The sequence below is a fragment of the Fructilactobacillus sp. X7R4C1 genome (assembly GCF_059901115.1).
In genome coordinates, this window is sequence record NZ_JBWXVD010000001.1 from 115,343 (window position 1) to 346,028 (window position 230,686).

General features: G+C 39.7%; 239 protein-coding genes, 2 tRNA genes, 1 pseudogene, 3 riboswitches and 2 other annotated features (2 of these 247 cut by a window edge). Of the genes and pseudogenes, 92 read left to right on the plus strand and 150 right to left on the minus strand.

The window, feature by feature from the left end; translation table 11 throughout:
• The 4 genes from AC6UC9_RS00620 to AC6UC9_RS00635 all read left to right on the plus strand — a co-directional run.
• Positions 1 to 1,243, plus strand: the 3' portion of a protein-coding gene (locus AC6UC9_RS00620; protein WP_500693506.1) for a cation:proton antiporter domain-containing protein. Its footprint begins 623 nt before the window's first position; 1,243 of the gene's 1,866 nt are visible here — the last part of the coding sequence; its start codon lies off the left edge, out of view; it ends in the stop codon at positions 1,241 to 1,243.
• A 185-nt stretch (positions 1,244 to 1,428) separates the two neighbouring features.
• Positions 1,429 to 2,085, plus strand: coding sequence for a histidine phosphatase family protein (locus tag AC6UC9_RS00625; protein WP_500693505.1), 657 nt, complete (start codon positions 1,429 to 1,431; stop codon positions 2,083 to 2,085).
• Positions 2,086 to 2,095: 10 nt separating this feature from the next.
• On the plus strand, positions 2,096 to 3,358 hold the full coding sequence (hflX, locus tag AC6UC9_RS00630; protein ID WP_500700816.1) for a GTPase HflX: 1,263 nt from the start codon (positions 2,096 to 2,098) through the stop codon (positions 3,356 to 3,358).
• Between the two features lie 271 nt (positions 3,359 to 3,629).
• Positions 3,630 to 4,976: an APC family permease gene (locus tag AC6UC9_RS00635; RefSeq protein ID WP_500700817.1), complete on the plus strand. Its 1,347-nt coding sequence runs from the start codon at positions 3,630 to 3,632 to the stop codon at positions 4,974 to 4,976.
• Between the two features lie 19 nt (positions 4,977 to 4,995).
• On the opposite strand, the gene AC6UC9_RS00640 is transcribed toward AC6UC9_RS00635, so the two are convergent.
• The 7 genes from AC6UC9_RS00640 to AC6UC9_RS00670 form a co-directional block, all read right to left on the minus strand.
• Positions 4,996 to 5,814, minus strand: coding sequence for a DUF6681 family protein (locus AC6UC9_RS00640; RefSeq protein WP_500700818.1), 819 nt, complete (start codon positions 5,812 to 5,814; stop codon positions 4,996 to 4,998).
• Positions 5,814 to 6,362: a hypothetical protein gene (locus AC6UC9_RS00645; protein ID WP_500696509.1), complete on the minus strand. Its 549-nt coding sequence runs from the start codon at positions 6,360 to 6,362 to the stop codon at positions 5,814 to 5,816. The genes AC6UC9_RS00640 and AC6UC9_RS00645 overlap by 1 nt, the downstream gene beginning before the upstream one ends.
• Before the next feature lie 91 nt (positions 6,363 to 6,453).
• Positions 6,454 to 7,023 (minus strand): guanylate kinase, encoded by a 570-nt coding sequence (locus AC6UC9_RS00650; RefSeq protein WP_500699238.1) that lies wholly within the window; start codon positions 7,021 to 7,023, stop codon positions 6,454 to 6,456.
• On the minus strand, positions 7,013 to 7,435 hold the full coding sequence (locus AC6UC9_RS00655; RefSeq protein ID WP_500693499.1) for a bis(5'-nucleosyl)-tetraphosphatase: 423 nt from the start codon (positions 7,433 to 7,435) through the stop codon (positions 7,013 to 7,015). The genes AC6UC9_RS00650 and AC6UC9_RS00655 overlap by 11 nt, the downstream gene beginning before the upstream one ends.
• Positions 7,436 to 7,484: 49 nt before the next feature.
• Positions 7,485 to 8,624 carry a cation:proton antiporter gene (locus AC6UC9_RS00660; RefSeq protein ID WP_500700819.1) on the minus strand — a complete coding sequence of 380 codons (1,140 nt, stop codon included), beginning with the start codon at positions 8,622 to 8,624 and terminating at the stop codon, positions 7,485 to 7,487.
• A 59-nt stretch (positions 8,625 to 8,683) separates the two neighbouring features.
• Complete coding sequence (locus AC6UC9_RS00665) at positions 8,684 to 10,351, minus strand: glycosyltransferase family 39 protein (protein ID WP_500699234.1); 1,668 nt, start codon at positions 10,349 to 10,351, stop codon at positions 8,684 to 8,686.
• A 114-nt stretch (positions 10,352 to 10,465) separates the two neighbouring features.
• Positions 10,466 to 12,073 (minus strand): ArnT family glycosyltransferase, encoded by a 1,608-nt coding sequence (locus AC6UC9_RS00670; RefSeq protein WP_500700820.1) that lies wholly within the window; start codon positions 12,071 to 12,073, stop codon positions 10,466 to 10,468.
• A gap of 161 nt (positions 12,074 to 12,234) precedes the next feature.
• On the opposite strand from AC6UC9_RS00670, the gene AC6UC9_RS00675 reads away from it, so the two are divergent.
• Positions 12,235 to 13,149, plus strand: coding sequence for a proline-specific peptidase family protein (locus AC6UC9_RS00675; protein WP_500700821.1), 915 nt, complete (start codon positions 12,235 to 12,237; stop codon positions 13,147 to 13,149).
• Positions 13,150 to 13,184: 35 nt separating this feature from the next.
• Here AC6UC9_RS00675 and AC6UC9_RS00680 read toward each other — a convergent pair whose 3' ends face one another.
• Positions 13,185 to 14,732: an ABC-F family ATP-binding cassette domain-containing protein gene (locus AC6UC9_RS00680; protein WP_500700822.1), complete on the minus strand. Its 1,548-nt coding sequence runs from the start codon at positions 14,730 to 14,732 to the stop codon at positions 13,185 to 13,187.
• Positions 14,733 to 14,850: 118 nt separating this feature from the next.
• Between AC6UC9_RS00680 and AC6UC9_RS00685 the strand changes: the two genes are divergently transcribed.
• The 8 genes from AC6UC9_RS00685 (at position 14,851) to AC6UC9_RS00720 (ending at position 21,706) form a co-directional block, all read left to right on the plus strand.
• Positions 14,851 to 15,231, plus strand: coding sequence for a VOC family protein (locus tag AC6UC9_RS00685; protein WP_500693493.1), 381 nt, complete (start codon positions 14,851 to 14,853; stop codon positions 15,229 to 15,231).
• A gap of 112 nt (positions 15,232 to 15,343) precedes the next feature.
• On the plus strand, positions 15,344 to 16,990 hold the full coding sequence (locus AC6UC9_RS00690) for an APC family permease (protein ID WP_500699230.1): 1,647 nt from the start codon (positions 15,344 to 15,346) through the stop codon (positions 16,988 to 16,990).
• Between the two features lie 80 nt (positions 16,991 to 17,070).
• Positions 17,071 to 17,601 (plus strand): hypothetical protein, encoded by a 531-nt coding sequence (locus AC6UC9_RS00695; protein WP_500700823.1) that lies wholly within the window; start codon positions 17,071 to 17,073, stop codon positions 17,599 to 17,601.
• A 74-nt stretch (positions 17,602 to 17,675) separates the two neighbouring features.
• Entirely contained in the window at positions 17,676 to 18,185 is a 510-nt protein-coding gene (locus AC6UC9_RS00700) for a YbhB/YbcL family Raf kinase inhibitor-like protein (protein ID WP_500700824.1), read from the plus strand.
• A gap of 16 nt (positions 18,186 to 18,201) precedes the next feature.
• On the plus strand, positions 18,202 to 18,669 hold the full coding sequence (locus AC6UC9_RS00705) for a universal stress protein (protein WP_500693489.1): 468 nt from the start codon (positions 18,202 to 18,204) through the stop codon (positions 18,667 to 18,669).
• A 162-nt stretch (positions 18,670 to 18,831) separates the two neighbouring features.
• The gene (locus tag AC6UC9_RS00710) at positions 18,832 to 19,635 is read left to right on the plus strand and encodes an alpha/beta fold hydrolase (RefSeq protein ID WP_500693488.1); all 804 of its coding nucleotides are present in this window, start codon (positions 18,832 to 18,834) and stop codon (positions 19,633 to 19,635) included.
• Between the two features lie 16 nt (positions 19,636 to 19,651).
• Entirely contained in the window at positions 19,652 to 20,836 is a 1,185-nt protein-coding gene (locus AC6UC9_RS00715) for an O-antigen ligase family protein (protein ID WP_500700825.1), read from the plus strand.
• Positions 20,837 to 20,938: 102 nt separating this feature from the next.
• Positions 20,939 to 21,706: a flavodoxin family protein gene (locus AC6UC9_RS00720; protein ID WP_500700826.1), complete on the plus strand. Its 768-nt coding sequence runs from the start codon at positions 20,939 to 20,941 to the stop codon at positions 21,704 to 21,706.
• A 51-nt stretch (positions 21,707 to 21,757) separates the two neighbouring features.
• On the opposite strand, the gene thiM is transcribed toward AC6UC9_RS00720, so the two are convergent.
• From thiM to AC6UC9_RS00755, 7 genes are all read right to left on the minus strand, one after another.
• Positions 21,758 to 22,549 carry a hydroxyethylthiazole kinase gene (gene thiM / locus AC6UC9_RS00725; protein WP_500700827.1) on the minus strand — a complete coding sequence of 264 codons (792 nt, stop codon included), beginning with the start codon at positions 22,547 to 22,549 and terminating at the stop codon, positions 21,758 to 21,760.
• A 4-nt stretch (positions 22,550 to 22,553) separates the two neighbouring features.
• Positions 22,554 to 23,192 carry a thiamine phosphate synthase gene (thiE, locus tag AC6UC9_RS00730; RefSeq protein ID WP_500700828.1) on the minus strand — a complete coding sequence of 213 codons (639 nt, stop codon included), beginning with the start codon at positions 23,190 to 23,192 and terminating at the stop codon, positions 22,554 to 22,556.
• Between the two features lie 5 nt (positions 23,193 to 23,197).
• Positions 23,198 to 24,004, minus strand: a complete 807-nt coding sequence (gene thiD / locus AC6UC9_RS00735; protein WP_500700829.1) for a bifunctional hydroxymethylpyrimidine kinase/phosphomethylpyrimidine kinase — start codon at positions 24,002 to 24,004, stop codon at positions 23,198 to 23,200.
• A 19-nt stretch (positions 24,005 to 24,023) separates the two neighbouring features.
• Positions 24,024 to 24,662 carry a TenA family protein gene (locus AC6UC9_RS00740; RefSeq protein ID WP_500700994.1) on the minus strand — a complete coding sequence of 213 codons (639 nt, stop codon included), beginning with the start codon at positions 24,660 to 24,662 and terminating at the stop codon, positions 24,024 to 24,026.
• A 66-nt stretch (positions 24,663 to 24,728) separates the two neighbouring features.
• A riboswitch (TPP riboswitch) is annotated at positions 24,729 to 24,819 on the minus strand.
• Between the two features lie 45 nt (positions 24,820 to 24,864).
• On the minus strand, positions 24,865 to 25,428 hold the full coding sequence (locus AC6UC9_RS00745) for a cysteine hydrolase family protein (RefSeq protein WP_500700830.1): 564 nt from the start codon (positions 25,426 to 25,428) through the stop codon (positions 24,865 to 24,867).
• 15 nt (positions 25,429 to 25,443) lie between these two features.
• Positions 25,444 to 26,112 (minus strand): SDR family NAD(P)-dependent oxidoreductase, encoded by a 669-nt coding sequence (locus AC6UC9_RS00750; RefSeq protein ID WP_500700831.1) that lies wholly within the window; start codon positions 26,110 to 26,112, stop codon positions 25,444 to 25,446.
• A gap of 455 nt (positions 26,113 to 26,567) precedes the next feature.
• Complete coding sequence (locus AC6UC9_RS00755) at positions 26,568 to 26,834, minus strand: hypothetical protein (RefSeq protein WP_500700832.1); 267 nt, start codon at positions 26,832 to 26,834, stop codon at positions 26,568 to 26,570.
• 136 nt (positions 26,835 to 26,970) lie between these two features.
• Between AC6UC9_RS00755 and AC6UC9_RS00760 the strand changes: the two genes are divergently transcribed.
• Positions 26,971 to 27,672 carry a hypothetical protein gene (locus AC6UC9_RS00760; protein WP_500700833.1) on the plus strand — a complete coding sequence of 234 codons (702 nt, stop codon included), beginning with the start codon at positions 26,971 to 26,973 and terminating at the stop codon, positions 27,670 to 27,672.
• Between the two features lie 149 nt (positions 27,673 to 27,821).
• Here the strand turns inward: AC6UC9_RS00760 and AC6UC9_RS00765 are convergent.
• From AC6UC9_RS00765 to AC6UC9_RS00775, 3 genes are all read right to left on the minus strand, one after another.
• Positions 27,822 to 27,893, minus strand: a tRNA-Arg gene (locus tag AC6UC9_RS00765).
• A 46-nt stretch (positions 27,894 to 27,939) separates the two neighbouring features.
• Positions 27,940 to 28,266, minus strand: coding sequence for a hypothetical protein (locus tag AC6UC9_RS00770; protein WP_500700834.1), 327 nt, complete (start codon positions 28,264 to 28,266; stop codon positions 27,940 to 27,942).
• A 57-nt stretch (positions 28,267 to 28,323) separates the two neighbouring features.
• Positions 28,324 to 28,944, minus strand: a complete 621-nt coding sequence (locus AC6UC9_RS00775; protein ID WP_500700835.1) for an LVIS_2131 family protein — start codon at positions 28,942 to 28,944, stop codon at positions 28,324 to 28,326.
• An 83-nt stretch (positions 28,945 to 29,027) separates the two neighbouring features.
• Positions 29,028 to 29,117: riboswitch (TPP riboswitch) on the plus strand.
• Between the two features lie 63 nt (positions 29,118 to 29,180).
• On the opposite strand from AC6UC9_RS00775, the gene AC6UC9_RS00780 reads away from it, so the two are divergent.
• The 3 genes from AC6UC9_RS00780 (at position 29,181) to AC6UC9_RS00790 (ending at position 31,447) form a co-directional block, all read left to right on the plus strand.
• On the plus strand, positions 29,181 to 30,545 hold the full coding sequence (locus AC6UC9_RS00780) for an ATP-binding cassette domain-containing protein (protein ID WP_500700836.1): 1,365 nt from the start codon (positions 29,181 to 29,183) through the stop codon (positions 30,543 to 30,545).
• On the plus strand, positions 30,535 to 31,179 hold the full coding sequence (locus AC6UC9_RS00785) for an energy-coupling factor transporter transmembrane component T family protein (RefSeq protein WP_500700837.1): 645 nt from the start codon (positions 30,535 to 30,537) through the stop codon (positions 31,177 to 31,179). The genes AC6UC9_RS00780 and AC6UC9_RS00785 overlap by 11 nt, the downstream gene beginning before the upstream one ends.
• Before the next feature lie 70 nt (positions 31,180 to 31,249).
• Positions 31,250 to 31,447 (plus strand): LBP_cg2779 family protein, encoded by a 198-nt coding sequence (locus AC6UC9_RS00790; RefSeq protein ID WP_500693476.1) that lies wholly within the window; start codon positions 31,250 to 31,252, stop codon positions 31,445 to 31,447.
• 32 nt (positions 31,448 to 31,479) lie between these two features.
• Here the strand turns inward: AC6UC9_RS00790 and AC6UC9_RS00795 are convergent, their stop codons facing one another.
• Entirely contained in the window at positions 31,480 to 32,637 is a 1,158-nt protein-coding gene (locus AC6UC9_RS00795; protein ID WP_500695284.1) for a hypothetical protein, read from the minus strand.
• 165 nt (positions 32,638 to 32,802) lie between these two features.
• Between AC6UC9_RS00795 and AC6UC9_RS00800 the strand changes: the two genes are divergently transcribed.
• The 11 genes from AC6UC9_RS00800 to AC6UC9_RS00850 all read left to right on the plus strand — a co-directional run bounded on the left by AC6UC9_RS00800 (position 32,803) and on the right by AC6UC9_RS00850 (position 43,660).
• Positions 32,803 to 33,147 carry a hypothetical protein gene (locus tag AC6UC9_RS00800; protein WP_500693474.1) on the plus strand — a complete coding sequence of 115 codons (345 nt, stop codon included), beginning with the start codon at positions 32,803 to 32,805 and terminating at the stop codon, positions 33,145 to 33,147.
• Positions 33,148 to 33,195: 48 nt separating this feature from the next.
• Positions 33,196 to 35,574, plus strand: coding sequence for a helicase C-terminal domain-containing protein (locus AC6UC9_RS00805; protein ID WP_500700995.1), 2,379 nt, complete (start codon positions 33,196 to 33,198; stop codon positions 35,572 to 35,574).
• Positions 35,561 to 36,058, plus strand: a complete 498-nt coding sequence (locus AC6UC9_RS00810; protein WP_500700838.1) for a GNAT family N-acetyltransferase — start codon at positions 35,561 to 35,563, stop codon at positions 36,056 to 36,058. The genes AC6UC9_RS00805 and AC6UC9_RS00810 overlap by 14 nt, the downstream gene beginning before the upstream one ends.
• Positions 36,059 to 36,142: 84 nt before the next feature.
• Positions 36,143 to 36,667: a Fur family transcriptional regulator gene (locus tag AC6UC9_RS00815; protein ID WP_500699208.1), complete on the plus strand. Its 525-nt coding sequence runs from the start codon at positions 36,143 to 36,145 to the stop codon at positions 36,665 to 36,667.
• A gap of 158 nt (positions 36,668 to 36,825) precedes the next feature.
• A complete protein-coding gene (locus AC6UC9_RS00820) occupies positions 36,826 to 37,515 on the plus strand; it encodes a VIT1/CCC1 transporter family protein (RefSeq protein ID WP_500700839.1) in 690 nt (229 codons plus the stop codon).
• An 11-nt stretch (positions 37,516 to 37,526) separates the two neighbouring features.
• Entirely contained in the window at positions 37,527 to 38,231 is a 705-nt protein-coding gene (locus AC6UC9_RS00825) for a VIT1/CCC1 transporter family protein (RefSeq protein WP_500693470.1), read from the plus strand.
• A gap of 205 nt (positions 38,232 to 38,436) precedes the next feature.
• On the plus strand, positions 38,437 to 39,645 hold the full coding sequence (locus AC6UC9_RS00830; RefSeq protein ID WP_500700840.1) for a quaternary amine ABC transporter ATP-binding protein: 1,209 nt from the start codon (positions 38,437 to 38,439) through the stop codon (positions 39,643 to 39,645).
• A complete protein-coding gene (locus tag AC6UC9_RS00835) occupies positions 39,645 to 40,526 on the plus strand; it encodes an ABC transporter permease (protein WP_500693468.1) in 882 nt (293 codons plus the stop codon). The genes AC6UC9_RS00830 and AC6UC9_RS00835 overlap by 1 nt, the downstream gene beginning before the upstream one ends.
• Positions 40,526 to 41,434 carry a glycine betaine ABC transporter substrate-binding protein gene (locus AC6UC9_RS00840; RefSeq protein ID WP_500693467.1) on the plus strand — a complete coding sequence of 303 codons (909 nt, stop codon included), beginning with the start codon at positions 40,526 to 40,528 and terminating at the stop codon, positions 41,432 to 41,434. Before AC6UC9_RS00835 ends, AC6UC9_RS00840 begins: the two co-directional genes overlap by 1 nt.
• Before the next feature lie 91 nt (positions 41,435 to 41,525).
• The gene (locus AC6UC9_RS00845; protein ID WP_500700841.1) at positions 41,526 to 43,454 is read left to right on the plus strand and encodes a M13 family metallopeptidase; all 1,929 of its coding nucleotides are present in this window, start codon (positions 41,526 to 41,528) and stop codon (positions 43,452 to 43,454) included.
• Between the two features lie 38 nt (positions 43,455 to 43,492).
• Entirely contained in the window at positions 43,493 to 43,660 is a 168-nt protein-coding gene (locus tag AC6UC9_RS00850; RefSeq protein ID WP_010022596.1) for a hypothetical protein, read from the plus strand.
• Between the two features lie 49 nt (positions 43,661 to 43,709).
• Here the strand turns inward: AC6UC9_RS00850 and AC6UC9_RS00855 are convergent, their stop codons facing one another.
• The 5 genes from AC6UC9_RS00855 to AC6UC9_RS00875 all read right to left on the minus strand — a co-directional run bounded on the left by AC6UC9_RS00855 (position 43,710) and on the right by AC6UC9_RS00875 (position 50,670).
• The gene (locus AC6UC9_RS00855) at positions 43,710 to 44,516 is read right to left on the minus strand and encodes an alpha/beta hydrolase (protein WP_500700842.1); all 807 of its coding nucleotides are present in this window, start codon (positions 44,514 to 44,516) and stop codon (positions 43,710 to 43,712) included.
• 134 nt (positions 44,517 to 44,650) lie between these two features.
• On the minus strand, positions 44,651 to 45,697 hold the full coding sequence (locus AC6UC9_RS00860; protein WP_500700843.1) for a WxL protein host-binding domain-containing protein: 1,047 nt from the start codon (positions 45,695 to 45,697) through the stop codon (positions 44,651 to 44,653).
• A gap of 85 nt (positions 45,698 to 45,782) precedes the next feature.
• Positions 45,783 to 48,776 (minus strand): pectate lyase-like adhesive domain-containing protein, encoded by a 2,994-nt coding sequence (locus AC6UC9_RS00865; RefSeq protein ID WP_500700844.1) that lies wholly within the window; start codon positions 48,774 to 48,776, stop codon positions 45,783 to 45,785.
• 25 nt (positions 48,777 to 48,801) lie between these two features.
• Positions 48,802 to 49,833 (minus strand): WxL protein host-binding domain-containing protein, encoded by a 1,032-nt coding sequence (locus AC6UC9_RS00870; protein WP_500700845.1) that lies wholly within the window; start codon positions 49,831 to 49,833, stop codon positions 48,802 to 48,804.
• A gap of 18 nt (positions 49,834 to 49,851) precedes the next feature.
• Positions 49,852 to 50,670, minus strand: a complete 819-nt coding sequence (locus AC6UC9_RS00875) for a hypothetical protein (protein ID WP_500700846.1) — start codon at positions 50,668 to 50,670, stop codon at positions 49,852 to 49,854.
• A 351-nt stretch (positions 50,671 to 51,021) separates the two neighbouring features.
• Here AC6UC9_RS00875 and map point away from each other — a divergent pair, with 351 nt between their 5' ends.
• Both map and AC6UC9_RS00885 read left to right on the plus strand, forming a co-directional pair.
• Positions 51,022 to 51,822, plus strand: a complete 801-nt coding sequence (map, locus tag AC6UC9_RS00880) for a type I methionyl aminopeptidase (RefSeq protein WP_500695297.1) — start codon at positions 51,022 to 51,024, stop codon at positions 51,820 to 51,822.
• A 127-nt stretch (positions 51,823 to 51,949) separates the two neighbouring features.
• Positions 51,950 to 52,552 carry a matrixin family metalloprotease gene (locus tag AC6UC9_RS00885; RefSeq protein WP_500700847.1) on the plus strand — a complete coding sequence of 201 codons (603 nt, stop codon included), beginning with the start codon at positions 51,950 to 51,952 and terminating at the stop codon, positions 52,550 to 52,552.
• Between the two features lie 45 nt (positions 52,553 to 52,597).
• Here the strand turns inward: AC6UC9_RS00885 and AC6UC9_RS00890 are convergent, their stop codons facing one another.
• From AC6UC9_RS00890 to AC6UC9_RS00910, 5 genes are all read right to left on the minus strand, one after another.
• Positions 52,598 to 53,227, minus strand: coding sequence for a DNA-3-methyladenine glycosylase (locus AC6UC9_RS00890; protein WP_500693458.1), 630 nt, complete (start codon positions 53,225 to 53,227; stop codon positions 52,598 to 52,600).
• Positions 53,228 to 53,265: 38 nt separating this feature from the next.
• Complete coding sequence (locus AC6UC9_RS00895; RefSeq protein ID WP_500693457.1) at positions 53,266 to 53,712, minus strand: universal stress protein; 447 nt, start codon at positions 53,710 to 53,712, stop codon at positions 53,266 to 53,268.
• 94 nt (positions 53,713 to 53,806) lie between these two features.
• Entirely contained in the window at positions 53,807 to 55,522 is a 1,716-nt protein-coding gene (locus tag AC6UC9_RS00900) for a BCCT family transporter (RefSeq protein WP_500693456.1), read from the minus strand.
• Positions 55,523 to 55,616: 94 nt separating this feature from the next.
• Positions 55,617 to 56,174, minus strand: coding sequence for a sugar O-acetyltransferase (locus AC6UC9_RS00905; protein WP_500695301.1), 558 nt, complete (start codon positions 56,172 to 56,174; stop codon positions 55,617 to 55,619).
• Between the two features lie 42 nt (positions 56,175 to 56,216).
• Positions 56,217 to 56,891, minus strand: a complete 675-nt coding sequence (locus tag AC6UC9_RS00910; protein WP_500700848.1) for a ribonuclease H family protein — start codon at positions 56,889 to 56,891, stop codon at positions 56,217 to 56,219.
• A 107-nt stretch (positions 56,892 to 56,998) separates the two neighbouring features.
• Here AC6UC9_RS00910 and AC6UC9_RS00915 point away from each other — a divergent pair, with 107 nt between their 5' ends.
• The gene (locus AC6UC9_RS00915) at positions 56,999 to 57,439 is read left to right on the plus strand and encodes a hypothetical protein (protein ID WP_500693453.1); all 441 of its coding nucleotides are present in this window, start codon (positions 56,999 to 57,001) and stop codon (positions 57,437 to 57,439) included.
• A 90-nt stretch (positions 57,440 to 57,529) separates the two neighbouring features.
• Here the strand turns inward: AC6UC9_RS00915 and AC6UC9_RS00920 are convergent.
• The 3 genes from AC6UC9_RS00920 to AC6UC9_RS00930 form a co-directional block, all read right to left on the minus strand.
• Positions 57,530 to 57,603, minus strand: a tRNA-Asn gene (locus AC6UC9_RS00920).
• A gap of 125 nt (positions 57,604 to 57,728) precedes the next feature.
• Entirely contained in the window at positions 57,729 to 58,829 is a 1,101-nt protein-coding gene (locus AC6UC9_RS00925) for an NAD(P)-dependent alcohol dehydrogenase (RefSeq protein WP_500693452.1), read from the minus strand.
• 212 nt (positions 58,830 to 59,041) lie between these two features.
• The gene (locus AC6UC9_RS00930; protein ID WP_010022570.1) at positions 59,042 to 59,164 is read right to left on the minus strand and encodes a hypothetical protein; all 123 of its coding nucleotides are present in this window, start codon (positions 59,162 to 59,164) and stop codon (positions 59,042 to 59,044) included.
• 110 nt (positions 59,165 to 59,274) lie between these two features.
• Here AC6UC9_RS00930 and thiD (AC6UC9_RS00935) point away from each other — a divergent pair, with 110 nt between their 5' ends.
• The 7 genes from thiD (AC6UC9_RS00935) to AC6UC9_RS00965 all read left to right on the plus strand — a co-directional run bounded on the left by thiD (AC6UC9_RS00935) (position 59,275) and on the right by AC6UC9_RS00965 (position 66,905).
• The gene (gene thiD / locus AC6UC9_RS00935) at positions 59,275 to 60,075 is read left to right on the plus strand and encodes a bifunctional hydroxymethylpyrimidine kinase/phosphomethylpyrimidine kinase (protein WP_500700849.1); all 801 of its coding nucleotides are present in this window, start codon (positions 59,275 to 59,277) and stop codon (positions 60,073 to 60,075) included.
• A gap of 185 nt (positions 60,076 to 60,260) precedes the next feature.
• A complete protein-coding gene (locus AC6UC9_RS00940) occupies positions 60,261 to 60,866 on the plus strand; it encodes a 5' nucleotidase, NT5C type (RefSeq protein ID WP_500695304.1) in 606 nt (201 codons plus the stop codon).
• A 13-nt stretch (positions 60,867 to 60,879) separates the two neighbouring features.
• A complete protein-coding gene (gene fba / locus AC6UC9_RS00945; protein ID WP_500700850.1) occupies positions 60,880 to 61,758 on the plus strand; it encodes a class II fructose-1,6-bisphosphate aldolase in 879 nt (292 codons plus the stop codon).
• A 340-nt stretch (positions 61,759 to 62,098) separates the two neighbouring features.
• Complete coding sequence (gene glpK / locus AC6UC9_RS00950) at positions 62,099 to 63,610, plus strand: glycerol kinase GlpK (RefSeq protein ID WP_500693448.1); 1,512 nt, start codon at positions 62,099 to 62,101, stop codon at positions 63,608 to 63,610.
• Entirely contained in the window at positions 63,603 to 65,420 is a 1,818-nt protein-coding gene (locus AC6UC9_RS00955) for an FAD-dependent oxidoreductase (protein WP_500700851.1), read from the plus strand. The genes glpK and AC6UC9_RS00955 overlap by 8 nt, the downstream gene beginning before the upstream one ends.
• A complete protein-coding gene (gene tpiA, locus AC6UC9_RS00960; RefSeq protein WP_500700852.1) occupies positions 65,413 to 66,198 on the plus strand; it encodes a triose-phosphate isomerase in 786 nt (261 codons plus the stop codon). Before AC6UC9_RS00955 ends, tpiA begins: the two co-directional genes overlap by 8 nt.
• Before the next feature lie 2 nt (positions 66,199 to 66,200).
• The gene (locus AC6UC9_RS00965; protein ID WP_500693445.1) at positions 66,201 to 66,905 is read left to right on the plus strand and encodes an MIP/aquaporin family protein; all 705 of its coding nucleotides are present in this window, start codon (positions 66,201 to 66,203) and stop codon (positions 66,903 to 66,905) included.
• A gap of 113 nt (positions 66,906 to 67,018) precedes the next feature.
• Here AC6UC9_RS00965 and AC6UC9_RS00970 read toward each other — a convergent pair whose 3' ends face one another.
• Both AC6UC9_RS00970 and AC6UC9_RS00975 read right to left on the minus strand, forming a co-directional pair.
• Positions 67,019 to 67,198, minus strand: a complete 180-nt coding sequence (locus tag AC6UC9_RS00970; protein ID WP_500696474.1) for a hypothetical protein — start codon at positions 67,196 to 67,198, stop codon at positions 67,019 to 67,021.
• A gap of 1 nt (position 67,199) precedes the next feature.
• On the minus strand, positions 67,200 to 67,904 hold the full coding sequence (locus tag AC6UC9_RS00975; RefSeq protein WP_500693443.1) for an NAD(P)H-dependent oxidoreductase: 705 nt from the start codon (positions 67,902 to 67,904) through the stop codon (positions 67,200 to 67,202).
• Between the two features lie 202 nt (positions 67,905 to 68,106).
• On the opposite strand from AC6UC9_RS00975, the gene AC6UC9_RS00980 reads away from it, so the two are divergent.
• A complete protein-coding gene (locus tag AC6UC9_RS00980) occupies positions 68,107 to 68,307 on the plus strand; it encodes a cold-shock protein (protein ID WP_010022560.1) in 201 nt (66 codons plus the stop codon).
• 69 nt (positions 68,308 to 68,376) lie between these two features.
• On the opposite strand, the gene AC6UC9_RS00985 is transcribed toward AC6UC9_RS00980, so the two are convergent.
• From AC6UC9_RS00985 to AC6UC9_RS00995, 3 genes are all read right to left on the minus strand, one after another.
• Positions 68,377 to 68,901, minus strand: coding sequence for a TetR/AcrR family transcriptional regulator (locus AC6UC9_RS00985; protein ID WP_500695318.1), 525 nt, complete (start codon positions 68,899 to 68,901; stop codon positions 68,377 to 68,379).
• 75 nt (positions 68,902 to 68,976) lie between these two features.
• Positions 68,977 to 69,258: a hypothetical protein gene (locus AC6UC9_RS00990; protein WP_500693441.1), complete on the minus strand. Its 282-nt coding sequence runs from the start codon at positions 69,256 to 69,258 to the stop codon at positions 68,977 to 68,979.
• A 71-nt stretch (positions 69,259 to 69,329) separates the two neighbouring features.
• Complete coding sequence (locus AC6UC9_RS00995) at positions 69,330 to 69,494, minus strand: hypothetical protein (protein ID WP_500693440.1); 165 nt, start codon at positions 69,492 to 69,494, stop codon at positions 69,330 to 69,332.
• A 192-nt stretch (positions 69,495 to 69,686) separates the two neighbouring features.
• Between AC6UC9_RS00995 and AC6UC9_RS01000 the strand changes: the two genes are divergently transcribed.
• Complete coding sequence (locus tag AC6UC9_RS01000; protein ID WP_500695320.1) at positions 69,687 to 70,718, plus strand: YczE/YyaS/YitT family protein; 1,032 nt, start codon at positions 69,687 to 69,689, stop codon at positions 70,716 to 70,718.
• A 70-nt stretch (positions 70,719 to 70,788) separates the two neighbouring features.
• On the opposite strand, the gene AC6UC9_RS01005 is transcribed toward AC6UC9_RS01000, so the two are convergent.
• The 3 genes from AC6UC9_RS01005 to purB form a co-directional block, all read right to left on the minus strand.
• Positions 70,789 to 72,174, minus strand: a complete 1,386-nt coding sequence (locus tag AC6UC9_RS01005; protein WP_500700853.1) for a class II fumarate hydratase — start codon at positions 72,172 to 72,174, stop codon at positions 70,789 to 70,791.
• A gap of 33 nt (positions 72,175 to 72,207) precedes the next feature.
• On the minus strand, positions 72,208 to 72,771 hold the full coding sequence (locus AC6UC9_RS01010; protein WP_500700854.1) for an ECF transporter S component: 564 nt from the start codon (positions 72,769 to 72,771) through the stop codon (positions 72,208 to 72,210).
• Between the two features lie 67 nt (positions 72,772 to 72,838).
• A riboswitch (TPP riboswitch) is annotated at positions 72,839 to 72,930 on the minus strand.
• 75 nt (positions 72,931 to 73,005) lie between these two features.
• On the minus strand, positions 73,006 to 74,301 hold the full coding sequence (gene purB, locus AC6UC9_RS01015) for an adenylosuccinate lyase (protein ID WP_500700855.1): 1,296 nt from the start codon (positions 74,299 to 74,301) through the stop codon (positions 73,006 to 73,008).
• Positions 74,302 to 74,505: 204 nt separating this feature from the next.
• Here purB and AC6UC9_RS01020 point away from each other — a divergent pair, with 204 nt between their 5' ends.
• Positions 74,506 to 75,774: an adenylosuccinate synthase gene (locus tag AC6UC9_RS01020; protein ID WP_500700856.1), complete on the plus strand. Its 1,269-nt coding sequence runs from the start codon at positions 74,506 to 74,508 to the stop codon at positions 75,772 to 75,774.
• A 45-nt stretch (positions 75,775 to 75,819) separates the two neighbouring features.
• Here AC6UC9_RS01020 and AC6UC9_RS01025 read toward each other — a convergent pair whose 3' ends face one another.
• From AC6UC9_RS01025 to AC6UC9_RS01140, 24 genes are all read right to left on the minus strand, one after another.
• Positions 75,820 to 76,917: a M24 family metallopeptidase gene (locus AC6UC9_RS01025; RefSeq protein ID WP_500700857.1), complete on the minus strand. Its 1,098-nt coding sequence runs from the start codon at positions 76,915 to 76,917 to the stop codon at positions 75,820 to 75,822.
• A gap of 75 nt (positions 76,918 to 76,992) precedes the next feature.
• The gene (locus tag AC6UC9_RS01030) at positions 76,993 to 77,775 is read right to left on the minus strand and encodes a biotin--[acetyl-CoA-carboxylase] ligase (RefSeq protein WP_500700858.1); all 783 of its coding nucleotides are present in this window, start codon (positions 77,773 to 77,775) and stop codon (positions 76,993 to 76,995) included.
• A gap of 3 nt (positions 77,776 to 77,778) precedes the next feature.
• Positions 77,779 to 78,360, minus strand: coding sequence for a 4'-phosphopantetheinyl transferase family protein (locus tag AC6UC9_RS01035; protein ID WP_500695334.1), 582 nt, complete (start codon positions 78,358 to 78,360; stop codon positions 77,779 to 77,781).
• Between the two features lie 115 nt (positions 78,361 to 78,475).
• Complete coding sequence (gene accA / locus AC6UC9_RS01040; RefSeq protein WP_500700996.1) at positions 78,476 to 79,246, minus strand: carboxyltransferase subunit alpha; 771 nt, start codon at positions 79,244 to 79,246, stop codon at positions 78,476 to 78,478.
• Complete coding sequence (locus AC6UC9_RS01045; RefSeq protein ID WP_500700859.1) at positions 79,239 to 80,081, minus strand: acetyl-CoA carboxylase carboxyltransferase subunit beta; 843 nt, start codon at positions 80,079 to 80,081, stop codon at positions 79,239 to 79,241. Before AC6UC9_RS01045 ends, accA (AC6UC9_RS01040) begins: the two co-directional genes overlap by 8 nt.
• A complete protein-coding gene (locus tag AC6UC9_RS01050; protein ID WP_500700860.1) occupies positions 80,062 to 81,441 on the minus strand; it encodes an acetyl-CoA carboxylase biotin carboxylase subunit in 1,380 nt (459 codons plus the stop codon). The genes AC6UC9_RS01045 and AC6UC9_RS01050 overlap by 20 nt, the downstream gene beginning before the upstream one ends.
• A gap of 36 nt (positions 81,442 to 81,477) precedes the next feature.
• Positions 81,478 to 81,921 (minus strand): acetyl-CoA carboxylase biotin carboxyl carrier protein, encoded by a 444-nt coding sequence (locus AC6UC9_RS01055; protein WP_500700861.1) that lies wholly within the window; start codon positions 81,919 to 81,921, stop codon positions 81,478 to 81,480.
• Positions 81,921 to 83,159, minus strand: a complete 1,239-nt coding sequence (gene fabF / locus AC6UC9_RS01060; protein ID WP_500700862.1) for a beta-ketoacyl-ACP synthase II — start codon at positions 83,157 to 83,159, stop codon at positions 81,921 to 81,923. Before fabF (AC6UC9_RS01060) ends, AC6UC9_RS01055 begins: the two co-directional genes overlap by 1 nt.
• Positions 83,160 to 83,195: 36 nt before the next feature.
• On the minus strand, positions 83,196 to 83,447 hold the full coding sequence (locus AC6UC9_RS01065; protein ID WP_500699141.1) for an acyl carrier protein: 252 nt from the start codon (positions 83,445 to 83,447) through the stop codon (positions 83,196 to 83,198).
• Positions 83,448 to 83,476: 29 nt separating this feature from the next.
• Positions 83,477 to 84,427, minus strand: a complete 951-nt coding sequence (locus AC6UC9_RS01070) for a beta-ketoacyl-ACP synthase III (RefSeq protein ID WP_500700863.1) — start codon at positions 84,425 to 84,427, stop codon at positions 83,477 to 83,479.
• Positions 84,428 to 84,448: 21 nt separating this feature from the next.
• Entirely contained in the window at positions 84,449 to 84,895 is a 447-nt protein-coding gene (fabZ, locus tag AC6UC9_RS01075; protein WP_500693424.1) for a 3-hydroxyacyl-ACP dehydratase FabZ, read from the minus strand.
• 272 nt (positions 84,896 to 85,167) lie between these two features.
• Complete coding sequence (fabI, locus tag AC6UC9_RS01080; protein ID WP_500700864.1) at positions 85,168 to 85,932, minus strand: enoyl-ACP reductase FabI; 765 nt, start codon at positions 85,930 to 85,932, stop codon at positions 85,168 to 85,170.
• Positions 85,933 to 85,997: 65 nt separating this feature from the next.
• A complete protein-coding gene (gene accA, locus AC6UC9_RS01085; protein WP_500696459.1) occupies positions 85,998 to 86,768 on the minus strand; it encodes a carboxyltransferase subunit alpha in 771 nt (256 codons plus the stop codon).
• The gene (locus AC6UC9_RS01090; protein ID WP_500700865.1) at positions 86,761 to 87,603 is read right to left on the minus strand and encodes an acetyl-CoA carboxylase carboxyltransferase subunit beta; all 843 of its coding nucleotides are present in this window, start codon (positions 87,601 to 87,603) and stop codon (positions 86,761 to 86,763) included. Before AC6UC9_RS01090 ends, accA (AC6UC9_RS01085) begins: the two co-directional genes overlap by 8 nt.
• Positions 87,590 to 88,963 carry an acetyl-CoA carboxylase biotin carboxylase subunit gene (gene accC / locus AC6UC9_RS01095; RefSeq protein WP_500695348.1) on the minus strand — a complete coding sequence of 458 codons (1,374 nt, stop codon included), beginning with the start codon at positions 88,961 to 88,963 and terminating at the stop codon, positions 87,590 to 87,592. Before accC ends, AC6UC9_RS01090 begins: the two co-directional genes overlap by 14 nt.
• Positions 88,964 to 88,981: 18 nt before the next feature.
• On the minus strand, positions 88,982 to 89,398 hold the full coding sequence (locus AC6UC9_RS01100; protein ID WP_500693419.1) for a 3-hydroxyacyl-ACP dehydratase FabZ family protein: 417 nt from the start codon (positions 89,396 to 89,398) through the stop codon (positions 88,982 to 88,984).
• Positions 89,399 to 89,400: 2 nt separating this feature from the next.
• Positions 89,401 to 89,844 carry an acetyl-CoA carboxylase biotin carboxyl carrier protein gene (locus tag AC6UC9_RS01105; RefSeq protein WP_500695350.1) on the minus strand — a complete coding sequence of 148 codons (444 nt, stop codon included), beginning with the start codon at positions 89,842 to 89,844 and terminating at the stop codon, positions 89,401 to 89,403.
• Entirely contained in the window at positions 89,844 to 91,079 is a 1,236-nt protein-coding gene (fabF, locus tag AC6UC9_RS01110; RefSeq protein WP_500700866.1) for a beta-ketoacyl-ACP synthase II, read from the minus strand. Before fabF (AC6UC9_RS01110) ends, AC6UC9_RS01105 begins: the two co-directional genes overlap by 1 nt.
• A 26-nt stretch (positions 91,080 to 91,105) precedes the next feature.
• Positions 91,106 to 91,849, minus strand: a complete 744-nt coding sequence (gene fabG, locus AC6UC9_RS01115; protein WP_500700867.1) for a 3-oxoacyl-ACP reductase FabG — start codon at positions 91,847 to 91,849, stop codon at positions 91,106 to 91,108.
• Between the two features lie 3 nt (positions 91,850 to 91,852).
• Entirely contained in the window at positions 91,853 to 92,764 is a 912-nt protein-coding gene (locus AC6UC9_RS01120) for an ACP S-malonyltransferase (RefSeq protein WP_500700868.1), read from the minus strand.
• Between the two features lie 34 nt (positions 92,765 to 92,798).
• Positions 92,799 to 93,062, minus strand: coding sequence for an acyl carrier protein (locus AC6UC9_RS01125; RefSeq protein ID WP_500693414.1), 264 nt, complete (start codon positions 93,060 to 93,062; stop codon positions 92,799 to 92,801).
• A gap of 35 nt (positions 93,063 to 93,097) precedes the next feature.
• A complete protein-coding gene (locus tag AC6UC9_RS01130) occupies positions 93,098 to 94,075 on the minus strand; it encodes a beta-ketoacyl-ACP synthase III (RefSeq protein ID WP_500700869.1) in 978 nt (325 codons plus the stop codon).
• 14 nt (positions 94,076 to 94,089) lie between these two features.
• A complete protein-coding gene (gene fabZ, locus AC6UC9_RS01135) occupies positions 94,090 to 94,536 on the minus strand; it encodes a 3-hydroxyacyl-ACP dehydratase FabZ (protein WP_500693412.1) in 447 nt (148 codons plus the stop codon).
• A gap of 55 nt (positions 94,537 to 94,591) precedes the next feature.
• A complete protein-coding gene (locus AC6UC9_RS01140) occupies positions 94,592 to 95,134 on the minus strand; it encodes a hypothetical protein (RefSeq protein WP_500693411.1) in 543 nt (180 codons plus the stop codon).
• 135 nt (positions 95,135 to 95,269) lie between these two features.
• Here AC6UC9_RS01140 and AC6UC9_RS01145 point away from each other — a divergent pair, with 135 nt between their 5' ends.
• Both AC6UC9_RS01145 and AC6UC9_RS01150 read left to right on the plus strand, forming a co-directional pair.
• Positions 95,270 to 95,653, plus strand: coding sequence for a DUF488 domain-containing protein (locus AC6UC9_RS01145; protein WP_500696451.1), 384 nt, complete (start codon positions 95,270 to 95,272; stop codon positions 95,651 to 95,653).
• Between the two features lie 14 nt (positions 95,654 to 95,667).
• The gene (locus AC6UC9_RS01150) at positions 95,668 to 96,603 is read left to right on the plus strand and encodes an aldo/keto reductase (RefSeq protein ID WP_500693409.1); all 936 of its coding nucleotides are present in this window, start codon (positions 95,668 to 95,670) and stop codon (positions 96,601 to 96,603) included.
• Between the two features lie 50 nt (positions 96,604 to 96,653).
• Here AC6UC9_RS01150 and AC6UC9_RS01155 read toward each other — a convergent pair whose 3' ends face one another.
• The 7 genes from AC6UC9_RS01155 to pyrF all read right to left on the minus strand — a co-directional run bounded on the left by AC6UC9_RS01155 (position 96,654) and on the right by pyrF (position 103,218).
• Complete coding sequence (locus AC6UC9_RS01155; RefSeq protein WP_500700870.1) at positions 96,654 to 97,343, minus strand: hypothetical protein; 690 nt, start codon at positions 97,341 to 97,343, stop codon at positions 96,654 to 96,656.
• Between the two features lie 106 nt (positions 97,344 to 97,449).
• Entirely contained in the window at positions 97,450 to 98,310 is an 861-nt protein-coding gene (locus AC6UC9_RS01160; RefSeq protein WP_500700871.1) for a hypothetical protein, read from the minus strand.
• 120 nt (positions 98,311 to 98,430) lie between these two features.
• Positions 98,431 to 99,315 (minus strand): aldo/keto reductase, encoded by an 885-nt coding sequence (locus AC6UC9_RS01165; protein WP_500700872.1) that lies wholly within the window; start codon positions 99,313 to 99,315, stop codon positions 98,431 to 98,433.
• Positions 99,316 to 99,361: 46 nt separating this feature from the next.
• Positions 99,362 to 100,555, minus strand: coding sequence for an AbrB/MazE/SpoVT family DNA-binding domain-containing protein (locus AC6UC9_RS01170; RefSeq protein ID WP_500695359.1), 1,194 nt, complete (start codon positions 100,553 to 100,555; stop codon positions 99,362 to 99,364).
• A gap of 130 nt (positions 100,556 to 100,685) precedes the next feature.
• On the minus strand, positions 100,686 to 101,714 hold the full coding sequence (gene adhP / locus AC6UC9_RS01175) for an alcohol dehydrogenase AdhP (protein ID WP_500696445.1): 1,029 nt from the start codon (positions 101,712 to 101,714) through the stop codon (positions 100,686 to 100,688).
• Between the two features lie 146 nt (positions 101,715 to 101,860).
• Positions 101,861 to 102,487 (minus strand): orotate phosphoribosyltransferase, encoded by a 627-nt coding sequence (pyrE, locus tag AC6UC9_RS01180; protein WP_500700873.1) that lies wholly within the window; start codon positions 102,485 to 102,487, stop codon positions 101,861 to 101,863.
• 2 nt (positions 102,488 to 102,489) lie between these two features.
• Positions 102,490 to 103,218 (minus strand): orotidine-5'-phosphate decarboxylase, encoded by a 729-nt coding sequence (pyrF, locus tag AC6UC9_RS01185; RefSeq protein WP_500700874.1) that lies wholly within the window; start codon positions 103,216 to 103,218, stop codon positions 102,490 to 102,492.
• Positions 103,219 to 103,470: 252 nt separating this feature from the next.
• Here pyrF and AC6UC9_RS01190 point away from each other — a divergent pair, with 252 nt between their 5' ends.
• A complete protein-coding gene (locus tag AC6UC9_RS01190) occupies positions 103,471 to 104,730 on the plus strand; it encodes an MFS transporter (RefSeq protein ID WP_500700875.1) in 1,260 nt (419 codons plus the stop codon).
• Between the two features lie 59 nt (positions 104,731 to 104,789).
• Entirely contained in the window at positions 104,790 to 105,008 is a 219-nt protein-coding gene (locus AC6UC9_RS01195) for a P8 family protein (protein ID WP_500693400.1), read from the plus strand.
• 107 nt (positions 105,009 to 105,115) lie between these two features.
• Here the strand turns inward: AC6UC9_RS01195 and AC6UC9_RS01200 are convergent, their stop codons facing one another.
• From AC6UC9_RS01200 to AC6UC9_RS01215, 4 genes are read right to left on the minus strand one after another with little or no spacing between them, the layout of a single operon-like run.
• On the minus strand, positions 105,116 to 107,410 hold the full coding sequence (locus AC6UC9_RS01200) for an ABC transporter permease (RefSeq protein WP_500700876.1): 2,295 nt from the start codon (positions 107,408 to 107,410) through the stop codon (positions 105,116 to 105,118).
• A complete protein-coding gene (locus AC6UC9_RS01205; protein ID WP_500695365.1) occupies positions 107,407 to 108,108 on the minus strand; it encodes an ABC transporter ATP-binding protein in 702 nt (233 codons plus the stop codon). The genes AC6UC9_RS01200 and AC6UC9_RS01205 overlap by 4 nt, the downstream gene beginning before the upstream one ends.
• A gap of 24 nt (positions 108,109 to 108,132) precedes the next feature.
• Entirely contained in the window at positions 108,133 to 108,909 is a 777-nt protein-coding gene (locus AC6UC9_RS01210; protein ID WP_500700877.1) for an AAA family ATPase, read from the minus strand.
• Position 108,910: 1 nt separating this feature from the next.
• A complete protein-coding gene (locus tag AC6UC9_RS01215) occupies positions 108,911 to 109,762 on the minus strand; it encodes an AvrD family protein (RefSeq protein ID WP_500700878.1) in 852 nt (283 codons plus the stop codon).
• A gap of 108 nt (positions 109,763 to 109,870) precedes the next feature.
• Here AC6UC9_RS01215 and AC6UC9_RS01220 point away from each other — a divergent pair, with 108 nt between their 5' ends.
• Positions 109,871 to 110,188: a winged helix-turn-helix transcriptional regulator gene (locus AC6UC9_RS01220; protein WP_500695368.1), complete on the plus strand. Its 318-nt coding sequence runs from the start codon at positions 109,871 to 109,873 to the stop codon at positions 110,186 to 110,188.
• Between the two features lie 52 nt (positions 110,189 to 110,240).
• Here the strand turns inward: AC6UC9_RS01220 and AC6UC9_RS01225 are convergent, their stop codons facing one another.
• The 9 genes from AC6UC9_RS01225 to AC6UC9_RS01265 all read right to left on the minus strand — a co-directional run bounded on the left by AC6UC9_RS01225 (position 110,241) and on the right by AC6UC9_RS01265 (position 118,426).
• Positions 110,241 to 110,558, minus strand: a complete 318-nt coding sequence (locus AC6UC9_RS01225; protein WP_500700879.1) for a winged helix-turn-helix domain-containing protein — start codon at positions 110,556 to 110,558, stop codon at positions 110,241 to 110,243.
• Positions 110,559 to 110,634: 76 nt separating this feature from the next.
• Positions 110,635 to 110,898, minus strand: coding sequence for a hypothetical protein (locus AC6UC9_RS01230; RefSeq protein ID WP_500693395.1), 264 nt, complete (start codon positions 110,896 to 110,898; stop codon positions 110,635 to 110,637).
• A gap of 88 nt (positions 110,899 to 110,986) precedes the next feature.
• Positions 110,987 to 111,919, minus strand: coding sequence for a DMT family transporter (locus tag AC6UC9_RS01235; RefSeq protein WP_500693394.1), 933 nt, complete (start codon positions 111,917 to 111,919; stop codon positions 110,987 to 110,989).
• Positions 111,920 to 111,935: 16 nt separating this feature from the next.
• The gene (locus AC6UC9_RS01240) at positions 111,936 to 112,253 is read right to left on the minus strand and encodes a DUF7671 family protein (RefSeq protein WP_500700880.1); all 318 of its coding nucleotides are present in this window, start codon (positions 112,251 to 112,253) and stop codon (positions 111,936 to 111,938) included.
• 8 nt (positions 112,254 to 112,261) lie between these two features.
• Positions 112,262 to 113,200 carry a DMT family transporter gene (locus AC6UC9_RS01245; protein ID WP_500693392.1) on the minus strand — a complete coding sequence of 313 codons (939 nt, stop codon included), beginning with the start codon at positions 113,198 to 113,200 and terminating at the stop codon, positions 112,262 to 112,264.
• Positions 113,201 to 113,360: 160 nt separating this feature from the next.
• A complete protein-coding gene (locus AC6UC9_RS01250; RefSeq protein ID WP_500700881.1) occupies positions 113,361 to 116,090 on the minus strand; it encodes an MMPL family transporter in 2,730 nt (909 codons plus the stop codon).
• 132 nt (positions 116,091 to 116,222) lie between these two features.
• Positions 116,223 to 117,134, minus strand: coding sequence for a DMT family transporter (locus tag AC6UC9_RS01255; RefSeq protein WP_500700882.1), 912 nt, complete (start codon positions 117,132 to 117,134; stop codon positions 116,223 to 116,225).
• 14 nt (positions 117,135 to 117,148) lie between these two features.
• Positions 117,149 to 118,141, minus strand: coding sequence for a UDP-glucose 4-epimerase GalE (galE, locus tag AC6UC9_RS01260; RefSeq protein WP_500700883.1), 993 nt, complete (start codon positions 118,139 to 118,141; stop codon positions 117,149 to 117,151).
• 12 nt (positions 118,142 to 118,153) lie between these two features.
• The gene (locus AC6UC9_RS01265) at positions 118,154 to 118,426 is read right to left on the minus strand and encodes a GNAT family N-acetyltransferase (protein ID WP_500700884.1); all 273 of its coding nucleotides are present in this window, start codon (positions 118,424 to 118,426) and stop codon (positions 118,154 to 118,156) included.
• A 152-nt stretch (positions 118,427 to 118,578) separates the two neighbouring features.
• On the opposite strand from AC6UC9_RS01265, the gene AC6UC9_RS01270 reads away from it, so the two are divergent.
• On the plus strand, positions 118,579 to 120,318 hold the full coding sequence (locus AC6UC9_RS01270; protein ID WP_500693387.1) for a phospho-sugar mutase: 1,740 nt from the start codon (positions 118,579 to 118,581) through the stop codon (positions 120,316 to 120,318).
• 50 nt (positions 120,319 to 120,368) lie between these two features.
• On the opposite strand, the gene AC6UC9_RS01275 is transcribed toward AC6UC9_RS01270, so the two are convergent.
• Positions 120,369 to 120,869, minus strand: a complete 501-nt coding sequence (locus AC6UC9_RS01275; RefSeq protein ID WP_500693386.1) for a hypothetical protein — start codon at positions 120,867 to 120,869, stop codon at positions 120,369 to 120,371.
• A gap of 183 nt (positions 120,870 to 121,052) precedes the next feature.
• Here AC6UC9_RS01275 and AC6UC9_RS01280 point away from each other — a divergent pair, with 183 nt between their 5' ends.
• The 11 genes from AC6UC9_RS01280 (at position 121,053) to AC6UC9_RS01330 (ending at position 130,017) form a co-directional block, all read left to right on the plus strand.
• On the plus strand, positions 121,053 to 121,814 hold the full coding sequence (locus AC6UC9_RS01280; protein ID WP_500700885.1) for a pyrroline-5-carboxylate reductase family protein: 762 nt from the start codon (positions 121,053 to 121,055) through the stop codon (positions 121,812 to 121,814).
• 23 nt (positions 121,815 to 121,837) lie between these two features.
• Complete coding sequence (locus AC6UC9_RS01285; protein WP_500700886.1) at positions 121,838 to 123,247, plus strand: MFS transporter; 1,410 nt, start codon at positions 121,838 to 121,840, stop codon at positions 123,245 to 123,247.
• A complete protein-coding gene (locus AC6UC9_RS01290; protein WP_500700887.1) occupies positions 123,240 to 124,463 on the plus strand; it encodes a DUF2075 domain-containing protein in 1,224 nt (407 codons plus the stop codon). Before AC6UC9_RS01285 ends, AC6UC9_RS01290 begins: the two co-directional genes overlap by 8 nt.
• 201 nt (positions 124,464 to 124,664) lie before the next feature.
• Entirely contained in the window at positions 124,665 to 125,405 is a 741-nt protein-coding gene (locus AC6UC9_RS01295; protein WP_500695375.1) for an amino acid ABC transporter ATP-binding protein, read from the plus strand.
• Between the two features lie 17 nt (positions 125,406 to 125,422).
• Entirely contained in the window at positions 125,423 to 126,286 is an 864-nt protein-coding gene (locus AC6UC9_RS01300) for a transporter substrate-binding domain-containing protein (protein WP_500700888.1), read from the plus strand.
• Positions 126,283 to 126,933: an amino acid ABC transporter permease gene (locus tag AC6UC9_RS01305; RefSeq protein WP_500693380.1), complete on the plus strand. Its 651-nt coding sequence runs from the start codon at positions 126,283 to 126,285 to the stop codon at positions 126,931 to 126,933. Before AC6UC9_RS01300 ends, AC6UC9_RS01305 begins: the two co-directional genes overlap by 4 nt.
• The gene (locus AC6UC9_RS01310; protein WP_500693379.1) at positions 126,930 to 127,574 is read left to right on the plus strand and encodes an amino acid ABC transporter permease; all 645 of its coding nucleotides are present in this window, start codon (positions 126,930 to 126,932) and stop codon (positions 127,572 to 127,574) included. Before AC6UC9_RS01305 ends, AC6UC9_RS01310 begins: the two co-directional genes overlap by 4 nt.
• 70 nt (positions 127,575 to 127,644) lie before the next feature.
• Complete coding sequence (locus AC6UC9_RS01315) at positions 127,645 to 127,911, plus strand: AbrB/MazE/SpoVT family DNA-binding domain-containing protein (RefSeq protein ID WP_500693378.1); 267 nt, start codon at positions 127,645 to 127,647, stop codon at positions 127,909 to 127,911.
• Positions 127,911 to 128,258 carry a type II toxin-antitoxin system PemK/MazF family toxin gene (locus tag AC6UC9_RS01320; RefSeq protein WP_500696427.1) on the plus strand — a complete coding sequence of 116 codons (348 nt, stop codon included), beginning with the start codon at positions 127,911 to 127,913 and terminating at the stop codon, positions 128,256 to 128,258. The genes AC6UC9_RS01315 and AC6UC9_RS01320 overlap by 1 nt, the downstream gene beginning before the upstream one ends.
• 429 nt (positions 128,259 to 128,687) lie before the next feature.
• Complete coding sequence (locus tag AC6UC9_RS01325; RefSeq protein WP_500700889.1) at positions 128,688 to 129,239, plus strand: biotin transporter BioY; 552 nt, start codon at positions 128,688 to 128,690, stop codon at positions 129,237 to 129,239.
• On the plus strand, positions 129,232 to 130,017 hold the full coding sequence (locus AC6UC9_RS01330; RefSeq protein WP_500700890.1) for an energy-coupling factor transporter transmembrane component T family protein: 786 nt from the start codon (positions 129,232 to 129,234) through the stop codon (positions 130,015 to 130,017). The genes AC6UC9_RS01325 and AC6UC9_RS01330 overlap by 8 nt, the downstream gene beginning before the upstream one ends.
• On the opposite strand, the gene AC6UC9_RS01335 is transcribed toward AC6UC9_RS01330, so the two are convergent.
• From AC6UC9_RS01335 to AC6UC9_RS01350, 4 genes are all read right to left on the minus strand, one after another.
• Positions 129,998 to 130,354 (minus strand): MmcQ/YjbR family DNA-binding protein, encoded by a 357-nt coding sequence (locus AC6UC9_RS01335; RefSeq protein ID WP_500700891.1) that lies wholly within the window; start codon positions 130,352 to 130,354, stop codon positions 129,998 to 130,000. The two genes, AC6UC9_RS01330 and AC6UC9_RS01335, sit on opposite strands and share 20 nt — an antisense overlap.
• A 1-nt stretch (position 130,355) precedes the next feature.
• Positions 130,356 to 131,471 carry a glycerol dehydrogenase gene (locus AC6UC9_RS01340; RefSeq protein ID WP_500700892.1) on the minus strand — a complete coding sequence of 372 codons (1,116 nt, stop codon included), beginning with the start codon at positions 131,469 to 131,471 and terminating at the stop codon, positions 130,356 to 130,358.
• A gap of 103 nt (positions 131,472 to 131,574) precedes the next feature.
• On the minus strand, positions 131,575 to 132,234 hold the full coding sequence (locus AC6UC9_RS01345) for a histidine phosphatase family protein (RefSeq protein ID WP_500693372.1): 660 nt from the start codon (positions 132,232 to 132,234) through the stop codon (positions 131,575 to 131,577).
• An 82-nt stretch (positions 132,235 to 132,316) separates the two neighbouring features.
• Complete coding sequence (locus AC6UC9_RS01350) at positions 132,317 to 134,980, minus strand: YfhO family protein (RefSeq protein WP_500700893.1); 2,664 nt, start codon at positions 134,978 to 134,980, stop codon at positions 132,317 to 132,319.
• Positions 134,981 to 135,294: 314 nt separating this feature from the next.
• Here AC6UC9_RS01350 and AC6UC9_RS01355 point away from each other — a divergent pair, with 314 nt between their 5' ends.
• Entirely contained in the window at positions 135,295 to 135,816 is a 522-nt protein-coding gene (locus tag AC6UC9_RS01355; RefSeq protein ID WP_500693370.1) for an HdeD family acid-resistance protein, read from the plus strand.
• 47 nt (positions 135,817 to 135,863) lie between these two features.
• Here AC6UC9_RS01355 and AC6UC9_RS01360 read toward each other — a convergent pair whose 3' ends face one another.
• Positions 135,864 to 136,037 carry a hypothetical protein gene (locus tag AC6UC9_RS01360; RefSeq protein WP_500693369.1) on the minus strand — a complete coding sequence of 58 codons (174 nt, stop codon included), beginning with the start codon at positions 136,035 to 136,037 and terminating at the stop codon, positions 135,864 to 135,866.
• Between the two features lie 146 nt (positions 136,038 to 136,183).
• Between AC6UC9_RS01360 and AC6UC9_RS01365 the strand changes: the two genes are divergently transcribed.
• Both AC6UC9_RS01365 and AC6UC9_RS01370 read left to right on the plus strand, forming a co-directional pair.
• Positions 136,184 to 137,128 (plus strand): NmrA family NAD(P)-binding protein, encoded by a 945-nt coding sequence (locus AC6UC9_RS01365; protein WP_500700894.1) that lies wholly within the window; start codon positions 136,184 to 136,186, stop codon positions 137,126 to 137,128.
• Between the two features lie 133 nt (positions 137,129 to 137,261).
• A complete protein-coding gene (locus tag AC6UC9_RS01370) occupies positions 137,262 to 138,590 on the plus strand; it encodes a replication-associated recombination protein A (protein WP_500700895.1) in 1,329 nt (442 codons plus the stop codon).
• A 78-nt stretch (positions 138,591 to 138,668) separates the two neighbouring features.
• Here the strand turns inward: AC6UC9_RS01370 and AC6UC9_RS01375 are convergent, their stop codons facing one another.
• The 5 genes from AC6UC9_RS01375 to AC6UC9_RS01395 all read right to left on the minus strand — a co-directional run bounded on the left by AC6UC9_RS01375 (position 138,669) and on the right by AC6UC9_RS01395 (position 143,000).
• Positions 138,669 to 138,866, minus strand: coding sequence for a hypothetical protein (locus AC6UC9_RS01375; protein WP_500700896.1), 198 nt, complete (start codon positions 138,864 to 138,866; stop codon positions 138,669 to 138,671).
• Positions 138,867 to 139,024: 158 nt separating this feature from the next.
• Entirely contained in the window at positions 139,025 to 140,065 is a 1,041-nt protein-coding gene (locus AC6UC9_RS01380; protein ID WP_500700897.1) for a ketopantoate reductase family protein, read from the minus strand.
• A 134-nt stretch (positions 140,066 to 140,199) separates the two neighbouring features.
• The gene (locus AC6UC9_RS01385) at positions 140,200 to 141,714 is read right to left on the minus strand and encodes an FGGY-family carbohydrate kinase (RefSeq protein ID WP_500700898.1); all 1,515 of its coding nucleotides are present in this window, start codon (positions 141,712 to 141,714) and stop codon (positions 140,200 to 140,202) included.
• Between the two features lie 212 nt (positions 141,715 to 141,926).
• Positions 141,927 to 142,856: an AbiH family protein gene (locus AC6UC9_RS01390; protein WP_500700899.1), complete on the minus strand. Its 930-nt coding sequence runs from the start codon at positions 142,854 to 142,856 to the stop codon at positions 141,927 to 141,929.
• Positions 142,857 to 142,868: 12 nt separating this feature from the next.
• On the minus strand, positions 142,869 to 143,000 hold the full coding sequence (locus tag AC6UC9_RS01395) for a hypothetical protein (protein WP_500700900.1): 132 nt from the start codon (positions 142,998 to 143,000) through the stop codon (positions 142,869 to 142,871).
• Between the two features lie 68 nt (positions 143,001 to 143,068).
• Between AC6UC9_RS01395 and AC6UC9_RS01400 the strand changes: the two genes are divergently transcribed.
• Positions 143,069 to 143,875, plus strand: a complete 807-nt coding sequence (locus tag AC6UC9_RS01400) for a hypothetical protein (protein ID WP_500700901.1) — start codon at positions 143,069 to 143,071, stop codon at positions 143,873 to 143,875.
• Between the two features lie 60 nt (positions 143,876 to 143,935).
• On the opposite strand, the gene AC6UC9_RS01405 is transcribed toward AC6UC9_RS01400, so the two are convergent.
• Complete coding sequence (locus AC6UC9_RS01405; protein ID WP_500700902.1) at positions 143,936 to 144,694, minus strand: hypothetical protein; 759 nt, start codon at positions 144,692 to 144,694, stop codon at positions 143,936 to 143,938.
• Positions 144,695 to 144,823: 129 nt separating this feature from the next.
• Complete coding sequence (locus AC6UC9_RS01410) at positions 144,824 to 145,321, minus strand: methylated-DNA--[protein]-cysteine S-methyltransferase (protein WP_500700903.1); 498 nt, start codon at positions 145,319 to 145,321, stop codon at positions 144,824 to 144,826.
• A gap of 131 nt (positions 145,322 to 145,452) precedes the next feature.
• On the opposite strand from AC6UC9_RS01410, the gene AC6UC9_RS01415 reads away from it, so the two are divergent.
• A complete protein-coding gene (locus AC6UC9_RS01415; RefSeq protein WP_500700904.1) occupies positions 145,453 to 146,499 on the plus strand; it encodes a zinc-binding alcohol dehydrogenase family protein in 1,047 nt (348 codons plus the stop codon).
• Positions 146,489 to 146,629 carry a hypothetical protein gene (locus tag AC6UC9_RS01420; protein WP_500700905.1) on the plus strand — a complete coding sequence of 47 codons (141 nt, stop codon included), beginning with the start codon at positions 146,489 to 146,491 and terminating at the stop codon, positions 146,627 to 146,629. The genes AC6UC9_RS01415 and AC6UC9_RS01420 overlap by 11 nt, the downstream gene beginning before the upstream one ends.
• Positions 146,630 to 146,681: 52 nt before the next feature.
• Here AC6UC9_RS01420 and AC6UC9_RS01425 read toward each other — a convergent pair whose 3' ends face one another.
• The 5 genes from AC6UC9_RS01425 to AC6UC9_RS01445 all read right to left on the minus strand — a co-directional run bounded on the left by AC6UC9_RS01425 (position 146,682) and on the right by AC6UC9_RS01445 (position 150,928).
• The gene (locus AC6UC9_RS01425; protein ID WP_500700906.1) at positions 146,682 to 148,517 is read right to left on the minus strand and encodes a putative glycosyltransferase family protein; all 1,836 of its coding nucleotides are present in this window, start codon (positions 148,515 to 148,517) and stop codon (positions 146,682 to 146,684) included.
• Positions 148,518 to 148,624: 107 nt separating this feature from the next.
• Entirely contained in the window at positions 148,625 to 148,885 is a 261-nt protein-coding gene (locus tag AC6UC9_RS01430; RefSeq protein ID WP_500693356.1) for a hypothetical protein, read from the minus strand.
• Entirely contained in the window at positions 148,885 to 149,058 is a 174-nt protein-coding gene (locus AC6UC9_RS01435) for a hypothetical protein (protein ID WP_500700907.1), read from the minus strand. The genes AC6UC9_RS01430 and AC6UC9_RS01435 overlap by 1 nt, the downstream gene beginning before the upstream one ends.
• 62 nt (positions 149,059 to 149,120) lie before the next feature.
• Positions 149,121 to 150,320, minus strand: a complete 1,200-nt coding sequence (locus AC6UC9_RS01440; protein ID WP_500700908.1) for a hypothetical protein — start codon at positions 150,318 to 150,320, stop codon at positions 149,121 to 149,123.
• Positions 150,317 to 150,928, minus strand: a complete 612-nt coding sequence (locus tag AC6UC9_RS01445; RefSeq protein ID WP_500700909.1) for a hypothetical protein — start codon at positions 150,926 to 150,928, stop codon at positions 150,317 to 150,319. The genes AC6UC9_RS01440 and AC6UC9_RS01445 overlap by 4 nt, the downstream gene beginning before the upstream one ends.
• 317 nt (positions 150,929 to 151,245) lie before the next feature.
• Here AC6UC9_RS01445 and AC6UC9_RS01450 point away from each other — a divergent pair, with 317 nt between their 5' ends.
• A complete protein-coding gene (locus tag AC6UC9_RS01450; RefSeq protein ID WP_500700910.1) occupies positions 151,246 to 152,373 on the plus strand; it encodes a DUF3290 family protein in 1,128 nt (375 codons plus the stop codon).
• Positions 152,374 to 152,429: 56 nt separating this feature from the next.
• Here the strand turns inward: AC6UC9_RS01450 and AC6UC9_RS01455 are convergent, their stop codons facing one another.
• The 17 genes from AC6UC9_RS01455 to AC6UC9_RS01535 form a co-directional block, all read right to left on the minus strand.
• Positions 152,430 to 153,749: a DUF3329 domain-containing protein gene (locus AC6UC9_RS01455; RefSeq protein ID WP_500700911.1), complete on the minus strand. Its 1,320-nt coding sequence runs from the start codon at positions 153,747 to 153,749 to the stop codon at positions 152,430 to 152,432.
• Positions 153,750 to 153,901: 152 nt separating this feature from the next.
• Positions 153,902 to 154,213 (minus strand): hypothetical protein, encoded by a 312-nt coding sequence (locus AC6UC9_RS01460; RefSeq protein WP_500700912.1) that lies wholly within the window; start codon positions 154,211 to 154,213, stop codon positions 153,902 to 153,904.
• Between the two features lie 455 nt (positions 154,214 to 154,668).
• A complete protein-coding gene (locus AC6UC9_RS01465; RefSeq protein ID WP_500700913.1) occupies positions 154,669 to 155,274 on the minus strand; it encodes a nitroreductase family protein in 606 nt (201 codons plus the stop codon).
• An 18-nt stretch (positions 155,275 to 155,292) separates the two neighbouring features.
• The gene (locus AC6UC9_RS01470; protein ID WP_500696398.1) at positions 155,293 to 156,282 is read right to left on the minus strand and encodes an NAD(P)-dependent oxidoreductase; all 990 of its coding nucleotides are present in this window, start codon (positions 156,280 to 156,282) and stop codon (positions 155,293 to 155,295) included.
• A gap of 11 nt (positions 156,283 to 156,293) precedes the next feature.
• Entirely contained in the window at positions 156,294 to 157,286 is a 993-nt protein-coding gene (locus tag AC6UC9_RS01475) for an NAD(P)-dependent oxidoreductase (RefSeq protein ID WP_500700914.1), read from the minus strand.
• A 269-nt stretch (positions 157,287 to 157,555) separates the two neighbouring features.
• Positions 157,556 to 158,314, minus strand: a complete 759-nt coding sequence (locus tag AC6UC9_RS01480) for an NADP-dependent (R)-specific alcohol dehydrogenase (RefSeq protein WP_500700915.1) — start codon at positions 158,312 to 158,314, stop codon at positions 157,556 to 157,558.
• A gap of 113 nt (positions 158,315 to 158,427) precedes the next feature.
• Positions 158,428 to 158,871 carry an aggregation-promoting factor C-terminal-like domain-containing protein gene (locus AC6UC9_RS01485; protein ID WP_500693341.1) on the minus strand — a complete coding sequence of 148 codons (444 nt, stop codon included), beginning with the start codon at positions 158,869 to 158,871 and terminating at the stop codon, positions 158,428 to 158,430.
• Positions 158,872 to 158,978: 107 nt separating this feature from the next.
• Complete coding sequence (locus AC6UC9_RS01490) at positions 158,979 to 159,794, minus strand: SDR family oxidoreductase (protein WP_500700916.1); 816 nt, start codon at positions 159,792 to 159,794, stop codon at positions 158,979 to 158,981.
• Positions 159,795 to 159,893: 99 nt separating this feature from the next.
• Positions 159,894 to 160,802, minus strand: a complete 909-nt coding sequence (locus tag AC6UC9_RS01495) for a glycosyltransferase family 2 protein (protein WP_500700917.1) — start codon at positions 160,800 to 160,802, stop codon at positions 159,894 to 159,896.
• A gap of 4 nt (positions 160,803 to 160,806) precedes the next feature.
• Positions 160,807 to 162,240 carry a flippase gene (locus tag AC6UC9_RS01500; RefSeq protein ID WP_500700918.1) on the minus strand — a complete coding sequence of 478 codons (1,434 nt, stop codon included), beginning with the start codon at positions 162,238 to 162,240 and terminating at the stop codon, positions 160,807 to 160,809.
• A 2-nt stretch (positions 162,241 to 162,242) separates the two neighbouring features.
• Entirely contained in the window at positions 162,243 to 163,361 is a 1,119-nt protein-coding gene (glf, locus tag AC6UC9_RS01505) for a UDP-galactopyranose mutase (protein ID WP_500700919.1), read from the minus strand.
• A 22-nt stretch (positions 163,362 to 163,383) separates the two neighbouring features.
• Positions 163,384 to 164,313: a GT-D fold domain-containing glycosyltransferase gene (locus tag AC6UC9_RS01510; RefSeq protein ID WP_500700920.1), complete on the minus strand. Its 930-nt coding sequence runs from the start codon at positions 164,311 to 164,313 to the stop codon at positions 163,384 to 163,386.
• 37 nt (positions 164,314 to 164,350) lie between these two features.
• Positions 164,351 to 165,271 carry a GT-D fold domain-containing glycosyltransferase gene (locus AC6UC9_RS01515; RefSeq protein ID WP_500700921.1) on the minus strand — a complete coding sequence of 307 codons (921 nt, stop codon included), beginning with the start codon at positions 165,269 to 165,271 and terminating at the stop codon, positions 164,351 to 164,353.
• A gap of 15 nt (positions 165,272 to 165,286) precedes the next feature.
• Positions 165,287 to 166,252, minus strand: coding sequence for a glycosyltransferase family 2 protein (locus tag AC6UC9_RS01520; protein WP_500700922.1), 966 nt, complete (start codon positions 166,250 to 166,252; stop codon positions 165,287 to 165,289).
• A gap of 15 nt (positions 166,253 to 166,267) precedes the next feature.
• Positions 166,268 to 167,053, minus strand: coding sequence for a DUF4422 domain-containing protein (locus tag AC6UC9_RS01525; RefSeq protein ID WP_500700923.1), 786 nt, complete (start codon positions 167,051 to 167,053; stop codon positions 166,268 to 166,270).
• A 12-nt stretch (positions 167,054 to 167,065) separates the two neighbouring features.
• Positions 167,066 to 167,731, minus strand: a complete 666-nt coding sequence (locus AC6UC9_RS01530; protein ID WP_500693331.1) for a sugar transferase — start codon at positions 167,729 to 167,731, stop codon at positions 167,066 to 167,068.
• A gap of 93 nt (positions 167,732 to 167,824) precedes the next feature.
• A complete protein-coding gene (locus AC6UC9_RS01535) occupies positions 167,825 to 168,802 on the minus strand; it encodes an LCP family protein (RefSeq protein WP_500700924.1) in 978 nt (325 codons plus the stop codon).
• 172 nt (positions 168,803 to 168,974) lie between these two features.
• Between AC6UC9_RS01535 and greA the strand changes: the two genes are divergently transcribed.
• The 7 genes from greA (at position 168,975) to AC6UC9_RS01570 (ending at position 176,774) form a co-directional block, all read left to right on the plus strand.
• Positions 168,975 to 169,463 carry a transcription elongation factor GreA gene (gene greA / locus AC6UC9_RS01540; RefSeq protein ID WP_500700925.1) on the plus strand — a complete coding sequence of 163 codons (489 nt, stop codon included), beginning with the start codon at positions 168,975 to 168,977 and terminating at the stop codon, positions 169,461 to 169,463.
• A 162-nt stretch (positions 169,464 to 169,625) separates the two neighbouring features.
• The gene (locus AC6UC9_RS01545) at positions 169,626 to 171,767 is read left to right on the plus strand and encodes an ATP-dependent Clp protease ATP-binding subunit (RefSeq protein WP_500693328.1); all 2,142 of its coding nucleotides are present in this window, start codon (positions 169,626 to 169,628) and stop codon (positions 171,765 to 171,767) included.
• A gap of 157 nt (positions 171,768 to 171,924) precedes the next feature.
• On the plus strand, positions 171,925 to 173,841 hold the full coding sequence (locus tag AC6UC9_RS01550) for an acyltransferase family protein (protein WP_500700926.1): 1,917 nt from the start codon (positions 171,925 to 171,927) through the stop codon (positions 173,839 to 173,841).
• A 133-nt stretch (positions 173,842 to 173,974) separates the two neighbouring features.
• Positions 173,975 to 174,634 carry a TVP38/TMEM64 family protein gene (locus AC6UC9_RS01555; RefSeq protein WP_500700927.1) on the plus strand — a complete coding sequence of 220 codons (660 nt, stop codon included), beginning with the start codon at positions 173,975 to 173,977 and terminating at the stop codon, positions 174,632 to 174,634.
• 80 nt (positions 174,635 to 174,714) lie between these two features.
• Positions 174,715 to 175,803, plus strand: coding sequence for a baeRF3 domain-containing protein (locus tag AC6UC9_RS01560; protein ID WP_500700928.1), 1,089 nt, complete (start codon positions 174,715 to 174,717; stop codon positions 175,801 to 175,803).
• 87 nt (positions 175,804 to 175,890) lie between these two features.
• Positions 175,891 to 176,559, plus strand: coding sequence for a type II toxin-antitoxin system death-on-curing family toxin (locus tag AC6UC9_RS01565; protein WP_500700929.1), 669 nt, complete (start codon positions 175,891 to 175,893; stop codon positions 176,557 to 176,559).
• A 68-nt stretch (positions 176,560 to 176,627) separates the two neighbouring features.
• Positions 176,628 to 176,774 carry a hypothetical protein gene (locus tag AC6UC9_RS01570; RefSeq protein WP_500695421.1) on the plus strand — a complete coding sequence of 49 codons (147 nt, stop codon included), beginning with the start codon at positions 176,628 to 176,630 and terminating at the stop codon, positions 176,772 to 176,774.
• Between the two features lie 62 nt (positions 176,775 to 176,836).
• Here the strand turns inward: AC6UC9_RS01570 and AC6UC9_RS01575 are convergent, their stop codons facing one another.
• The 8 genes from AC6UC9_RS01575 to AC6UC9_RS01610 all read right to left on the minus strand — a co-directional run bounded on the left by AC6UC9_RS01575 (position 176,837) and on the right by AC6UC9_RS01610 (position 184,406).
• Positions 176,837 to 177,718 (minus strand): toll/interleukin-1 receptor domain-containing protein, encoded by an 882-nt coding sequence (locus AC6UC9_RS01575; protein WP_500700930.1) that lies wholly within the window; start codon positions 177,716 to 177,718, stop codon positions 176,837 to 176,839.
• Positions 177,719 to 177,729: 11 nt separating this feature from the next.
• A complete protein-coding gene (locus AC6UC9_RS01580; protein ID WP_500700931.1) occupies positions 177,730 to 178,218 on the minus strand; it encodes a hypothetical protein in 489 nt (162 codons plus the stop codon).
• Between the two features lie 9 nt (positions 178,219 to 178,227).
• Entirely contained in the window at positions 178,228 to 178,674 is a 447-nt protein-coding gene (locus AC6UC9_RS01585) for a TIR domain-containing protein (RefSeq protein ID WP_500700932.1), read from the minus strand.
• Positions 178,675 to 178,882: 208 nt separating this feature from the next.
• Positions 178,883 to 180,028 (minus strand): ArgE/DapE family deacylase, encoded by a 1,146-nt coding sequence (locus AC6UC9_RS01590; protein ID WP_500700933.1) that lies wholly within the window; start codon positions 180,026 to 180,028, stop codon positions 178,883 to 178,885.
• A gap of 31 nt (positions 180,029 to 180,059) precedes the next feature.
• Positions 180,060 to 180,764, minus strand: a complete 705-nt coding sequence (locus tag AC6UC9_RS01595; protein WP_500695429.1) for a methionine ABC transporter permease — start codon at positions 180,762 to 180,764, stop codon at positions 180,060 to 180,062.
• Positions 180,764 to 181,819: a methionine ABC transporter ATP-binding protein gene (locus AC6UC9_RS01600; RefSeq protein WP_500695430.1), complete on the minus strand. Its 1,056-nt coding sequence runs from the start codon at positions 181,817 to 181,819 to the stop codon at positions 180,764 to 180,766. Before AC6UC9_RS01600 ends, AC6UC9_RS01595 begins: the two co-directional genes overlap by 1 nt.
• Positions 181,820 to 181,828: 9 nt before the next feature.
• Entirely contained in the window at positions 181,829 to 182,668 is an 840-nt protein-coding gene (locus tag AC6UC9_RS01605) for a MetQ/NlpA family ABC transporter substrate-binding protein (protein WP_500700934.1), read from the minus strand.
• 74 nt (positions 182,669 to 182,742) lie between these two features.
• Positions 182,743 to 182,999: a binding site (T-box leader), on the minus strand.
• Between the two features lie 57 nt (positions 183,000 to 183,056).
• A complete protein-coding gene (locus AC6UC9_RS01610; RefSeq protein WP_500700935.1) occupies positions 183,057 to 184,406 on the minus strand; it encodes a C1 family peptidase in 1,350 nt (449 codons plus the stop codon).
• A 366-nt stretch (positions 184,407 to 184,772) separates the two neighbouring features.
• On the opposite strand from AC6UC9_RS01610, the gene AC6UC9_RS01615 reads away from it, so the two are divergent.
• The 8 genes from AC6UC9_RS01615 (at position 184,773) to AC6UC9_RS01650 (ending at position 192,270) form a co-directional block, all read left to right on the plus strand.
• Positions 184,773 to 186,413: a peptide ABC transporter substrate-binding protein gene (locus AC6UC9_RS01615; RefSeq protein ID WP_500700997.1), complete on the plus strand. Its 1,641-nt coding sequence runs from the start codon at positions 184,773 to 184,775 to the stop codon at positions 186,411 to 186,413.
• Positions 186,414 to 186,429: 16 nt separating this feature from the next.
• Entirely contained in the window at positions 186,430 to 187,362 is a 933-nt protein-coding gene (gene opp3b, locus AC6UC9_RS01620) for an oligopeptide ABC transporter permease (protein WP_500693318.1), read from the plus strand.
• Positions 187,362 to 188,390, plus strand: coding sequence for an ABC transporter permease (locus AC6UC9_RS01625; protein WP_500693317.1), 1,029 nt, complete (start codon positions 187,362 to 187,364; stop codon positions 188,388 to 188,390). Before opp3b ends, AC6UC9_RS01625 begins: the two co-directional genes overlap by 1 nt.
• Positions 188,391 to 188,404: 14 nt before the next feature.
• Complete coding sequence (locus AC6UC9_RS01630; protein ID WP_500700936.1) at positions 188,405 to 189,454, plus strand: ABC transporter ATP-binding protein; 1,050 nt, start codon at positions 188,405 to 188,407, stop codon at positions 189,452 to 189,454.
• Entirely contained in the window at positions 189,447 to 190,361 is a 915-nt protein-coding gene (locus tag AC6UC9_RS01635; protein ID WP_500695434.1) for an ABC transporter ATP-binding protein, read from the plus strand. Before AC6UC9_RS01630 ends, AC6UC9_RS01635 begins: the two co-directional genes overlap by 8 nt.
• A gap of 144 nt (positions 190,362 to 190,505) precedes the next feature.
• Positions 190,506 to 190,898: a zinc-ribbon domain-containing protein gene (locus AC6UC9_RS01640; protein WP_500700937.1), complete on the plus strand. Its 393-nt coding sequence runs from the start codon at positions 190,506 to 190,508 to the stop codon at positions 190,896 to 190,898.
• Between the two features lie 17 nt (positions 190,899 to 190,915).
• On the plus strand, positions 190,916 to 191,563 hold the full coding sequence (locus tag AC6UC9_RS01645; RefSeq protein WP_500700938.1) for a zinc ribbon domain-containing protein: 648 nt from the start codon (positions 190,916 to 190,918) through the stop codon (positions 191,561 to 191,563).
• A 20-nt stretch (positions 191,564 to 191,583) separates the two neighbouring features.
• Complete coding sequence (locus AC6UC9_RS01650; RefSeq protein WP_500700939.1) at positions 191,584 to 192,270, plus strand: zinc ribbon domain-containing protein; 687 nt, start codon at positions 191,584 to 191,586, stop codon at positions 192,268 to 192,270.
• A gap of 51 nt (positions 192,271 to 192,321) precedes the next feature.
• Here AC6UC9_RS01650 and AC6UC9_RS01655 read toward each other — a convergent pair whose 3' ends face one another.
• The 9 genes from AC6UC9_RS01655 to AC6UC9_RS01695 form a co-directional block, all read right to left on the minus strand.
• Entirely contained in the window at positions 192,322 to 192,957 is a 636-nt protein-coding gene (locus tag AC6UC9_RS01655) for a DUF805 domain-containing protein (protein WP_500700940.1), read from the minus strand.
• Positions 192,958 to 193,006: 49 nt separating this feature from the next.
• A complete protein-coding gene (locus AC6UC9_RS01660; RefSeq protein ID WP_500700941.1) occupies positions 193,007 to 193,456 on the minus strand; it encodes a zinc-ribbon domain-containing protein in 450 nt (149 codons plus the stop codon).
• A 130-nt stretch (positions 193,457 to 193,586) separates the two neighbouring features.
• Positions 193,587 to 194,990, minus strand: a complete 1,404-nt coding sequence (locus AC6UC9_RS01665; RefSeq protein WP_500700942.1) for an APC family permease — start codon at positions 194,988 to 194,990, stop codon at positions 193,587 to 193,589.
• Positions 194,991 to 195,122: 132 nt separating this feature from the next.
• Complete coding sequence (locus AC6UC9_RS01670) at positions 195,123 to 196,058, minus strand: phosphoglycerate dehydrogenase (protein ID WP_500700998.1); 936 nt, start codon at positions 196,056 to 196,058, stop codon at positions 195,123 to 195,125.
• A 19-nt stretch (positions 196,059 to 196,077) separates the two neighbouring features.
• A complete protein-coding gene (locus AC6UC9_RS01675; protein WP_500700943.1) occupies positions 196,078 to 197,043 on the minus strand; it encodes a sugar kinase in 966 nt (321 codons plus the stop codon).
• Positions 197,044 to 197,066: 23 nt separating this feature from the next.
• Positions 197,067 to 198,353, minus strand: a complete 1,287-nt coding sequence (locus tag AC6UC9_RS01680) for a Na+/H+ antiporter NhaC family protein (protein WP_500700999.1) — start codon at positions 198,351 to 198,353, stop codon at positions 197,067 to 197,069.
• Positions 198,354 to 199,100 carry a sugar phosphate isomerase/epimerase family protein gene (locus AC6UC9_RS01685; protein ID WP_500700944.1) on the minus strand — a complete coding sequence of 249 codons (747 nt, stop codon included), beginning with the start codon at positions 199,098 to 199,100 and terminating at the stop codon, positions 198,354 to 198,356.
• A gap of 167 nt (positions 199,101 to 199,267) precedes the next feature.
• The gene (locus AC6UC9_RS01690) at positions 199,268 to 200,275 is read right to left on the minus strand and encodes a LacI family DNA-binding transcriptional regulator (protein WP_500700945.1); all 1,008 of its coding nucleotides are present in this window, start codon (positions 200,273 to 200,275) and stop codon (positions 199,268 to 199,270) included.
• Between the two features lie 72 nt (positions 200,276 to 200,347).
• Positions 200,348 to 201,190: a MetQ/NlpA family ABC transporter substrate-binding protein gene (locus tag AC6UC9_RS01695; RefSeq protein ID WP_500700946.1), complete on the minus strand. Its 843-nt coding sequence runs from the start codon at positions 201,188 to 201,190 to the stop codon at positions 200,348 to 200,350.
• Positions 201,191 to 201,238: 48 nt separating this feature from the next.
• Positions 201,239 to 201,472, minus strand: a binding site (T-box leader).
• 168 nt (positions 201,473 to 201,640) lie between these two features.
• Between AC6UC9_RS01695 and AC6UC9_RS01700 the strand changes: the two genes are divergently transcribed.
• Positions 201,641 to 203,266 carry a YfhO family protein gene (locus AC6UC9_RS01700; RefSeq protein WP_500700947.1) on the plus strand — a complete coding sequence of 542 codons (1,626 nt, stop codon included), beginning with the start codon at positions 201,641 to 201,643 and terminating at the stop codon, positions 203,264 to 203,266.
• A 96-nt stretch (positions 203,267 to 203,362) separates the two neighbouring features.
• Here AC6UC9_RS01700 and AC6UC9_RS01705 read toward each other — a convergent pair whose 3' ends face one another.
• Positions 203,363 to 203,713, minus strand: a complete 351-nt coding sequence (locus tag AC6UC9_RS01705) for an iron-sulfur cluster biosynthesis family protein (RefSeq protein WP_500693299.1) — start codon at positions 203,711 to 203,713, stop codon at positions 203,363 to 203,365.
• A gap of 226 nt (positions 203,714 to 203,939) precedes the next feature.
• Between AC6UC9_RS01705 and AC6UC9_RS01710 the strand changes: the two genes are divergently transcribed.
• Positions 203,940 to 204,725, plus strand: a complete 786-nt coding sequence (locus AC6UC9_RS01710; protein WP_500693605.1) for a glucose 1-dehydrogenase — start codon at positions 203,940 to 203,942, stop codon at positions 204,723 to 204,725.
• A gap of 50 nt (positions 204,726 to 204,775) precedes the next feature.
• Here AC6UC9_RS01710 and AC6UC9_RS01715 read toward each other — a convergent pair whose 3' ends face one another.
• The 3 genes from AC6UC9_RS01715 to AC6UC9_RS01725 form a co-directional block, all read right to left on the minus strand.
• Entirely contained in the window at positions 204,776 to 204,916 is a 141-nt protein-coding gene (locus tag AC6UC9_RS01715) for a hypothetical protein (protein WP_500696363.1), read from the minus strand.
• A gap of 107 nt (positions 204,917 to 205,023) precedes the next feature.
• On the minus strand, positions 205,024 to 205,941 hold the full coding sequence (locus tag AC6UC9_RS01720) for an alpha/beta hydrolase (RefSeq protein WP_500700948.1): 918 nt from the start codon (positions 205,939 to 205,941) through the stop codon (positions 205,024 to 205,026).
• A gap of 199 nt (positions 205,942 to 206,140) precedes the next feature.
• Positions 206,141 to 206,611 carry a hypothetical protein gene (locus AC6UC9_RS01725; RefSeq protein WP_500700949.1) on the minus strand — a complete coding sequence of 157 codons (471 nt, stop codon included), beginning with the start codon at positions 206,609 to 206,611 and terminating at the stop codon, positions 206,141 to 206,143.
• A gap of 103 nt (positions 206,612 to 206,714) precedes the next feature.
• Here AC6UC9_RS01725 and AC6UC9_RS01730 point away from each other — a divergent pair, with 103 nt between their 5' ends.
• Positions 206,715 to 208,271 (plus strand): ClC family H(+)/Cl(-) exchange transporter, encoded by a 1,557-nt coding sequence (locus AC6UC9_RS01730; protein WP_500701000.1) that lies wholly within the window; start codon positions 206,715 to 206,717, stop codon positions 208,269 to 208,271.
• Positions 208,272 to 208,321: 50 nt separating this feature from the next.
• On the opposite strand, the gene AC6UC9_RS01735 is transcribed toward AC6UC9_RS01730, so the two are convergent.
• The gene (locus AC6UC9_RS01735; protein ID WP_500700950.1) at positions 208,322 to 209,635 is read right to left on the minus strand and encodes an AbiH family protein; all 1,314 of its coding nucleotides are present in this window, start codon (positions 209,633 to 209,635) and stop codon (positions 208,322 to 208,324) included.
• A gap of 171 nt (positions 209,636 to 209,806) precedes the next feature.
• Between AC6UC9_RS01735 and xylB the strand changes: the two genes are divergently transcribed.
• A complete protein-coding gene (xylB, locus tag AC6UC9_RS01740; RefSeq protein WP_500701001.1) occupies positions 209,807 to 211,303 on the plus strand; it encodes a xylulokinase in 1,497 nt (498 codons plus the stop codon).
• A 28-nt stretch (positions 211,304 to 211,331) separates the two neighbouring features.
• Here xylB and AC6UC9_RS01745 read toward each other — a convergent pair whose 3' ends face one another.
• From AC6UC9_RS01745 to hisS, 3 genes are all read right to left on the minus strand, one after another.
• Positions 211,332 to 211,985: a VTT domain-containing protein gene (locus tag AC6UC9_RS01745; protein ID WP_500700951.1), complete on the minus strand. Its 654-nt coding sequence runs from the start codon at positions 211,983 to 211,985 to the stop codon at positions 211,332 to 211,334.
• A 168-nt stretch (positions 211,986 to 212,153) separates the two neighbouring features.
• Entirely contained in the window at positions 212,154 to 213,614 is a 1,461-nt protein-coding gene (locus AC6UC9_RS01750) for an amino acid permease (protein ID WP_500700952.1), read from the minus strand.
• 64 nt (positions 213,615 to 213,678) lie between these two features.
• The gene (hisS, locus tag AC6UC9_RS01755) at positions 213,679 to 214,869 is read right to left on the minus strand and encodes a histidine--tRNA ligase (protein WP_500700953.1); all 1,191 of its coding nucleotides are present in this window, start codon (positions 214,867 to 214,869) and stop codon (positions 213,679 to 213,681) included.
• 234 nt (positions 214,870 to 215,103) lie between these two features.
• On the opposite strand from hisS, the gene guaB reads away from it, so the two are divergent.
• The 3 genes from guaB (at position 215,104) to AC6UC9_RS01770 (ending at position 218,153) form a co-directional block, all read left to right on the plus strand.
• Positions 215,104 to 216,246 carry an IMP dehydrogenase gene (gene guaB, locus AC6UC9_RS01760; RefSeq protein WP_500700954.1) on the plus strand — a complete coding sequence of 381 codons (1,143 nt, stop codon included), beginning with the start codon at positions 215,104 to 215,106 and terminating at the stop codon, positions 216,244 to 216,246.
• A 10-nt stretch (positions 216,247 to 216,256) separates the two neighbouring features.
• A complete protein-coding gene (gene guaA / locus AC6UC9_RS01765; protein WP_500700955.1) occupies positions 216,257 to 217,816 on the plus strand; it encodes a glutamine-hydrolyzing GMP synthase in 1,560 nt (519 codons plus the stop codon).
• 163 nt (positions 217,817 to 217,979) lie between these two features.
• Entirely contained in the window at positions 217,980 to 218,153 is a 174-nt protein-coding gene (locus tag AC6UC9_RS01770; protein WP_500700956.1) for a hypothetical protein, read from the plus strand.
• Positions 218,154 to 218,197: 44 nt separating this feature from the next.
• On the opposite strand, the gene AC6UC9_RS01775 is transcribed toward AC6UC9_RS01770, so the two are convergent.
• The 5 genes from AC6UC9_RS01775 to AC6UC9_RS01795 form a co-directional block, all read right to left on the minus strand.
• A complete protein-coding gene (locus AC6UC9_RS01775; RefSeq protein WP_500700957.1) occupies positions 218,198 to 218,956 on the minus strand; it encodes a hypothetical protein in 759 nt (252 codons plus the stop codon).
• A gap of 11 nt (positions 218,957 to 218,967) precedes the next feature.
• On the minus strand, positions 218,968 to 219,591 hold the full coding sequence (locus tag AC6UC9_RS01780; RefSeq protein WP_500700958.1) for a hypothetical protein: 624 nt from the start codon (positions 219,589 to 219,591) through the stop codon (positions 218,968 to 218,970).
• Complete coding sequence (locus AC6UC9_RS01785; protein WP_500700959.1) at positions 219,581 to 219,937, minus strand: hypothetical protein; 357 nt, start codon at positions 219,935 to 219,937, stop codon at positions 219,581 to 219,583. The genes AC6UC9_RS01780 and AC6UC9_RS01785 overlap by 11 nt, the downstream gene beginning before the upstream one ends.
• Complete coding sequence (locus AC6UC9_RS01790) at positions 219,927 to 220,484, minus strand: hypothetical protein (RefSeq protein WP_500700960.1); 558 nt, start codon at positions 220,482 to 220,484, stop codon at positions 219,927 to 219,929. Before AC6UC9_RS01790 ends, AC6UC9_RS01785 begins: the two co-directional genes overlap by 11 nt.
• 68 nt (positions 220,485 to 220,552) lie before the next feature.
• On the minus strand, positions 220,553 to 221,818 hold the full coding sequence (locus AC6UC9_RS01795; protein WP_500700961.1) for a LysM peptidoglycan-binding domain-containing protein: 1,266 nt from the start codon (positions 221,816 to 221,818) through the stop codon (positions 220,553 to 220,555).
• 397 nt (positions 221,819 to 222,215) lie between these two features.
• Here AC6UC9_RS01795 and AC6UC9_RS01800 point away from each other — a divergent pair, with 397 nt between their 5' ends.
• From AC6UC9_RS01800 to AC6UC9_RS01815, 4 genes and pseudogenes are all read left to right on the plus strand, one after another.
• Positions 222,216 to 222,785: a TetR/AcrR family transcriptional regulator gene (locus tag AC6UC9_RS01800; protein ID WP_500700962.1), complete on the plus strand. Its 570-nt coding sequence runs from the start codon at positions 222,216 to 222,218 to the stop codon at positions 222,783 to 222,785.
• Between the two features lie 144 nt (positions 222,786 to 222,929).
• Positions 222,930 to 223,712: a hypothetical protein gene (locus AC6UC9_RS01805; protein WP_500700963.1), complete on the plus strand. Its 783-nt coding sequence runs from the start codon at positions 222,930 to 222,932 to the stop codon at positions 223,710 to 223,712.
• 103 nt (positions 223,713 to 223,815) lie between these two features.
• Positions 223,816 to 225,702: pseudogene (locus AC6UC9_RS01810) on the plus strand (acyltransferase family protein).
• Between the two features lie 1,127 nt (positions 225,703 to 226,829).
• On the plus strand, positions 226,830 to 227,828 hold the full coding sequence (locus tag AC6UC9_RS01815; RefSeq protein WP_500693285.1) for a LacI family DNA-binding transcriptional regulator: 999 nt from the start codon (positions 226,830 to 226,832) through the stop codon (positions 227,826 to 227,828).
• An 886-nt stretch (positions 227,829 to 228,714) separates the two neighbouring features.
• On the opposite strand, the gene AC6UC9_RS01820 is transcribed toward AC6UC9_RS01815, so the two are convergent.
• Complete coding sequence (locus AC6UC9_RS01820) at positions 228,715 to 229,626, minus strand: alpha/beta hydrolase (RefSeq protein ID WP_500700964.1); 912 nt, start codon at positions 229,624 to 229,626, stop codon at positions 228,715 to 228,717.
• Positions 229,627 to 229,851: 225 nt separating this feature from the next.
• Here AC6UC9_RS01820 and AC6UC9_RS01825 point away from each other — a divergent pair, with 225 nt between their 5' ends.
• Positions 229,852 to 230,686, plus strand: partial view of an NAD(P)H-dependent flavin oxidoreductase gene (locus AC6UC9_RS01825; RefSeq protein WP_500700965.1) — the 5' portion only. 113 nt of this gene lie beyond the right edge of the window; the window shows 835 of its 948 coding nt (coding positions 1–835); it begins with the start codon at positions 229,852 to 229,854; its stop codon lies beyond the right edge, outside the window.

The window sequence follows — 230,686 nt, forward strand, 5'->3', positions numbered from 1 at the left end:
ATTGTGGTGGTTTAAACGTTTCTTCAAGGTTTCAGACCAAATCAATAAATCAACCACTCAGATTGACATTCGGCTAGCCTTCTTCATCATCGTTTTACTATCAACGATTGCCGTCTTTGTTGGATCAGAGGACATCTTAGGGGCATTCATCGGTGGAATGGTCTATAAATTACTACAACCATCCGAAACCACGAAAGATCGATTGGATTCAATCGGATATGGGCTCTTCATTCCGGTCTTCTTTATCATGAGTGGTGTTGGTTTGAATGTCAAAGAGTTGCTGTCAAACCCAGCGACTTTGGTTCTAATCCCTGTTTTCTTTGCTAGTTACATCATCGCGAAGTTGGGACTTTATCCCATCTTTAGGTTACGTTTCAATAAGCAAAACTCACTGGCTGGAATGGCCCTTCCGAGTGCAACCATCACCATGGTTCTTGCAATTCTCCAAGTTGCTAAGGGGATGAAAGTGATCACATCTCAACAATCGGGGGCATTTTTGCTTGCAGCGATTATCACCTGTATCATTGGCCCACTGGTCTTTAACAAGGCCTTTAAAGTCGAACCAGAAACCTATCCTAAGATTAAGGTTAATTTCTTTGGGGTTAACTTAACTACCATCCCAGTCGCTCAACAACTTTCAACTGGGTGGTACGACGTTAACGTATACACTGATAATCAGGAGCACTACCGCTCCTATAACAGTCAGGCTAACGTTCATCTTGTTTCTAAGCTTGACCCAAGATTTTTAATTGACAACGGCTATTTTGACTGCGATATCGTCGTTATGGCCTACTTTGATTCAGAGAAAAGTTACGAATTGGCCAAGTCGGCTAAAAAATATGGCGTCAAACGGGTTATCGCTCGTTTTGAAAATCGCGATGTCCTTGATAAGCATCAAGATGAACTACTTTCTCTAGGAGTTGAGATATATAACAACCTTGCCGTTAATATTGCCATGCTAAGAGAGTTGATTGAGGTCCCGTCAACATTTAAGATGATTGAATCTAACGAATCAGTTCTCCATGAAGTTAAACTAACTAATCCGAGTTTGGCTAACATAGCAGTCAAAGACCTTCCCTTTAGTAGTGACATTACTATTAACGAAATCTTTCGCGACCATAAACTACTTCACCCGACCGGTGAGACGATCCTAAGATTAGGTGATCAAATTATTTTCTCCGCCCAAAAGGGAACTGGAATTCAAATCAGAAGTGATTTTAACCCGGAAGCATCACAAAATTAAATTAATTAATCCACTGACTAAGATGATGTCAGTGGATTTTTTATCTGGTTCATGATGATTTACGCAAAACAATATAATGATTATTTCAAATGATTACTAAATTATACCAATTCCACCCGTCCCGTTTATCTTGGACGTTAAAATATGCTAGAATTAAGCAACTAGTGAATCAGGGGGAAATAAAAATGACTTCAATCAATTTATATTTTGTCAGACACGGCCAAACATATTTGAATCGTTACCATCGTTTACAGGGATGGGCAGACTCAGCTTTAACCGATAAGGGAATCACCGATGCAATCGATGCTGGAAAACACCTTAATAAGGTTGATTTCAACAAGGCATATAGTAGTGATACCAAAAGGGCCCGTGACACCGCCGAACTAATCCTAAAGGAAAATCCATCAGGACTAGTTGAACCGATCGAAATGGAAAACCTCAGAGAAGAGAATTTTGGATACTTTGAGGGCAATGACATGGGACAAGTTTGGCACATCATTGGGGGGCCGTCTGGCGCTGATTCATACAGTCAAATGATCGCCACTTATACGATGGAAAAGACCCGCGACATGATTGCTGACGCCGATCCATACGGGGATGCCGAAAATGATTCACAGTTTTGGAAACGAGTTCAAACTGGGCTGGACGAAATCGTTAACAACGCTGAAGATGGTGATGATATTCTCATTACTGCTCATGGAACTCTCATTCGAAGTATCGTTAGTCGTTTTAGTGACATCGATATTAGTGAACCCATTCAGAATGGCAGCGTCACTAAAGTTGATTATAAAGATGGCGATTATATTATCAAATACTATAACAACATTTCAGATCCAGTCTAAAGGAGTATAAATGATCGACAACTTTACTGATGTAATTACAATTGGTTTAGATTTAAATGATGCTAATTTTCAGTACTCAATGGAGGAACTTAACAACTTAGTCACCGCGAACAACATGCATAGCGTTGAAACCGTGACCCAAAAATTGGATCACCCTGATCCAGCAACCTACTTCGGCAAAGGTAAGGTTGAATTTCTAGAACAACTCGTCAAAACGTCTGGGACAGATATCATTGTGGCAAACGATGAACTCAGTCCTAGTCAAATTCGAAACCTTGAAAAATTAACCAACGCTAAAATCATTGACCGAACTGGGCTAATTTTGGAGATCTTCGCCAATCGAGCTCGTTCTCGTGAAGCCAAGTTACAGGTCCAGCTTGCCAAACTAAACTATCAACTCCCAAGGCTCCGTACTAGTGCTAGTCAACGATTAGACCAACAGTCTGCTGGTGGCGGACTAGCTAACCGTGGTGCGGGTGAAACCCAAATTGAATTGAATCGTCGAACCATTCAACATCAAATCACGCACGTTCGTCACGAATTAAAGGAAATTGACAAATCATACGACACTCAAAGTAAAAAGCGCAAACAAAACGATTTGAAAACCATTGCTCTTGTTGGTTACACCAACGCGGGCAAATCCACGATTATGAATCAACTGGTAAAACGATTTGGTGAAAACGAGGAGAAAGAAGTTACCGTTAAAAAAATGCTATTTGCCACCTTAGACACCAGCGTGCGAAAGATTGAGCTACCAAACCATAAACGTTTCCTTGCAACCGACACGGTTGGTTTTGTCAGTCAACTTCCGCATCAACTAATTCAAGCCTTTAAATCAACTTTAAAAGAGGCAAGCAACGCTGATATCTTGGTACAGGTAGTTGACTACTCTGACCCAAATCAAGAACTAATGATGCAAACTACTGAAAAAACTCTAAGAGAAATCGGGGTCCCCGACATTAACATGATTAAGGTCTTTAATAAGGCTGATAAGAGTGGAGAAAATTATCCCGTTCGTGAAGGCAATAACATCATCATGTCAGCTCTTGACCCTGATTCAATTAATTTATTAATCGACATAATTTCTCAAAACTTGTTTAAAGATTACGTCAAAAAGACGTACCTCATCCCTTTCAGTAGTGGCCAAGTAGTTTCGGACCTAAATGAAAACGAAACGGTCTATCAGACTGACTACACCGATCAGGGAACGAGGTTGAAAGTTGAACTTCCCGAAACATCGGCCAAAAAATACCAAAAATACGAAGTTAATTAATAAAATTACATTGACATTTAATATGGATCGCGGTTAAATGGTCCTATACTAATTTAAGAGAACAATATTTAAAGAAACCGCCCAAGAGAAGCCGACGTTATTCTGGAAGTTGGCTGACTAATCTTTATTTAACCACCTCTTAAAACACATTAATACGCAACAAAAAGCGCTCTGAAAATTTCAGAGAATTTTGGGTGGAACCGCGCAAATTTGCGTCCCTGACATTTAGTTGTCAGGGACTTTTTTTTATTCTCAAAGGGAGGAATTTTATATGAAGAAACCAAAAGAAGAGTCCAATGTAAAGTTAAACCGTTCTTTAGGAATTTGGTCCGCACTCTCACTTGTAGTTGGAACCATCATCGGAGTTGGAATCTTTGTTAGACAAGCTGCCGTTCTAAACGATGCAGGATCAGCAAATGGTGCCATGCTGGCTTGGCTAGCCGGGGGACTTCTGACTTTAGCCGCGGGACTTTCAATTGCCGAGATTGCCTCGCAAATTCCAGAAACCGGTGGACTATATGCATACATGGAAGTCATTTATAACAAGTTTTGGGGCTTTTTATCTGGATGGATGCAGATTATTGTTTATGGTCCCGCAATGATCGCTTCACTTGGAGCTTATCTTGCCATCCTATTAGGTGACTTTTTCCATATTTCACCAGAATGGAACATTCCGATAGCTATCATTGCAGTTGTTGCGGTTGGTCTATTAAATACCTTTCCCAATCGATTTGGGGCTGCTTTTTCAATTATTACCACAATTTGTAAGCTCGTCCCAGTCGCAGCGCTTATTATCTTCGGACTTTTCTTTGGTCACGCCGATGCTTTTACTCAAAGTATTAGTGACGTCCACTCCTCAGTTGGTGGTTTTGGAGTTGCCATGTTAGCCACTCTATTTGCCTTTGACGGGTGGATCCTAGTTGCTAACCTTGGTGGAGAAATCAAAAACCCTAAAAAGATGCTACCACGCGCTATTACTTTCGGAATTTTAATCGTCATTGCCATTTATATGCTAGTTTCATACGGTGTTTTAAAAAGCATAGGGCCTCAGAAAATTCATGATCTTGGAACAAATGCCATTCCATACATGGCTAACAAAGATTTTGGAATGATTGGTGGGAAGATTTTAAGTATCGGTATCATCATCTCAATCATCGGTTGCATGAACGGAAAAATCATGACCTTTCCTCGTATCATGTATGCCATGGCGAAAGAAAATCAACTTCCGTTCTCTAAGCAGTTAGCTTACCTCAATCCAAAGACCAGAACGCCAGTGGTATCAATTGCTGCTGTTCTGATCATTGTAATTATCATGATCTGTTTCTTTGATGCCGACCGGCTCTCAGAACTATGTATCTTTACCGTCTATTGTTTTTACGTGATGGCGTTCTTCGGCGTTTTCATCCTTAGAAAACGTCACCCCGACCGAAAGCGAGTTTTCTCAGTTCCACTATATCCATTTACACCAATCGTAGCTATTCTGGCCTCCCTTTTCGTAATCTGTTCCGAAATTGGATCAGACTTCATTGGGGTTGTTTGCTCACTAGGAATCGTTGCACTGGGGATTCCAATTTATTACTTTGAAGTTACTCTCAAAAAAAATAAGGCTAAAAAATAAGAGATCTCGTTGAGATCTCTTATTTTTTCTGATATGCAATTTTAATCTGAACCGTATAGTCGTCAGCTCCATCAATTAAGCCGGCTCGACCAGAAGTCTTGTATTTTCCCCCAACCAAAAAGGCTTCAGCTAGATACAACTTAACTTTATTCTTATCGATCTTTTGAATATCTTCAAAACCAGCTTTAACAATGTGACCAACAGGTTCACAATTAACCTGATTCATTCCGGCATATACTTCATACTGACCATTTTCTTCTCTTAAATCAAAGTAAGGGATTAACGCCCCATCACCCAAAGCGTAGACGCGATGCTTAGGATTAGCTTTAATTTGGGAAAGAAGCGCCCGATCGCCCAGTCCATTGTAATCATCACTCGCTACTTTTTTGGTGATCATGGTATCAGCTAACTGATGAACGTTATGGCGCTCACTAATTGTCGATTCCAATTTAGCTGGCATCGTTTTTCTTTCATCAAATAAACCGTTGGCCGGAATATTACGATAACGACGACTTCCACTACGAGCCTCGGTTTGCTGATCAGTTTCTTTGGGCTGAATGTGCAACACCCTATTAATGACCGGGGTAACATCAAACTTCGCCCGTTTTTTAGTAAAGTAATACATGATGTTTAGGTACAAGAAGTACGCTAAAATCAAGACAACTAAGAAGACCAGAACCCCCCTAATCATAAAGCCATTTACAACAAAACGGTAGGCAACGTACAAAAGGTAAAAGTCGCCTAGAATCCCTAAAATTACGTAAATTCGGCTTTTAGTGTTTGTTTCAATCGTTATATATCCAAGATAATGATTAATAATATCTAGAAAACTAAACATTAATGTTCACCCCCAGGATTAGTCGTATTGGCTTGGGTATTATTCTGAGTATTGTTAGAAGTAGTCCCCGTACCATTATTAGAATTGCCGTTATTTCCAGTATTCTGACTTGATTTTTCGGCATTTCCACCGTTATTATCAGTTGTCTTTTGATTGTTATTACCAGTCTCCGAATTATTTCCATTCGTGCTGGTCGAATTATTTTGCTCCTGTCCACCAGAAGTTGTTTTCCCTTGTTCATTATTTGGTGACTTACTATTACCATCGTTATTGTTATTATTCATATTATCTTGTTTAGCCCCAGAACTATTGGATTCATTTTTACTATTATCGTCATTAGAATTCGAGTTCTGGTTCTTAGTACCCTTATTATTATCATCATTCTTCTTAAAGTCAAAAATAGAACGTTTCTGGCTTTGATGGGTAGTGACTTTAGCACCCTCGTGGGTATTGGTTGCTTTATTGACAACAATATTAGTGGCTCCTAACGCTAAACAAATTGAAATAATGGCAAATGGAGTAAGAAATGGTGGCACTCGATTTGGCATTTAATCATCCTCTCAACGTATATTCTCTTTTGTGAAGCTTAATTATTGCACTTAAAAGTAAAGAATTTATTCCAGTCGATAAAAGAATTCTTTAAAGTTGGCTTTTTAGATTTAGTACAATTTGATCAATCTGATTCTTAGTTTGACTCCATTTCTCATTATCAATCACAATGGATCGATTTTTTAAAGCAGCTGGAAGCTTTAAATCACGCGCGTCTTCTTTACTTTCCATTCGAACTTGAATCTGAGCCAGAGTATCCCCGCGATCAATCATGCGCTTTTTAAGCTCAGCTGGATCTTTAACTTTCAAAAAAATGACAACCGCTTCTACTCCTAATCGATCCTTGTACGTAATTGCACCCTTCGTGTCTAACACAATTGAAACAATGGGAGACTTTAAAAAAGCGCGATCTAACCCTTCGTATGATGATCCATAACAGTGCCCCGAATATCTTACTGATTCTAAAAGATGAAGTTTTTTAAAACTTGTCGGTGATTCAAAATAATAATCCACTCCATCTTGCTCTTGATCCCGTGGTGCTCTGGTCGTATGGGTAATCACCTTAGGAATTCCATACTTTTTCATTAAATAATCCGAGATGGTGGTCTTACCGGTGCCAGCGGCTCCAGTAATCACAATTACAAATCGTTTATTTGACATAGTGGTCCTCAATGTATTCATTGGCCTTTTTAAGTGGTGGAAGTAAGTTATCGTATGTGACTAACTTCAAAGCTTCTTCGTAAGTGCACCAACGATCCTCACTAATTTCTTCCTTCTGTCTGGTAACCGAAGTGCCAACCGGAACCTCCGTCACAAAGAAAGTTACTACTTTGTGGTGGCCATTCTTCATGTCATACTCGACCTTTACATCAAAACCATCATCAATCTCACCATGAATTCCCGTTTCTTCTCTTAATTCACGTTTAGCGGCCTGTTGTAATGTCTCGTTTCCCTCGACGTGCCCCTTGGGATATCCCCAAAAATCACTAGTTGCACTTTTTAAAAGTAAATATAGTGGTTGATTTTCCTTAAGTTGAAAAACAATCGTTCCACCGTCAATTTCATTAATCATAAAAATGCCCCATTTATTTGTTTCTTTCATTGTACCAAAAAATCAAAAACTACACTGATTTAATACTGAACTTAAGCATAATTGGTGAAAGAATCGTCGAAAGTACAATTACCATAATAATTTCGGAGTACAGTTCAGAAGCAAGCAGATGACTAGCTAGTCCAATCTGAGCGACAATGAGAGCCATTTCACCTCTTGATACCATTCCGGCACCCACTACGTTGGCATCTTTTAGGGTCAATCCAGTTAATTTCGCTCCAATTCCACACCCAATCCATTTGGTAAGAACCGCTAAGATCGTCATTACTACAACAATCAACCACGTGCTAGAGAGCCCCTTAAAACTCATCTCCATCCCAATTGCGGCAAAAAAGATTGGAATAAAGAAGGAATAACCAATTCGATTAGCACTTTGAATCACCTGATCATGAAGCGGCGTGCGTCCAATTGCAATTCCAGCGAAGAAAGCCCCTAACACCGTGCTCAGATTGGCCGCTTCTGCCAGATATGCCATGATCAAACAAATGCTAATTCCCACAATCGATACGGCTGAATTGGCAGGAAGAAGGTCAGCTAACCGCATAAGCCAAGGTGCAATCCATTTGATGACAACAAAAATCAATCCAAAAAACAAGACCTGAAACGTAAACAGAACAAACAGGTTTTTAGATCCTGATCCCGTCCCAAACACACTTGAAAAAACACTCAACAAAATAATTGAAATCACATCGTCAACCACCGCGGCCCCTAAAATGGTTGCTCCCGCGACCGATTTCAACTTGCCAAACTCCTGAAGCACTTCGACACTAATGGATACTGAAGTAGCCGAAAAGATCACTCCCCAAAAGAGCGCTCTTTCAATTCCTTGGCCTAGTAGTTGACCATAAAGGGTGAAAGCGACCACCGGTAAAATGACCCCACAGATAGCAACGCTAACGGCCGGCTTTAAGTACTTCTTGACCAACTCGAAATCACATTCTAATCCCGCAATAAACATCAAAAAGATGACCCCAATTTCGGATCCAACCGAAACCAGGTGATTTAAACTGACTAGGTGCAAAACCGCGGGTCCAATTAATAAGCCGGCCATAATCTCTCCTACCACCGCTGGCATCCCAATCCTTTGACTTAAAACTCCTAAAATCAACGTTGAAAGTAAAATCAATCCAATTGTTGCTAAATATTCCATATAACCTCCGTTATCCCTCAAAAAAAGCAGAGTTTGCCAATTTGACAAACTCCACTAATTTAATAAAACTTATGTTCTTTTATCATTTTCTTTGCATTGGGGTTAGGCTTGGACCTAGCTTCAAACAAGTAATAGGTAGCTCGTCTTTCCTCAAACATTTGGGCATGACTACTACGCAATTTATAATTCTTAATTAGCGCATCACGTCCACCCTTTCTAGAACCACTGCTCATGTACTTGTACAACTCAGCATTACTCTTGTTGCTTGTATTATCAACCCTAATTACCAACCATTGAACTTGTTTCTTTCGAACCACCTTGTTAGCTGATCTCATCATTTTAGGATAAGCGCGGCTAGGAATATTATTACGTTCGAAGAAGTAATGAGTTGGATATGCACCAGAACTGGTGTAAAAACCATTTTCTAAACGACTGTAAGTTAAAAGGGTCGGCGTTCCCTTACTTTCGTCTCTAATAATCTTTCCAAACGAAACTTGAGCAGGCTGTTGGTACTCACCTTTCTTAGGATTAAGAGTAACGTATAAGTTTTGGGGATGCAACTTCGAGTAAATAAAGTTATTGTTTGATCCAAGGACAAAGGTTAAGGCCATACATAGCGTTACGAAAACAAACGTCCAAGGGAGAGCGAGCTTTCTGTTAGATTCAAAGTGTCTGATAAAAAACACCAGTACAAAGATAGTTGTCACCATGATAAATGGGAAATAAGCTAATTGATAGTACTGATAGATTTTACCAAAGGTGTGACCGTAAACGGCTACAATCGCATTTACAATCATCATGAACAAGAAAAGCGACTTTGAAATTCCATCTTTAAAGATTTCATGGTCAAATAAAACATAGATTAAGCCCAAGAGACCAAAGACCACTGTGATCGGATACTGCGTCAGAAACTTCATAAAGAATCCAGTTGCCATCAGAATCTTAGTTGGTACAATTCCCGATGAACCGTAAACGGTCATGTTAATGGTAAAGTAAACGTGGATAAAGGACTTAAAACTCCCTGTTACTAAGAAATAAATCAACCATGGAATAAGTGCGATTAAGAAGCTGAGTCCACTAAAGAAAATCAATCGCCACATTTCTTTAAAGCGACGATGGTAAACGTAGAAGACAAACATAAAGACATAAAATCCAATCCATGGACCAAGTAAAGTGTACTTCGAAAAGAAGACCACTCCGACCATGAATCCCTGAATCATCCATTCCCACCATTTGATATCAAAATCATTTTGACAAGCCTTTAAAGCAACATAAATCAAATATAAAACGGCCGGGAACACGAAGAATTCAACCGAACCACCATAGTCATAAAATGGCTGAAGCACGGAAAAAACTGGCATGAACAATGAAATTACAAATGACCAATTTTGTGACAAGTATAATCTAGCAATCTTGTAAGACATGGTCATAATAATAATCATCGCAATAATCTCAAACGGTACCATCCCAACAAGCGATCGTTTTGTGATCAGTGAGGCTAGTCCGTAAAGCAAATAAACAAATGGCCCTTTTTGCTCAAAAACATCCTTATATGGAATGATTCCGTGAAACATTGCTTTACCGACAGTGAAAAAATTATTACTGTCGGGTGAGGTATCAAAATAATAGAACGGTGAAGCAAATGACAAAAGTAGAATTATGATAATACTCATTACTACAAACGTTAAACCAAATAAATAAGGTTTAGTTTTTAGTTTTTTTAACATACATTGTTCTTCCAATCATTAAGAATTTAAGCTCACACTCAATAATAAAAGCAATTATACCACATTCCTCCACTCAAACGCGGAGACGCCAGACTTCATAACCTTATTTTAAGATTATGCTTTTCTTTTTAGTAACCAATATACTGACTTCCGATTATTGGGAGCCTTTTGTTCATGAGTGGATACGACCCGATAATTCTCTAACAGGGTTTTGGATGCTGGTCTAGTAGAATCGTGTCTGCCAAAGTATGTTTTGATTGAATCAGCTTGATTGGTCTTTACGACAATCCATTCAACCGCCTTCTTTTTAACAACTTTATTTTGTGACTCGACCATTTTAGGGTTCTTATCATACGAGATATTGTTGATCTGGAAATAATACTGCGTGGGAAGTGCTCCTGAGACCGTGTACATGCCAAGATCAAGATATCCGTAGTTGAGAAGGGTTGGAGTTCCCTTACTCTCTTTTCTAATAATTTTGCCAAACTTCTTTTGCGCGGTCTGCGGATCACTAGGATCCAGCGTTTCCTGATTGTTATTCGGAAATAATTTTGATTTTTGAAAATTACCGTTAACCCCCATGGTAAAGAACAGGACTAAAAGCGTCATCAAAATAAACATCGAAACAAGTCGCTTACTAGGCAATGTAATTTGCTTATAATTTAGTCCTTTAGCAATTAAAACGACCAACGTTACAAGAACGTACGGCATAAACGCTAATTGGTAATAGACGTATAGGGTATCTGGGGTATAGCTGTAAACAGCAAAAAAAGCACTCACAAACATCATACACAAAAAAATATTCTTTTCCGCCCCATGGTTAAAGACGACAAAAAGAATTAACGGAATTGCACCCAAAACAAAGAGTTGCGGTTTATCAATTAAAAATTCACTAAAAATGGCTAGTGAGCCAGCAATCTTCGTGAAAATTCCACCATTAGCTGAGGTGCTATAAACCGTCATGTTGGAAACAAAATAAACATCGTAAAAGGCTTTAAACGAGTTAGTAACGAGAAAATAAATTCCCCAGGGTACTATCGCGGCCAAAAAACCAACGCCACTTGAAAGAATCATCTTAAAAAGACTACTAAATTTTCTATGGTACAAATAAACCAGCGCAAAAATAATGTAAAAAGCAATCCAAGTGCCCAACAGCGTGTATTTAGATAAAAAAACCACCCCAACTAGGAATCCCTGAACTAACCAGTTCACGTTACTAATCGCAAAATGATTGTGGCATGCTTTAAAAGTTAAATAAATGGCCGATAAAATCATCGGAAAGACGAATTCTTCCGCCAGGCCACCATAGGTAAAATACTCTTGAAACATTAAGAAAAAGGGCGTTATAAGTGCCAAAATTGAAGCAGTTGGTTTACTAACGTATAAATGAGCGGTTTTAAAAACCAAAAATAACGAGGTTGCTAACGCAATTATTTCTGCTATGGTAATTCCAATAATCGAATAGTGACTGATTAAATAAGCGAGCCCATAAAGCAGATAAACGTATGGCCCCTTTTGCTCAAAAACATCCTTGTACGGAACTAGTCCGTGCATCATACCCTTGCCTACCGTAAAGAAACAGTTAACGTCGGGCGAATAATCAAAATAATAAAGTGGGGATGCGTAACTAAACATCCCAATAAAGATTAAGGCTACGACCACAAAAGCCAAAAAATAACAAACGTTTACATTTTTAATGAAACGTTTTATACGGAACTCCATTTCCGATCCTACTCCTTTTTAAACCGTTCCCATTATATCCTAGAATAATTGTTATGTACACGTTTGAACGTGTATCACACGGGTACGTTGATTCTTCCACACTTTTTTTACCATTTTAAAGTGTTATCATAATAATTAAACTAATTAGGTAGGTGAATGTTATGAAACAAGGAACTAAAATCATTACATTAGATAATGGTTACCACCTATGGACTAACACTCAAGGGACCGGAGACATTCATCTTCTCGCCCTTCATGGTGGCCCGGGTGGAACACATGAATACTGGGAAAACACTGCGAAACAACTGAAAAAACAAGGACTAAACGTCCAAGTTCACATGTACGATCAATTAGGTTCGTGGTACTCTGACACTCCCGATTTTGATGATCCGAAGGTAGCTAACAAGGTTTTAACATACGACTACTTCCTTGACGAGGTTGAAGAGGTTAGACAAAAACTCGGAATCGATAAATTTTATTTGATTGGTCAATCTTGGGGTGGTGCTTTAGTTCAGATGTACGCCGCTAAATATGGTGATCACCTGAAAGGTGCCATTATTTCTTCAATGGTTGATCGGATCGGGGACTATACTGACCATTTAGCTCAAATTAGAGAAAAAGCGCTCACCCCCGAACAATTAGCGTACATGAAAAAATGCGAAGCAAATAACGATTACGATAACGATAAGTATCAGGAACTGGTCGAACTCTTAAACCGTGAATATGTGGATCGAAAGCAACCACCTGCAATTGCCCACGTCGTTGATACCATGAGCAAACCGATCTATAACGCCTTTCAGGGTGATAACGAATTTGTCATCACTGGAAAGTTAAAAGACTGGAACTTTACTGATCATTTAAAGGACATCAAAGTTCCAACACTGGTCACTTTTGGTGAACACGAAACCATGCCAATGGAAACCGGAAAACGAATGGCTAAAATGATTCCAAACGCTCAATTCGTTTCAACCCCAAACGGTGGTCATCACCACATGATTGATAATGCCCCCGTCTACTACGACCATTTGGCCAACTTCATTAGACAAGTTGAAAATGGAACTTTCAACCAAAAATAAGCAAACGAAAAGACACTTCAAAATGAAGTGCCTTTTTATTTTTGGTTTAAACTTAATTTTTCAACGTCAATGGTCTTGTCAACCAATCCATCATAAAAACTGGCTTCATGACTAACAATGATGGCATTCCCAGGAAATTTAATAATTGCCCGTTTTAAAGCATTTTTAGTCTCATCGTCCAGGTGATTAGTCGGTTCATCCATGATTAAGAAATTGCTTTTTACAAATTCCATCAAAGCCAATTTGACCTTAGTTTGTTCTCCACCAGAAAGCTCACCAATTGGTTTCATGGCGTTAGCAGCGTCGAGTCCACAGCGACCCAGCTGGGAACGAATCTCCTTCTGTGTCAACTTGGGATACTTATCCTGAATGATTTGGAGGGGTGTTATCTTAATATTCGGCCAGATCAAGTCTTGACTGAAATAGTTAACCTTCGCGGATGGAGAAAAGTTAGCCTTTCCCCCCTTTGCCGGAATTTGTCCGAGGATTGATTTAATTAAGGTTGACTTTCCAACCCCATTAAAGCCCTGAAGCCCAACTTTCTGATCAGTATTAACGGAAAAGGTAACTGGCTTAAGTAACGGTTGATCGTAACCAACTGACAGTTGGTCAACCACTAGTGCGTTCTGAGATCCAGTATCAGCATACGGAAAGTCAAAAGAGGCTTGAATGTTACTTGAAGGTGGCTCAATCACATCCATTCGTTTTAACATCTTTTCCCGTGATTTAGCCATATTGGAATGACTTCCGGCCTTGTTTTTCTGAATAAAAGTTTTGGCCTTGGAGATCTCTTCTTGTTGTTTCTCGTACTCCCGCTGCTGGGTCATTTCTTTTTCGTCTTTTTGTTTCATGGCGGACTTGAAGTCACCACGGTACTTAGTGACCTTCCCAAACGCAACGTTCACGATACAATTCGTTACTTTTTCTAGAAAGTCGTAGTCATGGGAAATGATCATCGCTGCCCCATCAAAACTATTTAAATAATCTTCCAACCAATTAATGTGAGCGGTATCCAAATAGTTAGTCGGTTCATCAAGTAAAATCACATCGGGATGCTCCAGAATTAATTTTGCCAAAATGATCTTGGAACGTTGTCCCCCACTCATTTCAGAAATGGTTTGGTCTCTCCCAATGTCGTCAAGACCCAATCCATTAATCACCTGTTCGACTTCAGTATCAATATCATAAAAATTACGAGATTCAAGTTGTTCTTGGATTCTTCCCGCTTGTTCAAGTAACTTTTCGTCCATATTGTCGGCATATTTTACGTACAAATCGCTCATATGCTGATTCATGTTGTAGAGGTCTGAAAAGGCAGTATGCAAAAAATTAATCAGTGTCATTCCCTTTGGAATATTAACGTACTGATCTAGGTAACCAACTTTGGTCCCCTTTTGCCATTTGATGTCACCAGATAAGGGTAATTGCTTATTGGTCAAAATCTTAATCAAAGTTGATTTTCCAACTCCATTTTGGCCCACAATTCCCATGTGCTCACCTTTATTTAGCTGAAATGTAGCATCCGAGTACAGGTCTTTGTCGGCAAAACTCATACTTAGATTAGATACACTTAATAACGCCATTATATAATTCCCTCCATTATTTCATAACTTATACCGTAACACCGAATCGCAATCAACGTCAATCAGGTGAATTTGAGTGGTATAATTGTATGTACATTTTTAAAAAAGAGGAGTGCCTATGAAAATCAAAGATATTGATCACATCACCCTATTGGTAAATGACATCGAGAAATCGATGCGCTTTTACCATGAGGTTTTAGATTTACCAGTTGTGATCGAAACTGATTCTAGAATTGAATTTCAGCTGGGTCACCAACGACTCGTTTGTGTCACAAACAAGGAAGATAACGTTAAACCAGAAAATCCAACTCCTGGTTCTACCAGTTTCAGCGTGGTTGCAAGGGATCCACTTGACTCAATCCAGTCACATTTAGCCAACTACTTTATTGAAGTAGTTGCAGGACCGATCGAAAGTCAGGGACATAACGGTAAAATGAATTCACTATTTATCAATGATCCAGATAAAAATTTGATTGAAATTAGAGAGTATCAACGATAGGAATGAAAGGGAATACAACCCGGCTAAAATCCCCATCAAATAGTGTTTTTCAATTTTACAACCATAATCATTTTTGTTATATTCGTCGAATACGCAAAAAGAAAGGATACTTATGAAAAAAGAAAATTCGAAGGACAATTCAAATCAAAATGTTACTAAACCGAAAATGAGCCTTTTCAGTGTCACGATGCTGGCACTAAGCTCAATCATTGGTTCAGGATGGTTATTCGGTGCCTGGGAGGGTGCTAAAACCGCTGGTCCAGCTGCCATTATTTCGTGGATCATCGGTGCCGTTGTGATTGGTGCAATTGCGTTTAACTACATCGAATTAGGGACCATGTTCCCAGAAAGCGGAGGAATGAGTAAGTATGCCCAGTATACCCACGGACCGCTTCTAGGATTCATCTCATCATGGTCCAATTGGGTCTCACTTGTAACGCTGCTTCCAATCGAAGCGGTCGCTGCCGTTCAATACATGAGTTCATGGCCTTGGTCATGGGCCAACTGGACTCACGGGTTTTACGCCAATGGCACGGTTACTACCGAAGGGTTATTCGTCGTTTTTCTCTTCATCTTAGTGTTCACCCTGTTAAACTACTGGTCAGTCAACTTACTGACTCGTTTCACTACTTTGACTTCAATTTTTAAAATTGTGGTTCCAGTTCTTACCATTATTATGCTACTTGCTTCTGGTTTTCATCCCGGAAACTTTAACAACGTTCAAACTGGTGGATTTTTACCATACGGAACGGCTCCAATCTTTGCGGCTACCACCGTATCTGGAATCATCTTCTCTTATAATGCTTTTCAAACGGTTATAAACGTTGGTGATGAGATTACCAATCCTAAGAAAAACATCTGGCGGGGAATCGTTATTTCACTTTTAATCAGTATCATCATTTACGTCATGTTACAGTTCACATTCGTTGGTGTTATTGACCCGTCAACTTTAGCCAAATACGGTTGGCATGGTCTGAATTTCAGTTCACCATTTGCTGATTTAGCCATTATGTTGAACTTGAACTGGCTAGTAATTCTACTCTATTTAGACGCCTTCGTTTCACCCTTTGGGACCGGGGTATCATTTGTTGCTTCAACTAGTCGGACACTAGCAGCAATGACCGAAAACGGTCATATGCCAAAGTTTTTAGGTAAGATCAACCAAAAATGGGGAACCCCTAGAATTGCAATGATCGTAAACTGGATCGTCAGTTGCATCTTGGTCTCGGTGTTCAGAAACTGGGCTGTTTTAGCCAGTGTTATTTCTACTTCAACCCTGATTGCCTACTTAACTGGTCCGGTTACCCTTGGATCATTACGTCTCCACGCTCCTCACTTCAAACGTCCAGTCAAAATTAGTTTTGCTGGAATCATGGCACCACTTGCCTTTGTTCTTGCTAGTTTGGCAATCTATTGGGCAATGTGGCCTACTACCATTGAAGTCATCCTTGTTATTATGCTGGGGCTGCCGTTTTACTTCTTCTACGAAAACAAAAATGGCTGGAAAAATACCCTGACCAAGTTCCGTGGAGGAGCTTGGATGGTCGCCTATTTAATCTTTATGTCAGCATTTTCGTATATCGGATCCGCACCATTCGGTGGTCAAAACTGGATTCATTACCCATATGATTTTATCGTAATTATTGTAGTTGCACTACTGTTCTTCTACTGGGGTGTCTTTAGTTATCAGCGCACTGGTAACATGCTTAACGCTAAAAGCGTCAATGAACAGGTCGATGATGATCAGGTCAACCATTAGTTAAGTTAATGCAAAATCATAAGGATTTTGTTATAATGCGTATGCATCTTGTTTTTCTTGAAATGGATGGAGGGATTCTTATGAATAGTCAAGATCCAGATTCGAGATACGAACGTTATGACTTTAATGCCGCAAATGGTCCAAAGCATCAAAAGAAAAACTTTAAGGCTTGGCCATGGGTTCTAGGACTAGTAGTAATCGTGATCCTGCTAGTCTTTGGAATTCACTTTCTGACAAGCGGCAATGGGAATCGGATGAATGGATCCCCCACAAGTCAACAGAGTAGCAGAGCTATTCAATCAGAAAAGAAAGCAAAACACTTTAATAAGGCGGAACAAGCCACGACCAACAAGGAAGCGTCAGTAAACAGGAACCAACAAGCACCAACAAATCAAAGTGGGTCACAATCATCAAACGGAAATAATTCCAATGGAAACAACTCAACGAGTGATTCTAGTTCGATGTTTGCTACACCAAAATCATTTGACTCGGTTCAAGACGCTAAAAACTATGCACACGCTACTCAAAGCAGTTGGTTAGCAGCTGGTTACTCTAACTTTACAATTGAGCGGAATGGTCAGGGCTTTTACACCTTGCAATTTGTTAAATAAGGAACTATTTATAGTTCCTTATTTTTTTATATTCAAATGAATTTGGTATAATGAAGTGTATAGGAGGCACTATTATGAAAATTAATACTCCACTTCAAAATGGATTTTTACCTGATAAGTATACTAAACACGCTGACCCAGATGAAATGTTAGATGGTAATCCAATCATTTCATTCCCGATCAAAATCTCTGATGTCCCAAAAAACGCAAAGTCACTAGTAGTTATCCTACTGGACGACGATTCAATCCCAGTTTGTGGTTTTACTTACATTCATTGGGTGGCTGCTAACATTGATCCAAATATATCTGAAATACCAGAAAATGCTAGCCAAGATCAATCAATTAATATGACTTTGGGGAAAAATAGTTTAGCTGGTGGACTAGTACACGTTACTGATTCAAAATTAAATCAACACTACATTGGTCCTACTCCTCCCGATAAACCACACGATTATCAGTTGCATGTTTACGCCTTGGATCAAAAACTAGATTTAACCAACGGCTTTTGGCTTAATGAACTAAAGAAAAAAATGGCAGGACACGTCCTTGCCAGTGCCGAACAAATTTTACCAGTGAAAAACTAAAACGGAGGCTTTCATAATGCTAAATGGATACAAACACATTCTAGTACCAGTTGATGGATCAAAAGAAGCAGAGGCTGCTTTATACAAGGCGGCAGCGGTAGCACAAAGAAATAAAGGCCGAATTGACGTCTTAAACGTGATTAACACCACTAATTATGGATACAGCCTAGGAGTTGTTGATGGCAGTGTTATCACCCAAATCGTTAATGAAGAACTTAACTATTTAAAGGATTTAGTTAAGAAAGTCAAGGACCAAACTGGCATTGACGATATTCATATCCATGCTCGGTTTGGAAGTCCTAGAGAAGTAATTACTTACGAATTTCCCAAGGACCATCAAACCGATCTAATTATGATGGGAGCGACTGGTAAGGGTCGCTTGTACCGCATGCTTGAGGGTTCAGTTGCCGGATACGTTAACTCACATGCCGCCTGTGATGTGATTATTGTTAGAACCAACATGGAGAATACCCCAATCAAATAGTTAAGACTTATTTAAACAAAATAGCTAAGCCCTTGCGCTTGGCTATTTTTTATTGCCTTTTAAAGATCAATTCATTTCAACCATCTAGCTGAATCACGTTAATTGTTATATGATGTTAGATGTTAGTGTACAAATTTAAAATAATTAAAAGGAATGTTTGCAATGCACATCAAAAAAAGAAAACACACCAAATCATTCATTGCCCTCTTTATCATCATCGTGATCGCCATCTTCGCCGGTGGCGGTTATTATTATTGGCATAACCATGGTAGTTTTCTCAGTAAATTAGACGTTAATCAAAGCGATACCGCTACTGTGTTCATTCCCGGACTAGGTGGAAATAACATCACGACTGGTTACATGGTTGACACCCTAAATCGTTACCACCTAGCAACCAAAACCTTACAACTGTATGTGAAAAAGGATGGTACCGTTAAAACCACTAAACAATTCCATAAGTTTGGTGCTGATAATCCGACCGTTCAAATTGTCTTTCAGGACAATCATCATCCTTATTTTCAATCAACTCAAATGCCAAACGTAATGCGCTATCTGTACAAGAAGTACAACGTTCGTTCAGTTAACATGATTGGGCATTCGTCTGGTGGAAACATTATTTACTATTACCTAGCTCATTATCCCAATCTTAAAAACGTTCCAAAGGTTAAAAAATTTATCTCGCTTGCAACGAACTATGCTCCAAACGATCCCGACGTAAAGAACCTCCCAAAAGACCTTCAGATTCTTAATCTAGTTGGGGATATGAACCATTCTGGAACGGATGGCGAAGTTACAATGAAAAGTGAAATTCCAATGAAGAATCTTGTGACTGGCTACGTCAAAAGTTACAAGCTCTACGTATATCACGGAAACAGTTCTCAAGCTCAGCACACAATGCTGCACGAGAACCCATCCATCGTTAAGATCATCGCAGAATACTTCTTCACCGATAAGATGACCCAATAATTGGAGAATTTAATTAATGGCTTTAACCAATAAAAATCATTTATATCAGCTCGTGTACGTGCTGAGTTACGTTATTTTTCTGGCATCATCAGTAATCCTTTTGAACAGTCAATTTAATAACGTATATTCCGCTAAAAGTTTCTTGCAATGGCAAATCGCAGGGGTAATCACGTTAGTTGTCATTGGAATCCAAATCGTACTATTACTTACCAGGAGACATAACCCTAAACAGTGGACAATTATCATAATCATGGCAATCATCTTTATCTTGTCATATCTTTTTCATTTAAATGTGATTACCAGTACCCTATTTTTATTGTTCTTATTCATGGCCAACGCTGACTTACTAAATCAAGATGCGTTCGCAACCATCGACCTTGCAACTAAGCTCGTTGTTCTATTCGTGATTTTAGCCTTTTTGATTTTACACGTGTTTCCACCACAAAATGCCATTTCCTTTACCAGAGGCTCATCCACTAGATATGCAATTGGATTCACTCATCCAAACGTCTTAAGTGGTTTCATCTTAAGCATTTGCTGTTCGGCCCTCTTGCTAATACAACACAGTCGAAAAAAACTGACGTACCTCGTATATGCCTTTATTTTCGTTAGTTACTTAATCATTGCCTACCTGACTGGTTCACGCGGATTTATGGTTGCTGGAGCTATCCTAGTACTTGGATTCGCTTTGAGCTTTGTTCCCAAAATCACTCACCTACTACCAAAAATCACTTGGATCCTGGTTTCATTGACTTTCGTAGTAGGAATCGGCATGGTCGCTTGGGGTTCATCACTGCCATTATTCAACGTGTTGAATCGTGCCCTTTCCGGTCGTCCCGGACAACAGTTAACCGTCATTCAATATTTCTATTCGCCAAAGCTAATTGGACAAAATATGCCCCTGTTGGGTGCCCGATCAAACTTGTGGGTCGATAACACGTTCTTGTTCATCTTATTAAGTACCGGTTTCATTGGTTTAATGTTGCTACTGGCATTGTTTCTTGCTAGTGCTTACAAGGCTAAACAGGACAATAACTATTTCCTTTGTGTGATTTTAATTGCCCTTGCTGTTCAAGGCATCATTGAAACGCAACTTACTAATGCTTACATGTTTGCACCATTTATTTACGCTTTTGCCCGAGTAATCCAGCCAGATCATCTTCATCAGCAGGCAATTGGGAGACACGTTAAAACCACATAATCAAAACCCATCATTAATGATGGGTTTTTTAATTGATATTAGTTTCACAAAAATATAACATGAAATAGAAAGAATTAATTAATTTCAAAGGAGGTCATAAATTTGCGTTATCTAGCATTTTTAGGATCACAAATTAAAGATGGCTTGACTGCTAAGTACCTTAACGCAGTTATTTCAGGTCTTCCAAAGGATGCGCAGGTTGAGACATTATTTCTGCAAGATTATGACATCAAACCAGATAATCTCAAAAACCCCAATCCAACGCTTGACATGATTGAAAAGAAAATGGAAGAAGCGGACGTCTGGATCATCGCATCCCCGACGTACTTTGCTGATTTATCAGGAGTTACCAAAAATCTATTCGATTGCATGCGTCACCGAATGGTTAAAATGAACAGTATTGGTGATACCTTGCCCGGTAAGTTTAAAAACAAACACTACCTAAGTCTGACTACTTGCTTTCTCTCCTCATTTCAAAACTTCTTTACTGGCATTACCGATCAAACCTTTCGGACCATTGATAAGATCATGACCGCAGCTGGTCTAATCAAACTTGGAGAGGTTATTGGAACACATACCTGGGGAAGTAAGGGAATTCCTGACCCTAAAAAAATTGAACTGTGTAAACGGTGGGGACAAAAGATTGCCAACAAGCCACGAAAGGATGATAGTACTTTGAAACGTTATATCGAATTATTTTGTATGATTGCAGTAATGTCACTAGTGACAATGTTAATTGAAGGATTAGTTTTTGGACTGAAATTTAACGGAGAATTTTGGCTCTTCTACGTAGCATTTGTGGTTATTTTCTATGTTCTTCTAGCAATCTTGCTTCACTTCTTTACGTTCTTAAGACATCGTCGTCGTTAAACTTAAAACTAAATAAAAGCGACCAATTGTTAACAATTGGTCGCTTTTATTTTAATCATTACTTTTTTCAATCTTAATTGAATCGGAAAGATGATGGTCGTCCAGTCGGTACAAGTTGTTGAAGAATTCAACTTCAAATGAAGCCGGATCATCGGGATATTTTCGCTCCGCTAGTTCACCAGCAATGCCAACCATAGCCGTCCCTAGTGCAATTTCATGAACACTTTGATGGTGAGCGGCAACCACACCGATGACACCATCTAAGACATCACCAGATCCAACGTTGATTGCTAATTCATGACTGCCGTTGTGGACCACATACGTTTCCTTTCCATTCGAAATTACATCGTCAACTCCTGAAATGACAACCGTGGAATGAAATTGTTTAGCAGCCATTTTAGCAACCTGAACGCGATCACCATTACCGTCAGCAGCATCAATTCCACGACTGCCCCAGTCAATCCCTGCAATAAAGGCAATCTCACCAACGTTGCCACGCAAGACATCAATATTAATTTCACTACTAATCTTCTTAAAAACTTCCGTTCTTAATTCCGAGGCACTCACAGCAACTGGATCAACCACCACCGGCAAACGACGATTATTAGCTGCTTGACCAGTAATTATATCTAATTTAATACTATCATCGTTCATCGTCCCCAAGTTTAAGACCAAACTGTTCGCAATTGCCACCAAGTCATGACCTTCATTTGAAGAGTCACACATAATTGGTGAGCCACCAACATAACTAATTGCATCCGCTACTTTCTGTGGGGTCACCATGTTAGGAATGTCCAAAACAACGGGATTTTCCCTTCTAATTTCTTCTAAAATCGACGTCATACTATCATTTCCTCTCTAGTTTGCTAATTGTCTTTTCAACGTTAGTGCTGTCCATAATTGCTGATATTACCGCAATTCCAGCGTTTGAAACCTGATAAATTGACTGACAGTTACCTGCATTAATTCCACCAATCGCAACTACCGGTAAATTTACCTGTCTTTGCAGCTGAACTAAACCGGAAACGCCAATCGGTGACTCGGCATCCGCTTTACTAGTGGTCGGAAAAATTGGTCCAATTCCTAAATAATCAATGCCAGTGAGAGGTTCACTACGTTTTAACTCTTCTTTGGTACTGATTGACAATCCAACTATCATTTCTGGATTATCATGAATCACCTTTTGCACGCTCTCATCGCTCTGACCAACGTGGATTCCATCCGCATTAATTTGATTAGCCAAATCAACGTCATCGTCCACAATCAGTGGAATATGATGTTCAGTGGTTAAATTACGAAGCTTCTTTCCCATCTCAATCTTTTTTAAACCCGTAAGTGAACCCGGACCCTTTTCACGATACTGAAAAGTAGTAACACCAGCATCTAAAGCCTGGTCAATGTGATCTAAAAATTCAGTCTCAGTACCAGCAAAATTTTGGGTACCTGCCACCAGGTATATTTGCAGCATTTTTTCGTTAAATTGCATATTTATTACTCCCACATTCCGTGATTTAGGGGCCCGTGTCCATGACCAATAACCAACGGTTCCCTGATAATTTTATCCAGATAATCTTTCCCAAAGCGAATGGCAGTTTCCATACTTTCACCACGCGCTAAAGCCGCGACAATTGCTGAAGAAAGCGTGTCCCCCGTGCCATGAGTCCGAACCGTATTCACCCGTTCGGCGGTCAACCAAAGATCAGATCCATCTTGTAAAAGAACATAGTCCTTTACGATCTTATCCGTACCATGTCCGCCTTTAATCATGACGTTTTTAGCACCAGCAATTTGAATTTTTCGTGCTGTCCTTTTGATTGCTTCATCAGATGCAATGGACTGATTCGTAATCTTTTCCGCTTCAGGTAAGTTTGGTGTCACTAAATCGGCCAGCGGGATTAGTTCGTTAATCAAGGTTTTAATGGCGCCGGCTTCAAGTAGCACTGACCCTCCCTTGGCTACCATAACAGGATCAACAACAATTTGACCTAACTTGTACTTTTTAATGTTATCTGCCACTAAATGAACGTGTTCTTCGTCAAACAAAGCTCCGGTCTTAGTTGCTTTAATATCAAAATCATCGCAAACGGAAGCAAACTGCTCATCAATAATCTTTTTCGGAAGTGGATACGTATCTTGAACACCAATGGTGTTTTGTGCCGTCACTCCCACTACCACGTTGGTGCTAAAAACCTGACAGGCCTGCATCGTTTTAATATCAGCTTCCATCCCTGCTCCACCACCAGAATCAGTCCCAGCAATTGTTAGTGCTTCTGGATATTGATTTATTTCACTACTCATAGTTCCCTCCTAAAAAGTTCTAAGCGTCATACATTTTGTTCCAAAAATCCAATTCATAATGACAACTATTCTGAAAAACTTGATTTGCGGTGGCCCTTTCGTTTGGATGAATTTCTGCCTGGAGATCAATAAAAGCAAAAATTTGTTTTACCTCATCTGCATCAGCGTAGAATTTGATCCAGTCACTAAATGGATTATTAATAAGGTTGGTTTTATTTAGTTCAGTAGCAACTACATAGTAAGTCCAAATACACGGTGCGAGCACGCTCAATCCAACTAGAATGGACTTAGTGCTCACGGCTTCACGCATACTTTCAACGTAATCCTTGGTAACGTTGAACATGCGGGCATCTTGAAGTTCATCATCAGTCACTTTTGCAATTTTTAACATGACCTCGTGCGGTGTGCTTTCGTTTTTAATTCCATCAACGCAACCTGCCAAAAATCTTTTCAAATTAACATCACTTGTTTCCGTTTGAATTTGTTGAAACTGTTTAGTGTAACCGTCTAGATACATTTCGTCTTGTTGGACGTAGTTAATTAGTGCCTTTTCTGGCACTTCCCCGTTTTGAATTCCTTTAACATAATCACAATTCATGATTTGATTCATTATTGTTGTCGCATTACTTATCAATTCATCGGTGAATTTATTTGTCATCAACTACTAACATCTCCCAAACAAAAAGGCTCCTCATAATAATGAGGAGCCTTCAATTATATTCTTAATTAAAGATCGCACGATTCCTTTCGCAGGTATTAACCAGTTCAAGTTCAATGGGTATAGTCTCAGCCACTTGGCACCCCCTCATACAGCTATTCAATTAAATTTATTATATTCCTTAAAATTTGGCATGACAATCCTAATCAACTACTTTGGCACCCAAGACGGTCTTAAAGTGATTCATCGCAAACTTCTGACCCAAATCGGAAAAGGTTGCCACCCCACTTTTATGAATAACCAAGTTATAAGCAAGGTTATAGCCAGCAATTGCCGTGTGCAACACACAAATGTCGGTGCAAACACCCACAAGATGGAGAGTCTTAACGTTTCTTTCACGAAGTCTAAGATCCAGATCAGTGCCAGCAAACGCACTGTACCTAGTCTTATCCATTTGCCAAACGTTATCTAACTTTTGATTCTCATCAAACCATTTTCCAACCTTCCCATATAGCTCACGACCCCAGGTCCCTCGCACGTTATGAGTTGGGTACAACTTCGTCTCAGGACTGTATGGATCATCCTTTTTATGAACATCAGTTGGAAATATAACAAACTGACCATCATTTTTGAATTTTTCAGCCAAGTCGCTAATTGATTGGTCTAACGCTTGAGCTGGCTTCCCGGCGGTCAAAGACCCCTGATCATCAACAAAGTCATTGGTGTAATCAATGATTAAAAGCGCACTTTTCTCTTTATCAGCCATTTTTAATCTTCTTTCTTAAAAATCTGACGGCTTCTCGGGATATTTAATTTCTTTTTCAGAGCGATCTTCAGCGGCTTTCACGTATACTTTGGCAACATTATCAGGCTGCATCTCTTCACTACTACCAGATAGTCCCTGAATGGTAATCAAACCGACGTAGATATTATCATCTTGAACCGCATCATGAAGTGAAAAGGCGTAATCACTTAAAGCTGCTTTAGTAGCTGCTAAAGTGACATTGCCTTTGGTAGGATGAAAGGCAGCTCCACCACCAGTAATCAGAATGTTCCGGTTTTCCTTTTGATCGTCTGAAAGACCAACGAACTGACGGGTGATGGTAACGGCACCAAAGACGTTGGTATTGTACATTTCTTTAACTTGGTCTAGTGGTAATGAGAATGGTGTATCTAAAGTCTTGTCACCCACGTTATAAACCATGGTCTGAGGAATCCCGTATGCCATTTTAATCTTACTAAATACGTTTGTTACCTGAGCTGGATCGGTAACATCAGCAACGATAAAATCAGCTTTAATCCCCTCTTGATCCAAATCTTTAACAAACTGCTTTAACTGAGCAGCATCTCGAGCCACCATAATCGGTGTCTTGCCAGCTTCACCAAACTTTTTGGCAATTGAAAAGCCAAATCCTTTTCCAACTCCAAAAATTACTACACTTTCACTCATAAAATTCCCTCCTAAAGTTGATTCAAGAAAAGTTTACCACCATTCTGGGGAACAAACATTACTGGTGACTCAGTACTGATTTGGATATGTAACTCTATAAGCAATAACATAATATTAATTAGTTTTATTATTACTTATGATTAATGCTGAAATAATTAAAATAGTTACAATAGATATATTTATTGGCCGATGAAAACATTGATTTAAAATTTCATTTAAATTAATACTTATTAAATCATTTATAAGTACTTTTGAAATAAGTGGCAAAGAATTATAAATATCAGACAATGTTTGTTTATTATTTTTGCTTTTTTTACTGTCTTTTTGCTCTCATTGGACATTATGATCGTATCATCTTCATTATTATATTCGTAGTGATTATTTTTATTATCATTAAAAATAACAATATTAATTAACATATCATTCAATTGATTAAAATATTCATTTTTTAATATCTAATCCGTTATTTTAAAACTTCCTTGTGCAAATTTAATGTTATTTTGTGTAATTTGATTAAAAACTTTATTTGAATAAAATTTTTCGTAAGGATAATTGGACTTGCCAATAGCTTTCCTAATATCATCCATCGATTTTAAAAATTCTGTTGTAACGCTAAATTGTGAACTAGTTTTCTTAATACTTTTAATTGCCTCTATGTTATCTATACTATCCAAGAAATCGGAGTTAACATTTAAAAAATTTGAATTTTCACTTTTATCCATTAAAATTCCTCCTATATACATAATTTCATACTAAGTAATTTACCCACAAAATACTTATAATACAAATATATCCTTTTATTTTTCTTTAAAAATATTACAATTAATGAATGACAAACTAAATGAGGTGCATTCATTAATGGATATTTTTTATTTCATATCAATATACTATCAATTAGCTAATATAAAAAGTCTTATATTTACATTTATTCACAATATTTTTTCAATAAATATTAAAATAAATAATAGTATTACTAGTCCTTTTATAGACTATTTTTCTCAAGTGGATCCTAATACTATACTAACCTGTACAATAACTGTTATTTCAATACTTTTGGCATATTTTGGAGTGCTAAAAACAATCAACAATCAAAAAAACAGTAATATAATTAGCCGCATGTCTAACGCATTTTTTAAGGAATATGATGATTTAAATAAAAATTTAATTGATATTCAATCACACTATGATCAATTATTAAATGATTTCAAAAAAAATGGGAATGGAAATGACAATAGTTATAGAGACACTTTCATTCCAAAATTAGAGAAAATTAAATCACAAATAAACAATATTATTTCTTCTTTGGAGTTTCAATTATACGTTTTTAGTGATCAAATCAACTCATCTCTAAAAGAAAAATTTAAAAATAATATTAAATTATTAAATAACTATATTAACCAGATTGATAAAGCTATTAACCAAGCTGACCCAAATAATACAGATCATTATTATTTTAGAAATCTGGATTTAGAAAATAATTATATTGATTTTGTAAATGGTGAACCTAAAAACGAAATAGAGAATTCTATAAAAGAAATTGTAAAATCTATAAATAAATAAAAATAACACAAAAGGAGCCACACTACTTTTAGTAGTGAGGCTCCTTTGCGACTTAATCTCCGTTAACTAAGTATACCAGTTTTAATAATTTTGTCAGCCCTTACATTTGCTTTCTATAGGTATTTTGAAAATAACCGGCAAATAATATATGCGCCCCCCGAGAGTCGAACTCGGATCATGAGGACCGAAATCTCATGTGCTATCCATTACACTAAGGGCGCTTAACAAATACTATGCTATCGATAAACACAGTAAATTGCAAGTAAATTATTCATTTGCGACCTTATTTGCATTTGCTTCAAGGTCCAACTCTAACTTTAGCGAATTATCCTTAAAGTCGTCAATTAAACTTTGTCCTTTAGAAACGTATTTTCCAACCGTTCTCCCAGTGATGTTAACAAATTCAATTGTTTTAGCATCAACTACTTTTACAGAGTCATAATGGCCTTCTTCCGCTGCGTCCAGATAGGCTTGAGCTAATTCCCCGATGTTATCAAGGATCAGCTCATCCAGTGTAATCGTTTTACCATCTTTTTTTAGTTCGTTTAACAAATTTTTAATTTCATCCAGTGTCTCTGGAATTTTTTCACTCATTTTAAACACCTCAATTTAAACAAAACCACCGATACGTACTTATCGGTGGTCAATTAATTATTTTTCTTTTTGCACAAACGTCTTGTTTGGAACTCTGATTAAAATGAATTGGTTAGCATCCTTACCAGCATGCATCCCTAAACCGTTCCAAAAGTTTCCTTTGTATCTTAGGGTAACCACCTTGGCCCATGCATTTTGAAAATGCTCGTCATTTAATTTGATGTTTTTATGCTTCAATTTGTAACTACGGCCAGTGACTTCAGCGTTTCCACGCGTAGTGACCACCTGAGCATTTGTACTTGGCAGTTGATACTTAATGTTCTTTAGCCAAAACGAATATTGCTGGATTGGTCCCCTATTACCTTCCACCTTTACGTAGTAAGAGCCATTCTTATCACTTTGAATAATCAATGGTTGGACTTGAGACGTCGTAATCACGTTGCGATTATTGGTTTTAGTAATATTTCTGAAGAAGGTCGTATATACCATCAAAGTCAGTAGCAAAACAAAAACAACAATTTCTCCAACTGATATCAAAAAATTACGCCATTCAAAAGTTTTTTTATCCTCGATAATCATCTTAATTCGTCGTGATCGAATATTTTTAATCATAAAGATCAACACGATTAACACAACTACCCATGCAACTACACCTATAAGATTCCACCATGAATTCATGAAAGTATCCTCCGCTTCATTTTCCTATCTTCCCTATTCTAATTGAAAATTGATTTTTATGCCATCTTTGATATACTAAGTTTAATTAAACATAGGGGTGCCGAGTGGCTGAGATCATACCCGTTGAACCTGACTTGGACAATGCCAGCGCAGGGAATATAAGATTAAGCTTAGATACATCAGCTGGACGTTCTCGCACTCGCGCTTGAAACGTCTTTTTTTATGGAGAATAATCAATGATAACAATTAAAAATCTATCATTTTCATATCCCGAACAGGATAAAATTCTAAATCAAGTCAATTTAAATTTCGAACCAAATAGCATCAATCTCCTGTTTGGTCCCACTGGGAGTGGAAAAACCACCCTCTTAAAACTAATTGCTCAATTGTATCCAAAATATAGCAAAGGCCAACTAACCGGAAAGATTGACATGGATGAAAAACCAGCCATGTTATTTCAGGATCCAAACCATCAGTTTGCGATGAAGACCGTCAAAGAAGAACTCATTTTTGCCCTTGGCAACCTTCACGTTGACCCTGTTAAAATGCCCAACCGGATTGACTCTGCTTTAAAGTTTTGTGGTATTAGTGAACTTAAAAATCGGGCCATTACCACCTTGTCGGGTGGAGAAAAGCAAAAAGTTGCCTTAGCCGTGACAGTTGCGATGAAACGTCCCGTCCTTTTACTGGACGAACCATTTAGTAACGTTGATGTTGATAGCAAAAAAGACATCATCGAACGTCTAATCCAGTTAAAGAAAAAAAGTAATCGGACCATCATTATCTCTGACCACAATCTTTCTGACTATCTCGACGTGGCAGATCATTTCTTTAACGTCCAAGCTGGCTTTGTTCAAGCGGTTCCAGCTGATCAGATTAAAGATGAACTTGCAAACGACCCTAAAGAAGAGATCCACTACAAGATTATGTCAGATAACGATCCAGTGATTAATTTATTAAATTTTTCCATGACGAACGGTAATCAAAATCTGATTGAACCAGAAAACATTGACCTGTATCCTGGAATCACTTACCTAAATGGGAAGAATGGAAGCGGAAAGTCCACCTTCTTTAAGGCGCTGTCCCGCCTCCATTCGTACAACGGGGTCGTCAAAATCATGAATCATAACATTAAAAAGTCTTCACTTCCCTCTCTCATGAAGTCCGAAAACCTGATTTTTCAAAATTCAGAAGACCAATTTTTAACCATCACGCTTAAAGACGAACTGACTCTAGCCAAGAAAAATGCCATCACCAAACAATGGACTGATGACCGAATTAACGACCTCTTAAAAGCCCTACATCTTGATCATCTCTTGAATCGGGTTGTCTACTCACTAAGTGGTGGGCAAAAGAAGAAACTCCAGATTGTGATTATGTTGATTCGGGATGCGCCCATCCTCATGCTTGACGAACCATTCGCTGGTCTTGACCAAAAATCAACCGTCATTATTTCGCGGATCCTTGAGAACGAGGCTAAGAACGGGAAAACCATTATTTTTGCTTCCCATCAACGAACCGACCTCGTCGAAAATGCTGATTTCTTTATTGAACTTGCCAATCATCGATTAACTTACAAGGAGGATGTTCATGAATCCTAGTCTAAAATTCGTTCTGGTATTGATCATTGCTCTAGAAGTTTCTTTCACTACCAGTATCGTTGGTAACAATGTGCTAATCGTCTGTGGACTCGCCTATCTCATAGTGAAACACGTAAACTTCAAGCATCTTTTGTGGATCCTTCTGATTGCCTTCATTCCTGCGGTCGGGTTACTGATATCCCAGATTTTATACGCTAAAAGCACGCACGCGGGAATCCTATTATTTACTCGGATCTACGTTTACATCGTCTATGGAGCGGCCTTCACGTTAACCACTAAATTATACGAACTGGTTAATTCGCTAGAGCAAAATCTCCGGCTCCCAAGTAAATTTGTTTATGGGGCAATGGCGGCTTTCAACCTTCTACCAGAAATTCAAACCGAAGTTAATAAGATTAAAACTGCTAGTTTGATGCGGGGAGTTAAATTACACTGGTGGTCACCGACCCTATACTTTAAAGCCATTTTATCAGCAATTCGCTGGTCGGAAAACTTAGCACAAGGAATGGAATCACATGGTTTTGTCGAAGGTCAGCCCCGAACTTTTTATCAGACCATTAAAATCACAAAGGTGGACTGGCTCGTCTTTGTTTTTAACGTCATCTTACTTCAAGTAGTTCTGCTTCTGCTCTAGTATTCTTTGTCTCAAATAAATAAATTAATGTATAATAGAGTCAAGTAAGCGAAGTAGAGGAGGAAGCAAAATGAAAATTGGAGAAGAATTTAGTCAGGTAGCAACCGATCTAATTAAATTCCAAGAAAAACATGACATCCCTGACAACCAAATGGCCGTTGACCTACACATGACGGTGGAGAGATTTCATGCCATCAAGAGTATGCAAATTCAGCCTACTCAGGATGAAGTAAAAATAATTAAGCAGTTTATTGTTCATAACAAATAAAAACGATGACTTTTATAAGAGCCATCGTTTTTTTATCCGATTTGTTGCTCAATTAGATATGAGTCAAGGTAACCAAAAGCAATTTCGTCAATATCTCCAAGATTAATGAGTTGATTATTCACAACGAATAATTTCGCTTTGTCAACGATTTGAACTGTTATCTGACCATGCTCGTACTTCACGGGAAATCCGAGGTAAGATTGGCCGTCATTCATTTTTATTCTAACCACCCGTTGAAATTTGATGGCCATTTGAATCGTGGCTTCAAATAGATTAATCGTCGAATCAAAACTTCGATCATTATTTAACACGGGTTGAACGAAGACCCCATTAGCCGAATTGATGGACACGAAGTGATTAATTAGCCGCAAATAATCACTTTTAATCACTAATTTATCAATCTCATCAATCTTAATGAGTTCATATCCACCAAATCGTCCCATCATATCAACCAACGAAAACATAACGGAATCAGAATTAACCGCTTTCACCTGACCAATGAAAAACAAATCAGAATGAATCTTCGGTATCATCACAATTCTTCTCCCTGTTTCCATGGCCGAGTACAAGTTGGCTTCAATGGCTAATTGTCCGTCGATGACTTTCGGGGCAATGTGTTTGGCAAATAAAACTGACTTAGAATCCGTTAATAACTTTAACTCGGTTCCAAGAAACTCAACCGAACGAACCAACGGTTTAATGATGGTCTTATGGGTCACATTTTCGTTGTCGAATTTATCAACAACGGAAAGGGAAAATTCAAAGTCCGACAATGAATTAATGAACCCTTCAACGGAATTGCCGTCTTGAGTTACCACCATCACCGCTTGTTGGTCGACAAATGAATTGCCCAAAATCTGGGTCAACAGATCATTTTTAGAATTAAGCTTCATTACTTCCTGCTTAGTTCCGTTCAGTTTTAATTGACGAGACATTCGGATACGTCCCTCCATCTTGGTGAGGTCCTCACTTTGAAAGTCAATATCATCGATATCTCCGTAAACAACGTAGACCAGTCCGTTAGCAAGCCCGTAATCATCGTACGTGATCAAAATTGCACCGGCAGCATCAAGGGCAACGACCACGCCAGTATAGAAGACCGTTGTATTTTGCTGGGTCAAATTTACCAATAAATTGTTATTCATCGAATACTTCAAGTCCTTAACAACTTGATTAACTGAATTATCCAAACAATCACCCGCTTCTCTAATAACATCAGTTTAATCTTATCACATGTATGGATTCGACCAAGTTTAGTGCGCTTATCATAACATAAATTTTGCGTTCTTTTTAAGCTTTCACTTTCTATTTTCATTTATTGGGCGAATGCTTTAAACTAATAGTGAGGTGAAAATATGTCGAAGAAGAAAATAGAACGTAAACAACGCCAAAACATCATCATTGATATGAATGATTTTATCATAAAATATGCCGCTACAATGTTAGGTGAAAACAAAACTAATCTAGCTCAGCAAGTCTATGAAGCCGGTAAAAACGACGTCAAAGGATTAGATAAATTATTTAACGATGCTGGCTACGGACGAAGAGAACAATACGAAGACATTGCTGAAGGATATGTTTGCAACTTCTATCACGTAATGCCTGATCAAACAAAAACTGAGGTTGATCGGCTAACCAAAGAGGCAATGAATTACTTAGGGTCTCATGCAAACGAGTTCAATCGTTGGCGTGAAGAATAAAACAACTTCGTTTGAAGTTGTTTTTTTATTGAAAAAAAGGAGGTGGAAATAGTGAATAAAGTTGGAGTCAGAGATCTCGTTGAATTTTTACTTCGAAGCGGAGATCTAAATAGTAGTCTTAGTAGTCTGAACACGGCTCAAGCTGGCACTAAAATCCACCGGAAAATTCAAAAAAATCGTCCTAGTAATTATGAAAAGGAGTACTACCTAGAAAAAGAAGTCCAGGTTAATCAGACTGATTTTCTGGTTCATGGTCGTGCCGATGGTGTCATCATGAGTGATAAATCAGCCACAATCGAAGAAATCAAAACCTCTGACATTGAGTTTAACGATATTCCAAAAAACAAAATGATTCTTTACTGGGGACAAGTACAGGCTTATGCCTATTTACTAATGACGGAACATCCCTCAATCAAATCAGTCACCATGCGGCTGACGTACGTCCAGACCCCTGAAGAAGAAATTACACAAAAGGAACGTTCCATTACATACGAAGATTCCAAACGTTTCTTTGACAACTTAATTCACGAATTTGGGGAATGGCTTGAACTTAAAGACCAGTTAAATGAAGAAAAAAGAATCACCGCCAAAAAAGTTCAATTTCCCTTCCAAACGTATCGAAAGGGTCAACATGAACTGGCAGCTGCGGTATATAAGACCGTCGCTTCTAACCGCCACCTGTTTGCAGAAGCTCCCACTGGAACCGGTAAAACCATCTCAACCCTCTTTCCTACCATCAAAGCCATGGGAAATGATCTCATTTCAAAGGTGTTCTACTTAACGGCTAAACAAAGTACTAGACGAGTTGCTGAAGACGCCATTAATCTCATGAGTAATCATGGATTACGACTTCGAAGCATTACCCTCACCGCTAAGGACAAGATTATGTTTGATGATGAACGTGACAAATCACCAGAGGATAATCCCTATATGCTCGGCTACTATGATCGCTTAAAGCCAGCCCTAAAGGATATTTTAAAAAATAATCACCAGATCACGCGTGACGTGGTGGAAAAGTACGCAAAAAAATACACACTCGATCCCTTTGAATTCTCGCTTGATATCAGCCTTTTTTGTGACGTTATCATCGGCGACTACAACTATTTATTTGATCCACAGGTTCACCTTCAACGCTTCTTTGAGGTGCAAGACTATCAGAATTTTTACCTAATTGACGAGGCCCATAACCTAGTCGATCGTTCTCGTGACATGTACTCAACCGAACTATCATCTGAACCATTAGAAAAAGTTATCAAGCTTCTATCAAAGAACAAGGAACAAAACGCAAAGGTCTTAACCAAGTTACGATCACTCAAACGTCAATTTAATGTAATTGCCAAACCACTAAAGGAAGATCATCAATTCGAAGTCGCACTCGATGATCCACTGGATAAATTTACAAAAGCAGTCACTAACGTAGTCAAGGTCCTCCGGAAATGGATCGCAAAACAAGACGACGGTGATGACCTGGACTTGGTGCTTGATTTTTTCTTTCAGTGTACGGGATACCTCAAAATCAACGAGTACTATGGTCCAAATTACAAAACGAGAATCCTCATCAATGGTAAGAATACGACTGTTCGTCTCTTCTGTATGGATCCAAGTCACAATCTAGCCGAGACCCTTAACCTTGGTGGCGGAGCAGTGTTGTTTTCGGCCACCCTTTCACCGATGAACTACTATGCCAAGGTTCTCGGTAACGAAGACAATAGTTTGAAGTATCAACTGCCCTCCCCGTTTCCAAAAGCAAACCAGAATATCATCATCACTTCTTACATCAATACTACATTTCAAAAACGTGACCAAAGCATCTCTAAGATTGTTGATACCATCAACAAAATGATCAGCGGGAAAGCCGGCAACTACCTGATCTTTGTTCCATCAGGAGTGTACCTAGAAAAAATCTACGATGAATTTAACAGACAACACCCCACGGTTAAAACAATCAAACAAGAAGCTGGCATGAATGAAGCAGCGCGTTCCAGCTTTATCAATCAATTCAATCAACCAAACGACCATCCTGTTGTCGGATTTGCCCTTCTTGGTGGCATCTTTTCGGAGGGAATTGACCTGGTCGGTGCTAAATTAATTGGAGTTGGAATTGTCGGGGTTGGACTTCCGGGACTTAACCCAGAAACCAACCTGATTCGGGACTACTTTGATGCCGAAAATGGTCACGGATTTGAATATGCTTATCAACTACCGGGCTTAAACAACGTTTTTCAGGCTGCCGGACGTCTCATCCGTGGTAAACATGATCAGGGAATCGTTGTATTAATGGATCAAAGATTTACCCAGAAAAGGTACACAAACCTTTATCCTCAACAATGGAAAAATTATCAGATTGCTCACAACCCTCATGAACTCGAGCATGACATCAAACAATTTTGGAATAATATAAAGGAGAAAAACCATGACGAAACTTGAAAGTTACCACCCAATTTTTACCGCTCACCTTGAAATGGATTGGCTGACTACCATGAATCTTGGCGAAATAACCTCACTCTTAAATGGTCGCACAATTGCCAATGTTCGCCTGGATGGTGAGTATAACCCCACTAGAACAGCTGATCTAGTTAATCTTGACATGCGTAAAATCATGAAATCTCAGGCTCTGATTTGGGGCGTGTTGGACAAAAAAACTCACACTCTACTCGGAATCTTTGCCATTAGTAATTTAGAAAATAACCAACCCCAATTTAATTTTATCTTTGAGGTCGGAATTGCTCCGGATCTAATTTCCGAATTATTAAATCACATGATCAAGTTTACTTTTCAAGAATTAAAACAGCCAAATATCTCTATTCTATTAAATAATAATCAGCATAATCTTATAGGTATAATAAAAAGATTAGGTTTCTCTCAAGTAGCCCGATCCCCGAAATCCGCTAGATTTCAATTATTTCAGTGATTTCAGTTGAATTGTGTTCCATAAGCTACTAGAATGATTATTGAAATAAAAGAGTAACATTATAATGTATGGGAGTGCATATTTATGAATGAAAAAGAGAAGAAAGAAGCGTATGGGAAAGCCATGGACATTCTTAAAAGTAACAATGTCCGAATTACCCCGCAACGACAAATTATTTTAAAGTACCTTATCGATCACAATAACCATCCTTCGGTTGAGACCATCTTCCATTTTTTGGAAGAAACCTTTCCCAACCTAAGTATGGCAACTGTTTACAATAACTTACGTTTATTTAAAAAGCTTAGAATCGTGATTGAATTGCCAAATCCAGATGGTGGATATCGCTATGACTTTTACAGTCATCCCCATTTTCACGCCATTTGTGATACCTGTGGAAAAATTATTGATATTGATGATCCAAAGTTCAAGCAAATTGATAAAGACTTACAGGACGCAACCAAGCAGGTTGGATTTGATCCATCAGTTTCAAACGTTGAAGTTCATGGAATTTGTAAAGAATGTCAAGCAAAGGAAAAGGACCAACAGAGTCAAAACAAGAGCAACAACCAAAAAGTTGTTGAAATGTCCAAAACTTCATCAAAGGACTAATTAAAAAACTAATTTTATTTCAAAAATCGATCACCATGACATTTGTTCATGGTGCTTTTTTTATGCCTAATTTCTCTTTCGTGTTTACTATGTCAAGTTATTGCGGTAAAATAGTAGTTGAGCTAGATTATAATAATTATAAACTGGAGGAGTCAGTTATGTCAAAAATGAAAACATCGCTTGCCCAGAAAATCAACGTTTTGCGGGCTAGTGTTATGGGTGCCAATGATGGGATCCTATCGGTTGCTGGAATTGTCCTCGGGGTCGCTGGTGCATCAACTAGTAATTGGGCAATTCTAATCTCAGGTTTAGCGGGAATGCTTGCTGGAACGGTATCCATGACGATGGGAGAATACGTCTCGGTTAACACCCAGAAGGATTCACAACGTCAGGCAATTGATCTCGTTAAACAGGGCCTTAAAAATCATTATGATGACGAGTTTAACTTCGTTAAAAATAAGTACCTTAAAACCGGAATGGCAAACGCCCTGGCTGAAAGAGCTACTTCCGAAATGATGCAAAAGGATCCCCTCACTACCGTGGTTCGTGAAAAATATTCATTTGATCGAAATGATTTCACTAATCCTTATGCCGCTGCCATCGCATCAATGATCTCGTTTCCAACTGGATCAATTCTTCCCCTGGTAACCATTTTCGTTGCACCAGCGCAATATCGCGTGCTTGGGACCTACATTGCCATCGTCTTGGCACTTTCAATCACCGGATACGTTGCTGCCATTCTTGGAAACGCTAACCGGACTAAATCACTAATACGAAACGTCATTTCGGGATTAGTAACCATGACCGTTGCCTATCTTGTTGGTCGTTTAGTCGGATTAGCATTTTAGGAGGTAAGCAGATGCGTCTTCATTTAAAGAAACAACTAAAAGATAATAACGACAATACCATGGATGAGAAATTGAACAATCTCCGTGCCGGCGTTCTTGGATCAAATGATGGAATTCTCACTGTCGTTGGAGTCCTTTTTTCAGTTGCTGTAGCTACTACGAATCCCCTCACTATTTTCATTGCCGGACTATCGGATCTGCTTGCCTGTGCCTTTTCAATGGCAGGAGGAGAATATGCTTCAGTAAGTTCCCAACGTGACACTGAGGAAGCGGCCGTTAAAACCGAAAGCAAGCTTTTAAAAACCAATTTCGATGATGAAATGGCAAGTGTCGTTCAATTTTACATGAGCCGTGGGGTTAGTAAAGAAACGGCAACTAAAATTGCAAAGGATCTATTATCAAAAAAACCGCTTGAAACGGTAGTAAGCGTCAAATATGACCTTCAGTTAGGGAAATATCTAAGTCCGTGGAGTGCAGCTTTCTCGTCGCTGTGTTCTGCTGCACTTGGTGGAATTCTCCCACTACTTGCCATGACGCTGCTTCCCGTTGGACTTCAGTGGCCTGGAACTATCATCGCTGTCATCATTGCTGTAGCTATCACCGGATTCTTAAGTGCCGAACTTGGGAATGGTCTGGTGAAGATTGCGGTAATTAGAAACGTCATCGTGGGAATCATTACCATGATCATTCACTATGGGATCGGACAATTCTTCTAACACATTTCTCGTCTTTTAACATTAATTTTAAAATAAAATTACATTACGAGAACCTACATCAGAGTAAGGACATAGAACCCGTAAAAACCGGTGTGCCGCGCTTTATAAATGGTAGAAAAGTTGACATATACAGTTGTACTTGTTAAGTTGGTTAATGTAGATATTTTTACTTTAATTGTCAGTGTTAATCGAAAGGAGGAGTTCTGTGGCTCAAAATAATAATGAAAAAATCAAAGTTGATCACATCACTAAAATCTTTGGTCCTCATATTAAAAAAGCACAAGAACTTTTATCTAAGGGAGAAGATAAGGCTCAAATTCTTGAAGAAACTGGTAGTACCGTTGGAGTTGATAATGCCAACTTCTCAATTAAAAACAACGAAATTTTCGTTATCATGGGACTATCTGGTTCGGGTAAGTCAACCATGTTAAGAATGTTTAATCGCTTGATTGACCCTACTTCTGGATCCATCTACCTAGATGGAGAAGACATCATGAAGTTTGATAAGAAACAATTACTTAACCTCCGTCGTAAAAAAATGAGTATGGTATTTCAAGGTTTTGGCTTACTTCCTAACCGTACCATCCTTGAAAATGCTGCTTTTGGACTTGAAGTTCAAGACGTTGACAAAGAAGAACGTGAAAAAAAGGGCCACGAATCACTAGAGATGGTGGGCCTTCACGGATACGACGATAGTTATCCAACTGAACTATCTGGTGGAATGCAACAACGAGTCGGTTTAGCTCGTGCCATTACCAATGATCCTGATATTCTCTTGATGGACGAAGCTTTCTCAGCTCTTGACCCATTGAATCGGCGGGAAATGCAGAATGAATTATTGGAACTACAACGGAAGTTGCATAAGACCATTATCTTTATCAGTCATGACCTAAATGAAGCACTAAGAGTTGGTGATCGGATCATGATGATGCACGATGGCGACGTCATTCAAGTTGATACACCGGAAGACTTACTTGATCACCCTAAAAATGATTACGTTAAGAAATTCATCGAAAACGTTGATCGTTCTAAGATTCTTACTGCATACAACGTCATGGTTAAGCCAAATACAGTTAATATCGAAAAAGACGGTCCTAAGTTAGCCCTTCGTCGAATGAAGGAAGACCAAATCTCAAGTATCTTTGTTGTTGATTCACAAGACCACTTCGTTGGAATTGTCGACGCTGATGACGTCAACGAAATGATTGATAAACACGAAAAAGATCTTCACATCGCATTAAAAACAAATGTTCCAACTACTGCTCCAAGTACACCAATCGGTGACTTGTTCAATGCCATCTCTAAATCACCAATCCCATACGCGGTGGTTGATGACAAAAAACATCTGAAGGGTATTATTTTAAGAAGTGCCGTTCTTGATGCCATGGCTACGAAGAAAGGAGGAGATAACTAATGAATAGTTTGTTATCTATCGCTAGCATTGGTGCAATTCCCATTGCCAAGTGGGTCAATGACTTTTTTGCTTGGTTAACTGGATTTGCTGGTTTCTTTAATGCAATTACGCTTTTCTTAAATACCGTTATGAACGGAATCCAATGGGTTTTTGACATTATCCCAATTTGGTTGTTTATTGTCATTATCCTACTTGGAACATGGTTCTTATTTCGCAAAACAAAGCACTGGGGCTTCATGCTCTTTGAACTTCTTGGCTTCCTTTTAATCTGGAACCAAGGATACTGGCGTGACATGACTCAAACTTTGGACTTGGTTCTGACAACTTGTCTTTTAATCGTCATCATTGGAGTTCCACTTGGAACCTGGATGGCTAAAAGTAAAATTGTGGAAACCATCGTGAGTCCAATCATGTCATTTCTTCAGACCATGCCAGCCTTTGTTTACTTGATCCCTGCCGTTGCTTTATTCGGAATCGGTCAAGTTCCTGGTGTATTTGCTTCCGTAATCTTCTCAATTCCACCAATCGTCAACATGACCAACCTTGGAATTAGACAAGTCCCAAGTGAATACCTTGAAGTATCGGAATCATTTGGTTGTACCGCATGGCAAAAACTCTTCAAAGTTCAGTTCCCACTAGCAAAACCAACCGTTATGTCAGGGATTAACCAGGGAATCATGCTTGCCCTCTCAATGGTAGTTATTGCTTCAATGATCGGGACAATGGGGCTTGGAGAAGCCGTTTACTTTGCCGTTGGTAGAAATGATGTGGGTACTGGTTTTGCAGCTGGTATCGCAATCGTTATTCTTGCCATTGTTCTTGATAAAATCAGCAAAGGCCTTGGTGGTGCCAATAAAGCTGATGCAAGAGCAAATAAATAATGAATAAAAAATTTACAAAATGGATTCTAGGAATCACTTCCGCGTTACTTTTAGCGGTAACTCTAACCGCATGTAGTGTAAATCCACCAAAGTACAATCCCAACGCTAAAGTTGGACCACAAGTTAACTACACAATAACTGGAATTGATTCTGGAGCCGGAATCATGTCATCAACTACTAAGGCGCTAAACACCTATGGACTTAAGAAAGAAAAATGGCAACTCCAGGCTAGTTCTACTGCTGCCATGCTTTCATCTCTTGATAAAGCGCTCAAGTACAAACAACCAATCGTAATTACTGGTTGGACCCCGCACTGGATGTTTCAAAAGTATCCTATCAAGTTCTTAAAAGATCCAAAGAACGCCTATGGTAAGGGTGAACACATTCAAACTATCATCCACAAGGGATTTGAAAAGAAAAATCCTGGGGCAACGAAACTTCTCAGACAATTCCACTGGAACGACGAATTGATGAGTGAAGTCATGTTTAAGATTGATAAGGGTGAAAATGCTGAAAAAGCCTCAAAAGAATTCATCAATAAACACCCCGAACTAGTTAAACAGTGGCTTAACGGTGTTCCTGAGGGACACGGTCAACCCGTTAAACTGGTCCTTGTTTCCTGGGATTCCGAATTGTCATCATCCAACGTGGTTGCTCAACTGCTACGGATGAAAGGTTATAAACCAACCCTTTCAGCAATGGAAGCTCAACCAATGTGGACGGCCCTTTCAACTGGATCGGCCGATGCTTCAACTGCTGGTTGGTTGCCAACAACGATGGCACCGATGTACAAGAAGTACAAAAATAACGTTGAAATCGTTGGTACCAGTATTGACAAGGCTAAAGTTGGCTTAGCTGTGCCGAAGTACATGAAGAACGTTAACTCAATTGAAGACCTAAAAAAATAAATAATCGAAAAAAATGAGTCTCATGAACAACATTCATGGGACTTTTTTGATACCATTTAATTATGAGAAAAAATTCGAAAGGACAATGACTATGACTAACAAAGAATTTCCAATTGATAAGTCGGAACTAAAAACCGACTTCTATGACGCCATTAATGGAGCATGGATTAAACAAGCAACCATCCCGTCTGATCACTCGTCAACCGGTGGTTTCATGGATCTAGTTGATGATATCGACAAGACCTTAATGAAGGATTCAGCCGACCTATCAAGTGGAAAGTTACCTGCTAAAACCCCTGAACTCGAGGAATACAAAAAGTTCTATAACATGACTAATAATTTCAAAAAGCGTGATGAAGATGGCGTTAAGCCTTTAAAGCCAGTCCTTGACCGAATCAGTAATCTGGAAAATTACAATGATTTAAACGATCAGCTCCCCGATTGGATCCTTTCTGGACTCCCAACCCCATTTTCATTGGGACTTGATCCTGACATGAAGAATGCGAAAGTGAACGCCCTCTTTGCGAGTGGACCTTCCCTTTTTATGCCAGATAAAACTTACTACGAAAAAGATAATGAAGCGGCTAAAACCTTAATGCCAATCTTCATTCAAATGACCACCAAGTTATTTGAAATGGCTGGATATAGTGAGAACGACAGTCAAAAGATCGTTGAAAATGCGGTTGAATTTGATCGCTTAATCGCCCCAAACGTCAAGTCAGCTGAAGAAGCTGCTGACTACAGTAAAATGTACAACCCAGAAAGTACCGACGAATTAGCTCGGTCAACCAATGCCTTGAACCTAAAGAAAGCCATTAACCAATTAGTTGGTACCCTTCCTGAAAAGATCATCGTCACCGAACCCCAATTCTTTAGTAATCTTTCCGAACTTTTAACTTCATCTCACTTCCAGCTTATGAAGGACTGGATGCTTGTAAAGACACTTAATGGGTACAGTGGCGCTCTCTCAGACGAATTCCGGGTAGTTGGTGGGACCTATAGTAGATCGCTCTCAGGCAAGAAGGAAGCCACTAATAAAAAGAAGGCCGCCTACTACCTTGCATCAGGAACTTTTGATCAAGTGGTTGGTGACTACTACGGTAAAAAATACTTTGGTGAAAAAGCCAAAGCTGACGTTCATCAAATGGTTGATAGTATGATCGACGTATATAAAAACCGACTTTCAAACAACCAATGGTTAAGCGACGACACTAAGAAGATGGCAACTAAAAAGCTTTCTACCCTTGGAGTTCAAGTCGGATATCCTGATGAACTAGATCCGCTTTACAAGAAATTTCACGTTACCAAGGAAAAAGATGGTGGCACGGTTTTAAGTAACCTACTTAACTTTGAAAAAATTGCCAACCAAGACGAATTCTCCAAGTGGAACAAACCAGTGGAACGAGAACGTTGGGAAATGAGTGCCAACACCGTGAATGCTTACTATCACCCCTTTAAAAACATCATTGTCTTCCCGGCTGCCATCCTACAAGCACCATTTTACAGTTTAGATCAACCCGAAAGCGCTAATTATGGCGGAATCGGAGCGGTTATGGCTCATGAAATTTCACACGCCTTTGACAATAATGGTTCTTTATTCGACCAGTATGGTAACCTGAATAATTGGTGGACCAAGTCCGATCACGAACACTTCTCCAAGTTAGCCCAGAAAATGATTGACGAATTCAACGGCATTCCATTTGCGGGTGGTAAAGTTAACGGTAAATTGACCGTTTCAGAGAATATCGCTGATGCGGGTGGTCTTAGCTGTGCTGAAGAAGCCGCTAAAAATGGTGATAATACTGACTTATACCAGTTCTTTACCAACTGGGGTCGGATTTGGCGGATGAAAGCCACCCCAGAATACCAGAATCTATTACTATCAATTGACGTGCATGCACCTGCCCCACTTCGGGCATCTGTTCAAGTTAAGAATCTTGATGACTTTTACACAACTTTTGACGTAACCGCCAAAGATCAGATGTACTTAAAACCTGATAAACGAGTTCAAATCTGGTAGGATGTAAGTGAAAAATAGAACAGATGGGAGTGCATAATATGAAACTTACTGATTATATCGATAAACAAATTCAATTCTTAGACCAACAATTACAAGATGCTAAAGACAAGAGTGAAGTTAAGGGTCAATACCTCATTGAATCAAAGATTAACGAACTTCAAGCATTAAGCCGTGCCGTTGAAAAAGGTGTCGTTAACCAACTCTAATTAAAACAAAAGCGAGATCACATTAATTTGTGATCTCGCTTTTGTTTGATTATTCAGCGAACAGGAATCTTTCAATAATTCTTGAAGCCATCTGATTGTTTAATAACTTACTGTGTTGACCTGATCTTCCGCTTACTTTAATTTCCTGATAGTCAGAGCCCGGGACAAGCTTTCTTAATTCACGAGCAGACGAAGTAGTAACTCGTCCGTCAGATTTATTTGTCTTGCTCAATTGTCCGTAAACGTTGAGGACACTCACACCCTTCGGAAAACTCTTAGAGGCATCCTTTAATTCACTAACTTTCGGGTAGCGATGGTTCATAACATCAGTTACCGGCATGATGCCCTTGTATGGTCCACCAATTGATATGAACTTGGTCAGTCGCATATGATTCGATTCTTGACCATATGCCACGGCGTTCTGATAAATCGTTAGACTCCCAGAACCAAATCCTAAAGCATTATATTGTTGATAATGGTACTTATGATTTAAATGAACGAGAATTTCATTCAGCCACTTCGCCTGAATTACCGTGGAAGCAGTATTGTCGGTAAAGTTGACCTTGATAATCGGATACTTAGCGTGTACATTTCCGTTAGGATGGTAATAAATCTTACCGTCCGGATAAACGTTAATCTTCATGGCATACTCGCCGCCCTCACGACTAGAAGTAACCGTCAGGTGATTAGCAGCCTTGGAAGTTTTATTTAGGTCTGATACAAATAAAATGGGGGTGTGTTCGCCACGCTTTACACCATCAACGTTGATCCCAAATTCAATAAAAAGAAAACCAACCACAACAATGGCAATTCCAATCGCAAATAAAAAAATGTTTTTCTTTGCTGCTTTTTCCAAAAAATCACTCTTCCTTTGTTCATAAATTAGGAATCCCAGTGACACAAAAATCCCGCACAAAAAATCCGGAACACGCAAGCACCGGTTTCCAAATAATAATACACAATTGTGTATGAAACATAGTCTTATTAGATTTATAGCTCATCTTGTTTTCTTCCGGCAAAAAAGAAATAAAGACAGATACCAATGATACCCAACAACAATATTAACATAACCAACCAGAAGATGCTCTTTGAAACCGCTTTATTTATTGAATGAGTCGCTGAAATTGGGTTATTGACAGTAAACCCACGCGTAAAGTTCCAGACCTTAGTTCCCTTAAATTGAGGATCATTAGAAATCATTTTTAAGTGAAGCAAATAGCGTCCGTTCGGTAATTGGTTAGCGGACTTAGGAACCAGGTAATTAAACGAACTATTAGGCGCGATTACGGCATCAAAAGTTGTATGTGAGTCTAAAGCATTCATACTGTTAATCGGTGTAACGTCAGTCTTAATCTTGGTTTTTCCAAGCACCGCCGCCCTGTCATTTGATAACTTGACTTCCATCAAATTAGGATTACTAGCATTCAGCATCTTAATCCCATTCATTTTGATGTTAGCAGGTTGTTTTCCGTGTTTTAACTGAATTCCAACCGAATATGAATACAGTGAATTGACTGGTGATGACGACTGGTTGCCATTATCTTCGACAACGTAAAGGCCACCAAGAATGGTTCCCTTGAAGTCTTGAAATCGCCTGTCATTCGGAACATTTAGATTTAAAACAATGGTTTGCTTTTGTTGCGGTTGAAGTGAAACCGACTGATCGGAAGTTTTAGCAAAAGTTACCAACTTCTCAATCGGAAATTGACGGTTATTAGTTTTCTCTTTATTAGCGTAACTAATCGTAGGAGCTCCAGAAGTAGTAGCGGGATTAACTCCCAATTTAACCTTTAATGGCATGTTAGTGCTTCGGTTAATCAACTGGATTTTTAGCTGTTGTTTCATCCCAGGAGTTGCCTTAATATCGAAATAATCAGCCCTTTTTTGTTGGCCTTTCACATCTTTTATCTGAGGAAGAACTTCCAGTGGGACCTGATTTTGTGTATCGGCCTGGGTAAAAATACTTCCAAGTAAGAAGAAAAGAACAAAAGCACCGAGTGCAACTATCATCACCATTAATCTTTGAACTATTTTCATTATAACGCTACTCCAATTTCCAAGTTTAATCATTCATTACGCACAAAAGACGACAACAATTCTTAAATTATCATCGTCTTAATCATTAGTCGCCCTCAGAAGGCCCGTGAGACAAGTTCCAAGTCAGCGTTCCACTAGAGTTCTGTGAATTGCCACCAAGGCCCGCTTTATTATCCCTTAAAACTTCTTCATCTAGGTTCAATTTAATGTTATCCAAATTCCAAAATGTCTGATAGGTTGAATTATCTAAACTCACATCATTACTTGAGACAATCGGGGTTTCCTGTCCATTAAAGTTAATGAGGTCGGAAAGATTGTTTCCCGTTTTATTCCACTGCGTAAGTCCCATGCCACTTGGGGTACTTAATTCTTGGAGAAAACCATCACCAAGTGGGGACCCACCCAAAAGTAACGATGCATCATTTAACAGGTTTCCTTGATTATCATTTGCTGTAGCCGTAACCGATAAGTTCCAACCGTCATCATTTATTTCGCTACCAACAGAATTAGTAAACTGGGTAAAGATCCCCGGCTTCGAACTATTTGGATTGTAAGCTAACGAAGTTCCCTGCTCAGAAATTGGAACCGCCAAATGACCATTAATCAGTGACGCATTCCCACCGTTCATGTTAAATTGCATGCTTTGAGGAACTGCGTCGAGTCTTAACATTGCCGGATCATTATTGTCAGCAGGGTTGTTAGCTCCCGCAACTTGGTCACCCGGATCGACATTTTGTGGAAAGCCATTGTCATCCTGTGTTTGCGGTTGATATGGATTAATCACCCCTGGGCTATTAACACCGTCAACTGGTTCTGGGGTCTCCTTCGTGTAAAACCAACTGGAATCATTATATCCAGCGGCAAAAGCCGTAATGGTTTCGTTCGCAGTCAGGTAGGTTTGCTGTCCGTTCTTTTTAGGCAACGTATAATTGAAGTGCCCGTTAGAATCAGTCTTAGCGACGTACTCCCTTTTGGAAATATTATCAGGAGCTTTGGGTTGAAACATTGGATATCCAAAGGCGTAACCATCATTTGGGATACTATCGTTGTTACCAACATTGGGTTGGATATTCGGATCACCAGTTAAACTAACATACGCATCTGCATAGGGAGCACCGTTGTCATCCGTGACGGTTCCGTCAATCTGGTACGAGTACTTCGAATCCCTTGCATCATTTAATGAATGGTCAAACTGCAGGTTACCTTCAGACTGGGAAGTCCCCACCTTTAAACGAGAGTATTGATATGGATCAAACGAAGTGGGTTGAAAGGTATCATTTGGATACGACCAGCCACTAGCCGGTGATTGTTCCCAACTCCACTGAGGCGAACCGTCATTATCAGAATTAGTTAAGTTCCAAGCTGAGAATGGTTGATTAGCACCAAACTCAATTTGTCCGCTCCCGGTTGTACGACCGCGATTAACCGAAATAATTGGTTCATTAACCGGATGACTATAATTACTCATCCGCAGATCGCCATACCCCAGTTTACGTAAATCAACGTTCCCAGTTAGCGACTGAATTGCCATTCTTGAGTCATTATTTTGAACATTTTTATCAATGTTTAAGGTTGGCTGTTGATCAGAACCTGGGTCAAGTCCAGCAACCTGATTAGGAGCAAAGGTAATGTCCCCGTTAGCAAATATGCCTGGACGATTAGTTGCTGGGCTTCCGTAACCATGGTTACTATTGACCGTTAGGGTTGAACTCCCAATATTAATTCCAGATTGAGCACTACTATTTGCTCGATTATAGGAAGTGATGGCCCTATGACCAGGCGTCATATCAACATTAACCTTGGAATAATTACCAATACTAAAGTCATTTTGATTATTGCCACGCCCCAGATCAAATCCAGAAGTTTGACCTGAACTGTTGCTATTACCACCACCAACTGAGTTTTTAGCAGTCGCATCCATATCGACATTGACATTGTTACCAATCGCAATCTGACCCAGATTAAAAGGTTGACCAGTATTAGGATTAGTGGGAACATTTTGAATCCGCTGATCCCATCGTTCGTCTCCCCAGTCACCAATTTCAAAATTAGGAAGAGAAGAATTGTTATTACTGGTGGTTTTAACGTTAGTTGGATTGGAACTGTCATTACTGTCGGCAATCCACAATGCACATGCTTCCATCAGTTGTTGACCACCAAAGGAAATATTAGAATTAGTTCGCCCCATCGCTGAATACCGATTAACCTGGTTCAACCGGATTTGGCCCTTTAAAACGTCTAATCCACCATAGTTAACAAACGGTTGAGAACCAGTATACGAATAATTGGTGTAAGTTTGTACATCACCATGAATTCCACCATTGCTATCACAAAACATCCCATAATAATTACCACCATACACGTTCAAGTTGTTAACCTGAACGTCTGGAAACTGGGATGTCCCATTCGAATTGCTTCCATTATTTCCATGCCAATCAAAACTATTACCGCCTAAATCAACCGTTGGACCATTAACGTGTTGATCGTCTGGATTACTATTAGAAGCGGTAACTTGTCCGTCGACCACCAGATTACCACTTAGACGAGAAGCAGCCTGGACCTGTCGCATTCCGGTATCAGGAGCGGCAAAATCATTTGCAATTAAAATATGATCGACGTTTGAATTCTGAATGGCCGCAACAAAACTACTCCAGTCGCCCACCGAGACAGTCGATAAATCAGCCGTTTTAATTTGCGCAGCCGACAACTTGGTGGCTGGCACGTACTTACCAGCCTTAAAATCACTTTCGTCATTCTGACTTTCTTGCATCAATTGTGTGTACTTAACGCTCTTTTGGTCCATATCATGGTTACTTGAGGTTTTTGTCTTCTGGTCGTTTCCAGATGACGCCTGATCTGGATTATTACTAGTTGAACTTGTCTTTTTAAACGAACTACTTTGACTAGCAGAATGAGCATGACTAGCTGATGAACTAGCTGTTTGAGGATTACTTTCGGCCTTTACTGAAGCAGAACGATTTGAACTCGTTGTATATAAGAATAGGATCGTACAAGCCACTATAAATAATATGGTCACTCCACCGAGAATTACTCGTTGGATCCATTTATCCTTTTTCACCGTTCATTCCTCCCTGATTTAAGACTTACACCTTGTGTTTTCGATGATTAAATATTACTAGAGATGCCAAAATTGTGACAATCAGGCCTAACGCAACTATAATTCCGATCATAATCAAGAGTGTTCGATCTGAAAATGTCCTGATGTAGTCAACCGGACTAACGATAAATTCCCTTTGTAATTTAACGTGACTAGGTGATTCATTAACTGAATTCTTACCACTGAGATTAACGGTGGCAACGTACCTACCGGGCAATAATTGTTTATTTAGTGGTTGTTTGATCGCAAATTCACTGTTGGGGGCTATCTGACCCCTTCTAATCTCGTCGGTACTCGTCATAAGTTGATTGAACGTCACGTTCTTCAACGTTGCATTAGCTTTCACGTCATCCAACATGGCCGGTTTTTTATTTACTAGTCCAAAAGTAAACATTGCATGCTTGACGGCATCCTTCTTGAGATCGTTTTTGGTTGCCTCAATCTCACTACCTTGCGGTTTCCCTTTTCTAACCTCAATCGGGATGGTGTAAGAAAATTGATTATTAATCTCACCTTTAACTGCCGGCGCATCTTGTGTAAAAGTCACTGCGCCAAGAATTTCGCCATTAAAGTCGCGAAACTTATCATTATTTAAGTTGAGGGACATCTTCACGATCCGAGTTTGCCTGGGAGCTAACTGAAAATCACGATCACTTAACTCATTAAATGAGACCACTTGGCGCATGTTAACGGGTAATCCACGAAACTGACTTTGATTATTATTAAAAAATAACGCCAACTTAGATGATGTGGACGCAGAATCAACTCGGGTGCTAATCTGACAAGCGTTGGTTTTACTTAAATTAGTTATCGAGATGGCGATGGGATAATCACGTGCTTGGTTAGTTATAATCTGGTAGTATGAATTATCATGTGACACATGATAACTGTCATCAATCTTGAACTGGATTGGGGTCGTACTGCTCATACTAGCAGCCGAAGTCGTCAAAGTGGCCAAGACTACCACCATAAATAAAGCAATCAGCGTGATTAATAGTGATTTAACGAACTTTTTCATAATTAGGGTCCTAACTTTTTAGTGAACCTGAGGAGCATAATTCCAATCAATTGTGCCGTCGTATTCATTATCTTGACTAGGGACTTTATCATAGCCAGTAAAACTATTACTATTAAACGGAACTTCCAGACGGAAATCTCCTAACGTCCACGCTAATTCATACACGCCAAACGAACCAACCGGAGTCATTGACTGATCAGCGGGGCCATTATTAGTATTCGACAACATTACCGGAGCATCTGCATCAGTCGTAATGGTGGTCGTTCCAATGTTGTCTGGTGACGCTGGTTGTGAGAGATTATTGTACACAGCATCCCCAATGTCATATTGAAACAGTTGGGTATTCTTTAATTCAATGTACGCTCCGGGAAGGGCATCTCCATCACCGTTAACAAACCCGTTTCCATTCCCATCGGCTTCAAGCGTGGCCTTTAACTCCATTGGTCCGGTATCACCAAAGTCATGAACTTGGACAAACACAAAGTTATTCTGACTTCCATCTTTAGACGTGCTAGAGCCACTTGAAGTTAACGGACTATCCGCAAAATGTGGGTCACTGAGAGCCTGAAAGGTTAAATCTTTGGGGACATAATCGACGGCATCTTGATCATTATTCTCACCAGCCGCTCCATTAGCACCAATGTTGGAATTTTCACTTGGGGTAAAGGGATTGATGATTGGAACATTAAATCTTCCCTGCACGTTTAGGCCCACGTTGGTATCATTATTTTGGGAGTAATCAACTAACCCATCGGCTCTTACAACTCTGGAAAATAGGCACACTAACAAAACCATGCTGCATAGAAAAAGCCTTACATATTTAACTTTTGCTACCAAACTCGTCGCCTCTTTTATCTCAAAGAATAAAAAGTAATCTTCTTTAACAACAACTTGTTAACTAAACCAGATATCTTGCTTCATATTTTAGAATAATTATTAATTTATCACTTAATTAATTGATATTGTAACACGATCCCCATCAATCTTTAAATTTTATAAAAATAAATGTGATGTTCTTTCACAAAGACGTCGGTTAATTTATGATTAGAAATAATAGGCCCAGTAGTGATATATTAGAGGTGTGAGATTTTAACTAAACTTGGTAATTAAAAATCATTTTTATGCTTTATTTAATTTTAATTATGGAAGAAAAAACAATTTATCCAACTAATAAAAGGAGATATTCACTTGATTACTTTAAAATCGGATCGTGAAATTAAAAAAATGGCCGAGTCTGGTGCAGTGCTAGCTGGTGTCCACAATGGTTTGAAAAAAATCATTAAGCCGGGCGTTGATACTTGGGAAATTGAAGAATTTGCTGATAAGTACATTACCGACCACGGGGCTACTCCATCAGAAAAGGGCTTTGACGGCTATAACTACGGGACTTGCATCTCAATCAACAATGAAGTTGCCCATGGAATCCCGCGTCGGGGCTTAAAATTAAAGGAAGGCGACATTGTCAAAGTTGACATGTGTGTCAATAAAGACGGTTTTGAAAGTGACTCCTGCTGGTCATACGCGGTTGGTGAAGTCTCACCTAAGATCAAGAAACTCATGGAAGTTACTAAAAAAGGACTTTACCTTGGCATTGACCAAGCTCAAGTTGGTAATCGAATTGGAGACATTGGTGCTGCCATTCAACACTACGTTGAAGACGAAAACCATATGGGTGATGTCCGAGAATTAATTGGACATGGCATCCAGCCTTCCATTCATGAAGATCCAGCTGTTCCAGCTTATGGGGTTGCCGGTCATGGAATGCGTCTCAGACCAGGCATGACCATTACCATTGAACCAATGGTTAACCTCGGTACTTGGAAAATCAAAGATGATTATGATAAAAAAGACGATTGGACCTACTACGTTAGCCAAGATGGTTCATACTCAGCTCAATACGAACACACCTTAGCAATCACCGAAGATGGTCCTAAAATTCTCACTTCTCAGGATCACGTTGCTGACGCTAAATACATGTTCAAAAAATAAAAGTAATGAAAATGGATCCGAAATCATTAAGAATTTCGGACCCATTTCTTTTTTGTTCTCCATTCTGTTTCGCTATGCTAAGATGGATTTGTTTCAGACTAAATCAGGGATGAAAGGTGGACCAAAAATGAAAAAATCAATCAAAATTGTGGGAACCCTAATGGTATTATTAGTTTCAATGATTGCCTTTAGTTCTTTCACGAGCTCGACCACTGAAGCTGATCAGAAAGTTGACCCTAACATTGGTTTTCGTTATGAACACCCCACCGCCAAATACTATATTCGGAGAGGAACTCCCCAATCGTACCAAACTATCATTGAACAAGCTGCCAGAAACTGGAATAAAACGCATGCTTTTACCTGGATTCGTTCCAAAACCAAAGTTCCGACAACCATTGGTACTACCAATAGTAATACTGGCTTCTGGAAGGGCAATCGGTACGCTGGAGTTACTTTGAATCTCACTAAAACCGTCAACGTTAAAAATCACACTTATCAGTCAGGTGCCAAAATCACGCTCAATCCGCGGGTAATGAGCAACATGGAATACACTTACAAGCAGCAATTGCTAACAACCGAACACGAATTTGGTCATGCAATGGGACTTAAGCACAATCACGCTCAAGAAAGTATCATGTTCCCAAATGACACTTACTATAATTCACTTGATCCTAATCAGATTGGTCTTAGTGACATTCATGGTTTAAAAAACCTGTACAATGAAAAATAAAACAATTTTAAAGGGATGCTACTTTATGAAAGTAGCATCCCTTCCTTATTTCCATCCGTATGTTTTTAAATCCATATCACGCTTAGGTATCTTAGACACATAAGGGTTCCCTTTAACGTAGAAACGATACGGCTTGTCCGTCCAAGTTCCTCGGTCACTAACCCCAATTCGTCCCGATTCGACCACTTCTTTTGGGACTTTCACATGATCAATGTCTAAGTCAAGGGCGGTGTTACCAAGCTCAATCAAGTTCATATCCTTGTCATAAATCCCCAAGGCATCCATTAATTTTCCCGGGCCATTAGTCAATTCAAAACCATTTTTCTTACGATTTTGTTTCATCAAGTCAATCCCTTGATAAGGTTCGATTCCACGAATCAAAATTCCCTCTGGTACGTCCTTAGCCTGAGCAGCAACGTCCAAACAAAGTCGACCATGAATGGAGTAGATATAAATCGTGCCAGGAACACCATACAAGGCTTCGTTCGATGGGGTCCTTTTCCCCTGATAGGCATGCGCTGCTGAATCTCTTTGTCCCAGGTAGGCTTCCGCTTCGGTAACGTATCCGCTCATCAACCCCTTTGGAGAATGATAAACCAGTAACGTTCCAAGCATCTTTTTAGTAATCTCATCGGTGGTACCTTCATTAAAAAAATCTCTTAACTTATCTGACAAAACCCTTACCTACCCTACCTATTATTAAAAACTTTAGACTAACGAATGATAATCGTTGAAATTTTAGACTGCTTAACCAGTTTAACACTAATACTACGATTACCGTGTTCACCGGTCGCATCAGCTCCACAAATTAAGAGATCTGCCTTAAACTTGGGAGCAATGGCATCCAAGATTTCATCGTCAATGTTCCCACCAACCGAAATAATGGGGGTTACGTCCTCCACGCCAGCGTCACTTGCTCGATCGGTGTAATTACCAACCACTTCTCGTAAATGATCCCGTTTTGCTTCGATTTTACTTGGTGTTAAAGAATCATAAATATTAATATCATTATTTTCTAACACCGAGCAAATTCCAAGTGCCGCATGAAACTTAATGGCAATAGTAACTGCGTAACGAAAAGCCCGTTGCGTTGACTTACTATCGTCGGGATCAACTGTCAATAAAATTCTTTCAAATGTCAATGGTTTAAATTTTTCCATTGTCTTCATCCCCTTTCAATAACATCATATCATTAATTTTATGATTTTTAATAAAAAAATAATCAGTAGCAACCCACTGATTATTATTAACTCATTATTCTTTATTAGGATCAGGTAGCGACGCTTCACCAGCACCATTTTGAGCGTCTTCAATACTTTTTACCATTTTTTTAGCATGAATACGACGCATCTTTTCCTTTTTTTGTTTAATTCTTAGATTGTCCATTGCTTTATTTTTAAGCACGATTCCTTCATCATTTTTAACCATGTGGTAAATCGATATCAATATCATGATACATACGAACATTAATGGAAATCCAGCAATCGCACAAAAGGTCTGGATGGTGCTAAATCCTCCGACAACTACTAGTCCAAACGAGAATAAGACAAAGACAACAACCCATGTCATTCGGTTAAACTGGGTTGGTTCCTGTCCCTCCTTTAACCCTAAACTTGTAAATGAGGAAACAATGAAAGCTGAGGACGAGATGGTCGTCGCCAGAAAGATAAAACACGAAATACAGTAAACGACAAAAACAATTACCTTAAAGGGCAAACTGGATAATACAGCAGTAATGACAGCAGCCTGCCCCTGCGTATTCAAAATATGAACCAAGTTAATCTGTCCGGTCCTTTGTAACCATAACGAATAGCCACCAAGAATTGCATAAAAACTTAAACATCCTACTGAACCGTAACCAAGCATTCCAATCAAAGTGGAACGAATGGTTCGTCCTTTAGAAATACGAGCAATAAACAGTCCCATGACCGGCATGTATGACAACCACCAGCCCCAGTAGAAAATCGTTTCCAGTTTGGCAACGTCCGCAGTTCCATTGGGAATGGTATTAGTTGACATGGAAACAAACTTATCAGCCAAGAGTCCCAAACTGTTGGTCTCTGAACTTAAGATATAAATAGTTGGACCAACTAACAGGACAAAGGCTAAGAAAATAATGGCTGTCCAAATATGGGCATCACTCAAACGATCAATTCCACCATTTAATCCCTTATAAACGGTCCAGGCAAAGATCACAAATAGCACCGCAAAGAGCGCAGTTTTAAGTTCCAAATTATCTGGAATCCCTAATAAACGACTTAAAACATTAGAAATAATGGGAATTTCCATTCCAACCGATGATCCAACACCACCCATAATTCCAAAGACAACCAGAAAATCAACTAGCTGTCTGGTGTAATACTTCCACCTAGCCTCACCCTGAATAAAATCAATGGCAGAGCTAAGACGTTGTACCTTGCCGTGTTTAACAAATAGAATATAAGCAATGGCAATCGTAGCCGGGGCAAACATCATCCATGCCATTGGTCCCCAGTTAAACTGACCAAACATGTGCGCATAATTATAAGCACTCTGTGAAAATGGTTTAGCCCCAAAGGGAGGATGCTGCAAGTATCGAAGCGGATCCACCATACTCAACATTAAAATGCTGGCATCAATTGCGGTCGCAAAGACCATGCTGCCCCACTGCAAATCACTATACTCTGGTTTGGAGTGGGGCTCACCCAAGCGGATAGCACCATACTTTGAAAAGATTAACCACATAAAAAATAAGAAGTTAATTATGTAAACCACCATATAGGCCCATCCCATTTGATTAGTGATCCAATTTAAGGCTACCGCTAGTACCCCTTGCAACTTGGAACCACCAATAATCAGAATGATTGAACCAATTCCAAAAATTAATAAGGTTGGAATAAAGACGAATTTATCAATATTAAATTTTTTAAAAATAAAGAAATCCCTCCAAACGCTTTTTTCACAACAAAAAACGCTATGTATGGTGCTCATAGAGCCACTTGCATAGCGTTGTAAAGGTCACACAAATGATAATTACTTATCTTTCACTATCATTATACACAACTAAGATAATAAGTAAAATTCACTAATTATTGTCAATCTTTTTTAATACTTGAGCTGGATTTCCGACTAAAACCACATCGTCTCCAAACGATTTGGTAACAACAGCTCCAGCACCAACCACCACATTGTTTCCAAGGGTCACGCCGGGAACAATGGTGACATGACCACCAAACCAGGCATTATCACCGATGGTAATGGGAGCGGCCATCTCAACGTCTGCGATTCGCTTTTTAGCGTTTAACGGGTGGACGTTTGTATAAAGTCCACAATTAGGACCTATGTAACAATTTTTACCAAATGTAATTGGAGCCGTATCAAGCAACGTCAATCCATAGTTAGCGTAAAAGTTGTCTCCGATGTAAATATTGAAGCCATAATCAAACTCCATCCCAGTCTCAACAAAGAATCTTGGTCCGCTCTTTTTTAACAAGGATTGAATCAGTTGGTTCCGCCTCTCATTATTAGGGGTATTATTAGCCTCCTGCAACTGCTTTCGACAAAGGATCCTTCGACTAATCAGTTCTTTATCAAATTGATTATAAGATTCTCCCTTAGTCATTTTTTCTCTTTCACTCGTCATTGAATCACTCCTTTTAGGTCTTAACCTTATTATTAGGAAAATTTACATTTTGTCCATAGTTTGATTCAATTTCTCGTCCACGAAGACGTTCCCTTTATTTGTGGCGTGACCCTTCGTCCAACCAAATTGGATGTTAGGAAACTGTTTCAATAAATCATCCAATTGTTGCCAGAGTTCCTTATTTTTAAGTTCTCCGCCACTACGTTTCCATCCGCGCTTTTTCCACCCGTCAATCCAGTGTTTAGTAATGGCGTTTAAAACGTATCTTGAATCGCTGACAACCCCAACACTCTGGTCGTTAAGCTGATGATCAAACAACCATTTCAAAGCTTTCACGAGTGCCATAATCTCCATTCTATTATTAGTCACCCCATACTCACCGCCTGAATCAACGTGCTGACCGGTCGGAGCATCAATTAGGTATGCCCACGCCGCCTTATCGTTTGATTTGACGTGACCACCAGCAACATTACCGTGATTTCTGGAACCACCATCGGTAAATACAATGATGGTTGGGCGTTTACCTACTTTACTTTCCACCGGATGGTTTTCAAATTGAACCCCATATAAGTACGCGCCAGCTTCTCTTTTAGTTGTAAAACTTTTATACTCAGCTCCCGAAAATCCATCAACTTGCTTTTTAGTGAGTTCCCACGTCGGATAAATTCCAGGGTGTCTCCCCTGCTTTACCGCGTAATACTTCTTATTCTTTGCCATTTTAGCTCCATTTGAATTAAAATCTTAATTAATTATTACATTTAATCATATCGTTTTGCATTTTGTAATATTTATGCGAAAATAACATACAGGAGGGGATTCATACAATGGCTGACATAGCTGCAAAATTAATTACAGTTGATCAAGCGTTAGCAATGCTCAAGGACCGTCATGCTCAAAAAAATGAACGTTTTCCCAAGTTAATGACTCCCGGTAAGTACATTTTACCAGATTACTTCTTAACTAGAAAAAGGGAAGCGTTTAAGATTAGAAAGCATACTTTCTTAAAGCGGCGCTCCCGCTCATACGTTGCTTTCGATTCAGAGAATGGTCAGACGCTTTGGTTGCACAATTTCCCTAGTCTATCAGAAGCATTATTCTGGTTAGATACCGGCCTTAAACCAGCCGATTCTGATTCAGGATCTTCATTCAAAGAATGGAAACAAGAGCATGCAAAAGAAATTGAAGGCATGAAAGACCAGCTTAGACAAATGCCAAAACCTAAAAAAAGTAAACCAAAAAAAGCTAAAAAGGGTAAAAAGCATTAATATCAAAAGTCCCGAGTTGAATTTGGGTTTTTGATTAACTAAATTCACAAAAAAGCACCGCTCAATCAAATGAGGGGTGCTTTTTTGTAGCTGCTGTGGCTGGGCTCGAACCAGCGACATCTTCATTAACAGTGAAGCGTTTCTACCAACTGAACTACACAGCAATAATGAATTACTTAATTTGTTGTTCACAAGTATACACAGTTATTAATTAACTGTCTACTGTTTTATCAAATTATTTTAAATAAAAAAAGTTCTGCGCTAAAGAAACGCAGAACTTAACTCTAATCTATTTTCGCAGCTGTTCGTTTGGGTAAATGATAACCTTCAAAGAGTTCGATTTATCCGTTCTTGATTTTTCAAGAGCCGCTTTCGTTTCATCTAGTGGATAAAAGTTAGTTAATAGGTTATCAACCTTATCAGTGTTTTTAGCTAAAATCTTTAATCCAGTCTTGTAGTTGTTACAGTATCTAAAGATCCCCATAATGGTGGTTTCATGATCAGTCATGAACGGAACATCCAGTGGCGTTTGGTCAGTTGTTGGGACACCAATGTAGGCGACTTTACCACCCCGCTTCAGCGCGTGAAGTGAAGTTTGTTCACCTGGAACTGATCCTGAAGCGTCAATGGCGTAATCAACGCCCGTTCCATTTGTGATGGTCTTAACTTCGTCTAAAACATCCGCATTTTTAATGTTAATTGCATGAGTAGCTCCCAGCTTCTTGGCGGTATCAAGTCGGAGTTGCTCGGTATCACTGACAATGATGGTGTCAGCACCATGGGCCTTTGCAGCTAAGATCGCAAGCAATCCAACTGGTCCCATCCCTGAAATCAAAATAGTAGATCCCACGTCAACTCCCAATTTCTGAGTGGCATGAACGCCAACTGATAGTGGCTCATTTAGAGTCGCCTCTTCATAGGAAACGTTTTCAGGAATGTGATAAACAAAGTCTTGTGGATAAACGATGAATTGAGTTAAATCACCATCAACTGGCGGGGTCGCCATGAATTGCATGTTAGGACAGAGGTTATAATGACCGGTTCGACAAGCCTCACAATGACCACAGGGAACGCCCGGTTCCATTGCGACTCGATCACCACGTTTAAAGTCGGTTACTTGATCACCCACTGCTACAATCACACCAGAACTTTCATGTCCTAAGATTAAGGGTTTTTTAACCACAAAATCACCAATGTGTCCTTGGTCATAGTAGTGAACATCTGAACCACAGATTCCAACGGCCACAACTTTAATCAAAACATCGGTTGGACCCATTTTTTTTAACTTAGTGTCCTTCATATCAATATCAAACATTTTTTCTAAGACCGCACTTTTAGTGGTCTTAGGCATATTATTTTTGTCATAGTCGGGAATTTTTACATCAGTCATGATTTTCAGTCTCCTTTATTAAGAACTCATTTACAAAAATCATTTTAGGTTAGAAACCTACAACTCCCATTTTTATCATCCCATTCCCATAATTTTCACCATCATTATCACACCTTGCTCAGTGGTTATCAATAAAAAAGCACAAAAAAATAGACCACTAATTATCAAAATAAATCAATAATCAGACGTCTAGTAAAAGTTAATTAGTTCAATTATTTAGCAGGTTTTTGTTTCAAAAACTTTTGTAAGTCTGCTACTTCTTTTTGTTTTGCTTTACGTTTTTTAGTGTCGATCGGACGACGACCTTGGACACCATTTGGATGACAAATTCTCATGATGAAAAACTCCTTCCAATTAAGTCTAATTCCTTAAATACATCAGCTCTTAGTATTATAATACATGGAACAGGTAAAAATCAAATCAAACTAGAATGGAGACGCAAAAAATGGCTAAAGATTATCCACAAGCAGTAACGATTGCTGGAAGCGATAGCGACGGTAGTGCTGGCGTCCAAGCTGATTTAAACACTTTCTTTGCCCGTCGGGTCTACGGGGCATCGATTATCACAGCATGTGTATCGGGTAATTCATATGGGATTCACGATAGTGTTAACATGCCGACTAGTTTTATTGACCAGGAATTTAAAGACCTCGGTGATGACTTTCACATCTTGGCTGCTAAAACTGGCATGTTATCAGACGCTAACATCATTAATACGGTCGTAAAAGATTATCAGCTCTATGACTTTGGTCCCCTCGTGGTTGATCCAGTAATCACCACCAAATTTGGTACCATGCTTTTAGAAGCGGATGCTTTTGACGCCATGAAAAACCAACTGGTTCCCATGGCAACCGTCCTCACGCCTAACTTTTTTGAAGCGCAAAAGTTGACTGGTTTAGACGTTAACGATCCCAACTTTATGGCAAAGTCAGCTCAAGCCATGCAGGACATGGGGGCTAGTAACATAATTGTTAAAGGACGCCATGATGACCCCAGTCAGACCAAGGTTTCTGACTACGTTTTACTTGAAGACGGCAAACATTTTAATATCGACGGCCCTTATTTTACCACCGACCGTAAAAACGGAACTGGTGATACTCTTTCAGCTGGCATTACCGCTGAACTGGCAAAGGGACACACCGTTTCCGATTCCATTAAGATTGCCAAACAATACGTTGATGGCGCAATCGAAGACGAGATCCAAGTTGGTCATAAATATGGTCCAATCAATCATTGGGCAAGATAATTTAGGAATTAATATTTGTAAGACGCAAATTCATTACTTAAGGGATGAGTTTGGGTCTTTTTTTGGATTGAGCTCAATTTTCATTTGAGGCAAATTAATCATAATGTGGTATGTTCTAATTATCCAAGCTTAAATAATTTTGATTATTAATTTATTGATCAAAAAGGAAAGGAATCTTATGTTTCATGAAAGCAAACAAACCAATAAAGTTATTTTTAGACATGGATAACGTGTTAGTTAATACCATCCCTGTTCTAAACCAACGGGCGAAATCATTACCAACCGGAGCTCGTCCTGATCGGATCCCCGGCATCTTTAAGGATCTTGATCCGACCGAAAATGCGATTGAAAGTGTTAATCAACTAAAAAAATATTATGATTTGTACATCCTCACTACTGCTCCGTGGAGCAATCCAAGTGCTTGGCAGGATAAGGTAGCGTGGATTCAACGCTACTTTGGTCAAGAAAAAGGAAGCCCCTTTTACAAAAAAATCACAATGACTCACGATAAGAGTCTCGTTCACTACGTTGGTGGAATTCTGATCGATGATCGTCCGTATCATGGTGCCAGTGCTTGGAACGACACCAAAACCAACAGTGTGTGGATCCAATACGGATTTGATAAACGATTGACTTGGAAAGATGATCTAGTTCCATTCTTGATTAAAATTGCCCAATATGGCAATCAAACTAACCAGTTGATTGATGCCGTCAATCAGGCCAATGATCAAAATCCAAAATACGTCGTCCACGGAAATGTAAGTACGTTTCAAAAAGAAAATTGGGAATAAGGGAGAAAATAAAATGATTACAAACAGTACTGAAATGTTAGATAAAGCTCGAAAAGAACACTATGCCGTTCCGGCATTCAACGTCAACAACCTCGAATGGGCGAAAGCCATCTTAGAAGCATGTGAAGAAGCCAAGTCACCGGTCATTATGCAGGTTACTTCTGGTGCGGCCAACTACATGGGCAGTTTTAGATTAGCCTATGATTTGATTGTGGATATGCACAATGCGTTAAACATCACGGTGCCGGTCTCAATCCATCTCGATCACGGAAACTACTACGACTCCATTAAAACCCTTGGAATCAAGTTCACTTCAATCATGTTTGACGGGTCTGCCTTACCATTAAACGAAAACCTCGAAAAAACCAAGACCCTAATTAAGTTAGCACACGCAGAAGACGTTAGTGTCGAAGCCGAAGTCGGAACCATTGGTGGTGAAGAAGATGGCGTAATTGCTGATGGTGAAATTGCACCAGTTGATTCAGCCGTCAAAATGGCCGAGACTGGCGTAGACATGCTGGCAGTTGGCATCGGTAATATCCACGGTAAGTATCCAAAGGACTGGAAGGGTTTAAACTTTGCTCATCTAAAAAAGATCGACCAAGCCCTTTATGATAATACGGGAAAGCAAATCCCATTGGTTCTCCATGGCGGCTCTGGAATTCCTGATGACCAAATCAAAAAGGCCATTCAATTAGGAATCTCTAAGATCAACGTCAATACTGAGGGACAATTAGCTTTCCACCAAGCAATGCGTGACTACGTCCACTCTGATAAAGACCTCGAAGGAAAAAATTATGACCCCCGAATCTTCTTAAAGGCTGGAACCAACGCGCTTAAAAACATGTGCCTAGACCGGATTGGAGTCTTTGGATCAGAAAACAAAGCCTAATTCATACCCGTTATCAAAATAATTAATCCATCTGGATTCACATTTATCTAAAAATGTGAATCCTTTTTTTATTCCATCAGTTCATTCATCAACTACATATAATAAAATGAATAAAGTTTAACGAACGTTAACCCACGTGATTACTCATTTTCTTACTCAAAGCCGGATATTATCCAGGATGTTTTTATTGTGAAATTTGATATTGGTAGTATACTAACCGTTAAAGAAAACGTTTTCTTTAGTTTATGAATGCTGCCATCAAGCGAATCCTAGGAAAATGGCACATTTAATAATTATGTGAAATATGGTTTATTTGTGAAAGTAAGAAGTGATAGACAAAATGAAAAAATATATTTTAGTAATTGACGAAGGAACCACCAGTGTTCGCGCTATCATTTACGATAAAAACGCAAACGTGGTATCTAGCGATCAAAAAGAATTAACCATGTATTTCCCGGAACCCGGTTGGGTGGAACAGGATGCTAACGAAATTTGGTTAACCGCCCAAGCCGTGATGGCAACCGCCATTATCAAGGGCCGGATTAATCCGAATGAGATCGCTAGTATCGGAATTACTAATCAACGAGAAACCACCGTAATTTGGGACAAAGAAAGTGGATTGCCCATTTCTAAGGCCATTGTGTGGCAATCACGTCAAACTGCCCCAATAGCCAAAACAATGATTGATGCCGGGTATAAAAGCATGGTGCAAAAGAAAACCGGCTTAATTATCGATGCGTATTTTTCTGCCACTAAAATCAGATACATCTTGGATCAAGTCTCTGGTGCCCAGGAACGAGCCGAAAATGGTGAACTTCTGTTTGGTACGATCGACAGTTGGTTACTTTGGAAACTAACGGGCGGTGAAGTTCATGCGACTGATTATTCGAACGTTTCTCGAACCATGCTATATAACATCGAAAATCTCGACTGGGATCCAGAATTATTGAACATTCTCAATATTCCTAAAGTCATGCTTCCAGAAGTCAAAGACTCATCGGGAGTCTTTGGTAAGAGTCTGCCGGAAAACTTTTTTGGTGCTTCGGTTCCCATCTCTGGAATCGCAGGCGATCAACAAGCCGCTCTGTTTGGTCACTTAGCGGTTAATTCCGGTGATGTTAAAAACACTTATGGCACCGGTTCCTTTATTGTGATGAATACGGGAAAAAAGCCCAAATACTCACACAACGGCTTATTAACCACGATTGGTTATGGAATTGGTGGTCAAATTACCTACGCTTTGGAGGGATCCGTGTTTATTGCTGGTTCCGCCATCCAGTGGCTAAGGGATCGCATGCAGTTAGTTAAAACGGCTCCCGATACCGAAAATCTAGCCAACAAGTCTAATAATCACAACGAGGTTTATGTCGTCCCAGCATTCACTGGATTAGGTGCTCCGTACTGGAATCCAGACGCGCGTGGTGCGGTCTTCGGTTTATCACGTGGAACCACCAAAAATGACTTTGTTAAGGCAACGTTACAGTCCATTGCCTATCAAAGTCGGGACGTTGTGGGTGCCATGGTAAATGATACTAATATGCCAGTCACCAACCTCCATGTTGATGGGGGAGCCTCGTTAAATAACTATTTAATGCAATTTCAATCCGATCTTTTAGAGACCTCAGTCGTGCGATCAAAAGACATTGAAATGACAGGACGTGGTGCTGCCTATTTAGCCGGACTAGCCATTGGATTCTGGAAGAGTATTGATGAACTTAAAAAGCTTCAGCCTGAGCCAACCATTTTCAATCCCAACATGGAAAAAGATGAAGCAGAAAGCTTATATTCGGGCTGGAAACAAGCAGTTAAGGCAACTGAATCATTTAAGCCTCAGGAGAATGAAAATGAATAACTTTTCGTATAAAAACCGAAACCAAGATATTGATCAACTTAAAAATGATGATTTTGACGTCACAATCATTGGCGGTGGCATCACTGGAGCAGGCATTGCCGTTCAGGCCGCTGCTTCGGGTCTCAAAACCGCTTTAATTGATATGCAGGATTTTGCTGAAGGAACCAGTAGTCGTTCGACCAAACTCGTTCATGGGGGAATCCGCTACCTCAAGACTTTTGATATCGACGTCGTAAACGACACCGTCAAGGAACGAGCCATTGTGCAACATATCGCTCCACACATCCCTCGTCCTTCCAAAATGCTACTGCCACTTTACGATAATAAGGATGACACTTTCACCCCGTTAAGCGCAGAAGTCGCCATGGCCATTTACGATCGTTTAGCCAACGTTTCAAAAGACAGTCCCTTTGCACACCAAACATTGTCAAAAGCGGATGCAGAGAAAAAATTACCCCACCTAAACCACAATCATTTAGTTGGGATGGGAGTCTATCTTGATTACAAAAATAACGATGCGCGCCTCACAATCGAAAACATTAAACAAGCAGTCAGTGATGGTGCCGTTGCCGTTAGTCACGTTAAAGCAGTCAACATCGAAAACGATCACAATCAAAAGATTGTAAACGTGATTGATAGAGAAGATAACACCGAATTTCCAATTAAATCCAAAATCGTCATCAATGCGGCAGGCCCTTGGTACGATGGCATTGTTAAAATGTTTGATTACGATCATAAGCAAAAAATCAGACCTACCAAGGGAGTTCACTTAGTAGTTGATCAAAGCAAACTTAAGGTGCCCCTCCCCGTTTACTTAGACTCTGGGTTAGACGACGGTCGGATGATTTTTATCATCCCAAGATTTGGAAAAACTTACTTTGGAACGACGGACACGGATTACGATGGTGATTACAGCAACCCAACCGTTAATCAAAAAGATGTTGACTATCTCTTAAAGGCCGTTAACCAACACTTCCCAAACGCTAACTTAACGACTAACGATATAGAAGCAAGCTGGGCTGGCATTCGTCCTTTGATTGAATCCGGTGATTATAACGGGAATACCACGCACAAAAACTTAAATGACGACGATCTGCACCACTTAGACACTAAAATCAATCAATACTTTAACCAACAGATTGACCACAACGACGTTAACAATTACGTTCATTCGGTAGTTTCAAACGACCAAAGTGCTTCAAGTGTTTCACGTGGATTTGAAATCAAACTGGTCGACGGTGTCATCAACGTGTCTGGCGGTAAATTAACTGATTACCGGCTAATGGGCGAAGACACGATGAAACTCGTCAAAAAAGAACTGGAACAAAAATTTGATCAACCTGTTTCATTAATTGACTCTAAAAATTACCAAATCTCTGGTGGCCACTTCGATTCAAACGACGTTAATGGCAACATTAAAAGTTATGCTTCTACCTTAGTCAACCGCGGCTTAAGCACCAAGGAAGCCATGGCGATTGCCAACCTGTTTGGATCAAACACTCCCTTAATCGCTAACTACGTTGCCAGTGGCGTCACTGCGCCAGGTTTAACTTTGGCAGAAACAAGTGTTCTTCACTACTCAATTGATCACGAAATGATCAGTCGTCCAATCGACTTCTTACTTAGAAGAACGAACTACCTCCTATTTGATTCTGAGAAAACCGATCAAATCGAGAGGCCGGTCATCGATGAAATGAGCCGCCAATTAGGCTGGGATCGAGCAACTAAAGAAAACATGACCAGGGAATACTTTAAGATCCGCCATCAGTCTCAATTAAAGAAACTAAAGGAGGCTAGTCTCAATGAGTAATCGAATTCCACTTATTTTAGCAAATTGGAAAATGAACAAAACCAGCAAAGATATTGAGGACTTCTTAAAATCATTAGAAGGTAAGTTGCCTGATAAAAACCTCGTTCGAGTTGGCATTGCGGCTCAAAACGTCTACCTTTATAAAATGGTTCAGTTCATTCAATCCCAAAAAGAGCCCATCGAAGTTTTTGCCGAAAATTTGCACTGGGCCGACGAAGGTCCGTACACCGGAGAAACGTCCCCGGTTGCATTATCAGACCTTGGAATCAATGGTTCTATAATTGGTCACTATGAACGCCGCAAGATGTTTAAAGAAACGAACGGTACAATTGGATTAAAAATCATGGGCAGCTTTCGCAATCACCTCACTCCGGTAGTGGCAATCTCAGAAGATACCTCAACCTATAATCCTGATGATCTGGAGATGTCACCCTTAACCGAAATTGCCGTTTCATTTGCTGGCATCAACAAAAAGGATGCTGAACATTTAGTCATTGCATACGAACCATCGTGGTCCATCGGTGCTGCTAAAACAGCCTCATTAGCGGAGATTGAACATGCAGCACGGGTGATTCGCACCTCCCTTAAGATTATTTTCGGAAATGACACTGCCGAAAAGATCAGGATTCAATACGGTGGAGCAGTCACCCCAGAAAATGCCAAAGCCATTTTTTCATTACCAAATATCGACGGACTGCTGATTGGAAGAGCCTCATTATCTTCAGATACCTTTCTTAAAATCATCAATGACGTGGCCGAAGTTCAAAGAGGAACCTAATAATGAAATTAAAAATCTTTGGTGAACTGGTTGGGACTGCCTTATTAATCTATTTAGGAACAGGCCTCATCATTTTCAGCGGACCGTACGCTGACCAGTTAGGTCCGTCGGTTGGGTGGGGTCTCACCTTATCCATTCTGGTTTATGCCACTGGACCACTTTCAGGAGCTCATCTAAATCCAGCCGTAACCCTTACCATGTATTTAACTAAAAGAATGCCCGGAAAAGAGGCGATTATTTATGTAATTAGTCAACTAGTCGGCGGTCTCTTAGGTGAAATTTGTGTCGTTTTAACCTACGTCTCACTGCTTAACAAGACTGGTGAAAGTTGGAACAAGGAAGTTAGCACTAATTATTTAGGTGGAACGGTCTTCCCCCACATCTCCGCTCCAATTGCTTTCTTCACCGAAGTTCTACTGACCACCACTTTGTTAATTGTGATCCTAGTCTTAAACCATTCTAAAACAAATATGTATGCCATTCAGTCACCAATTGCCGTCGGCTTTACCATCTTTGTTTTGGTAATTGTTGGTGGTAAGTTAACCGGCGCTTCAATGAATCCCGTCCGATCATTGTTCCCCGCTATTTTTGCTGGTGGATTAGCATTAAAATCACTATGGCTTTATCTAACAGCACCACTTGTCGGTTCGATTCTGGCAGCCTTAATAAACCAATACATTATTTCAGACCGAAGCGAACGAATTTAGTATTATAAATAAAAAAGCTCCCAAAACGGAGCTTTTAAATCAAACCTTACCACAGGGGCTCGTCTTTAACGACGGGTCCCTTTTGTTGTCAATACCATCAACGTAAAGAGTCCTTACCATTTTTCGGGACTCCAACTTCTCCCATCAATTTCATTTTCAGCCTGCTCATTTCTTTTGGCCTGTTCTTTAACTAACTGTTTACATCCATATAACAGTGAACGATTAATAAATGACGTCTGGGTCTTAATTAATTCATTAATCTTATTAGTCGTCCATTCTTCATTATCATCCATATTAGTCTTCCTCCTGATTCCGAATTAGGTTAATTTGTTCCTTTAAGTCATTTAAATTATCTTGACTGGTTTCCACTTCTTTAATAATTAAATCCAGATCCTGCTTATGTGATTTCATACTTCCAGTTGCCAATTTCTTTAGTTGAAAAGCCATCCACGTCTCACGTTCGTTAAAGTTAAAGGGATACTTAGCTGTCAAATACATCTGGTAGTCAACAAGCAACTTTTTTTTCTCATCATCCGACATGTACCCAAATTGCGAAATCACAAGTGGTGTCATAAACTTCATACCTGCTTGTCTAGCAAGGGCTTCGTATGGTGTCATAATTTGAGAAATACTAAAGGATTGACTAGCACCCACCGCAAACGATGATTTAGGGTAGCCCACACTCGTCACGATTCCGAGTTTCTTGCCCTTTAAACGGCCATCTTCATTAGCGTACGTGTAGGCCCGACTTAAGACCTCATCCTCCCAAACTTTAAGCGATGAGGGGGCACTATACCAATAAAGTGGAAACTGAAAAATGATCCGATCAGCCTTATTTAAGAGGTCACGCTCAGCTTGCACGTCAATTGGATCACTTCCATATATTTCATCTAAACAGTGCCACGTAACATCGGCTAAATCAGCTTGACTGGTTCTTAGAAATTCCTGGGTAATTGAGTCCTGAAACTTGGGGTGTGAAACGATTATTAATGTTTTCATGCCTTCATCTTCTTTTAATTGATTAATATAAGTCTATCATATTGACATCAGTAGAATTTATGTTATATTTAAATAGATGTGTGAATGGTTTCGAGTTTCTAAGGTTTCTTGTTTTGTATTATTATGAAATGACTTCCTTTTAAGATTCAAACTAAGCAACACTGAAAAATTTATTGCGCTATGCGCTAGGAGGTTTCATATTATGAAACAAGGTACTGTTAAATGGTTTAACGCTGACAAGGGTTATGGTTTTATTACTACTGATGATGGTGATGTATTCGTACATTACTCAGCTATCAACAAGGATGGCTTCAAGACCCTTGACGAAGGCGAAAAGGTTACTTTGGACGTTGAAGAAGGAGACCGTGGTCCCCAAGCTGCTAACGTTACTCCAATGGACTAATTTTAGCCAAACAAAAAGAGTTCTGCAATCGCAGAGCTCTTTTTTTATACATATTTTTAAATTAAAAAATTAGTTAACCTTAAAGTTCATGTACTTCGATGCAAAGATGACCAATTCTTCAACGGGCTCTTCCATCCCGTCTTCTGTCCACGTTAGTAAAACTTCAGTTAAACCACCTGAAATCAACGCAATTAGCATTTTCGATGAATTGGCGCGCAACTCTAATATATCGTCGTCAACCAAATTCGTAATGTATTTTTTTAAGATTTTAAGTAACAAATAAGACAGATCATTATCAACGATTACATCCATCATCCGCTTATTCTCTTTAATAATCGTAAAGAAAGTTGTTGCCAGGCCGTTAAAATTAGAGACCTTTTGCGCTAGTAAACGATTAATAAAGGTTGAAAAGGTTTCCTGAAATTGACCAACGATGACGTCTTCCTTGGTATGGAAGTTACGATAAAACGTCATCCGGGAAACCCCAACGTGTTTGGAAATGTCTTTCACCGTAATTTCTTGATAAGACTTAGTTTGGAGCATCTCAAACGTTCCTTCAATTATTCTCTTTTTGGCTGTTTCTTTTTTTGCCATATTTTCACCATTCGACCATAAACATGAGAGATTAACTTGGCAAATAAATAAGCGTGAAGAATGTTCTCCTCACACTTATTTATTTTTTAACGAGTCAAGTTGCGTTTGCAATTCATGATACTGATTTGATAATTCCATGTATTCAGTACTCATTTTATTATATTTATTTTCATACTGAGTAGCTCGATCGAGAGCATTTTTTAATTCGTCTTGAAACTGGACCACCTGTGACTTCAAATCACTAGTGCTCTTATCTGAAATGTCAGTACCACTTGTCAAAGCTTGAATTTTACTTTTAAGCTCTTTATTACGAGCCAATAAATCTTTGACCTGTTGTTTCAAATCTGAATCAACCATTATACTCACTTCCTAGACAATTGCATTTTAGTTGAAACCGCAGCACCTTGCAATTAAATTACTAAAATTTACTAAGTTAACGGTTTCAAGATGGGTGCAATCATTGCTCTGGCTGATTTACTCAATTGAAGTTTCTTATTGTGCATTAGCTGATGAACTCGAAAAAGGTTATTTTCACGCTGTTGCCAGTCTTTGACTGGTAGAGCGCCTTGCTTGTTTAATACTTTAATATTCATAAGCAATCCCTCCAAATACAAAATCAACTTAAATGATTAGTTCAAGTTAACAAGAATTATAATACATATTTCAAAATTAGTCATCTCTTGTAATTTATTGCCAGTATCAATACGTTTGTGCCGCCCAGCCCTTACAATCCTGTATGCAATAAGTTATAATACAAATATCAAATTAAGAAGGAAGTCTATTCAATGAGTAATTCTACCCAATCAGGCAATACTGCCGCACCACAAATGACTTGGTACGGTAAAACATTTAATATATTACTTAAAGTTTTAATGTCGTTTGTTGGTATCACCATGTTATCACTTGGTGCCACGTTACTTCGATCAAGCAAGATTTTAGGTCTTGATCCTTTTACTGCCGTTAATATTGGTATGTCAAACCATCTGCACATGTCACTTGGTTTGTACCAGTTACTGGCTAACCTGGTAATCTTCGTGTTTGTCTTGTTCCTTGACCGTCACATGATCGGAATTGGAACCATCATGAACATGGTGTTAGTTGGATTTGAGATTCAAATTTTCACTCAATTTTACCAACAAATCTTCCCGTCGGGGATTAACTTCTTCGTAATCGTTGCTAATGCCTTCTTGGGACTAATCCTATTTACGGCTGGTAGTTCAATCTACATGGCTCCTAATCTTGGTGTTGCCCCCTATGATGCCATTGCTCCAATTGTATCATCACGACTACACATCAAGTACAAGACGGCTCGTGTGATCCAAGATATCCTCTTCTTGATTGCCGCTGTCCTTGCTGGTGGCCCCGTTGGATTTGCATCAATCATCGTTGCCTTCTTTGCCGGTCCACTAATTTCCTACTGGAACAAACACATTAGTGACCCCATTGTTAACGGAATTGACGACTTCAGTGAACAGCCAACGGTTAAACACGCCGCTAGCACGATTTCTAAGGCGACGTTATCTGGGTACCATTATCTAACCCATGCTTACAACGCGACTTTAAACGTTCAGATGAACTTATCAGGGTACACTAATCAACAGTTAGGGACTCGTCTTCACGACGCCCAAACGAACATGGAAGACTCACAGAAGGCCTACAATGCTTACCGGACCCAGTACAGAATGTTGATGGCAGAAATGATGAAACGAAGCAAAAACGGTAACGTTAATCCACAATCAACTGGTAGTACTACTGATGGTGCTCCTCAAAATTCAAAAGATTCTGATGCCAATAACTCCAATGATTCCAAAAAGTAATTAAATACCCAAAAGGTCCAGCAATAACGGAGACGTTAGTTGCTGGACCTTTTTTTATTTATAATCTTGATCATTGTTCGCGCTTATAATTAGTCATTTTTAATGGCTCAACCCATTTATCAAAGTTATCACCAGTGACGTATCCTGAATCAATGGCCGCCTGTCTAAGATTCGTCTTTCCCTTTAAAGCAGCATTGGCAATTTCAGCTGCTCGATGATAGCCAATGTGTGGTGACAATGCCGTTACCGTCATCAAAGAATTATGGACCAACTCCTCCATGCGATCTTGGTTGACTTCAATCCCTTTGACCATCAAGTCCGTAAAGTGGCTTAAGATGCCTGTCAGTGACTGAACGGAATCAAGAAAACAGGATATGATAATTGGCTTATAGACATTCATTTCAAAGTTTCCTTGAGTGTTAGCAACTTCGATGGTCGTATCATTTCCCATGATGCGTGCTACTACCATATCCATGGCTTCACCCTGAGTCGGGTTCACCTTGCCAGGCATAATCGATGACCCAGGTTCATTAGCGGGAATTTTAATCTCACCGTAACCAGCCCTAGGACCACTCGCTAGAAATTTAATGTCATTGGCAATCTTCATCAGATCAGTTGCAAGCGTCCGCACAGCCCCATGCGTCATGGTAATGGCCGAATGGGAAGCTAATCCATAAAATTTATTTTCAACTTCAAACGGCTCATGATACTTATTACCCAGGGTTTGAACCATTTCCTTATCAAAGTCTTCCGTCGTATTAAGGCCGGTTCCTACTGCGGTTCCACCAATTGGTAGACCCAGGAGTGACTTCGAATTGTCCCTCACAAAATCAAGGTCGTGTTGAATGGTGCTAGCCCATCCCGACACTTCCTGTCCAAATGTCATTGGAGTAGCATCCTGTAAATGAGTGCGCCCAATCTTAACCACATCCCAATACTTTTTCTGTAAGTGATGCATAACGTCAATCAAGTGCTCCAACTCAGGTAACAGCTGATTGATGGCAACCAGACTTGCAATGTTCATTGCCGTTGGAAACGTATCATTTGAACTCTGGGAATGATTAACATCATCATTTGGTAAAACATTAATCTTTGGATTAATCTGATTAGCAACGTGGGCAATCACCTCGTTCACGTTCATGTTAGTCTGAGTTCCCGATCCAGTTTGGTAAATGTGTAACGGGAAGTTTTGCATTAATTGATCATCGGAAATACTCAATAATTTTTGGGCACCCTGCTCAATCAACTCACCCTTTTTTCGATCGATGGTGTCTTGTTTGATGCTCACCTCGGCGGCACTTGCTTTAATGTTTATGAGAGCGCGAATTACCAATACTGGTAACTTGGGACCGACAGGAAAATTATGCCGGCTCCGCTCGGTTTGAGCACCCCACAAAGCATCTTTTGGCACCTTGACGTCTCCAAGCGTGTCACTTTCAATTCGATAATCAGACATTTTGTCATCTCCTAATTAAATATTGGGTACGACTTATCTGCTTAAGACCTGACTTTTTTCTAGTAAACGACTGATGAAATAAGTCAGCACTCCACTGAATAAGAAGACCGATCCAAGCCGGGTTAGAAACAGTAGGAGTAAAAATCCAAAATGATAATTTGCGTATCCACTTTTGATCATATCCCAAGCAAACGTAATTACCGTGGTGGTAATCGTCGTACTTATGATTCCTAACCAATCATAATGTTTATATCCCAATACGGCAAATCCTAACTCAGACGATAGTCCTTGAATTAAGCCGGATAACAAATCAGCAATTCCCCACTGACTGCCAAGGATCATCTCGACGAAGGCTCCCAGTAACTCACCAAGGGTAGCGGAAAATGGGATGCGAATGATAAACGCTGCTAACGGTCCAGCAAGCGTCCATAATCCAAAGGTGGCTTCGTTTGCCAACGGCTGCAATCCAAAGGGTGTAAGTGCCGCAGCTAAGATATTATAGAGAAATGAAGTTCCCCAAAAAATCACTCCACAAAAAGCACCAATCAATGTAACTAAAATAATGTCCTTTAAATGCCATTCTCTTAAAATCTTCATGTGATCTCCTCCAATAAAAAAAGTTCCTGGATCTACCCCGGGAACTTCAACACATGATTAAAAATGACACTTGTAGTGTAGTCGGATCCCTTCGCAGGTCTTAACCTGATCAGGTTCAATGGGTATTATCTCAGCCTTTCGGCACCCCAGAATTACATAATTCACTTTAATAATATACTGATTGAATGGTAAAAGCAATCAAAATGGAGATGCATTAATGCAACTCCATTTAACCTATTCTAATCCGACCCGTTTGAAAATATCATCAACGTGTCTAAGGTGGTAATGATAATCAAACGCATCGTTAATCTCTTGGTCAGACAACCGTTCATTAATCTGATCGTTAGCTTTAACTAACTTTTCAAATGACTCGCGGTTTTCCCATGACTGAGCCGTCAGTGGTTGAACTAAGTCGTACGCTTCTTCCCGACTCATGCCTTTATCAATCAGTTTTAGCATTACTCGTTGACTGTAAATTAGGCCATAAGTTAAATTCATATTTTCCTTCATCCGTTTTGGGAACACGTCCAGATTTGAAAGAATGTTGTTGAAACGATGGAGCATGTAATCTAAGAGCGTGGTACTCTCTGGTAGAATAATTCGCTCAGCCGAAGAATGGGAAATATCACGTTCATGCCACAAAGAAACGTTCTCGTAGGCAGTGGTGATTAGTCCACGCATGGTTCTGGCCAATCCACAAATGTTTTCTGATCCAATTGGGTTCCGCTTATGTGGCATTGCCGAAGAACCCTTTTGACCAGGATTAAAATGCTCTTCTACTTCATGAATCTCAGAACGTTGCAAACCACGAATCTCCGTTGCAAAATTCTCAAGACTGGTGGCAATCAACGCCAAAGTGGCAATGTATTCGGCATGCAAATCACGAGGTAAGACTTGGCTAGTAATTTCTTGGGCTCGTAGCCCTAACTTATCGCATACGTAAGCCTCTACCTGAGGGTCAATGTTAGCAAATGTCCCAACGGCTCCAGAAATTTTCCCGGCTTCCACTTCGGCAGCTGCTTCGTTAAATCGTTTTAGGTTTCGTTTCATTTCTGAATACCAACGTGCCATCTTCAAGCCAAAAGTCATTGGTTCCGCCTGAACCCCATGGGTTCTTCCGATTTCAACCGTATCCTTATATTTTAAGGCTTTCTGCTTAATGGTATCCATTAAAGTTAAAATATCCTGACGAAGAATCTCGTCAGCCTGCTTTAGTCTAAGTCCCTGAGCGGTATCGACAACATCAGTACTAGTAACGCCGTAATGGATCCACTTTTTTTCAGGGCCAAGCGACTCCGAAACATCGCGGGTAAAAGCCACCACATCATGGTGAGTTTCCGATTCAATCTGTGCAATGCGGTCCACGTCAAAGGTCGCGTTTCTTTTAATGGCAATAATGTCAGCATCTGGAATCTTACCTAACTTATTCCATGCCTCATCAATCGCAATCTCAACTTCAAGCCATGTCTGATACTGATTCTGCTTACTCCAAATTCGCTTCATTGGTGCTCTTGTATAACGCTCAATCATTTCATTCACCTCATTATAATTACAGGATAATCTTACATAATGTTTTCTTTTCAGTCAAATCAACGCCACTACTACTTTATTATAATTCTAATATTCAATAAAACACGAACATTATTTTTAACAATATTTTGAACGTTCTTGATTTTTCCATATGTGATTGGTAAACTGTTCTTGGTCAAAAAATTCATTTACGAGGTGCTATTTATGTCTGTAACAGTTGTTGTTGGTAGTCAATGGGGCGATGAGGGAAAAGGAAAGATTGTCGATACTCTAAGTGCTGACGCGGATATCATTGCTAGATATCAGGGCGGTGACAATGCGGGTCACACCATTGTGTATAACAATCAAAATTTTCACGTTCAACTCGTTCCGTCCGGAATTTTCTATTCTGACAAGTTGGCAGTAATTGGAAACGGCGTTGTTTTGAACCCCAAGTCTCTATTTAAAGAAGTCGACTATCTAAATGAACATGGTGTTTCTACCGACAACCTCCGTGTATCATCTCGTGCTCAAGTCATCATGCCATACCATCCTCTTTTTGATAAGCTTCAAGAAGAACACAAACATCATAAGATCGGGACGACCCAAAAGGGAATTGGGCCTGCTTACATGGACAAGGTTGCTAGGGTCGGAATTCGGGTGGCCGATTTAATTGATCCAGTAACTTTCAAGAAGCGTTTGAAAGACGTCTTGGCTGAAAAGAATGAAATTTTGGTTAAACTATACGACCATGAGCCCCTTAATTTTGAAGAAATCTATAATGAATACGTCCAGTTAGGGAAACGATTAAAACCATACGTAACCGAAACCTCCGTTCTTTTAAATGATGAAATCGATCATAACCAAAACGTCCTGTTTGAAGGCGCTCAAGGAATTATGTTAGACGTTGACCATGGAACCTATCCCTATGTCACTTCCTCAAACCCCGTTGCCGGAGGCGCTGCCGTTGGTGCTGGGATTGGACCCAGCAAGATTAACCGGGTCATTGGAACTTGTAAAGCCTATACTTCACGTGTCGGTGAGGGACCATTTCCAACGGAACTACTAGACGAGACCGGTAACTACATCAGAGAAACCGCCCATGAGTACGGGGTTGTGACCAAGCGTCCCAGACGAATCGGTTGGTTTGACAGCGTTGCCTTAAGACACGCTCGTCGTGTTTCTGGTCTAACCCACCTAGCCTTAAACTGTCTGGATGTTTTAGACGGATTAAAAGAAATTAAGATTTGTACCGCATATGAACTAGACGGTAAGAAAATCACTTATTACCCCGCTAACTTGGATATCTTGGACAAGTGCAAACCGGTCTACGAAACGCTCCAGGGATGGAACGAGGATATCACTAATTGTGATACCTACGACAAGCTCCCTAAAAACGCCCAAAAGTTTCTTGACCGGGTTTCAGAACTTGTAGGTATCCCGTTAATCACTTTCTCAACTGGTCCCAAGCGAGAACAGACCCATCAAATGTAAAAAATAAGACCCTGGATAAAATCCAGGGTCTTTTTATGTCAACTCTTATACATAGCGTAATTCTTTGGATGTGCGAGTAAATGGTTCATTTCCATCCTTGGTTAGGTGAATGCAATCTTCAATTCGAACTCCGGCTACTCCAGGAATGTAGATACCAGGTTCAATTGAAAAGCACATGCCTTCCTTTAAAATCATCTTATTGCCCTCCATGATTGAAGGGAATTCATGCTCACCCATCCCCATGCCGTGGCCTAAACGGTGGATGAAGTATTTACCATAACCAGCCTTGTCAATGATATCTCTTGCAACCGCATCCAGGTCTTCGGCCCGAATACCTGGTTTAGCAGCAGATTGGGCAGCTAACTGAGCTTCCAAACAAACGTCATAAATCTCTTTTTGTTTGGCCGGAATTTTATCACCAACAGCGACCGTCCGGGAAGCATCAGAGATGTAGCCATTATGAACCGTTCCTAAATCAAATAATAACAGGTTATCGTTCTTAATCTTGTTCATGTCAGTAGCACCATGTGGTTCCGCCGCGTGAGGTCCAGTCTGAACCAGAGTATCAAAACTCATGTTCATAACCCCTCTGACTTTTTCTTGGTACTCAATCTCAGCAGCCACTTCTGCCTCCGTTTTACCGGCTTTAGCGGTCTCAAAACCAACTTGAAAGGCAAAGTCGGCTTCTTTTCCAGCAGCATCTAACTGTTCAATCTCATATGGCGTCTTAATTACCCGCAGTTCACTAACTTCTGGAGCCACGTTAGTGCTAAAGTCAGCCTTCGGAAATTCAGCTTGAAGCTGTTGATAACGACTAATGACCAAGTTGTCGTCTTCAATCCCAAATCGCTTGGAATCAGGAGTTACATCACGAATGTGCTTGGCGATCAGTTTAAAGGGATCTTCATGGTCTAAGTAACCATAAACGGGATACTTCCATCCTGACTCCTTTATGGCTTCCACTTCGAGTTCTGGTGCAAACAGAAATGGTTCCGCATCAGGAAAAATAAAAAGTGCCAACACCCGTTCAACGGGATCACTACCAAAACCAGTAAAGTACTTAATATCCTCAAAATTACTGATGTAAGCAACATCAAGCTTCTTTTGGTTAACGTAGTCTCTCATTTCATTTAATTTAACCATAATAAGACCTCCTGAATTTGTTGCTAATTTTAGCATACAATTAAATTTAATCAACACAAAAAGAGAAACCTAACATCAATCGTCAGCTTTCATCTTTCTAATATGTCTGGTCACATTCGGATCCAGGTTTAACGTTTGCTGGTCCCGTGTCTTTAACAAAAGGTGCCCACGTTCGTCGATTCCCGCTAATTTTCCAGTGATTTCATTATCATGATTGATCAGGGAAACTTGTTCGTTAAGCCACAGCAGTCGCTTAGTATAATGATTAATAATCCGATCGTCGTTCCAATCGTGATAGACCTCATACAAATGGTCATAAACCGAAGCAATTAGCTGGTTCCTTTTAAGTGGTGGTACCACGTTTAAACTCCCCACCATTTGGTCACCATTACGTGAAAACGGCATGATCCCAATATCGAGGCCAATGCCCATGATAAAGTTCTCGGGCTCGTTATCTTCGTTACTCTGAATTTCAGTTAAAATCCCACAGACCTTACTGTCATCGTGATACACGTCATTCACCCATTTTAATTGAGTATCGATGTTGTAGACCAGTTTAATAGCGTCCGTAACGGCAACGCTAATCCCAAGCGTTAAGATACCTGGATTATCAAGATACCTTGGTTGGGCCTGAAACACCACCGTAAAATAAACGCCGTTGTTTGCAGGAGAATAAAAATGATGGCCATTTTGGCCTTTCCCCTTCGTCTGTTCGTTAGCAATGATCATGCCAGGACGATGCCAAACCTCCACTTGAGCCTCTTCGTTAGTCGACGGCAATTGGTCATAAACCTCGATTTGATCAATGGGATTACTAATTAAGCTATGAATTACGCGTGCATTTAAAATATCGTTCATGATTTATTCACTCACCTGGGTAGCAAGAGTCCCAATGTATTTCCATCCCACGTCCAAAAAGTTAATCTGGTACAAATCATCGTTTCTTCTAGCACTTTCCATGTGAGGTAATGAAACCTCAACGGACTTCGGCTTTCCAATCAATCCAACTCCCTGAAGTTTTAAGACCGCTTCTTTAATGGTCCATAATCTTAAGGCTTGTTCACCTTGCCGTTCGCCCTTTAAATTCTTTAAGTAATTAAGTTCCGCTGGGGTGAATGCCTTGGTAATCCTAGTGTAGTCATAAGGACGAATCTGTTCTAAGTCAACTCCAATTGGTTGATCAGAAATTACCACCAAAACCGCGTCATGAGAGTGAGCAATGTTAAAATGATAGCCATTTGGCACAAAATAGGGTTTCCCGTAATGTCCAAAATCAATGTCAACGTTTTTAATGGCGTCTTGTACTGGCATCCCCACCAGTTTAGCTAACAAAACCCTTCCCACAAGCGTCTGTTGCTTTTTGGGCTTATCGGTGATTCCTAGGTCTTGGTAGTATGGTTGAAATGCTTTTGTGGTGATCGAATCACTTAAAAATTTAATCATGCTAATTCCTCATTTTCATTTTATTAGACCTGATTGGGTCCGAGAGATAAAAAATAAGAGTCTCACTATTTTCAACAGATACAATAGTAACACTCTCATACATCTTGGTCATTGACTAAAAATTACGGTACCTAGCAAACCGCTTCTTAAGCATCTCATCCTTTGGCATCGCATTTAGTTCTTTAATTTTTTTCACCAAATCACCACGAAACCGTTCAAAACCATCGGCGGTGTTTACTTCAGGAATAATCCGATCAATGATTCCTTCTTTTAGTAAGTCATCTGGAGTCAACTTCATGACTGAAGCAGCTTCTTTCATTCGACTAGAATCTTTCCACAAGATCGTAGCATATCCTTCTGGAGAAAGAACCGAATAGATACTATCCTCAAAAGCCCAGACGCAGTCACCAACGGCTAATGCCAGGGCACCACCACTGCCACCTTCACCAACAATCACACTTACGTAAGGAACTTTCAGTTGCATTCCTTGTAAGATTAATTGCGCAATCGTATAGCCAATCCCGTGGTACTCGGCTTCTACACCAGGATAAGCTCCAGGAGTATTAATCAAGGTAACAATTGGACGATTGAATTTTTCGGCCTGCTTCATTAATCGCAGCGCTTTGCGGTATCCGTCAGGCTCAGCCGAACCAAAGTGCCGTTCGATGTTGGAATTTAGATCCGAGCCCTTTCTAATCCCAATCAACGTCGTCGGAATTTCATCAAGGGTTCCAATCCCAGCGTATACGGCGGGGTCATCACCGTAAGCCCGATCACCATGCAGTTCCATAAAATCTTCGGTAATTCCATTAATGAGGTCATCAACCCCAATCTTACCCGCAGCTCTAGCATTTATAACTCTATCCCATGCGGTTGGTTTACTCATCATTATCACCTACCCGATGCCACTTTAGAATTTTATTCAGTGTCTCTTTTAGATCACGTCGTCTCACGACCCCATCCAAAAACCCATTTTTAAGTAATGTCTCTGATCGTTGAAAGTCTTTTGGTGGACGCTGTTGAATCGTCTTTTCAATCACCCGACGTCCCGCAAAACCAATCAAAGCGTGGGGTTCTGACAAAATAATGTCGCCCTGCATTGCAAAACTGGCGGTCACCCCACCAGTAGTGGGATCACAGGGAACACTGACGTATAGTAAGCCCGCTTTACTATGTTCCGCAACCGCTTCAGACACTTTGGCCATCTGCATCAGGGAATGAATTCCCTCTTGCATCCGGGCTCCTCCAGAAGCAGTAAACACAATCACGGGAAGCTTATTTTTCGTTGCTGTTTCAAACAGCCGTGCCAGAATCTCACCAGTTGCCGTCCCAAGGCTTGCCATTACAAAGCGCCAGTCCATCGCAGCCATCGCTACCTGATTTCCATCAATGGTACCAATCCCAGACAAAACACTCTCATTTAGACCAGTCACCGCGCGTGCCTTCTTCAATTTAGCTACGTACTTTTCGTCGTTAAATTTTTTGGAAGCCTTTAAATCAGTATTAATGGGTGTGAAGTCGTCACACATTAACTCAATTCGCTCTTTAGCACCAATCCGAAAGGCATAGTAACAATTAGGACACTCTTTATACCTGCCTAGGTCTTTCTTGTAGAAATTTTTCTGACAGATTGGACATTTGACCCAGATGTGATCAGGAATTTGATCCATTCGCTGACTTAACTCTTTTTGACTAATACTTTCAAACCGTTTGCTTGTCATACTGCTTCATCCATTCTTTTAAGAACGTACTCTCAATGTAATTATTGTTAAAATCACCAGTCAAAAAATGCTGATCAGAAATCAAACCAATCAAGAAATCGCGATTGGTGGTGACCCCCCTCACAACAAATTCGTTCAAAATTTGCTTCATTTCGGACACGACTTCCCGTTTTGTCGGTTTATGCACAATAACTTTAGCAATCATCGAATCATAGTAAGGTGAAATCATGTCGCCAGCTTCCACCCCAGAATCAATTCGAATGGAATCAGATTCATGGGTAAATTTCACCTGCTGAAGTTTACCAGGTGATGGAGCAAAATTATTGCTAGGATCCTCGGCATCGATCCGACATTCAAGTGAGTAACCCTTGACCGCACAGTCTTGCTGATTAAATGGCAGATTTTGACCCTCCGCCACTAAAATCTGAGCTTTAATAATTTCAACTCCAGTTACTTCTTCGGTAACGGTATATTCAACTTGAAGCCTGGTATTCATTTCCATAAAATAAAAATGTCCTTCTTTATCCATCAAAAATTCGAAGGTTCCGGTATTAGTATAGCCAATTCCCTTAGCTGCTTTAGCCACGGTCTGTCCAAGTTCTTTGCGTTTTTTAGGCGTAATTTTTGAGCATGGACTTTCTTCGATTATTTTTTGATGATTTCGTTGCATTGAGCAATCTCGCTCCGGAAAATAGACCACGTGGCCGTGTTCATCGGCAATGACCTGCATTTCAATGTGTTTGGCATCATTTAAATCTTTTTCCATATAAAGCCGGTCATCACCAAATGAAAGTTTGGCTTCACGCTTAGTATCACTAAAGGCTTTTTTTAATTCAGATTCACTAGTAACTTTTCGAATTCCCTTACCGCCACCACCGGCAGCAGCCTTTAACATCACGGGATAACCAGTTTCTTGGGCCACTTCTTTAGCCTGGTCGTAAGTATCAACAAACCCATCGCTACCAGGAATTATCGGAACGCCATTCTTTTTCATGGCTTCTTTGGCATTACCCTTATTCCCCATCAGATTAATTACTGAAGCGGTGGGACCAATAAATTTAATTCCGCACTGTTCACATAATTCAGCAAAATCAGCATTTTCAGACAAAAAGCCATACCCAGGATGGAGCGCATCACATCCGCAAAGAACCGCGGAATCAATAATTGCTGCCATGTTTAGGTATGACTCATCTGGAAACGGTCCACCAATACATACGGATTCGTCAGCTAATTTTACGAATAAACTATCAGCATCAGCGGTTGAATAAACCGCCACCGTCTTGATGTTCATTTCGTGAAGTGCACGGATGATCTGAACTGCGATTTCACCGCGGTTTGCAACCAGCACTTTTTTAAACATTAAATCACCTTTTTAAACTAATATGAATTGAGCTTTCTAGTCTTCCTTAATTTCAAAAATCGGTTCATTGTATTCCACCATCGAGCCACTCTTGGGCATTCGTTTAACGATGGTCCCACTCACTGGACTTTTAACCTCATTAACCAACTTCATGGCTTCAATTACACAAACGGTCTCACCCTTTTTAACGTGATCACCATCTTGTTTAAAGTCGGCCTTTTCTGGGCTTGGAGCGTAATAAAGAATTCCAACCATTGGAGCTTTCAATTGATAATTATCGGAGTCGTCAGTTGCATCAATTGACGCAGATTCAAGTTGAGCCGGCTTTCTGGATTCATTAACTGACTCACTTGCATGCAAGCTGTCGTGATCAGGAATTTTGGATAAGTAAACGGCCCCTTCATTCTGATTAATCTTAATTTCTTGTAAACTCGATTGCTCAAATTTATCAATTAATTTTTCAATATCTTGTTCATTCACTAATCTTCATTCCACTTCTTCATTGCAATTACCGCATTGTGACCACCAAAGCCAAAGGCATTACTAATTGCAGTATTAACGGGTGCCTTTTTGTTATCTTCATTGACCAAATCAACGTGAATCTCAGGATCCTTATGCTTCATCCCCACGTTAACTGGCATCTGATCATTTTGAAGGGCAGCAACTAAAGCAACCGCTTCAAGTCCACCAGCAGCTCCCAATGAGTGTCCTACCATTCCTTTAATGGAACTAACCTTGACGTGATCGTTATCTTTAAACAACTTTTCAATCGCACCAGCTTCAGCAACATCATTAGCGTGAGTGCTGGTACCGTGCGCATTAACGTAATCAAGTTCACTAGTTTTAATGTGACCTTCGTCAAGGGCTTCCTTCATTGCTCTAATGGCACCTTTTCCAGAGGGGTTCGGAGCAGTCATATGATAAGCATCGCTGGTAGCACCGTATCCAACCACTTCGGCCAAAATATTAGCACCACGCGCTTTAGCATGGTCATAATCCTCAAGTATAAGAGTACCAGCCCCTTCACCCATGACAAAGCCATTACGGTCTTTATCAAACGGCATTGAAGCATCTTCCACTTTTTCAGCGGTTGAAAGAGCGGTCAATTTAGCAAATCCAGCAATTCCAATCTCGGTGATGGCAGCTTCAGTTCCACCAGCAATCATCATCCTGGCTTTCCCTTGTTTAATTAGTTCAAAGGCGTTTCCAATGGCATTATTAGCTGAAGCACAAGCCGTCACAATGGTCTGAGACGTGTTTTCCGCATCAAAGTACATGGAAACATTTCCAGCTGCCATGTTAGCAATGGCTTTAGGAACAAAAAGTGGTGAAACTCGCTTTGGTCCCTTTTCGTGCATCTTGATGATGTCACTCTCAATGGTAGTAAGACCACCAATTCCATTTCCGTACATGACACCAAGGTCCTCAGGTTCGTAATCACCCTGTTTCAGGCCAGCTTGATCCATGGCCTCTTTAGCACTGTACAAAGCGTACTGTGAAAAAAGATCAATTCGTTTGTAGGCACGTTTATCTAAACGCTTGCTTGGATCAAAGTCTTTAACTTCAGCAGCTACCGTCACACCCGTGTTACTAGCATCAAATTTGGTAATTGGCGCAATGCCCACTTTAGAGTTGAACAAATTGTTGGAAAAGGTTTCGGCATCATTTCCGATGGGGGTGACAGCTCCCATCCCTGTTACAACTACTCGATTACTCAAATGATTTCCTCCTGTTCAAATAAATAATTTTACTGATTATTTATCGTTCTCCGCAATCTTCTTTTGAATGTAGTCAACTAATTGTTGAACGGTGTTGATGTCTTCATCACTTTCAATTTCAATGTCATATTCATTTTCAAGTCCGTCAACCACTTCAAAAAAGTCAAGACTATCAATATCAACGTCTTCCTTAAGGTTAGTGTCCATCTTGATGTCTGCTGCTGGTACATCAGTTTGTTTTGCGATTAAGTCCTTGATTTTGTTAAAAATTTCGTTTTGGTCTGCCATAATTTATCACTCCATAATATTTTTTGTATTTAGTATCTAATTACTACGGTTCCAATGGTTAATCCCCCACCAAAACCGGTTAAAACAAGATTGTCACCACGGTTAATCTGATGCTCCTCTACCATTTCACTTAATAGCAGTGGTTCGCTTGCCGCAGCGGTATTGCCATACTTATTGATATTAACGGGAAACTTTTCCATCGATAAACCTAATTTGTTAGCAATACTTTTAATAATTCGTTCATTTGCTTGATGAACGATAAAGTACTTCACATCACTTAAGCCAATGTTTGCTTTTGAAAGCGCCAGTTTGATGGACTCTGGAACCCTTTGGGTGGCAAAACGATACACTTCATGACCATCCATCTTGAAATACGGCTGGTGCGTATCATCGGCGAAGTGCCCAGCCGTTAGCGAATTACCAAGTTCTCCAACTGTTTCTAAGTCACTAGCAAGTACCTCTGACTCACTTCCATCATTGGTAGCTAGAATTCCCGCAGCACCATCTCCAAACAGGACCGCCGTTGAACGGTCTGACCAATCAAGGTACTTGCTTAGCTTCTCACCGCCAATTAAAATTCCTTTTGAATGCGGCTTATTTGCAAGCAACGCATTCAAGACGTAAATTCCGTAAGCAAATCCGGAACAAGCGGCGTTTAGATCAAAGGCAACTGCATTGTCGGCATAAAGATTTCCCTGAACCGCTGCTGCAGTTGAGGGAGTTTGAAAGTCTGATGACATGGTGGCTACGATGATGAAATCAACGTCACTTGCAGAAATATTGGCCTTATTAATGAGCTTGGTTGCAACATCAGTACACATGGAAGTATTAGTCTCTGACTTAGAAATGTGACGGGCGTGAATACCGGTCCGTCGTTTGATCCACTCATCAGAGGTATCCATGATTTTAGTTAAATCATGATTAGTAACAACATTATTGGGCGTTGACCTTGCCGTTTCTAAGATTGAAAAACTACCCATTTGCGACTCCTATTACCTATTTTATTGTTCTCTTTCCTTGTTACTTACGATAAAGGTCAACTGAGCGTCACAAGCCTTTTTATCGCCAACGTATGCCACACACGAAACTGAGCCAGCACTTCCTCTAACCTTATCAATCTTAACCTCAAAGCGTAGCACATCACCGGGCTCCACCATCTTTCTGAATTTCGCGTTGCGGATGCTACCCATGTAAACCGTCTTGTTCTTAAACTGGGGCGACTTTAAAATCAAAATTGAAGCCACCTGAGCCATTGATTCAATAATCAAAACACCGGGCATAACCGGATTACCAGGAAAATGTCCTTGGAAATAATTTTCGTTAATCGTAACATTCTTGGTAGCCGTAATTGACTTACCTGGGTCCATCGCATCGACCCGATCAATAAATAAAATCGGATAACGATTAGGAATCAGATCCATAATTTCTTTTGCATTCATTAAACTCAAATTATTCACCTCTATTAATCTAATTTGATTCAAGTATGGTACTTCGCATAATTACCATGTGTTCATATTCCACAAGTTTTGGTTATTTAGCAATCAAAAACCATTCCAGTTAGAATGATTCCGGCACAAAATCCCGGCACATCAACTTTTTACAGCAAGTATGTGTCTGGTTACACTTGTTTTAATGTGTAATCATGACCAAACTCCCACCTTTGAGTCAAAAATATCCCATAGCCGATCAACGACTATGGGATATTTAAATTAATTTTAATTTAGGCAAGTAAATGAACACCCTTGTCAACGTAGATAATGTCACCAGTAACTCCGGTTGATAAATCGCTAACTAAGAAAGCAGCAACGTTACCAATCTGATCAGTTGTTACATTCTCACCATCAACGGTGAATGATTGTGACATTTTAAGAAGGTCACGATGACCCTTAATTCCGGTAACAGCCAAAGTTTTAACGGCTCCAGCGGAAATTGCGTTTACTCGAATTTGGTCTTTACCAAGTTCAGAAGCAAGGTAACGCATAGCTGATTCAAGGGATGCCTTAGCAATTCCCATCATGTTGTAATCAGGAATGGCACGAGTTGAACCCATATAAGTTAACGTTAAAATGCTACCAGGTTTGTTCATAATCTTGCTGGCATAACGAGTAACTGAGATAAATGAGTACGCACTAATGTCTTCGGCTAAGTTGTAACCATCTTTTTTGGTGTTAATCACACCATTTTGAAGGGTTTCTTTGTCAGCAAAAGCAATGGCATGAATAACCCCATCGATGTTTCCAAAACGGTCATGAATTTCGGAAAAAGCCTTTTGGACGTTAGTATCTTCGGCCACGTCACATTCAACCAGTGGGAACTCTTCATCACCAATGGTCTTCTCAATACTCTTCTTTAAACGATCATTTTGGTATGTCAAAATAACTTGAGCTCCAAGTGACTTAATTGCTTGTGCACATCCCCAAGCAATACTTTTTCTATTCGCCACACCCATCACAACAACTTTTTTTCCTTTTAATAAATCAGCCATCTTCAAAATCCTCCTAGAACCAAATATCTAATTTACATCATTATATCAAAAAATTAATTCATTCATTAAAAATTTCGGTAACGGGAAAGTCGCTTAGCAACCAAATCATCCTTAGATAATGCATTTAATTCCCTAATTTTTTTAACCAGATCGCCTCTGAAACGTTCGAAACCATCAACCGTATCAGCTTCGGGAATAATCCGATCGATGATTCCCTCAGACAACAAATCATCCGGCGTTAATTTCATCACTGAAGCAGCTTCTTTCATCCGACTGGGGTCTTTCCACAAAATCGTGGCGTAACCTTCAGGTGAGAGCACCGAATAAATACTATCCTCAAAGGCCCAGACACAATCACCGACAGCCAGTGCTAAAGCACCACCACTGCCACCTTCGCCAACGATCACACTAATATAAGGAACGGTTAGTTGCATTCCCTGTAAGATTAATTGCGCAATCGTATAACCAATTCCATGATACTCGGCATCAACGCCAGGATAGGCGCCTGGTGTATTAATTAAGGTGACAATCGGCCGGTTGAACTTTTCGGCCTGTTTCATCAGACGCAAAGCCTTCCGATATCCATCTGGTTCTGCGGAACCAAAGTGCCGCTCAATGTTGGAGTTTAAGTCCGACCCTTTTCTAATCCCCACAAACGTAGTGGCAATGTTGTCCATGGTGCCAATCCCACCATAAACAGCCGGATCATCACCATAGGCCCGGTCACCATGAAGTTCCATAAAATCATCGGTAATGCCGTTGATTAAATCATCAACCCCAATTTTTTTGGCAGCTCTAGCGGCTAGTACCTTATCCCATGCCGTTTTTTTAGCCATTAAGATCACCTACCTGATGCCATTTTAGTAACTTCCCTAACGTTTCTTTCAATTCAGAACGTTTAATGACATCGTCCAAGAAGCCATTTTTAAGCAACGTTTCAGCCCGCTGAAAGTCCTTTGGCGGACGCTGTTGGATCGTTTTTTCAATCACCCGACGACCAGCAAAACCAATCAAAGCATGGGGTTCTGACAACAAAATATCACCCTGCATGGCGAAGCTGGCGGTCACACCACCAGTGGTAGGATCGCCAAGCACACTGATGTAAAGTAACCCAGCCTTACTGTGTTCAGCCACAGCCTCAGAGACCTTGGCCATCTGCATTAAGGAATGAATTCCCTCCTGCATTCGCGCACCCCCAGAAGCAGTGAAGACAATCACCGGCAGGCCCTTTTTAGTAGCCGTTTCAAATAAACGAGCCAAGATCTCTCCAGTAGCTGTCCCTAGACTGGCCATAATAAAACGCCAGTCCATCGCTGCAACCGCAACTTTGACACCGTTGATCGTTCCGATTCCCGATAGGACACTTTCGTTTATCCCAGTAACTTCTCTGGCCTTCTTTAGTTTTGCCACGTACTTATCGTCTTTAAATTTTTTGGAAGCCTTTAAATCAGTATTAATGGGTGTAAAGTCGTCGCACATCATTTGAATGCGTTCTTTGGCTCCAATCCGAAAAGCATAGCCACAATTTGGGCATTCCTTGTACTTACCAAGTTTCTTTTTGTAAAAAGTAGTCCCACAATAAGGACATTTCACCCAAATATCATCAGGAATCTGATCCATTCTTTTGGTCAGCTCATCAGAATTCAAATTCTCAAAATCACTTTTTGCCATGTTTCTTCATCCATTCTTTTAAGAACGTACTTTCAATGTAATTATTGTTAAAATCCCCAGCCAAGAAATGCTTGTCATTTAGTAAAGCAATCAAGAAATCTCGGTTGGTTTTGACCCCTTCAATGTGAAACTCATTAAGAACCCGACGCATCTTATGGACGGCTTGTTTCTTAGTAGGCAAGTGAACAATGATTTTGGCAATCATTGAATCGTAGTAGGGCGAAATGACGTCGTTTTGCCCAATGCCAGAGTCCACTCGAACTCCCTTTGTACCATAAGTCTGGTGCAAACTCGTAATCTTACCCGGCGATGGGGCAAAATTATTGCTGGGATCTTCTGCATCAATTCGACACTCCAAAGCGTAGCCTTTTACGTCACAATCAGCCTGCGTGAAGGGTAACTTTTCGCCTTCTGCAACTAAGATCTGAGCTTTAATGATTTCCACATCGGCAACTTCTTCGGTAATGGTATACTCAACCTGCAATCTGGTGTTCATTTCCATAAAGTAGAAGTTGTGATCCTGATCCATTAAGAACTCGTATGTACCTGTATTTGTATACTGGATTCCTTTGGTGGCGTTAACGACGATCTGACCAAGTTCTTGGCGCTTTGCGGAAGTGATTTCAGAACATGGACTTTCTTCAATGATCTTCTGGTGATTACGTTGAAGTGAACAATCACGTTCGGGAAAATAAACAACGTTACCATGCTCATCGGCAATGACTTGCATCTCAATGTGCTTGGCGTCGTTTAGATCTTTTTCCATGTATAATCGGTCATCTCCAAAGGAAAGTTTAGCCTCCCGTTTCGTATCCTGAAAAGCCTTAGCTAGTTCATCGTCATCAGCAACTTTTCGGATGCCCTTACCACCACCGCCGGCAGCAGCCTTCAGCATTACTGGATAACCAATTTGATGAGCGACTTCTTTGGCTTGTTCCACGGAGTCAATAAAACCATCACTGCCAGGAATCGTTGGAACACCACTTTTTTTCATGGCTTCCTTAGCATTGCCTTTATTTCCCATCAAATTTATGACCTTAGCACTTGGACCGATAAACTTAATGCCACACTGATTGCAAAGTTCCGCAAAATCAGCGTTTTCAGACAAAAAGCCATATCCCGGGTGCAAAGCATCGCAACCAGTAAGTACCGCTGCATCAACAATTGCTGCCATATTGAGATATGACTCGTCTGGAAATGGTCCACCGATACAAACTGACTCATCGGCCAATTTTACGAATAAACTATCAGCGTCAGCAGTTGAATACACTGCCACTGCCTTAATATTCATATCATGAAGCGCACGGATAATCTGGACTGCAATCTCGCCCCGATTAGCCACCAGTACCTTTTTAAACATTAAATCACCTTTCACTCACTATGATTCAACCGCAAACATCAACGTTGCATTAGCGATTTCTTGTCCGTCCCTAGTGACAACACCTTTTCCAATTCCAATATTATGTTTAACCTTTAATAAATCAACCTTTAAATGTAAAACATCGCCCGGTCGAAAATCATCTTTAAACTCAGCTTGTTTGATTCCACCAAAAAAGGCGTTTTTACCCTTGTATTCTGGCATTGATAAGAGAGCAACCACTCCAGTCTGAGCCATTGACTCAAGCACCAACGGACGTGGCAGTGTCGGATGATTACCTTGATTTGCAAAGTACCATTCGTTTCCTGCCAACATCTTAGTGGCCTCGGCTCCCTCTCCCGGGGTAATGGTGTCAATCTTATCAATCATCTGAATTGGGGGACGTTGAGGGATATAATCATTAACATTCAATGCCATAACTAATCCTCCTTAATCTCATAAACTGGTTCGTTATACTCAACCATCGAACCATTATCAACCAGACGTTTCACGATGGTTCCGCTCACCGGACTTTTCACTTCATTGACCATCTTCATGGCCTCAATGATACAAACCGTTTCACCCTTTTGAACGCGATCACCATCTTTTTTGAAGTCGGGCTTTTCAGGACTAGGAGCAAAATACAATATTCCCACCATCGGTGCCTTTAGTTGATAATTACCACTAGTAGGTGCATTCAACTGAAGCTTTTCCTGATTTTCATCCGATTTATCATCCGCCGTTTTTTCAACGTGGGTGACTGGTTTAGAATGACTGTCAATCTTGGAGAAATAAAGTTGTTGACCGTTTTCGTCAATTTTTAATTCCTGTAAGTTGGACTTATCAAATTTAGTTATTAATTTTTCAATGTCTTTTTCATTCATTATTGATTCCACTTCTTTATCGCAATGACCGCGTTATGACCACCAAATCCAAATGAATTACTAATGGCGGTATTGACCGGCCTTTTAGCATTCTCTTTATCCACTAGCCTGATATGACTTTCTGGATCCTGGGTACTGACACCAACATTCACTGGCATTTGACTATGCTTCATGGATCCAAGAATTGCCACTGCCTCAATGGCCCCGGCAGCTCCAAGGGCATGACCAGTCATCCCTTTGGTTGAACTAACCAAGACGTGGTCATTATCTTTAAACAACTTGCTAATGGCCTTTGACTCAGAAACATCATTAGATTGAGTTGCTGTGCCATGGGCATTAATGTAATCAAGATCGGAAGTCTTGATGTGAGCTTCATCCAATGCTTGTTGCATGGCCCCAATGGCCCCTTCCCCATCTGGATCCGGAGCAGTAAGGTTGTAAGCGTCACTCGTTTGGCCGTAGCCAACGATTTCACCCAAAATATGTGCATCACGCGCTTTGGCGTGATCGTAATCCTCAAGCACTAGGGTTCCAGCACCAGCGCCCATTACAAAACCGTCCCGATCTTTATCAAATGGCATGGAAGCGTGAGCTGGATCTTCACTTGAAGAAAGAGCTGTTAGGGCCGCAAAGGCTGAAATTCCAACCGGAGTAATTGCTGCCTCTGATCCACCAGCGATCATCATTTTAGCCTTGCCAGCTTTAATGTATTCATAAGCATCGCCAATCGCGTTGGTTCCAGTTGCACAAGCTGTAACCACGGCTTTACTGGTGTTTTTAGCGCCAAAGTAGATCGAAATATTGCCAGCAGCCATATTAATAATGGTTTCTGGGATAAATAACGGGGAAAGACGTCTGGGACCCTTTTTGTACATTTTTAGAACCTGCGTCTCGATGGTACTAATACCACCAATCCCAGATCCGTAGATGACGCCAAGATCCTTTCCATCATATTCTCCTCGTTTCAACCCAGCTTGGTCCATTGCCTCTACGGCACTGTAAAGTGCGTATTGCGCAAATGGATCTACTCGATGATAGTCTCGTTTAGCTAAGCGTTTGCTTGGATCAAAGTCCTTTACGCCGGCTGCCACGTGAGCTTTAATCTCAGAGGTGTCAAAACTAGTGATTTTTTCGATTCCAACCTTTGAAGCCAACAAATTATCAATAAAAGTCTCAGCATCATTCCCGATCGGGGTTACTGCACCCATGCCCGTAACAACAACTCTATTACCCAATTGAATCCTCCCTTAAATAAACGGAACTACATTGTGAGCCCGCCATCAACAGTGATTACCTGTCCGGTAATGTATTGATTATTAATCAAAAACTCGATTGTTTCGGCTACTTCTTCAGCACTTCCAAAACGATGAAGGGGAATGGTATCTTCCCACCTCGAAATAATTTTGTCACTCAATTTGGCCGTCATGTCGGTCTTGATCATGCCAGGAGCAACGGCGTTACAACGAACCCCTCTAAGTGATCCCTCTTGTGCCGTCGTCTTTGTTAAACCAACAATCCCTGATTTGCTTGCCGAATAATTCGCCTGTCCCATATTTCCGTGAAGTCCCGAAATACTGGAAGTGTTGATGATAACACCAGCTCGTTTCTTTTGCATTGTCTTTAAGGCATACTTAGTCATATTAAACGTTCCAACAAGGTTGGTGTCTAACACAGCTTTAAAATCCTCTTCGCTCATCCGCGTTAAGAGTTTGTCCCTGGTAATCCCAGCATTATTAACCAATACATCGAGATGATCATGTTCATCTAAGATCTGGTTCACCATTGACTCAGCGTCTTCTTCTTTTGAAACGTTGCCAATCAAGATCTCAATCTCAGTGTCAAACTGTGACTTTAAATCTTTTACTTCGTCATCACTTAATTCTCGATGAGAATTCACAATCACAAAATTATGTGGATCTTTTGCTAATCGTTTGGCGGTTGCCAGACCAATTCCTTTGGTAGCACCAGTAATTAAAACCGTGCTTTTATCATTTTTCGTTGTCATGAATTAGTCCTCCAAACCAAGTTTTGCTTGTAAATCATTTAATTTCTTTAAACTGTCAACGCTATAAGCATCGACATCTTTAAGTGTCTTTTTTGCAAATTTAGTCAGTGTGTTCCCCGGCCCGATTTCAATCAGCGTATCTACTCCGTAGTTTTTGACCATAAATTCTAGATCCGCTTTAAAGTGGGTTGGATTGACCAACTGACGGGTTAACGTATCGGAGAGGTTACCCTTGTTAAACAGGTCAACGTCAGTGTTGCTGATCACTGGAACCTCCGGGGTTTTAAAGGCAACATTCTCCATTCGCTTTGAAAGCAAATCACTCGCTAGTTGCATCAGCGGAGTATGTGAAGAAACGGCCACTTTCAAAGGAACGACCCGTTTGGCTCCCCGGTTCTTAAGTTCTGCACTAGCTGTTTTGACCCCAGACTCAGTCCCACCAATCACAGTTTGTTCGCTGGTATTGAAATTAGCTGGGTATGCTCCATCAACTTCGTTAGTTACGTCAACCACCACTTGGGGCTCAACCTTTAACACAGCAGCCATTGAACCGGGATTTTGCTTTCCGGCTTCATCCATGTAGTGGCTTCGGTCACGCACTAATTTTAATCCTGATTGAAAAGATAGTGCTTTAGCAGATACTAAAGCACTATACTCGCCTAAACTAAGACCCATCATTGCCTGCGCTTTAGGAAGCTTGCCAGCTAAAATCTGGTAAATCCCATAACTCAAAGTCAAAATGGCAATCTGAGTATTTTCAGGATCGTCAAAAACCTTCGGATCGGATAGATCAAGATTTAAAGTATGCGACGCGGTATCGACCACGTTTTTATAGGTATCGTTATTTTGATACAAGTCAGATCCCATGTTAGCAAACTGTTGTCCCTGGCCACTGAATAAATAACCGATTTTCAAAATTTAAAACACTCCTAAAATAAAAAACACTTTATTATTTATCGTTCTTTTCGTCAATTTGCTTTGCAACATAATCAACTAGGTCAGAAACCGTCTCCATGCCCTCGTCACTATCAATTTCGATGTCATAGGCATCTTCTAGGGCATCCACAATTTCAAAGATATCTAATGAATCTAAATCCAAGTTATCTTTGAAGTTAGCGTCCATTTTAATGTCATCGGGGTTGATATCGGTTTGGTCGGTAACAACCGCCTTAATCTTGTCAAAAATCTGATTCTTATCTGCTTTTTCAGCCATAAATAATCACTCCATTTAATAAAATTTGTTTGTCCTCAATAATTAATTATAACAGTTCCAGTAGTTAATCCGCCACCAAAACCGACAAGGGCAACTTTGTTTCCTCTTTGAATTTTACCGCTTGTAAGCAAATCTGCCAATAGCAGTGGTTCACTAGCTGCCGCTGTATTCCCATATTCATCAATATCAATTGGGAACCGACTTTTCGGCAAATCAAGCCTTCTAACAACGCTAGTAATAATTCTGGCATTAGCTTGATGCATGACAAAAACATCAATATCATCTAAAGCTAAATGAGCATCTGTTAGTGCTATTTTAATTGAACTGGGAACCCTCTTTAACGCAAAGTTAAACACTTTATGACCATCCATCTTAAAGAACCGATTTTCCTGATTGGTACTTTTCCCAAATGGTGTAACGCAGGGAAAGTGTCCAGCTGTTAAAGCTGACCCCAAATCACCATAAGTTTGAAGGGACTCTCCTAAGATCTTCGAATCAGAACTAGGATCATTTTGAACCAAGATTCCAGCGGCTCCATCACCAAAAAGCACGGCAGTTGATCGATCTGACCAGTCCAAAAACTTACTTAATACTTCCGCACCAATCAAAATCCCACAACTACCGTTCTTTTTTGCTAACAACGAATTAAGAATTGACGTTCCAAACGCAAAACCCGTACATGCGGCATCAATATCAAACGCCACCGCATTGGTAGCATCAATTGCACCCTGAACGCTAGCAGCCGTCGATGGAGTCTGATAATCAGATGACATGGTGGCTACAATTACATAATCCAAGTATTTAGGATCAGTCCCAGAACTTTTCAAAAGCTTTTGAGCCACTTCCACACTCATTGACGTTGTAGATTCATTAACCGCAATGTGCCGACTTGAAATGCCCGTTCGTCTCTTGATCCATTCATCAGAGGTGTCCATAATCTTAGCCAGGTCGTCATTAGTGACGACCTTTTCAGGAACACTTTTGGCGCTTGAAATAATTTTAAAAGCACTCACTACTTATCACCTACTTAATCGACCCGGTCAGCTAACGAGAATTCAAGCGTGGCCGAACAAGCTTTATCGCCATTAACTTCACTATCAGCCACCATTGTGTAGGTTCCATCGTTAACTTCTTTTAAATCAACGTGAACTTTCAAAGTGTCGCCGGGTCGAACCATGTGTCTAAACTTCACATTTTTAGTTTTGTTAAGTTTAGTAACCTTACTTTTAGGATCAACATCAAGCGATTTCAAAATGAGGATTGACGCCACCTGCGATAAGGTCTCAACAATTAAAACTCCTGGCATTAGTGGAAATCCGGGAAAATGACCCTGAAAATAGTTTTCATTAGCGGTGACGTTCTTTACGGCATCGATTGACTCGCCCGGGGTTAGCTGATCCACTCGGTCCACAAATAAAGTTGGGTTACGGTTTGGAAGAATTTCCATTATTTTATCAATGCTTAACTGTTCCATATTTTCATCTCACAAAATTTAGTTTTACGTTACAAATGTGACGTTTGGTAACATCTTAACGTTTATTCAAACTGAGTGCCTCGCTACTTACTAAGAGGATTTTATCCTTTGAATTATACCCAATCGCCCATCGATTTCCGTATCGATCTCCAGGAATTCCTGGGAATTTATCGGCCTCATCATTATCCATATCCTGTAGATAATCATAGGATTCTGGGATGGGAGCCGAGTAACGATCGATTCCAACACCATCAACATAGTACATCCGCCAGTGATTAGTGTCATTTATGAAATGATGCTCTTGATCATAGGAACCGGGCATAACCTCAACGCTGTACTCAAGGTAATCTGGGTTGACCAGAACAGTATGACCATTATCCATGATTGCGGAATAATAGGTGCCATAGTCCACCAAATCTGGATAACGATGACGTTCAATCTTTTGCCGTGGCGCCAGCTCAATATCTGTCCCATCAATCACTCTCTGTTTATTAGGATGTCGTTTTTCATCGATTTCAGTTTGAAATTTTTTCAAGAATTCATTGGCCGAACCGTGCAATTTGGAAATACCATCCGAAATCCGATTTTTTCTAACCATGATACTGTCCCTCCTTAATTTTTTTACACTTGATTTTACCACATTGAAGACTAATTTCTAACGTTTGGGCACCAAGGTATCGTATACTTGCTTATAGTATAAGAGATCAAATAATCAATGAAGGTAGGTAAAAAAATGGAATTGAAGCTTGAACGAATCTATACCAAGCCCGTCGATAAGGATGGATACCGAATCCTAGTTGATCGTCTCTGGCCTCGTGGAATCTCGAAGGTTAACGCCGATCTAGATATTTGGTTCAAATCAATCGCTCCAAGTACCGAACTAAGAAAATGGTTCGGACACGACCCAGCCAAGTTTGAGGAATTCAAACAAAAGTATTTGGATGAACTAAAAAATAATCCACAAATGCCCGGATTTATATCATTAATTTCCACCCATTTAAAATCGGGTAACGTAATTTTGTTGTATGGAGCAAAAGATACAAAGCATAATCAAGCGATCATTATCTATCACTATTTGCTTGCCCAACCTGAGATTAAAGCAGAACTCAATCAGTAATGGAGGAATTTAACATGAAAACAGTAGAAATTGGTAAATCAGACGTAACGACCGTCCCACTAGGTTTAGGCACTAATGCCGTTGGTGGTCACAACTTATTTCCAAACTTAAGTGACCAAACCGGAATCGAAATCGTTAAAACAGCTTTAGACTCTGGCATTACCCTGCTAGATACTGCCTTTGCGTATGGCATGGGTGAATCAGAAAAACTAATCGGTGAAGCCATCAAGGGATACGATCGTTCTAAGATTCAGATCGCTACTAAGGGTTGTCAAAAGGTTCAAAGCGATGGAAGCGTTGTTATTGATGACTCTCCGGAATACTTAAAACAATGCGTCGAAGATAGTTTGAAACGACTTCAAACCGACTACGTTGATATCTTCTACATCCATTTTCCAGATGATCACACCCCATTAAACGAATCAGTGGCTGCTTTAAACGAAATGAAAAAAGCCGGTAAGATTCGTGCCATCGGAGTTTCAAACATGTCAATGAAACAATTAAAGCAAGCCAACCTTGACGGACTGGTTGACATCGACGAAGAAGAATACAACTTGATTGATCGCTCAGCCGAAAGGGAAAGATTCCCATATCTAAAGGAACACGATATTTCATTTGTTCCATTCTTCCCACTTGCGTCTGGACTCTTGACCGGCAAGTACAGCAAAGAGACTAAGTTCCCAGAGGATGATATCAGACATGACAATCCCGACTTTAAGGGCAAAGAGTTCAAAAAGATTGTTGAAAAAGTTGACCAACTAAAGCCAATTGCCGACAAGCATGACGCTACCGTTGCTCAAATCGTCATTGCTTGGTACATCAAGAATCCTGACATCACGGTTGTTATTCCGGGTGCCAAAAAGCCAGAGCAAGTCAAAAGCAATGCTAAAGCGTTAGACATTGACCTTAGCCACGCCGAGTATGATCAAATTAACACCCTATTTAAATAGAAATTAAGAAATGAAAAGCGTTCATCAAATGATGAACGCTTTTTTGACACTTATTTATTTTTAATTTCACGGTAGAAAATGATTTGAGCCGCTGAATTCCAGAAACTAATGAAAATCATTGGAACATATACAATTACAGAAACCACCGCGGCTAAAATAGAATTACCCTTCACAACGGTTGTAACGGCTGTCATCAAAATGGTTAATACGAAATACATACAGAAAAATAACAGCTGAAGATAAAAAAAGTTCCACTTGTAACCCTTCGTTGTTTGCCAAGCATCGGTAAATGCTTGAGTAATCCCAACTTCTTTTCCGGTCTCAATTTCATCTTGATACGAATACATCCAAAGACCCCATCCAACCGACAAGATGACGCCGGGAACAATCAATAGGAGGGCTGCAAAAGCCTCTGCAAGTGCCATTAATAGTCCTACCAGAATGATGACAGGCCAATTATACTTACGATTAAAAGCCACAAAAGCATTCTTAAACTTAAAACTATCATTTTGAATACTCTTGGCGTATCCCATGGCCAGAGAGGTAGAAAATAAGATTCCCACCAGACCAACGATTAATTCAAAGATTGAGAAAAGGGCTCTTTGCATGCCTTGAAGCTTGAACAACATCATTGGATCCGAAAAAGCTCCCACGACCCCAGCTGGGATGCCCATTAAAAACATCATCCACCAATTCTTCTTAACGATTCCCCACGACTTTGTCATTGCATTTGCAATCATATGTATTCCTCCATTTTTCGTTACTAGAATTATTACACGCCGAGTTCTTTTTGACAACGTAAAAAAAGAGAAGCAACTTGCTTCTCTTTTTGTAACTAATGATTAACTATTTAATTTCTTCGTAGAATTTAATGTTAGCCATTGAGAACCATACCATGTAAAAGATTGAAATTGCGATGGCGAGCACCGTCAAAATGACTTCAAGCACAATTGCAAAGACGGTCCATGTCAACATTGAGGCAAAGATCCACCAGAGAAGTGCACCTACCAGGACAATTACCGCGTAGGTTACGATGGCAATGATTAGGTTCAAAACTTTCAAACCAATCAGACCCCAACGATGGCCAGTCATGAGTTTCCATGAAGCTGAAAAGCCATCCATTAGATGAACTTTTTTACCAGCTCGTTGAGCATCAAAGTAGGTTAAGTATATGAACGCTAACCCAGTGGCAACAAAGATCCAAGCAATTCCAACTAATGCTAGAATCACAATTCCAACAATGATCAAAGCGACCACTTGAGCGGTGGTGGTGTTAAAACCAAAGACTTGAGGAACAAATGAAGCACTAATCACACCAGCAGAGGCAACAAATAATGCACCAAAAATGAAACTAATCAAATCCATAAAAGCGGCATACAGTGCTGCCACTAACCAAGTGTTTCCTTGTTTAAATGCCACAAAGGCATCCTCAAATTTAAACGTATTGGTCTCGTCACCAGTCAGGTATCCCATCGCTGCTGATTCAAATAATACAATCCCAATAATTCCAACGATGATCGAGATTAACCAGATACTAAAACTGGCACCCAAACTATAACTTAAACTCAAAGCCTCAGAATTTTGCAGGCTGCTAACCACTCCACCCAGAACAGCGGATATTAAGATCGCAGGAACAACCATTGCTAACAAAATCCAAAAATGCTTTTTGGTTACGTTAAGGGCACTTTTAATTGCTTTAATAATCATAATAATTCTCCCTTTGTTAATTTATTTACAATTTCATTATAACGAAATCTTAATAAAAACGCTATCAGTCACAATCACAACCAATAAAAAAAAGAAGCACACGCTTCTCTTTTGACTAAATTAGTCATCCCATTGGTCAACAGTGTCAACTGGAGCATCAGGATTCCCATTCCAACGGAAGTCACCGTACCAAATTGAACGCTTGTCAACGTTAAGGCTATTAATTAGGCGAATGTCATCGTCATCAAGTTCAAAGTCAAAGATGTCAGCATTGGCTTTAATGTATTTTTCGTGAGCTGACTTTGGAATTGAGATAATGCCACGTTGCATGTCCCAACGAATGATGATTTGTGCGGTTGATTTACCGTACTTTTCAGCAATCTTCTTAACAAGTGGATTATTTAAAGCGGCTCCACCACCAAGTGGTGACCATGCTTCAAGTTTAATGTCATTTAAATCACAGTATTCTTTAATGTCAGCTTCCTGTTCTAATGGATGAAATTCCATTTGGTTGACAGCTGGTTTTACGGAAGCATGCTTCATCAAATCTCTTAGACGACGAATATTGAAGTTTGAAACTCCAATGGCACGTGCTTTACCCTCATGGTAAATCTTTTCAAGAGCTCGCCAAGTTTCCTTGTACTTGCCATTAACTGGCCAGTGAATTAGTAACAAGTCAACGTATGAAGTTTGAAGACGCTTTAATTGTCCTTCAAAAGCTTCAAGAGTTGAATCGTATCCTTGATCACCATTAAATACTTTAGTCGTTAGAAAAACATCTTCACGTTTTAATCCGTTGTCAGTCAGACCTTTTTTCAGACCCTCACCAACACCGGCTTCATTTCCATATTGTTTAGCGGTATCGATTGCTCGATAACCATCATTTAGTGCCCATTCAACGGATTGAGCGGCGGTTTTATTATCACTCTTCCAAACACCCATTCCTAATTGGGGCATTTCAACGCCATTATTTAAACGTACTTTTGATTCTAAATCTCTACTCATACTTAACACCTCCATGAACTAATTGTAGGATATCACGTTATTTATTTCATGAATTTTGTTTGTTATTTTTAGCGAGCGTCACGGTAAAATCAAGCGTTCCCTTGTTCACGACGTCTAAGATGTACTGAAATAACATCATAATCCAAGAAAAGGCCAACGTGAACGAAGTAATCTCAAAGGCTGTTAGTGAGAAGTAGTGCACAACTTGAAAGAGGATACTGGCCAGCACTAGTAGTAGTCCAATCAAATACGACGTTTTCAGGAAGTTTTTAGAAATTCCAGGCCAAAGCCAACGAATTCCGGCAATCAGAATAATAATAATCCAAACTAACGACCAGCCAAACTGAGTGTGCCAAAAATGCATCCACGGAATCTGAATGTCATTGGGAATAATCCCGATAGCGGCCACGTTAAACGCCATTAACGTCAAAAGGGTTCGTAAAATCCAAGTTTGAATGGTTGGTCTTTGAACTGATTTTAACGAAACAAACAAGAAATCAATCACGGCCCACATCAATAAAGCGGAAAAGATAATGGTCAAGTTAAACTGCCAACTGTCAGTTGCTCGACTCGTCCCCAAAAAGCTCAGATTATGGCGCCACCAGTAGCGATGACTGTTTGACGACATGGAGATCAGAACACCAGAAACAATGATTAGGTTCAAAAGATCGACTAATAAAGTTGGCGTTAGAGCCACTGCCACACTAATCATGACGTAGTTCACGATTCCCTCTAAAATGGCAATGATGATGGTCGCCGTATACACATCGAAAGTGGCGCCTTTAAAAGCAATTCCCAGAATCCAAAATACCCCAAGCAGCCCAACCAATAAACTGGCAGTAAAGGATAGAACAATCGTTGGAAAGTTTCGCCAGTAAATATTGCGATAAATGGTATTTTGTGGATTCTTGCGACTTTTAATGAGAAAAATCGTAAACAGTAAAGCACCAAAAAACAGTCCCAATACAATGGTGCCACTGGCAATCGAATATTTACCACTGATGGGGACGATCTGAAAGTGCCGATACTTAAAAAAGATCAGTGCGATTAACGCGGTCATCACCGCCGGAACCAGCGACCACCAGATCGAAACGTTCCACGAATTCGGCGTGCCATCGTTAACTTTCTCTACCGTCATACCCTGTCTTCGCAGTGTCAAGTTCAATTTGGCTCCCGGCTTAATATGGAGACGTTCAACGACCTGATTTGGGATTGCAATTTTATACTTTGGTTCCGTCATTATGATTCCTCGTTCGTTATGAATTTGAAAATAGTTTTATTCTTCTATTATAACGGACCCAGGACTAATTATTAAAAAAAGAAGCAGAATTCTATGAATTCTACTTCTTAAGTTAGTTGATAATTTTAATTTATTTGTCATCACCAGTGAAATCGAAAACAACACGGCCAACAATCTTACCAGCCTTCATGTCATCAATTACGTTGTTGATATTTTCTAACTTGTCAGTTCTAACGATTGGTTTAACCTTACCTTCAGCACCGAACTGGAAGGTTTCTCTAAGATCTTGTCTAGTTCCAACTAGTGAACCAGCAACTTTAATACCGTCAAGAACGGTCTTGTCGATGTTAAGTGCCATATCACCTTTTGGTAGAGCAACCGCAACTAAGGTTCCATCGGGACGTAATGCATTAACTGATTGAGTGAAAGCATCCTTGTTAACGGCAGTAACGATTGAATCGTAAACCCCACCAACTTTATCTTGAACTTGTTCAGCAACGTTACCGTCATGTCTGTTAATTAAAACATCGGCACCATTTTCTTTAGCAGCTTCCAACTTCTTAGGATCTCCATCCACAACTACAACTGGAGCACCAAAGACGTTTTTGGCAAGTTGAACACCCAGGTTACCTAATCCACCGGCACCAACGATTTCAACCCACTTGCCGGGTCTCGTGTCACCAATCTTTAAAGCTTTGTAAGTGGTAACACCGGCACAAGTTAGTGAAGTTGCTTCAACGGGGTCCAAGCCTTCAGGAACCTTAACGGCGTACTTAGCATCAACGATACATTCTTCTGCCATGGCACCGTTAACGGTGAAACCAGAGTTTTTAACGTTACGACATAAGGTCTCATTACCAGTAACACAATACTCACAAGTACCGTCAGCTGAGTAGAACCAAGCGATTGAAACTCGATCACCAACTTTTAAGTCGGTAACATCGTCAGCAACTTGAGTTACACGTCCGACTCCTTCGTGACCAATGATTCGGCCCGGAACTTCACCGAAGTCACCCGAGGCAACGTGGAGGTCAGTATGACAGAGTCCACAATACTCAACTTTAACTAAAGCTTCACCCTCGTGAATTGGACGAAGTTTGACATCTTTAACATCAACGTATCCATCTGAATTATCTCTAACAACTGCTGCTTTTACCATATTAATTCTCCTATTCCCATGATTTATAGTCGTCTATCTATCAACAATTCCTATCATATAGTTAAAATTTTCACGTGTCAACAGGGAATTGTAAGCGATAACAGATTGTAATATATCCTTAAAAAACGAAGAATTAAAAAAGTGATTTATTTCCATGCCCAGGGGTCTTGATGCCATTTATTAAGTCGCTCGTACTGATCATTTTCGATTTGACCGTTGTTAAGCATTTGCTTAATTAGTTCAGGATAAGTTAACAGCGGAACAAATCTTAAATCAGCCTTGTCAAAATTATCGTCGGCATCACTAAAACCATAGGAGAAGATGGAAACCACCCCATCAACTTGATGGCCGTCATTTTGAACTGCCTGAGCTGCTTTAATCACACTGCCGCCAGTTGAAATTAAATCATCAATGAGCACAATGTGATCATCTGGGCCTACTTTTCCTTCAATCTGTTTACTGGTTCCATGATCCTTTGGTTTGGATCTAACGTAGATCATCGGTAACTTCATTGCTTCAGCTACCCAGGCTGCATGCGGGATCCCAGCCGTTGCCACTCCGCCAATGACCGTGACGTTCGGAAAATTAGTCTGAATTAACTGACCAAGTACCTGATAAATCTTTTTTCTTAGTTCTGGATACGAAATCGTTAAACGCAGATCGGTGTAAATTGGCGACTTAATCCCACTGGCAAACGTAAAGGGGCGTCTTGGATTCAGTTGAACGATTTGGTCGTTAACCAGGTCTTTTAAAATCTCAGTTGTACTATTCATAACTAATCTGTCCCCTTTTTTAAATTCCATTCATCATTGTATTTTTGATAAGCCCGATAAGGATGTTCACTCTGCGTAATGGGACGTCCTACGACAATGGCAGACGCACCATCACGTCGCGCTTGTTCTGGTGTTGCCACCCGTTTTTGATCTTCACTGGCATCGTCTTTACTTCTGATTCCCGGCACAACGTAATCAAAATCAACCCCAACCTGCTTCACTAAATCGGGCAACTCCTTAGCGGAGGTAATAACTCCCTCACAACCAGAACTTTTAGCTAACTTAGCTAGAGAAACCACCTGCTCATTCATGCTCAAAGAACAATTTTGTTCGTTAGCGAGTCCTTTTTGCAAAATAGAAGTTAATTCGGTCACCCCTAATAACTCGGGAATCTGATTATGAGAGTGATTACTGCCATCCACTAAGCCGCGCTTAGCAGCCCTCATCATTTCACTTCCGCCAAGTGTGTGCACGGTCACGTAGTCAACCCCAAGTTGAGCAAGCTGAAACATGCCCGCGTATACAGTATTAGGAATGTCCATTAACTTCAGGTCTAAAAAGATTGAACACCCTTTATTTTTGATTTCTTTGACCGTCTCAGGACCGTATCGATAGAAAAGTTCCATGCCAATCTTGACCGTCAACTGACTTGGGTACGCAAATTGATCCAAAAACGTATTTACGTCCATCTGCGTCGGAAAATCCAGCGCAATCATCATCGTCTTCTTCATTTTCTTACCTCGCAAAAAAGGACCAATCACAGACGGGTGTCAGAGAATGGTCCTTTAAAATTAAATTTATATCAGTTAATAAACATAATCCTGGTTTCTCTGAACCAACTTAATTAATTATTACTCTAAATATAGGGAATATCGGTGGGGCCGTCAAGATAAAAGTTCATCTTGTCAAAACAATTTTACTATGTAATAATCACTAACAGCGTCAAATAAACAAGACCAGTGAGTCTTAATTTGGAGGAAATTATGGATAAAATAAGCAATAATACTGAGCACAGCCATGCATCAATGAGCAAGAACCAGAAACTAGTCTTACTGTCGTCTAGTTCTGGCTTTGGTCTTGAAAACATGGATGTGCTTTTTCTGTCTTTTACAATGAGTTCGATCATCGCATCCTTACACATCTCAGCCGGAGCGGCCGGGTTAATTGGAACCATCACCAACTGGGGAATGTTGCTTGGTGGCGTGATCTTTGGATTTCTTGGTGACCGTTTTGGTCGAGTCAAAACGTTTACCTACACCATCTTCATCTTTGCGTTTGCGACCGCTCTAATGGGATTTGCCAACAATATCTACTTAATCTACTTTCTAAGACTGTTGACCGGGATTGGAGCTGGTGGTGAGTATGGACTTGGCATTACTTTACTAGCCGAAGCCTTTCCGAAGAATAAGTTAGGAAAAATGTCATCAATTGCATCAGTCGGAGGGCAAGTCGGTGCTCTACTTGCAGCTATCCTGGCCGCCTTTATTATTCCACACCTTGGCTGGCATGCGTTGTACTTGTTCGGGCTCATTCCGATTGTCCTAATCTTCTTCGTTAGACGCCACCTACATGAGTCGGATGAGTTTCTTGAATCAAAGCAGGAACAGACCATTTCAACTGGTGAAGCAATTAAAAAATACATGTTTTCAGACTTTAAGACCGCCTATCAGAGTGTCGGTTTGATGATTATGACCACCGTTCAAATCGCTGGATACTTCGGTTTAATGAATTGGCTTCCAACCATCGTTCAAAAGCAAAGTGGCTTAAACGTCGCGGGATCCTCACTGTGGATGATTTCCACCATTATTGGGATGAGCGTTGGCATGATGGTGTTTGGCACGATTCTTGATCACATCGGACCACGGCTCTCATTTGGGATCTTCCTAATTGCCTCATCAATCATGGTTTATTTATTGGCCCTAGCGCACACCACGATTGCTCTACTAGTGATTGGTGCGGTCGTTGGTTTCTTCTCAAACGGGATGTACGGCGGATACGGTGCGGTTGTGAGTCAACTCTATCCCACTGAGGTTAGAAGTAGCTCCAACAATATCATCGTGGGAGTTGGGCGAGCTGTTGGTGGAATGTCATCGGTCATTATCGGAATTCTAATGGATCAATACAACCTGTACGTAGTAATGATTTTCCTTTCCGTTTTATATTTAATCAGCTTTGTCACCATGATCAGCATCCCTGGCATTAAAAAATTAAGTAAAAACACTAAATTAAGTGCAAATAACTAACATTTTTAACCCAAAAGAACTAGAATAGACATGAATAAATGAAAAAGGGGATATATAACATGGCTGATGATTTTGAAACACCACGCGTATTAGACGAAAAGATGTCAGAAGTATTTGATTGGAGCGACGACTCAACTCCAGTACGTGATGCATTATGGGATCACTACATGGAAGATAACAGTCATGATACCATGAAGACTGAATCTGATATGGAAAAGTACTTAAACATGAGCGATGACGACGTTAAAGCTGATGCTGAAAAGTTACTTAAGAAATAGTTTTTGATTCTTAGAACTCATCATTAATTGATGGGTTCTTTTTTATACAAAAAGAGATGACTGAATTGTCATCTCTTTTATTTAGAATTAATTATTAACGATTCGTCTTATTCTACGCCCTTAGTTGAAGATATCATATCTAGTTTTTTTAATCTGCTTCTAATCATTATAATTGTAGACAAAGCAGCTAGAACAACAATCAATGAAGCTAGAACGATACTAGTAATAGAAATAAACGGATAATAAATTATCTGACTGGTATTAAAAGTAGTTACGTACTTGGATAGGAACCAATATCCAAACGGAATTCCTAAAATCCAACCAACTACCGTAATTGTTAAACTCTCAATAATCGTTAAATTTCGGATCTGTTTACGAGAGAATCCTAATATCTCAAGAGTAGCATAACTTCTTGACCTTTCTGCAAAACTTAGAGATCCCAAATTATAAAGAATTACAATGGTCAAAAGGATCCCAAAGATTTGAATCATCAAGAAAATACTACTCAAATTATTTACCATACTTTTAGCATTACTTTTTTGTTCTTTCAAACTAACAATCTGACTAACATCTGGACTCTTCTTAATTGAATTTGAAACGTCTTGATGATTTGTCAAAATTGACGTTGGTTGAAATTTCAACCCATTACTGGTCCACGTCTGTTTAGTTACATACATTCCTTGTGGTGCATTTGATTTAACGATGCCCTTTACCTTCAACTTCAATTTATTCGTACTTAATGACGGCTTGATAAAAACGGTATCATTTTTCTTAACGTTAGCAGTTTTAGCAATTCCCTCAGCTAGATATATACCACCATCATTAATTCCTTGACCATCATCGGTTTTAAGATTGATTTGAGATCCAGAACCCAAGACAGTAAGTGGACGATCAAATTTCCCATTTGGACTTAAACTAGCGTAAGACGTTTCAATCTTCTGTCCGTTAGTTTTGTTAACAATTCGATTAATCTCTGTCTCACTAGTCTTTTGGTTTAAATTAATCTTTTTAGCATAGTTATACTCATGTCCATACGTTTGATTAACCTGATTGTCCATTGAATTTTTCGTACCAAATCCAGTCATCACCAAAGCTAACCCACCGATAACGCCGATTAATCCCATCAGCATTTGAATTTTATTACCAAGATTATCTCTAATTGACCAACGATTACCAATAGGAATTTTATTCCAAATTCGAGGAAATCTTTCGAGAAAGACTCGTTTACCATTTTTAGCAGTACTGCCCTTCCTAAATGCCTGGGCTGGAGTTAATCCATGATTCACTTGTGCCGCTAGTAGTGCTGAAAAAATACATATAATTATTACTCCCACAGCAACGTAGATCGGTGTGGGAGTATAAGCAATTTGCCATAACGGAAGCGAAAACATAGATTTCTGTGAATTCATTACAAATGTTGAAAGTGCTGGAGCTATTATCAAACCAGCAATTGCACCAATTCCTCCAACAAAAAGACCATACATTGAGTAATACATGGACAATGCTATATTGGAATATCCTAATGACTGTAAAGTTGCCATGTCCTTTTGTTGCTGATCAATTATTTTTCTAATAGTGGTATACATGGCCAATACAGCTAATAGAATAAAGATAATTGAAAACAAAATTGAAAGATTACGTATTTGTTTTACTCGATCAACAGCTGTTGAGATACCAACATCGGATTTTTGAGTTTGCAAAGTGATAAATTTACTACCAATGATATCTCTAATTTTACTTTCAGTTTTAGAATTATCACTGTCTTTAATATCGACAATATTATTAAGGGCTGGCAATTTAAATTTATTGAACAATGTCTTTTCACTAATGATTCCATACCCATAGTTTTGTTCTTGAGGAGATATGAAATCATTGGTCCCGGTATAATACATCTTGTTCGGAGAATTTATCATACCGACCACTGTTAATTTAATGGGTTGGTTATTGAAATTAATAGTGACTTGTTTTCCTTTCTTTAACCCATTCTTTTTAGCAAACTTCTCATTCAAATAAATGCCCTTAGTATTTTTATTTATATTCTTGCCATTAGTTTGAAATGTACGAGAAATTTCTTGGGTTCCAGGAGTATCAATCTCTAAATAACGTTTATCCCCCTTTAATTGTGCCGTGGTACTAATTTCTGTTTTAGCCGATGTCTTTGAAACACTTGGAATCGACTTAATTGTATTTAGTTCTTTATTGCTCAATCCTGTCGATTGTAATGTCGATGTAGCCAAATGGGTTTCACTCGTATACTGATTAATATTTTGTTTCATACCATTCCATGTACCTTCTAAACCGGTATAAAAAAGAACACTTAGAAACGCCATCAAAAAAACGGAAAAGAATTGAGTCCAATTTTTCACAACCGTGCGGGTTAATTTCTTAAATAAAAACTTCATCCCCAATCAACCTCCTCAACTTCAAGCGGAGTTGGATTGTCAACGATCTTATCTATTTTGCCATCTTTAATATTGATAACTCGATCAGCAATTGGAGCAACTAATGGATTATGGGTGACGATCACCACGGCCGTATTTTCATTTTTACTACCCTTTAGAATTTTAAAAACTCGTTTTGAGGTTTCAGTATCAAGTGCACCAGTAGGTTCATCACAAAGAAGTACTCTGGGATCTTTAGCCAAGGCTCTCGCAATCGAAACACGTTGCATTTCCCCTCCAGATAACTGATCAGGAAAATTATTTCTTTGTTTTAAAAGACCAACCTTTTTCAAATATTCTTCCGACACTTTCTTGTACTTCTTGTTTTTTAATTGTGCCGAAATTGCCACATTTTCAAATGCCGTAAGATTAGAAATTAAATTATAAAATTGAAACACAAATCCGACAACGTCTCTTCGATAAACTGTCAATTGCTTATCTGACTCTGTGTTAATAAGATCATCATTATATAAAACTTTACCTGACGTTGGTTTATCCATCCCACCTAAGATATTTAAAGTTGTACTTTTACCGGACCCACTTGGTCCCAAAATCACCGTTACTTTATTCGAATCAATATCAAAACTAACGTCGTCTAAAGCATGAGTTGTTTCAGATCCATTTTGATAACTTTTACTGACATGTTTTAAGCTGAGCATAAGTGGTACCTCCATGATTAATTATTAGAAATGTGATAGTATCTTAATTTTTTCGCTGATAGTTGGTTTATGATATTGCTCAATAATTTTTTTAGATACCATTTCTCGACTTTTTTTTATTTTTTCATTTGCATCTATTAATGCATCACTCGTTGATACAATCTGAGGCAAGTGAAGTATTTCAATAATTTTATCTACTCGTTCATATGGTGAACCGCCAATAATATGCATAGGAATATTTAATTTCTTATAAGCTTTAAATATTTCCTCATCGGATAGTTGACGATATTTTTCAGAAACCGGTCTGTGGCCATCTGGATCCATCTCAAATTCTATTGGCAAATGAATGATTTCAGTGTAAGTACTTTTAGCATATTTATTAACAACTTTTCCATATCCATTTAAGTATTTTTTCATAAATTTATTGGCATTAATTCCTAAAAAATATTTAATTAATTGTTGGTACCAAGGCGCACCAGGATTAATCCCTATTTTGGTTCTAACAGTTCCATATATCCATTCGTTTAATACCGACCCATCAGAAATAAAATCAGTTTTTTCATCAATTAGTTTTTCTTCAGCTTTAATTCTTTCTTTGAATCTATACAGTCCCAATGCTAATAGTTCTGTCATATTCATATCTTGGAATCTTAATCCTGGGTATAACGAAGTTAAAATTTCCCTAGCAGACAACGCATTAATCATCGGAATACCAGTTGCTATTGACAGTGCTGTTGTAGTAGTTGTTTTTCCAGTAGAATAAGTGCCAGAAATAACAATATGCTTCTTTTGATTATTCAAATTAAACACCATCTTTCTGCAGAGCGGTTTTTGCGCTTACATGGACTAAGTCCATTTGATCATGACCTCTCATATCCATAGAAAGCCAAGTTGTATCTTTAGTAGTAATGGTCCTATCATTAACTACATCTAAAAATAATTTATCTTTTTGATTTGTCTTTAACAATTTGTTTTTATTATTAAGTTTAAGTTCTAATTTTCTAACCCAAAAATTATTAGAATCATCCCTGGAAACGCCTGCCATATTGAACGCAAGAGCTTCACCAAGTTGTGCGAATACAACTAACCAAGACACAAGATATACAGACAATTTATTGTCAGACATGCCTTCAAAATCACACAATAAAGATTTACTAGATTTAATATTTATATCAAAAATATTATTCCTTATTTCTTTATATTTATTAAATGTATTGGGAATAGATTCCATACATTTTTCAAATAAACACTTAACTTTCATATTTCCGATACTTCCAGTTAACTTAAATAGTCTAGTTAATTTGTCCAATTCAAATTCAACTTTTATATTATTAGAAATGCTAATTGGATTTTTCCCAGTTTTAACGTAAAAATCTGTTAGTATAAAGTCATCACAATTAATCCCCAACTTAGTTAAAATCATATTAAATATTTTTATAGTAATGACTATGGAATCAATACTACTAACATGTTGTGATTGTGATACATTACCCTTAACTGACCAATTATCATATTTAGAAACCTCAACATATGACGTCCATAATCTATCTGTATTTTGAATCAATTTAACATTATGGGATATTTTTTTATACCCACTACCAAAATATCTATTTTGGTAATTCCCAAGTAAATCATCAATAGAGTCAAAGTTCATCTGTACAATCCTCCTTTTATTATTATTTGTATAATATATTTATAAGTTTAAAAATAAAAGTAGGGTAATTTTTTAAAGTATCAGCACAAAAGTAAACTGGAGGCACTTATGGAAAACAATAACATCATCGATGACTGTCCTATTCAACCAGTTGTGGACATCATTAGTGGAAAATGGACCTCATACATTCTCTGGGAAATTTACAATAAAAATAATCATTATGGAGGTATCACACGGGCATTACCTGGAATTAGTACCAGAACATTATCAACAAGATTAAAAATGTTAGAAGACAAGCAAATCGTTACGCGTAAAGTCTTTAATACAAACCCTCCCACTGTAGAATATAATTTAACTAAACGTGGAATGGATTTAGCCCCTATTTTAAAGTCAATGAAGAAATGGTCAGAACGATATAAAAAATAGAAGCAAAATGACTGCCAAAAGTCATTTTGCTTCTATTTTTTATATTAAATTGTTAACGATCAGTAACCAACTTATATCCCCGCATTGGCACCGTCTTAATTTTTCCCTTTAGTCCAACTTGATCTAACTTGCGTCGAAGTAAACTAATGTCATCTTCAATGGCATCCTCATCAATAAAACTTCCGTTCGCCCACAGAAACGTCATCAATTCCCTTTTGGACACTAACTTATTCTTATGCTCAATGAAAAGGACCATTAGTGAAGTCTCCGTTGGAGTTAGCTTAATCGACTGTGTATTACTGCTTAGTTCTCCCACTGCCGGATTTAAAGTGAACCCATCAAAACTAAATCCATTACTTTTATCTACCAAATTCTCATCCCCGATTTTATTTATTAAAATTGTCACAAAAAAAGGAAGCTACCGAGTAGCCTCCTTTTAGAGCTTATTAATCGTTGTCGTCCAAATCGTCGACAACCTTTTTGTAATCTTTCATAAATTTATCATAAGCAGCAGAATCGAACTTGTCGAACTTACCAACTTCATGAAGGGTGCGTTTAATTTCATGAATGGCACGGTGTTCTTCTAACCAACGATGAACTTTGTGGCCCTCTTGTGATTCAGTGCCTTCCTTGTCCAAAGTTTTTTGGAGTTCGTTCATAATTTCTGAAATCTTATCTAATGCTTTTGTTTCTTTACTTTCGTCTGACATAACAATCTCTCCCCTTTATTTAAGTATGACATCATTATATCTTGAAACATCAGGGGTTCAAACCAATATGCTCAAGGGTTTAAGAAAGTTATAAGAGTTCTTCTTGATTCTTGTGTCGCTGGACGTACTGCAGGATGTAAACGGCCAAAATAACCAGAACGGCACCAAGGACTTCAATCCAACTGATGTGGGTGTGTAAAAAGATCACACTCAAGATAAAGGTTGCAACCGGTTGAATGGCGTCTAGTAAACTAATAACTTCTGATGAAGTAAAGCGGGAAGCGTAGATCAGTGATGAGAATGTGAGTAGGGTTCCAAAGAGGATGATCCCACAAACACCAAGGACTCCACCCATTCCTAAGTGGGGCACGTTGGTCCAAACGGGATGATTAATGTTAAAGGCTAAACTGGCAATCAGAGTTCCCCACCCAAGAACCACGATTGGTGAGTTGTCGTGAGCCAGTGGCCTTGGAAGCACAACGTACAAAGCAGCAGTGATTCCAGAAATGATCCCCCAGAAAAACGAGTCAAAGGGAATGGATAATTGAGAAAGGTCCCCCTTAGTAATTGAAAGGAAAACTCCAGCTAGCGCCAAAATGAAGACCACGATGTCCATCTTCATGGGCTTTTTGTGCATGAACAGAAAACCACCCAATAGGATGAATAGCGGTGACAGGTACTGCAAAATCGTGGTGGCAGCGGCGTTTCCAGTCTGGATACTAACGTAGAAACTTCCCATGTTGGCAGCCAAACCGAACAAACCGTATAAAACTAGCCACATGATTGATTTCCATGAACGGAAAACACTAAAAATGCCCTTTCCGTAAATAATGGCACTGACTAGTAACAATACAATCGCAGCCCCGGTAGTCCGTGCTGACAAAAACCAGGCAGCTGGAATCCCAACGTTTTGTGAAACGTACTGCGTAATAACGCCAGCAACACCCCATGAAGTTGAAGCAAACGCCGCTAAACTAATTCCTTTAACGGTGTTGCTCATCTTACCCGTTTTACTTTTCATATTCTCTCCTCACAGTCTACTCTTGATCTAAATGTGACTTTGCCTCATCAATCAACTTCAAATCAACGTAATCATTTAAAAAACGTTCCATCGGTGTGTACAAATGTCGTTTTTTAAAAGATACACTAAAATCCGCCACAATGGCAACCCTTAATTTATTTTCCGTCAAAAAAACCTGACCAATGCGCTGAAAATGTCCCTTAGTATGTTTCCCGATCCGCCAAGTATGAAGTTTAAAATTACCCTGCTCATCCTTCTTAATTACATAATTACCGGAGTCATCCAGTTTAACTGGAACCCCGGTAAAACGAATTACTTTATATTTATCTGTCATGATCTCGGCTAAAGCTTCTGTTGTTTAATATTGCGACGCTTGGAATCCTGCAAGATGTAGATGGCAAGAATTACCAAGGCGGATCCGACAATTTCCATTAAACTAATTTTGGTGTGCAAGAAGATAACACTCAAAATGAAAGTAACTACTGGCTGAACGGCATCAACTAAACTAACATCTTCAGAGGAAGCAAAGTGTAAACTGTGAAGCAAACATGCAAATGGGATTACGGTTCCAATGATAACAATGGCACCAATCCCAATGATCGCACCCATCGTTAAGTGAGGTACACCAACCCAAACTGGTTGATGAATGTTAAAGACCAATCCGGCAATCAAGGTTCCCCATCCAAGGACGACGATTGGTGAATTTTCTTCCATCAATGGCCGAGGGATGACAACGTAACATGCGGCCGTAATTCCTGAAACAATTCCCCAAAGTAACGCTGGCAGCGGAATGGCTAACTGATTAATGTCACCCTTGGTAATTGCCAAAAACACCCCGACAAGTGCCAACAGGAACACGATTAAATCAATCTTATAGGGACGTTTATGAAAGAACAAAAATCCACCTAAAAGGATGAACAGTGGTGATAAATACTGCAAGATGGTTGCTGATGCTGCGTTTCCGTCCTGAACACTAAGGTAAAACGACATCAGGTTGGCACCTAAGCCAATGATTCCATATGCCACAATACAAATAATCGATTTCCAGTCCTTAAAAACATGGAAGATTTTTTTCCCATACATAATCGAACCAATTGCTAAAAGTAGAATCCCGGAAAAAATAGTTCTGACGGACAAGAACCATGAAGCTGGAATAGCGGCATTTTGTGAGACAAACTGCAAAACAACCCCAGAAATACCCCAAAAAGTGGATGCAAGGGTTGCCCAAGCAATGCCCTTTAATACTTTACTTTTTCCAATGCTAGTCTTTTCTTCACTCATATTTTCACCCTAACTCGGCATAAACCGATTTATTTTTTTACATATCAATTTAATAGTTTAATTTTAGGCGTAAAGAACAGGGCGGTCAATAGTCCATGTCATTTTATCTAACATAAAAAAGCAAAACCAGTTTTATCTGGTTTCGCTTTTAAATTAAAAACTAATCTTCGTTTTTATCTCGTTTAAAACTCATTGGTTGATACGTTAACCGAATGGCAGCTGGTAACAGGATTGGCAAGATGATTACTAAGATAATCAAACCAATGATTACCCCGATTGCAACCTGAACCAGTGTCAAAATTCCTGATGGAATCAGTGCGGCAAACGTACCACCTAAAATCACAGCAGCAGATAATACCACTACTCCAATATAGTTGGCCGAATTAACGATTCGTTTCGCAGGCGTTCCGTCTTTGGTTTCTCGGTACCTCATCATCAAGAAGATACTGTAATCAACCCCCAACGCAATCAACATGATAAAGGTAAAGAACGGCGTGTTCCAAGTCAACATGCTCTGTCCGAGGAAAATATCCGAGAAGATCCGTGTCAACGTCAATGAAGTGAAGTACGTCAAAATTAATGTTCCTTCAATATAAAGTGGTTGTAGAATTGAACGGGTTACAAACATCAGTGCAATCATGATTCCGACTAACATGATGACAGCCGTTCTGAAGAAGTCTTGTGAGGCAATATCATGGGTGTCAGACATGGTTGCTGTCTCTCCCCCAATCGCAACGGTTGCATCATTTAGACTGGTTCCCTTAAGTGACTGTTTAACTTGATTTTGAACGTTTTTAACCAAGTTCATCGACTTAGCGTTTGATGGGTTATCTTTTAAGACAAAGGTGATGCTTGTAATCTTGTCATTAGAAGAAACGTAGTTGTTTAAGGCTTGCTTGAAAGTATCACTTTGAAGCACCTGGTTAGGAATGTAGAACGTGTTCGCAGCCGCAGCTGAGTTCTGTAAGCCGGTCAAGTATTCATTTGACTGTTGCATGCCCTTATTAATCTTACTTAGGCCATCATTTGCTTGCGACAATTGGGCTTGAACACCCTGAAGTTGTTGCCCCATCGCCTGAGCATTTGCACCAATGTTTTGAGTATCTGAGGCAATCCCGGCCAATTCATTTTGAAGACCTGACATAGAAGCGGCCTGTTGCATTTGCACCTTGGAACTAACACTTTGAAGACCACTAGCAACAATTTGTAACTGCTGGGGACTCATTGGTGTCCCCATAGCGGTGGCTTGTTGTTGCATCTGGGCGATGACTTGCTGACCGGAAGTTTGACCAGGAGCGGTACTTGCTCCACTAGCGCCTTGAATGGTCTTTAAATGATCTCCAATTGATTGTGCCGAAGCCCCAATTGCCTTTAGTTGATTGGCATTAAATGAACCACTGTTAGCCCCACTCTGAAGTTGGGTTAAACCAGCATTAGCCTGTTGCATCTTACTGTTCAAAGTCCCCAGCTGATCGTTTAAGTAGAGTTGATTAATCGGTTCGCCACTTGGCTGAGTGACCGAAGCAACCGTCTTAATCTCTTTATTTTTCTCCAATTGACGAGTAATCCGATCAATTTCCATCATTGACTTCTCGTTATTGACCTTGTGTTTGGATTGAATATAAATCGTTGACGGTTCAGCAGTTCCCTTTGAGAAATGCTTGGATACCGTATTTAATCCTTGTTTTGAAGGCAATGAATTACTTAATTCAACCGAATTATCGTAGTTCAAGCTGCTCTTTCCCGCAAAGAAAATCAACGGCAAAGTCAAAACTAGAACTAAGGCAATCGCCATCACCGGATGTGCAACTGAATGACTGGACAAGAAGTACCAGATTCGACTACCCCGTTTCTTTGGTGACAGATTCTTAGCGGGCCAGTACATGGTCCTACCAAGGAGTGCCATAAAGAACGGATTTAATGAGAGAAGTACCAGTAATAGTACCACCACTCCGATGGCAACTGCCACTCCAGACTGGTAAATTGAGAACTTGGCTAGTCCAAGGGCAAAGAAACCAATTAGGACCGAACCACCACTGTAAAGAATGGTCTTACCGGCTCGTCTTCTGGCATCGACCGTCGCCTCCACTTTGTCCATTCCTTGTCCCAGATTATCCTTAAACCGGTCGTACAGCAGGATATTGTAGTCAGTCCCAATTCCAAACAACACTACCACCATAAAGACCTGGGTAAAGTTTGAGAGTGGAAAGCCCATATACTTCGCCAAATTCATGACGACACTCAAAGAGACAATGAAAGAAACTCCAACGGTCAAAAGTGAAATCAACGGAACGATTGGAGATTTAAAGACAATGATCAACACAATCAAAATGAAGACTGCCGCAATGATTTCGGTTTGCTTGATTCCATCAATCATTGACTGCCGCATGTCGTCATCTAAGACATCGGATCCCGTCACGTACGACTTCAAGTTCGCCGTTTTTGCACCCCTTTTGAGTTTATTGTTCATCGTTTCAACCGAGTCCTTTTTAGAAACATTCAGTTGAACTAATTCAGTCGTACCGTCCTTTGAAATCAGTTGTTTCTTGGCGGCGGCATTCTCGTTTGCTGAGGTAACACCCTTAATTCCATAGTAATCGGCATCATTTTTTAGCTTCGAAACGGTTCGATCGATGTTAGCCTGTTTACTAGCATTAATGCGTTTATTGCCGTTGTTATATACCAGTACAACTTGTCTGGTATCGCTAATGTGATGGCCCCAATGCTTTTGAATATTTTCAGCAACCTGACTCTGCATGTTAGCTGGAATCTTAGTTTGTCCATGTTGTGCAGTTACCTGTGAAATGCTAGGCAAAAAGAAAATGGCAGCTAAAACAGCAAGAACCCAAAATATCGCAAAAAATATGTATTTTTTGACGAACCTATTCATCAAACTCCTCCTCAATGCTTAATATTTTACTTAAAACATTAATTCATTCATAACGCTTCCAATTATACAAAATTGATCACAAACAAGCAATCCGCCAAAAGCAGTTCAATCAAAAAAGCACCAACCGATTAGTCAGTGCTGAAGTGATGCTTTTCTGGGTCTGATTGCCAGGATAAAAACGGTACTCAAGACCAAAACGCCACCAATGATTTCATAGATATTGAAACTGGTATGTAAGAAAACCACGGTTCCAATCGTTGCCGACAAAGGTTCAAAAGTATCGAGTAGGCCGGCAGTCGTAGCGGACACGTACCTTAAACTCGATGTGAAGCATAAAAATGACAACATTGTGCCAAAAAGCACAATGAAGGCCACTCCCAAAATGCCACCAAGAGAAAGCTTGGGAACATCCACCCAAAAGGGATGAACGCAGGTGAAGATCACTCCGCCAACGATCATTGCCCATCCAATGATGACAAACGTGCTGAACTTTTCCTGGAGTTTGACCGGCAGCATGGTCTGAAGCGCGCCAGCAAAAGCCAGGCAAAGGCCAAGCGTAAACGCTTTAGGACTCATTGCGAGGTGGGTCAAATCTCCCTTTGTTACCAGTAACCACGTTCCAAGTAGGGCTACCACTACGGCAACCCCCTGCTGAATCGTTGGCGCTTTTTTGTACACAATCACCGTCAAAATCATAATGATGACCGTTCCAAGGCTCTGCATGATAGTTGAAGTTGCCGCATTACTGGCTCTCGTTGTCAGTAAGTATAGGTACTGAACGGCCGATAAACCAAAAATCGCATAACAGAGCAGGATGACCCAGCTATATCCGGTGTGCCAAATCTTTAAAATCCTATTTCTTTGAACAAACTTTGTAAATAAAAGAATTAAGATGCCGGCAACCGACATCTTAACTCCCATTAACCATTCCGTTGAAAAGTTCTTATCTTGAAACAAGAACTGCGAAACAGGTCCTTGAATTCCCCACATGATGGCTCCAGCAATTGCTAGGATGACACCAATGTAAGTTTTACTTTTCTTCAATATTTGTGCCCCATTTACTTGTCTTCGTAACCATTTGGATGCTTAGTCTTCCAGGTCCAAGCGGTTTTAATGATTTCTTCAACGTTATCAAACTGTGGTTTCCAACCAAGAACTTCTCTCGCCTTGTCAGAGTTAGCAATCAAGGTATCAGGATCGCCACCACGTCTTGCGTCAATTTCAACCGGAATCTTCTTACCAGTAACCTTTCGAGCGGCATCAACGATCTGTTTATTGGAAAAACCAGTTGATGAACCGAGGTTAAAGATGTTACTTGGATTACCCTTTTCCAGATACTTCATGGCTAAAATATGAGCGTCCGCTAAATCAAGGACGTGCACGTAATCACGAACGTTGGTCCCGTCTGGCGTGTCATAGTCATCCCCAAAAATCTTCATGGTATCCTGCTGACCTGCGGCAACCTTTAAGACGATGGGAATTAAATGGGTTTCTGGATGATGATCCTCCCCAATGGAGCCGTCTTCCTTGGCTCCAGCAGCGTTAAAGTATCTAAGAGCAACAAACTTAATTCCGTAAGCTTCATCAACCCACTTCATAATGTGCTCCATGATTAACTTGCTTTCACCATAAGGGTTGATGGGGTCTTTTCGGTCTTTTTCATAGATTGGAATTCGCTCTGGATTACCATAAGTAGCAGCGGTGGAAGAAAAGACCAGGTACTTAATTCCAGCTTTCTTCATTGACTCTAACAGCTTAATCATCCCAATCACGTTGTTATCAAAATACTTCAAAGGATCCTTCATTGATTCTGGAACCAGTGAGAAAGCGTCCATGTGGATTACAGCATCGATATTTTCCTTAGCGAAAACGTCATCCAAAAAGTCAGAATCACGAGTATCCCCCTCATAAAACTTTGCTTTAGGATTAACGGCCTTGCGGTGTCCCGTTGACAAATTATCAACCACTACAACATTGTAACCTTTATTAATTAATTGATCGACCATGTGTGAGCCAATGTATCCAGCTCCTCCAGCAACTAATACAGCCATCTTAATTACCTCCTATTTATCTAATAAATCATCATATTGAGTATTTTTTTCGAAAAATTTAACGGCAAAGGAACAAACTGGTTTGATTAAATCATGGTTTTCTTTGGCGTAATCAATCATTACCATAATTAACTTTCCAGCTAAACCCTGGCCACGATAACTTGGGTTCACAAATGTTTCGTTAATGGAGACTACTCCATTATCTTCAGTAAAAGTAACTTCAGCAATTAAATCACCATGGACATCGTTAGCATAGAAACGGCCTGGTTTATAATCAAATTTCATTTGTCTCACCACCTTAGCGTAAGTATATCACAGTCTTAACATCAATATAAAGGCGCTTACATTGACGGAGTGTCAGACTTTAATTATAATCCATATTAGAAGTTACAATTCAAACTATTCGACGTGGAAAAATTATTTCCAGGAGGAAAATTATGAGTGCAACAGATACTAAACAGGAATATGATAACTGGGTTTCTCAAGAAGATATGCCGGCAGAATTAAAAATCGATTTAGCTAAAATGAGAAACGATTCGGAACAAATTGAAGACGCTTTTGGGTCATCACTTTCATTTGGAACGGCCGGAATGCGTGGAACGCTCGGTGCTGGAACGAACCGGATGAACGTTTATACCGTTAGACAGGCCACTGAGGGTCTCGCCCAACTGATGGACACACTTGATCCTGAGGTAAAAAAGCGTGGGGTTGTTATTAGTTTTGATCCCCGATACAATTCGCAACTCTTTGCTCACGAAGCGGCTCGGGTACTTGGTGCTCATGGCATCAAGACGTTTGTTTTTGATGACATTCGCCCAACTCCAGAACTTTCGTTTGCTGTGCGTCACTTACACACTTACGCCGGAATCATGATTACCGCTAGTCACAATCCAAAACAATACAATGGTTACAAAATTTACGGTGAAGATGGTGGTCAAATGCCACCCAAAGAATCCGATCTAATAACTACTTACATCCGCAAGGTCAACGACCTCTTCAAAATTCCAGTTTCAGAGGAAAAGGACCTTAGAAAGGATGGGCTCATGAGTATCGTTGGTGAAAACGTCGACGTTCCTTATCTAGAAGCCGTTCAAACGGTCAACGTGAACCATGACCTGATTAATAAGGTAGGAAAAGACCTGAAGTTTGTCTACACTCCCCTTCATGGGACTGGTAAAATTGTTGCTAGACGGGCACTCTCAGACGCTGGGTTCAAGAACTATGACGCGGTTGTTGAACAAACCATCGCCGACCCTGAATTTCCTACTACACCATTTCCTAATCCAGAATTCCCGCAAACCTTTGATCTTGCCATCAAATTGGGTAAAAAAGAAGATGCGGACGTTCTGATTGCGACCGACCCTGACGCTGACCGTTTGGGAGCCGCCGTTAGACAACCCGATGGTGAGTACAAACTCATGACTGGAAACCAAATTGCCAGTGTTCTTTTAAATTATATTCTTCAAGCCAAAAAAGACGCTGGTACCCTTCCAAAGGATGGAGTAGTGGTCAAATCAATCGTTTCAACTGAACTCGCTACCGATATTGCCAAGAATTACGGGATCGAGATGAAGAACGTCCTAACCGGGTTCAAGTTTATTGCGGAACAAATCAAAAACTTTGAACAAAATCACGATCATACCTTCCTCTTTGGATTTGAAGAAAGCTACGGTTATCTTATCAAACCGTTTGTAAGAGATAAGGACGCCATTCAGTCAACCCTACTGCTTGCTGAAGTTGCTGCTTACTACCGGGAAAAGGGGATGACCCTGTACGACGGTCTTCAGGATATCTACAAGAAGTACGGTTACTTTAGAGAAAAGACCATCTCCAAGGAATTCGATGGTCTAGAGGGTAAATCCAAGATGGCCGCAATCATGAAAGACTTTAGAGACCATCCCATGACAACATTCAATGGCGCCAAGGTGATTAAGCTTGAAGACTTCCAGACTTCCACCACGACGATGGCTGATGGTTCAACCCAAAAGATTGAGTTACCACAATCGAACGTTTTAAAGTATTGGCTTGATGATGGGACTTGGCTTGCAATTCGTCCTTCTGGAACTGAACCCAAGATCAAGTTTTACATCGGTGTTAAAGCTGATACAGCAAAGGCAGCTGATCAAAAACTCGAGAGCTACACTCAAGCCGTTGACGATGAACTATTAAATAAATAATTTTAAGCAAACAAAAACTGGACTCGTTTGAGTCCAGTTTTTTGATACTTTCATTTAGTTACTGGTTCATCAGCATTAACAAGTGCGACCGTGTACACTTTTTCAACCTTAAATTCCTTAATGGCCTTCTCACTACGCCAGAACATCTGGATCGCAGCATGACCAGTTGTTCCCTGGCGCATATCACGCCGCATTCCCGTAACATAATCAGAAACATACGTAATCATCTTAATCAACTGCGCAATTAAGGAGGCCAACTTTGATTTTTTGGGTGCGTCCATTCTTTTTAACAATTTAATCGAATAAGCGCATTTTTCAAGCAAGTTATCGTCATTGACTAGGTCACCAATCGCAAACGCAAATGAATTCTCAACGGTGTAACCATCACCACGATAATGAACTAACCCGGAGTTATCTTTAAAACTATTAACAACCGTTTCAAGGTATTTTCCTTCGTTATCAATGAATTGAACGTTATCGGCCAGTTTCGAATCCGAAAGGCTCGGGGTCTCCTTATCCGTCAAATTACTAAACCAACTTTTTAAGCTCAAATTGCCAACCCCTTTCTGATGTTTGGTTTGTGAATTATTACTTTCATTATATCATTAGCTGTAAGCGCTTACCAATAGTAACTTTCTCTCGGTAAAATCATTGGTTTGTTAATTCCTGCTTACATAACCAATTAACAATGATGTATCATTATTATCATAATGATAAATTAAGGAGTGAATCACATGAAAATTGGAGTATTAGGTGCCGGGCACATGGGCAGCGCCATCATTAAAGGACTTGTCAACAAATATAACGCGAGTGACGTTTTAGTAAAGGGACATCACGTAACCGACGAGCTCAAAAACTTCTCAAAAGACCTTGGCTTCACAATTGTCACCGATGATTTTCCAAGTGACTTAAACGTCCTATTTGTAACAACTCCCGCACCAATCACAGTGGTAGTGCTGAAGAACACCAAATTGCCAGACCAAACTGTGATCGTTTCAGCGGCCCAGGGGGTTAGTGAACAAGCCATTAATGACGTGCACCAAAACAACTCAGTGGTTTGTATCGTACCTAACATCCCGGTTGCCGTGAACGCCGGTTGCATCGCCGTTGGTAAATCTAAGAATGCTAATGAAGCAGACGTTAAGTCGGCTTTAGACGTTGTAACTAACCTAGGAACGCTCATTAAGACCAGTAACCAAAACCTTGGCATCGTGGGAACGGTTGCTGGATGTGGCCCAGCTTTTGTCGACGTCTTCATGGACGCCTTAGCTGACGCCGCCGTTCAAAATGGCCTTGACCGTGAGACCGCCTTTAAGGTCGCTGCAAGTATGGTTCAAGGCAGTGGCAAATTAGCACTCGATACTGGCATCTCACCGGCAACTTTGAAAGACCAAGTTACCTCACCTGGTGGTTCTACCATTCGTGGGGTGGTTGCTTTAGACGCCACCGGCTTTAGAAATGCCGTCAACAAGGCGGTTAACGACGCCAACAAATAAAATACGGTAATGGAGGAAATTATTTGGATTCAAAAGTAAGCTTAAAAACCAAAATCGCGATCCTCGCCACCGCGTTACTATCATTTTGTGGAATTCTATTAGAAACTTCAATGAACGTTACGTTTCCAGAACTCTCACAAATTTTTCACATTTCGTTAAACTTAGTTCAGTGGATTTCAACTGGATACCTACTAGTCGTTACCATTACCATGGCAACGACGGCATACCTCCTAAAGAAATTCCCACTAAAAAACATTTTCGTCTTTGCGGTCACCGCGTTTATCCTTGGTGATATTTTGTGTGCGGTCGCACCCAACTTCTGGCTCCTATTAGTCGGACGACTAATTCAAGCGGCTGCCACCGGAATCTCACTTCCGATGATGTATCAAATCATTTTTGCTGAAGTACCCCGACCAAAAATCGGCTTTTATACTGGAATTGCTTCAATGGTTATCTCACTAGCTCCCGCACTGGGACCAACTTACGGGGGAACGCTATCATCACTACTTTCATGGCGTTACATCTTCATCGTGGCTTTCCCAATCGTCCTAATTACCCTGTTTATCGGACTTAAGAGCATTGATCTTAAAGCTCCGGGAATCTCCAAACGATTTGATTTCGTTAGCTTTGCCCTCTTGATCGTGACCCTATTTTCATTTGTTTGGGGTGCTAACCAGTTTGGCGTCAAGGGTGCAACGTTTATGAGTGGCGTCATTCCCATCGTCATTGGATTAATCACCCTGGTCTTATTTATCTACCTCAATGGTCATGGTGATTCACAGCTAATGTCGCTTCACCCACTCAAGATCCCCACGGTTTCACTGAACGCCGTGAACTACTTCTTGTTGATGTTCATTAATATTGGGGCGTCATTTGTAATTCCAATTTACGCTGAGACGGTTCTTCATACCAGTGCCATGGTTGCCGGACTGATCCTGCTTCCAGGTTCAATCATTGGTGGACTCATTTCGCCATTTGCGGGAGGCGCTTATGACCGGTTCGGAGCCTTTAAACCAATCATGATTGGGATGGTTCTGCTGTCAATCGCCACGTTCTTGTTTAGTTCCATGACGGCGGCCTTCACGGTGGTCGTGTTGACGCTGTTATTCGCACTTTTACGAATTGGATTTAACTGCGCGTTCTCCTGTACCATTACCAACGCTCAAGAAACCGCTCCACAATCTGATTCAGCCGACGTGAACTCGTTATTCAACATGCTCCAACAATATGCTGGTTCAATCGGTACTAGTGTCCTGGCAACGATTTACGCCTTTAACCAGAACCAGGCTCACAGTGCTGCCCAATATGTCTCAAAGACGGTCATGGGTGGTCACATGGACTTCTTACTCCTGTTCGTACTGGCCGTTTTCGGCTTAATCCTTGCACTAGTTAACTGGACCATTCAAAGAAAGCACCTCGCCAAAAATGCATAACAATCAAGCAATTAAGAAACTTGCTCCGAACCTTCACCATTTAACTACGGAACAGGAACAATTAATTAATCAAATCGAACAATTTATTAATCAACGAATCAATCAAAAACAACCGTCCGTTTTCACGATCTTTGGAGATGCCGGTACGGGTAAAAGTGTCATTTTAAGCCAACTTTTTTTCAACCTTCAGCAAGCCTCAACGAAAAGTGGCAAGCTTCATGGTACAAAAAATTACTTCTTAGTTAACCACCCGGAAATTTTGAAGGTTTACAAACAAATTGCTGGATCCGAGGATAACGTTTTAAAAAAGAACTTTATGCGTCCTACCTCATTTATTAACCAAATGCACAAGCGAAACGAACGTGCTGACGTGGTGATTGTTGATGAGGCCCATCTTCTACTGTCTTCACCGGACCACTACAATAATTTCTATCAGGAGAACCAGTTAGAGGAAATCATTAAGTCAAGCAAGGTCACCATCGCCGTTTTTGATATGAATCAGGTACTACGGACCAAGTGTTACTGGGACAAACAACGTTTAAACAAACTACTTGAGCCCTACTATCACGAAAGCTATCAACTGACCCATCAGTTTCGCATGACCGCTAAACCAGACCTTGTTCATTGGATCAATGAATTTACGGCGGGCAAGTTGTTGCCAATCCCCAAGGACGCCGATACTGGTTACGACTTTCAAATCTTTGATGACGCTGAAAAAATGCATCAAGCGATTGTGAAGAAAAACGATGAGGTGGGCTTATCCCGAATTGTTTCGACCACCGGCTACCCATCAACTTTAGATGGCGGAAAACATTACATCAAAGAGCTCGGAGGTTTCAAAATGCCGTGGGATCAGTACAATTACACCAGTACCCCCTGGGCGGAAATTCCCCAAACCATCAATGAAGTTGGTTCCATTTACACCTGTCAGGGATTTGATTTGAACTATGTTGGCATTATTCTAGGTCCGCCAATCTATCTTGACCCTAAGGATCATCGCGTAAAGGTCGATTTAAAAAAGCAAACCGATGTTGAAAGCAAAAAACACCGAAAAGACATCACGGATCAAAAAGAATTTGCACAAATAAGGCGGCAAATCATCCTGAACTCCGTGAACGTGTTGATGAAGCGCGGCGTCTTTGGGACTTTCATCTTTGCTCACGATCCGAAGCTTAGAGAAGCATTGATGAAATCATTTCAAAAGATCAACCACTAAGTAAGTTCCATTTTAAAGATAATTAAGCTAAAAGGCCCCATAATGTTCGTATTTTGGGACCTTTTTTGTTGTTCTGATAAAAAAATTTACTTTTGTGTAACAAAATGTGCCATCAGTGCTAGTAATTTCCTTTCAATGCGTATAATCTAGTCATAACCCCAAAATACATTTTTTGGAGCTTATGATAAGGAGGACAATTTAATGGGATCAATCATTCAATTCAAAGACGTAGAAAAGTACTACGGCAAATTTCACGCGTTAACCAACATTAACCTTGATATTCATGAAGGTGAAAACGTTGTGTTAATCGGACCATCTGGATCGGGTAAATCAACTTTACTTAGAACCATTAATGGACTAGAGACCATTCAACAGGGACAACTCATTGTTGACGGCAAAGATCTGTCAAGCAACAAAACCAACCTCAATAAACTTAGAACTGACGTTGGGATGGTCTTTCAACATTTCAACCTTTACAACAACAAAACCATCACCGAAAACATCACGTTGGCTCCACGAATCGTCTTAAAACGTCCTCAAGCTGAAAACGAAAAGGTAGCAAAAAAACTACTTGAACGAGTTAACCTACCAGAACAAGGAGCCAAATACCCAGCTCAATTATCCGGTGGTCAACAACAACGAATTGCCATTGCGCGTTCATTAGCAATGAATCCTAAGGTGTTGTTGTTTGACGAACCAACCTCTGCCCTTGATCCCGAGATGGTCGGAAGTGTGTTAGACATCATGCAAGACATCGCCAACACATCGGACATGACGACCCTCGTTGTTACTCATGAAATGGGCTTTGCCAGATCCGTTGCTGATCGCGTTATTTTCATGGCTGACGGAAAAATCTTGGAAAACTCTAAGACCGATGAATTCTTTGATCATCCTAAGACCGAACGAGCTCGCAAATTCCTATCACAAGTTGAACATAAATAAAAAGTGAGGTAGATTCCATGAGTAAATTTAAGTTAAAACGAGTGGGTTTGATTGCCTCCGTCATCCTAATTGTCATAATCATTGGTGGCATTTTCACCGGACTTGAGGCTAAGAAACATCAATCGGTCGCAACCAATGACTACGCCAGGATCAAGGACAGCCATGTCATGCACTGGGGCGTTAAAGGTGATACCAGATTATTTGGCTTAATCAGTCCCAAGACCGGTCAAAGTGAGGGATTTGATGTCGATATGGCACGTGCCGTTACCGCTCAAATGGCAAAGGACGCCGGAACGAAAATCAAGCCCGAGTTCACTTCCGTTACCACTAACTCTAAAATCCAGTTACTAAAAAACAATCAGGTTGAAGCAGTAGCCGCAACGATGACCATCACACCCGAGAGAGCCAAAGTGATTGACTTTACCAAACCGTATTTTCCAGCTGGCCAATCAATTCTGGTTAAAAAAGATTCCCCAATTAAGGACATTTCTCAGTTAAACAATCCTAAATACACCGTGATCACGACGATCGGAACCACTGCGATTCAAACCATGAAACAGTTTTCTCCCAAGGCGAAGGTCATCTCGATGCCAGATAACTCCCAGGCCTTAAGTGCTCTTGAATCTGGTCAGGGAGTGGCCGTGACTACCGATAACGCCATTCTATATGGTCTAGCTGATCAAAATCGTTCCACCAAGGTTGTTGGAAAACCATTCACTAATCAACCCTACGGACTAGCAATGAACAAGCACCAACCTGAACTGAAGGCCGCCATGGATAAAGCTTTAGAACAAGTCATTTCCGACGGAACTTACAACAAGTTGATTAAGAAATGGTTCTCAAACGTGCCTGGATTAGATTGGAGGAGTCTTGAAAAATGATAAATATCTTTCTTGAAAATTGGAAAACTCTTCTAGACGGCTTCTGGATTACCATCCTATCCTCAATCATTGGATTAGTTGGATCACTAGTCTTGGGGACCATCTTTGCCCTTCTAGAAATGGCTCCAAATAAATTACTTAAATTCATCGGAAGTGCGTTTGTCGAATTCTTTAGAAACATCCCACTTCTGGTCATCACCTTATTCTTCTACGTGGTGGTTGCAGCTGATTTTCACATTTCTGGATTTTGGTCTGGGACCATTGGATTAATCCTCTATACGTCTGCGTTTATCGCTGAGTGTATTAGAGGTGGCGTTGATTCAGTTGATCCGGGCCAGATGGAAGGTGCCAGAGCGAACGGATTAACGTACACTCAGGCCATGATTCAAGTGGTCTTACCCCAAGGATTCAAGCTAGCCATTCCATCGCTTGGAAACCAGTTCATTAACCTGGTTAAAAACTCATCAATTCTGTCATTTGTGGCCGGATTCGATTTAATGTACCAGGCCAACGTTATCTCTGGTGAAAATCTTGACCCGTTTAACACCTACATCATCGTTGGAATTTTGTACCTCATCATCACCGTCTCCGTTTCCAAATGCATGAGCGTGATTGAGCGCAAAGTGAACGGAGGTGTCACACAATGAGTGGAGCATTTAGTTTAATTAACATGCACTATTTACTGGGTGGTCTAGTCGTTACCATTCTGGTATCAGTGATTTCAATTATTATTAGTTTTATCCTAGGAACTCTAATCGGAATTATCCTATTTGAAAAAGTTCCCTACTTTACCAAAACGGTTCGTTTCATTTCCAACACCATCAGGAATCTTCCCTTACTGCTTCTTATCTTCTTCACCTTCTTCGCTTTACCAAAGTTAGGGGTCGAGTTGAATTCCTTTGCGGCCACGGTCGTTGCCATGTCGGTCTTTGAAGCCAGTATGGTTGGCGAGATTATCCGTGGTGGCTTACTCTCAGTTGGAGTTGACCAAGCTGAAGGTGCCCTTTCTACCGGAATGAATAAGGCCCAAACGTTATGGCACATCCTGTTGCCACAGGCCCTAAAGAAGTCCATTCCACCACTGATTTCCCAGTTCATTTCACTAGTTAAGGATACTTCGTTAGCAACCGCCATTGTCCTTCCAGAACTAACCTTTAGGTCTCAGGTCATATACGGTCAGAACCCTAACTACATGATCCCGATGTTTGTCACGATTGCCATTATGTACTTCATTATTAACTACGGACTCTCCTTACTTGCAAAATGGTTCGACAAAAGAATGGTTTAGCCTGCACAAATTGCTTCCCTTTCCCTTGATTTTGAGCTACATTGGATGAGGGCATATGGGAGGTTAATGCATGTTGACAAACAAAATTAAAATCACAGCAACAATGACGAGTAAGAATCAAATTACGATTCCAAAGACCGTCCGTGACATTCTCAATCTTAAGCAAAACGACCAACTGGAATTTACAATTCAAAAAGATGGTTCGGTAACAATGGCACCTAAAGAATCCTTTGAAGGGTTTTGGAAAATCGTTGAAGATCAGGAAAAGAAATACGGTAACGTCAGCAGTTCGGAACAAGATTGGGGCCCTGATCAGGGGTCGGAGGTTATCGATTAATGAATTATAAACAAGGTGAGATTTACTTCGTTAATCTTGAACCGGCACTTGGCACCGAAACCAAGAAAAAACGTCCGTGTCTGGTGGTTAGTAACAATCACTATAATCATCTAATGAACACGGTGATTGTAATTCCGATCAGTTCTTCCGCTAAGTACTTAGAAGAAAAGAAGTACGTGAAATCACCACTATACTTTCAGGTTAATAAAAAAAATGTTCATGGGACTGCCATGCTTCAGCACGTTAGAACCGTGGACATGGAAGTTAGAAGTGAAACCAAGTTGGTCGCGAAGTTAGACGATCGGGACATGCGGAAAATTACTAATAACATTAAACAGTTCTTTTAAAGGGTACGAAAAAGAGGTCACACGAAGGTGTGACCTCTTTTTTATATGGATCCTTTCTAGTCAACTGACTAGAAGCTTAATTGCATGATAACGACTCCACAAAAGTCACATACAATTAGATAACTCTAATGCAACTTCATTTTTATTATAGCAATCAATTTGTCAATTTAGAATAAACCATGTTTTTTATTTATTCTAAATGATATAAAAAGCAGCGGACAACCTGTCTACTGCTTTCTTGTATTAATAAGTCATATGCAGATGGCATAGGTTGCAAAAATAAATATGTGGCTCAATTTTATTTTCGGATAAATAATTGTTCCAACAACATTTGGCCTACATCATTTAATGAAATGATTGTTTCTCATGAATTTAATCGATAATCTTAAATAAAGACATTTAAGTAATTAATTAAGGAGAACAACAATCATGAAGACCAAAGAACTTGTTTATGACGCACTATTTGCCGCAATCGTCGTTGTGTTAGGCCTCTTTCCACCGCTGACACCGCCGTTTATCCCAGTTCCAATTACGCTACAAAGTATGGGCATCATGCTTCAGGGAAGTTTTCTAGGTAAGAAAAACGGCTTTCTAAGTGCCCTACTGGTAGTCATCCTGGTCTTAATTGGACTGCCAGTCCTTTCAGGTGGACGTGGCGGCTTAGGGATTTTAGCGGGTCCGACCGGTGGTTACTTCATCATTTGGCCCATTGCCGCCCTTCTTATTGGCTTCCTAGTTGAAAAATTGTGGAAGAAGATTAATTTCTGGAAGTACCTCATCGCCAATGTCACCGGTGGTGTCATTCTAATTGATGTTTTTGGGGCCCTGTACCTTTCAATGATTGCCCACATGTCAGTAACGGCCTCACTAGTTTCAAACTTAGCCTTCATCCCTGGTGATATCATCAAAGCCGTGATCGTTAGTTTAATCTGTGCTTCCACCAAGAAAATTAGTCTGGTGTCACAACTCAAACATGAATAATTTTATCTTTGGCACATACGCAAACAATCATTCCTTCATGCAGCAATTAGATCCGCGAACCAAGCTCATTTTCATTACGCTCATCACGATCACTTTCATGTGGTCAACCACGACCATTCAAATTGGAATCGGTGCTTTAGGACTAATTGGACTGTATCACTTGGCACACATCAAAGTAAGCATGGCACTTAGTTCCATCAAGCCCATTTTGTTCATTTTAGTGTTTATTTTAATTTATCATGGAATTTTTCCAACCAATCACGACTTGGATATTAATCAGATTAACGTTGGTGGTTGGCTTTATGGAAGCCAAATTTGCGTTAAAATCATTCTCCTACTTCTAGTGGCCGCCCTTTTATCGTTTACGACCAGTCCATCCGATTTATCGCAGGCAATCTCGCGACTACTGAGACCATTAACTTATCTGCATCTACCTGTATCTGAGTTTTCGTTAATGATTACCCTCACCCTGCAGTTTATTCCCATCATTTTAGGTGAACTAAACGACCTGAAAGTTGCCCAAACCAGCCGTGGGGTTGACTTTACTTCATCAAAATTGACCAAGAAAATCAAACTCCACGTTCAACTCATTATTCCACTGTTGTACGCGGTCACAAACCACGCTAATAAGTTAGCTAATACTTTAGATGCCCGTGGCTACACGCCTAAATCCCAATCAACTAGATATCACGAAACCCAGTTTAGTATGCGAGATACTATCTTTGGCGGCGGTATCATCATCTACTTAGCTTTAATTCTTACTTTAAGGTCATTTTAAAACTATCTTGAATCATCTTTTGGACCTGTTTTGAATCAACTTCACCAAGCACAACCGTAATCCAGTGCTCCTTGTTCATGTGATAAGCCGGTAAATATCCCTTAGACTGTTTCAAAAGTCCGGCAACATCTGGATCAAATTTCACGTCTAAGACATCGATCTCATCAGTCCCGTTTAATCCTAACTTATTTTGAGGCACGTTCATGACCAAGCCAAACCACTTCTGGTCATCTTTGTGACGAAAAGTCAAGTACTTCGGATATTCTTTAAAAGGTCGATCTGGTTCAACATCAAACTTCTTTTTAATGTATTCAACTACATCATCACGATTATTCATTTTAATTACCTAACCCATTCTTAACCTGATACTCATGACTGAATTCAGAAACAGCTTTCATGGCATTCATCACATCTATTGGTGTTACTGAAACTGGTAAATTAGCCATGGTGTCACTTGGATCACATGCTTGAGTGGCTGCCTTCATTAACTCTTCATCACTAGCTTTCCCTAACTTCAGATCCGCTAGCGTCGTTGGTAAGCCAAACTCAAGATCAAATTTCAAATACTTCTCAAATTGACGGTGATCAGAACCAGTCAGAACCAACTCACATAGGGTTCCAAAGGCGACCTTCTGTCCGTGAGATAACTGGTCAATCTCACCACTTAAAGCCGTAAAGCCATTATAAATGGCGTGAGCAGCTGCTAATCCACCACTTTCAAAACCAATTCCACTAAGAAGCGTGTTGGCTTCAGCGACTTTATCAAGTTCGGAAGTAGCCGATCCAACCACGTTTGAAGCCACTGCTAAACTGCCATATTTAAACAACGTTTGTTCACACATTTGTCCAATCGCTTCGCCAGCAAGGGTTGATTTTCCACCCAGCATGTTCGTCCCGTTCGACTTGCGGGTATCTGTCGCCTCAATGTTAGTCGCCATGGCATCAGCCATTCCTGAAATCAGAAACTTGACTGGCGCCTGACTAATCACCTTGGTATCAAGAATCACCATGTCGGGATTCTTCTTATAAAAACGATAGTGGTCAAATTGACCACTATCAGTGTAGATTACCGATAACCGCGAACATGGCGCATCCGTCGAGGCAATCGTTGGGGCAATCACTACGGTCGTGTTTAAGTTGTCAGCAATCGCTTTGGCACTATCGGACACCTTGCCACCGCCCAGACCAATGACAATGTCATCATCGTTATTTTGACCAATCTTAGTGACCCGATCAATCTCACTTTCAGATGATTCTCCGGCAAAATCAACGACGGTTACTTCAAAGTCATGTTGTTTCAAGTAATCAGCAAAGTCATTTCCAACCATTCTTAGTGCCGTCCCACTTGATAGAAGTAGCACCTTTTGCCCAAACTTACCAATTCGGTCCGCACTGTTCATTAATACATCTGAACCTTGGACATAATTACTAGGACTTGCATATAATTCAACCATTTTTTACTCCTCCTTTAAACTGTCATAATTATATTATTCACAAATTAAGAAGTAAACCATTTGAAAAAGGCATAAAAAAAGCCGAGACGCTTGTCCCGACTTTTTAGACTTGTTCATCTAAACTATTAAAATACTCAACCTTGATATCTTTATCAGTAATAATCAGCTTAGTGATACTACCGTTCTTAGCTGGTTCACCAATATCCAACGCTGGATTATAACGATCAACGATGGAACGAATGGTCATCCCATGAGAAACAATCAGGATCTTGTCACCATCCTTGGTGTTTTTTCGGATTCGATCAATTCCACGGTCAACTCGCTTCCAAAACGTCTTGTTGTCCTCCGCATTATTGTACAAATCGGCTCTGGCAATCAAATCACGAGCCTTTTCAAGACCAAAGTTTTTGAGCACCCCGGCTTCAGAAGTCGTCTTGACCTGCTCACCAACAAACTGCCACATCTGCTCCAAGTTTTCACCCTCAAAGTAGCCGTGGAACTGTTCCCGTAATTCGGGGAACTGATAACTAATGATGTTGATGTTATTGTTGTTGGCTTGCAAAATATGGTGGGCGGTTTGAATGGCTCGACCAGAATCACTACTAAAGGCCGCATCAAAATTGATGTCCTTCAATCGTTCACCAGCGTTATCGGCGTCCTCAAGTCCCTTTTTGGTCAAGGGTGAATCAATCCAACCTTGTACCTTGTTATAAAGATTCATATAGGTTTGTCCGTGTCGTACTAAGTATGCAGTTACTTTCATAATTTATTACCTCACTCGTTTCCTTAACTCTAACCCAATTATAACAAAAAACATTCCCAAAGTATTTTGGGAATGCTAATTTCTATTTATTTCGTTTTCGGTAGAATAGCCACTCGCAGAATGCCCCCAAAATTCCAACAAGGGTCAAAAGCAATCCCAGGATTAATCCTGGAGTGCGGTAATGGAAGTGAAGGGTGTGTTTACCGGGCTTTAATTTTACCCCAGTAAGGCCGTCAGCAACCATCAAGGTCTTGACTTTCTTACCATTCTCAGTCACGTGCCATCCCTTGTCATAAGGAATACTCAACAAGAGCACGTTGCGCTTTGAACTCGTCTTAACGTGACCAGTGAAATCGGCTCCTGAAAGTTTCAGGTTCTCAGGATGATCCACTCTCAGCTTGTATGGCTGAGTTTCGTCAACAAATTGATTGAAAGCCACACCGTCTAAGCCAGAGAAGCTCTTTAATAGACTCTTCTCCTTCAGACTATTAGAAGAAATAATCTTAACCGTAAATTTCTGTCCTTTACCAAAATGACCTAACTTAACGTTTTCAGTCCCGATCATCCGGTATCTTTCAGGAATCTTCTTGCCATTCACAAAGATTTTATCCTTGTAGAGGTTGGCCTGACTCAGATACATGTATTGGTTACCGGAAATAACCGGATTAACCGTCAAATTATACTTGTATCCGTCCACCGTATCCATTTGTCTAGTATCGTATGGATCAACCGTCTGATAACGGTACTTACCAGAATTATTAACGGTAACCTGAGCCTTATGCATGAACTTCTTCTTGGTTCCGGACTCGTCTTGAACGAAACGATTCAAGTTCTTAAAAACATGACCCTTGTTTAGTTTGGTCTTAACAATCCGATCAGAAACCGCATAGCCCAGTCCACTATAGCGTTCATTCTTTTTATTGATCGTCTGACCATTTTTCAAAATGGTTAACCGATTAGTAACTCCAAGTAGTTGGTCGGTAATCGGCGAACTACCAATCACGCTAACCCGGCGCACGTTTCTTGACGATAATCCCAGATTAGAAAGGACTGCTTGAGTATGCATGTTTAAAGTGGAACTATAGCCACTTACCCCACGGTAATTAAAGATAATTCCATCATTATACTGGTTGTAATCCTGATCAAAGATCCCACTGTACAGTTGATTATTCACGTCATTACGATGGAACGTCGTTTGATTCTTCTTATTATCAACTTTTTGGTCAATAATGCCTTTAGACTGGTTATAGGCATTTTCAAATTTTTTCTGATTCCCAAACATTGCAGGAGCATTCCTAAACGCATCAATCCGTCGTCCCTGAAGGGAAAGATAGAGGTTAACTCCCATCTCAACACACAGGACTGCGAAAAGCAGGTACCAAATCTTTTTGCCGTAGCGATTCGTTGCCATTAACAACAACGTGGTTACTAAGACAAAGATTAAAGCATAAATTAAGTGGGAATTCCCAGCAATAAGCTGAATGCCATACTGATGCATGTGGTTAAATAAGGCAACCAAATCGCCACAACCGTACCCAATTACTAACAGGAAGGAAACGATTAAACCAGCGTTTTTAACAACTCGATTGTCCTTAAACGCTCCGTTAATGTAAGCTTCATATGCGAACATGATGGTCACAAAACCGAACATGAAGGCTTCTCTATACGGGAATCCAGCTGGATTTTGGAACATGTGCCAAATAGTGTTAAAAGTGGTAATCCACATCCCGACGAAAATTGCCCCAACTAGCCAGAAGGAAGCGTGTTTCTGTCGTTTCGTAATCTTCTTCGATAACCAGAACACCAGGAGGCCCATGATGAAGATCGTACCCACAAAGATACTGGGATCATGGGACAAACGGCCCATAAAGTTATTGGCTCCCACCCCAAGATTAACAAAAACAGCAGGACTAAACCTTGGATAAGGCAGAAAGTCCCAGATTTTGAATAATCCCTTACTGGTTGAAAGCATCCCCACAATTGATGGAATCAACATGAAACACGACAACAGGGCGGCAATGATCGAACTAACGACGTACTTACACGTCATGGAACCATGAACCTTTAGGTAATGCCAAAACCCAGTTTTAGTTGGACGGTTCAAAAAGACGAGATAGACAAAATAGATTAAAGAGTAAATACACAGCATATAGCCCATATAGTAATTCATGATAATGATGGCCGTCAAAGCGACGACGTATCCTCCCCATTTCCCCTTATAAAACAGTCGCTCAATTCCAAGGGTTAAAAGCGGTAGAATCATTAAGGCCTCAAGCCACATGAAATCATAGAAGTAGAGGGCAACGTAACCACTCAAACTGTATGCTACGGCAGCCATGATTTGCATCATGTCCTGTCTGTGATACTTCACTTTCAAAAAGAAGGCCATTGACCAACCAATTAGTCCGATCTTAATCAAAATGATGATTGAGATCAGAATTGGCATGTGAACCACACTGAACCATGAAACCAATAAGTTCAGAGGACTCATTAAATAGTAAGTGTAGATCGGAACGGTATTATCACCAATCGAGACCAAAAACGAGTATGCACTAAAGGTATGATGGAGCATTTGATCACGAAGTAACTTAAAAAATGGCATGTACTGCGTGAGCAAATCACTGATAAGTAGATTATGGTTACCAAATGGTGTTATTCCGTAAATTGCGAAGACGATGGAAGCCACTACGACCGGAATGATAAAAGCGGCCGCGTAGTATTTCCAAACATGCATTTTCTTTTTCATAGCTAAAAAATCCCTCGATATTAATATTTGTAAAATTATGTAACCACAGTTCATTGTATTATATTTTTGTGACGTAACCTAACAAATGTGACAATTCTTTAGGAATAATTTGTTAGTTCAATCATTTAACGCTAGCGTCTTTGACAAAACCAGCTAGCCTTCATAACTAGGATACGTCAATTATTCCAATTAACTTCCCTTAAAGTTAAATATCTCCCTAAATTACGTAATTTAACATTTCAATGGTGGTTTATTTCTTAAATTTTGGTAAAATGAATTTAAGCTTAGGCTAATAAATAAAAAGGAGTGTTCATATGTTTAGTAAAACAAAGGGCTTTGACCCGTTTTCACTGGTTATCGGAATCCTGAGTGTGATCTTATCACTCTTCATTTTGAAGAATCCATTGAACTCATTTAAGGCATTAGTTTTCGTCATTGCCATCTTGTCAATCGTTGAAGGTATCTTCAAGATTGCTGAAATTTCTCAACTAGACAAATCATTAGGGATGTCACCAGTTTGGCTTGTCATTAACGGTGTGCTTGATATCATCATTGGTATCTTGATCTTCTTAGACCCTGCCGTTGGTGGAATCTACATCTGGTTGATGTTATCAATCTGGTTCATCATCGATTCATTGTTTGAACTATGGTACAGTCGATTTGCCGAAAGAAACCACAAGGGTTACTTCTGGTTTGAAGTCATTCTTGGTATTATTGGCTTGATCTTAGGAATTGTTCTATTATTCCAACCAGCCATGGCAATGTCAGTTGCATTATTCTTAGTGGCATTTTACTTCATGTTCTTTGGAATTTTGTTAATTGTTCGTTCATTCTAACCAAAAATAAAAGATCGCGGATTCGCGATCTTTTTTTGTACCATTAATTATTTGCGATCCTTATTTGGTTCTTCAGGACGGTCACTACGTTCGATGTGTTTATGAATCTCTTTCCCATCGGTTGAACGGTTTTCATGGCCACGATCCTTTTTGTGATCGTCTTTTTCTAACTTATGCAATAAGTTCTTTTCTTGTTTTTCACTAGGTCTTCTGTCACTCATACTAAACCCTCCTCTTCTGTTTATACGTTCCCATTATATCATTATCATCGTGGCTTTCATAAAGAATCATTTCCAAAAATGGTTTAATTGCCTTTTGAAAAGATTAATGCTAGTTTCTAGATAACGAAAATGAAGGAGAAAATACTATGAAATATGGAGTTACTGCCGGAACGGGTCGTTTCGGTGAACGTGCTATTTTGGGCTTGATTCGATTGGTCCCTGTCGAAGACATCGTCGTAATCGCTAGAAACACGGAAAAAGCCAAAAAGATGTATCCTGCTGGAGTTGAAATCAGAAAGGGTGACTACAATGACACTGAAAGTCTGAATCAGGCCCTTAGTGGAATTGACAAGCTCCTGTTTGTCTCATCACAACCTGATCCAGAACATCCCCGCTACGTCCAACACGAAAACGTGGTCAACGCCGCCGTCAAAGCTAAGGTCAAGTTTATCGCTTATACGAGCTTCCCTCACGCTGACATCGCCAAGGTGCCACTGGCAGAGGACCACGCCAAGACCGAAAAATTAATTGAGGCAACTGGCATCAACCATTCCTTTCTTAGAAACAACTGGTACCTAGAAAACGATCTCGACCTCATCAAACGTTCCGCTAAGGGAGCGGCTTTTATCTTCTCCGCTGGTGACGGCAAAGTTGGCTGGGCCGAAGAGAAATACTACGCGTTTGCGGCGGCCAAGGTCATGGAAAGCGACGAAAAGACCAAGGAAGTCTATGAGTTCTATGGAAACGAACATACCTACGCTGACTTAGCAGCCTCAGTCATTGCCAACACCAACAGGGACTTTAAGGTTAACTTGTTAAACGATGACAACTACCGCCAAGCTTTAGCAAAACGCGGCTATGATAAGAGTTCAATTAATTTCATGGTCGGCGTTCAAGACATGATCAGGGCCGGGGTCTTAGATGAAAACATCGACGAACAGGCCGTCAAATTTGGCATGACTCATCAAGAAATCTTGGCAAACAATACTGACAACGATCCGGACCTGCCGCAGGTCATTGGTAGACCATTACCAACCCTTGATGAACAGGTTAAAGATTTATTATCCACTAAACCATCATACGAAATCTAAGCAAAAGAAGTTCTTTGATTAAAATTTTAGTCAGAGAGCTTTTTTAAACCCATTGATTGCATGATTTCCCCAAGTGTATTAACTTAAACTTAATTAACTACTAAACTTTCTAGCAGAATCGAAGTGAGTAACCATGCGGCAAGAATCACTCTTTAACAATCAAGATCAAAACGTCCCCTTGGCCAGTCGGGTTCGTCCCAAGACTTTAGACCAATTTGTGGGACAGCAAAATCTTCTTGGAGCAGGAAAAATTTTAAGAGAACTAATTGAAAACGACCAGGTTTCTTCCATGATTTTCTGGGGACCACCTGGGGTTGGTAAAACCACTTTGGCCGAAATTATCGCCAGAAAAACGCAATCAAACTTTTATAGTTTTAGTGCGGCCGACAGCAGCATCAGCAAAATTAAAAAAATCATGCGTCAGGCCGAACAGGATCAGCAAATTGGGCAAAAAACGATTGTCTTTGTCGACGAAATTCACCGTTTTAACAAAGCCCAACAGGACGCCTTTTTACCCTACGTCGAACAGGGTAGCATCATCTTGATTGGAGCCACCACCGAGAATCCGTCGTTTGAAGTCAATTCGGCGTTACTATCACGCTGTAAGGTCTTTGTCCTGCACGCCTTAAAACCGTCCGACGTGGTGACGCTTTTAAACAATGCCTTAAAGAATCCGGATGGCTTTGGCAAGCAAAACATCAAAATCGGCCAGGATGAAATTAACGAGATTGCTAATTTTGCTAACGGTGACGCCCGTAAAGCATTAAACATCCTGGAAATGGCCGTCCTCAACGGTGACAAAAAAGACGGTGTCACTAAAATAACGTTAGATGGTCTGAAACAACTGATTGGTAACAAGTTTGTGCTGTACGACAAAAATGGCGAGGAACACTATAACATTATCTCAGCTTTGCATAAATCGATGCGTAATAGTGACGTTGACGCCGCCATTTACTGGCTTTCCCGTATGCTAGATGGTGGAGAAGACCCGCTTTACATTGCGAGACGACTGGTGCGGTTTGCCAGTGAAGACGTTGGTTTAGCTGACACGAATGCTTTAAACGTTGCCATTAACGTGTTTCAGGCCTGTCAGTTTCTAGGAATGCCCGAGTGTGACGTCCACCTCGTAGAGGCCGTTACGTACCTCTCACTCGCACCAAAATCAAATGCCCTTTATAAAGCCCGACTGGCGGCCAAGAAAGACGTCCAGGAAACTGCTGATGATCCCGTTCCACTGCAAATCAGAAACGCTCCCACTAAGTTAATGAAAAACTTGGGCTACGGAAAGGGATACGAACTCGCGCATAACTATCAAGACAAACTAACGACGATGAAAGCGATGCCACCATCAGTTGAAGGCCACGTCTACTACAAACCCACGAGTGAAGGCCATGAGATCCGGTTCAAGGAACGCTTGGAACAAATCAAGAAGTGGCATGAACAACATGATAATAAAAATTAAGCCAAAAAATTGCCAGCCCGATGTTTAATCAGAGCTGACAATTTTAATTTACTGTAATTTTAAGAAAAATCGACGACACTAATAATTAAATAACGCTCCAAATACAACTAATACCAACATAATCAGTCCGAGAATCCAGAAATTAGCCGCAAACAAACCAATCGTAACGGCTAATAGAAACATCAACAAAAGACAACCACAAGCGGCACTGCTGATAAACTCAAACAGTAGCCAGACCAGAAACAAAAAAATAAAGATTGATATTGCAACAGTCATTTTTCGCCTTTCTAAGATACGATTAATTCATACACTTTATATTTAAACACAAAAAATGAACCTCTAAAAGTTCATTTAGAGATTCATAATATTACATATTTCAAAAGCAAACAACAAATAATTATAACGTAATGTAAGAAGCCTCATTAGAATAATTCCTATTTGTTATCAAGTAATTGTTGAAACTGGTCCATGGTATCATCAAACTTCGGCAATTTACCTGTATCTTGAGCGTTTCCAACAATCTTAATAACCAAATCGTTGAATGGAGTCTTGATTCCATATTTCTTGCCCGTCTCGGAGATCACCCCATTAATGTCATCAACCTCAGTCTTTCTGCCCTTCTCCAAATCTTGTAGCATACTGGCCTTTAGATTCTTACTGTTGTTCATCGCGGACTTCAGGTAGGCCAACTGTGCTGGTTCATCATTGGGATGTTCACTAGTAAGTGAACTGAGGTCATGATTTCCCATTTTGGCAAATTTCACACCGTCAGCATGACCGACCTTTAATCTTTCACTTACGATATTTAGCGCACTCTTTAAGCCAACCTCACTATCAGCAACCTGGCCAAACGTAGCATCACTTGCGGCTGATAACCCACTAAATGATGAGTTAACCAAAAGTTTAGACCATTTGGTTCCAAGTAAGTTATCGGAAATGGCGGTGCCACCAACGTGACTCAACACGTCTTTGACCTTCTTAATGCGGTCGGTGTCTTTTCCATCAAGTTCACCAATCTGAAACGCCGCATTTTCAAAGGCTGGAAGTGCCGTGGTCAATTCCGACTCCGTGTGGTTAAGTTGGGTTCCACCAAATTCAACGGAACCAGCAACGATATTTGCGGGATCAATGACCTTTGAAATCGCAATTTCTGGGACCCCGTTTTGAAGCGAAACCAAAGTCCCATTTGGTTTCAACACGTCTTTAACTTTCGGGAGAACTTCATCATTATGAGTCTGCTTGGTCAAAAGTAAAACGAGATCATACTCGTTCGATTTTAATTCATCCGGAGTCTTGGCAGTGACAGGAACAGTAAAGTCAGCCGTACCAGTAACCGTGGCACCTTGTTCGTTTATATCCTTAATGTGCTGGGGATTGTTGGCAATCAAATCCACGTTGCCTTTACCGTATGCTTTGGTGAGATATGCACCAATAATGGTCCCAAGTGAACCAGCGCCGTAGACTGCAATTTTCATTATTACCATACTTCTTTCTTTTTTTGGAATACTTTGGAATACATGGAGAAGTATGTCGCTGTGAAGTGGGAATGTCAAAAACGAGGGCTTATAAAAAGTGCTAAACCACTTAAATAGTTAGCACTCACATTATATTAGTTTTGTTTTTCAACCAACTCACTATACTTCTTATAAAAGCCCTTCGTATCCATATACGCCAAACGATACAACTCATAGTACTTGTTATACTCTTCGTGTCTTTCTGGATTGGGCTCAATCTTTTCATTAATTTTGACCCACTTTTGGACTGCTTGCGGTTGAATTTGCTTCAAGCCAATTCCAGCCAGAATGGCACTTCCAAGGTCGGCTTCACCACCAGAATCAGTCGTTTTGACGGTTTTACCCGTCACGTCCGCAATGACCTGGACCATTTTTTTAGAATTGCTAACACCACCAACTAGAGTAAACGAGTCGCCAATGTGATCACCAAACTGTTCAATACTCTGACGAACGGAATAGGCAATGGCCTCCTGAAAAGCCTTAAATAACTCATAACGCTTCGTCGTCATCGAAATCCCAAAGATGGTTCCACGAACGTTGGAATCCCAGACCGGACTGCGTTCTCCCATAAAGTACGGTAAAACAATCAAGCCATTACTACCAACGGGAACTTGCTCACTCTCTTCATCCAGCATTTTCGTACTGTTATTATTATCAACTTCCTGAGCGAATTCACGGGTGAACCAAGCAATTACCGCGCCAGCCGTGTTAGCCCCGGCAAAGTTATAGTAATATTCTTTTGGTTTGTAAGCATAAGGCCAAATAATCAGATTATCATCTTTAAGTGGCTTGTCGGTCACAAGTGCCGCATTCATTGACGTTCCTAACGCAATCGTCATGCGACCGGTACCAAGCACTCCCGTTCCGACCGTTGCTGGTCCAACGTCAACCCCAGTATTAAAGATTGGTGTTCCAGCTTTGATGCCCAGTTTTTGCGCCCACTCGTCAGTGACTTGACCGGCGACATCCGTGCTAGCAATCATCTTTTGTGGTAATTTATTTAAATCAATGCCTAATTTAGTGGCCAGCTCATGTGACCACTCATCATCATTAATGTTAAAAATCCCCGCTAAGTTACCGGCCGCAGAGTAATTAATGCTGATATTCCCCGTTAATTTATAAATGACGTACGATTCAGGTGGCAAAAATTGATAGGTATCGCGGTACAATTCTGGCTCGTTTTGTTTCAACCACATAATTTTAGTGTAGCCGTAGTACGGATCAGCCAAGTTACCAGTGATGTCCATCAGTTCGGACTTACTAACGAGCTTTAGCGCTTCTTCAGTTTCTTTTGTGGCCCGACGATCCATCCAAATTAACGCGGGACCGAGTGGTTGACCACTTTTGTCAATTGGAACTCCAGAACCACCGTAGAGACCGTCGATGCCAATACCAATGATGTGGGTACTATCGACTTTTTGGGCTAAGTTTTTAATCAAGGACATCACTGCCCGAAGCCAGTCGTCAGCATTCTCTTGTGCCCATTCTGGATGTGGTGTTTCTAACTGATATGAAGCTTTGTCTTGAGCAATAATTTCACCCGTAGTCGTCATCAAGATGGCTTTGGTGCTTGAGGTACCGATGTCAATTCCTAAAATGTATTGGGTCATGGGAAGTCTCCTTTGAGAAATAAAGTGAAGTATTTTTTATGACTTAAGTTTAGCTTATTGGGTGTAATTTGTTAATGAGTGAACATAGAATAGAGTAAAAAGAGACGCGAAAATAGTCATCTTATTCCTTAAATAAATTTCGTATATTTTATAATAATTACATAATTCGTTTTTTTACTAATTGTTAACCTTTAATCTATCTAATAAGACTTTTAAAGTTGGTATAATGAACAATTATCACAGTTTAAATTGAAGGGTTCAATTAAATTACTAATAGCACGTTGTTTATCATTATCACTGTGATAATAAAGATCCCATTGTGTACTTTTATTAATTAATCCATCATCTAACAAAAACTTAAAATATTGCATGTCTACAATCCCATATGAAGAACCCAAAACTACAATTTTATCTAATTTTTTGATATATTTATTCTCTAAAAAAGTCTTAAATTTTGCATAATCATCAGCTGTAGGTTTAATGGTACTTTGATTAAATTTATTAAATGATTGTGCAGTTGAGGTCTCATATAAATATCCATCTTCCTCAATCATAGGAGCATTTTTAAAATCCTTTTTTATCTTATCTTTTAATGAAACATCATTTGTATGACCGATTTGTGGAGATAATTTTTTATCAGACTCATTAGCATGACCATGAATATGAAAAACATTTCCATTGGGAATATTATATATTGATTCTAATGTATCAGTATAATTTAAATTTAAATACACACATGAATAATTTGAATATTTATTTAAAATAAAATCATAATTATTATTTTTATTTGCACTAGTAAGATCATTATTAACTTTAGCTACCCATTCACTAATACTATTATTCATCTGAGAAACAAGAGAACCAGGAGAATCATTACTTAAAGATGGCATCGGAAATTGTCCGCGATCAACATGAAAATATGGATAATTTAATGCTTCTTCAAACCTACTCCATAGAACATTATTAGCTAATTTTTTTATATAATCAGGATAATCTCCGTCATTATCTTTAAGAGCTTCAATAGAGTAATAAAATGACGCATTATCATTTTTTACATCAAAAATCTTCTTGTAGTCCTCTGGATGTTCATTTTTTATCTTTGTCTTTACTTCAGGCTTATTAAGTACATATAAATTAAACAATTTATCATAGAGTCATTGATAATTTTTTCTAGTGTATTCTGACCAATCAAAAAGTGTAGTGTTTAATCCTGTTCCAATGTCTAAACCATTCCCAACAAAATATAATACATTTTTTTCATTCTCTTTTTTATTAAAATTTCTCATCTAAAGTCTCCTAATTATTGATAAAATAAGTATAATATAAGAAAAATCACAAATAATGGAGACCAAATATGAATAAAGAATTAAAACATCATTCAAAAATCAACATTATTATAATCATTCTATTATCTATTGTTCCTATATTATTAATTTTTATATGGACGCAAATTTCAAAAAAATATCTTGGTTGGAGTACAGGAACCACAGATGGATGGCTTGGATTATTAGGTGCTTATTACGGAGCTATAATTGCTATATGTGGAATCTTTTGGCAAGTTAACAGACAAAAGAAAATTGACGATAATAGACAAATTGAAAATAGTCTGGCAATGTTTTACATAAATCCTATAATGGGCCTAAGGAGTGGCCAAACAGTTTATTCAGATACTACTGATGCAGCAAACAAAAAATCATTTAAGAAGTGGCTTTATAGTCCAAATAAGATTCTCACAAACGGTGTACAATTACTTAACAATTCCTCTAACAATGCCGCTTCCTGTGAAATAAAAATGATTTATAAATCTAAAAAACATGATTACAAAATAATTAAAGAAAATTATATAATCCCCTTTATAAAATCATATAGTAGTGTCTTCTTAATTCCTAAAGATTTCCTTGTACCTAATGCAAATTACAATAGTATGGAAAATCAAATGAAAGACAATGACCTTACTCTTCTTAAATTAGAAATTAAATACCTATCAAACGCTAATAAGGTAAATAAAATTATTTACAATTATGAGAGTTCGAATGAACATAAAGTTGGTTTTCCTACGTCCATAGAAAATAATTACAATAATTGGACAGCATTTGACTATTATAATTATTTATCAGATAACACTGATATAAATACTTCTTACTATACAATTATGAAATAAAAACACCAAACATATTTGGTGTTTTTTTAATATTAAGAACAATAATTAAAATTTTACATCCTACAACTCATACATATACTTCACATCATCCGCCTGTGCATCCGACTTAATCAACAAGGTCTCAAACAAATCAGTTAAGCCGACAATTTCGTAAGTGTGAAACGTAATGGTATTTTCTTTTTTATCAATCTCAGTATCAAACGCATTCTCGGTAATACGCCAGTTCTCGTTGGTCCAGTCTTCCTGATTAAAAGCCTGAAAGGCAATGTAGTTATTAATCAACATCTCACCCTGTTTAGACAACCAAGCGAGCACGTTCAAGTCAATCCCTTGAAAACCCTCCCTTAAGTCTGGTTGCAAAATTTTCTCTGGATCATATGGTTGAAAGACCTCTAAGTCAATATTGTCCTTAATCAAATACTTTTTAGCCCCAATGTAACCACGTTGAAGCGAAGCAATGGTGGCCTCTTTCATCTTGTCATCCATGGGTTGCTCAAATTGACCGTAGACCTCCATGAAAGTTGAAAGGAACTTCTGCTGGTCCCGCTGGACGTGGTCGTAAAATTCGTCCCCATTGTGATTCATATCAGCCGCAAGAGCCTCCACCGTCGACGGAATGTCATCCCGGTTAAAGTCAACGTTAACCATATACACCCCAATCGCAGCGTTTGACAAATAATTATCGACGATTACGTCCCTAATTTGTTGCGGAATCGGTCTGACCTTGTTGAAATCAAACTGATTACTGTTATCGTTGACTCCCGTCGCTACCAATCGTTTAAACACTCGCCCGTTATCTGCCTTAATAATATGTTTCATTTTAAATACTCCATTCATTAATTGATTGTGATTATGACTATACAACATCACACATTTTTACAAAAGTCATTTCACATCAATTTATCGAAAACAAAAGAGACTTCACGACTGAAATCTCGATTTCATTATTTACTTTTTAGGATGCTCAAGATTTACCAAGAAATCACGGGTCATTTCGTTTGTCCGGTATGGATAACGTCCGTTTCGATCCGTTACCCGGTGAAGTGGCAACACGATCCAGATGGGACTTCTTGAAATGGCAGCCTCCACTTTATCCTGACTAACACCAGAACGGTCTGCCAGATCGGAAACCGTAACTAATTCACCAAACGGGATCTGGGCAATTTCGTTCCAAACCAACCGGTCTTCATCAGAACCGTACCCCATAAAATCAGTTGGCAAATCAAGACTGGTTGACTTACCTCGCAAATAGTTTTTAATTGTTTTACGATACTGCAAGCTCTGCTCACTATTTTTGGCGTACTCAAAATGATCATTCGTATAAAAATCAAGCAGTTGAGACACTTCTTGACCTGGACTGCTTACGAAATTCAATCCATGATCGTCAATCGTGAAGAAGACTTTATCCCCGTTAACATGAACGGAATCCCAATACAATCTTTGCATTTTTTTACCTCATCCCACTCTTTCCATATCATCATTTTATCATAAAATGTGATGGTAACCTAACTCCAGGGAAACAATTATCGCCGTCTGCGTGGTATCCTAGGGGTAGAATACGAAAAAGGAGAACGCTTATGACTAAAGAAATGAATGCCGTTGGTTACACAAAATATCTACCAATTGATGACCCCAAGAGTCTGTTTGATTTCACCACCGAAGTGCCCAAACCGGAACCACACGACCTGTTAGTAAAAGTGGCTGCCGTTTCGGTTAACCCCGTGGACGTTTTCACCCGTGAAGCTCAAAAAGAGCCACTAAAAGAACCGAAAATTATCGGATGGGATGCCGTTGGAATCGTTGAGGCAGTCGGTTCTAAGACCAATCGTTTCAGTGTTGGTGACCGCGTCTTCTACGCCGGTTCACACGTTCGTCCAGGTAGCGATAGTGAGTATCAGGTGGTTGACGAACGCATCGTTGGCATTGCCCCGAAGAAGTTAGACAATGCTCACGCTGCCGCCATGCCACTCACTAGCCTGACGGCGTGGGAGGCCATGTTCGAACAGATGAACATTGATTTTTACGACCGTGACGAACAGAACCACAATAAATCAATCTTAATCATCAATGGTGCTGGTGGAGTTGGTTCAATTGCGACCCAATTGGCTCACCGCGCTAACCTCAAAGTCATTGCCACTGCCGGAAAAGATGAGACGAAACAGTGGGAACTCGATCACGGCGCCGACATCGTCGTTGACTACCACGATGACATCGTTTCAAAGATTCACGACCAGGGCTTTAATTACGTTGACTACATCTTAGATTTACGTAACATTGACGCTTATTGGGACGAAATCTGTGAGTTAATTGCCCCATCTGGCACGATCGTTTCAATCACCGGCTCGGGTAAGTCACTCGACATGAGTAAGTTAAAGGAAAAACGTGCTCGCTTCGCCTGGGAATACATGTTCACCAAGTCTGAATTCCATACTCCTGACATGAGTACCCAACATGAAATTTTGGATAAGATTAGTATCATGCTTGATGAGGGTAATCTGGTCAGCACCATGACCAAGCAATTTGGTTCCATCAATGCCGAAAACTTACGAAAAGCTACCAAATTAGTCGAAAGTAAACAAATGATTGGCAAAGTCGTGGTTGCTAATGATGAAAATGAAAAATAATAGTGCCACAAAGGAAACCGAAGAACTAAAAAAGAATGGTCAAATCAAAGAGGCACTTGAGGGACAAAAAGACCAGAATCCCAATCACTATTCTGATATTAGTAAAGGAATTAACTGGAATAATCTTTAACATTAAAAAGGATTGAACTTTTTTCAACGGCTCAATCCTTTTTGTATGTCTATTATTTTTTAATCCTCTTATAAATTCCCCTAACAATCACACATCCGACCGTCACAATCCATGCCAATACCGACAGAGCAACCACTGCCATGAAATGTGCTGGCTTTTGGTATCCAACCGTCAACTGATTCTGACCAGCTTTTTCTTTAACCATTGCTGCTCCAATATCGGAAACGCGATATTGATTACGACTAAGTTTGGCCCCATTCAGTTTAACCGTCGAACTATGGTACAAAATTACCGGAACGGTTCGATAATCATTCTTCGTCTGACTGGTATCAGTGTTCCACTTAACGGTTAAATCACCATTATGGTCCACTTGTTTTTTAAAACCATGATTATTCATGACATCAGCATGGTACTGCGATCCAACCGAATTAAAGTTGGGATTACCAGAATCATTTGGCAAGTAGTCCCCGTTTGACTCAGAAACGTCGCGCAATGGCTTATCAAGGTTGCCACTTATAAAGTCTAAGCGAACCTGTTTCACGCTCAAATCCTTCTTAAATGGACTTTTAGCAGGTGGCAGGTACTTGCGTGGCGTCTCCACGTTTGGAAGGGCACGAATCATATTGCGTTTAATCGGGGAACTCGTCGGGTTATGCCAAACATCGACGCCATACTGAACGTTTGAGTATGCAAACCAGAGGGCAACAACCGCCATGACGGATACCACGATTCCCATAAAAATCTTCATGTAGTTGTAACGAATATCGCCGTGCGATGCGCTGATTTTTTCGTACCAATCACGACTAATCTGACTAAGTGACATGAAGAAGCCCACCATCAACAAAATTGCCGCATACGGAAAGAAACGGTATGGGAACTGGATGAAGTTCTGCATGTAGGTCCACTTCTCACCCATTGCGTTCCAAGGGAGAATCGCCGATGACACTATAAGAAACAAACCACCCACAATCGTGACCACGATGTTAGTCAGATTCTTTTTTTTGGCAATAATCATGTATCCCAACTGAAAGACACAAATCAGTATCAGCACGATTCCAACTTCATTAGGTAAGTTATTATAAAAATTAAAATTAGCCGAATACGTACTCATGTCTTTCATCATAAATGGTGGCATGAGTTCGTTTTTCCCGAAAATGTTCAAGAAGCCCACGAAGTAGTTTCCAGCCAAAATCAACGTTAAGAGCACGTTCAACGCAATCTTCCCTAGATACTGCCACTTAGCTCGGGAACGCCAAAGGCCAACAACCGCAAACGGGACTAACATAATGACCGTAAACAAGGCACTCAGGATGTGCATCTCAAGTAAAATCGCAACGACTAACGCTAATGTCACGTGGATTTTCTTCGGTGAACCATCCAGCAAATCAAGAGCCACTATCACCGCAAACGGCAGGACGGCTGCACCCCAAGCTAGGAACTGGGCATCAGTCTGCCAACCGGTAATGAAGTTCTGTGACAAATAAATAATGGCGCCAGCCGTGGCAAAAAAACGATTGACCTTGACCCGGCGAAGCAAGCCATACGAACCCAGTCCGGCAATGACATACAGAACAAAACTCGTTACCAGCTGGAAGCTAAACCAACTCTTAGTCGCTAGCAAAACTACGCCTAAGATAAATGCCATGTAAGGTCCATAGACCGCGTTGACGATCCGTCCGGTTTGATTGAAGCCATAGTTAGTCATGAAATAGTTGAAGTTGCCAGTCTGAAGCTGTCTTTCAACGTCATAAATGCGATTAAAATGAAAGAGCGAGTCATTTCCCAGTAGGATACTGTGTGAAAAGTACTGAATTCCAACCAAGAAAAGGGCCGCTAACAAAATTAAAAGAACCGCTAGCGTCGTTTTAGCATATTTATTCTTCTTCATGATTTCCTCTTATAAGTAATTGTGATTAACTTCTTAATTATCATCAATTATACACTAATTAATTGCCACAAAAAAAGACGGTTACCTATCGTACCGCCATTATCTCGTTATTTTTGATCAGAATTCTGTTGGTTGGCTTCCTTTTGGAGTTTCTTCTTCTGGTGAATGTATACTAGCGCCATTACACAGACGATAAACGTCGTAAAGACCACTAGTAACGCCAATAAAATCGTCCAGATTGAGGTTGGTTTAGTTAAAAAGTAAACCACGATAAAGATCACAACCAGTGGCGTTAGCCCCCAGTTCGCAAAGTTATGCAGATTCTTAATCTTTTTGTTTAGTGCTTCCTCTTTACTTTTTGACTCCATTAAAAAGACTCCTTTAATTTTCCCGTTTTGGTATCAAAATCGTGATGATCAGTCGTCCATGCGTTAAAGATTGCTGAATTTTGGGCCGCTTTAAATAAATTATCCTGTTGTTTCGTTTGCACTATTTTATCATTTTCAATCCGATTAAGCATGCTTGAAACAAATTTACTCACAAAAAAAGCGCTTTGTAACTGCTAGCATTCAATCTAGTAATTACAAAACACTTCAATAATCTTTATATATCATTCTTTAAACGATTTTTATTATGATTATGTTGACTTATTAGTTCCATAACTTGACCACCGATAATAAATAAAGCTACATTATTAGCGTAAAACATATGGTCAGTAAAGACTCCTTCGATTAGAGTAATAATGACAATCATAGCTAAATATGCAGAAACGTCACTATCTTTAGACACTAAATGTGCAAGACCTATAGTAATTAAAATCATTAATATCACAAAGACAATATAGCCGTCCATAAATAACACTCTTGAAAAACTAGAATCTATATAGAAATAATGAAGCACCTCATGAACTTGTCCACCATTTCCACGTTGTTTAATGAACTGGCCAAACATTCCTGGCACATACTTTTGATAAGCCTCGTGAACCAAAGACAATCGATTACTAAATAACTTATTTAAAGTTAACCAAATACTATCATCTTTATAAAAAATCATAGATATCAACGTCCAGAAAGCAATCAAGAGCGGCGTCAGTTCCGCCAGTATCTTCGTGTATCGATTTCTTAAGTTAATGGAAAAACATGAAAGTAAGATTACGACAACTATTGCTATATTAAGCAACAAATCAGTTCTGGAATCAGTAATCAAATAGATGGCAATCGTCCCACATGCCATTACTAGTACATTAATCAGCTTATTTTTGAACGATATTTTGTTAGTCACTAAATAACTTGCCCATGCGACATTCAAGAAAAAAACTGTTGAAGATAATAATAAAGGATAAATAAACCCCAAACTATTCCGAACTAATCCGTTTCTTGGAAATTGCAGATTTGGAAGAATACCAAATAATGAAAACATAATAATTACACAAAGAACACATATACTTACTATCATTTCTGTTTTAATAATACTTTTAAGTGGAATATCTTTCATACCCACCAAAAGAACCATAACATACAATAAATTTTGGTCTCTTGCTAAATGTCCGTTTATAAACAAAAATACTAAAAGTATAAAAATACCTGCTAAATAAACTGGCTTAAAATTATCAATAAAAAAAATCTTGATAACTATATAAAAGGCGAAAATTAATAGTAATACATGTACCATGTTTCCAATAATTGGATGGATTTTAATTATCATAGTGGTGCTAATCAGCACATAAAGTATTCCGACTACCAGAGCACACAGATACAAAGAAGATTCATGTTTTTTTAAAAAATAAATTGAATCTTTTATCATTTTTCGGTTACAACTCCATTTACGTAATTCTCATTTAATAATTTCAACTGTTTATTAGAGTAAGTATCGTTAGGAACAAATTTCGTGTGGTTCTTATACTTAAAATCGTACTTATATGATTTTACAGTAACTTTACTACCCACTGTTGCATTACTAATTACGGGTTGGGTAATTATCGTTCCACTGAAAGGATGAATTGGCGGTTGAACGTCCATGCTAACTGGTTTATCCAACATTGAGACATAAATTGTTTGGTTTTTGCGTTTACCGTTAACCTTAATTTCATACAAATAATTATCATCTGATTGATTAATGCTACTAATCGTACCTGTTTCATCAAAATTAACCTGATTAGTTTTTTCAATCTCATTAGGATCAACTGCAATTTTTTTAACATATTTATAGCTAACAAAGAAAATCCCAATAAATACTATACCTACGAAAAGTAACCATATACCCATTTTTTTGTGATTGTTATTCAAACTATGATTTCCAGTTTCATTGTGATGTGAACTATTTCTAACTAATAAATAGCCAATTACTAAAACAATAAATGCTACTAATAGTACCGAAAGTACAAATAATTTATTGGCTAAAATTTCTGACATTTTATATATAAACCACTGCGTATTTGAATATTTGATAATACCACTCCTACTTATAATTAATAATACGATTAATGTATATATTAATTTTGATTAATAAACACGTTAATAACAAAGCTATTATAGCACAAGTCATTATATCACTTTCACTGATTTTGAATTAATACAATTTTAGTACATATACAGATAGCATACACTGATTTTCACAGTAAATTACGGATATTAAGAAATAAAAGTTAATTTCTTGCTAAATATAAAACACAAACCGCCTGAATTGAGTATAATTGTTACATAACTAATACAGAACTGGAGTGAGAGTAGTGAAGCTTTATTCATATTCATTTATTTCCCACAATTTCAATTTTACCAACTACATCTTTATTGGTTTAATCATTGTGATTGCGTTGGTCATCATTGGAACTGGGATCTTCTATTATCGAAATAGAAGTAATCTAAGATTTCGAAGCCTATTCATCCTAGTTACGATGTTAGGGGCACTGATTATCGCGATGCAGACGGGCCGAGTCTTTCAGCAAAAAAACGCTGATAGTCAAACTACTCAGACCGTCCAAATCATGAAAAACATCAGTAAACAGAAAAAAGTTCCGCTAAACCAGATGTATGCTAGTAGCAATAATCTGGTTGATGGAATGACGATTCAAGCGGGAAAAGACGCCTACGTGGTTCACTTCAATACTGACATGACCAACTACACGGTCACCCCAACAAAACTAGTATCTAAACCCAAGCATATCAACAAGGGTGGCTTCACGTGGAGTAGTAGTGACTCTCAATATTGGACCATCTTCTTGAAGTTCCTGATTGGATTCATCATGATTGTCTTACAGATTAACCTTTCTGGTAAGGGTAACCTGGCTCCGTCAAACGCCGTCGATCAACTCCAAAACTATATTCTTGGTGGAATTATTGGTGGTGTTATTTACAACCAAGACATCACTCCAATTCAATTTGTCATTATCCTGTTAATCTGGTCCGTCATCGTCTTCGCAAGTAAGTTCTTGACCGGAACGAGTAACACGCTGAATAAGTTGATCAACGGAAGTCCGCAGATACTGATTCTAAATGGTGTCGTAAACGTCAACCGTGCATTGCGGAACGGTCTAACTGCTAATCAGCTTGCTTTTAAACTCAGAACTCATGGGGTTAACGACTTTAAGGACGTTAAAAACGCCACCCTTGAAGAAAACGGCCAATTGACCGTAACGTTAAATGATGAACCTACCATGAACTACCCGATTATTACCGATGGTCAACTAAACGAAAACGTTGCTAAACGTCGTAACTTAAGTGACGATCAAGTTGAACAAATGTGTGAGAAACAGGGATGCACCATTCAGGACGTCTACTTAGGTCAATTTGGATCTAAGGGTGATCTAGACCTCGTGTTGTATCCAAAGAAAAGGAATAGTTTAAAGAAAACTAAATAGATTGTAAATAAATAAGCCTAATCCAGATGGATTGGGCTTATTTATTTACTACAACATTATTTATCAATTAAATTAATAGTTCTTACCCTAAATCTTCGTGCAGTTGCCCTATTAATCCAACTTTGTGGATCATTAGTCATATCAAACTGAGAAAATGTTATTGAATATTTAGTATTACCACTGTGTTTCAAAAGATGAACATAAATATTTTTCTTCCCCTTTCTTTTTTCTTTTATGATATAAGCATTTCTTTGATTAATCGATTGATTAGTTTTATGAGAGTCCACAACACCAATAGATAGGTTATAAATTGTAAATAAACCTAAAATAATAAAAATTATCCAATTCATTAAATTGAATATATTATTTTTTGAATACGTATTAAAAATTTTAACGGTTGCAATAGTTATTAAAATAAAACCACCAAAATATGTTTGCTGTTCAGATGTACCTCCAGGTGAAACTAATAACACTGACCATACCAAAATACCACATACAAACCAATATATTGATTCTATAATTAATCTTTTGTTTTTAATTAAAATAATATTTAATAAAAGCAAAAAAATAAAAAGTAATATTATCAACAACTGATTATGAAAAAGAAAACTACAAAAATCATGGAAGTTTAAAATAATTTTTTGAAACAAATTTAATTTTGAGAATCCAGGATTAATTACTTTTGCTCTGTTCCAATCTCCTGGCGAAAGAATTAAAAATCCATATCCAATTATTGTGGTTATAATTGGAAAAATATATTTTTTAATATTTAATTTACAGAAAAATACGTAGAAAAATAGTATTAATATTATTCCACCAACTGTATTTTCATTTGTATTACCGACTACAAGGCCCAAAACTGAAAGCCCAATTATATAAATAATATTTTTAAACTTTGAATTAAACTCAATATTTTCTTTAAATAAATATATAAGTACTAGATCTATAACTATTGTCCATAAGTAATTCCCAGAACCAGCTCTCCACAGGTACATTTGAGCAAAATTCGATGTTAAAGCAAAAATAATAAATAACACAAACACATAATTTGTAATTCTTAAATTTTTACCCTTAGGTTTAGCAATAAATAAAATTAAAATCGAAAGAAAAACAAACATTAATGCATTTAAAATTGATTCAATTGGAAGTGGAATATTAACTAATATTCTAAAAATTGTTTGACCAACTATTCTTGCATTCCAATTTACATAATCACTAAATCCTGCATTAATAATTTGATGAAACGTCATATGTGTGGCCATTTCATCATCATTCCAAATAGGGGTCAAATAGTTCCACCAAAACATAAATAAAAATACTATTAAAATCATTAAATACAATAGACCGTATTTTGTTCTTTTTAATTTATTTTTCATAAATCTCCTTAACAATGACTTTTTACGTTAATTAATTTTGAAGTTGCCTTAATTTTGTACACAGTTCTTTAAAGAACTTCCATATTCCATGAAATAGAATTCAAATAAAATAGCTTAGTTATGGCAAAATCTATTTTACAAATGGAACTTTTCTAATTACATAAACCACTAATCCACAAATTACGTAAGAAACCAATATAACTGGTTGAAGCAATTGGAAAAATGTATGGTAAAAGATCAATGTGGAACCAGTTGGTATTTAAATAAATAAAAATATAATTATCGAAAAAATCAACTACCACAACATAGAATAAAACATCCTTATGACTTTCTGCTAAAACCGATAGAACTGGGGTAAGGAAATAAAGTGCAATGATACAATAAAAGAAACCAAAAAGTCCCATTAATGCTTCCAGAAAAGAAACTAGTAAAGAAATTGACAACACTAAGATCATGGTGAACAAAATTAAAATCTGGAAGTAGTGTCTGAATAATAGGATCAACTATATAATAGATAACACTCCATACAACTAACGGAATCACTACTCTAAAAAACGTTTTTTGAAAAGTACTTTTGTATCATATTTTCCCCGATATCCAAGCAGTGTTGCCCCCTCCCCCAGAATTCATCAAAAATAGAAATACAGCAGGAACAGTAATTGTCCTTACAATTGAATCAAACATTCCCAATGCATTATTATTGTAATCCCAAGATGGATGGATAAATAACACAAACACAATAGAAATGATGTTAACAACGTCGATATAAGTTATATCTTTTTTTCATATTTTCTCCTGTATTATGTAATATTTAACACAATTACAATGATATCAGAACTTCTAAAAAATAAGAAATTTAATTTTTTTACATACAAAAAGAGCGTGATGATTTTATCTCCACGCTCTTTTACGTATTATTCTATTTAAGTACTCTAAATCGCTTGCTATCTTCCATAAAATCTTTTTCGCTAGCTGGAGTGTTGATTGAACCGAAGTTCATCTCAGCCCGTAACTGCCAATGATCCGGAATATCAAACGTTGAAGCCACCTGAGAATTAATCAATGGATCATAGTGTTGAATGTTAACGCCAAGTCCATTTTCTTCTAGACCAGTCCAAACGGCAAATTGAGCGTTTCCCTGTCCTTCTTCAGACCAGTTGTACATCTCATATTGATAGGTCTTAAATTGACCTTGCAATTCTTTGACCTTGTCCATATCAGTGAAGAACAAGATTGATGCGTAGGCATCCCTAAAAGTTGAAATTTTTGCCTTGGTACGAAGAAATCCATCGGCTGGTACCTTTTCTCTCAGCGCATCTTCAACGATATCCCACAACTTATCATGGTTTTCGTTAAAAAGTACCACAGCTCGAACTGTCTGCCCGTTGAAGGCACTTGGTGTGTATTTGATTAATTCCTTGATATAAGTATATAGATCGTCCTGTGAGAAAGGCACGTCCTTACCCAAGTCATAGATGGTTCGTCGATTCTTCTCAAGATCTAAGAATTGTTTCTTTAATTCCATGTTCCAAAACTTCTTTCGTTAAATTTGATTCTTGGTCTTTCCCGTTGTCATTGCTTCGTGGAAATTATCATAGCTAACCTTGATCATGTCAACCGTGGCTGGTTTAGTCAGATAACCCATGTGCGGAGTAATAATAACATTTGGATAACGCTTCATCAATTCTAACACGTCTTTATTTGGAAGATCATCTAATGAGTTGAACTCGTTACCGTCAATCTGATTCTCATCAATAATCACGTCAGCAGCATAGCCACCAATGTTACTACCAGACAATGCAATCGTAACGGCCTTAGTATCAACCAGTTCACCACGGGCAGTGTTAACTAAAATAGCGTTTCGTTTCATCTTGGCTAATTCTGGAGCCCCAATCATTTCATCATTTTCACCCGGTACATAAGGAACGTGAAGGGAAACAATGTCAGACTTCTTTAACAACTCGTCTTCGTCAACGAAGGTTACGTCTGGATTGTCATTTGGATGACGTTGATAGCCAAGCACGTTGGCACCTAGGTTATGGTACAACTTGGCTTCTGCACTTCCCATGTGACCGACTCCGATAATTCCGACGGTTGCATCATGAATTTCATTACTGAAATACGTTGGCAGAACGCGAAAGTCAGCGTTATTTGTATTTACAGTTGCCTGGGCAACGTGTCTGAATAGGTCCATTCCCATCGTCAGTGCTAATTCGGCAACGGAATATGGTGAATAACTAGGAACGTTAGCAACCATAATCCCGTCTGCTTCAGCAGCATCTAGGTCAATGTTGTTGTAACCAACAAAACGGGTAAACAGATACTTAATTCCCATATCCTTGACCTTATCCAAGACATCTTTATCAGCGACACAGGAACCGTCAATCAGGATGGCATCCGTGCCCATTGCCTCGTCAACCGTATCAATCTTCAATGGTCTTTCAACCAAATTTAAATCAAAGTCATATGAATTTAAATCCACAAAGTATTCTTTTTCAAATGGCCTTACGTCATAAGCAGTAATCTTTGCCATTATATCTCTCCTTAGTTTAATGGATGAAGTGGTTTTCCAGTCTCAATCACTTTTTGAAAGTTATCAAAACTGATCCGAACCATGTCCTTATTGGCTTCCTCGGTAAATGAACCCATGTGTGGCGTGACAATCACATTGGGATAGTTCTTCATTAGCTTCTTGTCTTCAGCATTAGGAACATCATCCAAACTATTGAATTCTTTACCCATAATTTGACCTTCATCTAGTAGGACATCGGTTCCATAACCACCAATTTCAAAGTTTTCAACGGCGTCAGCAACGGCGGTGTTATCAACCACGCCGCCCCGAGCTGTATTGACCAGGATGGCATCGTTCTTCATCTGATCGAGTTCGGTCTTGCCAATTAACTTCTCCGTACCAGAAGTGAGTGGAACGTGAATGGAAACAATATCCGATTTTGTAAGTAACTCATTCATGTCAACAAACTTAACGGAATGATTATCGGGATCAGCGTGACGTTGATAAGCTAAGACGTCCGCTCCAACCGCATCATACATCTGAGCCTCAGCCGTTCCGATTCTGCCTGCTCCAATGATTCCAACCGTTGAATCGTGAATCTCACGACTAAAGTACAGTGGTAAGATACGAAAATCAGCGTCATGCGTGTTGGCGGTTGCTTGAGCAACATGTCTAAAAAGCGTCATTCCAAGGGTAAACGCCAATCCTGCTACCGAATGTGGTGAATAGTCGGGCACGTTAGCAACTTTAATGCCTTTTTCGGTTGCCCGCTTAATGTCAATGTTATTAACTCCAACCGAACGAGTAAATAAGTACTCAACGCCATAATCGGCTAAGTGGTCAACGATTGTCCCATCAGCGTCACACATCCCGTCGATCAAAACCCCGTTTGATCCCTGAGCCTGACTTACATTGGCCATCGTTAACTTTTCATTGACAAACTTTAAGTCAAATTCTGTTTGATTATAATCTTCAAAGTATTGCTTCTGCATCGCATCAGCATGGTAAATTGTTATTTTAAACATTAAACTATCTCCTTATCTTAACAACCCAATTATGAATTAAATCGTGGTTAAAATGCAATTCTTTTCTCTTATTAAATGCTAAAATGTTCATAACCAATCAGAGGAGAATAGTATGGCAAACAAATTTAATAATTTTCACAAAACTCAAGTTAAACGAATCGTTGTAATGGCGGTGGTAATGATCATCTTGGTCATCGCTGGTATTTACGCAATCCTAACGAAATAAAAAGGCGACTTTTCAAAAAAGTCGTCTTTTTTCACGCAGATTTTTATTGAGCCGTGTATCCACCATCGACCACTAACTCACTACCAGTCGTGAATTCAGATTCATCAGAAGCCAAGTAAACAGCTGCATATGCAATGTCTTCTGGTTTACCTAAGTGTCCCATTGGGGTTTTAGAACGTTGTGACACATATTTAGCAAAATCAGGCTTGATTAGTGGGGTTTGAATGCCACCCGGATGAATTGAATTGACCCGAATGCCATAATCTTTTAGTGCACAATCAATTGCTGCGGATTTCGACATCATCCGAACGCCACCTTTAGCCGCACAGTATGCTCCTAAACCAGGATCGCCGACTAAGCCTTCGATCGATGACATATTCACAATTGAAGCACCAACGTTCTTGTTTTTCATTTGCTTGATGCCCTCACGCATTCCGTAAAAGACTCCGTCAAGATCAATACTTAAAACTTTGTGCCATTCTTCGGTCGTAGTATCTTCAATGGATTTCCCGATAGCAATCCCAGCATTGTTAACTAGGGTAGTTACTTGTCCGAAATCTTTTTCAGTTTCTTCAAACACCTCTGGCCAACGATCTGGGTCAGAAACATCTTGGGTAATAAATTTTACTGAATTAGGATAAATTTTATTAATTTCATCAGCGGCTTGACGGCCTTTATCCTCATTACGTCCGGTAATGGTAACCTTGGCCCCTTCTTTTGCAAACATCTTAGCAATGGCGTAACCAATGCCATGAGTTCCACCAGTAACAACTGCAACTTTGTTCTTTAATCTGTTTGTCATATTTATCCCTCCATTACTTAGTCATTTACCGACTTAACTGTATCATGAACCCTTATAAACGCACACAAAAAGGCTCATGACTTTCATCATGAGCCTTCCGCGCTAAAACTAATTTAGTACCAGTTATTACTTTCCCAATGCTTCTTAGCATTTTGCCATGAACCATAACGATCATGAACGTAGTTGTCAGCAGTACGTTCCTGATTCTCCTTCGAGTAATCCCCGTGAAGGTAAGTCTTAGTCAATTGATACTTGCCATACACTTGTGGATTAGTTGGATTTTCAGCATGATACTCACCACGTGATTCATGATAAGCAATCCAATTCTTAGCTGTCATCTCTGACGGACTTAATTTCGACACTGAACTTTCTGATTTTATAACTTTGACAGGTTTGTTGGCGTGTGGTGCTTTTCGAAATTTGACTAGCTTATTAACGGTGGTGTAGCGCGATGAATCAGCATTAACATTAGCGCGTGAGCTATTTGCGACTGCTATGCCCGTGGTAAAAATAGCTGTAACGCTAACTGCTGTAAGAATAATATGTTTCCACTCCATTTTGTTCCTCCTCTCAACAGTCAATACATTAAGGGGAAAAAATTTCAATAATATTAGTAAAATATTACACGGATGTTAAAAAACATTGCAGAAATGGGAATTTAGTATTATATAGTATTCAAAAATTGATTCAATGCTTCTGGCCAGGACGGAATTTTAAATCCGCTATTTTCTGACTTACTTAAATCCAAAACCGAATACTTAGGTTTAGGTGCTTGGTAATCGGATTCCCCAGCTTTGATCAATAACATACCGTAATTCTTGTCTTCCAACAGTTTTTTTGCAAAATCATATGATGTCGCTGTCCCTTGATTAGCCAAATGATAAATACCATAGGGGAGTCTATTTTGAACTGTATAAAGCATAAATTCAGCTAATGTCTTAGTCCAAGTGGGTCTGCTCAATTGATAAGAATTATTTTTTAGTACTTTATTTATTAAATCATTCCCATAATTACCAAATAACCATGAAGTACGAATTATATAATATTTAGTACATATTTCTTCAATTGCACGTTCTGCCATACGTTTTTGCTTTCCATATTCGTTAACTGGATTAGGAAAATCATTCGTTTTATATGGAGTTTTCTTTTTCCCATCAAAAACTTGATCAGTACTAACGTACACTAAAGTTGCATTTATTTCTCGTGTAGCTAGGGCAACATACTCTGTTCCTAGAAAATTTACTTTCTTGTTAATTAACTTTTCTGGACCATTTTCTGCCTCATCAATATCTGTATATCCAGCACAATCAAAAATAACATCAGGTTTATTAATCTGAAAGTACTCTAATACTTTGTTCTGATTGGTCACGTCTAATTCACTCATTGATGGGGACAGGAATTCAATTTTCTTACTATTTAACAAATCACATAATTCTCTTCCTACTTGTCCTTCTGCTCCCAAAATTAAAATTTTACTCATTAACAAATACTCCTAAAAAACAAGACTACATTGTAATTAATTATCGTCATTAAAAAAATAAATTATACGTAATATTAAAATAACGTATAATTTTATTCATTAATTATTCTCATTAGAATCTGGGATCTTTGGTTTTGGATAATAGAATATTCCACGACAACTACCACTAAGGACAGCCCAAATTCTTTTTAATCGATGGTCACTAGCTTTAAACGGGACTTTGCACATATCTACTATATTATGTATAAACATCTTTATAGTATGTTTTTTGGATTCATATTTCTTTGAAATAAACATTAAGTTTCTATACATGTAATAATATCTTTTAATTCTATTAAAATCATCATTAAAAATATTAACACTTGAAACATTATTCTTAGTTTTATGGATAACGCTACTATTAATTACATAATAAGAAGGCAAGTAATGACTCAATCGATTTGTATACTCAGTATCATCACCCCAAATAAACATACTTCCAATTGGGTAGCCAAGCTTTTTAACAGCTTTTCTAGAAGTCAGTATTGATACAAAAGTAGCTTGTTTTACCTGAACTAACCCACTAGATATTTTTTCATTCCAATCAGAAACAGGAAGTGGAATATTGCATGATTCTCCATTTACCCAGCGTACATCACTACATACAAAGCCAAAATTATCATCAATTGTTTTTACACTCTTCATAAGTTCTTCAAGAGTATCACTATTTGGAATAGTATCATCATCTAAAATCCAGAAGTAATTATCACTAAACTTTTCATAAGCAATTTTGGTTCCAATTTCGAAACCACCTGCTCCACCAAGATTCTTACTTGAAGAATAAACATAAACAGTTTCATTGTTATTAAATTTTTTAAGATACTCTTTAGTTGGCATCTCACTATCATTATCAACAATTATAATATGACTCAATTTGTATGTCTGTGACAAAAGACTATCTAAACATTCTTTTAAAAGTTCAGGCCTATCATGTGTTACTACTATAGCTGATACATTACTTTGATCCATAATTTTATATTCCCTTTTTTCTATTAATTAGTTTTCTTTTTACTTCCACAAAAATATTTGGTTTTAAAATAATGAGTAAAATTAAATAAATAAATATTCCTAACAATACTTCAATTATTAAATTACTCCATTTAATTTTTAAAGTAACATTAAGAAGGAAAACTATTGTAAACATAATTAACCCAGAAATAAAATATTTCCAAAAGCTTCTAAATAATTTAGTAAATTCAATTTGCTCTCTAATAGAATAAATTTGAACGACAATAACAACAGCTTCAGATAGTACAGTTGCAATTGCAGTACCAGCTGCTCCCCATAATAATATTAATGGAACGTTAGCAATAATATTAACAATTGCTCCTATAATCACAGAGTAGTTGTAAGGTTTATTTTGATTAGTTGGTAACAAGTATTGAACTCCAATCGCATTACTCCATGCGATAAATACCACTACAGCAGATTCAATCATCATTAATGGAGCTACTTCTGTAAATTTTGGAGAGAAAAATAATGGTACAAATGTATAAGCAACAGCGGCAATTCCAAAGGTAATCGGAATAGATAATGCCGTCACAAATTCAAAACTTTGATATAGATATCTTTTTACCTTCTTACGTTCACCTCTCATAAAGGCATTCGCCACATGTGGAAGCATGACAGTTCCTGTCGCGGTGACAACGGCTAGCGAAAGTTTGACGATCTTATCAGACTGGTCAAAATAACCAGCTGCCGTGACGGAGGTCATTGCCCCCAACATCGTCTTATTAACCACTAAATAAATTTGCGTGGCAATCTCTGGAACAAAAAGAACCATCGACGGCCAAAAATGCCTAAACCAGTGAAAGTTTTTCCAGTCCACTTTTCCTAAATAACCTCGTAAGCTAGGAAATAAAGTTAAATTTCCAATTAACAATGACATGGAAAGTATAAAAATATATAACCATAAATCATTATATGATTTAACGAATGCAAAAATACTTACAAGAGTTAATATCTTAACAATGAAATTTCTTAAAACTGTTACTCTAAAATTTTCTACACCCTGAAAAAACCAAGAAATATCAAACGCAGCTGCTAAAAGTGAAAAAGATTGAGCAACATAATAGCTATGAAAACGATGAACAAGTGCAAGAAAAATAAAAAAAGCAATATAAGCAATTCCAATTGTGACCATTCGCATAAAAAATATTTCATAAAAAGTATTGGTTAGCTTTTGTTTATTGTTTCGCACATACGCAATCTGACGATTACCGTAGAGTGCAACCCCAACACTTCCAAAGATAATAAAATATTGAATAATTGAATTAGTATAAGCATTAATTCCTACTCCTTTCGGTCCTAAAACACGAGCCAAATAAGGCGTGGTTAATAAGGGAACTATCAGCACAAATAGTTGATAGGAAGCGTTATACAAATAATTCTTAATTACTTTACCCAAATTTATTCACCAAATTCGTTTTTAACTAATCTCAAAGCTGACATGATGGTTTGATCCATGTTGTAGTAACGATATTGTCCTAAACGGCCACCAAAGACAACGTTTGGCGCATCTTTTTCAGCTAATTCTACGTAATTCTTGTACAAAGAACGATTCTTTTTATCATCGATTGGGTAGTATGGTTCATCCCCACGGTGCCATGTCTTTGGATACTCATGGGTGATGACGGTCTTATTCTTATTACCCTTACCGAACTCAAAGTGTTTGTGTTCAATAACTCTGGTGTAAGGCGTCTCAGCATCGGTATAGTTGACTACCGCGTTTCCTTGATAGTTATCGACGTCTTTCACTTCAGTATCAAACTTCAAGCTACGGTACTCCAGAGCTCCCAATTGATATTCAAAGAACTGGTCAATCATTCCGGTAAAGATGATACGCTTACCCGATTTCAAATATTCATCCTTTTTATCAAAGAAGTCAGTGTTAGTTTTAACATCGATTAAGTCACTAGCAAGCATCTTTTCGATAATTTGAGTGTATCCACCAATTGGAATTCCCTGGTATGGATCGCTAAAGTAGTTGTTATCATAAATGAATCGGACTGGGATTCTTCTAATGATAAAGGCTGGGAGATCAGTGGCTTTTCTGCCCCACTGTTTCTCAGTGTAGCCCTTTACCAATTTTTCGTACAAGTCAGGACCAACCAGTGAGATAGCCTGTTCTTCCAAGTTAGTTGGCTTATCCGGAATATTAGCACTCCGCTTTTGTTCCTCAATCTTAGCCTTAGCTTCTTCTGGTGTTCTAACACCCCATAGTTTATTAAAGGTGTTCATGTTAAATGGCATGTTATAGATTTCGCCGTGATAGTTAGCAATCGGACTGTTAACGTAGTTGTTAAAGTTCGCAAATTGATGGACGTAATCCCAAATGTCCTTCATCTTGGTATGAAAAATGTGAGCTCCATATTCGTGAACCTGGATGCCCTCTACTTCTTTGGTATAGATATTGCCACCAACGTGATCACGTTTTTCGATCACCTCAACGTGATTGCCGCGTTTAGCAGCTTCGTATGCAAAGGTTGATCCAAATAATCCAGAACCAACCACTAAATAATCAGTCATAAACTTACACCTCTACATGGTTTTATATTTTTGCAATAATTTGGTCATAATAGTCATTTAATAAAACTTTATTCATTTGTCCAGATAAATGAGTATTTATTTCATTAATATATTTCCCTTTAATAGGGACTTTAGTTGTTGCTTTTTTTGAAAACCACTCATATTCAATATCTGCATGACCAATATCGACAGCTTGAATTTTAATTTTACATAAATCGTAGGCCAGTACAGTAGCTGTAGGTCCAAGTGCCAATAATACTAATTCATTATTATTAACATTTGTTTTGATAACTTTTAAAATCTCATCATACTTTTCAAAAGCATTTGTTGAAGGACACTCTATTCGTTTAATACTTGTAGAATTATTCAATAAGTCATTTCCAACCCCAAATTTTGTATTTTTTCCTTCTACAATTAGTATGTTCCTTTTATCCCAAATATCTTTCAATAAATCAAATGTAACTTTTGCATTTGATTTATCTCTTTTATCTATATAAGGACGGGTAATATCTGCATCATAATATACTTTTTGCGAATCCATACACTCAAGCCACTTATTGCCATTTTTACATAATTGTTTTTTCCAAAAAAAGACACTGTCATTATTAGCTTCATGCAAATTATCTAATAATCCTGGTATACCAATTATATGATTATCTAAATCAGAAGATATAATATCTAATAATCTTTTTTGTAGACGCTGACTACCAACTTCAAAGGAATCAAAATTATTATCTCCAATCATCCAATTTAATTCTCCATCGCCGTAACGACTTATTGATAAACCATCTTTTTTTATTTTTTTTAAAGTATCATTTGAATTAACTATTTTAGGATAAAATATAGGCTTGTAAAACAAAAAACGAATATTCGTCAAAAGTTTAACAAAAAAATTATATAAATCATTTATCCAACTTATTCTTTTCAATTTGGTTTTTAATTTCCCAAACATTTAATTACCTCAAATCATCAATGTAAAATTAATTAAATTAGACTTCTTTTACAATTTGATTTTTATAAGTATCTGTATCAAAAAGTTCTCCGTCAACAAGTTTATTGTCAGCTTCATTTACAAATTTACCAGGAACACTTACTTTCTTTTTAGCACCCATGTGCATCCAACTATATTCAATATCTAAATGACCAATATCCACACACTGAACATCGCATTTTCTGCTTACATCATATGAGAGTATTGTAGCTGTCGGCCCCAACGACATCAATACGACGTCTGGTTTCGAATTATTAATTTCATCAACAGTAGCTTTTAAAATTTTTGAATATTTTACAAAAGCATCTGTTGCTGGGCATTCGATACGTCTTATTGAACGTGAATTTTCAAAAAGATCATCACCAATTCCAAATTTAGATTTATTTCCCTCTACAATAATAATATTTTTATCACTAAAGAACTTCTTCCAAGTTGGAAACAATTTTTTTGCAATACCTTTACCAGCATAATCCATGTAAGGTCTAGACACATTAGTATTGTAATATTGTTTATGCTTATTAATAATTTTTAACCATTGATGACCATGAAGTCCAATCTCTTTTGCCCAATAAACTTTCGGTCCTCTTTGAAGTGGGGCAATTGTTCTAAATTGATCAGGTAATCCAATAATAATATCCTTATCATTTGTATTAATAATTTCTCTTAATCTATCTGACATTATTTTTGAATTACTTTGAAATGAATCTTGAGCAGATCCATAAATCCATTTTAACTCGCCATCACCAAATCTAGCTAATGATTTACCATTATCAACAATTTCATTTAATGTATCAGTTACGCTAGCAATGTGAAGCTTCTTAAACTTTGAATTATAAACCAAAATATATACAGGTATAAACACTAAATCACTTAAATATTTTCTGAAAAATTTATATACCTTTTTACCTCTACTATCCATCAACTTTCTCCTTAATTAATTGTCCTTTATATATAATTTTATATAAGTTTTTGGAAATATCGTTGCACTAATCAAAGCAATTCTATATTTATTTGACAAAAATTGATAAGTATATATGTTCACTGCTTTATCTAACAGAAACTTTCTTTGTTTATTAGGACTCCATGATTTATTGTTAAGTATATTTCTATGAACATAAAATAAATAAATACGCGCCTCAAAACTGTCAAAATATTTTGTTACCTCGCCATTCCGAAACATTATTTTTTTTACTTGAGAAATATAACTATTACACTTCTTAAGTAAGTCTGGATCATATGTATTCGTAGTTGATCCCTCGTGCTTGTTCAACAAATACATCGGTTGATTGATGTAGCCAATCTGTTCCCAATTAATCGACAACAGGTACTGAAGTACAAACAAACTGTCTTCAAAAAAGTTCTTGTTGCTCATCTTAATCTGATTTTTATCAATAATGGCTTTAACAAAAATCTTATTCCAAAGGCCGACGTCCATTTCTTGGTTCTTAGTCAGGTAATCCCCAAGCAATTGGGCGTCACTAGTAGCATCCTCCATTACCGAATGATCCTCAACCTCGACCCGACCATTCGGAAATTTCTTCTCAATTCCCGCAATTACTAGTTGCCTATCCTGAATCTTCTCACCCATTGCCTGAATGTATCCAGGTAAATATTCATCATCATCATCAGAAAACATGATGTATTTCCCGATAGCATGACTAAGCCCCTTGTTTCTGGCCTCAGCCTGATACTGGCGGTCGGTATAAAAAAGTTGGATGCTCTTGTGATGGAGCATCCGTGACTTGATAATATTTACAGTGTCGTCGGAGGATCCATCATCAATAACTAAAAGCTCAAAGCTAAAATCGGTTTTCTGATTGAAAATCGAATCAATGGCGTTTCCAATTGATTTTTCCGAATTAAAACTGGGCATGATAATACTAATGTCATAGTCAGTCATTAATGACTCCTCTTTCTAATAGTGCGTTTCGTCTTTTCCGACGTTACTGGAGAACTTTCGTTTTACAAAGCCCCACGCCTTTTTAACTAAATGACGATCACCGATTTGAATCCAGTTGCATTCGGTATATTTAACGTGATTTTTATTAATCCAAACGTCCATCAAAACTTCGGATAAATAACCGAAGACCCGCGCCTCTTGAACCGAATAATTGGAAATGTCAATTCGTTTTTCGACGTTAAAAAGAATGTTAAAGAGCCATTTACAATAGTCGTCAAAGTAATTTGTTTTCATGATGAACATGTTAAACATGTGGGCTGAACGACTGTGCATGACCTGGTCAAAACTGGTTAAGTAATCGGGATCGATTTCTGAAATGACCTGACGAGTCTCCTCTAACGGCTCTTTGTAGTGAGAGTGCACATAATGCGAATAAATGGTTTCAACGACGTAGTACCGCTTTCGCGGCAACACGACTGGAGCCTTTTCTAGCATCTTTTCGGCCTGCTCCTTAGTTAGCACCTTATCAAGCGAACGATCAAGGTGTTTGCTAAAAAGACGACGATAATGAACCAGCCCAATGGCATCGACATCATGTAAGTTCTTCCATGCCCAGTAAACGGCAGTTAGTTCATTGTAATTGGGATTTTTGGCCGAGATGTTGTCACCTCGATTATCCAGTTGAAAACCCTTTTGGCCCTTGTAATTTTTGTCAGCACCAACCAAAACTGGTCGGTACAAATCTTGATCTTTTGGCATAGGCGCATCTTTATGGGACGCCACCAAAATTGCAATTTTCATCCTTCAACCTCTTTAATAAGCAGCGTTTGGAACCACCATAATCTGAACCGTCTTACATATAATCTTCAGATCAAACCAGAAACCACTGTTCATAATGTAGACGATGTCCAAATAAACCATGTCATCAAAACCGACGTTATTTCTCCCCGTCACCTGCCACAAACCAGTACAGCCAGGTTTGACCAACAGTCTCTGGCGATCATAATCCGTGTATTCGGCCACTTCTTTTGGAAGCGGTGGACGCGGTCCCACTAGTGACATTTCACCAATTAAGACGTTCACTAACTGAGGCAGTTCGTCTAAACTATACTTTCGAATGAAACGCCCGACCTTGGTAACTCGAGGGTCATCCTTCATCTTAAACATAGCCCCATCAACTTCATTAAATTTTTTAAGTTCAGCTAATTTTTTGTCAGCGTTAGGGATCATCGACCGAAACTTATACATGTTGAAGACGTCCCCATTACAACCAACTCGTTTTTGCGTGTAAAAAACCTTGCCGTGCGACCCATCACACTTGATTAGAATGCTAAGCACTAAGAATAAAGGACTTAGTAAGATAAGCCCAATTAGACTGGCAGTGATGTCAAATATTCTTTTACACGTAAAGTAAACTGGGCGATTCTGGACTTTTTTGGGATCAAGCCAGATCGTCTTTCTCTTTAGGTTCTCTTCCATTCATCATGACTCCCTCATACTTAGTTCTAATTACCCTTTACGCTAAAATGTTCTCCTCATAAACTTAGGAGAACATCTCGTTGCTATTTAAATCTAGTGATAAGCTGCGGTTCCAGTCTTGGCGGCAGGCAACCCTAGATTCTTCCGAATGAAGTTGGTAGTCTGTTGCAGTTGACTTTCCGTTGGAACCTGCATTGCTGAGTTCTCAATCATCTGGTTTTCACCCTGAAGATGATTATCAACAAAGTCACCGTGTTCTCGGTAACTAGTAGCAAGTTTCGTCAAATCACTTGAGTCCAAATCAGTCTGACTGGACTTGGCAATTGAACTAATGAAGCCATTATTCATGAGATGTGATACCGAACCACCTTTAGCTGCAATGGCTTGGAGAACCTGACGTTGCCGCATTGTTCTTCCGTAATCACCAGCTGGGTCAGAATATCTCATTCTTGAATAAGAAAGTGCTTCTTTTCCGTCCATCTTAGTTGGTTGACCCTTCTTGAAGTTATAGCCTTCATAACTAAAGGACAACGTTGGTGTGATAGTCACTCCACCTACTTGGTCAACGATTTCCTTTAAGCCACCCATGTTAATTAAGACATAGAAATCAATTGGAACGTTTAACAGTTTTTCAACGGTCTTAATGGCAGTCCCAGCACTTCCGTAAGTATATGCAGCATTAATCTTAGATGGTGAATACTGTGGATATCCGGGAATATTAACGGCAGTATCACGTGGGATACTTGTGAGCGTCATTTTCTTGGTCTCTGGATTAAGGGTGGCAACCATTAAAGTATCGGTTCGACCTTTATAATCACGATCAAGAGCACCCGTATCAGTCCCAAGTAATAGGATTGAAATTGGTTTTTTATGATTTAACAGCGCGTCAGTATCTCGTTGTTTCTTGATTCCTGCACTCTTATAAGCTTTGTTAATTTCATTTGATGCAGATTTATACTTGTAAGCACCATATCCTAAAAACGCTAAAACAATCGCTACGATCACGATCACAACTAGAATAATGATGTTACGAGTCTTATGAGATTTCTTCTCCATGTGACGGCTTCTCATATTATTTCTCCTTAGAATAAAATCGATTTTGAATTAATCATAGTGTAATAATATCATAAGCTGCTAACGATGAAAACTTTATAAGGCAATAAGTTACCTTTTGTTACCATTATTTAAACTATATTATGTTAAAATTTGGGCGAAAATAGGAAAAAGACTGAGGTGAACTAAGTTGGCGACATACTTTAATAAAATGACACGCAACGGCTACAAACAGATTCAAGATGAAATCAAAAAGCTTCAAAAAAATCGTCCGGGAAAAATCCAAGCCTTACACGATGCCGCTGCTCTGGGTGACCGTTCTGAAAACGCGGAATACAGTACGTCTAAAAGAGAACTCCATCGATTAGAAAGTCGCTTGCGTTATTTTAGAAAACAGGAACAATATGCTGAGATTGTTAGAAAACCTGATAATGACCGAATCGGCATTGGTAGCGAGGTTAAAGTGCAATTTTTAGAAGACGGTGATTTAGATTTCTTCCTTATTGTGGGGAAACAAGAAGCTGAATTCTCTAAATTAGATGAAAACAAAATTTTTTACGATTCTCCACTTGGAAAATCATTACTAGGTCATCATCTTAATGAAACGATTTCAGTAAAAGCCCCTGAAGTAAACTATAAATTAAAAATCTTGCAAATCGGCACCAGTCAAGGGAAATAGTTTGACCAACGTTGACCAAACCCGGTAGATATGAGCTAATTACTATGCATTCGATTCAAAACTGGTATAATTAGAATTGGAACTTGAGATATGTTCCTATTGTTTATCTTATGTAGTTATAAACTCACCAAGTGGTGAAAATAGGAAAGAGGGAAATTGCACATGGCAGACAATTTTGGAAATGATCCATTCGGAAACGGAATGGACGATTTATTTAATAGTCTAATGAATGGAGGAATGGGTCAAAACCCTAATGCTCGTTACGTTGTTAACGGTCACGAACTTACTCCTGAAGAAGTTGAAGCAATGAGAAAATCAGGTCAAATTCCTGGTCGTCGTGGTAGAAACGGCGGAGGCAACAACGCCAAGCAACAAAAGAAAGCTGAAAGTTACTTGGACAAAGTTGGTCGAAACCTAACTGATGAAGCTAAACAAGGTTTACTTGACCCAGTTATTGGACGTGACAAAGAAATCCAAGAAACCGCTGAAATTTTGAGTCGTCGTATCAAAAACAACCCAATTTTAGTTGGTGACGCTGGTGTTGGTAAGACTGCCATCGTTGAAGGTTTAGCTCAAAAGATCGTTAAGGGTGATGTCCCTGGCGCAATCAAAGACAAGCAAATCATTTCAATCGATTTATCTTCTCTTGAAGCCGGTACTCAATACCGTGGTTCATACGAAGAAAATATTCAAAAATTAATCAAAGAAGTTGAAGAACGTAAAAACGTTATCCTATTCTTTGATGAAATTCATCAAATTGTCGGTGCCGGTGCTTCTGGTGACGAATCTGGAAGCAAAGGTTTAGCTGACATGATCAAGCCCGCTTTGAGCCGTGGTGAAATCTCAGTTATTGGTGCTACTACTCAAGACGAATATAGAAACACCATTATGAAAGACTCTGCACTTGCACGTCGTTTCAATGACGTTACTGTTGACGCTCCAAGTAAAGCTACTACCCTTGAAATTTTGAAGGGTATCAAGAAGGCTTACGAAGACCATCACCAAGTTACTTTACCTGACGATGTTTTAAAAGCTGCCGTTGACTACTCAGTTCAATACATCCCTCAACGTTCATTACCTGACAAGGCCATTGACTTGATCGATATGACCGCTGCTCACTTGGCCGCAAAGCACCCTGTTACTGACAAGGTTACCCTTGAAAGTGAATTAAAGGACGCTAAGAAGGAAAAAGAAGACGCAGCTAAAGCTGAAAAGTACGAAGATGCAGCTAAAGCAAAGACTAAGATCGAAGATATCGAAAAGAAACTTAAGAGTGACGACACTAACACTGATCGTCCAGTTGCAAAGGTATCAGACATTGCTGACTCAGTTGAAAGATTAACTGGTATTCCAGTTTCACAAATGAGTGCTAACGACCTTGAAAGATTGAAGGGTATGGATACTCGTCTTAAGGGCCGTGTCATTGGTCAAGACCAAGCTGTTGACCTAGTTGTTAACGCTATCCGTAGAAACCGTGCTGGATTTGACGAAGGGAACCGTCCAATCGGTTCATTCTTATTCGTTGGACCTACTGGTGTTGGTAAAACTGAATTAGTTAAGCAATTGGCTAAAGACATGTTCAACGATGAAAATTCAATCATCAGACTTGATATGTCAGAATACCAAGATGTAACTGCTGTATCCAAGATGATTGGTACTTCAGCTGGTTACGTTGGTTACGGTGACAATGGTAATACCCTTACTGAACAAGTAAGAAGAAACCCATACTCAATCGTATTGCTTGATGAAATTGAAAAGGCTAACCCACAAGTAATTACCCTATTACTTCAAGTTATGGACGATGGTCGTTTGACTGATGGTCAAGGTAACGTAGTTGACTTTAAGAACACCGTTATCATTGCTACTTCAAATGCCGGATTCGGAAACGATTCAATGAGCAAGAACAACAAGAAGGACATGTCAATTATGGACCGTTTGGCTCCATACTTCAGACCTGAATTCTTGAACCGATTCAATGCCATTGTTGAATTCTCACACCTGACTAAGGAAGACTTAAGCAAGATTGTTGACCTAATGATCGGTAATTTAAACGACACCTTAGCTCAAAAAGACATGGAACTTTACGTAACTCCAGATGCTAAGAAATGGTTGATGGACCAAGGTTACGACGAAGCCATGGGTGCTCGTCCATTACGTCGAGTAATCGAACAACAATTAAGAGATAAGATTGCGATGTACTACTTGGATCACCAAGATGTTAAACATCTTAAGGCTGATCTCAGAAAAGACACCATCGAAATCACTAAGAATACTGACAAGACTAAACTTGCTAGTGGTGACTAATTAAGTTAGTTATATTTTTAAAAACATCTACCAATTCTGGTAGATGTTTTTTTGTGCCCAAAATCTTTTTCTTAAGATTTGCTGAAACCCGTATACAGTGCGGTCTTTGCGTGCTAGACTTGCTGTTATACAAACTAATAATTAGGAATCCAATAATATGAATAATAATACAACAAAACGTCGGTTTATTACCGGCTTCACCGGCTTACGGGCACTTGCCGTTATCTGTGTCATCTTATATCACCTGTCACCTAGCGTATTTACCGGAGGATACCTAGGGGTTCCGGTGTTTTTGACGTTGTCAGGATATTTGGTTACCGATCATCTGATTACCGAATATCATGAAACGAACCATTTCCGCTACGGCTACTTTTGGTCAAAACGATTAAAGCGGCTGTATCCCACCCTCATTACGATGTTATTTGCGACCGCTGCATACATAACATTGTTTCAACGTAATCTCTTGGCGAATCTATGGCAGAGCGTCGTATCTAACTTAGCTTACGTATATAACTGGTGGGAAATCATGAATGGTCAATCGTACTTCCAGAACTTTGCTGGAAGTGCTTCTCCATTTACTCACCTTTGGACCCTTGCAATTGAAGGACAATTCTACCTAATTTGGCCCCTCATTGCCTACTTCTTACTTAAAAAATTCCACGGGAACAAACACCCCATTTTTTACACTGCCATTTTATTATCAGTTCTTTCAGTCCTTTTAATGGCCGTTCTGTATCATCCCGGTAGTGATCCTAGTCGAGTTTACTACGGGACTGACACCCGAATGTTCTCAATTCTTTTCGGAGCCGCCCTCGCCGTCTTCTGGCCGAGTACCCAGAAACGCGATAATGACAACCAAAAGTCATTTCTACTGGACGTCTTTGGTCTAATCGGAATGGTAGGAATGGGCTGGATCATTGTTACCACTGGTTCACAATCACCGTTTTTGTATCGTGGTGGCATGGCACTGTTCTCGATCTTTACCATAATGGCCATGATGGCGGTTGTTCATCCTAATAGTCACTGGAACCGCATCCTAACCAACAAGTTATTTGATTGGATTGGTTCTAGAAGTTACGAAATCTATGTTTATCAGTTCCCTGTTTTTGTTTTCTTTGCCGACAAATTTAAAGATGTAGCTGATCATCAATGGTTGTACGCTCTTATCGAAATTGCGATTATCATCGTTATCTCAGAATTATCGTACCGCTTCATTGAGGTTCCGCTCGCTAAATACGATTACCATCGGGTCCCTGAGTTTTTCAAGACTCTCTTCAACGTTTACAAGATGAGTATTAACCAGATTAAAGATTGGCTGACCTCGTGCTTTAAACATCACATGGTCCTAAAGGTCCTAGCAATTATTGTATTAACCATTGGCACGGTTGGTATCTTCCAATCAACCACGGTTAATCCGAAGGCCGCCAATCACACGCAACTGGCCAACCGAATTCAAAAGAACTCTAAGGCGCAAGATAAGCACAACGAAAAACTAGCCAAAGAAATCAAATCCGGTAAAAAATCAAAGAACACGAAAGTCAATAAGAAGCTGGAAAAAGACGGCCTAACCAAGCAACAACTCCAAGAAGCTCAGAACCTCTCTGGAAGTGCCATTGGTGACTCAGTCATGCTATCTGGACGCAATAATCTGCAAAAGATCTTTCCAAAACTGTACATTGACGCTGCCACCTCGCGTCACCCTCAAGATGGCGTTGCCATCATGAAGAGCATGGAACAACAGGGACTGTTAGGTAAAAACGTCATTATCGGCCTTGGAACTAACGGGGCTATCAGTGACGAGACGCTGAAGCAATACATGGAAATTGCGGGAAAGAACCGGCATGTCTTCTGGATTAACACCTACGTTCCAACTCAACCATGGCAGAATCAAGTTAACTCGTTTCTAAATAAGGCTCAAAAGAAGTATAAGAACTTGTATGTGATCGACTGGTATAATTATGCTAAGTCACATCCACAGTACCTCTATCAAGACCAGACGCACCCTAACGTGCAAGGAACGCCGAAGTACGCTTCCTTCATTGCCCAAAACGTTTTAAAACACGCCGAAAAATAATCAATAAACCAACCCCTAAACGGTTGGCTTATTTTTTTCGAAAGAATAGACGTGGCTAAGATTTTCTTATAAGATATAGCTATAACATTTGGAGGAGTCTTTTATCATCGTAGAATTCATTAAAGAACATCGCATGGACATTTTAAAATACCTTGGCATTGTCATCGCTGTCCTCTTCTTTTACATCCTATTCATGGATTACTGGCCAGAGATTAAGATGATGTTCAATCCCGCTACCCGCGGCACGGCGATTCAAGAAATCCGTGACCACGGTCTAATTGATGCTGTCTTATTGATCTTCTTGTTGTACATTTTGACCATGATTCCAGGGGCACCAGTCGCAGTTGTCGGTGTCATCACCGGGATTTGTTTTGGGAAATGGCTTGGCATTGTCATCAACGTGATTGGGCTTTCGGCCGGGAACTTTGGGACGACTAAGATTGTTTCATCATTTAAAGGGATTGCTAGAAAATACGAGAACAATAAGTATGCCAAACACTTTAAACACTTAAAGCATCCCCTCCTCGGTCTGATTATCGGATATTCGATCCCCTTTATCCCAACGTTTCTAGTCAGTTTTCAGGCCAATCAGGATAAGAAACGGTTTCCAGACAAGAAAGTGAAGATTGCGACGATTCTGGGAAGCATTCCCATCTCAATCATCTACTCGCTTGGTGGTGACACGATTTTGCAGGGGAGTTTCAAGAAACTGATGGTGTTAATCGGTATCATCGTCGTTTTTGCCCTCATTGTGTTCTTTTTAATTAAACGACTGGTAACCGATAAACTCTAATCGAGGTACCCGTTTCCAATTGTTTTTAAAAATGGTAATATAGTAGAGTATAGTAACAATTTATTAATGGAGGTTTTACCATGGCTAAGCATGACAAAAAAGATCAAATTAAAAACTTGCTTGACTTGGAATCCGATAACGGCCCAGTTTTAACAATCACTGTACCCTTGGATCCTAAGGAAGACAATACTCGTAGAGACAACACCCAAATCAATAGTTTGGTTGACACTGCTAAAAAAGCATTTCAAAAGCAATATAAACCAGAACTTTGGAACGCCTATGATTTTCAAATTAAGAACTACTTAAAGACTTTACAACCTAAGGCAACCATTGCTAAGGGGATCATCATGTACGTAACTAACGATTCTATCGAAGTTGCTCAATTGAACTACGCTCCACAAACAGCATTCTCATTCTCAGACAAATTGCAAATCTTACCAATCGTAAGACAATACCAATTCGTTCCTGATTTTGACATGTTGTTCTTACAACGTGATGACTTCAAAGTATTCCACGTTAACGACTTGAGCGTTGTTGATGACGACACCGACACTCCAGATCCATTTGACTCAGACAAGACCGAAACTGAGACCCAAGACGATCCTAGAAAAAACGGAGCTAAGTGGGACACTCACGAATACTACGAATTGGTTGACAAATATGTTCAAAAGCATGTTTCAAACAAGGACCACAATCCATTAGTAGTTGTTGCAAACGCTGAAGACGAAGGCCGTTTCAACCGTGCTACTCACAACCCATACGTAGTTGAAGACAAGCACGTTGAAATGGATGCTGCCGTTAAAAACGCTGGCGAAAACGTCCAAGAAGTTGCTCAAACCATTCACGATAACTTCGTTTCAGATGGTGAGAAGTCAATGAAAGACGTTTATGACAAAGCCGACGGTGCTAAGAAGACCACTGACGATTACGATGAAATCTTGAAGGCTGCCATTGACGACCGTATTGCTAACCTAATCATCCAACAAGATGCTTACGTTCAAAGCAAGGACAACGGTGAAGACGTTGAAGTTAACGCCGAAGGTTCACGTCCAGCTAACGAATTAAACTCATTAGCATTGACGGTTCTTGGCCTTGATGGTGATGTTACTGTATTGCCTGCTGACGATATGCCAACTGACAAGAAAGTTGCAGCTATTTTAAGATGGTAATTTTAAAAAAGAGCTTGGTAACCAAGCTCTTTTTTTATGCGCAAATTTAATATATTTTTAGCGTATGTATATTAAGGGAATTTAAATATGTCAATAGATAAACAGATAAATAGGGAATTACCTCAAGCCTTAATAATCACAAACTATCAAAACAGTAAAACAGAACAGATTAATGAGTATAAAAAATTACTCAAAAAAACACTTAATATAAAAGAAATAACAAAAATTAATCTCCATTTTTACAAATCAATAACCAATGAAAAAAACGCACTTAAATTATCAGTTTTTAACGTCCATAATCATTTAACTGACAGATTAGTCTTAACTTTGCCACAATTTAATTTATGTGTACCTGAAATGAAAAATATCAATAAACAAGCCGAAATTCTAATTAAAGAAAAAACTATCTACGGTTTAAAGGATCAGGCAGGTTTAGAACGAATTTTGGGCCAAATTAACCAATATTTATTTAACAAAGACCTTCATCCTATCATTATTGATAAGGCAACTTATATTTGGCATTCCCTAGCAAGCTACCAATTCTTTACGAATGGTAACAAAAGAACAGCCATGTTAGCTGCCTTTACATTTCTTAGTAATAATTATTATACATTTGATATACATGATGACATGACTCTCTATAAAATTTCCGTTGCAATTGCTCAAAAAAGCATGTCACAAGCTGAATTAAAAGAGTATGTTACCTTTCATTGTTATTTAGACTTATATTTAATGCAATCTACACTTGGCGTTTGACAAAACTAAATTTATAAAATAGCATGTATTGAAAGCATAGATAGTGGTTTAAGAAAGGAGAAATTAATATGAATATAACCGATAAAGAGCTGAACCAATTATTCGATAAATTAATGGATCCCAAAAACCGTAAAAGAATTAATGAAGAAGCTAATAAGAAAGTAACAGATAACCCTAAGGTAATAAAAGCACTCAAGATGCTTTCTAAGATATAAAGTCCAATATAAAAACCATATGTGTAGCACATATGGTTTTTATGTTGGACTTCTTTATTTAATTAATTATTTATTTTATACAAAAAATATAAAGGATCTTTTTCATTCATTTCAAACAATAGTTTCTTTCTACTCTCATCATTATCATTTTCTAAAATACTTCTTTTTCCTTTAAAATTATTCCAAGAATCTTCCCAATGTTTCAGATCATTAGTGTTAATTGTTTGAAGTGATTTAATTTCTTCAGTAGTATTACGTTTGAATTTAGGTAATTGATTATTTCTGGTCAAACTTTTATTACTTTCTTCTAATGTTTCAATTCCTTTAGGAGTTCTTTTCTCAATAAATTTAGCAGTTTGTAATTCATCATAAAGCCATGGTGAATTTGTATAATAATCATTTACATTATTTATTTCTACTGAGTTTGGCGTATTTATAAAAATAACACATTCACATTGGTCTATCATTTCATGCAAAGCAGAGGAAAGCAAAAGATAGACTTCAGATGTTGTAATATTTCTCTTATTATAATCGTAAAGCTCAGTCGATTCATTATAACAATAATCATTATCTATTTCTTTCAATAAATCAGGAGCATATCCCCAAACTAAAGAATCAATAAAAGAATTAAGACCAAATTCTTCCTTCAGCCATTTTGATAATCTTAAAGCTAACCTCTCATCTTTATGAGAGTGAGAAATAAAAACTTTATCATTTTGTTTAGGAAACCATTTCTTCCCTATTTCAGTAATATCAATACTATTTTCATTACTCTTAGATACATTTACTGTGGAATTATCTTTTATAATGTCCTTAATGCTTTTTTCAACATTAGCAGACAAATTATTTTTATAAAAATTCATAGACGCTTTATCCATTATTGAAGAAGGAAACAAACCATTAAGATCATTCTCATCTAAATTTAAATTATAACCACGATACATATCACATACTCCTAACTAACATTAATAATAATGACCAATGGTGAATATTTAGCTATTAATGAAAATATCACAATTATAAATATTAAAAGTAATAAGGAACCATAAAAAGCCCAGATACTTGGAGATTTTAATGTTTTACAAAAACTTGCTTGTTTTACTCCATCTACAGCTGTATTCAAATCAAATGGCTTATAGTTAAAATCATTTGGTCTATCAACTATGGCCGTATAAAGATATCTAAACTGTCTTTCTAATTTCAAATAATATGCATCTAATCCACCAAAAAACAAGGTTGGAATTATTAAAACTAATGATGAAAGAAATAAATTTATTTTTTGCCCAATTATTAATACTATTATGGCTGAAAAAATTGTTACCATCCACGTTTTAAGTTGAAAAGAATTTTTTGCCATTCGACTTATTATACTTTCAATAAAATCTAATGTTTTTTCTAATTTTTGTTCATTAACTGTTTGTTCTTGATTTTTATCTTCATCCAAACTATCACCTCATTTTTTCGAAATAGCATTCTCTATCCATTTTTCAATATTGTTACTTATTTCATTATAAGCCATAGTTTTAGATGGATCGTATACATCAACTTCATTCGGTAATGGATTTTTCCCTTGTACTGATCTATCTCCATTAAAATCTTTGAGATTGTTTATATAGATTCCAATTATTGGCTTACCTATTTCTAAAGAATGTTCAATTTCATATTTTACCCATTTTCTATCTGCCGTATGTGTACCAATTAGTACGACTGTACATGAAGTTTGTTTCATATTATCATTTATCCATCGTTTAACAGCAGCATCCCCACTACGTTTAACTTGTTCCCAAGCATTTGAATTGATAATCGTATTCCCTTCAACAATACCCATATTCTTTATTTGTTGAACACGTGAAGCATCTTCATCATAATAAAAACTAAAAAATACTCTTCGTTTAATCATAGAGATTCCCCTCTCCTTAATTTGTTTTCATTTAATAGTTGTATTCTACCATCAATCAGTTCTAGATAATAATGTCATGTATGATTAACAAGTTGGCCAAAACAATAGCTATGGATATAGTTATGTTTCACTAATATGAAGAAATTATATTTTAAACAAAGCCATACAAAAAGGCCTTGAACTCCACAGTTCAAGGCCTTTATTTTTACTACTTTTCAAAGAAATCGTTCGCAATATCCTGATAAGCATTAATCGTATCAAGATAACTCGAAAGTGTCGTATACTCGTTAATCTGGTGTGACGTGTTGTTCTTATCGGGACCTAACAAGATCACGGCCATTTTGTCGTTTTCCTGAACGTAAACACTCGCATCAGTCGCACCGTTATTGACAATCAACTCGGGCTTGCGATTCTGATAATCCTTTTTGGTAACCTCATAAGCATCCTGGACGAACTGATTGTCCTTATCGGTTTCAATTGGATAAAAGTTGTGAACCAACTTAAATTCGAGGTGATATGGGGTCTCGTCGTTCACTTTATCAACGATTGTTTGAATCAATTCAATCACGTTGTCGTTATTAAATGAAGGGGTGGGACGGACGTTTCCAAGTAAACTTGCTGATCCAGGAATAATGTTAACCTGTTCCCCACCGTTAATGACGGTGATACTGTGTTGGACTTTGCCAAGCACTGGATCAACTGGTAAATCGTTGAAGAAATCCGGCTCAGCTTGAATGTATTTAACCAAACCAGTAATGGCGTTCAACCCCAAATCAGGAGTCGAACTGTGCGCTGGTTTTCCAGTACTAGTAATCTGATAGTTCAAACTTCCAGAGTGGGCATAGGTGACATCCCCATCGGATGGTTCACCGACAATCATAGCGTCCACATCGTCAATATACTTTGGTTCAATCTTATAAGCACCAGGCGCACCAAATTCTTCACCAGAAGTCGCAATCAAACGAATCTTCCCATCAGGAACCTCGCCCTTATCAGCTAACTCACAGAGCGCAATCACCTCGGCCGCTAGCCCACTCTTCATGTCAGCGGCACCACGACCGTAGATCTTGTCACCCACGATTTCACCCTTAAACGGATCGTGTTTCCAATTTTCCGGATGAGCAACCGCCACCGTGTCTTGGTGTCCCTCTAAAGCCAGTACTTTCCCAGATTCACCAGTTCCAAATTCAGCAATCAAGTTGGCACGGCCGTCGCCAAACGGAAAAATCTTACTGTCAATACCGTGCTTTTTCAGCAGCTTCGACAAGTACTCTGAGATCTCAATTTCATTACCGTTGACGGACTTAATCTGAATTAGATCCTGTAAAATTTTGATTTTCTCTGCCTTTTCCATTCTTAAACACCCTTCTTTAAATTCTTATTTATTAACCGCGATCGGCGTGGTTAGCAAACTTGGCCCAGACGTCACCAACAACTTGAATAATCAGAACCATGATGACAACTAGGATCGTTGCGACCAAGGTCGTGTCGTTTGCGAAGCGGTTGTACCCGTATGAGATGGCCATGTTACCAAGACCACCAGCACCAATGGCACCGGCCATAGCGGTTAAACCAACTAAACTAATCAAAGTTACGGTTGATACTCGAATCAACTCTGAACGCGCTTCACTGAGGTACACACCGAAAATCAAGTCCCAGTTCGTGGCCCCTAGTGATTCCGCCGATTCAATGATGCCATGATCGACACTCTCCAGGGCGACTTGGACCTGCCGCGCATAAAACGGAAAGACTCCGACTGATAGAGGTACTAAAGCGGCCGTCGTCCCGATTTGGGTTCCAACAATCTTCTGCGTCACTGGGGCAATGAAGGCCAGCAAGATGATAAAGGGAACGGCTCGGAATAGCGAAACAACTTTGTCGATAATCCAGAACAGTGGATGACATGGCATAATCCCGTTATCCGCAAAAATCACTAAACAAACTCCAAAGATGATTCCTGCAATCCCACCAAAGATTGCGGACCAAAACGTCATGTAAATTGTCTGATTAACGGCTGTGATCCAGCCTTCTTCACCATTTAATCCCTGTGAAACCACGTTGGGAAAATGAGTTGCAAACCAAGCTCCCATTATTCTGCCTCCTTCAATTCAGTGACCTTGATGTCTTGACCATTAAGGTACTTAACCGCTGCTTCTTGATCCTCTTGACTTCCAAGTAAATCAACAATCAACGTTCCAACGACCTGCTCACCCAATTTTTCAATATTACTGTAGATGATACTTGCCGAAATATGGAACTTCTCGTACAGGCTAACGATGATTGGATCGCTAATGTCATCTGATAGATACGTCAACTGAACTAGATTTCGCTTGTTAACGTCAATGTTCATCGACTTCAAGATTTCAAGTGCGTTGAAACTGTTTCCAACAATCTTTCTGGTAGTTGGATTCTTCGAATCAACGAAGATATCAAGTAGATTACCAACATCAACCACTTTTCCTTGACTCATGATGGCAACTTCCTGACAAATGCGTTTGATGGCTTCCATTTCATGGGTGATCAGAATAATCGTTAAGCCGTATTTCTCGTTCAATTCTTTCAGTAAATCCAAGATTTGATCGGTATTTTTAGGGTCAAGTGCGGAAGTAGCTTCGTCAGAAATCAAAATCTTAGGGTCGTTAGCGAGCGCTCTAGCAATCGCAACTCGTTGCTGTTGACCACCAGAGAGTTGGGATGGATAGGCTTTTAGATAATCACCCAAACCAACAATGTCGAGCATCTTCTTGGCTTTGGCCTCACGTTCTTTTTCCTTTAAACCACTGTGCTTCAATCCGAACTCAACGTTGCGTTGGACGTTTTGTTCCTCAAGTAAGTTGAAGTGTTGAAAAATCATCCCAATTTGGCGCCGTTCGTCACGCAACTCTTTCGTATTAATTGAAGAAACTTGGTCGCCTTCTTTTTTATAGAAGGTTTTCCCAAACACATCGACTTCTCCGTCGGTTGGTTTCTGTAGCAGGTTAATGGTTCGAACTAACGTCGATTTACCGGCACCGGAGTAGCCAGCAATTCCGAAGATTTCACCTTTGGGAATTTTCAACGATACGTCTGAAACGGCGTGAATCACATTCTTTTTTTGTTTGAACGTAACTGAGACGTCCTTGAATTGCACAATATTATTACTCATTAGTTCCTCCTAAAATTTACGATTCCAAGCAGGAATTTCGGTGTTTCCATAATACTTCTTGACCAGTTGCTCGGTCTTCTTGGTCTGGAATGATTTTACAACGTCTTTGTAGTTCTTGTTATTCTTCTGGTCCTTGTTAGCAGCAATCAAATTGATCCACTGTTTCGAATCATTGTTGAGTGGTTCGGTAAAGATCGTTTCCTTATCACCTAAGTGAGCGGGAACGGCGTAAGTGTTATTAATAACGGCACCATCGACACTGTTTAGTACTCGTGGGGTTTGTGATGCGTCCACTTCTTTGAAATTCAAGTGCTTTGGATTGCTCTGAATGGCGTTTAATCCTAAAAAGCCCTTCTGGTTTTTCAAAGTGATAAGTCCCGCGTTCTTAAGGAGGTAAAGCGAACGACTCTCATTGGAAGTATCGTTTGGAACGGCAATCGTCCCACCAGCTGGAATGTCCTTAACGTTCTTGTACTTCTTTGAATAAAGTCTGATAGGAGCGATGTAAGTGTTACCAACGGAAACAATGTCAGAATGATTTTGCTTATTCCAGTTATCTAAGAAGGCATAATGTTGAAATGAGTTCAAATCAATCTCGTGTTGAGTCAAAGCCTTGTTCGGTTGCGTGTAATCAGTGAAGTGGGTGAACTTAATGTTAACCCCATACTTCTTCTTGGCAGTCTCAGCGACTGACTTCCAAATCTCATCGTCTGATTTAGAGCCGCTCATTAGACCGACGTTAACGGTCTTTTTACTTTCAGCAGAGTGTCTGGCAAAACTAAACCAACCTAACCCAACGATCACAACCACAATGATAATTCCAATAATCCACTTAGTACTTCTCCTCATGATGTCCACTTCCTAATTTTTATTTGATTGCTTAATTCATTAAATTAAATAAAAAAAGCATCCGCCCTTTAATTAAAAAGGACGAATGCTTTCGTGTTACCACCTTAGTTTACAGTTACCCTTTCAAGTAACTGCCTCAAAGACTGCTCTAGTCGACGTCTGAACTAGAAGAGCCTTGCGATGATATCGGTAGCAACCCCGTCACTGGTTCGAAACTCTTGCCAGTAAATGATTAAAAGTCCATATTCCCCGAATTCATCTCATCCCTTCACACCGACCAGAGACTCTCTTAGAAAATTCAACGGGTACTCAGCTTTTCCATCTCGTTTATTTAATTTGTTGTAAGTATACTAATCCGTCGACCAATATCTGTCAACAAAAATTTTAATTATTTTTTAAAACTAGCTAGTGAACCCATTGGGTCCCAAGGTTCAAGCATCTTAGGTGCCTGTTTTTGTTCCTCAAGTTGCTTGTCAGACATGTACTTCTTGTTGATAACGGTCTGGTAAACAAATTCGTTGAACCAGTCGTCACTCATGACAAAGTAACCTTTTTCACCGACTTTTTCACCCCAGCTGTTTTCAACCTTCCACTTGGTTGGTTGATCATCGACTAGGTCAACGCCGGTAATCACCATGGCGTGGGTCATCATGCTTTCCTTGTAATCAAGTCTTGCACCCTTACTCATCTTAAGGTTGGTACTAAATAAAGCATCCTTGTGGTACAAGTGCGTATCCATGATTCCCTTTTTACGGTCAGAATCTTGGACAACGTCACAGCCGAACCAAACCGCTTCACCGTTCTTTAATTGCTTAATAGCTAAGTCTTTCAATTCATCAATCTTCAGGTTTAAATGCTTAACCTGTCTGCCACCAACCACGTTCCCTAACATTTCAATCGTGTAGGTCTGGTCAAATGGCTTGTCACCAGTTGGCGAGTTAATCAATGAAACGTAGTCTTCCAGGTTGATGTTGACGTATTTATCAAAGAACTCTTTCGGAGTCAGATCCTTGTCAATGTGGTACTTGTTGTCGGTGTCACGGTACTCGAAATCAAAGCGCTTCGTTGGGCGACCCAGCGAATATGCCAAGATGCGGTAAACATCGTTTAGCATCTTACTCTTAGTGGACTCAAGTTTTTCTTCCGTCGCACCATCTTTCACCATCTTACGCAATTCTTCCGCATCCCGACGTAATTTCAGGTTTAAAGTCTGATTCAATTCATCAGAGCGATTACTATTGTAAGTTTCAACCATGGTTGAACTTGGAACAACTCCGTACTTTTCAATGATGGCGCACAACATGTCCCATTGGCCCCCGTCTTGTTGTGGGGTTTCCATTAAGAAGTCGATCTTGCGTGAACCTAATGGTTGATCAGCGGTGTTAATCACGTTTTCTAAGAAGTAGTTTGATTTTTCAAACTTATCCCAGAAGTTAACGTAGTTCTGTGATAATTCAAATTTTGGTGAAACCTTGTAGTTTTCGGCAATCTTAAAACGCATGGTGTTAAGTGCTGAAAACATCCAGCACCTTCCACTTTGCTTCTGATCAGCAACGGGTTGTTCGGGAACTTCGACCGAGAAAACTCGTTTCATTTTTTCATCAGCCTTGTAATCAGCAGCACTGTTGTTAATGCCATTATGAGAGACGGCCCGTTCTAAGACAAGACTGTCGTCTTTGTCTTCATAACTTTTTTCATACCATTCCAGGTCTTGCGGATTAATTGCTTTCTTATCCAAAATGATCACTCCTTAATATTTTTCTTGTCAGTATTGTATCACTTGTCCTCTCGTTTGAGACACTTTTAACTTGACCAATCCTAATCAAATCTCAATTTCAATCGTTAATCAAAAACTTGCATAACTAAACCCCTTCACAAAGGGATTCTCATCCGCTAAAAGTTACATAATCAAAGATGTGTATCATTTTCATTATTTAGCTTCCCTTACTCATGTCACAAGTTTTGTAACGTCAAGTAAAAACGTTGATATAACGTCACTTGCTTTAAAGATTTATTAAGATTCTTAAGAAAAATATAAAAAACGTATTTACTTTTGTGAAACACGCGCGTATATTCGACAAAAAGCAAAACAGCAAACATGGAGGTGTTTCATTTGAACCATAAGAAGATATTTTCAGTAGCATTCATTGGTGCCGCTTTAGCATTGATGCTTACTGGTTGTTCTTCTGGAAGTAGTAAATCGGGGAGTAAGGACATGGCAGTCAACTCCAGCGATATTATTTCTACGATGGACTCAAGTATGGTAACGGATAGTATTGGAGCGCAAAACCTAAACAACACGATGGAAGGTCTTTATCGCTACAATAACCGCAAGATTGAACCTGGCATTGCGACCAAAGTCGTTACCCCAACCAAAGGTGGAACTCAGTATAATTTCGATCTGAGAAACGCCAAATGGTCAAATGGAGACCCCGTCACCGCATACGACTTCGTCTACTCATGGAGAAGAATCGTTGATCCAAAGACGGCTTCTCAATACTCCTACATTTTTGAGGGAGTTAAAAACGCTGACAAGATTACCAACGGGAAGGCTTCACCAAAGACCCTAGGAGTTAAGGCCATTGGTCCCCATAAGTTACAAGTTAACCTGTCGCAACCAATTCCCTACTTCAACGCCCTATTAACCGGAGCATCATACTTGCCACTTAATCAGAAGGTCGTTGAAAAAGCGGGAAGTCAGTATGGATTAAACAGTAAGGACATGGTATTCGATGGACCATTCAAGTTAGATAAATGGCAGGTTGGAAACACCGCCTGGACTGAGAGCAAGAATAACTCGTACTGGAACCAAAAGAACATTAGATTGAACGCCGTTAAATACTACGTTGTTAAAGATCCCAATACCGGACTTAACTTGTACTCTAGTCACGTAATTGACCAGTACAACGGCCTAACCGGTGATTCAGCTAACCAACTGAAAAACGAAAAAGACTTCTCAACAAAACCAACTTCAAGTACTTTCTACATTGAGATGAACGAGCAGAAGGATCCATTCTTTAAGAACACCAAGATTAGACAAGCCATTGGTCATTCCATCAATCGCCAACTCCTCTCTAACCAAGTGTTAGGTAAGACTGCTACACCGGATTCAAGTGTTGTTCCAGCTAAGATGACTTGGAACAAACAAACGGGAGTCGACTTTAAAGACGAGGCTCAAAGTAAACAGGACTCAAGTTATAACGACTACAATCCTAAGTTAGCTAAAAAGCTTTGGACTGAGGGTCTAAAGGAGACCGGGAAGAAAAACATCAACTTAACCTTATTAGGTGACGATACCGATTCATCCCTAAAGCAATCCGAATTCTTGCAAGCTGAACTCCAGAAATTGCCTGGACTAAAAGTGACCCTTTCAAACGTGCCATTTAAGAACCGACTTCAACGTTCTTCTAGTGGGGACTTCGACATGGTTGTCTCAGCTTGGAACGCCGACTTCCCAGATCCAGTAACCTTCTTGAACCTCTTTGAAACCGGTGGCGCTATGAACGATGGTCACTGGTCCAATAAAGAGTTTGACCAACAAATCAAACAAGCATCTGATAAAAACGCCGGCAACTATCAAGCCCGTTGGCAGAACCTCCTGAACGCTCAGACCATCTTGACTAAGCAAGAAGGAGTCGTTCCGCTTTATCAACAAAACACCGCAGCTCTTACCAGAAGCGACGTTCACAACTACAACCTGTCACCAAACGGGAATTTCAATCTCGCGGCTACCTACAAGAAATAAAGAGAGGTAAATTAAAATGACTAAATACATCATCCGTCGAATTTTCTACCTAGTCCTCACTTTATTCATTGTTGCTTCGGTTACCTTCTTCCTGATGAAATTTTTACCCGGTACGCCTTACTCAAACCAGGCAAAACTCCAGCCAAGTCAAATCGCAATAATGAACCAAAAGTACGGATTAAACAAATCACTATGGGATCAGTACTTAATCTACATGGGAAATTTACTCCACGGAAATCTAGGTACTTCATTTCAATTTAACAACCAACCAGTTACTCAATTGATTGCCCATGACATTGGTCCTTCAATGCAGATTGGTACCCAAGCCATGGTCGTTGGTTCGGTTCTTGGGATCATCCTTGGTGCCGTTGCCGCCATCAAGAAAAATACCTGGGTTGATTCAAGTGCCACCTTCATCTCAATCCTTGGAATCTCAATCCCAAGTTTCGTTTTAGCCGTTCTGCTTCAGTACTACTTTGGCTACAAACTACAATGGTTCCCAGTTGCCCTCTGGCAGAACTTCAGTTCTAGTATCCTACCGACGTTAGCGCTTGCGGCCTTTCCACTTGCAAACGTCGCCCGGTTCATGAGAACTGAAATGGTTGATGTCTTAGACAGTGACTACATTGAACTGGCAAAAGCCAAGGGTGATTCGGAAAGAAAGACGATTACGCATCATGCGCTAAGAAACTCACTGATTCCCGTTATAACCATCGTTGGTCCCATGGCCGTTTCAATCATGACGGGTTCACTAGTTGTTGAAAACATCTTCTCAATTCCTGGAATTGGTAATCAATTCGTTCAGTCCATTCTGACGAACGATTACCCCACCATCATGGGACTCACAATCTTCTACTCATTCTTATTAGTTGTCATTATCTTAGTTGTCGATATTCTTTACGGAATCATCGATCCACGAATCAGACTAGGAAACGGAGGTAAAGAATAATGGCCGAAAACTTACCACCACTTGAAGATCAGTTCCAGTTCGCAAGTGACGACCTTTCAAACTTGGACACTGAATCGGAATCAATTAACACCCCATCTTTAACGTACTTTCAAGACGTTAAACGAAGACTAGTTCGAAATAAAGTTGCCATGACTTCTTTAATTCTCTTAGTCATTATCGCCCTAGTCGCAATCTTCGCCCCGATTCTTTCACCACACGATCCAAACGCTCAAAACGTTTTGTACGCCAACCTCCCACCAAAGTGGGGTTCACTTAACATCCCCGGTTTAAACGGTATTCACGAAGCCGGTGGCCACATGGTCAACGCATATCAAGCAGAACACGTTCCAAAGGGAACCTACTACATCATGGGGACCGACTACTTAGGACGTGACCTCTTCTCAAGAATTCTCTACGGGACTCGGTTATCACTGTTTATCGCGGTTGTTGCGACAGCAGTTGACCTCTTAGTCGGTGTTCCTTACGGTTTAATCTCTGGTTGGGTCGGTGGTGCCGTTGACACCTTCATGCAGAGAATCGTTGAAATCCTCTCATCAATTCCTAACCTAATCGTCGTAGTCTTATTACTACTTATCCTAAAACCCGGAATCACTTCAATCATCATCGCCATTGCCTTTACCGGATGGATCACCATGTCACGTTTAGTTCGTGCTCAGACCTTTAAACTAAAGGAATCAGAATACGTCCTAGCCGCCAGAACCCTTGGTGAATCACCATTCAAGATTGCGATGAAACACCTGATTCCAAACCTCAGTTCCACTATCATTATTCAAACCATGTTCACCATTCCATCGGCCATCTTCTTTGAAGCTTTCCTAAGTTTCATTGGAATTGGGATCCCAGCACCAAACGCATCCCTTGGTACACTTCTAAACGATGGTCAGAAGGCCTTTCATTTCTTACCATATCAAATGTGGGTTCCAGCAATCGTACTGTCAGTCATTATGATTACGACCAACCTGCTTGGAGATGGATTAAGAGATGCGTTCGATCCAAAATCTAAGTAAAGGAGACAGATAAGATGGCTCAAAAAGTTTTAGACGTTAAAAACCTGTCAATTGATTTTGCTACCCTAAACGGAACTGTGAAGGCCATTCGTGACGTTAGCTTTCACCTTGACAAAGGAGAAACGCTCGCCCTTGTTGGTGAATCTGGTTCAGGGAAATCAATCACCGTAAGAACGATCATGCGTCTTCTAGCTGATAACGAAACCATCACCAACGGTACAATTGATTTTGAAGGCAAAGATGTTTTAAAAGAATCCAAAAAACAAATGGATAAGATCCGAGGCGGCAAGATTGCCATGATCTCTCAGGATCCCATGACCTCACTGGACCCCACCATGAACATCGGTAATCAAGTGGCTGAACCACTACGAGTTCACGAGGGAATGTCCAAAGGAAAAGCCTTAAAGCGGGCGGCCAAAGTACTTGAAGAAGTCGGAATTCCCAACGCAAGAGAACGGATGCGCGACTATCCCCACCAATTTTCTGGTGGTCAAAGACAAAGAATCGTGATTGCGATGGCTATTATTGACCATCCTGATGTTCTAATCGCCGACGAACCGACTACCGCATTGGACGTTACGGTTCAAGCTCAAATCATTAAGCTACTAAGAGAGTTAAAGGACAGAATTGGAACGTCGATTATCTTCATCACCCATGACTTAGGAGTGGTTGCCAACATCGCCGATCGAGTAGCCGTTATGTACGCCGGTAAGATTGTCGAGTATGGAACCGTTGACGACATTTTCTACAATCCACAACATCCCTACACGTGGGGACTCCTTGATTCCATGCCGACCCTCTCAATGAAGAGTGACCGCTTAAACACGATTCCAGGTACCCCACCAAACTTGATTAACCCACCAAAGGGTGACGCTTTCTATGCCCGTAACAAGTACGCTTTAAAGATTGACCACGAAAAACAACCACCCTTCTTCAAGGTCAGTGACAGCCACTACGCCGCCACCTGGTTGTTAGATAAGCGAGCTCCAAAGGTTACCCCACCGGAATCAATTCAAAGGCGCCAGGCTGAATTTAAGAAACGAGGTGAAAACGACCATGACTAAAAAAGATCCCATTGTTTCAGTTAAACATTTAAAACAATACTTTAACGTCGGAAAGCCCGATGAAGTTAAGGCCGTTGACGACATCTCATTCAACATTTATCCTGGTGAAACGCTGGGACTGGTTGGTGAATCTGGTTCTGGTAAAAGTACGACCGGAAGAGACATCATTCGTTTATACGACCCAACTGATGGTGAAATTGACTTTGAGGGGCAAAACATCTCGAAGTTAAAACGAAAACAGATGAAGAACCTGCGTAGTCAGATGCAGATGATCTTTCAGGATCCGTATGCCTCACTTAATCCACGAATGAAAGTGGAGGACATCATCGCCGAAGGTCTTGATATCAATCACCTGGTTAAAAATTCTGATGAACGAGATAACCGGGTGCGAGAACTCCTTCACCTCGTTAACCTAAACGAAGAACATGCCAGTCGTTACCCATACGAGTTCTCCGGTGGTCAACGACAACGAATTGGAATTGCTAGAGCCCTAGCAGTTAAGCCTAAATTCATCATCGCTGATGAACCAATTTCCGCCCTTGACGTTTCCGTTCAGGCTCAGGTCGTAAACCTAATGCAGGACATTCAAGAAAAAGAGGGTCTAACGTACCTATTCATCGCTCATGACCTTTCAATGGTGAAGTACATTAGTGACCGAATCGCCGTCATGTACGCTGGTAAAATCGTGGAAATGGCCGATACCGATGAGTTATACAACCATCCCCTTCACAAGTACACCCAAAGCTTGTTGTCAGCGGTGCCAGTTCCTGACCCACACTCAGAGAAACAGCACAAGATTATCAAGTTCGACCATAGTCAACCATTTAAAGAAGACCAATACCTTCAGGAAGTCCGTCCTGGTCACTGGCTCTACTGTAGTGATGAGGAAGCCCAACAATACAAATAGCCGTTTCAAAAACGTTCGATTGAAAATAAATTCAGTCGAACGTTTTTTATTTCTCTTAATTCAGCCTTCAATTGCGGGAGTAACAAGGGAATGGTATTATTAATGTGAATAATGAATTCAATCACAAGATGGAGGCTTATTTCAATGAATAACACTAACGAAAAATTCTGCGTTAAATGCGGTAAAAAGATTCCCAAAGAAACGAAGTTCTGTCAATATTGTGGTGCCAAACAGCCAGAAATCAATTCGATCCCGCATAATGAGTCACAACCAAGTCCAGCAAGTATGCAACCCCAGACTACTAACAATCAGGGCAATCCCGAAACCATCAGTACCCTTCTACTGGTGTTCGGTTGGATTTCCGCCGTTTTATCGACCCTCTTTATCCCCATCGTGTTTGGAATTATCGGAATTGTCCTTGGCGCAATCGAACTCAAATACCACCAAAATGCTGGAATTATTTTGATAATTGCGTCAGTCATTTTGATGATCATTGGAATTATTTTCGGGATGGTCATGGGTTCACAAGTATTTTGAAAGTAGGATGAAATCTAATGAATAATACAAAGTTTTGTGTCAACTGTGGTAAAAAGATTCAAAAAGACGCGAGCTTTTGTCCGTATTGTGGAGTTGAGCAGCCCCAGACTACCCAGCAACAAACCAAAACCAGTCCGACTGAAAATCATCCCCAAAACAATAAAAGTAACTTGAAGAAACTGCTAGGTGGGATTGGGACGATCGTGCTCGCCGTTATTTTCGGGTTGAACTTCTACTTTAAGGCGCGCCATGTTTTCCCTAATCAGGATACCAATGCTAGTAGCGTGATTAAGTCGATTAATAATACTGAACTACCTGAAGGTGGCATTGGATCATCCACGCTTAACGATTCTTTTGAGGGTAACCAAGCAACCTTAATGTACAATAAACAAGATAAATCATATAAGTTCTACATAAAAAATAATAATGAAAACAAAAACTTTGGCAGTTTCTATTTAATCAAGGTTAAACGTCCTAATCATCAATCCACCTATGTATACAAAGTTTTAAGTGATGATGAATCAAACACCGATCCTAAGAAAATGCCACTACAAGTTGCTGACACCTTAACCAATGTTTTTCATCAAACCAACTATCACATCGATTCAAGTTGGGGAAGCACCATTAAGCCAGATAAGCAATTTACGTTAGGATCTAGAAACTAATCTAAAATGGAGAATACACGATGAACAATAGCGAGAAATACTGTATAAATTGTGGCAAAAAAATTCCAAAAGAAAACAGATTCTGTCCGTATTGTGGTGCAAGACAGCCGAATCCCAACGATAAAGTAACTTCTAATCACAAAAGTCAATCTGAAAATAACAAGTCCAAAAAGAAGCACTCAACCGCCGGAATCATTATTGCCAGTATCGTAGTCGTCATTCTTTTACTAGCAGGAATCTCGTTTGGCGGATATAAGTATTATGAGTCGCAAGGATCGACATCTCCTAATGAAATCATGAAGTGGTCATACACCAACACCAATAGTAAATATAACGTTTTGTCGATGATTGCAATGGTTGGCGATGATTATGAAGATTATGAAAAAAGCTTTTATTCAAAAAAAGATGTAGAAGATGTCGTCGCAGACAAAGTAATGCTTCAAAAAAATATGGTTCTTATGAAAAACAAAAAAACTAATCATTATTTATTCAATTACGAAGGCCATAAAGTCTATCTGTTAAGAATGTATGATAAACTCTCTGATAAATACATTGAAACGGTATTTGCTCCCAAACAACTATTTTCCAATCACAAAACGTTTTCAAAATTATTACTTTATCCACGACAAATGGACAAGGTAGATAAAAACGCAAAAATTGGTGTCATCTATACCCCGGATTATTATATGAAACATTTTAAAAAGTAATACGAAAAGGCACATTTCAATTATGAAATGTGCCTTTTCGTACGGTAAAAATTATTTTATTTTTTTCAAATAACTAACATCCGGTCCACCAAAGCGATTGCCTTCGTCCACAGAGCTAAACAGCATGAAGATGAAGACAATGATGCTTCCAACAAATGGAATCAGTTGTAACCACCAGAAACCAGCTGAATAATTGATGTCATGAAATCTACGACACATGGAAGTGATGTTACCGATGTATAAAAAGATATACAAAATGATAAATACTATGGCAAATAATCCTGCAATCATATTCCCAGCGGAAGTATTTGTAGAACTAAAAATCGCAATAAGTCCCCAAGTAACAAAGACAATTAAAGCAACATCCAAGCTTGACCACCAATATGATGCCCTGCTCATTCTTCCAGAAATATGAAACATGTTTCCAAAGTAATCTTTAAACGAGGTAATCATGTTAGGTGATGAATATTCAGCTCGAATATCCGCTCCATTGTTGGATTCTGGCCGATAAGTCTGCTGCTCATTATTAGTTTCTTGATAACCATAATTAGCCTGTTGATTATCAGTCCTTTGACTACTTTGTGCATCAGTCATCTCTGGTTGAGCTTGACCACAATAAGGACAGAATTTCACATCCGCCTTTAACAACTTACCACAATTGGGACAGTGCTTGGTGTCATCCATCATAAAACCTCCATAGTATGTATTTAAATCGATGTTAATGTAACATCTACTTTTATTTTACACTATTTGCCATGTCAAAATAGGCGAAAATGAACATTTTTGAACTATCTCCGTCAATTTGAGTCTGAATTGCCAGATTAAAGGCACCATCACAATTATTTTCTTTCACAATATCTCTAATTTTATTAAAAGCTTCCTGTTGAAATTCACGCAAAATCTGGTCATCATCTGGAATATAGTGGCCGCTTAACGCCACTGATCCGTTTTGACTGAATTCATATCCATCAGGAATTACACCAGCTGAAACAGGAATCACAATTTCAGGTTGACCCTCGTCTTGTTTTTCATTTGGGTCAACCTCAACCGTAGTTGTTTCCTCTTCCTGATTCATTTCTTCCAATTCATCAATAGTAGGTTGTTTGTACCCACATTTCGTACAGAACTTCACGTCAACTGGAATTTCAGCTCCACAGTTAGGACAAAATCTTGTTTTTAAAGCCATTTTTCTTTCTCCTTTTTGTATGTATTAAAAGAACTCCAGATAGGACCAGAATTCAAATTAATTTTATCACATAAAAATCTTAATTAGCCACACAAAATGAGAAGCCATCTCACGGCTTCTCATTTATTAATCATTCTTCATTTTGCAATCGAGAATGGTGAATCCCGTAAACAAAGTAGATCACAATTCCCAGTGCTAACCAACCAATTACCGCAATCTTGGTCACGTTCGGTAACATGATGATGAAGTAGATACTCATCAGTCCGGCTAGGATTGGCAAGTACGGGTAAAGGGGCATCTTGTAACCAGTATTCTTGATGTCCTTTCTTCGTCTCAATGGAATAATTCCAAATGAGATAAAGGCAAACGCAACCAAAGTTCCAGCGTTAATCAATGAAACTAGTTGGGTCAAAGGAACGACCCCGGCAAAGATGGCCTGAATGATGACGGCTAACCAAACCGCGTAGGTCGGAATCCCGGTCTTGTGGTTAATCTTCCCCATTTTCTTAGAAATCAGCCCGTCACGTCCAAGGGAGTAAACCAGTCGGGAACTCCCGATGACCATGGTGACCATGGCAGTGAAAATCCCAAACAGTGCTCCAATCGTGATGGCCTTGTTCATAAAGTTCAGGTGCACCATGGAGAATGCCAAAGCGGCCGGATCGTCAACGTTTAGTAGTGAGTAATGAACCATTCCGGTCAGGACCAAAGAGAACCCGACGTATAGGACGGCCGCAATCAGAACGGTTCCAAGGATTCCCTTGGCCATATTCTTATTAGGATTAACGGTTTCAGCCGAATTTGATGCCAACGCGTCAAAGCCCATGAAGGCAAAAAAGACGGTGGCAGCGGCGGTTGAGATTCCCCCTAAACCAAACGGAGGGGTGTGAAATTGTTTCGGGTAAAACGGAACGTAGTTGCTTGACTTGATGTAAAAAACACCCACAACGATAAACAAAACAATGATGCCAATCTTGACCAGCACGGCAACATTTTCAATCTTCTTGGAAAAATTAGTTCCCATTAAAGCGAGTAATCCAACTAACAGGGTAATGACAACGGCACTGATGTTGACGATACCACCCTCCATCGGTCCACTTTGGATAAACTTCGGAATGTTAATCCCAATGGCGGCTAAAATATTGTTATTAAAGTACGAAGCAAATCCAGTGGCCTCAGCGGAAACCGCCAAGAAGTACTCTAAGATCAGTCCCCAGCCAAGAATCCACCCGATGATCTCGCCGTAAACGACACTTCCAAAGGAGTATGCTGAACCAGCAACGGGCATCGCCGACGAAAACTCGGCATACGCCATACCCACGACCCCAGCTAAGATGGCAGCAAGCAAGAATGCCAGTGCAACCGCTGGTCCTGCGTGTAAAGCTGCTTCGTGTCCTGGAAGAATAAAGATCCCAGTTCCGACAACGGCTCCGACGCCAAGACCGATTAGATCTTTAGCGGTCAGCGTTCGCTTTAAGCCGGCATCGGCTTTGACGAAACTAGCAACCGATTCTTTCTTGAACATATTATGCATATGCATCACTCCTTTTCATTTGTATTGCATTGAATTGTACCGTGAAAAAAAGATGATGACAATTACTTTTTAAAGATTTTCTTAAATAAAAAAGAACTGAGACCATTGCATCCCAGTTCTTAATTAATTCTTTTACTTTTTAACCGCCCACTGTGGTTGTTCACCCTTTAGGACTTTTACAATTTCACTGGCAGCGTCATGCGCCATCCGGTTCATGCATTCCACCGTGTTAGAGGCAATGTGCGGTGTTAACAAGACGTTATCCAGCTTGTAGAGTGGACTGTCCATTGGTAGCGGTTCAGAATCAAACACATCCAGGGCAGCGGCCTTAATTTCGTGACTCTTTAAAGCGTCGATTAGATCATCTGTATTAACGAGTGCTCCACGAGCCAAATTAATGAGAACCGCCGAGTTGTCCATCATCTCAAATTCACGTTTACCAACGCTTTGTTTAGTAGAGGGTAGCACTGGCATGTGTAAAGTGACGATATCTGAATCAGTAAAGATGGCATCGCGATTAACCGCTTTACCGTATTCAGAGTCTTCAGCATGTGGTGAATTGTAGATGACATTCATCCCCAGTCCACTCACCTTCTTAGCGACCATCTTGCCGATTCGGCCATAACCGAGAATTCCGAGGACCTTGCCTTCTAAATCAAAACCCATATGATCTTTCTTGTAGTTCCAGTTCCCCTTACGCATCTCGTGCGAATCATTGGTAACGTTCTTTGATACGTCAAAGATTTCGGCTAACGTCGTCTCCGCAACCGTTGAGGCATTGGCGAGCGGCGTAATTGTTACATATATGCCATGTTGTAACATAAAGGGAACATCGATGTTGTCATAACCCACACCATTTCTAGCGATGATCTTTAAGTTCGGCATTTTTTCAATCGTCTCATTTGGAAATGGCGTCGTGCCAATCAGGATGCCATAAGCATCGGCGGCCATGTCAAGCAACGTTGAAATCTTCTTGTCAGGTAATTCCACAACATCAAAGCCACTGTCTTTCAGTAGCTGTTTTCCATCTGGAGCCAAACTTGCTTGTACTGCAACTTTTTTAGCCATCATAATCTCTCTCATCTACTTACGATTCACTAACGTGTTCTTTTTTATAAAATTCATTTAATTCACTTGGAGTAGGATAGCCGTCGTTATCACCGGGCGTCTGAACCTGAAGCGCCCCAACGGCATTTCCTCGCATGACCGCACTCTTTAGATTTTTGCCCTCTAATAGTGCAGTAATTACCCCGAGCGCAAACCCATCACCGGCACCAACCGTGTCGACGACGTGATCGACCTTAAAACCAGCTACCGTATACGAATCACCGTTTTTGGTTTTCACGTAGGCTCCATTTGGGCCCAACTTAATGAGCACCGCGTTCGTGCGTTCGCCATTTTGGAGGTAAAAGTCAGCGATTTTTTCTGGGTCATCACTTCCCATGAGGACCTTGCCCTCGTTTACACCTGGCATCACAATGTCAGCGTTTTTAGCCAATTCGTTAATCGTCTTAATCATTCGATCATGATCACCCCACAGTCCGGGACGCAGGTTTGGATCAAACGTTATCTTGATTTCATTATTAATCAATCGGTCCATTAATGCACGATATGAGCCTTCCGCTTCAGCTGACAAAGCCGGGAAGATCCCCGTTAGATGAGCCATTTTGACGTCGTCAAGATTAATCTCGTCAATGACTCCCCGTTTTAAATGCGAAGCAGCCGATCCCGTGCGATAGTTGAACGTCTGGGGATCACCATGCGTTACCATCTGTTTTAATTGATGACCCGTCCAGTGATTGGGATCGTCTTTAACATAGTCAATGCCAACGCCGTGGTCGATAATCACGTCTTTGGCGTATTTACCCAGCGGATCGGTTCCTACCTGAGACACATACTCAGCGGAATGTCCCAGTCGTTTAGCACCAATGGCCACGTTTAGCTCCGCCCCTCCGAGGATTTTTAGATAGTGGGTTGAATCAGCTAAAGTAGCGTCAGGATCGGTTGAGGCGAACGTCACCACCGGTTCACCAATTGTCAGAAATTCACTCATAATTTTCACCTTTCTTTAATCATCTATCCGAAGAATAAGTACACTAATATTTCGTTTAAAATGGAGACAATCCACATGACTGGAACTCCCAGTTTCAACAGTTGCTGGGGACGAACCTTCATGTAGTCAAGACCCCAGACGTTCCATGACTGAGTAATATCAGTTGAAACCGCCATCAGAGTTGGAACGTACATTAACGGTAACAAGAACATGTCGTTAAACATTCCGGTGGCGGAAAGGACGGCAGCCGTCGCAGCTCCTGCACCCCAGACCTGAAGTGGACCTCTAAACAATGCTAAGGGAGCTAAGACTCCGATTCCAATCGCTAGCAGTAAATGACTGTTTGGCAGGATGGCGCTGAAGATTCCCTTGAAACGACCAGCGTTTGACTGAGCCGCACCGGCAAACATAACCAGTGCCATCAAGAACATGATTAAGCCCGAAATGTCGTTAATGGACTGTTTAATCGTGGTATTAAGAAACGTTTTGAATTTTTTGTAGCCGTTCATCTTACCAGTTACAAGCATGGCCAAGATACTAGAAAGGATCAAGGCCGGAATAGCATCCCAGCCGAGCGCCATGTTCAAAATAACGGGAACAACTGGGATGGCGTACGCAATGTACGGAATCTTGTCGACGTCTCCTGGATCAGTTGCCCCGATTTTCTTCAGGTTGGCCTCGGCATTCTTTGGATTGAACGTGTGGCGTTTCATCACTAGGAACAAGATCACCGCGATTAGTTGCACCGCCATAGCGGCCCATCCAAACTCGAGGTAGTGCAGATTGTACTGAGCTTTGGGAAAGAAGGCCTTGATTTGGTTGAACAACACGACGTTAACGTACATGGCCGAGCCAATCGACAAGGCAAACGTCGTTAGGGCCACGTCTCGAGGAATCCCCAACGATAAAAGGATTGGTAACAAAATGACACCGATGGCAATGACCGAACCCACTCCGTAGGAACTGACAAACAGCAGGGCCGTAACTAAGACAATCAGGATGGCGGCTAGTAAGGGATGCGATTTTCCAACTTTATTCGTTTTCTGTGAAATTGATGGCGCAATGCCACTGTCAACCAGCACTCGTCCAAACCACGAACCAAAGACGATGTAGATAATCGTCGAACCGTACTTCAAAGCGGGCGTCGAGAAGACCGCTGTCAAAGCGGTGTGATATGGGATCAGGCCGATGACGGTCCAAAGAATCGCCATGACGAAGAACCCAATGGTCAGGTCCCCACCTTTAACAATGTAAAAGATAAAGCCAGCAAAGGTAATCAGTAACAGAATTGCGATAATGGTATTCATCAGCTACATCACCTCATCTCTCAGCAACTTGACCTGACGTTCAACGTGTTCATCATCTTCCATCGGGAATTCAAGCGCCAAATCCGCCGTTTTCGGTAACTCGTTCAGGATGTTTTTCCAATCAAACATGCCGTCGTTTAGATCGTCCGCGGTCTGTAAGTCATCTTCGTCAAACTGGTTGACGTTCTTTAGATGAATGTAATCGGTATACTGGTACAAAGAATCAGCCGCATAGTCCGCACTTTGATGGGTAAACGCCCAGTTGCCAAGGTCGTACACGTACTTAATGGGCAGCCCATTCTTTTTCGCTTGGTTTAAAAAGTGTTTAACATTAGCCATTTTGCCACTAACCTCGGTTTGATCGTTTTCCACGTTCATTTGAATCTGATCGAGTGGTAGCCCGTCAAAGGCATGGGACAAATCACCGTCAAACGCCCGAAAGTTTCCCACGTTAAACTTGATTTTGGTAATTCCCATTCGTTGCCCCTCGTTGAAGTATTGCTTCAATTTTGGATTAACCGAACCATCCTTTAAAAACAGTTCGTCTGGAACACTGTAATTAACAAGGAGTCCCGTTCTCAATCTGGCATTATCAATCTCATCCAGTTCCGTTGAAAAATCCTTGATGTATTCTCGTCGAACCTCAATCCCGTCAACGTTCATTTGCTTCACGCGTGGAAATATCGCTGCCTGACTCGTACCGGCTTCGATGTCATTTACAAAGATCCATGTATTTAAAAACAATCGCATCAGTATTCACTCCTTTTTTAATTTGATACCGCTTTCATATTGATACTTATGGTAAACGTTTACATAAAAGTAGTCAATACTGTTTGGCAATCTTTTTTCTAAAAATATGTAATCGTTTTCCATGACGCCATAAAAAAAGGCTAGCCTCACTAGGCTAGCCTCGAGACTTAAAATTGGGCTGGAATCTCAATTTTTTTCGCAATCGGTTGGGAATCACTCTCAATCCCTTCAATCAGGATCTGAGCGGCATTCACCCCAATCTGAAACGGATCCTGATTAATAACCTTGATTCCTGGGTCAATATTATCTACCAGTGAAGTGTCAGAAAATCCCGTCATGTGCACCCCATCGGACTTCCGAATTACCCCATCCCGAATCAACTTGGGCAAAAACTTCAAGAGCCACCGTTCCTTTAAAGCAAAAATCAGCCCCCCATTTGTTTCTTCCAGGGCCTTTTTTAGTTTGGCGTATGCCTGATGAAATGAAGCCTCATCGTTTCCCGGTTGAACGACAGTGACGTGGTCCCCATAGACCGCTTTAATTCCGTTCAGTCGTTGTTCTCGGGTAGAAACGTTTTTTACGTTATTTGTAATCACAAAGACGTGGCTTAATCCCTGGTCTTTAAAGTATCGCGCCGCTTTCTTACTGACTTCATAGTTATTGGTAACCACACTCGGCCACGGACTGCCCTTAATCTGCCGATCTAACATGACCACCGGCACGTTTACGGGAATTGAGCTTTGAAAGGCGTCCAGGTCGTTACTTAATGGCTGAATCAAGACGCCACCAAACATTTGTTGGTTAAGTGAAGCCAAGGTTCCAAGTTCTCGTTGCTCATCACTATCGGAATCCATTAAGACCGCGATGAAGTTGTTCTTTTTTAAAACCGAATTAACACCCTTAAAAATCTCCGTGGAAAAGTAATCATCAACATCCGCCGCAATGACCGCCACCAATCGACTTTGCTTGGTAATGAGCTGTCTGGCGGATTCATTTGGCACGTAATTCAACTTCTTGATCGCTTCGGTGACCCGCTTCGCAGTAGCATCGGACATGTGGTTGGTCTTTCCGTTTAAGTAGCGTGAGATGGTGGCAGTTGACACTCCTGCTTCTGACGCAACGTCTCTTATCGTAGCTACTGAACCCATTTGGACCACTCCCATCGTTTTTTTCATTCTACCATTTATTAAACCATTGTTTCAGACCAATAAAAGAATTCATCAATTAATTGATGAATTCTTATTGAGTTACTTAAATTTAAGGTTCCAAGCCGCTTGTTGATTAATCCCGGACTCTTTCTTAATCAGTTTAGCGGTTTTTTCGGTCTGATAGGCTTTCACTAATTCCTTGATTTTCTTGCTATGTTCGTCGCGCTTCTTTGCGGCAATGAAGTTGACCCACTTATGCGAATCCTTGGTAAATGGCGCCGTATAAATGGCCTTCTTCGGACTCAGGTTCGAACTCTCAGCAAAGTTCCCGTTCACAACGGAAGCTCCCGCTGAATTCAGTAATCGTGGCGTTTGCGAGGCGTCAACTTCCTTAATCTTCAGGTTCTTCGGATTACTAGTAATGTCCTTGACGGTGGTGAACGCCTTTTTCGGATTTAACTTAATCAACCCCGCACTCTGAAGGACGTGTAAAGCCCGCGATTCGTTGTTAGTGTCGTTTGGCACCGCGATTGACGTTCCGTTGGAAATTTCACTAACCGACTTAAACTGATTGGAGTAGATTCTCATTGGCTCAATCACGGTATCCCCCACCGGCACGATGTCCGTGTGGTGGACGTCATTCCAATTGTCCAAAAATGGGTAGTTTTGGTAGGCATTCACGTCGATGTCTCCGTTAGTCAGAGCGTTGTTAGGCTGTGAATAATCGGTAAACGTCTGAAACTGAACGTTTAGGCCATACTTATCCTTGGCGTCTTTAGCCACTTCGTTCCAGATGGCCTGTTCCTGTTTGGATCCGGCCATGATGCCAACGGTAATGGTGTTCGCTTCAGCCTCTGATTGGTGGAAAAAACTGAAGTATCCGGCGATTCCAATAAACAATATAATTCCAATCCAAATTAAGTATTTAACCCATCTTCTCATCTGCGTTCCTCCCATTTATTAACCAAACAAAAAAAGCATCCATCCTGTAAAAAGGACGAATGCTTTCGCGGTACCACCTTAGTTCATAGCCGTCTCACAACGACTACCTCAACGGTTACTTGTAAAAATAACCGGGCCATGATATCGGCGGCATCCCGTCACCAGCTCACGATTTACTGGTGAAAACTCCAAGTCCATCTTCAACAACGCTAACTCATCTCATCGCACCAACCTGAGACTCTCTTTGAGTTTCTTCTGCCTACTCAACTTTTCCGTTTAGTTAATTTATTGTTTTTAATGGTCGTTACTTTACATGCTTTAAAACTCAATGTCAATCATTTTTGAGAAAAAATAGAATAACTTTTAAAGTTATTCTATAATAATGATATTAAATCACAAGGGGGAATTACCATCTCGAAGTTCATACATAAGCATTTTACGCTATTTTCAATGATTTTATTTTTAATTCTAAGCGTGGTAATCGTCAGTCCGTATTTCTTTGGCAATCCAATCCTACCACGCGAAGACATGCAGTTTCATCTGGCCCGGGCGTACGAAAGTTACATCCAGGTTCAACACGGTGGCTTCTTACATATGATTCCAGGAATGATGACGAAAACTTTTGTCAAAGTTGGCTACCCACTAAACGGTTTTTATCCGATCTTTGCCGTCTTACCCGAGGCCATGATTCATCTGGCCATTAAGAATCCGTACACATCCTACTTACTTTACCTAATCCTAATCAACTTTCTGGTGTTTATCTCCATGTATCTAGCGACCTGGAAAATCACCAATCGAAAACTGACTGGGCTCGCATCCGCCATCATCTACGGTTTATCGACGTATCTAACGTTCAACCTTTTTGTCCGCTTTGATGTGGCCGAAGGAATGGCGTTTGTCTTTCTGCCAGTTGTTCTCTACGGAATTTATCAAGTATGTATCAAAAACTATCGTCAGTGGTGGGTCTTAAGTGTTGGATTAACTCTGCTGGTATTAACCCACCTACTGTCGTTTTTGATTGCCGGTGCATTTGCCGCCATGACGATCATTATTATCATGTTAAACCATGATTCATTGAAACTTAAAGTAAAACGGGTCATAGCGCTAATCGCCGCTGCCGTCGGAACCTTTTTTCTGTCAGCTTTCTTTTTACTGCCATTAATTCAGAATTACCACTACGACCAAGAAATTTCCATCATGAAGTGTAGGCTCCAAGACATGAGCATCCCGGTCACCAATCTGTTTTTTGGTCCCACTCCGAACGGACCGTGGCAGTATGGCGCTGGCATTGGCATTGTCGGACTAATGATCATCATTTTGCTGTTCGTCTTCTGGCATCGAATCGACCTGTTCTCTAGATCAATGACGGTCCTCTCACTGCTCTTTCTGCTTTTTAGTTCCAATCTCTTTCCGTGGGACCTTTTGCAAAAGTGGGTGGGAATGATCCAATTCCCATTCCGTTTTTTAATCATCACCACTGTCCTCCTTGCGTTTTTGGGCGGAGAAATCATCACCAAGATTTTTGCCAAAAACAATTCTACGGGAGCTCTCCTGATTTTAGGCGTTTTAGGACTTAGTCTCTGTTCGTCACTTGCCACCAATTTGCAGCTCAAATCGTGGGAACCTCAGGCTTCTTCACCACAGGAATTTGAAAAGGTGGGAAAATCGGCCGTTTATTGGGACTACCTCCCTCATGCTTCCGATTCACTAGAACCGCTACTTAAAGAACACTCTATTTTAAAAATGAATCCAAATCAGAAGGGCTTAAAACAAAAGAAACGGACTACCTCGTACAATCAAATTGAGTACCAGTTAGACGCTGAAAGTGCCACCAGGGTTCGTTTGCCAAATGTTTACTTCCCTGGCTACGTAGTGACCGTTAACAATCAGGCCGTTCCAATTAAAGTAGACCAAAAGCGTGCCATCCACATTCCCGTCAAAAAGGGAGCAAACACCATCAAATTGACGTATCACCGCACCCGCGTTCACATCATTGGGATTTGGATCAGCGTTATTTCTTGGTTACTTTTACTGGTATACCTTGGGCTGGCATTTTACAAAAAACATTTTAAATAAACGAAAATGGGACTCACGTGACGTGAATCCCATTTTTTAATAAAAAAGAACCGAAGCAATTACTCCGGTTCTTCCCTGGCTTATTAATCTCTTATTCTATTTTTCAACTTGATTGTTGGTCGTAACTTGACCATCAATCATTTCACCGTCATCTTTTAACTGTAAGAAGTTATTCTTGAAATCAAGTTTTAGACCTGGTCCGAAGAAAGTCATATCATTCTTGCTGGTTAAAACGTCAGCACCTTGATTGTTTTCAAGTTTAACATCATAGTCTGATGGTGCTTTTGAAACACCAACAACTTGAAAGGCATCTCCAACGGTGCAAGCACCGCCGGCACCTTCAGAGAAGTTATTTGATCCGTCATTTGCGGCCAACAGGTATGCGTTAGCACCTGCTAATCTTTTCTTCATGTAGGCCATTGCGTCATCAGTAATTGTTAGTTTCATATTTATAACCTCCTATAAGTGATTCAGAAATGAACCTCTTCAAATCTTCACTATTTATGATAGCAGGAATTCACCATAACGCAAGTAAAATGTACACAACTTAATTTTAAAGGGTCAATCAGTTTTTTTCCCTTTATATTAGTCTCTTAATGGGTTATTATAGTGTCAGAAACAAGTCCAATCCGCTTAACAGGATTAGAAATGTAGAGGTGTATATTATATGGTTATGTATAAAGATCTTGAAGGCAAGACGGCCGTAATCACTGGAGGAGACTCAGGGATTGGTGCTGCCATTGCTGAACGTTTGGGTCAAGAACACATGAACGTGGTTATTAACTACCACAAAAACGAAGATGCAGCTAACCAAGTTGTTGAAATCGTTGAAAAAAACGGTGGCCACGCCGTTACTAAGCAAGGCGACATTGGCGATGATGCTGGTGCTGAATCATTAGTACAAGCCGCCGTTGATTCCTTTGGTGATTTGGACGTTTGGTTCAACAACGCTGGGATGGAAAAGAAGACCCCTACAAACGAAGTTACCCTTGAAGAATGGGAAGCAGTCGTTAACGTTGATTTGACTGGTACTTTCTTGGGTACTAAAGCTGCTTTAAACTACTTCTTAAAGCACAACAAGAAGGGTAGTATCGTTCAAACTTCATCAGTTCACCAACAAATTCCATGGCCGACATTTGCAAGTTACGCTGCAAGTAAGGGCGGCGTTAAATTATTCACCGAAACTGCCGCAATGGAATTTGCTCAACAAAACATTCGAATTAACTCGATTTGTCCTGGTGCCATTAACACCCCAATCAACGCCAAGAAGTTCGCTAATCCTAAGACTTACGAATCAACTGTTAACATGGTTCCAATGCACCGGATTGGTAAACCTTCCGAAGTTGCAGCTGCTGCCGTTTGGTTAGCTTCTGACCAAGCTAGCTACGTTACTGGAATCTCACTTTACGTTGATGGTGGAATGACATTATACCCATCATTTCAAAATGGTAACGGTTAAAATTACCAACCAAAAAGACTACGAATTTGAATTCGTAGTCTTTTTTTGGTCTAAAATACCTTTAAAATTCTTTTGATTAACTCATTAATTCCGTGCCATCCAAACAGGACGCATGCAGCAACTAATCCAACTCCTTCAAAAAAGAGGACCAACCGTTCTCTTTGATCCAGGATAAAATATGCAGCAATCACCCCGATTACAAGTAAACACGCAACTATTAGTCTAATTTTGGCTTTGATTGGTCCTCATCTCCTCAGAATTCCTGTTTTAATTCTACCAATCATTTCACTAAATTCAACTACTTAAAATACTGCTGAGAAAAGTTGACGACTTTTTGCGTATACGTATCTGGATCCTGACTCCGACCTTCAATATGGCCAGCACCCTTAATGATCCAGATTTGTTTTGGACCAGCATCGTTCTTGTAGTTCTCATAGGCATTTTTAACGGGGACAAACTTGTCAATGTCACCGTGAATGATAAACAACGGAATCTGGTTGTGCTTCAGGGTCTTCTTCGTGTTCCCATCATTCATGTTATACTTCGCAAACATTCGTACATAGAGATTAACGGTCGGAACCAGTGGAAAACTCGGAATGTTAAATAGCCGCTTCAATTGGCCACCCAACTCCCCTTCGACACTGGCATAACCACTGTCTTCAATCGCAAACTTCACGTTACTTGGCATTTTTGGTAAAGAGTACATGACGGCCGACGCCCCCATGCTTGTCCCAAATAACCCTAATTCGCCATCGGGGTGATCATAATTGAGCACTCGAGCCCATTTTTCCAGGTTAGTGGCGTCTTTGACACCGTACCCGATGTATTTACCACCACTGCCGCCAAACGACTGGTTATCCGGTGCAAGAACGTTATAACCGGCATCATGAAAGATTTTTATAAAGGATTCCATCTCTTCACTATTACTACCGTACCCGTGAACGACAATCATCGTCTTGTTGGTTGGTTTTTCCGATGGGACGTATCTAGCAACCAAGTTAGTGCCATCACTCGCCTTTTCGTGTAGAACCTGTGCGTGATTATCACTAAACCACTCGGTATCGGGCGTCCCAGCATTTTCGTTGTACAAGCTGGCTAGTCCCGTCTTCCCAAAGGCAAAGTTAAACAGGAGATAGCCAACCGCCAAATCAAGGATGATTGCGAAAATGACAAAGAAGAAAGCCGTCACCCCGGTCCATTTCAGTATTCTTTTCATTGACTTTTCTCCCTTCTAATTGATTTTCACTTTTAAAAATGATTTTAATAAGTCTATGTACTATCTTAGTGGAGGTCAGACACAATGACACAAAAAAGGTTCAGTTTAGTGAAAAATTAATGAAAATAAAATACACCTATGAAAACCATAGGTGTATTTGTGCTTGTATAAGGATAAAATTATTAATTAGATAATATGTTTATTTATTAGAATTGCTATCTGAACCTTGCTGGCTTGAATCCTGCTTCTCAGAATCAGGGGTAACGTCCTTCCAATCACCCTTAGCTCCATCATCGTTAATCAAGTTCGTCTTAAGCGTACTAATGTTAGTAAATACCTGCCACATGATAATGGCCATCACAATGTGTGAAATCCATCCTACAATTGGAATGACAGCGATTATTGACAAGACAATCCCAACGATAAATCTTGGTTTGATGTTATCCATCTCAGCCTTAACTTTACCATCACTGAGTGAGCTCACCATCTGCGAACTGATGATGAAACAAGTAATGTAGAGACCTAGTAGTACCAAGAGTGGAACCCAAAGCATGCTGACAATGATGATCCCGCCAAGAATTGGAAACAACAAAACCGTTTCAATAATTGAAATTACTAGGGTTAGAACATACAAGAAGTCTAACTTTTGAACAATATCTGATTTCTTCATAAATTCCTCCAATTAAATCTTTTCTATATTATTATTTTACCCTAAAATCGAATTCATTTGGGGAAATTAATCGTGATACAATTGGTGTAATTGCTTAATGGAGATGAACAACTTGCCGAAACGCACACACCACATTGATTTTTCAGACATTCGATACGTTCTCTTTGCAACCATTATTGGAACGCTGACGGGTGCCGTAATTGCGTCTTTTCGTTACCTAATCCAGGTCGCTTTAAAATGGTCGCTTACAATTTATCATGGACTTGACCACAATCTCAATCTTCTGTGGTTGGTAATTCCCACTTTCTTACTCATCTCAATCGTGACCGGTCTTATCATGAAGGGCGATCCTGACGTTAAAGGCTCCGGGATTCCACAGGTTGAAGCTCAACTTGCGGGCAACATTGAAACTAATTGGGTCTCTGTCTTATGGCGGAAATTTGTCACTGGTGTCCTAACCGTTGGAACCGGAATCTTCGTCGGACGAGAAGGTCCCTCCGTTCAGTTAGGTGGTGCCATTGGTCAAGGAGTTGCCCAGGGATTTAAGGAAGGTGGTTCCGAGCGGCGATTGATGATCGCAACCGGAGCTGCTTCTGGACTGTCGGCTACCTTTAGTGCGCCACTAGCGGGCACGTTTTTCGTCATGGAGGGCGTCTACCGCAATTTCTCCCCCGCCGTCTGGCTTTCGTCCCTCACGGGGTCAATCTGTGCAAATTTTGTTTCATTAAAAGTTTTCGGCTTAAAACCAATTTTACCCATTTTTTACAGCCACATTTTTCAACTCCAGAACTACTGGCAACTCATCATCTTGGGCATTATTCTAGGTGTTCTAGGCTACGTCTATAATTTAGGTTTATTAGACCTGCCAAAGTGGTTCGCTAAGATTAAAATTATTCCATGGTACTTTATGTGTGCGATTCCGATTTTACTGGTTATTCCCGTTGGAATGTTCTTTCCGGCCACCATTGGAAGTGGTAGTCGGGTCATTATGACCGTTGCTACCCACAACGTGCCCTTAACTGCCATCTTTGTCTTCTTAATCGTCCGGTTTGTCTTCGGATTAATTACGTATGGTGCCGGAATTCCTGGTGGCTTCTTCATGCCAGTCTTAGCCGTTGGATCACTGATTGGTGCCGCTTACGGTGGCTTTATGTCACATACTGGACTACTCGGTGCCGGGTACGTCAACAACTTGTTGATTTTCGGGATGGCCGGCTACTTTGCGGCCGTCAGTAAGGCGCCTTTTACCTCAATCATGCTAATTACCGAACTGGTCGGTAACACCAAGAACTTCATGGCGTTAGCGCTCGTAGTCCTTATCTCGTACGTCGTGGTCGACATGCTGGGTGGCCAACCAATCTATCAAGCCCTGGCCGAACGGTTAACGGCCATCAAGACATACTTCAACGCTGACAGCAAGACGGACAAGATTCAGGTCCCGGTCTACGAATTCAGTTCAATTGAAAACAAATTAGTCAAAAACATCCACTGGCCGAACCACTCCATTCTCATCACGATTAGTCGGGGTAATCTCCACATCATTCCCAATGGAAACACCCAAATTAAAGCCGGTGACACACTGATCGTCCTCGCCCATCGAGATAACATCGGACCAGTTAAGAAGCAACTGGTGAAAATGGCAATGGAAATTGACGAATAAAACAAGCATTACGTAAATAAATACGTAATGCTTGTTTTATCTATTAACTCTTACAACTTCCTAGCATCAATCTTCTTCAATACAATACGTCCTTCAAGTAACATTTTATGAAGAATATGTTTACCCCTTTGAGTTTCAGTTGAATCACCATACTTATTCATAAGTTCATAAACTTCATGCTCATAATCTGTTGTAATTTTATCTCGATATGGCTCATAATTTTCTGCTTTACCATAAAGATTTGAGTAGCAAAATATTAATTTAGTGGATGAATTATACATATCATAATCATCAAAAATTGATTGGAAATAAGAATAATCAGCTGGAGCTAAAGAATGACCATAAAAGTAAATTCTGTTAATGTCATCTTTATTTGGTAAAAAATCATTTTTTTCTCCCGTAGACCTATCCATAATTCTAAAAGTTTTGCTAAATGTATAAAAGTCAGGATACGTTCTAATATCATTGTAATCAACGCCAATAATCGGGTTCGAGGTATCTCCATGAATATTGTTTACAGTAATATTATCTGAAAATGGATTTGTATAATTAAAGTCCAAAATGTTTGCATTTGCATTTTTATCTATCTTGTCTAATAAATTTGATGCACGCAAATTATATTCCTTGTTTTTACTAATTTCTTTCTTTATATAACTACCAAGGTTACGTTCAAACTTTTTTAATTGTTCAAACAAGAATTCGATAAAATGAGTTGGAGTATAGTATTTAATTTTATAACTAAAAGTATAAACAATTAAAAATAATAACAATAAATTACTTTTATTACTTTCATTGTCTTTATTTGTAATCATATTTATTATTTTATTTTTAATTTTTCCAGATCTTTCAAGACCATCATTTGTACTATTAATACAATCTTTTGATTGTTTTAATATTTCCATAATGTAAGGGATGGATCCGATAAACTGGTTTCCAATTAATAATTCTTTAAGATTAGTTTCAACATCTGCCCAATTAACCTCTTGATAACTTTTTTTATTATTATCTAAATATTCTTCTGATTTAAAATATATATCAAACAAAGAGGGAAAGTCATCTTTGGACACTTTTAATTCCATATATTCTTTGTTTCCATTCCCAGTATGAGATTCGTTACCTACACACTTACAATAAATATTGTCAATCAAAAAACTTGTTTCCATATCATTAGTGGACATCACATTTAACTGATTAATACTTTTTGACAACTCTCCTGCAAATTCGTTCAAAATAACAGAATCAGAACCATCTTTATTTATTTTTTCATAATCCACACTTTTAAAGTATTGACTAAAACTTGTTTTTAATCCACAAGCCAAATCAAAACCGTTCCCAATAATAACCAAATCCTTTGCATTTACCATATTCACCACTCCTATTTATTAATGTGAATAGTTTAACTTTGTTTTATTAAAATGTCTATGTAAAATATCAAACACAAACTAATACATTGGCATTGAAAACGATTACATAACCTGCTAGTCTTAAATTAAGAGTTGTAACTACAAGGAACATTTATGAAAGTTGGTGCACACATGGAAAAGAACGTTTTAGGAATCGACCTCGGTACGGGATCGGTCAAAGTCACTGCTGTCAACAAGTTTGGTGATATCGTGGGACAAGAATCAAAGGAGTATCCGAATCCGCATCCCAAACCAGGTTGGAGTGAACAAAATCCCAATGACTGGGTCAACGGTACGATTGCGGCGATTAGAAAATTAGTCAATGATGATAATGTTGATCCGGAGTCCATTAGTGGAGCTAGTTTCTCAGGCCAAATGCACGGACTAGTCTTGTTGGACAAAGACAACAAGGTCATCAGACCAGCTATCTTGTGGAACGACACCAGAACCACAAAACAACGAAAAGAAATTGAGGATAAACTGGGCAAACGATTCGTTGAAATCACTGGTAATCAACCACTGGAGGGCTTTACCATCACCAAACTTCTCTGGGTCAAAGAAAACGAACCGGAGAATTGGGCGAAAGTCAAAACCTTCCTCCTACCAAAGGATTACCTGCGCTTCAAGATGACTGGTAACATCGCGGTCGACTTCTCTGACGCTACCGGAACCACCCTTTTAGACATTCACGATAACAAGTGGAGCCTCGAAATCTGTAGGGCCTTAGGCATTCCCGAGAAAATCCTGCCGCCGCTAATCCAGTCCATTGACTACGCGGGAAACGTCATCCCCGACTTCGCCGATCAAGCCGACATGTCAACCATTACCAAGGTCTACGGTGGAGCCGCCGACAACTCAGCGGGAGCAGTTGGTGCGAGCATCATGTCACCCAATAACGCGCTAGTCAGTGTCGGAACCTCTGGCGTGGTATTACATCACGAGGTCGACCTCTCAACTGACTACGATGGTCGCCTGCAAATGGAAGACCATTCCATTCCCAACACCTACTATTCAATGGGTGTCACGCTGGCCGCTGGTGATTCTTTGACCTGGTACAAGAACACTTTCGTCAAAGACGAAGACTTTACCGAGATGACTAATGAAGCCGGTAAATCTCCGATTGGAGCCAACGGACTCTTATTCACGCCGTACATTGCAGGGGAACGAATGCCCCACGCTGATTCGCAAATTCGCGGGAGCTTCATTGGAATTGACCGCACCCAGGTCCGACGCGACTTCACTAGAGCCGTGATGGAAGGGATCACCTTTAGTCTCAATGATATCTTAGCCATCTACGACCAAATGGGAGCCACCATTGATCACGTTACTTCCATTGGTGGCGGCGCTAAAAGTTCCGTTTGGACCCAAATGCAGGCGGACATCTTCGACAAACCCGTCATTACCCTCGCAAACGAACAAGGACCTGGCATTGGAGCAGCCATGATTGCGGCTGTCGGACTTGGCTGGTTCACCGGCTTTCCCGCCTGTGCCGATCAGTTCATCAAATTCGGTAAGACTTACGAACCAATTGCCGCTAACGCAGCTAAATACGCCAAGATTTTTAAAATCTATCAACAAATTTATCCCCAAACGAAAAAAATTAGTCATGAATTACATGATTTACGTTAATTCAAACCTCAAAATAAAAGAACGCAGTCTAAGCTGCGTCCTTTCTGCTAGTGAAACGCGTTTTAATTAATCCGATCAGAGCCGGAAGTAACGTAATTAAGATAATTGATAAAATCACGGCCGAAAAGTGTTCCTTAACGAACGGAATGTTGCCAAAGAAGTATCCGCCACCACAACATAGTGCGACCCATGCCACGCATGCGGTAATGTCATACTTCACGAACTTTTGGTAACTGTAGTCACTGCTGGCAGCGACGAACGGAACGAACGTCCGCACAATCGGCATGAAACGACCAAGCAGGATGGCCCATGAACCATACTTATCAAAGAACTGATGAGCTTTCCCAAAATCCTTGGGCTTAATGAACCGACTCAAATACTTATTGTCAGTAATGGCTAGGCCAACTTTTCTTCCCAAGAAGAAATCCAGTGAGTCCCCCAAAGCAGACGCCAGAAAGAACAAAATCACAAAAATCCAGATGTTTAAATCATTGGTACTAGCGGCGGCCAAGGCTGCGGCCGCAAACAAAAGTGAATCACCCGGCAGAAATGGCATGATCACGGCGCCGGTTTCGATGAAGATAACCGCAAACAGGATCAGATAAGTCCAATTGCCAAACATGTTGACGAGTGTGACTAGGTGGTGGTCAATGTGAAGCACAAAATCGACTAAAAAACTCATATAATTAATCCCCACTTAAATTTAGTTATTTTATAATTTTACCAAAATGCCGCTAGCTAGGATAGTCACACAACACCTATCGGCCTCTATTTAAACTAAAATTAATGAATATCAAAAAGACGACTGAACTATCTGAAAGTTCAATCGTCTTTTAAGGTTTAAATTTAATTATAGCTTCGGTTGAATCAGTAAAATGACCCCAATGACCGCTACCACCAAGATGGCAATCGCAAAGTAGCGTTCGTACTTGCCAAAGATTGGTTGTCCTGGTGCGTACTGTTTTCGAGCGTACATAAACAGTGGGATTCCTAGCGCATAGATCACGAAGGCAATCGTCAGGTATTCCAGTCCGGCAGCGTAGCCCATGAAGATGGTTCCTAAAATTGCGAGCGCTGAAACCAAATAGGCACTCTTTCTAGAAACGGATAGTTTGTGCCCTTCAGGATTGAACGTTTTCTCATTGCGACTAATCTTGAACAGGTACATCATCGAAATCAGGTATGGTGGCACCGTCATCGTTCCAACAATGGTCAGCGTGAAATTGAAGGCGCGACCGGCAAAATGGGTAAAGATAATGATTAATTGAATAACGATAACTGTCATGAACAACGAATGAATCGGAACGTTATTCTTGCCCATCTTTCTAAAGAACTTCGGGAAGGTCCCGTCCATGGAGGCTGCTCGGGGCATCTCAGACAAAACTAAGACCCACGTCAACCAACTGGATAAGACGGCGATAATGACGCCAAAGGTAATGATTAAGCGTCCCAGTGGTCCCAAAACAATCTGCATCAAAGCTCCGGTTGACGGACTCTGAAGGTTCGCCAGTTGACCGTAACTGCGTAAGCCTAGTGGCAAAATCGAAACCAAGGCGTACAGAACCAAACAAATCAAGAAACCGTATTTAGTGGCCTGACGCACGTCCTTTTGACTCTTGGCGTTACTTGACAAGACGACGGCCCCTTCAACTCCAGAAAAGACCCACATTGTGGTCATCATGGCGTTTCGGACTTGGGAAAACAAACCACCCATGGCCTTGTCATTAACCTTTGGTAACGTCTGAGACGCAAACATGTTAGTGGAAAAAGCGTGCCAGTTAAACACCACAATCATGGTAATGATGAAGATCGCCACAATCGTCAGCATGCAGATGGTTCCAAACACATCGACGTGACTGGTAACCCGGATGCCCCTTAAAATCAGGTAAGTCATGAGCCACAACACGATGGTTCCTCCAATAATTGAGATCCAGTTATTGCCACCAGTAAACGTCCCAGGCCAAAACGCGTTTAACGTCGACATCAAGAGGACCGAATACGCGGCAACGGCAAACGACTGACAGATCCAGTACCCCCAACTTACAAAGAAGGCGGTAAAGTTGCCAAACCCAGCGTGGGCATAGTGATACAACCCGGTGGTGTACTGTGGTCGAACCTCTGACAGGGTCATAAACGAACGCACAATAAACCAGATAATTAACCCAGATAGTGCCCAAGCGATGATTTGGGCAATTGCTCCGGCATGGAGTGCCATGTTTTGTGGCAAATCGTAGATTCCACCACCAACCATCGCTGATAGTACAAATGCGGTCAGACCAATAGTTCCGACCTTTTCTTTTTTACTACTCAAATCCCCACTTCTTTCATCTTGAATTAAAAGAAAAAGGCGATATTATTCGCCCTCCTCTTGATAATTAATCCATTCGCATAATGTTTTTACTATTTAATTTCTTGGCTTCTTTAATCTGACTCTTCATGCTTCGACTCTGAAAGTTGACTTCAACGGAATTCCCGTCGTTACGCAAGTCTTCAGCGGTTTTTAGGGCCTTATCAAGGATCTGATTCTTAACGTCAGCTTCCTTATCTTTCACGTCGGTCGCAATGAAGTAGTCAATCGAATCACTGTCATCGTTAGAGTTCACGATGGTTGCCAACCGTTCCTCACCAAAGGCAAAGCCCACGCCACCGGTATTTTCAGGTCCCCCGAACTCTTCCACCATGTGATTGTATCGGCCACCAGCACAGATCGTGGTGTAATCGTCTCCGAAGCTCGGATCCTTGGCCATGATTTCAAACACCGTATCAGTGTAGTAATCAAGTCCGCGAACCAGCCGATCGTCAACGGTGTACGGAATGTCTAAAGCATCAAGGGCCGATAAAACATCATTAAAGTACTGTTTGGATTCATCCGTTAAACTGTCTTCTAATTTCGGAGCGTCAGCAACTAATTGTTGATCCCCCTTGTCATTACTGTCCAAAATCCGGAGTGGATTCTGTTTTAAGCGCCGCTTGGAGTCCTCACTTAATTGGTCCTCATACTTTGAGAAGTAGGCTACTAGAACGTCATGGTAACGTTTCCGACTCTCTTCATCACCTAACGTGTTGATTTCAACCCTTAAGTCGTTAATGTCGACGCCCTTGAAGATGTCCAGGGCTAACGCAATCGTTTCAGCGTCAATCTGAGCACTGGTAGCTCCGATTGATTCACACCCAATCTGATGGAACTCCCGATTATGAGTCGCACCAGGACGTTCGTATCTAAACATGGCTCCCATGTAGAAAACCTTAACGGGCTTGGGATGTTCTGGTCCAAACAGCTTGTTTTCAACGAAAGAACGTACTACTCCAGCGGTTCCCTCTGGTCGTAGTGAGATATCTCGCCCACTTTTATCCTGGAAACTGTACATCTGCTTGGTGACGATATCCGAACTATCACCAGAAGTTCTGGTAAAGACGGGGGTTTTCTCAACTAGCGGAGTGCGCATTTCATGAAAGTCGTATCGAGCGAAAACGTCCCGCGCCGTATCTTCGATTCGTTGCCAAACACTGGTCTCATCAGGCAAAATGTCTGACATCCCTCGCACTTTCTTAAATTTGTCATCCATAATATTCCCATCTTTCTATTAATTGTTTAATTAAAATTCTGTCAAATAGATATACGTAGATTTTACCATTATTGAATTACTCTGTCTTGTCCGTCTTTATAAATCAGTCAAACGCCAACCACATATGATTAAAGTTAACCAAAGAAAAATTGTTCGAGTTGTCATTGATGTTACAACGTTTTTTATGGTATTCTATTAACAATTTATATAAAACTGAACAATAGGAGGAGTACGATGAAGGATTGGAATTATAAATTCGGGAAACAAGGATTAACATTTGACGATGTTCTCTTAATTCCTGCAGCAAGTGACGTGTTACCAAACCAAGTTGACTTGAGAACGACCTTAGGTAAGAACTTAAAGTTAAACTTACCCGTTCTAAGCGCAAGTATGGACACTGTCACAGAGGCACCTTTAGCGATTGCGATGGCTCAAAACGGTGGACTCGGCGTAGTTCACAAAAACATGAGCGCTAAAAAGCAAGCAGCTGAAGTTAAAACGGTTAAAAATGCTGAAGTTACCGGTGCCAATGCTGCGGTTGATGACAATGGTCATCTATTAGTAGCGGGGGCCGTTGGGGTAACTAACGATACCTTCGATCGAACTCAATTATTATTTGATGCCGGGGCAGACGCCGTCATCATCGATACCGCCCACGGTCATTCCAAGGGTGTGTTAGAAAAAATCGCTGAAATCAGAAACAAGTTCCCAGACAAAACTTTGATTGCCGGAAACATCGCGACCGGTGCTGGTGCCAAAGCCCTCTTTGACGCTGGTGTTGACATTGCCAAAGTCGGAATTGGTCCCGGTTCCATCTGTACCACCCGGATCGTGGCCGGTGTGGGAGTTCCCCAAATCACCGCTGCCTTTGACGCCGCCCAAGTTGCCGCCGACTATGGCAAGCAAATCATCGTTGACGGTGGGATGCAGTACACCGGAGACATCGTTAAGGCGCTCGCAGTGGGCGGCAGTGCCGTCATGCTAGGAAGTATGCTGGCAGGTACGACGGAGGCCCCTGGAGACGTTTATACGGGTGCTGATGGCAAGAAGTACAAGGCTTACCGTGGCATGGGCTCACTGGCAGCCATGGAAAATGGCTCTTCTGACCGATACTTTCAAGGTAAGGTCAAAGAAGAAAAGAAACTCGTCCCAGAAGGAATTGAGGGTCAAACCCCATACAAGGGTGACGTCTCAACCGTTCTCTTTCAGATTGCGGGTGGCCTTCGTTCTGGAATGGGATACACCGGCTCTCACACCATTTCCGACTTAAATAATAACGCTCAATTTGTTAGAATTACTAATGCAGGACTACGCGAATCACATCCCCACGATGTGCAAATCACCAAATCCGCACCAAACTATTCAATCGATAAATAGGAGGAATTTGATGGCAACTGGTACAAAAAAACGTGATTATGATGAGATTTTAGTGCTCGACTTTGGGAGTCAATACAACCAATTAATCACCCGTCGCATTCGTGACATGGGCGTTTATTCAGAACTAAAACCACACACCATCACTGCCAAAGAAATAAAAGCGATCGCACCTAAGGGCATCATCTTTTCTGGCGGTCCCAACAGTGTCAACGGCAAAGACGCTTTAGACGTCGACCCCGAGATTTTAAACATGGGCATTCCGATTCTGGGAATCTGTTACGGCATGCAACTATTGGCCCACGACCTAAAGGGTGGTCAGACCACCACCGCTGACGACAGTCAGTACGGTCCCGCTCAAATCAAGGTCACTAGTAATGATTCCGGTACTTTTAAGGGACTAGACCCCGATCAAACCGTTTTAATGAGTCACGGAGACTTTGTGACCAAAGTGCCAGACGGTTTCAAAGTCACTGCCACTAGTGAACAGTGTGCCATTTCTGCCATGGAAGACCCCGATAAAGACATCTACGCCGTCCAATTCCATCCGGAAGTTAACCTCACAAAACAGGGGAACCAAATGCTACACAACTTCGTCTTTGATATTGCCCACGCTAAGGATAACTGGTCAATGGACGACTTCATTGAAGATGCCATTACAAACATCAAGGAAGAAGTTGGCGACAAACGCGTCTTACTGGGTCTCTCTGGCGGAGTTGATTCCAGTGTGGTCGCCGTTCTCTTACACCGGGCAATTGGGGACCAACTGATCTCCGTCTTCGTTGACCACGGTCTGTTGCGAAAGAATGAAGCCCAACAGGTCTTACACACTTTGGGCGATGAATTTGGCTTAAACATTGACTTTGTCGATGCTAGTGACGAATTCTTATCCAAACTAAAAGGCGTCACCGATCCCGAAAAGAAACGTAAAATCATTGGGAAAGAATTCGTCGACACCTTCTCAAAGGAAGCCCGCAAATTCAAGGACGTTGATTTCTTGGCACAGGGTACTTTATACACTGATGTGATTGAATCCGGAACGGATACCGCCCAAACGATTAAGTCTCACCATAACGTTGGTGGACTACCTAAAGACCTCAAGTTCAAGTTAATTGAACCATTAAACAAACTCTTCAAGGATGAGGTCAGAGAAATCGGTGAAAAACTGGGAATGCCAGACGAGATGGTTTGGCGGCAACCTTTCCCCGGTCCCGGTCTTGCCATTCGCATTATCGGTGACGTGACTCCCGAACGATTAAAGAAGGTGCGTGATTCTGACGCCATTCTGCGTGACGAGTTCAAAAATGCCGGTCTGGACAAGAAAGTTTGGCAGTATTTCACTGCCCTTCCTGGCATTCGCACCGTTGGTGTCATGGGTGATGAACGAACCTATGACGAGGCCATCAACATTCGTGCCGTTAATTCCGTTGATGGGATGACCGCTGAATTTGCGGAAATTCCGTGGGACGTCTTGAGTAAAGTCTCATCACGAATCGTCGATGAAGTTCCCGGGATTAACCGCGTACTTTACGATATTACCGGGAAGCCACCGGCAACCATTGAGTATCAATAAACATAAGTTTTGAAATAAAATGCTCTATAACTAATAGATAATCTAGTGGTTATAGAGCATTTTTTGTGTTTGCCATTTAAAACAATTAAAAGCTTTAAAATTAGTCTCATTGCAGGGATAATAAAGGTGCAAGCAAATACATGTGGCATTTGGAGGTTTGATAATGAAAGATTCGGCGAATAAAACAACTGGCAATAATTTTTTAGATACACCTGCGGCACAAAATGCGAAAAAAGATGCTGCGACTCATAACGTAACCATAATTGGATCGTTAAGTGATTTTGATGCTTGGATAGATAAATTGAATACATCATTAAAGGAAAGACCCTTCACCTGAATAAACAACGTCAAGTGAAAGGTCTTTCCTTTAATTATAATAAGTTACGGTCTCAACACCGCATACGCCTTGCCGATGAAGTCTTCAATTGCTTGAGAATCTGGCAAAACAAATGAAACTTTCGGATAAAATGCAAAATTAGTCAAAATATCAAAATGCCATTCATAGACATCACTCGTCGTTCCATTAGTGGTCGTACTAGCACCACCGACCGCAAAGTTAATATTTTTAATTTGTAGTGGTATCGCTCCACCAACCGTGCCAGAGTTAGAAGTGGTCTGCGAACCAGTATGAACTCGTTCACGGCTGACTTCTTTAATGTTATCTTTGTTGTAGATTACTAGCAGGTCTTTATCCAATTCAAAATACATAAATCCCTTATCATAATAAATAATGGCTTGATTATCAGTTTTAAAGCTACGCCAAAAACTGTCATTCAATCCTAATTGATCCACTAAATTATTAATCAATTTATCCATATATTGATAGTAATAATCCAAATAAGTGTTTCTAGCATTAGCTAAATTTTTTCTAACCATGTTAGGAAAAAGCCCTTTTTTACGCATTAAAAAGGCTAGAATCCAGAACAGAATTCCTAAACCATCCGCCATCAAAAAGAAGAATCCTAAAACAATCATTATCCACTTAGCGATATTTAAAAGCACCAGGTAAGTGCCGTCTTGTGATTCAGTTTGAACATAATTCCTAGTAATTTCCTTGCCCTTTTCAGAATGCGCAAAATCTGGAAGTCCGGTAAATTCAAATAATTTATATTTGCCGGGTATTTCTATTTTATTGTTCATTTCTCTCTTCCTTAGTTGCCATTCCGTCCATAAACTACCGTATGATTGTTATTACTGGTCCAAACCACAATCATATCAGTGTCATTTGGTTTGCCGTTAGACGTGTAAGAAGTTGTGGTTCCCTTTGGAAAGAAACTGACCGACCAATTAATTGGTGTGTCTTCGTCTTGAAGTGAAGCAACTAACGAACCGTTATTTTCCTTATAAGTTAATGAATGTGACCCACTATTGTCGGTTAACGAATTAGCGTTCATCTTGATGTCACTGTTTGAAATTTCATCTTTAGTAACACTCAAGTTGTCCGTTCCACCAGGTTGAACAGTTGGTCCTTGCGTTCCCGAGCCACCCACATTATTTTCAATGTGACCGACTTCTTTCCACTGGCCGGCAATGCTACTGTAATCACCGGACTGTATCTGACTAAGGTTCATTGCCGCCACTTTAGGAGCTGCAGTCTTAGTATCAGACTTACTGGTCGTTACCTTTTTAGGAGCACTCTCTTGCTTGTGTTTAACCACACTAGAAGCACTCGACGATTCCTTTTTAGGACTGTCATTTTTAGAAGCGCCACATCCAGCAAGGGTTAGAACGCTCAGGGCGGCAATGCCCATTAACATAATTTTTTTAGTTTTCATCTTTGGTATACTCCACTCCCATCAACTTAAATGACTTTCTATCATGCGTGATTTGTCCAGCCGTTTTAGCTTTGTGTTTCCCATTTTCTTCGGTCAGCTTAATTTGGTTATCCTTAATTTCATAGGAACCTTTTTTACCGCCCATTTGGGTAAAGTAATTCCCTTTAAACGTAAAACTCGGCTTTATTTTGGCTGGTACACTTTTATCATCAGCGGAATACGTGCCACCAATATGGTTTCGATAGTTGGTATAAACTCCAATCCCAAGTAACAGCAGAACTAAAATCGACATCACAGTCCAAGTCAACCAACTGTGATGATTAGCTTGTTTTTTATCATTTTTCATCTTTGGTATATTTCATCCCCATCACATCTAACGACTTCCGATTATCAGATAACTTCCCCTCAACCGTACTGTTTTTTCCATTATTCTTTTCGGTCAACTCAATATTATTACCATCAATCTTATAAGTTCCCTTTTTGCCGTCATCTTCAGTAAAACCATTGCCCTTAAAGGTAACTCTACTTTTTACGTTCGTAATTAATAGATTAGTATTATGCGTATAAGTTCCACTAAGATGAGTTCGTTGATGATGGTAGATTCCAAATCCAACGCCAAATATCACGACGACCACAGCAACGATGGCAGCAATACTAACCCAACTAGCTTTAATCTCGTGCCCCGTTTTTTGACTCATTTTTTTAGAAACATTTTCAAAGGCATGATTCACTGACTGAGAAACATTCTGAAAGGTCTGTTCTCCCTTAGTTTGATTTCCCTGATTACTGGAATTGGTCGAACCCGTCAGTTTACGCCCACAGTTTGGACAAAAGTCAGGATCACCCTCAATGGGCTTGCCACAATACGGGCAAAAATGATTGTGATTTTCCATAATATTTTTAAACTCCTAATCAGTAAAAAGGGCTAACGTCAGTTAGTCTTTTTTAATTAAATTAATTACTATTTAGCTTCATATTCGAGTGTGAATTCGGCATGTACCTGTCCATCCGAGCTAGAAACCGAAACACCTTGCAATGTAAGACCAGTAATACGACTTAAGGTGTTTTGAATCAAAGAAGCATTACTATTTTCCCACATCAAATCAGCTAATTGTTGATCAGAAGTAATCATTGATAATGAACCATCGACACTACCGTGAATTGTTCCGTGAGTAGATTCAAAATCATTATCAACTTGTGGCTTACCAAATGAAGCTACCTTAGCTTGTAAAGCAGCTCTGACACCAGCTTCATCAGGAGTGAAAGCTGGTTTTGGTGTATTGCTTCCATTATTTGTTGAGCCACCGTTGTTAGATGGATTAGTAGGCGTAGTTGAACCACCATTGCCAGTACTTCCACTACCGTTGTTGTTAGCAGGTGGAGTCACTTGGCCGCCGTTGTTAGTGTTTCCACCGTTATTAGATGGATTGGATGGAGTTGTGCTTCCACCATTGCTGGTCGAACCACCATTACTTGTAGAACCTCCGTTTTGTGACGGTGTAGTTGAACCACCATTATTAGTTGATGGAACTGGAGTAGTGTTTCCGCCCTTTGATGGTGCTACCTGCCCACTGTTATTTGAGGGAGTAGTTTGATTGCCATTGCTGGTACTTCCGCCATTTTGTGATGGTGTTACTGAACCACCGTTGTAAGTTGGAGTGGTCGAAGTACTTTGACTTGTTCCGTTATTCTTTTGTGATTGAGTTGAAACTTGGGTGTTAGAGCCCGTCTTACCAGCCACTTTTTCACTAGCTGCTGTTACGTTACCAGTGGTCTTTTTAGTATTTGTAGCAGGAGTTTGAGCAGTTGCTGCTGAATTTTGGCCCTTAACTGCGGTTTGCTGATTGGCTCCAACAACTGGTTGAGCTTGGACGTTTCCAGCACCATTTTGGAGGTTGTTCCAACCGGCATAAATGCTTTCGCCAGGTTTACGGGAGTTCACTGGAATCACAATCTTTGACCCAGCGTAAATCAGGTTAGCATTTTGTAAATGGTTAGCGTCGGCAATGTCCTTTACAGTACTGTTGTACTCTTGAGCGTAACCAGATACCGTATCTCCCCATTGAATAGTAATAATCTTTTTGTTACTAACTTTTGACGAACTAACTTGGTTGTCAGTCGTGGTTGAAGCATTCGTTGAAGTGGTGTTAGCGGTCACAAATACTCCTAATGCCAATGAACTAAGTAATAATCCTTTAAGAACGTTCTTTTTATTAAATTCCATCATTAATCTTCCTTTCAAAACCAGTTTCTAAACAGCAAAGTAACTCTTGAATTAACGCAATTATTCAAATACAACAGGGAACTACGCCATCCCATTAACTTTTCATCATCTACCTTTACCTCAAAATTAGAATCGTTAATCAACATAAAACATCCCCCTTTTTGTATTTCCCACTCCGTTTTAGAAAAAATTACAAAAAGGCACGAGTGGCTTTATTAAAAATTAACAACTTGTTTTAATTTTTACAAACTTCATTTTTTTGAACAGAGTGTCTAAGTATTGCCATAATTGGCTTTTGGCCTTGAATGTTTGTCGCAAAAGTGATTATCATTTAGACAGAATGTATATTATTTAACAATAATATTCTTAACTAAATCTTAATATTTGAGGAGTCGGTATCGTGATTGCTTTAAACACAAAACACTTAATTGCACAATCTTTTCTAGAATTATCCGTCTCAGAGCCACTTTACAAAATCAGCGTAACTGATGTAATCCAAAAAGCCGATTTATCCAGAGGAACCTTTTATAATAACTTCGGAAGTATTGATGACATCTTGGTCTACATTGAATGTGAAGTGGATGATCCAATTATCAGTGGTTTAAAGGATATGAGCACCCCCCCCCCCAGCAACACTAATCAATCTCCCTTTGAGTTAATCGCCAACTACTTACTACCGGCGCTATACGACAAGCGAGAGATTCTTAAAATCCTCTATAATCCCAACCTTCGCGGACACTGGACGGAATTTTTAAAGAAACGTTACAAGGAATGGGCGATGAAGAACATTTTTAACAAGCAGTCTCAAACTGCCAAAAACATTTCCAGCGGTCTTTCATGTGAATTTTGCGTCAATATGTATCTCTCCATCATTGAAATTTGGATGACTCAGCCCATTCCAGAAGACCCAGAGCACTTTAAAGTGACCTTTCTTTTCTTTGTGAATACCCCGATAACTTTAATGATTTAAAAAGGTAAGTAACCTATGACTAAAAAAGAACCATTTCCACTAACATTGGAAATGATTCTTTTTTCACTGTACTAGTTACCCCCCTATTTTGATGTATACTTATCCTTGGATTTTATATCAAAATACATAACGGGGATGGTTATTATGAATATCAAGAAAATCGCTCTTTCACTTCTAGTCGGTACTACCATGTTTGCCGGTGGACTGTTTGTAACCCATCCAAGCATGGTTCACGCTGACTCAAATGTCGCGGCCGGTACAGCACAAGGTCAAGTTGTCGTCCAGTACGTCAATGCCTTAACTGGTCAACCAATTCGTGCCAGTAAAGTTATCTACGGTGCGCCTAACAGCATGCTTGACCTATCAAACGACGTTCCCAACATTCCTGGCTACGTTGCCGGAAGTAACCGAGCTGATAACGGTGGTAACACCTATCCAGCTGCTGGTCAGTCAATGACGGTCACCATTGCGTACCAACCACTCAATAAGCCACAACAGAGTGGAAATTATCAGGGTGGAAACGCAACGTCTCCTTCAAACGGCACGACCACAAACGGACAGAATAACGGTTCAAGTGGCGGAAACGCAGCAGTAGCTAAAAACGGTAATTCTCAAGCAAATAATAATCAAGGACAAACCGCTGGTAGTAACGAACCCAATCAAGAAAATAAAACCAAGCAACAAAATAAAGAACAAACGACTAAAAATCGCAATAATCAAAATAAAACCAAGAAAGACCAACAAAAGCAGAAGAACAAGCATCATAATGACAAGAACCAAAAGGCTAAAAGAGACAAGCGGAACCACAAATCAGCCAAAAAAGATCGCGCTGGATGGATGATCAGTGGTATTGTTGTCATTCTAATTGTCGGAATTGGAGCTTTTGTCTGGTATCGCGCAAGAAAAGCACATCATTTTAGACACTAAGTTAACTTAATCAATTGTAGGTGAAAAGACTGTCAAATAATGTTGTTTGACAGTCTTTTTAAGTCGGAATTAGTAAGCATTGAATTAGTAGGGAATTTTAATAATGGAAACAAATATGGCAAAAAATCGTTTTATCACTGGCTTCACCGGACTTAGAGCACTAGCAGTTATTTGTGTTATTCTCTACCATCTCAATCAAAATATCTTTAGTGGTGGCTACTTAGGAGTTCCTGTATTCTTGACCCTTTCAGGATACCTAGTTACCGACCATTTAATTAACGAATATGAATCAACTGGACATTTTCGGTATGGTCACTTCTGGTATAAAAGACTAAAACGTTTATATCCAACCCTGATTGTGATGTTATTTGCTACAGCAACTTATATCACATTATTTCAACGAAATTTACTGGCCAATTTGTGGCAAAGTGTCGTTACCAATTTAACGTACGTCTATAACTGGTATGAAATTGCTAACGGACAATCATACTTTCAAAATTTTGCTGGATCTGAATCACCCTTTACCCACTTGTGGACCCTTGCGATTGAAGGTCAATTCTACCTAATCTGGCCTTTAATTGTCGTTTTGTTGCTGTATCTTTTCAACAGAAACAAACACGGTTTTTTAAACAAGAAGAGCATTTTCTTTGTTGCCATTGGCTTATCCGTTTTATCAGCAATCCTTATGGCAGTCCTATTTAAGCCTGGGACTGATCCAAGCCGAGTTTACTACGGGACCGACACCCGGATGTTCTCAATTTTATTGGGAGCTGCCTTAGCAATTGTGTGGCCCAGTAATCGAATCGTTAGAAAATCCGATCAAGGCCAAAGGACCTTCTTTGACGTCGTTGGACTAATCGGTGTCATTGGAATGGTATGGTTGATATTTACGGTAGGAGCTCAATCCACATTTTTATATCATGGTGGAATGGTACTGTTCTCACTATTTACCGTTCTGATTATGTGGGCCATTCTCTCAAACATTAGTCATTGGAACTGGCTGATGACCAATCCCGTTTTTGATTGGATTGGTTCCAGAAGTTATGAAATTTATGTCTATCAGCTACCTGTCTTTATCTTTTTCGAGGATAAATTCAAAAATGTTGCCAATCATCAGTTGTTATATGCCGTTATTGAAATTCTATTGATTATTGGTATTTCCGAGATATCGTATCGCTTTGTTGAAGTTCCATTTGGCAAATATGACTACAAAATCCTTTTTAGTAAACTAATTGAATTCATGAGTCACACTAAAATACGTGAAATCATTCTCAGTGTACTTGTAATAATCGGTGGAATTGGTATTCTTCAATCCACTACCATTAATCCTAAACAGGCTAATCACACTTAGCTTGCCAATAAAATTCAAAAGAACGCCAAAACCGAAAAAGAAAATAACAAAAATCTCGCTAAAGAAATCAAGAGTGGTAAAAAGGTTAAACGATCTACCAAAGACCAAAGCCAATTAGAAAAAAATGGCTTAACTGCCGCACAGGTAAAAGAAGCTCAAAATCTGTCCGGAACAGCAGTGGGTGACTCAGTTATGTTAGCTGGTCATGATGATTTACAGAAGATTTTCCCGCGTTTCTACATTGATGCCCAAGTTTCACGCCAACCAGCCGCTGCTGTCCCTGATATTAAAAGTTTATCCAATCAAGGACTACTAGGCAAAAACGTTGTCATTGGACTGGGGACAAACGGTAACATTTCACCGGAAACGATGAAACAAATTATGGAGATTGCTGGTCCTAAGCGTCACGTTTTCTGGATTAACGTCCACATTCCAACTGAAACTTGGCAAAATTCCGTGAATGCCATGCTGAAAGACTCGCAAAAGAAGTATAAAAACTTGTACATCATTGATTGGAATGATTATATCAATAAGCATCCGAACTGGTTATATTCCGATCAAGCCCATCCAAATAATCAAGGAGCCCCAAAATACGCAACTTTTGTGGCTCAAAATGTTTTAAAGAACGCTATAAAATAAATATAACTAAAAAAGGAACTCCCAAATCTTTCGACTTGGGAGTCCTTTTTGGATACCTAACGTTAGAGTGTCTTACATATAATGTGACTTATTAGTTTTCGACTTATTTCGTTAGATACCACTATTCAGTAGAACTACGTAATCGTGACTTAATTTGCTTCTGACTACTTTCGTTTCTTCTTTTGCATACCAGCACCATTGACTAACCTGTCAATTCGCTCAAATGTCTCGCAGATTCCACCTGTTACTGGGAGTGTTATTGGCCGTGAAACCTGCTTAAGCAATGCATTTCCCACCACCCCGCGCAAACCGAAAAAACTCCAACAATCGCTACCAAACTAATCAGTGACAGCAATCCTGCTATTAAAACAATCAGGCCATAAATGCCCAATTGTCGGTGATTGATACACATCTTCCACAAATATTAATTCCGAAATGGCCCACCCGAAAATTAACTCATTTGATATTAAAGAAACCGCCAGGATCTTTTTATCATTATGTGTTTAGTATTTATTTATGTTTATATCCCTCAATACTTGTGGCCTGACATCTATACATACGACAATCTAAGCTGTTGTTATTAGTTATTTTTGATTAATATGAAAATCTTTTCTCACATTCAAAACTCCCGCAAACGAAACTTGATTTATCTTTAATTATAAAGATGAAACCACCTTCTCAATCTTTAATTCCACAAGTTATTTCATAAATAACGGCCTTTTATGGCGTAAAAATCTGATTGATTAAGTGGTTAAGCGTTTGCGCAAATTGTTTAAATTAAGTTGATCAATTACAGCTAAAGTCACTCAAACTTCTTGACCCTTCCACAAGCGATACACGTTATTCAAACTGTAAACAATTCCACTAATCTTTAAGAACGGTTAAAAATAATGGTCCCGTTGCCCGTCATACCAGCCCTTCAATTGATTTCATGTTTATTTTTTAAAATAAACATGTTTCTCATTAATCCTCATACAGGCATGCTCGGTTAACCGTTTTCTCAATTTTATAACAACAATAACCTTAATTTCAATCTTAATTGAGATTGTTTTGCTTTTTATAATTTTATTAGATATGATAATTCCATGCAGTTAGCAGTTATGAAATAAAATTTGAGGAAATGAGAAATGAACAAAAAACGAGTCACCATTAGAGAAGTTGCCAAACACGCCAAAGTTTCAACGGCCACCGTGTCACGGTTCTTAAACAACCATCTTAACTCGATGTCCAAGAACACGGCGAATCGCATTAAACGATCAATCAAACACCTCGGGTACGTTCCTAACTCAATGGCGCGTGGCTTAAGCCGCCAAAATGACAGTGGGAGCATCATTGCGGTAGGAGTGTCAGACATCGAGGATCCCTTTTCAATCAGGATGTTTGAAGGAATCCAGGACCAACTGTCCATTTACAAGTACATCCCCTTGCTGATTAATTCCGCCAGTAAGTACAAAAACGAACGCGACCTCTTTCTAGCCTTAGATACTAGCCTCATCAGGGGCGCCATCATTCATCCGGTCAACAGTCACATCAAGGACATTGCCGAACTTTTAAAACCGCGTTTCCCCGTTATTTTGACCGATAAATCCATTAACGATGGCTTTTTTTATAACATCGTCATTAACAACTTTGCGATTTCTCAGAAAGCCGCCGCCTATTTTAAAAACAACCTGGGGCTTTCCAAGTTAATCTTGGTTACTAACGCTGAAAGCGAGATGAAGGTCGTCAGAGAGCGTGTTGCTGGGATTAAATACGTCTACCCCGAACCTGATATTACAATCGTCAAGCCCGGTTATTCCAAAACGTCACTTCATCGTGCCTATCATGAAATCGTCCGCCAATTAAAAAAGCAACCCAACAGTTTGATTTTCTGCCTAACGGAAAAGTGGTTGTTAAGCTTTTTGCCCCGGTTGTTGCGTAACAACATTATTGACCGCGACAAGATTCCAAACATCACTGGTTTTGTGAGTTCCAACATCGTCAACCTAATCCAGCCAAAAACGAAGTGTATCAGGACAGACGCGTACACCATGGGAAAATACGCCGCGCAACTCATGTACGACATCTTAAACAAAAAAGTGGACCCAAGTAAAAAACGCTACATGGTCCACGCCAAATTTGAATAATATCTGTAACCGACTAAGTCCACGCTTAGCCGGTTTTTGTCTAATAAATAAAAAGTGCCACTTCTGAGAAGCAGCATTTTTTGGAGTTTGAAGCTATGTGTGCTCCAGAAGTAGGAAGCATTGTGAAAGTATCTTTTTTGGAGCGACTAAAGAATAACATGGCAAAATACCTTACCAGATGTCGTTTAAACCCCACTCAAAGTAATAATGAAAGATTTACTGCCAAAACGCCACCCATCACGTTTAGTTAATCGTTTACGAAACTTATCTTAAGCCTAATTGAGGTTCAAAAAAATTTAGGCCAGCGCCAAACTCACCCGCGCCAATTACTTCAGCTATCATAACTCTTGTTTAATGATTATTTCAAAATCACAATTAGTCTCTTTTTATTATTTTGGTGATATACTCCTCTCATCGACTAGTTAAGAAACATTTTTATCGGACTCCCTAACTAATATAGATACTTTTTAAACCTCGATAACTCACAAGCGTCAGGCATCCACAAACTACTATACTGTCAACTTGACTAGCCGAATCTTCCTAATTGCTCTGACTTCTTCAGCGAAGCCAGGGTTTTTTCTTTTGGATTCTTGGTAATACTTAGATTATTCTATTTAAGGGAGGGAAATAGATGATAAATTGGTTTGATTTATTCTTTATGATTGGTACTTTGTTGTTAACAGTACTTCTAATTTTACTAGTTATCTTAGTACTGTACTTGTGTATCCGCTTAGGAATAAAACTAAATAGGTTCTTAAAAAGAGAAGAAGATAATCATGAAAAAAGGCATTAAATTATTAGTCATTAATGCTATGTCATTAGCTTCTGAATCAACTAAATCAAAACTAGCAAATTATTTATAAATATAATTTGCTAGTTTTTTTGTTTATTTAAAATACTCTTCAGCGAACGCCCTGGTCTTATTAACGTAGACCTGTCCCTCTTTGTTCAAAGAATCAGCGTGTGTCGCGTGGTTCACAATCCACAATTTCTTAGGACCGTGGTCGTTTTTATAATTGATATAGGCATCCTTTACGGGAACAAACTTGTCGGCATTGCCATGAATGATAAATAGCGGAATCCGGTTGTGTGCCAGGGTCTGCTTCGTGTCGGCATCGTAGAAGTCGTACTTGGCAAAAATATCACCGTAGATGCGGGCAATAGGTAAGATTGGGAAGGTCGGCAAATGAAACAACGTTCCCAGTTCATATTTCAACTCGTCATAAATACTGTTATAACCACAGTCGGTAATCGCAAAGTCAACGTTGTGCGGGACCTTTGGCAAGGTAAAGAGAACGGCAGCCGCTCCCATACTGATCCCAAACATGCCAAGTCGTCCATTCGGTATTTTCTGGTTAATCATGTTTATCCAGGTCACAATGTCAGACCGATCTTTCCATCCATAACCAGCGTACTCACCCTGACTGCGCCCAAATGATTCGTCGTCTGGTGCTAGCACATTATAACCATCGTCATGAAACATTCTAATGTAGTTATTCATCTTGTGCCCGGTACTTCCGTAACCGTGGATTACGATCACGGTCTTATTCGTCGCTTGCTTAGCTGGTAAGTAGTAAGCCGTGAGTTTTAGGCCACCCTTGTTCGTTTGGTGCCAAATCTGGGGCTTTTGTTCTTTAATCCAAGTGGTGTTAACCTTTTCGCCGACCTGCGTGCTGTATCCACCCCGCTTAAACGCGAAGTTAAACAGGAAGTAGGTTCCCACAAAGATTAAAATAATCACGGTAATTACGATGGCAATTGTAACTTTGTGCCAGCGCTTCAGCTTTCTTTTTTTCATAATTTTGCTCCTTTTTGCAACACTTGCCATTATACGGGCAGAGCGATTCAAATCATGATTAATTTTTAAGCGTCGCGTGGTACCGGTAACTAGCCAGCTTCAGACGAGTTACAGATTAATTTGAATGTCATTATATTAATCACAAATCGTTTTAGTTTGCTTCAAGCTAACTTTCAACTAAAATGTAAGATATAACTAACTAATAATAAGTAGGGAGTAATTAAATTGAAAACAAGTCCAATAACTAAAATGCTTGGAATTAAGTATCCAATCATTCAGGCGTCACTCAACTGGCTAACTGACGCTAAGTTTGTCGCCGCGGTCTCAAATGCTGGTGGTCTCGGGACGTTTGGCCCAAACGCTGGCAAGACTAGTCCCACTCAAGATGCCACGGAAACGTTAAAAAAGCAGATTAAAGAGGCCAAACAGCTCACCGACAAACCCTTTGCTGTCAACATGATTGTCGGAAGTGAAGATGAGTTTGATTACCCAGATAAGACCTTTAGAGCTGCTTTTGACGCTGGGGTTAACATCTTCATCATTTCTGGTGTCATCAATCCAAAACTTTTTAAAGAAATCAAGGAATCCGGTAGTACCCTAATCTTTCGCGAACTCAATCCGTCCGTTAAGGGCGCTCAAAGAGCTGAAGAATTAGGCGTCGACATCCTGATTGCCACTGGTTACGATGAAGGTGGCATCATTCCAACGACCGGCCTTGGGACGTTTACCACCATTCCACGCATTGTGGATGCCGTCTCCATTCCAGTCGTTGGCGCTGGTGGTATCACGGACGTTCGTGGTGTGCGCGCTGCCTTTGCACTGGGTGCTCAGGGAGTTTACGTAGGAACCCGTCTAATCGTGACTGACGAAAACCGGACTTCAGACGCTGCTAAAGAAAAAATCATCAACTCCACGGTTGATGACGTGGTCCTAGTATCTCCTAACCAACGTTCAATCAAGAATCCGCTAGCTGATAAGTGGGCCAAGGAGTTTCAAAATGGCGTCAAAGACACCTACGAACAAACCCGCAAGGCCGGTGGCGTTCGTCCTGCAATGCTTG

Excerpts from the sequence above, each read along its gene's own strand:
- AC6UC9_RS00625 (WP_500693505.1), top strand. The coding sequence starts at position 1,429 with ATGACTTCAATCAATTTATATTTTGTCAGACACGGCCAAACATATTTG.
- hflX (WP_500700816.1), top strand. The coding sequence starts at position 2,096 with ATGATCGACAACTTTACTGATGTAATTACAATTGGTTTAGATTTAAAT.
- AC6UC9_RS00635 (WP_500700817.1), top strand. The coding sequence starts at position 3,630 with ATGAAGAAACCAAAAGAAGAGTCCAATGTAAAGTTAAACCGTTCTTTA.
- AC6UC9_RS00640 (WP_500700818.1), bottom strand. The coding sequence starts at position 5,814 with ATGTTTAGTTTTCTAGATATTATTAATCATTATCTTGGATATATAACG.
- AC6UC9_RS00645 (WP_500696509.1), bottom strand. The coding sequence starts at position 6,362 with ATGCCAAATCGAGTGCCACCATTTCTTACTCCATTTGCCATTATTTCA.
- AC6UC9_RS00650 (WP_500699238.1), bottom strand. The coding sequence starts at position 7,023 with ATGTCAAATAAACGATTTGTAATTGTGATTACTGGAGCCGCTGGCACC.
- AC6UC9_RS00655 (WP_500693499.1), bottom strand. The coding sequence starts at position 7,435 with ATGATTAATGAAATTGACGGTGGAACGATTGTTTTTCAACTTAAGGAA.
- AC6UC9_RS00660 (WP_500700819.1), bottom strand. The coding sequence starts at position 8,624 with ATGGAATATTTAGCAACAATTGGATTGATTTTACTTTCAACGTTGATT.
- AC6UC9_RS00665 (WP_500699234.1), bottom strand. The coding sequence starts at position 10,351 with ATGTTAAAAAAACTAAAAACTAAACCTTATTTATTTGGTTTAACGTTT.
- AC6UC9_RS00670 (WP_500700820.1), bottom strand. The coding sequence starts at position 12,073 with ATGGAGTTCCGTATAAAACGTTTCATTAAAAATGTAAACGTTTGTTAT.
- AC6UC9_RS00675 (WP_500700821.1), top strand. The coding sequence starts at position 12,235 with ATGAAACAAGGAACTAAAATCATTACATTAGATAATGGTTACCACCTA.
- AC6UC9_RS00680 (WP_500700822.1), bottom strand. The coding sequence starts at position 14,732 with ATGGCGTTATTAAGTGTATCTAATCTAAGTATGAGTTTTGCCGACAAA.
- AC6UC9_RS00685 (WP_500693493.1), top strand. The coding sequence starts at position 14,851 with ATGAAAATCAAAGATATTGATCACATCACCCTATTGGTAAATGACATC.
- AC6UC9_RS00690 (WP_500699230.1), top strand. The coding sequence starts at position 15,344 with ATGAAAAAAGAAAATTCGAAGGACAATTCAAATCAAAATGTTACTAAA.
- AC6UC9_RS00695 (WP_500700823.1), top strand. The coding sequence starts at position 17,071 with ATGAATAGTCAAGATCCAGATTCGAGATACGAACGTTATGACTTTAAT.
- AC6UC9_RS00700 (WP_500700824.1), top strand. The coding sequence starts at position 17,676 with ATGAAAATTAATACTCCACTTCAAAATGGATTTTTACCTGATAAGTAT.
- AC6UC9_RS00705 (WP_500693489.1), top strand. The coding sequence starts at position 18,202 with ATGCTAAATGGATACAAACACATTCTAGTACCAGTTGATGGATCAAAA.
- AC6UC9_RS00710 (WP_500693488.1), top strand. The coding sequence starts at position 18,832 with ATGCACATCAAAAAAAGAAAACACACCAAATCATTCATTGCCCTCTTT.
- AC6UC9_RS00715 (WP_500700825.1), top strand. The coding sequence starts at position 19,652 with ATGGCTTTAACCAATAAAAATCATTTATATCAGCTCGTGTACGTGCTG.
- thiM (WP_500700827.1), bottom strand. The coding sequence starts at position 22,549 with ATGACGTCGATTTTAGAAGAAATTAGAAGGGAAAATCCCGTTGTTTTG.
- thiE (WP_500700828.1), bottom strand. The coding sequence starts at position 23,192 with ATGCAATTTAACGAAAAAATGCTGCAAATATACCTGGTGGCAGGTACC.
- thiD (WP_500700829.1), bottom strand. The coding sequence starts at position 24,004 with ATGAGTAGTGAAATAAATCAATATCCAGAAGCACTAACAATTGCTGGG.
- AC6UC9_RS00740 (WP_500700994.1), bottom strand. The coding sequence starts at position 24,662 with ATGACAAATAAATTCACCGATGAATTGATAAGTAATGCGACAACAATA.
- AC6UC9_RS00745 (WP_500700830.1), bottom strand. The coding sequence starts at position 25,428 with ATGGCTGATAAAGAGAAAAGTGCGCTTTTAATCATTGATTACACCAAT.
- AC6UC9_RS00750 (WP_500700831.1), bottom strand. The coding sequence starts at position 26,112 with ATGAGTGAAAGTGTAGTAATTTTTGGAGTTGGAAAAGGATTTGGCTTT.
- AC6UC9_RS00755 (WP_500700832.1), bottom strand. The coding sequence starts at position 26,834 with ATGGATAAAAGTGAAAATTCAAATTTTTTAAATGTTAACTCCGATTTC.
- AC6UC9_RS00760 (WP_500700833.1), top strand. The coding sequence starts at position 26,971 with ATGGATATTTTTTATTTCATATCAATATACTATCAATTAGCTAATATA.
- AC6UC9_RS00770 (WP_500700834.1), bottom strand. The coding sequence starts at position 28,266 with ATGAGTGAAAAAATTCCAGAGACACTGGATGAAATTAAAAATTTGTTA.
- AC6UC9_RS00775 (WP_500700835.1), bottom strand. The coding sequence starts at position 28,944 with ATGAATTCATGGTGGAATCTTATAGGTGTAGTTGCATGGGTAGTTGTG.
- AC6UC9_RS00780 (WP_500700836.1), top strand. The coding sequence starts at position 29,181 with ATGATAACAATTAAAAATCTATCATTTTCATATCCCGAACAGGATAAA.
- AC6UC9_RS00785 (WP_500700837.1), top strand. The coding sequence starts at position 30,535 with ATGAATCCTAGTCTAAAATTCGTTCTGGTATTGATCATTGCTCTAGAA.
- AC6UC9_RS00790 (WP_500693476.1), top strand. The coding sequence starts at position 31,250 with ATGAAAATTGGAGAAGAATTTAGTCAGGTAGCAACCGATCTAATTAAA.
- AC6UC9_RS00800 (WP_500693474.1), top strand. The coding sequence starts at position 32,803 with ATGTCGAAGAAGAAAATAGAACGTAAACAACGCCAAAACATCATCATT.
- AC6UC9_RS00810 (WP_500700838.1), top strand. The coding sequence starts at position 35,561 with ATGACGAAACTTGAAAGTTACCACCCAATTTTTACCGCTCACCTTGAA.
- AC6UC9_RS00815 (WP_500699208.1), top strand. The coding sequence starts at position 36,143 with ATGAATGAAAAAGAGAAGAAAGAAGCGTATGGGAAAGCCATGGACATT.
- AC6UC9_RS00820 (WP_500700839.1), top strand. The coding sequence starts at position 36,826 with ATGTCAAAAATGAAAACATCGCTTGCCCAGAAAATCAACGTTTTGCGG.
- AC6UC9_RS00825 (WP_500693470.1), top strand. The coding sequence starts at position 37,527 with ATGCGTCTTCATTTAAAGAAACAACTAAAAGATAATAACGACAATACC.
- AC6UC9_RS00835 (WP_500693468.1), top strand. The coding sequence starts at position 39,645 with ATGAATAGTTTGTTATCTATCGCTAGCATTGGTGCAATTCCCATTGCC.
- AC6UC9_RS00840 (WP_500693467.1), top strand. The coding sequence starts at position 40,526 with ATGAATAAAAAATTTACAAAATGGATTCTAGGAATCACTTCCGCGTTA.
- AC6UC9_RS00845 (WP_500700841.1), top strand. The coding sequence starts at position 41,526 with ATGACTAACAAAGAATTTCCAATTGATAAGTCGGAACTAAAAACCGAC.
- AC6UC9_RS00850 (WP_010022596.1), top strand. The coding sequence starts at position 43,493 with ATGAAACTTACTGATTATATCGATAAACAAATTCAATTCTTAGACCAA.
- AC6UC9_RS00860 (WP_500700843.1), bottom strand. The coding sequence starts at position 45,697 with ATGAAAATAGTTCAAAGATTAATGGTGATGATAGTTGCACTCGGTGCT.
- AC6UC9_RS00870 (WP_500700845.1), bottom strand. The coding sequence starts at position 49,833 with ATGAAAAAGTTCGTTAAATCACTATTAATCACGCTGATTGCTTTATTT.
- AC6UC9_RS00885 (WP_500700847.1), top strand. The coding sequence starts at position 51,950 with ATGAAAAAATCAATCAAAATTGTGGGAACCCTAATGGTATTATTAGTT.
- AC6UC9_RS00895 (WP_500693457.1), bottom strand. The coding sequence starts at position 53,712 with ATGGAAAAATTTAAACCATTGACATTTGAAAGAATTTTATTGACAGTT.
- AC6UC9_RS00900 (WP_500693456.1), bottom strand. The coding sequence starts at position 55,522 with ATGAGCACCATACATAGCGTTTTTTGTTGTGAAAAAAGCGTTTGGAGG.
- AC6UC9_RS00905 (WP_500695301.1), bottom strand. The coding sequence starts at position 56,174 with ATGACGAGTGAAAGAGAAAAAATGACTAAGGGAGAATCTTATAATCAA.
- AC6UC9_RS00910 (WP_500700848.1), bottom strand. The coding sequence starts at position 56,891 with ATGGCAAAGAATAAGAAGTATTACGCGGTAAAGCAGGGGAGACACCCT.
- AC6UC9_RS00915 (WP_500693453.1), top strand. The coding sequence starts at position 56,999 with ATGGCTGACATAGCTGCAAAATTAATTACAGTTGATCAAGCGTTAGCA.
- AC6UC9_RS00925 (WP_500693452.1), bottom strand. The coding sequence starts at position 58,829 with ATGACTGATGTAAAAATTCCCGACTATGACAAAAATAATATGCCTAAG.
- AC6UC9_RS00930 (WP_010022570.1), bottom strand. The coding sequence starts at position 59,164 with ATGAGAATTTGTCATCCAAATGGTGTCCAAGGTCGTCGTCCGATCGAC.
- thiD (WP_500700849.1), top strand. The coding sequence starts at position 59,275 with ATGGCTAAAGATTATCCACAAGCAGTAACGATTGCTGGAAGCGATAGC.
- AC6UC9_RS00940 (WP_500695304.1), top strand. The coding sequence starts at position 60,261 with ATGAAAGCAAACAAACCAATAAAGTTATTTTTAGACATGGATAACGTG.
- fba (WP_500700850.1), top strand. The coding sequence starts at position 60,880 with ATGATTACAAACAGTACTGAAATGTTAGATAAAGCTCGAAAAGAACAC.
- glpK (WP_500693448.1), top strand. The coding sequence starts at position 62,099 with ATGAAAAAATATATTTTAGTAATTGACGAAGGAACCACCAGTGTTCGC.
- AC6UC9_RS00955 (WP_500700851.1), top strand. The coding sequence starts at position 63,603 with ATGAATAACTTTTCGTATAAAAACCGAAACCAAGATATTGATCAACTT.
- tpiA (WP_500700852.1), top strand. The coding sequence starts at position 65,413 with ATGAGTAATCGAATTCCACTTATTTTAGCAAATTGGAAAATGAACAAA.
- AC6UC9_RS00965 (WP_500693445.1), top strand. The coding sequence starts at position 66,201 with ATGAAATTAAAAATCTTTGGTGAACTGGTTGGGACTGCCTTATTAATC.
- AC6UC9_RS00970 (WP_500696474.1), bottom strand. The coding sequence starts at position 67,198 with ATGGATGATAATGAAGAATGGACGACTAATAAGATTAATGAATTAATT.
- AC6UC9_RS00975 (WP_500693443.1), bottom strand. The coding sequence starts at position 67,904 with ATGAAAACATTAATAATCGTTTCACACCCCAAGTTTCAGGACTCAATT.
- AC6UC9_RS00980 (WP_010022560.1), top strand. The coding sequence starts at position 68,107 with ATGAAACAAGGTACTGTTAAATGGTTTAACGCTGACAAGGGTTATGGT.
- AC6UC9_RS00985 (WP_500695318.1), bottom strand. The coding sequence starts at position 68,901 with ATGGCAAAAAAAGAAACAGCCAAAAAGAGAATAATTGAAGGAACGTTT.
- AC6UC9_RS00990 (WP_500693441.1), bottom strand. The coding sequence starts at position 69,258 with ATGGTTGATTCAGATTTGAAACAACAGGTCAAAGATTTATTGGCTCGT.
- AC6UC9_RS00995 (WP_500693440.1), bottom strand. The coding sequence starts at position 69,494 with ATGAATATTAAAGTATTAAACAAGCAAGGCGCTCTACCAGTCAAAGAC.
- AC6UC9_RS01000 (WP_500695320.1), top strand. The coding sequence starts at position 69,687 with ATGAGTAATTCTACCCAATCAGGCAATACTGCCGCACCACAAATGACT.
- AC6UC9_RS01005 (WP_500700853.1), bottom strand. The coding sequence starts at position 72,174 with ATGTCTGATTATCGAATTGAAAGTGACACGCTTGGAGACGTCAAGGTG.
- AC6UC9_RS01010 (WP_500700854.1), bottom strand. The coding sequence starts at position 72,771 with ATGAAGATTTTAAGAGAATGGCATTTAAAGGACATTATTTTAGTTACA.
- purB (WP_500700855.1), bottom strand. The coding sequence starts at position 74,301 with ATGATTGAGCGTTATACAAGAGCACCAATGAAGCGAATTTGGAGTAAG.
- AC6UC9_RS01020 (WP_500700856.1), top strand. The coding sequence starts at position 74,506 with ATGTCTGTAACAGTTGTTGTTGGTAGTCAATGGGGCGATGAGGGAAAA.
- AC6UC9_RS01025 (WP_500700857.1), bottom strand. The coding sequence starts at position 76,917 with ATGGTTAAATTAAATGAAATGAGAGACTACGTTAACCAAAAGAAGCTT.
- AC6UC9_RS01030 (WP_500700858.1), bottom strand. The coding sequence starts at position 77,775 with ATGAACGATATTTTAAATGCACGCGTAATTCATAGCTTAATTAGTAAT.
- AC6UC9_RS01035 (WP_500695334.1), bottom strand. The coding sequence starts at position 78,360 with ATGATTAAATTTTTAAGTGATTCGATCACCACAAAAGCATTTCAACCA.
- accA (WP_500700996.1), bottom strand. The coding sequence starts at position 79,246 with ATGAGTAAACCAACCGCATGGGATAGAGTTATAAATGCTAGAGCTGCG.
- AC6UC9_RS01045 (WP_500700859.1), bottom strand. The coding sequence starts at position 80,081 with ATGACAAGCAAACGGTTTGAAAGTATTAGTCAAAAAGAGTTAAGTCAG.
- AC6UC9_RS01050 (WP_500700860.1), bottom strand. The coding sequence starts at position 81,441 with ATGTTTAAAAAAGTGCTGGTTGCAAACCGCGGTGAAATCGCAGTTCAG.
- AC6UC9_RS01065 (WP_500699141.1), bottom strand. The coding sequence starts at position 83,447 with ATGGCAGACCAAAACGAAATTTTTAACAAAATCAAGGACTTAATCGCA.
- AC6UC9_RS01070 (WP_500700863.1), bottom strand. The coding sequence starts at position 84,427 with ATGGGTAGTTTTTCAATCTTAGAAACGGCAAGGTCAACGCCCAATAAT.
- fabI (WP_500700864.1), bottom strand. The coding sequence starts at position 85,932 with ATGGCTGATTTATTAAAAGGAAAAAAAGTTGTTGTGATGGGTGTGGCG.
- accA (WP_500696459.1), bottom strand. The coding sequence starts at position 86,768 with ATGGCTAAAAAAACGGCATGGGATAAGGTACTAGCCGCTAGAGCTGCC.
- AC6UC9_RS01090 (WP_500700865.1), bottom strand. The coding sequence starts at position 87,603 with ATGGCAAAAAGTGATTTTGAGAATTTGAATTCTGATGAGCTGACCAAA.
- accC (WP_500695348.1), bottom strand. The coding sequence starts at position 88,963 with ATGTTTAAAAAGGTACTGGTGGCTAATCGGGGCGAGATTGCAGTCCAG.
- AC6UC9_RS01100 (WP_500693419.1), bottom strand. The coding sequence starts at position 89,398 with ATGGCATTGAATGTTAATGATTATATCCCTCAACGTCCCCCAATTCAG.
- AC6UC9_RS01105 (WP_500695350.1), bottom strand. The coding sequence starts at position 89,844 with ATGAATGAAAAAGACATTGAAAAATTAATAACTAAATTTGATAAGTCC.
- fabG (WP_500700867.1), bottom strand. The coding sequence starts at position 91,849 with ATGACAACGAAAAATGATAAAAGCACGGTTTTAATTACTGGTGCTACC.
- AC6UC9_RS01125 (WP_500693414.1), bottom strand. The coding sequence starts at position 93,062 with ATGGCTGAAAAAGCAGATAAGAATCAGATTTTTGACAAGATTAAGGCG.
- fabZ (WP_500693412.1), bottom strand. The coding sequence starts at position 94,536 with ATGGAACAGTTAAGCATTGATAAAATAATGGAAATTCTTCCAAACCGT.
- AC6UC9_RS01140 (WP_500693411.1), bottom strand. The coding sequence starts at position 95,134 with ATGGTTAGAAAAAATCGGATTTCGGATGGTATTTCCAAATTGCACGGT.
- AC6UC9_RS01145 (WP_500696451.1), top strand. The coding sequence starts at position 95,270 with ATGGAATTGAAGCTTGAACGAATCTATACCAAGCCCGTCGATAAGGAT.
- AC6UC9_RS01150 (WP_500693409.1), top strand. The coding sequence starts at position 95,668 with ATGAAAACAGTAGAAATTGGTAAATCAGACGTAACGACCGTCCCACTA.
- AC6UC9_RS01155 (WP_500700870.1), bottom strand. The coding sequence starts at position 97,343 with ATGATTGCAAATGCAATGACAAAGTCGTGGGGAATCGTTAAGAAGAAT.
- AC6UC9_RS01160 (WP_500700871.1), bottom strand. The coding sequence starts at position 98,310 with ATGATTATTAAAGCAATTAAAAGTGCCCTTAACGTAACCAAAAAGCAT.
- AC6UC9_RS01165 (WP_500700872.1), bottom strand. The coding sequence starts at position 99,315 with ATGAGTAGAGATTTAGAATCAAAAGTACGTTTAAATAATGGCGTTGAA.
- AC6UC9_RS01170 (WP_500695359.1), bottom strand. The coding sequence starts at position 100,555 with ATGACGGAACCAAAGTATAAAATTGCAATCCCAAATCAGGTCGTTGAA.
- adhP (WP_500696445.1), bottom strand. The coding sequence starts at position 101,714 with ATGGTAAAAGCAGCAGTTGTTAGAGATAATTCAGATGGATACGTTGAT.
- pyrE (WP_500700873.1), bottom strand. The coding sequence starts at position 102,487 with ATGAATAGTACAACTGAGATTTTAAAAGACCTGGTTAACGACCAAATC.
- pyrF (WP_500700874.1), bottom strand. The coding sequence starts at position 103,218 with ATGAAGAAGACGATGATGATTGCGCTGGATTTTCCGACGCAGATGGAC.
- AC6UC9_RS01190 (WP_500700875.1), top strand. The coding sequence starts at position 103,471 with ATGGATAAAATAAGCAATAATACTGAGCACAGCCATGCATCAATGAGC.
- AC6UC9_RS01195 (WP_500693400.1), top strand. The coding sequence starts at position 104,790 with ATGGCTGATGATTTTGAAACACCACGCGTATTAGACGAAAAGATGTCA.
- AC6UC9_RS01200 (WP_500700876.1), bottom strand. The coding sequence starts at position 107,410 with ATGAAGTTTTTATTTAAGAAATTAACCCGCACGGTTGTGAAAAATTGG.
- AC6UC9_RS01205 (WP_500695365.1), bottom strand. The coding sequence starts at position 108,108 with ATGCTCAGCTTAAAACATGTCAGTAAAAGTTATCAAAATGGATCTGAA.
- AC6UC9_RS01215 (WP_500700878.1), bottom strand. The coding sequence starts at position 109,762 with ATGAACTTTGACTCTATTGATGATTTACTTGGGAATTACCAAAATAGA.
- AC6UC9_RS01220 (WP_500695368.1), top strand. The coding sequence starts at position 109,871 with ATGGAAAACAATAACATCATCGATGACTGTCCTATTCAACCAGTTGTG.
- AC6UC9_RS01230 (WP_500693395.1), bottom strand. The coding sequence starts at position 110,898 with ATGTCAGACGAAAGTAAAGAAACAAAAGCATTAGATAAGATTTCAGAA.
- AC6UC9_RS01235 (WP_500693394.1), bottom strand. The coding sequence starts at position 111,919 with ATGAAAAGTAAAACGGGTAAGATGAGCAACACCGTTAAAGGAATTAGT.
- AC6UC9_RS01240 (WP_500700880.1), bottom strand. The coding sequence starts at position 112,253 with ATGACAGATAAATATAAAGTAATTCGTTTTACCGGGGTTCCAGTTAAA.
- AC6UC9_RS01245 (WP_500693392.1), bottom strand. The coding sequence starts at position 113,200 with ATGAGTGAAGAAAAGACTAGCATTGGAAAAAGTAAAGTATTAAAGGGC.
- AC6UC9_RS01250 (WP_500700881.1), bottom strand. The coding sequence starts at position 116,090 with ATGAATAGGTTCGTCAAAAAATACATATTTTTTGCGATATTTTGGGTT.
- galE (WP_500700883.1), bottom strand. The coding sequence starts at position 118,141 with ATGGCTGTATTAGTTGCTGGAGGAGCTGGATACATTGGCTCACACATG.
- AC6UC9_RS01265 (WP_500700884.1), bottom strand. The coding sequence starts at position 118,426 with ATGAAATTTGATTATAAACCAGGCCGTTTCTATGCTAACGATGTCCAT.
- AC6UC9_RS01270 (WP_500693387.1), top strand. The coding sequence starts at position 118,579 with ATGAGTGCAACAGATACTAAACAGGAATATGATAACTGGGTTTCTCAA.
- AC6UC9_RS01280 (WP_500700885.1), top strand. The coding sequence starts at position 121,053 with ATGAAAATTGGAGTATTAGGTGCCGGGCACATGGGCAGCGCCATCATT.
- AC6UC9_RS01290 (WP_500700887.1), top strand. The coding sequence starts at position 123,240 with ATGCATAACAATCAAGCAATTAAGAAACTTGCTCCGAACCTTCACCAT.
- AC6UC9_RS01295 (WP_500695375.1), top strand. The coding sequence starts at position 124,665 with ATGGGATCAATCATTCAATTCAAAGACGTAGAAAAGTACTACGGCAAA.
- AC6UC9_RS01300 (WP_500700888.1), top strand. The coding sequence starts at position 125,423 with ATGAGTAAATTTAAGTTAAAACGAGTGGGTTTGATTGCCTCCGTCATC.
- AC6UC9_RS01305 (WP_500693380.1), top strand. The coding sequence starts at position 126,283 with ATGATAAATATCTTTCTTGAAAATTGGAAAACTCTTCTAGACGGCTTC.
- AC6UC9_RS01310 (WP_500693379.1), top strand. The coding sequence starts at position 126,930 with ATGAGTGGAGCATTTAGTTTAATTAACATGCACTATTTACTGGGTGGT.
- AC6UC9_RS01315 (WP_500693378.1), top strand. The coding sequence starts at position 127,645 with ATGTTGACAAACAAAATTAAAATCACAGCAACAATGACGAGTAAGAAT.
- AC6UC9_RS01320 (WP_500696427.1), top strand. The coding sequence starts at position 127,911 with ATGAATTATAAACAAGGTGAGATTTACTTCGTTAATCTTGAACCGGCA.
- AC6UC9_RS01325 (WP_500700889.1), top strand. The coding sequence starts at position 128,688 with ATGAAGACCAAAGAACTTGTTTATGACGCACTATTTGCCGCAATCGTC.
- AC6UC9_RS01330 (WP_500700890.1), top strand. The coding sequence starts at position 129,232 with ATGAATAATTTTATCTTTGGCACATACGCAAACAATCATTCCTTCATG.
- AC6UC9_RS01335 (WP_500700891.1), bottom strand. The coding sequence starts at position 130,354 with ATGAATAATCGTGATGATGTAGTTGAATACATTAAAAAGAAGTTTGAT.
- AC6UC9_RS01340 (WP_500700892.1), bottom strand. The coding sequence starts at position 131,471 with ATGGTTGAATTATATGCAAGTCCTAGTAATTATGTCCAAGGTTCAGAT.
- AC6UC9_RS01345 (WP_500693372.1), bottom strand. The coding sequence starts at position 132,234 with ATGAAAGTAACTGCATACTTAGTACGACACGGACAAACCTATATGAAT.
- AC6UC9_RS01350 (WP_500700893.1), bottom strand. The coding sequence starts at position 134,980 with ATGAAAAAGAAAATGCATGTTTGGAAATACTACGCGGCCGCTTTTATC.
- AC6UC9_RS01355 (WP_500693370.1), top strand. The coding sequence starts at position 135,295 with ATGTTTAGTAAAACAAAGGGCTTTGACCCGTTTTCACTGGTTATCGGA.
- AC6UC9_RS01360 (WP_500693369.1), bottom strand. The coding sequence starts at position 136,037 with ATGAGTGACAGAAGACCTAGTGAAAAACAAGAAAAGAACTTATTGCAT.
- AC6UC9_RS01365 (WP_500700894.1), top strand. The coding sequence starts at position 136,184 with ATGAAATATGGAGTTACTGCCGGAACGGGTCGTTTCGGTGAACGTGCT.
- AC6UC9_RS01370 (WP_500700895.1), top strand. The coding sequence starts at position 137,262 with ATGCGGCAAGAATCACTCTTTAACAATCAAGATCAAAACGTCCCCTTG.
- AC6UC9_RS01375 (WP_500700896.1), bottom strand. The coding sequence starts at position 138,866 with ATGACTGTTGCAATATCAATCTTTATTTTTTTGTTTCTGGTCTGGCTA.
- AC6UC9_RS01380 (WP_500700897.1), bottom strand. The coding sequence starts at position 140,065 with ATGAAAATTGCAGTCTACGGCGCTGGTTCACTTGGGACCATTATTGGT.
- AC6UC9_RS01385 (WP_500700898.1), bottom strand. The coding sequence starts at position 141,714 with ATGACCCAATACATTTTAGGAATTGACATCGGTACCTCAAGCACCAAA.
- AC6UC9_RS01395 (WP_500700900.1), bottom strand. The coding sequence starts at position 143,000 with ATGAGAAATTTTAATAAAAAAGAGAATGAAAAAAATGTATTATATTTT.
- AC6UC9_RS01400 (WP_500700901.1), top strand. The coding sequence starts at position 143,069 with ATGAATAAAGAATTAAAACATCATTCAAAAATCAACATTATTATAATC.
- AC6UC9_RS01405 (WP_500700902.1), bottom strand. The coding sequence starts at position 144,694 with ATGAAACATATTATTAAGGCAGATAACGGGCGAGTGTTTAAACGATTG.
- AC6UC9_RS01410 (WP_500700903.1), bottom strand. The coding sequence starts at position 145,321 with ATGCAAAGATTGTATTGGGATTCCGTTCATGTTAACGGGGATAAAGTC.
- AC6UC9_RS01415 (WP_500700904.1), top strand. The coding sequence starts at position 145,453 with ATGACTAAAGAAATGAATGCCGTTGGTTACACAAAATATCTACCAATT.
- AC6UC9_RS01420 (WP_500700905.1), top strand. The coding sequence starts at position 146,489 with ATGAAAAATAATAGTGCCACAAAGGAAACCGAAGAACTAAAAAAGAAT.
- AC6UC9_RS01425 (WP_500700906.1), bottom strand. The coding sequence starts at position 148,517 with ATGAAGAAGAATAAATATGCTAAAACGACGCTAGCGGTTCTTTTAATT.
- AC6UC9_RS01430 (WP_500693356.1), bottom strand. The coding sequence starts at position 148,885 with ATGGAGTCAAAAAGTAAAGAGGAAGCACTAAACAAAAAGATTAAGAAT.
- AC6UC9_RS01440 (WP_500700908.1), bottom strand. The coding sequence starts at position 150,320 with ATGATAAAAGATTCAATTTATTTTTTAAAAAAACATGAATCTTCTTTG.
- AC6UC9_RS01445 (WP_500700909.1), bottom strand. The coding sequence starts at position 150,928 with ATGTCAGAAATTTTAGCCAATAAATTATTTGTACTTTCGGTACTATTA.
- AC6UC9_RS01455 (WP_500700911.1), bottom strand. The coding sequence starts at position 153,749 with ATGAAAAATAAATTAAAAAGAACAAAATACGGTCTATTGTATTTAATG.
- AC6UC9_RS01465 (WP_500700913.1), bottom strand. The coding sequence starts at position 155,274 with ATGGAATTAAAGAAACAATTCTTAGATCTTGAGAAGAATCGACGAACC.
- AC6UC9_RS01470 (WP_500696398.1), bottom strand. The coding sequence starts at position 156,282 with ATGGCAAAGATTACTGCTTATGACGTAAGGCCATTTGAAAAAGAATAC.
- AC6UC9_RS01475 (WP_500700914.1), bottom strand. The coding sequence starts at position 157,286 with ATGTTTAAAATAACAATTTACCATGCTGATGCGATGCAGAAGCAATAC.
- AC6UC9_RS01480 (WP_500700915.1), bottom strand. The coding sequence starts at position 158,314 with ATGACAAACAGATTAAAGAACAAAGTTGCAGTTGTTACTGGTGGAACT.
- AC6UC9_RS01485 (WP_500693341.1), bottom strand. The coding sequence starts at position 158,871 with ATGGAGTGGAAACATATTATTCTTACAGCAGTTAGCGTTACAGCTATT.
- AC6UC9_RS01490 (WP_500700916.1), bottom strand. The coding sequence starts at position 159,794 with ATGAGTAAAATTTTAATTTTGGGAGCAGAAGGACAAGTAGGAAGAGAA.
- AC6UC9_RS01495 (WP_500700917.1), bottom strand. The coding sequence starts at position 160,802 with ATGGATCAAAGTAATGTATCAGCTATAGTAGTAACACATGATAGGCCT.
- glf (WP_500700919.1), bottom strand. The coding sequence starts at position 163,361 with ATGACTGATTATTTAGTGGTTGGTTCTGGATTATTTGGATCAACCTTT.
- AC6UC9_RS01510 (WP_500700920.1), bottom strand. The coding sequence starts at position 164,313 with ATGTTTGGGAAATTAAAAACCAAATTGAAAAGAATAAGTTGGATAAAT.
- AC6UC9_RS01515 (WP_500700921.1), bottom strand. The coding sequence starts at position 165,271 with ATGGATAGTAGAGGTAAAAAGGTATATAAATTTTTCAGAAAATATTTA.
- AC6UC9_RS01520 (WP_500700922.1), bottom strand. The coding sequence starts at position 166,252 with ATGACTGACTATGACATTAGTATTATCATGCCCAGTTTTAATTCGGAA.
- AC6UC9_RS01525 (WP_500700923.1), bottom strand. The coding sequence starts at position 167,053 with ATGAAAATTGCAATTTTGGTGGCGTCCCATAAAGATGCGCCTATGCCA.
- AC6UC9_RS01530 (WP_500693331.1), bottom strand. The coding sequence starts at position 167,731 with ATGGAAGAGAACCTAAAGAGAAAGACGATCTGGCTTGATCCCAAAAAA.
- AC6UC9_RS01535 (WP_500700924.1), bottom strand. The coding sequence starts at position 168,802 with ATGAGAAGCCGTCACATGGAGAAGAAATCTCATAAGACTCGTAACATC.
- AC6UC9_RS01545 (WP_500693328.1), top strand. The coding sequence starts at position 169,626 with ATGGCAGACAATTTTGGAAATGATCCATTCGGAAACGGAATGGACGAT.
- AC6UC9_RS01550 (WP_500700926.1), top strand. The coding sequence starts at position 171,925 with ATGAATAATAATACAACAAAACGTCGGTTTATTACCGGCTTCACCGGC.
- AC6UC9_RS01555 (WP_500700927.1), top strand. The coding sequence starts at position 173,975 with ATGGACATTTTAAAATACCTTGGCATTGTCATCGCTGTCCTCTTCTTT.
- AC6UC9_RS01560 (WP_500700928.1), top strand. The coding sequence starts at position 174,715 with ATGGCTAAGCATGACAAAAAAGATCAAATTAAAAACTTGCTTGACTTG.
- AC6UC9_RS01565 (WP_500700929.1), top strand. The coding sequence starts at position 175,891 with ATGTCAATAGATAAACAGATAAATAGGGAATTACCTCAAGCCTTAATA.
- AC6UC9_RS01570 (WP_500695421.1), top strand. The coding sequence starts at position 176,628 with ATGAATATAACCGATAAAGAGCTGAACCAATTATTCGATAAATTAATG.
- AC6UC9_RS01575 (WP_500700930.1), bottom strand. The coding sequence starts at position 177,718 with ATGTATCGTGGTTATAATTTAAATTTAGATGAGAATGATCTTAATGGT.
- AC6UC9_RS01585 (WP_500700932.1), bottom strand. The coding sequence starts at position 178,674 with ATGATTAAACGAAGAGTATTTTTTAGTTTTTATTATGATGAAGATGCT.
- AC6UC9_RS01590 (WP_500700933.1), bottom strand. The coding sequence starts at position 180,028 with ATGGAAAAGGCAGAGAAAATCAAAATTTTACAGGATCTAATTCAGATT.
- AC6UC9_RS01595 (WP_500695429.1), bottom strand. The coding sequence starts at position 180,764 with ATGGGAGCTTGGTTTGCAACTCATTTTCCCAACGTGGTTTCACAGGGA.
- AC6UC9_RS01600 (WP_500695430.1), bottom strand. The coding sequence starts at position 181,819 with ATGAGTAATAATATTGTGCAATTCAAGGACGTCTCAGTTACGTTCAAA.
- AC6UC9_RS01605 (WP_500700934.1), bottom strand. The coding sequence starts at position 182,668 with ATGAGGAGAAGTACTAAGTGGATTATTGGAATTATCATTGTGGTTGTG.
- opp3b (WP_500693318.1), top strand. The coding sequence starts at position 186,430 with ATGACTAAATACATCATCCGTCGAATTTTCTACCTAGTCCTCACTTTA.
- AC6UC9_RS01625 (WP_500693317.1), top strand. The coding sequence starts at position 187,362 with ATGGCCGAAAACTTACCACCACTTGAAGATCAGTTCCAGTTCGCAAGT.
- AC6UC9_RS01630 (WP_500700936.1), top strand. The coding sequence starts at position 188,405 with ATGGCTCAAAAAGTTTTAGACGTTAAAAACCTGTCAATTGATTTTGCT.
- AC6UC9_RS01635 (WP_500695434.1), top strand. The coding sequence starts at position 189,447 with ATGACTAAAAAAGATCCCATTGTTTCAGTTAAACATTTAAAACAATAC.
- AC6UC9_RS01640 (WP_500700937.1), top strand. The coding sequence starts at position 190,506 with ATGAATAACACTAACGAAAAATTCTGCGTTAAATGCGGTAAAAAGATT.
- AC6UC9_RS01645 (WP_500700938.1), top strand. The coding sequence starts at position 190,916 with ATGAATAATACAAAGTTTTGTGTCAACTGTGGTAAAAAGATTCAAAAA.
- AC6UC9_RS01650 (WP_500700939.1), top strand. The coding sequence starts at position 191,584 with ATGAACAATAGCGAGAAATACTGTATAAATTGTGGCAAAAAAATTCCA.
- AC6UC9_RS01655 (WP_500700940.1), bottom strand. The coding sequence starts at position 192,957 with ATGATGGATGACACCAAGCACTGTCCCAATTGTGGTAAGTTGTTAAAG.
- AC6UC9_RS01660 (WP_500700941.1), bottom strand. The coding sequence starts at position 193,456 with ATGGCTTTAAAAACAAGATTTTGTCCTAACTGTGGAGCTGAAATTCCA.
- AC6UC9_RS01665 (WP_500700942.1), bottom strand. The coding sequence starts at position 194,990 with ATGCATAATATGTTCAAGAAAGAATCGGTTGCTAGTTTCGTCAAAGCC.
- AC6UC9_RS01670 (WP_500700998.1), bottom strand. The coding sequence starts at position 196,058 with ATGGCTAAAAAAGTTGCAGTACAAGCAAGTTTGGCTCCAGATGGAAAA.
- AC6UC9_RS01675 (WP_500700943.1), bottom strand. The coding sequence starts at position 197,043 with ATGAGTGAATTTCTGACAATTGGTGAACCGGTGGTGACGTTCGCCTCA.
- AC6UC9_RS01685 (WP_500700944.1), bottom strand. The coding sequence starts at position 199,100 with ATGCGATTGTTTTTAAATACATGGATCTTTGTAAATGACATCGAAGCC.
- AC6UC9_RS01690 (WP_500700945.1), bottom strand. The coding sequence starts at position 200,275 with ATGAAAAAAACGATGGGAGTGGTCCAAATGGGTTCAGTAGCTACGATA.
- AC6UC9_RS01695 (WP_500700946.1), bottom strand. The coding sequence starts at position 201,190 with ATGAGAAGATGGGTTAAATACTTAATTTGGATTGGAATTATATTGTTT.
- AC6UC9_RS01700 (WP_500700947.1), top strand. The coding sequence starts at position 201,641 with ATGATTTTATTTTTAATTCTAAGCGTGGTAATCGTCAGTCCGTATTTC.
- AC6UC9_RS01705 (WP_500693299.1), bottom strand. The coding sequence starts at position 203,713 with ATGAAACTAACAATTACTGATGACGCAATGGCCTACATGAAGAAAAGA.
- AC6UC9_RS01710 (WP_500693605.1), top strand. The coding sequence starts at position 203,940 with ATGTATAAAGATCTTGAAGGCAAGACGGCCGTAATCACTGGAGGAGAC.
- AC6UC9_RS01720 (WP_500700948.1), bottom strand. The coding sequence starts at position 205,941 with ATGAAAAGAATACTGAAATGGACCGGGGTGACGGCTTTCTTCTTTGTC.
- AC6UC9_RS01725 (WP_500700949.1), bottom strand. The coding sequence starts at position 206,611 with ATGAAGAAATCAGATATTGTTCAAAAGTTAGACTTCTTGTATGTTCTA.
- AC6UC9_RS01730 (WP_500701000.1), top strand. The coding sequence starts at position 206,715 with ATGAACAACTTGCCGAAACGCACACACCACATTGATTTTTCAGACATT.
- AC6UC9_RS01735 (WP_500700950.1), bottom strand. The coding sequence starts at position 209,635 with ATGGTAAATGCAAAGGATTTGGTTATTATTGGGAACGGTTTTGATTTG.
- xylB (WP_500701001.1), top strand. The coding sequence starts at position 209,807 with ATGGAAAAGAACGTTTTAGGAATCGACCTCGGTACGGGATCGGTCAAA.
- AC6UC9_RS01745 (WP_500700951.1), bottom strand. The coding sequence starts at position 211,985 with ATGAGTTTTTTAGTCGATTTTGTGCTTCACATTGACCACCACCTAGTC.
- hisS (WP_500700953.1), bottom strand. The coding sequence starts at position 214,869 with ATGGATGACAAATTTAAGAAAGTGCGAGGGATGTCAGACATTTTGCCT.
- guaB (WP_500700954.1), top strand. The coding sequence starts at position 215,104 with ATGAAGGATTGGAATTATAAATTCGGGAAACAAGGATTAACATTTGAC.
- guaA (WP_500700955.1), top strand. The coding sequence starts at position 216,257 with ATGGCAACTGGTACAAAAAAACGTGATTATGATGAGATTTTAGTGCTC.
- AC6UC9_RS01770 (WP_500700956.1), top strand. The coding sequence starts at position 217,980 with ATGAAAGATTCGGCGAATAAAACAACTGGCAATAATTTTTTAGATACA.
- AC6UC9_RS01775 (WP_500700957.1), bottom strand. The coding sequence starts at position 218,956 with ATGAACAATAAAATAGAAATACCCGGCAAATATAAATTATTTGAATTT.
- AC6UC9_RS01780 (WP_500700958.1), bottom strand. The coding sequence starts at position 219,591 with ATGAAAACTAAAAAAATTATGTTAATGGGCATTGCCGCCCTGAGCGTT.
- AC6UC9_RS01785 (WP_500700959.1), bottom strand. The coding sequence starts at position 219,937 with ATGAAAAATGATAAAAAACAAGCTAATCATCACAGTTGGTTGACTTGG.
- AC6UC9_RS01790 (WP_500700960.1), bottom strand. The coding sequence starts at position 220,484 with ATGGAAAATCACAATCATTTTTGCCCGTATTGTGGCAAGCCCATTGAG.
- AC6UC9_RS01795 (WP_500700961.1), bottom strand. The coding sequence starts at position 221,818 with ATGATGGAATTTAATAAAAAGAACGTTCTTAAAGGATTATTACTTAGT.
- AC6UC9_RS01805 (WP_500700963.1), top strand. The coding sequence starts at position 222,930 with ATGAATATCAAGAAAATCGCTCTTTCACTTCTAGTCGGTACTACCATG.
- AC6UC9_RS01815 (WP_500693285.1), top strand. The coding sequence starts at position 226,830 with ATGAACAAAAAACGAGTCACCATTAGAGAAGTTGCCAAACACGCCAAA.
- AC6UC9_RS01820 (WP_500700964.1), bottom strand. The coding sequence starts at position 229,626 with ATGAAAAAAAGAAAGCTGAAGCGCTGGCACAAAGTTACAATTGCCATC.